Below are 230,686 nucleotides of genomic sequence, written 5' to 3' on the forward strand. Positions count from 1 at the left end.
GCTCGCGCTGCGCACTTCCGAGCTGCGTCGCAACCGCTACAAACATCACGATCGGAAAGAGTAAAACCGTACCGCCAACTGCAATAAGCGCTAATCCTACCGCGCCAAACCCCGCTCTCATACCGCTCGTGTCAAATTTATACATGTCAACAAACATGCTCTGTCCATAATCATCTTTTGCGGCTGCTTCATCGGCATTCGCCCCGCGAATGACAGACAACGAGTCGGGCGACGATTCAAGCGATGCCGGAATCGTTCCCAAATACTTTGTACCATAGCGTTCACCGATACGATCCTCCGGACGCTCTTTGGCGATTTTTGCCAACGCTTCCGACAAATAATACTCGCCCGGCGCCGGCGTCTTTATTCCGCCTGGCAACTTCAGCGCATGATCTCCTGCCGCATAGACCGACATTACATCAAACTCTTTGTCGTGCCATTTGTTGAGATTACCAGGCATATACAACGACGCCTTTAACGGCGACACACCAGGAATTGGTTTTTGATTATTCTGCTTAGCATTAAATACCGCAAAACGCCAGTCGACATGCTGCGCACGACCCATCAAGCCGTTCGTACCTGCCGTCAGCGCCAATAGAACAAAAAGACCAAGCGCGACTGCCGCCGCCGTCAGGCTGAGACGCCCAATTGATTGGCGGCCAGATTTTTTGAACAACAGCCAACTGATACTCATTTTCGCCCTCCAGCAATTTGCCCGTCGCGAACAATAATCTCGCGATCGGCATAGGCGGCAATCGTCGGCTCATGCGTCACCATAATGACCGTCGTGCCATTATCTTTCGCGGTTTTGATAAACAACTCCATCACCTTCTCGGAATTGAGCGAATCAAGCGAACCAGTTGGCTCATCAGCAAACAATACTTTCGGCTCAATCACCATCGCCCGCGCAATCGCCGCCCGTTGCGCTTGCCCGCCCGACAATTCGCCCGGCAAACTCTCCTCTTTACCATTCAATCCAACCTTATCAATCCACGTATTAGCACGCCGATACGCCTCTTTACGGTCAACGCCGTTCAGCAACAGCGGCAACGCCACGTTATCATGAACTGTCAGTTCCGGCACAAGCTGTCCGAACTGAAATACAAACCCAAAGCACGTACGGCGCAATTTAGAGCGCTTATCGTCACTTAGTTTATCAATGCGTTTTCTATCAAGCATAATTTCACCGCTATCCACACTGATGATTGCCGCCAAGCTATGAAGTAACGTCGACTTACCAGAGCCGCTCGGACCCATAATTGCCAGTACTTCACCTGGAAGCACGTCAAGCGATACGCCGCGCAATGCGTGGGTTTGCCCATACGACTTTTTGATGTGTTTAGCGCTAATTATTGGTTGATTCATGTAATATTTCCTCCTTTAATTTCATTAAGCGCGAAATCGTCAATTCAATCCAGCGCAGATCTGCTTCTAGATGATACAGCGCGTAATCAATCAACAGCATGTCTGATAAATCACTGTTGCGGCGTCGGTTCGTCAACTCCCGCATTCGCTGGACATGAGCTTTGCGCTGGTTGTCAAGGTATGGAGCAGCATCGCCGTCTTTCAGGATCGCTAACACTGTTTTGACGTACATTGTCGCCTGCAGCTGCGGCGACGGTGCTTCAGGTGATTCTAGCCAGGATTGCAAATCATTTTTACCTTGTTCGGTGATAGCGTAGCGAACCCTGTCCGGACCGCCCGATTCGCTCGTGTCTGCAATTTCTTCTACCTTATTATCGCGCTTCAGCCGCGCGAGTGTCGAATAAACTTGACCTGCCAGAATTGGCTTGTCCTTGCCAAAATACCCATCGTATCTCTTCTTTAACTCATACCCGTAATTTGACCCTTCTGTCAAAAATCCGAGCAATACATATTGTGCATTCATAATTTAACTATACACCCAGTTATTAGTTTATGCAAGCTATTTTATACAAAAAATATACACCGAGTGTATAAATATAGAATATATGCTTTCATCAATGAAATATACGAAAATAAAAAACTACTGTCACGAAACAGTAGCGAACTATGTTTTTCACTTAGATTACAGCTATTATCAATGGTCTGGTGCGGGTAGAGGGAATCGAACCCTCGTCTCATGCTTGGGAAGCATACATAATAGCCGTTATACGATACCCGCAAATACCTTTCATTATTATACTACATAGCGCAGAGGTATTGAAATCAATCGGCAAGTTCGCTATAATGATATGTAGAAATCCTATGCGGGTTTAGCTCAGTTGTTAGAGCGCTTCCTTGCCATGGAAGAGGCCAGGAGTTAGAGTCTCCTAACCCGCACCACAAACGAAATCATTTGATTCAATGAACCCTTTCCAGGGTTCATTTAGCTTATAAGATACTTTTGACCCCTTAAAAGTATCTTTTTTAATGGGTTCAATTATAAAGTTAGAGAAGAATATTTTTAAAAGCTGGTCCAGCTCACTCATGTCATCAAGTTTTTCAAAAATAACAGGGAAAAACTCAAAAAGTTTGAGATATTCATCAAATGTAATTAAGGAGTCCTTTAATAAGCGTCTTTGACTGACTATTAGCTCATAACGCTGTTCTAATTCCTTTTGCTCATCAAGAAGCTTGCCAAGATTGTAATAGTCTTTTAGCTCGGGGCTCTCTAATATGAGCGCTTTTGTTTGCTCATACTGTTGTTTTTTAAGCGCTAGCCTCCGTTTTAGGCTAGATACCTCACTAGTGAGCCTAGTGCTTTCATGCTTCATGGACCTTTCGGCACTTGATTTAATAACCAAATAATTACTCTTTTTAATGAATAAATATTCTTTAAAGAATACCTCCGCTGTATCAATAATAGTTTTTGCACGAATTGACTTTCCATTTAAATTGCAATATCTGTTTTCACATTTATAGTAGTATCTGTAGTCATATTTTTCACCCGTTGTCTTATTTCGCTTATTCGTAACCATTGAGGTCATAGACTCGTTACAAGCCCCACAAATGACTCTACCTCTAAATAAATTAGCAAATATCTCACCACCTTTTGGCTTATTGATAGCATAAACTTTAGAGGAATCCAAACTATCAATTTTATTTATTTTTAAATATTCATCGACAGTAATTACGCTCTGAAAATCATACTCTTCTAATAAATTTTTGTAGTGTTTACCCCACTTTAAAACACCAGCATAAAATGGGTCTTTAAGGGTCTTTGAGACATCGTCCTTGGACCATTTATGACTTTGGTAAGGACCTCCTGCACGCTTCTGAACAGTATAGGTTTGCTCATTAATCCACTCTCTAATATCTTTTTGAGACTTGCCGTTTAAAGCTAGTTCAAACATGTGCTTAACCTTTGTAAAGTTTTTTGGGTCAGGTTGGAAAAAGCGATTTGAATCTAGTATATAGCCGTGCTTAAATTTACCGATAAATTCAGCATCCTCTATAGCCCTTTTATTACCACGGTCTACTGATTCGGAGAGATGCTCAGAGTATTGTTTAGCCATTACAAACGTGATGCCAAGCAGCATCTTGCCCGCTGGATTATTTTCAAATGTAAATGTCGCAAACCTTAAGTCCTTAATTAAACCTCTGTCTACTAGGTCGATAATAACACCCGCCTCTTTCATATTTCGTGATAGACGGTCAGGATGCCAAGCTATCAAGCCATCTATCCTTCCATTTTCAATATCATCTATAAGTTTATTAAATTCATCGCGTGTATCTGCAATTTTAGCAGAAAAGCTTTCCTTGTATATCTTTTTGATACTTAAGCCATTTGGTGTAATAACTTTATCTACACACTCCTTTATTTGGTCTTCTATTGATGAAGCTTGCCTGTCTTCACTTGTAGTAGATTTACGAGCGTATAATCCATACTGTACGGGCTTAAGTGAACTCTCATTATTTTCAGGACCGCTACCTGTAAGTTTATTTAGTAATAGCTTTACACTTGTAGAGTTGTTACTATTCTGCATAATCCCTATTATAAGCCCTTATCTATTGTTAGAGCTAATTTAGGCTATAGGAAATTATAAAAGAATCTTTATTCCTCTACTGACTACATAGCGCTGTTTATTTGATGTGGTATTTATTTTTTCATTTTGCTTATTAATATACCTGAATAATATATTAAGCAATTTTAATATGTTTTCATCGGCGAAAGCTTTTCGGTTAGACAAAGAGGACATCCGAGACTCCTTGAAGTAGCTACTTCAGTTAGTCCGCTAAAAGCCCCTTTTTTACCGAGTTGTTCTCGTATGCTTATTTTTATGTGTAAATCATGCTACCCGTTTTTTGCGCGGTACGTCTCCGCTATGTAGCCACATAAAATGCGGTAGTTTATTAATTACATCGTCTATTATATCAAAATTCAAATCTTACATCAAAATGATATAATGGATAATGTCTAGATTCACAACAGGGCTCATTTTATCCCGAAAATGGGCAGCCATTTGCTAAAAGCAATAGGGATAAAACCCTCGTTGTGGGTCTAGACAGCCAGCAGTGGCTGTCCTTTTTTAATAACTAAACGGGGGTATTATGAACAATACACAGCAATCATCAAATTCTAAAAAACAAAAGAACTACGTGCATACACGAGAGCAAAAGGGACATAGTATCATAAAACACATCTTATTATGTCTGGTCGGCGTCGGCTTCTTCACAATCCCATACTACACAATTAGCCCTAATCACTACTGGCACACTTAAAAAGTATTGGTAATTCTGCACCCAGAAATCTACCATTTATACAGCGGAATGGTGCTCTATCATACAGGGGGGGGTGATTCCCCCCCTGTAAAATTGTCTTGATATTAGTAATAGCCTTTGGCGGTTAGTTATATGGGTGTATACTTACCTAATAAATGATTGATAGTGATTGCTTATACTGCGCCGTACGTCTTTTTATTACTGGAGCTGGACCGGGGTAGTCCATAATGTATTCAAAAAGTTTAAGTAGATTCTGTAATTCTGCACCACGATCACTTCGGCGCTTAAGCGCCTTTTTGTTTACAAACGTCATGCCAACGACAACAATATTTAGCTAGGAGTAGCAGCGCCTACTTCTTTCCGCCGCGCAGCGCATCAATCAATTCAACCGGAAACAGCATCATTGTTTTTTGCGACGGCTCTGTTGAGATGCGTTCCAAGGTATTCAATGTGCGTAAGTTAATTGCACCCGGCGTTGTTGCTAAAATTTCAGCCGCCTCCGCCAAAGTCTTAGCGGCTTGTTTTTCACCGTCGGCATTGATAATATTGCTGCGACGTTCGCGCTCAGCTTCTGCCTGCTTCGCCATCGCCCGTTTCATGTCGCCCGGTAATTCAATGTTTTGAATTTTTACATTTTCGACATCAATACCCCATTTGTCTGTCTCGGCGTCGACAATCTCTTTGATTTGTTGCGAAATCTCTTCGCGCTTAGCGAGCAGATCGTCCATGTCGACATTACCGGTCACATCGCGCAAAGCAGCCTGCGCAAACTGGCTAGTAGCATAGATATAATTCGTCGTTTCAAGTACAGCTTTCGGCGCATTAACGACGCGAAAATAAACAACCGCATCAACGCCAACCGTTACATTGTCTCTAGTAATTACCTCTTGCTTCGGCACGTCAATCGGCGTCGAGCGTATATCAACTAGCGTCATCGTTTGAATAACCGGCAAAACGATACGAAGCCCTGGTTCGCGCACGCCAGAGAACCTACCAAGTGTCAGCACTACGCCGCGTTGGTATTGATTTACTACCCGTATACCACTCAACATCGCAATGAATACAAGTACGCATATGATGATAAGAATTTCCATACAACCCCTCCTTTTATTGCTTATAATTATCGCACGGTTCAATCAAAAGCACAAATATAGATGGTGCGGCGCTCTATTTTTACACCACGTATCGCGGTATAATACAAATATGGAGAGAATACCGCTCGCAGAACGAATGCGACCAAAGAGCTTAGACGAGGTGATTGGACAAGGGCAACTGCTCGGCGACGGCGAGTTGCTGCGCCGAATCGTGACACAGGGCGAACCGGTCAGTTTGATTTTTTGGGGTCCGCCGGGCACAGGAAAAACGACGCTAGCACGTATTATCGCGTGCGAAGTGAACGCGGAATTTATTGAACTCAGCGCCGTCACAAGCGGTAAAAAAGACGTTGAAAAAGTAATTAAGCACGCGCGGCAAAATTGGAATTTAGGTTTGCGCACGATTTTGTTTGTCGACGAAATTCACCGCTTCAACAAAGCGCAACAAGACGCGTTCTTGCCGCACGTTGAGTCAGGGCTGATTACCCTGATTGGCGCCACGACCGAGAACCCCAGCTTTGAGGTCATTCCCGCTCTATTAAGCCGTACGCGCGTGCTTGTATTGCAGCCGCTTGCAAAAGATGAAATTATTGCAATTCTGAAGCGCGCGCTAAAAACGCTTGGCAAATCAAAGCAAATCACACCGAAAGCGCTAGACTATCTCGCAGAATTATCTAGCGGCGACGCACGCGTAGCACTCGGAAATCTTGAATTAGCACTCGGTTTTGGTGAAAAAATTACACCCGATATCGTAAAAGCGGCAGCACAAAAGAAAATTCCTGGCTATGACAAAAAAGGCGACACACACTACGACGTGATTTCAGCGTTCATCAAGTCGCTGCGCGGCAGCGATGTGCAAGCGGCGCTCTATTATCTCAGCCGAATGATTGATGCCGGCGAAGATCCAAAGTTTATCGCGCGGCGCATGATAGTTTTCGCTTCTGAAGACATTGGGCTAGCGGGCAATGGCGCGCTTGCGCTCGCGGCGGCAACATTCCAAGCGGTTGAACGCGTCGGGCTGCCGGAAGCGAACTATAATTTATACCACTGCGCTGTCGCTTTGGCGCGCAGCCCGAAATCGCGCGAAATCACCGACCTAATGCATGCCGCCAAAGATCTAGCGAAACAATTTCCCGACGCGCCTGTACCGCTCCATATCCGTAACGCGCCGACGAAGTTGATGAAAGATCTCGGCTACGGCAAAGATTACAAATGGCAAGCAGGCTTTCGGCACGAGAAAGGGTTTTTACCCGATGAAATCAGGTCAAGCTGCTAATCAGTTAGTGCATATATATTCAATCATGCGGATCTTCGCTTAGTTGTCGCGCTGCAATCGGTGTTCGCTACACTCAACCAAGACGCCCTCATACGGCCGAAGCGTTACGACGCCGTTTGCACCAATTGCCGGATAGTCAACCGGATGCGTTGAGCATAAAATAAATCCAGCGTGCGGCAACGTAACACGGCGCGTCTCTTTGCTAAAATTGAGCGCCACAAACACGTGCTGCTCCTTGCCGATCCACCGGGCATACGCAAATATGTCGTCGCCCGCATCACCGATCGGCTCGTATTCGCCCATGCGCAAAATCTCATACTGACTGCGTAATTTCAGCAGCCGCTGATATAAGGCAAAAAACGAATCGGGATCATGCTGTTCAACATCAACATTCACTTTTTTACTTATAGGATCAACAGGCAACCACGGTTTTACTTGGCTAAAACCGGCATTTTTTTCACCCGTCCACTGCATAGGCGTACGTTCGGGATCGCGCCCGACTGACTCGTCGTTACCGTGACTAAATACTGACTTATCTTGAATTTCATCAAATTGGATCGGCGCGTTCGTCATACCGATTTCGTCGCCGTAGTACACCACCGGCAGGCCCGGCAGTGTCAATTGCATCAGCGCAACGAGCCGCGCCTGCTCTGTACCGCCATAACGCGTCGCGATTCGCGCTTGGTCGTGATTGCTAAAACAATACACCGGCGTATGAATATCAGGATTAATCATGCCCTGAAATTCATTTACCATCGTACTAAACGATTCCGCTGAGAACTTCGCGCCCAAGCCTTCAAAATTAAATGGCATCGACACGTCAGGGTTGACGCCGTAAAATCCGAGATACTGTTCCTGCGTGCCGTAATTTCCATCAGGATAATCTTCGAAAATCATGATTCTATCGTCATATGACGCCACAACATCCGTCAGCTCGCGCAAATATGGAAACAGGTTTTCCCAAAAACGGCTATATTTATGCTGCAAATCGTCAAACGACCGCACCGACTGCTCATCAGGGCAATGCGCCGCGAGCAGATCATCGCGCTGGTGCGGATCTTTACTAATCCACCGCACTGCGTCAGCGCGAAATCCATCAACGCCTAAATCAAGCCAAAATTTCAGAACGCGCTTCATTTCTTGGCGCACCGCCGGATTGTCCCAATTCAAATCGGGCTGCTCTTTCAAGAACGTGTGTAAATAATATTGCTGCCGCGATTCATTCCACTGCCACGCCGAGCCTCCAAAAATACTCAGCCAATTATTCGGCGGCGAACCGTCCGCGCGCGCATCGCGCCACGTATAAAAATCGCTTTTGTCATTATCGCGCGACGATTGCGATTCCAGAAACCACGGGTGCTGATCGCTTGTATGGTTCGGCACGAAATCAACCATGACTTTAATGCCGCTTGCGTGCGCTTTTTCGATCAGTTCGCGAAAATCATCAAGCGAGCCAAACATCGGATTAATATCGCAATATTCCGACACATCATAGCCCATATCAGCTTGCGGTGATGGATAGAACGGAGAAAACCAAATCGCATCGATGCCAAGCGATTTTTCACCGCTTTTTATATAGGCTAGTCTGTCAATTACACCGCGCAAATCGCCAACACCATCGTCGTTTGAGTCCATAAATGATCGCGGATAAATTTGATACAAGGCATTTACATTTGCCCAGCGTTTACGCGCCATATTCTTTCTCCTGTTCGTCTTTGAGCGCAGCATATACGCCGTTCGTCCAGCCAAAACCGTCTTGCAACTCGTACTCGCCACCGCCGCCTGGCGCCGCTGCGACGACGTCGTATTTCTCGACCATTTTCCGTTCGCTCATAAACACCGATTCATTCAGCGCAAGCCAGCGGTCGCGGATTTCTGCCGCCAATTCGTCATAGCCATATGAACCTAATCCTTTGATCGTTACCCACTGCAACGGCGCCCAGCCATTTGGCAGATCCCACTGCTGACCGTTATCGACGAGCGTCGCCGCAACGCCGCCCGCATGCAAAAAGTCCGTTCTAATCCGCTCAGCTACAGCTGCCGCTTGTTCAGGCGTCGCGATACCGGCGTACAGCGGAAACACCCCCGCGAGTGTTAAACGGTCATTCAACGTTTGCCGAACAGTATGAAAATCCTCAAAAAAATGACTTGACTCATTCCAACAGTATCGCTGAATTGCTTTGGCGCGGTGGGCAGCAGCCTGCTCAAACCGCCGCGCTAAACGCTTTTGTTTGAGAAACCTGTACGATTCGGCGATCGCACATTCCAAATCATACATCAAACAATTCAGATCAACCGGCACAATTTTCGTCGTTTCGATCGTTTTGATGTCGCGAGTATCGCGAAACCAACGGCTACTGAAATCCCAGCCGCTTTCCGCCGCTGCTCGCAAATCAATATAAACTTGCTCTTTCTGGTCGGCGACTTCAGCCGTTTCGATGTCTTCGCGCTGTGATTCCGGGCGCGGCGTCGATTGATCGTCGTAAAACCGGTTAAGAATTTCACCATGCGACATACGCACGACACGACGGTACGCAGTACAATCCGGTCTTGTCGCGAGGCGCCGCCGCCCATCCATCCAAAAACGATATTCAGCGAGCATGCTAGGCAAAAACTCAATATACGTACGCCGCGCACCGCGCTGCTGCGCCAACAACTGCACCATACGTGCGAAGAACGGCGGCTGCGACCGGCTCAAAAAATAGGTACGATTTGCGGTCGGAATCATATTAAATTTACGCAGCATATATGTATAGTTACGCATCATATCATGCACGGCGCGCCACCTGCCGTCCGCCGCAAGACCAAGCATAATAAAATAGCTATCCCAATAAAACTGCTCTTCAAATCGCCCGCCCGGCGTAATATATTTGTATGGCAACGCAATTAGTGAACCGCGATTACGCCGATTACGCCGTTCTAGCACGCGCCACAAATTCGAGACATACTGGCGCGCCGTTGTCGTTTCGTCCGGCTCGTATTGCGGCACGTTGTGTTTTACCGGCTGAAAATTATGCGAAACAAACTCTGCTAAATCAAACCCAGGCTTTTTGCGCTCTTTCATATACCGGCGTACGACCGCCGCAACTGAATCGCACGGCACCATATCGACAAATGTCTTGCCGTCGGCATACACGCGCTCTGCCTGCACGGCATCAAATAAATCACGCAGCGACTCATCTGGGCTTTTTGCGACAGGCTTCAGCAAACCGACCGTATGAACTGTTGCAGTCTTGAGCGAATCGGAACTTTTTTTGATAATCTCTTCGGATTTTTTTGTTAATAATCGTTTGCGCATAGATGGCATTATACGCCAAATCTACCTCTGTTACAACAAGAATATTAAAAAATACTATTGACTTTTTATCATGCTTATGCTAATATAAATGTAGTGGTTAATCACACAAACATCACTAAAAAATAAAAAGGAGAGTTATGAAGCGAAAGCGAATCACCGTACAGTACATCGGCTAATAGCTAAAGCCAATAATAATCCCCCGACCTACCGCGCGGGGGATTGTTATTTACGATTTATTATGGCGTTTGCGTTCGTTAGCGTCGAGATATTTTTTACGCAAACGCAAACTTTTCGGCGTCACCTCAAGCAGCTCATCGTCTTCGATAAAGTCAATTGATTGTTCTAAGCTAAGTTCTGTGTGCGGCGTCAACTGTACTGTGCCGTCGCTTGATTTTGAACGCATGTTTGTCAGGTGCTTTGCTTTGCAAACGTTAATTTCCATGTCGTCCATACGATTGTTTAGCCCGACGATCATACCAGCATACACTTCCACGCCCGGTCCGACAAATAATTCGCCGCGGCTTTCGGCGTTTTCAAGCGCATACGGCGTCGTTGTACCAGCTTCAAAAGCAATCAACACGCCATTGCGCGTTCGCGGCAACGTGCTGCTCGCCGGCTGATAACCATGCGGCAAGCTATACATAATCACCGTACCTTTCGTGTCGGTCAATAGCGTGTTGCGCAATCCAATCAACGCGCGCGTCGTGATGAGATAGGTCATGCGCGCAGCACCGCTCGCGGTTTGTTCTTGCTTAACCAATTCCGCCTTACGCTTGCCAAGCTCCTGGCTGACAACGCCGACAAACTCTGCACCAATTTCAATCAACAGTTCTTCAACCGGCTCTTTCTCGACACCGTCTTCGTTTATCGTTACAACTTTCGGACGCCCAACTTCAAACTCATAACCCTCGCGCCGCATCGCTTCAATTAGCACGCTTAAATGCAATTCGCCGCGACCCGAAATGATAAATCCAATGCCGTCCTCGCGTACACGAAGTGCCACATTCGTCTCTAGCTCGCGCTGCAACCGATCACCGATCTGCCGCGATGTCGTAAATTCGCCCTCGCGGCCTTTCATCGGGCTCGTATTCGGCCCGAGGTACATGCTAATCGTCGGCGCTTCGACATCCATCACCGGCAACGCTTCAGGATTGTCGCGGTCGGCAAGCGTCTCGCCGATATGCGCTGCAGCCGCGCCAACGACATAAACAATATCGCCCGCTACCGCTTCGTCGACTTCTTCTTTGGCGAGCCCGCGGCTAATAAATAATTTATCAATTTTAGCGTTTTGCGCCGCGCCGTCAGTTTTCATTAGCACAATCGGCATTGCGCGTTTAGCGACGCCGCGGCTAATCCGCCCAATCGCATACTTTCCCAAAAAGCTATCATACTGCAGAGCCGTTACGAGCATCTGAAACGAACCGTCTACCGACACGTTTGGCGCAGGAATTTGCTGAACAATCGCCTCGAAAATCGGCGTTAAATCGGCCGGCTCACTTGGGTCGCTCGGCATGTGCACCCACGATTTGCCATCGCGCGCCGCCGCATAATACACCGGATACTTTAGCTGCGACTCGTCGGTCGCGAGCTCCAAAAATAAATCCGCCAGTTCGTCTTCAACTTCAGCGACGCGGCGCGCCGGCTTGTCAATTTTATTGATCACTACTACCGGCTTTAAGCCCAGCTCCAGCGCTTTGCTCAAAACGAATTTCGTTTGCGGCATCGGTCCTTCCTGCGCGTCGACGATAAGCAACACGCCGTCTGCCATATTAAGCGTCCGTTCAACCTCGCCGGAAAAATCCGCATGCCCCGGCGTGTCAATAATATTGATTTTGTAATCGCCGTAGTACACCGTCGTCTGTTTGGCAGTGATAGTAATACCGCGCTCGCGCTCCTGATCGCCCGAATCCATAATCAACGCTTGCGCCATTTCCGCCTGATTGTCGCGAAACGTATTTGATTGTTTGAGCAGCCCGTCAACAAGCGTCGTTTTGCCATGGTCAACGTGCGCAATAATTGCAACATTTCGAATATAGTTTGGATCAGTCATAGTGTTCCTTAATACCGCGTAGGCTTCTGCTTATTTCATAAAAAACGGTCTGCGGCGGCACAGACCTTGCTTATAGTTATTATATCATAATGATCTGCATTAACCAAAATAACCCGCGCGAAAAACTATGCATTGCATCCATGCTACTCAGCAACGACCGCAGTATTCGTATTTCGGTTATAGCGGCGAAAAAGTCGAAGCGCACCGCGGGCAATAGGCGCTGCCGCAAATATTTGCCAGAAAAACGCAGCACAAAAATTTACCGACCACGCCAGTGCAAATTGTACCGGCATCGCAGCGAGCGGCGCACCAGACAGCGCCAGCCCGATCACACTCATCGCGAGAGACATACCCGTCACCATGCACACCGTCTGAGCGAGTGCTTTTGCCGAAGCACTGTCATTTTTTTGCACCATACCGCTCATGACTTTGCGCGCTGCTTTTGATACGACTGCATTTTCGACAATCATCACGATAGTAAAAATCACCGGCTGCAGCAACAAGGCGTGCCCGAGCGCTTCAACTGATATACCGCTGTGGCGAAACGCGTTAAATATATTCATAAATAATGACATCGTGAACGCCATAGCGACGCCAAAAACCAATCCTTCACGCTTGTTGCGAGGCATGTTTTCTCCTTTACTTACTATTTTTAGCAACAAAAAAGTTGCGCTTTTTATCGTGCAACGGTACAACTAGGGGTGTGTTTCACGCATTACATTTTCCGTTCTCAGACGCCGATAGACTCAGCTTGAGCAACAGAAAACAACGTATTGACCTAGTGTTAGTATAGCAAACGTGAGCGAAATAGTCAATGTGAAAAATAAAAAAGACAAGCAACGGTACTTGTCCGTATAATTTGGTGGAGTATAGGAGATTCGAACTCCTCACCTCTTCGCTGCCAGCGAAGCGCTCTAGCCAAATGAGCTAATACCCCGCGTAATATACTAATTCATGGTGGAATTTTACAACTCCGCTAGAACCTATTTTAGCACAAAATGTTAAAAACTGTGAGCCGCGCCGCCTAGCACAGCAAGCCGTGCTGCGCTCCAGCCCAGAAAACCCTTTGCATATTTTTTGTAATTTCCCCCGCCGTGATTTTATTAGAAAAAAGGTAAAGGGTGTTCTGGGCGGGTGCGCCTACCGCAAACGATAGAGGCGGCGCGGCTTTTGTCGGCAAAGCCGACGCGCTATGCGCACTTACTGCGATAACGATTCTTCTAAAATTGCATAATGATCAGGGAATGTAGATTGCATTAGCTCTAGGAGGTAGCCAATATTTTTCTGCGTTTCTGGCACAAGTGCAGGGTCGAATCCTGATCCAGTAATATGAGATTGATCATTCACAAATTTATATATCGCAGCTTTCTTTTGGGTGTCAAAATTCAGTCGCTCAAGCCTTTTGTATGTACTTTCACTACTTGGTATACGGAACATTAAGAAATTATCGAGAACTTTGCGTGCAATATTGGGCATTTTATATGCGTTAGCTATTGTACCATCCGACTGATAATTATAAATCATATTAAACAGATAGTGGTATTCACTCTCATATTTTTGCAGGTCCGTATCTAGTTTATCTAAAAATGCTTTCCTTGAGCCGTCAGATGTAGAATATCTGTTATTAATCATAAAGTATTGCGCTTCTCTGCCACCGTTATTGCCTTTTTGCCAATTTAAGAGTAACTTTAGAAAATCAAAGTTATGAGTAAGAACAAAAAGTTGCTTTACGCTACTTGTTGCAGTTTTCAAGAACGAAAAAGCTTGGTATTGCGAGTTTGCATCGAGGCTTGACACCGGGTCGTCGATAACAACAATACTGTTATCAACGTCAAAATTTTCATCTTTTAGCTGTACGGTAAAATATACAAAAGCAATAGCGGTTCTTTCGCCCTCGCTTAGGCTTTTCGCAACCGTATTGCCTCGCTTAAGCGTATAGCCACTGCCATCATCGTTGGTAATAAAGGTTATTTCGGCGTGCCCTAAGAAATTTTTCAAAGATTCATTTAATATGCTGCAAGCCTTATGCGAAGATGAAACCTTGGATTTATTCATATTTACCCTCTCGGTTAGTTTGCGCAACCCGGGCTTATCTGGAGCTCCTTCAACACCATCAGTCAGCTCTTTTATTTTATTGTCATGCGCCAAAATATCAGTTTTTAGCGCTTCTACATCATCATATATCGTACTTAAATAGTGCGTCTCTATTTGTTTACTGACATTTAGTTTATGCGCATCAAACTCATCAGTCTTTTTATTGTGTAAATCAATTTGCTCGTTAATTTTTGCAATACGCAATAGCAAATCGTCTAGTTTTGGTTGGTCGCCAAGGTCGAGCTGGGCAGTAGTATGAGCCTTTTTTGATTCAAGTGTTTTTGCAAAATGCTCAATTTCGGTGAGTAGCTTGTCGCGGGCGTCAGTCATAGCTATGCTGCGAGTTTCGTATTCTTCACGTAATTCTTGATAAAGGTTCATTTTATCAACTGGCTGTAACTGTTGTATTTGCGCATAGTCCGTGCGTAAATCGTTAAGTACTATGTCGATTTGCTCTTTTAGCTTCTTGTCTGCGTCGTTAAAGTGATTAGCAAGCTCTTTTATGCGCTCTTGAGATAGCTTGCTACCGCAGAATTCACACTTATCGTTTTTATGTTTTTCATGCAGAACAACACCTCGTTCGACCCACTCGGCTATGTCAGTATTCTCTACCAGTCGAGAAATCACATTGGCCTCTACGGTTTCGTTTGCTAGCTTCTGGCTCCTTTCGAAGTTTTTCGTAAGTTGGTTATTCGTGAAGGACATTTTTTGTTGTTTCTCCATTGACTCTTGTGAAATCTCTTGTACTAACAGCGTGAGCTGCTCGTCTTGCAATATATGCTTTTCACTGAGCTTCGCAAAAGCCGCCTCAGCCTCTGGTCTTCTATATGTGCGAGATATCGCTCCGCGGGTATTCTGACCAATGGTACGCGCTATATCGGTAAATAAACGATCTTTTCTCGTTGATTTTTCTTTTTTCTGACGAGTCTCTTCGTTAATCTTAGTGCGAATTATGGATATCTCTTTTTCATCACGTTCAATTTGCGCGATGGCCTCTTGATTCTCCTCACCTAATATAAGAATAGGCTTTGCTTTATTGGCTGTAAAAGACACATTGTCGTCTACATACTCTTGATTGAATACGCGTATCGGTGTAGAAAAAATTTGACCATGTGAGCATGTTGCACCAGCGTCATCTTTTATCTCATATAGTGCAGTCGAAAATTCCCCACAACCACCTGAGTTTAGGCTGGCAAACAATTTTGATAGGGTCGTTTTGCCCGACCCATTCCAGCCGTATATGATATTGTATCGTTTAAATTCTGGTAGAGCTATTGGGGCAACGAAGTCCCTAAAAACTCCGAAATCTTTGATTTTTGTAAACTTCTTAATAACCATAACGCAAGCTAAATTAACGTCAATTCTATGTCTATATATTATACAACAATCAGAGTTAGATGGCGTTATTATTTGACTTATTTACCACAGAGGATAGATGGGTAGGCTGTGAATATAAGTAATTTGTCATGCTGCGTGATATGTTATTGGCAACAACAGTACCCTGTCCACGAAAATACGGCTCAAGTATTGCCAGCGTCTCTCCAGTCGGAAACAACACAGGCAATATCTGGCTTACAATCCGTTCATCATCAAACAGCTTGCGGAATATGCGAAGCGGCAGGTCTTTTATTTCTTCGGCGGATTCTTTGGGGTTGGTGTCAAAATTTACATTTGGCAAGTCGGGTATGTCGTGCCGCCACTTTTTCAAGTTGGTCATGATATCATGCCAAATATTCGGGTAGCCGAGTTGCTCGAACATATCTTGTCCGTATGATACTGATAAGTTTACACCCCAAGAATCTTGTAATTTTTGCAGTTCCGGCTGATAAAAGTTGCGGTTTTTGACAAGGCTTGGGTCAATAAAATAGAAAAATCCCCAGGTTACCTTGTTGCCGTAAATATCGACCAGTGCCTCTAATTTTTTCTCAAAATTACTAATCTGTCCGCGCTTTTTGGTCGAATCATGGTCATCGCGCACTTTTTGCTCGATGAACAACACTTTGTTGTCTTTCATGAGTAGTTGGTCAATGTCGAGTGCATCGCCCTCTTTAGAGATTATTTTTTGTGGCAAAGGCTGCCAACCCACGCTGATAAGATACTGCTTGATTGCCACTTCAAAAGCGTCGCCAAAACGAATTTCATTTGACTGTAAAAGATTTTGCAGTAATTTAGCTTCTGGCTTGGTTGGGCGAAATAGACCAACGTACCTGTCTGGATATTCGGCAACTTTTCTTATGAGGTCGGGTTTTGATTTTGCAAAGATTTTCTCATCAAAAATTTCCTTGAATTCTTCGTAGTCAAGCATACTTTTTCTCCAGATACTTTTGTCGAATTTCGTCAATCAACACACCGTCGATATACCAAAATGTCCAGCCGTTGCATGACGGTTGGTTTTGTAAGACTGCGCCGACTTTATGAATAGAACCCTCGATATCGCCACTTTTGAGCGAACCGTTGGCGGTAACAACTGCGGAGTATTTGCCGTCTTTGCTGGTGAGTGTAATACCCGCTTTGATGAGTCCAATATCAACCAGTAGACCAAATGCAACACGCGGCGCTTTTGCTTCTAATTTGCTCGTAATGAGCGTTTCGTCGAGAGGCGTCGTGTCGGTAAGTCGCTTTTTGGCGACTTTAACGTAGGTGCTGTCGCGTTCAATAACAATGTAAGAACGCCCGAGCTCTTTTGCGGCAACTGCCGTCGTGCCGCTGCCGAGAAATGGGTCAAGCACAATGTCGCCCGGCTTTGTAGTCGCATTGATAATTCGGCGAAGCAATGCAAGCGGTTTTTGTGTCGAGTGAGCTTTTTCACCGTTAATTTTAATCCGCTCTTTACCGCTGCAAATCGGAATTAACCAATCACTGCGCATCTGCTTATCTTCGTTGTGGGCTTTCATAGTTTTATAATTAAAAGTCGGCTTTGATTTCTCAGATTTTCCAGCCCATATTAGCGTTTCGTGCGAATTGTTAAAGCGCGTGCCTTTGAAGTTTGGCATGGGGTTTGTCTTAACCCAAAGAGTGTCATTCAAAATCCAGTAATCGAGGTCTTGCAAGATTTTACCAACGCGAAAGATATTGTGATAGCTACCAATTACCCAAAGCGAGCCGTTGTCCTTGAGGACGCGGCGACACTCGGTGAGCCATTTGGTCGTAAAATCATCATAAGCAGCAAAGCTATCATATTTATCCCAGTCGTCATCAACCGCAGATACTTTTGTATTATTTGGTCGCCACAAATCGCCTTTGAGCTGCAAGTTGTACGGCGGATCGGCAAAAACAAGATCAATCGACTTGTCTGGCAGTGTTTTTAATAATTCTATGCAGTCGCCTTGTAGTACGACGTTGGTTTCTAGTAATTTTTTACTCATGGACGCCTTTGAGTTTTAAGTTGATTTATCTTGAGTAAAGTCCGCGTATAAAAAACGGACACCTACTCTAGGCGTCCAACCAACAATTGGGATTTGAACCAAAAGTTTTTCGAGCAAGTGCCCGTTTTTCTGGTTCAAATACCAAAATACTGGGAAAATCCCTAAGATGTTAATTGTTGGTTGGACTTCTTTATTATATCATTTCTTGCATGCTCATAGAATAAACACGCAAGAAATCCGCCAATGTTGCTAAAGCAACAGCGCACCCGCCCAGAACACCCTTTACCTTTTTTCTAATAAAATCACGGCGGGGGAAATTACAAAAAATATGCAAAGGGTTTTCTGGGCTGGAGCGCAGCACGGCTTGCTGTGCTAGGCGGCGCGGCTCACAGTTTTTAACATTTTGTGCTAAAATAGGTTCTAGCGGAGTTGTAAAATTCCACCAAAAAAGTATTTTTCAGAGAATTCAGGCGCGCCAGCGCCTGTTTTTCTAGTGTTTTGCGTAGCAAAACCCAAATTCCAAAGGGGGGAGAAATTTTTGGGGCAGCCGTAGGCTGCACCTTTTTGGATTTTAGCCACCACGAGCGGATTTACAAGTAGAAGTCTTGCGTGTTTGGTTTTTGCTCTGAATGCGGTAAAATAAGAGTGGACACAATCAAATAAGGAAGAGCTATATTTTGTAGGCTTATATAGCCGTTCCGTACAGTTTGGTTCTTCCAGATTGTGTCCAGCGGAGCGGCTATTTAAGTTGAGGGAACAAGTATGCAAGAGCAAAGCCAGGAAAAATATATCATCTATGTGCGCAAAAGCACCGATGTAGAGGACAAACAAGTATTGAGCGTTGAAGCGCAAATAGTCGAACTGCGTAAATACGCAGCCGACAATAATTTGCATATTGTCGATACGGTGATAGAGAGGAAATCGGCAAAAACACCAGGGCGAAACAAGTTCAATGCTATGATGTTGGACATTGAGAACGGCAAAGCCAATGGCGTGTTGTCGTGGCATCCTGACCGACTTGCTCGCAATTCGGTAGACGGTGGGCATATCATATATTTACTTGATCAAGCTTTGCTTGTCGCCCTCAAATTTCCGTCTTTCTGGTTTGAGAACACCAGCCAAGGTAAGTTTATGCTGTCTATGGCATTTAGCCAAAGTAAATATTATGTAGATAACTTGAGCGAAAACACCAAGCGCGGACTGCGCCAAAAAGTACGACGCGGCGAGTTTCCTAGTAAAGCTCCTGTTGGGTATATCAACGATGTGCGGCATAAAAGCATCGTGGTAGATAAACGGCGTGCGCCGCTTATCGTAGAGGCTTTTAATCTGTATGCTGGTGGTAATAAAACCATGCAAGATATATCAGACTTTTTATACCGCGAAGGCGGTATGACCAAGGGTAAAAAGCCCTTGAGCAAAGACCAAATCAAGAAAATACTGACAAATCCGTTTTATTATGGGCATTTTAGATATGCTGGCGAAGTCCACGAGGGCAAACACTCTGCAATCATCAGTAAGCAACTATATGATCGCGTGCAAACTGTTCTTGCTCGGCGTTGCCACCCACAAAAGAACGCAACTGCGCCGCAAGTGTTTTGTGGCTTGCTGCGCTGCGGCGCGTGTGGTATGGCGATTACGGCGGAAAAGAAAATAAAGCACCAAAAGAACGGCAACATACACGAATATGTGTATTATCGCTGCACACGCAAAAGTAAGACCATGAAATGTACCGAGCCAGCCGTAACCGAACCTGTACTGTTCTCGCAACTAGCGGAAGTGTTGCAGGGCTACGCTCTGCCGAAGTCGTGGGCTGATGAGTTGCATACGATGCTGAACGAGGACGAAAAGAAATCAGAACAAAGCTCTGGCGTGTTTATTGCTGACGCGCAAAACACAATCAGTAGCTTGCAGAGCAAGCTACAACGACTTTTGGACAGCTACCTAGACCAGGATATTGACCAAGTCACCTACAAAACCAAACAAGCCGAGCTGATGAGTGAGAAGAAGTCGCTGGAAGAACAAATCGGCAAGCTAACGCTTGCCGCCAATGCGTGGGTTGAACCTATGCGCCAATGGATAAATCAAGCGTCTGACCTCAATACAATCGCAAAAACCGCCGAGCCGAGTGCCATAAAGGAGGCGTTAATGAAAATAGAAGGATTGAACCTGTTTCTAAAATCCAAAAAGGTGCAGCCTACGGCTGCCCCAAAAATTTCTCCCCCCTTTGGAATTTGGGTTTTGCTACGCAAAACACTAGAAAAACAGGCGCTGGCGCGCCTGAATTCTCTGAAAAATACTTTTTTGGTGGGAAATACAGGGCTCGAACCTGTGACCTCAGCAATGTGAATGCTGCGCTCTAGCCAACTGAGCTAATTTCCCGCAAACTTTCCCAAATCCACCCGAATATGGTGGAGCATGCGAGAGTCAAACTCGCGACCTCAGCAATGCGAATGCTGCGCTCTATCAACTGAGCTAATGCCCCATCACTACTATCGTATCAAAAAATCGCCCCAAATTCTAGAGGCGACTTTCGTGCTGTTACGCGCCCACCCGGGGCACGGAGGTTTTGATGTTTATTTTTAATCGCAACGGGCACCCCATTGCGTACCAGCATACTTAATAGTATCGCGTATTTGCCGGTAAAATGCAAGTGCTTAATACCGCTCAAACAGTACGAGTGCACAGCAAAACAACAAAAGCACCCCGCCTGCTTATAATTATGTACGCCGGAGCTGCGATTCAAACATATGGTAATACGCACCGTGCTGGGCGACGAGCTCGGCGTGCGCGCCATGCTCGACAACTTTACCGTGCGCAAGCATAAAAATCATATCAGCTTTCTCAATTGTGCTCAGACGGTGCGATACAGTAATAATCGTCTTTTGTTTTTGCTGGAACAACCGATCGAAAATGCGCGCCTCCGCCAACGCATCAATCGCACTCGTCGGTTCGTCTAAAATAATAATCGGACTGTCACGGTAAAAGTTACGGGCAAGCGCCAATCGTTGCCATTGTCCGCCCGACAAATCCACGCCTTTCACGCCGTCATCGGATTCCATCCACTGGTTCACGTAGCTGTCGACGCCTTTCGGCAGCTTAGCAACAAATTTTGCTGCCTCGGCTTCGCGTAGCGCAGCGTTCACTCGCTCCTGACTCGGCGTTTTTGACACATCGCCGAACCACACATTCTCGGCAGCTGTCGCGAAATCATACTGCGTAAAATTTTGGCTGAGCACGCCTAGCTGCCGGTGCCACGTTTGTATATTAGCCGACGCAAGCGGCTCGCCATCAACCGCTACTTCGCCGCCAACCGGCTGGTACAATCCCGCCAATAATTTCAGCAGCGTCGTTTTACCCGCGCCGTTTTCGCCGACGAGCGCAACATGCTGGCCGCGCTTAATGGTCAAATTGATATGATCAAGCACGAGAGTATCGCTGCCCGGATAGCGAAAACTCACGTCCTTGAATCGTATATCGCGATGTAACGCCGGCACTGTTTTACCACCCTGCTTGGCGAGCGGCAGCTCCATAAATCGCTGGTAGTCAAACAAATTCGCCAAATCTTCATCCATGCTATTAACCGTCGAGACCAAGCTGCTAACGCTGCCGAGCGCGCGGCCCGCTGTTTGCTGCACAAACAAAAACTGCCCGATCGGCTGGCGGTGCGCGACGATTTCGTACACGATCCACACGAGCGCGCCGACCTCCACCACCGCCTGGAACAATTCTGCACCGAGTCTTTTCGCCAAAAATTTCCGCTCAAAATCAATACGCGTTTTTTGATCTTTTTCGAGCAGCGCCATGCGCATATCAAGCAAGTGACGAACCAATCCGTACAGCCGCAAATCAATCATCTTTTGCGGTTTGAGCATTTCCCATTCGATTCAGCTGGCGCGCCGGCGCGTTTCGACATTTTCGCGCCAATGATTTGCATTAAGCCGCGACAACCGGAACTGTACGATCATGCTCGGAACTGCAGCGAGCACGACCGCCAGCCCCAGCCACGCGTTGATCGCAATAAGCGCCCAAACTGTAAATACAAACGTAAACGTATGCGTCACGGCATCTGCCAAACGCGCAAAAATATATGGAAAAAATTGCGCAAATTCTTTGGCGCGCTCGTACATATCGATCGTGTCTTTGTCGTCGTAGCGCCAAAACTCAATCGCGCAAAAGCGCTCGTACATCACGTCGGACATAGCGGTTTTGATACGAAACCGCATAAGCTCGCTCGCATAGCGCTCAAAAATACCCCACGCCGCCATCAACACGCTCGATAGCGCCGCTGCCGCCACCAGCCACACCACGCGGCTGCCTGCTGCGCGATCGCCTGCGTACGCTTCGGCGAGCGCCGTGGTCGTGAGCGCCGCTAGATACGTTGTGGCAATCGGCAAACCGGCAGAAATCGCCGAGCCGGTAATCTGCAGTACCGACATGCCTGGCGCGATTCGCAGCGATGTTTTTGCCACGCTATAAAGCGCGCGGATCAGTTGGCGAATGGTTGGTCTGGGGCGGGACATCTGCTGCTATTATAATCACCTTTTCCAAGAAATGATACCGGTTTTTCATTGCAACAAGTATTTGCGTACTGCCGATAACACTAATGACACACCCGCCAAAAGCGGCGAACCTGTCCTTGTTCGCCGCTTTGGTTTGCGGTGTAGCGCTGTGCTGTGCTTATGCAGCTGTTCTCTGTGTTCCTTAGGCTCTTATGCTTGCCAGTCTCTACGGAGGCGGACGCCAATGATGAGGGTGAGGGCGCCTGCGATGAGGACACCGGCAGTAAAGAGCAGGATAGTGAGGTTATCGCCAGTGTTGGCGAGGGTGCCGCCTGGACGGGAGCGGCGGTAGTGCTGGCCGTTGCCGCCGTTTGCGCTACCAGCGCCGCCGCTGCCTGGCGTGGCGGGAGCTGGACCGTAGCGGAAGGCGTTTGTTTTGACGGCTTTGTAGAGCGGGTCGCCATTGCCGAGGTCTACCGTGACATCGACGAGACCGTTAGCATGGGCAGGGACTTTCACGGTGATAGTGTTGCTGTCTACGATAGTGACGTCTGTAGCGGGGACGCCGCCGATGGTGACTTTGGGGGTGGAGGGGGCGAGGGCGGAGTTGCCGGTGAGAGAGACGGCAACGGGAATGGTAGAATTTATTGCTGTGCCGTTGCCAAGCTGACCTTTACCGTTACCTCCCCAGGAGTAGATTGTGCCGTCCGAGGCGAGCGCAAGAGAATACGAAGCACCTGCGATAACCTGTATGATAGTCTTGTCGTCCAGCGGCGTGCCAGTAGTTTTTACGGCGACAGGAACGTTGGAGTTGGTGTTTGTACCGTTACCGAGCTGCCCACTGCTATTTTCTCCCCATGCATACATCGTGCCATCGTCTGCAAGGGCAAGCAAGTGAGCTAAGTTATGGACCACTTGCACGATTCTTTTGCCATCCATCGGGGTGCCGGTAGTTGGTACGGCAACAGGAGAGTTGGAGTTATTTTCTCCCCATATATACATGGTACCGTCCGAGGCGAGGGCGAAAGAGGAATACATACCACTGCTAATCTGCGTAACAGTCTTACCGGCAATTGATGGATCGCTAGCATCAACAACAACAGGGATGCTGGAGTTGGTGTTTGTACCGTTACCGAGCTGACCTTTACTGCCGTCGCCCCATGCATACATCGTGCCGTCCGAGGCGAGAGCGAGAGAATGAGTGCCGCCAGCGGCAACTTGCGTAATCGTCTTGCCATCCATCGGGGTACCAGTAGTTTTTACGGCGACAGGAACGTTGGAGTTGGTGTTTGTACCGTTGCCAAGCGGGCCATCGCCATTAGATCCCCATGCATACACGGTACCGTCCGAAGCGAGAGCGAGAGAATGAAACACACTAGAAGCCACCTGAACGATAGTTTTTCCTTCCATCGGGGTACCGGTAGTCTTCACGGCGACGGGGACGTTGGAGTGATTTGCTGTGCCGTTGCCAAGCTGACCGCCATCGTTAAAGCCCCAGCTATATACTGTGCCGTCCGAGGCGAGGGCGAAAGAAGACCATCTACCGGCGGCAATTTGTACAATCTGTTTTCCTCCATTGGCGTGCCGGTGGTCTTTACGGCTACGGGAATGTTGGAATCGGTATTCGTGCCATTGCCAAGCTGCCCATACTGATTTTCTCCCCATGCATACACGGTACCGTCCGAAGCGAGAGCGAGAGAGGTTTCCTCACTGCCTGCTACCTGCACAATCGTCTTCCCTTTCGGCAAAAACCCGCTTCCCTGTATGGCGATGGTTTGGCCTGGTGTTACATCTGCTGCCGGGTTAACGTGAGAGATAGTTGGCGCGGCGTGCGGGATAGCGAGGAGGATTGGCGCATAAGGGCTTGTGCCGGAGGCGGTTTTAGCGGCAATGCGTACTTGGTACTTGTGGTCGTTGGTGAGGCCGGAGATGGTATATGAGGTAGCGGTTGGCGCGGCATTGTTAGTTGTCCAGCTGCCAGCGCCAAGGGCGCGGTGTTCGATGATGTAGTTTGTGAGCGAGCCGCCGCCGAGGGATATTGGGCTATGCCATGAGACGGTGATGCTGGCGTTGCCGGCACTAAGCGAGACGTTGGTCGGAGATGACGGCGCGGAAGCGGCGTTTGCTTGGCGGTTGACAGCAAGATAGCTTACCGTACCGGTACAGGCAGCCATGATAAACGCAAAACAAACCGGAACGAGCCGGTTTTTACGAAAGAGATGGAGGCCGGAAGCATACCGGGCGGAAGTGTGCCGAGTATTAGCAGCCGTATGGTTACTGTGCTTACGACGGGCTAGCCGCGCGCTTTCAGTGTGTGTGTGTGGGATTATGCCTGCTAGCGGTTACTATGCGCGTACGCGTACGAGCCGTTGATGCGTGAACAGCTGAAGAGCCAGCCGTATAGTTGCGGAGACGATGCCACCCTAACATGATTGTATTTCTGTTCCTTTTCTATCTTTTGTTTTATCTAAAGATATTATTGGTATTTGATATTGTGTTTTGATTACATGACGCTATAGGTGGTGGTCTATCGCGTGGTTGGGTTTAGTTAGTTATTTATTTACTTTATTTTGTTGAATTCTCCCTTTTTTGTGTTAAAACTATTCTGAGGAGAATTGTAGCAAAGCGGTTGTGGTTTGTCAAGGATTTTTGCGGGATTTTTTTCAAAACGGCAATGCCCCCGCCTGCCAATATTTACACATTCGGTAAATATAGCGTACAAGCAACAGGTTCGTTTGGATAGAGCGGACGATATTCATTTATTGTTTGCAGTAATAGTTTGCCGGCGGCGCGCTAAAAGCGCGAAAGCGGCGGCAACGAGCGATAGAGCAAGGCATACTATAAGCGCAAGACTATCGCCGGTGCGCGCGAGGGCAGCAAAGATGTTTGATGAGTTCGGCGGGTTGTTCGGCGTATTCGGCGGGGTCGGCTGAGGCGTCGGCGATGGCGGCGGCGTAGGAGCAGGCGCTTCGGTGAATTTGAGCTTAATGGTAGTTTCAGCGCTGCCGATCGCCGGCGCGTTAGTAGCAACGAGCTTAAGGTCGTGCTCGGCATCGTCGGGTAGCGGAATCGTGAGTGTGATAGTTTGCCAGTTATTACTAAACGGAACAGCCCGCGACTGCGGCGCACTCGTATCAAACGTGTATTCAAGGTTGTTTGAGCTGCGAATCGGAACTTCTACTTTGGCGTAGCGCTGACCGCCGACCTTATAGTACGTAACTGCGACCGTGCCAATGGTCGGCGTGGGGCGATAGACGGTAACTTGAATGGTGGAGTTAGCGGTGTCGGCGTAGACAGCGGGAGCGGCGTGCAACGAACTCAGCGCGCACAAAACTACAGCAGCAACAGTAGCGCATACGAAGCGACTAGCCCAAGCGAATCTTTTTCTTTTTGGCGCGCAGCTTTTTGACAAGCGCATACGTTACCCCTCCGACAAGCGTTAATACTAGTATAATAACGACCGCGAACATCCAGGCAGGCATAAGCAATACGGTTCTCTGGATCGTTTGGGAATTGCCGAGCATATCAATGCGGAGCTCGACGTTGTACAGCCCGACGCGTGCGCCGTCCCACTCAAGCGGAATCGCACGCGTAGTACTTGGCAGAACAGCGTGTTCAGTTTCGGCGGTCTGATGAATGGTTGCGCCGCTGAAGAAATCTTTAACAATGAGCTTTGATTTGACAGTAAAATCAGTGTTACCGCTGTTTTTAGCACGCAACTTCGCTGTAAGCGGCACTTGTTGCTGCCACCATGGGGTATCAATTGAAGCAAGCTCGCCGCTTTGACGCGTGTTGCCGCCCTCGGTTTTGCCATAGACGATCATACCGACGCGTTTTTTAGTGATGACAGTGCCGCCGCGGTCTTCGTCGCCCGTGGTTTCGGCGAAAATCGCTGCATACTGCCCCGCCGCTGGAATATCGCGCGGCACATTGATAGTGTAGCGGATAGTGACGACTTGGTTTGGCTCAAGTACATATTCGTTTTGCGAAAATTTAATCCAGCGGGAAATCTGCGTTTGCGCGCCGCCGCCGGTGAATGCCGGATTGTAGTCTTCGTCGGTCACGCGGTAAGGCGCAGCGTAGACTTTGGCGGTAAATGGGCGCGAACCGCTATTGACGACTTTGAACTCACCTGTTTTAGCGGCGCCCGGACGCAGATCAACATGAACAGAAGTTGGCGAAAGCGTTAGCTGGACGTTATCACCCGACGAATTGTCGGCAGCATACGCCGGCGGGATCGGCGCCGCTAAACTGCACGCCGCCGCGAACACGCCGCATAATAACAAAACTTTCAACCAACTTCCGAAGTACTTCATGCTAGTTCGTGACCGCCGTGTAGGTTACTTCGCGCGTATATGTACCATTCGGCGTTGCAGTACTGACATTTGCTCCCCAGGTGACAGCAGTAATGTCGCCGCCCGCGATAGACGGCGTGGTCGTATTTTTGAGCGTGACGGGAGCAGTGTTGGCAGTGATGCCGGCATATTGGTTCGCTGCAAACGAGTCAATACGGTAGCCCCAGGTATCGGTAGTGAGCGCTGCTGGCGCAGCAAACGAACCGGCGGCGGCTGGAATCGTGTCGCTACCTTTCTCAAGCGTAGTTGCTGCGGTACTCGACGCAAGCTGCAACTTGTAACCGCTCGCGTTGTTCGTACCGACTGTAACATTGTGCGCCGCACTGGCAGTAGCACCGGCAGCCGTTGGTGTGACGTTAACATCAACGGTCGCCGCCGATACGCCAACCGTAATCGCCGAGTTGACATGCACGCGAATCGTTGAGTTCACCGTTTCGGTCGCCGCCGAAGCGCTCATCGCCGGCATGAGCACACATGCTAAGGCAAGTGCGCTCCCCGCGGTAATTTTTGATATTGTTTGTACTTTCATATTGTTCCTCCTTATTTTACTGATTTCATTGATCGTGGCGGCATTCTTACATCATATTGACCTCCACACCCTAATTATTGATAGCCGTATAGGTTACGGTTGCTGTGTAAATGCCGCTCTGCTGCGAACCGGTAGCACTGACGCCGTACCAAACGGTGGTCGTTTCGGCAGTTGGGTTAGCGATAGCAGTAGTGCGAATGACGTGCGGCGCGGTGTGATCTGGTACGCCCGCCCAGGTGTACGCCGAAGAAGCAACATTATTTTCGGCGGTTGTCGTGCTGCCGAAATTACCTATACCGTTTACGCGGTAGCCCCAAGCCGAACCGCTAAGCGTAGCAGGGGCAGTTTGCGTGCCTGCTGTTGGCATGATGGTTTGCGAGCCGTTGGTGAGATTGCGATTAGCGTTTTGCGTTGATAAGGAAAGCTTGTAGCCGGTAGCAGCGTTAGTCGCAACAAGAACATTTGCCGATTTACTCGACATTTTCGTACCGCCCGCTGGCGTGACAGCGATATCAACCGAAGTCGGTGCCGATAAGGTAATATAGCGAATCTGTCCAGTTGCCGTAGCTGAATATGCGCCCATACCGATAGCGTTTACTGCTGCTACGCGGAATGTGTAGGTCGTGGGTGTGAGGAATGGAATCGTGACAGTAGTGCTCGTGGATGCAATGTGGCTGTAGGTCGACCAGGTAATACCGCCATCGGCTGAATATTGAATAACGTAGTCAGTGATTGGGGTGCCGCCGTTGTTCGCCGGCGCCGTCCAGGTTAGACGAACGGCGTTGTCAAGCGGCGCGGTTGCGAGGTTTGTCGGCACATCCGGTACTGTCGCATAACGATAGCTACTCGTTTTGACAGCTTTATACAGCTCATCGCCGTCGCCGAGATCAATCGCCACATCAACCAAACCTGCCGCATGCGCCGGCGTTGTTGCAGTGATAGTTGTGCTGTTTACAATTGTGACATTCGTCGCTTCAATGCCGTCGAAAGTAACTTTCGGCGCGGAAGGAGCGAGCGCAGAGGGAGGAGTTGTACTGACGGCGAGGGGAGTTTTTGCATCTGTACCGATAGTGCCGTTGCCGAGCTGCCCATGTTGACCCCAGCCCCAGGTGTACATCGTGCCATCAGAGGCCAGTGCCAATGAATTAGCGCTACCGCCAGATGTAACCTGTGAAATCACTTTACCCACCATTGGCGTACCAGTAGTTTGAACGGCAACCGGAACGCTTGAGTTAGTTGTCGTATTATTGCCAAGTTGACCGTATTGATTCCAACCCCAATCGTAGACCGTACCATCGCTCGCCACAGCTAGTGTATGAGCGTTACTCGCCGCAACCTGTGCAATCACCTTACCCGCCATTGGCGTGCCGGTTACCTTAACTGCAACTGGAATACGTGTATCAACTGTCGTACCATTACCAAGCTGACCATACATATTCCAGCCCCAAGCGTAGATCGTACCGTCAGAAGCAAGAGCCACAGACTGAGAGTTTCCTGCTGCTAGCTGGATAATGATTTTACCTGCCATAGGCGTACCGATAGTCTGAACAGACACTGGAGCATTAGCATTAATCATTGTGTTGTTGCCCAACTGACCGTAGGTATTTTGACCCCACGCATACACCGTACCGTCAGAAGCAAGAGCTAGCGAATGATAGTATCCTGCATGAATCTGGATGATTTTCTTATTATCCATCGGCGTACCAACGGTTTTTACAGCAACGGGGACAACAGAGCTGGTGGTAGTAACACCATTACCAAACTGACCGTACGCGTTGCCGCCCCAAACATAGATTTTTCCGTCAGAAGCTAAGGCTAATGAATGAGAAGCGCCAGCTGCAATCCCTACAATCGTTTTACCCTCCATCGGCGTGCCGATGGTCTTGACGGCAACCGGAGTACTGGAATGCGTTATGGTGCCATCACCCAACTGGCCCGAACCATTAAGTCCCCATGCATATACTGTCCCATCAGAGGCGAGCGCAAGAGAGTACCAAACCTTTGTTGATACTTGGATAATCTTCTTACCTTCCATTGGTGTTCCAACGGTTTTTACAGCAACCGGAACATTGGAATCAGTTGTTGTACCATTGCCAAGCTGACCATAATTGTTTTGTCCCCATGCATATACTGTCCCATCAGAGGCGAGCGCAAGAGAGTACCCGCTGCCATTCGCTGTCTGTACAATTTTTTTACCTTTCGGCATAAAGTTAGTGCCAGTGATCGTCACATTTTGTCCGCCCGCAACCGGACCAATCGCTGGCGAGACATTGGTTATGGTCGGTTTGGCATGTGGCGTCGCGAGAACGATACTGCTAAAATCTCCTGTCCCAGTAGCAGTCTTAGCCGCCACTTGCGTTTGATATATTTGGTCGTTTGTTAGACCAGTTATCGCGTGCGACGTTACAGTTGCTGCAACATCAACAGTCGTCCAGTCTACCGCACCAATTGTTCGATACCGCAATACATAGCCCACTATACTTTTTCCACCTGTAACGACTGGCGATTGCCAAGAAATGGTAGCTTTGGCATTACCCGGCTCAACTACGACTTGTGTTGGTGTAGATGGCGTGTCCATAAGATTAAGCTGAGCGACAACCGCCGCTAAAGAGTCAGAGGTAGAGTTATTGCCCAGCTGACCATTACTGTTGCGTCCTCGTCCGTAAACGATATTATCATGAGTAAGTGCTAACGAGTGGCTGCCATCCCAACCACCAGCAGAAACTTGGATAATACTTTTGCCAGCCGGAATCTGAGACGCGACAGGAACGGAAGAATCGGTATGCGACAGGCTACCAAGCTGGCCATTTGCATTACGACCCCATCCATACACCTTACCATTAGAATCTACAGCGAGCATATACGCAGGACCACCTGATATACCAATAATCGTTTTACTAGCCATCGGTGTTCCAACGGTTTTTACGGCAACCGGAATATTGGAATCGGTTGTTGTGCCATTACCAAGTTGCCCAAACTCACCCCTACCCCATGTATAGACGGTGCCGTCAGAGGCAAGAGCGAGAGAATTGTGAACACCAGCAGCTATCTTAATAATATTTTTACCCGCCATTGGCGTGCCGGTTGCCTTAACTGCAACTGGAGTACGTGAATCAACTGTTGCGCCATTACCAAGCTGACCAGTAGGATTATATCCCCATGCGTATACCGTGCCGTCATCGGCGAGCGCAAGAGAGTGGTAACCGCCGGCTGCAATGTTCACGATACTCTTACCTGCCATAGGCGTTCCAGTTGTTTGTACGGCGACGGGACTAGATGAATTAGTCGTTACATTATTACCCAACTGGCCGTAGGTATTTTGGCCCCATGCATACACCGTCCCATCAGAAGCAAGCGCAAGAGAATGTCCTGCGCCAGCAGATATTTGCGTAATTGTCTTAGCTGCCATTGGTGTTCCAACGGTTTTTACAGCAACCGGAACATTGGAATCAGTTGTTGTACCATTGCCAAGCTGACCATAGACACCACGACCCCATGCGTAAACGGTACCATCCGACGCACGTGCTAAAGAGTGTCCGTCGTTGAAAGAACCACCGGCAGAAATCTGCGTAATATTCTTACCCGCCATAGGAGTACCGACTACCTTGACCGCAACGGGAATATGCGAATCAGCCGTTGTGCCATTACCGAGTTGGCCAGATCCATTCCATCCCCACGCATACACTGCGCCGCTAGAGGACAAAGCGAGCGAATGATAGCTACCGCCTGATACTTGTACGGCGCGGACTGCCAATGCACTGACAAGAAAGCCATCCATTAATCGCACTATGCCAAAAGCTAAAACAGTAAACATTGCCACACCAACGCCTACAGCTGGTAACCGACGTTGCCACGTTGGCTTTATATACAAACTAGTAACATCACGCCAATACAAAGCCTCCAGTATAGCATGTATTTTCCGCATATTATTTCAATCACCCTACCTTTTACTGTTTTTGAAACTGCTATTTTATTATTTTATCCAAATCGCTTACGATTTGTCAACAACTATGATTTCCTACAACCCTGCATGTCTAACATGTAGCGATTATATTTACTTGCCGCTAGATTCTAACAGATTTAACAGATTTAACTCATCAATAACTTTCGTACCATATTTCTCTGCCCGCGCCAATTTACTTGCCCCAACTTTTCCTCCTGCCACCAGATAGGTTGTGTCTTTGCCGACGCTAGTTTGGAATGTTCCGCCAAGCGCGCGGATCTTCTCAGCCGCCTGATTGCGAGACATCGACTGCAACGCACCAGTGATAACGAAGTTTTTGCCAGCTAATTCGCCCTGCCTTACCTTGTAGATTGGTGTAACGCCGAGCAGGGTAAACTTTTCAAGGAGCGCTGCATTATCCTCATCTGCAAACCACGCTACGATTGATTCCGCTACGACGGCGCCAACGCCATCAACCGATTGCAGCTCATCAAGCCCTGCCTGCGCTAGTCTGTCAAGACTCTCAAAATGATTTACCAAGTCAATCGCCGTCTGCGCGCCGACATGGCGAATCCCTAGTCCGTACACGAAGCGCTCCAGCGTCGGCTGCTTTTTAGCGGCAATTGCGTCGATTAATTTCTGCGCCGAAATATCCGCAAAACGCTCCAGCGTCAACAATTGCTCTTTTGCGAGCGTGTAAATATCCGCCAAATCTCGCACCAATTCTGCATCAACCAGAGCTTCAACATTTTTTTCGCCCAGCGTGTCAATGTCAAGCGCACCTTTCGACGCGAAATGCTTCAGTGCGCGTTTCAGAATAAGCGGACCACTCAAGCCTTTCACGCGATACACCGCTTCGCCCTCAGGACGGACAAACTTCAATTCTGGATACTGCCGCGCCAGTTCCGCCGGATAATCAATCGGCCGCGTATCTTTCGGGCGCAGCTCAACAAGCACAGCTTCAATTTGCGGAATAATGTCGCCAGCCTTAAAGACCACCACCGTATCGCCACGGCGCACGTCCAGCCGCGCGATCTCATCAGCATTGTGTAAACTCGCATGCTGCACCGTTGTACCCGCCACGACAACCGGATCAAACACCGCCACTGGTGTCGCCGCACCTGTACGCCCGATTGATATGACAATGTCGCGCACAATTGTCGTTGCCTGCTCGGCAGCATATTTATACGCCACAGCACCACGCGGATTCTTACCGACCAGCCCGAGCTCATCAAAACGCATCCGGTCATTAATTTTTATCACCAAACCGTCAGTATTAAATGGCAACTTCTGGCGTTTCTCGTCCCACTCATTCACGAAATTCATCACTCCCGCGATATCCGTGAACACGCTTGCCTGCTTATTCCGCGTAATGCCAAGCGCCGTCAGCGCCTGATAGACGAAGCTATTCGTCGGCACATCGCCCGCATTGTCGCGAATGATATCGTAGCCGCGAAAATGGAGCGGTCGCTCCGCCACAAGTCTCGGATCAAGCTGACGGATTGTGCCCGCCGCAAGGTTTCGTGGATTGGCAAACTCAGGTTTACCTGCTACACGCCGCTGTTCATTCAACACTGTAAAGTCTTTTTTGAGCATGACAATTTCACCACGAATTTCTGTGCGCCCACGCAGAAAAATTTCATAACCTTCTGCCTCATGCAAACGTAGTGGTACGTTCTTAATTGTTCGCACATTGTTCGTTACGTCTTCGCCAACAAAACTATCGCCGCGCGTTACAGCTTGTGTAAATATGCCATCAAGATAGATAAGTGCGCACGCTAGTCCGTCCATTTTTATGTCAGCAAAGAATTCATGATTCTCTGCCGGCAATAATTTATCAATCCGGTTCACCCACGCAACAACATCATCTTTGTCAAACACATCATTCAAACTAACCATGCGCCGCGGATGACGGACTTTTGCGAAGCCATCAGACAGTTTATTCCCGACACGCTGCGTCGGGCTATCAGGCGTTATCCATGCCGGATGCGCCGCTTCAATTTGTTTCAGCTCGCTCATTAAGCTGTCATATACCGCATCGCTTACTGACGGCTGATCAAGTGCGTAATACTCGTAACTGTATTTGCTCAGCAGCTTTTTGATTTCATTAAGCCGGCTTCGCGTCATCGTCAACAACCTTTCGATACAACAGGTATACATATGCGGCATACCACACGACCGACCATGCGACAACGATCACGCCAACATACGGCACAATTGGCACGTTTTTTAACCACGACCACATTGACGATAACCAGTGGTCAAGCATGACGATAGAAACCATAATCACTAGCCAGGTCAATAGAACACAAAGCGCACCCCACGCCAATCGATACATAATCCGCAAACGCCGCCCAATCACCAAATCGCCTGCCGCTTTGACTGCACGCATCGGATACATCCCCGGCAGTGTCACGACAACAAGCGCAATAACTGTGCTTGAAATCCAGTACAGCGCGAGCGCCGCAATCATTACCGCAAAAACACTAAACAGCATGCGCGCGAACCCTGTACTCAGCAAATCAGCCGATGACAACCCAGCATACAATAGCGCCGCGATGCCAACCGGCAATAATTGGACGAGCAGCACTAGCAGGACGAGTGCTGTCGACATCATCGGCGCACTCGCATTATACAATCCGTCGCGCAACCGAGGGCGGCGGTTCATCTTTATTTCGCGCAGCAGCCAAACTGTCGTCAGCCACACCATCATCAAACACAATACCATTAATAATCGCTGGTCAGCCGGCAACGACGAGTTTATTGAAAACGACGCTAGCACTGTTAGCCCCGCCTGCGCAAGCGAGTTTATGCCGCCATCAAACAAGTTATTCATTGAATCAGATATTAGTTTTCCGACTGAATTGTACACTTCCTGGCTCGTAATCGCACCAGCAAATGCCATGATCGTCGCATATATCACAATCATCGGCGCAAATATACGCCAATGCGTACGCAACATATGGTTCACCTGGCGCGTAAACGCAATATAGCCCGGCAGTTTCAAACTACGCGTATAATCGCGGCGGCGTGTACGGCGAAAACTGCGGTGCGGGCGGCGGCTCAAAAAATCATACCGCCGGATACTCCACTTATACCATATCGCAGTGAAAAAGACGCTAATCGTCTGCCACGCCACGGCGAAGCGCGCATTCACTGCACGCCATATGTGTAAAATAAATTTGCAGCTATTATTTTTCCTCAACACGATATCCCCTACTCAAGTTTGGTGCGCAGAGCGGGAATCGAACCCGCACGCCTTTTGGGCATCAGATTTTAAGTCTAACGTGTCTACCAGTTCCACCATCTGCGCTTATATTCTATTGTACCGTATTTGAAATAAAAAACGACCCCCTTTTGGAGTCATCTCGTGGAGGCACGTACGAGAGTCGAACTCGTCTAAAAGGTTTTGCAGACCTCTGCGTAACCGCTCCGCCAACGCGCCATTCGTTCTTTTTACTTTATAATCTGGTGCAGACGAGAAGACTTGAACTTCCACGAGCGCAATGCTCACTAGCCCCTCAAGCTAGCGCGTCTACCAATTCCGCCACGTCTGCATATTGCAAATTGTACCATGCGATAGCAAAATGCCTCATCATTATACTGTAGCTCACGGCGTTTTGTAAACAGTTGCCGGCGAAACCGACCACTCGCTCACACGAGCATAGCGATCTGATAGTTCAGGTAGCGACCCTTTCGGCTTAACGATGTACGCATTCGTATTGACAAGATATTCCGACGATGCTTGGTATAGCGCAATTGCCGGCACATCACTCAACCACTGCCGTACAAACTGCGCATATTTTGCCATGCGCAAATTTGACTCCAGCCGAGTTCGCGCGCTTGCAAGCGCCGCGTCGCTCAATTGATTTGAATAATTCGAAAAATTATAGCCTGTCGCCGAAGCTTGCGACGAGTGCCAGTACGCATACACGTCTGGATCGGCGCCAAGCGCAAGCTCATACAGTAGCACGTCAAAATTGCGCGGTTGCAGCACGCCTTGCACAAAATTTGAAACTGCCGAATTTGTATCGACTTGATTAACATCAACTGCCACGCCAACCGCATTCCATTGCCGCTTCACCGTATCAATGATCTTGTTATACTGGCTGCTACTCGTCGTTGTGATAGTCAACTTAAGTTCTTGGTCGCCCTTATACCGCGCGCCATTTTTTATTTTCCATCCAGCACTATCAAGCAGCTGAGCAGCTTTTTCAGCGTTTGGCTTTGACGCACGCGACACCTCACCGCTTGAGAACACTGAATGTAGAATCGGACCATCTAGCGTTTGCACGCCGCCGCCGACTGCTTGGCGAATTGCCGCCGTATCTGTCGCGAGCTGCAAAGCTTGGCGCACTGTTTTGTCCTGCAGCACCGGATTTCTTGTATTAAACAGTAAATATACACCCTTATCAAGCGGCTCCGATATGACGCGGTACTGCGACGGACGCTTACCATGCGCAAGCGCCGCCGGCGCACTTACCGCACCGGTCACTTCACTGTTCTTGATAGCTTTCGTAAACGCTGCATCATCGGTGTAGGCGCGTAATTCAAAACGCGAAACACGAGGCACAGTGTTGTAATATTCTGTATGCGGTACAAGTTGCAACACCTTTGAAGCATTCGACAACCCTGCTGTCTGCAGGCGGCGAAACTTGAACGGGCCGCTTCCAATCGGATTTTGGCTAAACGACGACTCACGGAGCACCGACGGTTCAACATTTTGCAAAAGATGCTTCGGCACAATCGGGAATGTAAGCGCATGCGTAAACGCTGCATAAACAGTCGGCAGCGTAAATTCAACAGTATGCTGATTGATTTTTTTCACAACCGCGTCCGTCCAATTAACGCGTAGCGGCGAGCGCGTTTGCGGATTTTTAATAAGCCCAATAGTATACACAACATCGTCCGCTGTAAGCGCATGTCCGTCTTGCCACATTGCGTCGCGCAGTGTGACAGTGTAGATTTTTGAATCGCGTATCGCCATAGACGACGCAACATCAGCATGAAGCGCGCCAGTTGTATCATAATGATATAAGCTTGAGAACATTAGCCGCGCCGCCGACGCCTCCGCTTCGTTTGATGCCAACAACGGGTTAAGCGTATCAAGCGAACCAACAATACCTTCAGCGTATACGCCACCCGAACGATACCCGCCCTGCATATATGCCGACACGTTACCCCATGTTTGCTGCAATCCAAGCGTTGCAACCAAAATGCCAACAACTGCCAGCCACGTAATAATTTCACCAGTCACCAACCGAACACTATTGATGCGCCGTAAAATAAAACGCCGCGCATGACGCTGCGTCACGCCGCCAGCACGCTTCAATCGACGCGTAATATCTTTACGGTTCAGTGCGGAACGCTGCGGTTTTGGTTGTAGGTCGCCCAAATCGTTCACACACCAGCCCCATTATGACAAACTTGGCAGTACGAGCGACGCAATAATTGATAATACAAATATCACTGCCAAAAAAATCGTCACTTCAAACAAACTCTTATCAAGCCCGCGCCGCGTGGTATATAACTCGCCAGAGCCGCCAAATCCAGCACCAAGGCTTGCGCCGCGTTGCTGCAGCAGAATTGCAATCACCATCAGCACGGCTGATACAATTGTTGCAATCTGTAATATCATCGTTATATTCATCGCCTAATCCTCCTCCCGCGCTTGAGTATACTCCAATTCAAGCAAACTGCTTACTATATAGTTTACCAAACTCAATACTAAGCCCGTCAATACCGAATTCCAAAATGTCATTTGCAATCCAGGTGCCAATTTCAGCGAAACCCATACCATCAGGCCATTGACAATGATAGTAAAGAATCCAAGCGTGATCAATATCGCTGGCAGCGACAAAATAATAACAATCGGCTTCAGTACAGCGTTCACGACCGAAAAAATAAGCCCAGCTATCAAAAATGCCGGCGCTCCAGCGCTAATTTGCACTTCGCTATATCCCGTCCCGAAAATACGCACAGCAACCCACAGACCAAACGAATTCAAGATCCAGCGCAATATAAACGTCAAGAACTGCCTTTTCATTTCATCTTAGTATAGCGCATTACGATATATTTCGCTAGAGTTTCGAGCCGTTGTCCATAAACGTTGCCCGAATACGCGCCGCCAACACGGGGTTCACAACCGTTCGCAGCTGCTCTTCACTTGCCGTCTGCACACCGCGCACGCTGCCAAATGCACGCACAAGTTTTTTCTGCGTCGCCGGACCAACGCCGGTAATCGTACTAAGAACACTCTTAGTTGCATTCGCCCGCTTCAGCGTCGTGTGATAGCTAACAGCAAATCGATGCGCCTCGTCGCGAATACGCTGAAATAGTTTTATCGTGTCTTCGTATGGACTAGGCGCATCACCACCGCGCAAATTCTTTGAATGTGAACCGGCATTCTGCCGCCCGACATGTAAATTCACAAAATAGTATCCGCTTGAATCAATCACCACCGCACCAGGGGTCGGCTTCGCTACCATTTTCTCAATATACGACTCGTCGATCGGCGAACGGCCTTTTGCAATCACAATTTCTTCATCGCGCTTCGCTACCCCAATCGCCGGCACATTCACGCCGAGAACTTCTAATTCACATAGTACCGCGTTCAACTGTCCTTTACCGCCATCAATGAGCAACAAATCTGGCACACCCCATGCTTTTACATTTTTTGCGCTAAAACGGCGGCGAATCGTTTCGCGCATATTTGCCGTATCGTCGTTGCGCTGCACGTGCATCTTAAATTTACGATACTGCACACGGTCGCTTGCGCCGTTCGTAAAAACCACCATGCTCGCCACTACATTCGTGCCGCTCATATGCGAAATATCATAGCCCTCAATGCGCGCTGGTGGTGATTGCAATCCGAGTAATCGAGCTAGCTGCGTCAATGCCCGGTCTTTTGATATGTCCAAAAACTCGCGGTCGCCGAACATAATCCGCTGCTGCAGTTCGTGCATATATGACAGCTTATTACGCAGCTGCGCCGCCGTTTCAAACTCTTGGCTGCGCGCCGCCCGCTTCATGTCGCGCTCAATTTCTTTGGCGATTTTCATGCGCCCGCCTTCAATATATCTAATCAATTTGCGCAGTGATTTTTTATATTCTTGACTCGTCATGTCAGCACTTGGCGCCAGTCCAATCTGCTCCTCTAGATTCATGCGTTCACGTTTCGGCGGCTTAATATAATATGGAAAAATTTTACGTAAATACCGCAGCGCTTTTTTCACCGCAAAGCCGCTATAGAACGGACCAATATACGTCGCGCCATCGTCTGCCGGATTCCGTGTAAACGTTACCGTCGGCCATTCGCTCTTCATATCAATACGGACGAAAGTTTGCGATTTATCATCGCGCAACAAAATATTATAGCGCGGCATATAACGCTTCACCATTTCGCTTTCCAAAAATAGCGCATCCATTTCGCTTTCAGTTTCGATCCAGTCGGTATCATTAATTTCCGCTACCAATGCGCGCGTTTTTACGTCCATATCAGCCTTGCTTTGAAAATATTGCCGCACGCGATTTTTCAGAATAGCCGCTTTGCCAATATAAATAATCTCATCGTCTTTAGACTTATGAAAATATACGCCTGGAGTGCGCGGAAGCGTTTTTAATTTTTCCTTAAGCGCCGCATTCATATGTTTATTATATCGCGAATAGCGTTTTGGTCCACGATAATAGCATGCTACTATGGAATAACCCTTAGATTGTCTGATTCATGCAAGTGTAAGTATTCTAACAACACTACTGCTTGATTGTGTGCTGTATCTTTTGCGCCATAGAGCAGCGTAACTCGCGTATAAGAACGCCAACGCGCAAGAGCTGCTGCCGCTTCAGGATTATTCGCCAACTCTTGTAAATATTTTACCTTAAACTCATCATACTTAGCAGGATCGTGCGCAAACCATTGCCGTAGTTCATTGCTTGGCGCAATCTCTCTGCACCATTCGTCAAGCGCCGCTTTATCTTTGCTTATGCCGCGCGGCCACAATCGATCAACTAAAACGCGGTAACCATCGTCTGGCCTCGCGTCTTCATATATTCGTTTAGTATCGTACGTCGTCATACTAGCGCCTCCTTTACTACATTTTGCAAAATCGGAATTACTTCCATCTCAAACCATGGGTTACGTTTACGCCAACCAATATTGAGCGGCGATGGATGTACGAGCGGAAAATAATTTGGCAAATACGTATCAAATTGCGCTACCGTTGCAGTTACACTCTTTTTGGCGCGTCCCGCTAAATAATATTTCTGCGCATATGCGCCAACTAAAATTATTAAACGCACATACGGCATACGCTCTAGCAACCGCGGATGCCACATTGCGGCAAAATTGTTTCGCGGCGGCAAATCGCCGTGCACGCCTTTGCCAGGATAATAAAAATCCATCGGCATGAGCGCAAACAAATCAGGATTGTAAAACTGCTCATCACTTACGCCCAGCCACTGGCGCAACAATCGCCCGCTTGCATCATTCCACGGCTTGTGTGTTTGCTGTGCGATTCGCCCTGGCGCTTGCCCAACTAGCACAATGCGCGAATAGGACGACGCAGTATATACTGGCGTCCACCCTTTGACGCGAAACGCCGCGTTCATATCATCGTCGACAATTTGCTGAAAAAGCAACGGGCTCGACATAGAATTACTCAGCCGTTCACCTACTTCTTCACGGCTTTTTCGAGCGCGTCAATCAAGACCTGCTTCGGTCTCATGCCAATCAGTTCTTGAACTTCCTTGCCGCCTGCAAAAATCTTCATGTTCGGAATACCTTGTACACGATATTCTTTTGCCAATTCGCTACTATCACCGCTCGCTTCCGTGTCAATTTTGATAACATCAAAATTAGTTTCGTCGGCAATTTGCTGTAAAATTGGCGCCATCGCACGGCACGGCGGACACCAGGTCGCCCAAAAATCCACTAATACCGGATTGGCACTCTGCAGCACTTTCTCCTCAAACTCCTGACGATTCGTTATATTGTATAATGCCATGCTCCCTCCTTGTTATTTTTTATTATACCATTTTGCCAACCGTTTACTCAGCAGAACAATTACAATTGCTAGCGCAATCTTGGCATGTGGTTTTTATACACTTGCATGCTTTATTCATCGGCATACTCCTCCTTTCTACAACAGCTACACTCTTGACACTCACCACAAACCGTCAAAGAACCGTCTAGCACGCAATTACACAATTGATCTTGCAAGATCTTGCGGCATGGCGCAGGACACGTAATGTCAATTAAACAATCGCACCGAGTGCAGCAAAAATGATCATGCGGTTTCATGTTTGCGTCGAACCGTTTATCGCCATTCTTTGTCTTTGGTGCAAGCGCTATTTCGCCGTCATCAACTAATCGCTGCGTGATTCGGTGAATTGTCGTTGCGCTCACCTGTATATAGCGATCCGTGTAGTACTGCATAATATCCGCATGGGTCGCGTGACCCAGCTGCTTTATACAATCCCGCACTAAATTAGCATATTTACTTTCGCGGCGTATGATGGTTGTCATATTCTTATTGTAAATCATTTACATTAAAAATACAAGAAGTTTACTTTTCCAGCACTATCACAACACAATGGACTGCAGAGTATAAATTTTATCAAACAAGCCCAACGATTAAATTGTTCCAACCTTACGATATACACCATCAAGCGTTTCTACATCATCGGGATTAAGAAAATATGTAATTGCATCAGTTTTAATAATGTCTAGCGAACACATCTCTTCTATATAACCATCGAATCGTCCTGTTATCATGCCAAAATAGCGCTCAATAATTTCTAGTATAATGATTTGCTCCGGTAAATCATTTACATTACTGATAATATACACGGTCTCAAAGCTCGCGATGACCATTCAAAACTCCGTTTGTATCATCTTCATTTTGACTATGGCGAGCAATAAACAGTTTCACAGTTTGACCCATACCTCTATCTTGCTATATAATCTAGCTATTATGAACTCGTAAGCGAGTTCCTCTATTTTTCTCTTCACTATTTCGCTCAACAATACGTAATAATTTAAGTTGCAAAACACTACAAAAGGAGATTTATCATGAGTAAAAGATCAAAAGACAGCCAATCTATTCTGCGCTTATTCTGGCGTACGTCGCAGTCATATAAATGGCGGCGAAATATATCAGTTATTACCACAGTAACTACGTTCGTCGTCGGCATGTTCGTTGGTCCGCTGATTATTGCGCAGCTACTCGACATGATTCAGCATGGGAGACTCAGCGACACCAGCAACTCATGGCAGCTCGTGATATTATACGGATTATCGCAACTATGGTCGGAGATTATCGGTTGGCGCTTAGTGCTTTATCTAGTGTGGACATTTGAGGTCTCCGTGATGCGCGATTTGTATGTAAAAATATTCAACAAATTAGCAAACGAAACGTTATTTTTCCACGCTAACAAGTTTGGCGGCTCGCTAGTTAGCCAAACAAATAAATTTACCGGAGCGTTTGAACGCTTCTGGGATACTATCATTTGGTCGATTCTGCCGGTCGTGATTTCCATTATTGGATCAATCGTTGTTCTCTCAACATTGTTATGGCAATACGCTATCTTCTTGGCGATTTTCGCGGTTATCTTCATTATAGTGGTCTATTTTGGTTCGCGACCAATGATGAAGCTAAACGAAAAAGAAGCGGCTGCCAACAATACTATGAGCGGCAAAATCGCTGATGCTATCTCTAATATTATGGCAGTGAAATCATCAGGCGCCGAGATGCGAGAAAGTAAAGAATTTACCAAAACAGCAAACAACTGGCGCAGCGCTTCATTTAATTTGATGTCCGGTTTTCTGAAAATGAGCGCTATTTATTCATCAATTACGACGACCATCAAAGTTGCCGCTATCGCGTTCGCCGTCTATGCTGCGCAGCATAGTACTGTATCGGTAGCAGCGATTTACCTAATTATTACCTACACCGGTACAATGACGCGCGAGCTATGGAATATGAACGGTATTATGCGCAATTATAACCGCGTGCTTGGCGACGCGCGCGACATGGCGGAAATTCTACAAACACCGACAAGCTTGATTGATAAAAGTGCGAGAAAATTACGCATTTCGCACGGCGAAATCGTCATGAATAATGTGACATTCACGCATGATGAAGGACAAGGCGACACGTTGTTTAAGAATTTCTCGCTGACCATCAAACCCGGCGAAAAAGTTGGACTAGTTGGCACATCTGGCTCAGGAAAGACGACGCTGACAAAACTACTCCTACGCTTTGCCGACATTGATAGCGGCGAGATTTTAATCGACTCGCAAAATATCGCCGACGTCACACAGGCAAGCTTACGCTCAAGTATTGCGTATGTACCACAAGAACCGCTGCTCTTTCACCGCTCAGTGCTGGACAATATCGCGTACGGACGACCTGGCGCAACAAAATCCAACGTAAAGAAAGCCGCCAAGCAAGCTGGCGCATATGATTTCATCACGAAATTACACGATGGATTTGACACGCTTGTCGGCGAGCGCGGCGTGAAATTATCGGGCGGACAACGCCAACGTATTGCTATCGCCCGCGCTATTTTGAAAGATGCACCAATTTTAGTCCTTGACGAGGCAACATCAGCGCTCGACTCGGAATCTGAGGCGCTGATTCAAGAGTCGCTTGAGACGCTGATGAAAAATCGTACATCTATCGTTATCGCTCATCGCCTGTCAACTATCGCCAAACTTGACCGCATTATTGTCATGAAACGCGGTCGCATTATTGAGGACGACACGCACAACGAGTTGCTGAAAAAGAACGGTACATACGCGCAATTATGGCAACGTCAATCCGGCGGGTTTATTGAGGAATAAAAAATCGTCCCCAATTCTGGGGGACGATTAAACATTTATATCACCTTTTATTCTGCTTCCGCGCCTGGCTTTTCGCCTTCAACTGGCACGTCCTCAGCGTCAGCCGAAGTCGATTCTCCTGCCGCCGCTTCATTTGCAGCTTCAATTGCAGCCGGCTCATACACGCTTGCAACGACTAAATCCTTCACGGTAACATTGTCGTCAGCCGCACCTTCGCGACCATCATCATTGTCGACAATCTCTACACCTGATGGCAACAGTATATCGCCGATCGTAACGCGATCGCCAGCGTCCGCGAGGTTCATAATCGACACCTCTAGAGACTCTGGCAGCTCCATCGGCAGCGCTTTGACCTCAATTTTCTCAATCGCTTGCAAAACGACCAATCCGTTACGCTCCGCCGCTGACTCACCTTCGCCAGCCAGGCGGATAGGCACTTCCGCCACCACCGGCTCATCGGCACGAACTGCATGAAACGAAATGTGACGAATAACACCATGCTTAATAGGGTGAAATTCCGCAGCTTTAATCATCGCAATACGGTGTTTCGTGCCCGACAACTGCACCGGCGTATGCTTGCCAGCTTCCGCGTACACACGCACCACCTCGCCTGCGTCAGCCTGAATTGCAATCGGCTCCATATTCGCACCATACACAACACCCGGCGTCAGCCCTCGTCTCCGCAGCTGCTTTACTTTTTTGCCGAAAATTTCTCGGCGATCTACTTTCAATGTTACCTTGTCTCCCATATTTCTCCTTTTCGGATATGTTTCCGGAGTTACATTATACTGTGTATTTATTATAGCATATGCGGAAACTATTATTCGTAACACTCTGTCTGCAAGCAAGCATAAATACTACCACCCTGCTCGCAAAAACGCAATGTATGTTTATCCAAAATCTATCGGGTTCGGCGTTTCATCAAATAGTAACCACCAACTATGCCACCGCCGAGCAGTGCGACCGCACCGAACGCATAAAACACTACATTATCTCCCGTATTTGCAAGTTGCCGACCACTCACCTTATTATTTGCATTCTGTGCCGATGAGCGGGCAGACGTACCGCCTGGCTGAGTGCTGGGAGGAGTTGGAGATGCCGACACCAAGTAAACACCCACTGGATCAACAATCTCGCCATTCGCGATACCGTCCGAATCGCCGAATCCGCCATCTGTAAGCTGATACGCCACAACCGTACGCAAACCATCTGCCGATGCCAAGAAACTCACCTTATTTGTTATGTCGCTCACCGTCCCGTTATATTCCTTTACGACTCGCAATTTTGACGTGTCTGAGTATAAGCGACTAAGCTGTAGTTGAACCTGCACCGAATAACCACTCGCCGACGCTGAATGCGCACAATCAACCGTGAATGCGACTTGCTCGCGTAAATCGCTACCCTGATGCTTCGGCGAAATTGCACCGAGTGCAATCTGAGCTATATTAGAGCACTGACTACCAGAGACGGAAACTGTCAGTACACCGCCTCCAGGCTGGGTAATCTGCCGTTTCGTCACCGGCGCCGGAGCTGGCGGCGTTACAATTGTAATCGCATTCAAACGATCCTGTAGAGCTTTCTTTTTGGCTTGATCTTGAACTTTGTCAACCAACACTTTTGCAGCGTCAACGGCAGTCTGCGTTTTGTTATGCTCCGCCGCAACAACAGCAGTCTCGGCAGCGGACTGAGCGTTTGTCTCTTTTTGCTGGGCAGCGGTGATGGCATTATTAAGAGCAACCGTAGCGTCGTTCACATCCTGCTCGCTTACACTTTGAGAATTGTTTACCTCTCGCGCTTTTGCAAGTGCCCTTGCAACTCCCTGATCGTTCTGGATGTACAACGGTTCGTTTTGTGCAGCTGTTATTGCAGCGCGAAGAGCAGTTTTATCAACCGGCGCTGGCATAACGATTGCATCAAGGCGATCTTGGAAGGACTTTTTCTTGGCTTGGTCTTGGACCTTGTCGACAAGTACTTTCGCGGCATCTATAGCGGTTTGTGTTTTGTCGTGTTCCGCTTTTGCCACAGCAGTTTCAGCAGCTGCCTGAGCGTCTGATTCTTTCTTCTTCGCCGCCGAAACAGCATTATTTAGTGTGGTCGTGGCTAAAGCTACATCTTGCTCGGTAGCGCTCTGTGAGCTATTTATTTCCTGAGCTTTCATAAGTGCTCTCGCTACAGCTTCGTCCCGCCTAATGTATAGCGGTTCATTTTGTGCAGCCGTTATAGCAGCCTGAAGAGCGGCTTTATCCGGAGCAACCGGCGTTGTACCTGTCGCGTCCATTAATGTATTAACGAGCGCCCCGCGATTCACTGCTACACCAGCTTTTACCGTCGTACCCGACGGATCAATCGCAAGCGCAACGTCGCTCGGCAACGGCTTGCCAGAGTTAATTGCAGGACTACCGGCTTTTAGCGTGTAGTTGCTCTTCTTATAGTCGGCATTATGTACCGCCTCTTTTATAAAATACGGATTATTTTCCCGCGAACCAAGCTCATCAAACGAATGCTCGCCGCGCCCCTTGATAGAACTCCGAACCCGAGTATCATTCTTGATGTCTGCTATTCGAGCGAATTGTATATCAATCGTATTTCCGCCGTCAAGATCCCAAGTAAATACTGTTGGCTCATTCGCAAGGCTGCTTCGGTAGTAAACATTATAATCAAACCCTTTGAACATTTCGTTCGTGTAGATTTTTGTCGCTGCAGCGCCATTATTCTTGTCACCGTCAGAACGCACAGGGAACGAATAGAACCGCGAACCGTCATTTGGTACATATGCACGCGACGATAGAATATTATTATACATTTCTAAACCAGTCAGATTCCAGCTTAGTCCTTGACTCTTCGACCACGACTCCCACGTCGTACAGGTTACGTTATCCGCTGCGTAAGCATTACATCCGCTCTCGCGACTGTCTTCAAACAAATCAATCGGCCGGTTCGTTCGCGAAATCGTATTGTTATAAATTTTTACATCATTGCTGCCCGAAATACGTATGCCTGTACCAGAACCTTCAATAATATTAGAGGCAATAATAGCAGGACCAGATACTTCATAAAATATTGCCGTTCCATTGTTTGTAAAGAAGTTACCGACCAGCTTTGCATCAATACAACCCTCGTCGCACCAAAAACCAATCGGACTTGCCTTTATCATATTATTAGGATCGCTTTCTTCAACGCCAGATCCCGACCGATCAATGATATTATTACGAAATGTAAAGTCTTTCGTGTGCGTCACTTTTATTTCTGATATCGTACAGAATGCACCGCATTTCTTCACTTTAAACCCGGCGGCGTTACTGCCAGAAAATGTATTACCAATATACGTTGCCTTATGCGTTCTATTGGCACCCGCACCGTTTGCGCCGTTATCTAAGAATTTCGTATTTTTTACAACTAGATTATCAGCCTCGCCGGTATGTAACCCTATCGCTGAACTTTGTGCAAAGATAGAATCTTGAATAACCGCATTTTTCGAAACCACAAATGCTTGCGACACACCAGACGTATCCGTAAAACCCCACGCTTGTACCGGCGCATACTGTGCAATGTTTATACCCTTCATATTAAATCCAGCACCAGCCGCCGTAAACGCCCGCGACCGCTGCGATATTTCCGTTACGCCTGTAGTCGGGTCAGAGCCAACATAGTACGTAATATCGTCTTCTACACCTGGATGATAGTCATATTTACCTGTATCCGAGTTGAACGTTCTTGTCGTCGGCGTTTGATCTTCGGCGTAGAATTTACCAGCCGACACTTCCGCCTTGCTTGCGACTTGTTTTAGCGGCTTATCGTCAATAAACACTTGCTCCGGAAATGCTGCTGTGCCTTCTTCTGCTGGATTACTATTTACTGTACAGACGTGGCAAAAATTGGTGTACCGTCCTTTCGTTTTCCAGAGATTTCCTTCTTTCGTCCAAACAGAGCCGCTCACGACATCACTGCCTTTGAGCCAGACTTCAGCGTGCGGTGCAGCTTGCAACGTTATGTTTGTTTTGTCGATCGAAAAATGCGGTTCACGGTAAATTCCAGATTTCGCGACTACTGTACCGCCGTTTGAAAGCTTCGACAAGGCAAACTTAAATGTCTTATATGGCGCGCTTTCCGTACCATTCCCCGATGCATCATCACCATCCGGTGATACCCATGCAACGTTGTTCGTCGGCACCACGTAGTTTGTATCGGTAAACTGATACATATTATTAATACGGACAGCATGCGCCGGTATAAAGTGCATTAGCCCCAAACCAGCAACAAACAAAACCGCCACATGTGCAACGATTATTTTATACAATTTCCTTCTATTTGAGCCTAGTTTTATCACCGCCCTATTCCGCCTTTTTTCTGTTAATGTTTTGTACCTCAGTTCCACTGTACCACAAATCGCTTACGCCTGTCAACAGAGAAGCTCTTAATCTTACCTCCTTGCAGCTAGGCCGCACCCCATCACCTTATCTGCGGCGCCTCTAATGTTTTTACCACGCTTCTGCAATAGTATTAAACTATGGTACAATTTTACTTGATATGGAAGCGCTCGTTCACGCCATCACCGGCTTTGGAATTATCGCAATCCTGCTCGTCGTCTTTGCCGAGTCGGGACTGCTCATTGGATTCATTTTTCCGGGCGATAGTTTACTATTCACCGCCGGTTACATGGTGCAGCAGCAAATTCTCGGATTCAATGGACAACCAATTGATATCCATATCTTTGCACTGCTTATTTTTGCCGCAGCTGTTGCCGGCGATAGCGTCGGATTTGAATTCGGGCATAAAGTCGGCCGTAAATTATTTCAAAAAGAAAACTCGCGATTTTTTAAGAAAAAATATCTCGACCAAACCGAAGCATTCTATGCTAAGCACGGCTCAATTACGATCGTACTCGCACGGTTTGTGCCGATTGTTCGCACGTTTGCGCCAATTGTTGCCGGCGCAAGCAATATGCATTACCGCACATTTATTACATACAACATTATCGGCGGGTTCTTGTGGTCGTCGCTGTTTGTCCATCTCGGATATTACGCCGGCGAGTTTTTGACCAAAGCGGGTATAAATATTGAGGTCGCAGCGCTTATTATGATATTCCTATCGGTTTTGCCAATGGTTATTCACGCGCTCAAACAAGAAAGTACGCGCGCTAAACTCAAACGCCAGTTCAAAGTGTTGTTTTCGAAAAAAGATAGCTAAATTACCTGTCGTTACAAATAGCCCGTAGACTATAAAAGCTTTTTCAAGTACTTGCCGGTGAATGATTCCGGCGATTTTGCAACATCTTCCGGCGTACCTGATGCAACCACCGTGCCGCCGCCTTGCCCGCCTTCCGGGCCCATATCAATAATCCAGTCGGCGCATTTTATTACCTCTAAATTATGCTCAATGATAATCATACTATTACCGCCGTCGACAAGTTTTTGTAGAATATCAAGTAGTTTTTTAACGTCTGCCGTATGCAGCCCCGTTGTCGGCTCATCTAGGATGTAGAGCGTTTTACCAGTTGAACGGCGGCTCAATTCAGTCGCAAGTTTGATTCGCTGCGCTTCGCCGCCCGAAAATGTCGTTGCCGGCTGCCCAAGTTTAACATAACCAAGCCCCACCTCGTTGATCGTTTGCAGTTTGCGCGCAATCGCCGGCACATTCGCGAAAAACTCACACGCCTGCTCAACTGTCATATTCAAAATATCGCTAATCGTTTTACCCTTATACTTAATTTCAAGCGCTTCGCGATTATACCGCTTACCATGGCATTCCGGACACTGAACGTATACATCCGGCAAAAAGTGCATTTCAATTTTTATCATGCCGTCACCCTGGCAATGCTCGCAGCGCCCGCCCTTCACATTAAAACTAAACCGTCCCGCTTTGTAACCGCGAATATTTGCTTCAGGCGTATTTGCAAACAACTCACGGATCTGTGTAAACACGCCGGTGTATGTCGCCGGGTTTGAGCGCGGCGTACGCCCAATCGCCGATTGATCAATTACAATCGCTTTGTCTAATTGATCAATACCATCAATTCGTTCGTGCGCGCCTGGTACTGCTTGCGCCCGATGCAACCGTGCTGTTAGCTCGTTTGCGACAATATCATTCACGAGCGTTGATTTGCCGCTGCCACTCACGCCTGTCACGAGTGTCATCACGCCAAGCGGAAATTCAACATCAATATGTTTCAAATTATTTTCACGCGCACCGCGCACAACGAGTTTACGGTCTTTTTGCACAGTGCGGCGTTTTTTTGGTACAGCTATTTTCTCAGTACCGCTTAAATACCGCCCTGTTATGCTTGCGGAATTTTCCGCAACCTCAGCTGGCGTACCTGCTGCTACAACTTCGCCGCCGTGCACGCCCGCACCCGGACCAATATCTACCAGATAGTCTGCTTGCGCGATCGTATCCTCATCATGCTCAACAACAAGCACCGAATTGCCTAAATCACGCAGATGTTTCAATGTCGCGATTAACCGATCGTTATCACGCTGGTGCAACCCGATCGACGGCTCATCAAGCACATAGAGGACGCCTTGCAGACCAGAACCGATCTGCGTTGCCAAACGAATCCGCTGCGCTTCGCCGCCGCTAAGCGTATTTGCCGCTCGACTCAGCTCTAAGTAGTTTAGACCGACGTTATTCATAAAACCAAGCCGCGCCGCAATCTCTTTCAGAATCAACCGCACAATATGCATTTCCGACTCGCTGAATTTTAGCTTACTAAATAAATCAAGCGCATTTGCTACATCAAGATTACACATATCCATAATCGACAGCCCGTTTACTGTCACCGCCAGCACAACCGGTTTGAGACGCGCACCTTGACATGTCGTACATTTCCGCTCGCGCATAAAGCGCTCAATATCTTTGCGCATAAAGTCGCTTTCCGTCTCGCGATGCCGACGCTCCAGATTCGGAATCACGCCTTCGTATGTCGCATCATAATAGCGCCCGCCCGCCAAGTCAATACGATATTTTTGAGAACCCGTCCCATATAAAATTTTCTGCCGAACATCATCTGGCAATTGCTTGACCGGCACCTGCAGACTAAATCCATGCGCATCGGCGACCGCTTTGATTTTGCGCATATAAAAATTATCAACATTAATACGATTATACGGGCGAATTGCACCCTCGGCGATCGTTAAATTACCGTTAAATACTAATTCTGGATCAATCTCTAGCCGCGTACCAAGCCCCGTGCACGTCGGGCACGCGCCCTGCGGTGCATTAAAACTAAACAGGCGCGGCTCAAGCTCTGGAATCTCTTCGTTCGGGTGATCAACACACGCGTAGCGCTGGCTGTACGTCAACAGCTCGCCGCTATCAGCATTCATAATCTGCACGACACCCGACGCCAAATCAAGCGACTGCTCCACCGCCTGCGACACGCGGCTAATCATATCCGGCTTCATAACGATTCGGTCAATAACAATTTCGATATCATGCTTGTAGCTTTTCTGCAGCTCTGGAAATTCATCAAGCGCATACATCACGCCGTCCACCCGTGCCCGCGCGAAACCGGAGCGCATATATTGCTCTGGCACGTGCTGAAACTCGCCTTTTTTCTGCGCGACGATCGGCGCCAGTATCATGAGCCGTTCGCCCTCTGGTAATCTCATGATTTCATCAATGATCGCCTGTGCCGTGCGCCGCTGCACCGACTTACCGCAGACCGGGCAGTGCGGCACGCCAACGCGCGCAAATAGCAATCGCAAATAATCGTAAATCTCCGTCACCGTTGCAACCGTTGAACGCGGGTTGCGCGATGTCGATTTTTGATCAATACTGATCGCTGGACTTAACCCTTCAATACTATCGACGTCCGGCTTGTCCATGATACCTAAAAACTGCCGTGCATAGCTACTCAGGCTCTCAACGTAACGGCGCTGCCCCTCGGCATAAATCGTATCAAATACCAGACTTGATTTGCCACTACCACTTAAGCCAGTCACGACGACAAATTGATCGCGCGGAATCTCGATATCAATATTTTTCAGGTTATTTTGACGCGCACCGATAATTTTTATGCTCTTTGACATGACTATATATTATAGCATTTTTGCGCACATCATACTAGCCGCGATCGGCACAGAAAAAGCGGAGCGACACGAAACATAGGTGCACATTTTTGCGCACAATATTGCAAATTTGTTGCAATACAGATATACTAAGTAACATTATGAATGACGCTCTGCAAACATTAGAATCCATCCTACGGCAGCATCAATTACATGTCACCAAGCCGCGCCGTACGGTGTTTGCTGCATTATATGACCAGCCGCTGCGCTATATCGGCGAGCTGATACGCGCGACAACGCCATCAATTGATCGCGTTAGCGTATACCGTACGGTTGAGCTATTTGAGCGCCTTGGTATCGTACGCGTCATTCCTGTCGGCTGGAAACATAAAATCGAATTATCCGACACATTTAACAAGCACCACCACCACGCCACCTGCCGGCAATGCGGACGCGTAATTGATTTGCCCGAGAATCACACGCTTGAACGCCTTATTGCATCAATTGCCGCCGAATATCATATTCATAATCCATCGCATGTCCTTGAAATTCAAGGAATTTGCACGCACTGCGCTCAAACGAAAAAATCGTAGCGACTGTTATGGCGCTTATCGTTGCATGTTTTTGACCTAATTGCTATATTATTGTTATAAATAAAAGTAATCTAGGGCGCGCCACCATGAAATGCAAGCACTTATTCCTTACCACATTCGGACTCGCGATAGCAGGAATATTTTTCGTACATAGCAGCAGCTTTTTTGACACATTGCTTGGTTTTATGCTCACTGGCATGATTCCCGGGACGACAATCAGCGTCCCCTATTGGATAATACTTGGCAGCTGTATCATTCTGATCGTCGGTATCATTGACGCGGCATGCAGCACAGCGCCGCTCAAACCGCCGACACATACTTCGGGATACTAATCTTAATCTAATCTGGCTCTGGCAAAATTGACTCTGCCCACAATTGCAGCTCTTGCACGATAAATTCTTTGCCAGGATCAAGCGCACTAGCCGCAAACCGCTGCAGCGCCGCCATATATTTTGGTAATTGCGCCTGTATGCGTGCTGCGCGCCATGTTTGCCACATTTCACGCTCATCACTGCTCAGTGTTTTCGGGAAGTTGCGCGCTTTATAATGCAACAACAGTCCCGGCAGCCGCTCGTCGGCAAAATTGGGATGAAAATCAGCCAGCTCGCGCTCGCTTGCGTTGCGCACTGCTTCGGCGCGCAACCGATCGCGGTCATTCAAAAACCCATCGTATAACTGCGCTTCCGGATCGGGCGATCGCGTAAATTCGGGTTTGTTTTCAAAAATCGTACGTAATTTCTCAGCGAATTCTGGGTGTGCCAGAAGAATTTTTTGGTGTTTCGCTATCGTCTCGGCGTCAAGCGATATTTTCGCCCACCCGCCGCCGTGCGCCAACACACCAAGCGGCGCTACTGCCGGACAGCGATTCGGCTGCAGCTCTTTTGCCGGCAACTTCACAAAATCCTCAGCCTGGCGCTCCTGCCAGCTCGCGTACACTTTATGCGCTAATTCCGACTCGCTTAAATCAATAAACGGCGTCGGATCATATCGTAAATCATACACCACAACGTTGCCATTACGTCCTGCCGCCAGCGGGAACGCGGCTGTCGTCTTAGCGAATTCCTTGTCGTAGCGCCCGCTACTATAAACAAACGGCTTTTTATCGTCGACATTTACAAGTTTTACAACCTCTTTTTTATCGCGCATTTTTAGTAAATATTCAAACAATTGCGGTTGTTTATCGCGAATCAATTTTGTCACGTCAATCAATGCATCAACATCGCTCATCGCGTCATGCGCATTCTTGTGAGCAATACCGTTTTCGCGCGTAATGAGCTCAAGCCGGTTCGTTGGCTCGCCAGCGTCATCAAGCGGCCAGCTAATACCTTCAGGCCGGAGCGCCCGCGTCATCCGCACCACGTCAAGCATATCCCAGCGCGACCGGCCATCTTTCCAGCACCATTCGTATGGATCGTAAAAATTACGCCACAGCAGATGGCGAATGAACTCGTCGTCAAACCGAATGTTATTGAACCCGACAACGATTGTGTCAGGCGTAAAAATTTCATCGTTTAGTATGCGCGCAAACTGCACCTCGCTATAGCCCTCATCGACAGTTTTTTGCGGCGTAATACCAGTGACCATTAGCGCATCAGGGTTCGGCAGCGTGTCGTCACTGAGCGCTACAAGCATATTATACGGCTCGCCGATTGGCGTAAGATCCATGCTTGTCCGCCGCCCCGCAAATTGCATAATCCGGTCTTCGCGCGCGTTTAATCCGCTGGTTTCTAAATCGTAGAAAAAGAATGTTTGCGCCATACTCTTAGTATAGCAAAAAATAGTTTTAGCGCGTTACGGACCATAATTAAAATAGCCGCAGCGCTCCCTGCACAAGTATTCTGCGCCTACTGCTCAACTAACGTCAACTCACTCTCGCCGATCCGCACGACGCTCTCGCCTGTCGCGCCCTGGCGGACCAGCTCGTGCGTAATACCTGTCCGTTTCATGATGTCGCGCAAGCGGTTTACTGCCTCAAATTGATCAAAATTCGTCCGGCGGGCAAACTTCTCGATTTTTTTACCTTGAACTATAAAAACTGCTACCGGCTCGCCGCCCTCGTTCGTCTCATCTGGCAGCCGCTCAACTGTCCACGCGTCTGTCAATTGGTCTTCATCAAGCGAAATTACCGGCAGGTCGGTCTCTGCTTCGCCCTCTTGCTGCTGCTCGCGCTGGCGGTACGCTTTGACTGCGCGCCGCAGCAACCGTAACAAATCTTTCACGCCCCGCCCCGATTGCGATGAGATAGCTACAATCTCCGCATTATTCGCCGCTTTTTGCAGTGCTGTTTTTTGCATCGCAATAATCTCCTCGTCCAATCCTTCGCATTTTGTCAGTGCAATAATCTCTGGGCGCGCTGCTAACTCCGTGCTATATTTTTCAAGCTCGCGGCGAATCGCTGTATATTTTTCCGCCGGATCATCGCTATACGCATCAATCATATGGAGCAGCACCGCCGTCCGCTCAACATGACGTAAAAATCGGTCGCCCAGACCTTTACCTTCGCTCGCACCTTCAATCAACCCTGGAATATCAGCAATAAGAATACTGCCGTCATCAATATCAGCCACTCCTAGATTTGGTGTCAAAGTGGTAAATTCATAATTCGCAATTTCCGGGCGCGCATTTGACACGACACTCAAAAAGGTTGATTTTCCCGCGTTCGGAAAGCCAACCAACCCGACATCCGCCAGCAGTTTCAATTCCAATTCAGCCTCAAACGATTCACCCGGCTCGCCAAGCTCTGCCATGCGCGGTGTCTGGCGTACGCTCGACTTAAAGTGCGCATTGCCAAACCCGCCGTCGCCGCCTTTCGCAATCACTGCTTCTTCGCCGTGGCGTGCCAAATCAACTACGATAACACTGTCGCGCTTAACGATCGTGCCAACGGGAACTTTTACAATCAAACGCTCGCCTGCGCGTCCCGCCTTTTTTCTTTTACTGCCAGCTACGCCGTTCTCTGCTTTGAGCTTTGGCTGATAACGGAATTTCAACAGCGTATTGAGCTGCTCGGTCGCAACAAAAACAACGTCGCCGCCCTTGCCGCCGTCGCCACCGTCCGGACCGCCTTTATCGACAAAAATCTCATGGCGAAAGCTCACTGCGCCGTCGCCGCCTTTACCGGCTGTTACCGTTACCTTTGCTGTATCAACAAACATACTTTCAGTATAACAAAAACGCCCCGAATTTGACAGAGGCGTTTTTACATTTCACAATGTTATTTTAATGGATATATTTATAGTAGCCGCTAGTCGCTTCGCTCCATGAGAGTGTCCCGCGACCGACGCGGTTGAAACCGCCGCCCCAGCGATACCCGTTCATTTCGCTAATCGTGACAGAAACGCCTGGATTCACCGATTCAACGATTGCTACGTGACCATAACCGCCGCCATTTGCCATAATCGCCCCAGCGCTCGGCGTACCATTTACCATTAATCCTGCAGCCCGCGCATTGTATGCCCACGTGCTAGCGTTACCCCAGTAACTACCGACCGGCAAACCGAGCTGAATACGGCGTTCATATGCGTACCATGTACAATTGCCCCAAGCATATTTATTGCCAGCAGATACCACGCCCCTGAACGATGAGGCAGCACCTGCTGCCGTACCAGCGCCCCAGTTGCTATTTGCCGGCACGCCGCGGCGCGACGAATTAGCGTTGCGCGATGATGCGGCATAGCCTGGACGTTCATTTTCCGGCAAGACGCCGCCAGGAATAATTAAGCGCGTACCGCTTGCGACATTCGCTGAAAGTTCAAGGTCGTTATACGTAACAATGTCGCTCTTCTTGCTACCATATTTTTCGGCGATCGCATCAAGCGTATCGCCGTCTTTCGTCGTGTACAAAATACCATCTGTCGGCAGAATTGTCAGCGTCACATTTGGTTCAAGCGCATCAGAGCTCAAATTATTCGCCCAAGCGATTGTTGTTTTCTTTAATCCGTATTTTTCGGCAACACCGTCAAGCGTATCACCCGCTTGCGTCACGTAGGTTGTCGTGCTGCGCGAATCAGCCGTCATATTTACGACTTGCGGCTTACTAATCGTGCTTGAATCGGTCTGCGTCATCATTGTTTCGACTGCAAGCGATTGCGATAAGTTTGCTACGTTATTGCTGACCGGCATATTTGTCGTGTCGGCAAGCGAAGATGCGATATTTGCCGCTACCACCGGATCAACCGAGCCAGCTTCACTCTGTACCTTAGCAAGCGTCGTCGTCTGCGTTGTCGGCGAGGCATTTGCAAGCGCCGACGACCGTTCTGTCGCGACCGGCTGATAGCTAACCGCGATTAACGTTGTAATTAACAAAAATACGCCGAAATACGACGCAATTGACGAAATAGAAAGCGCACCGCGGCGTGATCGTTTACTCACATGAGTACGCGCCGACGAATCAAGAGCCTTGCGTGCCATAAAATTCGAGCGAGCTTTTGCTGATGAATCGTTAGTAATGATAACCGTTCTCCCGGAACGCATTCACATGCATTCCCTATACCTATTCAAGTCTTTCTCTCTGATTCTCAGAGACGGACCGCCATCGACCATTTTAATTAACTAATAGTAACGAAAAAGATTGTTTCGGCAGTTGTACGACTTTTCAAGGTAGTCATTTCTGGGCGCTGCGCGATAAACACTCTCCGTAAAACCTCGCAAACTTACAGAAATGTACGCGTTTCATTATAGCAGATGAGCGCCTATATTGTCAATGCTTTTTACTAGATCGCTGCACAGAGTTTTTGACAATGATTTTTAATATTCGCCTCATGCTCTTCGTTCGTTTTCGCAAAGTAAATTAAACCATCGTCGCCTGCTAAAAAGAAATTGTAATCAGTTTCGGTTGGGTTCGCGACCGCCCGCAGCGATAATTCGCCGGGCGCAGCGATCGGCGTTGGCGGCAAGCCCTCGTATTTGCGCGTATTGTACGGCGAATCAATCGACACAAGCGCATTAGTGTCGTCTTTAGGGATATCAATCTTTGCCTTATCAGCGGCATAGACTGCCGTAATGTCGGATCCGAGCTTTGCACCTGCACGGAAACGCTTAATAAATACTTGCGCGATACCACGCTGGTACTGATAGCAGCGCTCTTTGCGCTCTGCCGTCGGCTTGTCTTCGCACGTTAACTCGCGCTCAACAATTGACGCAAGCGTGATTCCCTGGTATAAATTTAATCCTTGTTCTTTAAATTTCGCGACCAAATTGTTCTTTTGCACGATTTTATACATATGCGCAAATACCGTTTCGAGAACTTGCTTCGCCGTCGCGTCGTCTGCTACGTGATATGTCTCGCCAAACATATAACCTTCAAGCGGCGCATCCGCTGGTTTGTCGGCAAACAACGGACTATCGTATGCCGCGTGGAATGCCGTCGTAATGTCGTTGTCGCTAAAGCCGGCTTGCTTTAGAACGTAGCGCGCATTTGTTTTATCGGTGCCGCTTCGCGCGCGCGATGCTTTGTAGCGCGACGCTTCAAGCGTGCCGCCCGGGTAGAATGTAATCGCTTTGAAATCACGGCATCCAGCCGCTAATTTAGCCACTATTTCGGGAACGGTTTGCGACGGCGAAACGCGGCACGTACTGCCCACCATTGCCTTACCTTCTAAATACGCATAAATTCGGAATGCTAATTCATCGCGAATGACACCTATTTTTTTCAGCTTAGCAGCAATTGTCGCCGTTGAGTCGCCGTCGCTAATAACAACTGAGTGCTTCTCTGTACTGCGCGAGGCTGCTTTCAGCTGGCTAGTATACCACATGTATGCGCCGGCAGCCATAGCAATAATAACGCTGAATATAACAAAAGCGATAAGCCACTTTTTATGGCGGCGAGATTTTTTATTCGGAGAAGACGACACGCGTCCTCGTTCTGGCGTATCACGGCGGCTACGGAACGGTTCGGCAGAGTTCTGCGAATTGTTGCGCGGCACGTTCCCTACGTCTGGCAGCGTATTGTTGACGTTTGACAGGGGGCGTGGGCGCTGCAGCGGCTGGTATTGTGAACCTGGGCGAAACTGCCGCTCCGTTTGCGCTTGCGGGCGAGAGTCTGTGCGCGGCGGCTGCCCAGCAGATTGCGGACCAGATGGGCGCGGCTGAAAATGCGGCTGCGCCATAGCTTGCGGTGATCGCGGCTCTGGCGACCTGGACCGGCGAAATCCGTCCATTAGTGCGTCTCCAAATAATCTTGCAATATCAAACTTGCCGCTAGCGCGTCGACTTCGCCTTTTGCGTACGGTTGATTACGCGCGTTCAAAATTTCTTCAGCCTTAACACTCGTGAGCGATTCGTCTTGAAAAACGATTTTTGGCGCAATGTCGCGCAGCTGTTCGACAAACCGCTCGACAAATTCTGTCTGCTTCGTTGGCTCGCCTGCTTGGTTGCGCGGATACCCGACGACGAGCACATCGGCTTTTTCACGCACGATAATTTCAGCAATCGCCTGAACTTCGCCGCCATCAACATTGAGCGTATCATACGCCATCGCGATTTTTACGTCATCACGCGCTAAGGCAACGCCAATTCGCTTCTCGCCGACATCAAGCGCAACGTACGATTTACTCATCGACGACAAATTTCACCGTTATCTTTTTTGTATCGCCCGGCACAGTATGCACCCAAAACGGCGAGAAATTAACGTCGACCGACTTAACGCCATCAATCGCTTTCACATATTCTTGCACTTCGCCAATGCGCTTGCCCTTCACATATTCTTTGATTGCCGCTTCATCAATTTTCGGACCAATCTTGCCGTTTGCTGTTAATTTCGCTGTTACAGTTTCCCCGGCAATCGTAACATTCGTAAGCGACACCGACGACACGCCGTTGCTATACACTTTTTGATTATTTTTTCCATCAATTTGCTGCTTGAAATACGCATCGAGAAATGTATTGAGGTCGGCTTTTATGATCGCCTTGAGCGAATATTTGATTGCGCCGCCAATTGCCGCCTTGCCGTCTGGCGCCTCGGTGCCCGCTGCTGGGATTGATACGCCGCTTGTATTGACGACAAACGACGCGTCGATGACCGTAGCGTCTTTGCCAAATTGCGACTGGAGCGCCTTTTTTGCCGCATCTTTTTCGGCGTCGGACACTAAATTCGCTGTCGCGGAATCAATGTCGCTCTGCTGCACGACAGTAACCGTCTTATCTGTGCCGCCCGACGTTGATGCTGTGAAACTCGCCTCAAATCCTGATAAGCCTTTCGCACTGCCGGACGCGCCGTTATATTTCGAGCCATTTTCGACCGCTGTCACGCCGACCGTCACGCCGTTGCGTGTTGTGCGCAGCGTATCGTAGCTGAATGTCAGTGCGCTATCAAGCCGGTATTTTGCGCCGCTCGACGATGACACTTCCGAACCTGCTGCGACCGTTACGTCATGGTCGACGATATCGCTAATCGTTTCGCGCGTCGGCGTCACGCGGATCGTACCCGTCGCTTTTGTCCCGACATCTTTCGTGCCTGTCGCCGGAATTGTCTTCGACACCGGCGTTTCCGACGCTTTCGTTGTTGTTTTGATCGTACCCTCGCTCAGACTAGTCGCTGCAGTATCGCTGGCTTTTACTTGCGTATTCACAGCGACCTGCGACGTTTGCGCCGTAATAGCAATCGTAGCATGGGGCGCGATCACAAACGCCCAGATACCGCCGCCAATCAGTAACGCAACCCCCGCTAAAATCAGGAAAAACTTTTTGCGGAATTTATTGAAATCAGGGATTGATGGAAGTTTTTTCTTGCCGTTTTTTGCGTCTGCTGGCGATACCTTTTTATCGCTGCTTGGATTTGCGGTTGCATTCTCGCTTTCGATCGAATCAATTGATTCCGGCTTTTTCGGGTCGTCGCCTTGCGCCGAGCCGTCAATAATATCGTCGTCCTCGTCAACTTTTAGCGCCGGCACTTCCGCGATTTCCGGTCGGCTTTGGAGGTTTTTCGCTACCGGAATATGCGCCGCGCCAGCAAGCGCCGTAAGTGCTGCATTGTTTGAAATAATCACGACATGTTTACCAGCACGTTCTGCCGCTCGCTGTACTAGCTTCAAATTAACCGCGCTTTGAATTGCGCCTGTTCGTTTCGGCGGCACCAGCGCAACGATCTCATGCTCAGCAGCTTTAATTTTACCGATAATCGCGGTAATGTCGTCTTCTACATCAATATAGATAACATCTTTTTGCATATTTCTATTACACGCGCAGGATACGATTGATTCGATCTCGCATCGTTTGCGCATCGCTCGCTCCTATTATTGTATCATATCCCACGCGTAACAATCCCATCGCTGTAATATACGTGTGGTCGCTTGCTTTTTCAGTTGTATCGACGATACCGATCACATCATGCGGACTAATTCGCTGAACGCTCGGGCGTTTAGTAAACGGCAAGTCTTTGTACCAATCGTCTTTTTTGAGCGCATCAACGAGCGGTGCTAAACTTGCGCCGCCGCCGCATAGCAAAATGCGCGGCGGCAACTGGTCTACTGAATCAAATTCGCTCAGCGCCAATTCCACGCCGGATAACCAAACCTCAAGCGTGCGGTTTATTGCGGCGTCAATTTGCTCTTTTACTGACGGCTTAATTTTCTCGCCGTCCAAATTAATCTTTAGTTTTTCCGCCTGCGTGTAGCTAATCGCCAGCTCCGTTGCGATCGTTTTTGTGAAACTGCGTCCGCCGATACCAAACATTTTCGTTCCTTCGACGCCGCCGTCATTCACCACAGCAATGTCTGTCGTGCCGCCGCCAACGTCTGCCAAAATCGCCGTAAATGAACTGTTTGCATCCGTTCCGAGTACGCTGCGGCTCACGGCAAACGGCTCAGCCGCCACTGCCATCAGCGTTAAATCAAGCTCGTCTGCAACTTTTTCGAGCGCGCCAATATGCACCATTGGCGCAAAAGCGGTGTAAATCTGCACAGCAACGTCTTTTCCTTGAAACCCAATCGGGTTCGACACCTTATAACCATCAATATGGATACTGACGAGTGCTGAATTCACTAGCTTTACTTCAACGTCATCATTACCAGTTTCGAGTGCAATCTGCTTTTGCGCTTTTGTGGCGGCGCGGTCTTGGACTTTTTCGATGATAAATTCCATCTCAGTTTCGTCAAGCGGACGATCCGGCTGCGGGCGGCGGTATCGAATCGTATTTGTCACGCCTTTTACGAGCTCGCCAGCGATACCAATAACCGCACGCTTCGCCTGCAAACCAGCTTCTTCTTCGGCAGCGCCGAGTGCTTCTTCACAGTTGCGGACAACGCCCGCGATATCAGCAATCGCACCTTGGTGCATATCGCCAAGTTCTTGGTGCGCGCGTCCAACGCCAACGATCTCAATATCTTCGCCCTGAACATTAGCGATCAGTGCTTTGATATATTCAGTGCCGATATCAAGCGCGACAATATAATCATCGGCTTGCGTATCAACTTTTTTGCGTAATGCACGAATTTTATCTAAAACCATAGACAGTTTCATTATATACTATTTTGTCTGTACTCGCTATTTTTACGGTACATTTTTGGCCCATTGCCTTTTCAACAAAATATCAGCGTAGTACCGCTTTGATACGGCGAATGCCGGCGCTTGACGATTCTTCTTTGATTATCTTAAACCGTTTGCCGCCTGCTTTCAATTCGCCTGTATGACTCACATGCGGACCGCCGCAAACTTCAAAACTAACGCAATTATCGCTTTCACCAATAGAATACACTTTTACCTCTGATCCGTAACGTTCGCCGAACGCACCGATTGCACCCATTTGAAGCGCTTTTTCAGTTGGATATACGTGGTAGCTAACAGGCAAATCCGCATCAATCCAAGCATTTACTTGATCTTCAACCGCTTGCTTCTCGGCTGGCGTCAGCTTATCGTGGTTAAAATCAAACCGCAGCCGCTCGGTCGTGATATTGCTGCCATGCTGCTGTAAATCCGGCGCGTTCAGTACTTTCCGCAGCGCCGCACCGAGCAAGTGCGTCGCTGTGTGGTACTTTAGGTGGATCGACTCCGCACCTTCTAGCCCGCCGTGGAATTGACCTTTGCGCGCCGTTTGGCTGCGTTGGCGCTGCTCCTGCATCTTGGCGTCAAATTGCACTCGCCAGTCAGCGTCGAGCTTAACACCTTCACGGCGGGCAATTTCTGTACTTAGCTCAACCGGAAATCCATACGTGTCGTGCAGAGTGAACAACTCAACGCCCGTCAATCCGTCTTCGACAAATTTACGCAAGTGCCGCACGCCCTTAAAGAGTGTCCGCGTGAACGCTTTTTCTTCTTTCATGAGCGTGATAATAATTTTATCGCGATGCTCGGCAATTTCTGGAAAATCGTTTACGTACAAATCAGCAATTACCGGAATAATTTCTTCGAAAAAATCTTCTTTCACACCAAGTTCATTTGCAAACCTGATTGCCCGCCGCAATAGCCGCCGCATAACATACCCCTGCTCTTTATTGCTCGGCACACAGCCATCAACCGCCATAAACGTTGCTGCGCGCAAGTGGTCGGCGATGACGCGCATACTTTCGGTGTGCGCTGCATACGTCTTGCCGCTCAGCTGCTCAAGTTTCTTGATAATTGGCCAGAGCAAGCTCACCTTGAATACATCTGGGTCGTTATTCGCCGCTGCAGCAATCCGCTCCAAACCGGATCCATGATCAATATTCGGCTTAGCAAGCGGCTCAAATTTACCCTCGGCGACTTTTTTATAGGCCATAAACACGTTATTGCCGATCTCCATGAACCGTCCGCAATCGCAGTTTGGATGGCAGTGCTCGCCAAATGCCAAGTCGTGCGGCGTATCAAACAAATAGAACATTTCGCTATCCGGTCCGCATGGATCGCCCACCGGCGTCGTCGCTTCTGAGCCGTTGCGGCTCCACCAGTTCTTTGTTCCGTCATAAAAGAAAATCCGCTCGCCTTCACGAATACCGCGTGCATAGCCGTCTGCTTCGCCGCCGATGTCTGCTTGCCCATGCGACAAGCCTTTATCAGCAAATAACTTTGCCCATAAATCAGCCGTTTCTTGATCTTTTGAAATGCCAAATTTATCGTTGCCGCGGTAGCATGTTACATAGAGACGCGCTGGATCAAGTCCGACAACCTCTGTCAGAAATTCAAACATCCACGGAATTTGCTCTTGCTTGAAGTAATCGCCCAAACTCCAGTTGCCAAGCATCTCAAAAAACGTCGTGTGACGATTGTCGCCGATATCGTCAATATCTTGCGCGCGCAAACACGTCTGACTATCGGCAATCCGCGTGCCGCGCGGGTGCGGCTCGCCAAGCAGGAACGGAATCATTGGCTGCATACCAGAGCCGGTAAACAACGTCGTCGGGTCGTCGTGCAAGATAAGCGGTGCACGCTTCACGATCGCGTGGCCGCGCTGCTGATAAAACTCCAAATATTTTTTGCGGATTTCTTGGGCATTCATAGGGGTCATTATATCACAGAATGACATACACACTGAACGGTTGCCATTGGAGCAGCATTACCTTGCGACAATTCCGCCGCCCAAACAGACGCCGCCGGCATATATCACCGCCGACTGCCCAGGCGCAACTGCACGCTCGGGTTCAGTGAGAAATAGTTCAGTTCCGCGCAATTGGCACAATTTTAATTCGCCGCGGTGGCGCAGGCGTACACGTAGCACATCCGCTTCATTCGGCGCGCCATGTATCCAGTGTAGATTAGCAAGTGGGATTGCCGTTTGCCACATCGCGTCATCATTGATATTTCGACTCACATACACTTCGTTACGATTCATGTCTTTACCAACGACATAATAGGGCAATCCACCGCCAATCTCCAGCCCATGTCGCTGACCAAGCGTATAAAATATCGCGCCATCATGCCGGCCAAGAATTGCGCCCGTTTTACGATCAACAATATCGCCCGGTTTTGTCGTCACATACTCGCTCAAAAACTCGCGCATACCGACATTACCAACAAAGCACACTCCCATCGACTCTTTTTTACGCGCCGTCCATAGCCCGCGCGTTTTTGCCATCTCACGCACCTCAGGTTTTGTATAATTACCAAGCGGGAACAGTGTACGCCTCAACGCCGCATGCGTCACGCGGTACAAAAAATACGTTTGGTCTTTTACGCGGTCTTTTGCCATCATCAATACGCCGTGCTCGGTACGCGCATAATGCCCCGTCGCGATAAAATCTGCGCCTTTTTCAAGCGCAACATCAAGAAACAACCGAAACTTTACTTCTTGATTGCACATGATATCAGGGTTTGGCGTGCGCCCCTCTTCGTATTCATCAAGCATATAATCAACAACTTTTTGCTTATACTCACGCTGAAAATCAAACACTTCAAAATCAATCCCAAGCTGTACTGCCACGCGTTTTGCATCTGCTAAATCTTCACGCCACGGGCACTCCATACCGGGCAAATCCTGGCTCCAATTTTTCATATAGACGCCGGTCACATCATAACCCTGCTCAACCAAAAGCGCCGCCGCAACACTGCTGTCAACGCCACCGCTCATACCGACGAATACCCGCTTTGCCATACGCTAATTCCTCGTCGATACGATAATTTTACCAAGCTCTTGAATTGCAAGATTCCAACCGGTCGGAGTCAACCACCAGCCGTTGCCTTGCCACTGGCGATCTGACTCAACTGGATGACTGCGCACGAAAATTTTCGGAGCACTTTTATGAAATTCCAGCGTAGCACGGCGTTGATGATACACGCTGGTCACTAGAATCACCGACGATATGTGGTGTTGATCAAGAATTTGTACTGTATTCATAGCGTTCTCTTCTGTCGTTTCGCTCATTGTTTCGATTAGGATCGCAGTTGCCGGCACGCCGGACGCAATCGCATGGCGTTTCATAACCTGTGCATTACTCGGACCGCTTTTATCTGCCGCCGCACCCGAGAATACGATATATCTCGCCCAGCCGTTACGGTATAATTTAATTGCCTCGTCGGCGCGCGCAAGCGTATCGCCGCCGCTCACAGCAACAATAGCGTCGGCTGATCTACACGCATCGGAAGTCGTCGGTGCTTGTCCGCAACTGCGTAAATCATCAATGTACAGATATGCGCCAATACCCCAAATAATCGCGGCAATTAGCATGACAATGGCGCTCATGGCGATTACAACTTTTTTCATCGCCGCGTCCTCGCTCGCTCGGATTGGACTGCTGCGATAATTGCGACAGTACCGCGCTCGCAAATCGCCTGATTCGACAAACACCCGAGCGTAATACGCAAACTGCCGTCAGCAACATCCGGCGCTAACCTAATTGCCCGCAGCACACGCGACCGCATACCAGCATTCGCCGCACAGGCACTGCCAGTTGCAACATATATATGTTGCCGTTCAAGTATGAATATTAAGCGCTCTGCGTCGACGCCTGGAAATGATACATGCAAATGACTTGCTAGGCAGTGCTTTTGATCGCCTGATATAACCACATCGGGAATCGCCGCGACAATCTGCCGCTGCATGCCATTTCGTAACCCCTCAAGCCGCTTTGTCTCCGTTTTTCGATGCCGCTGCGCCAGTTCAAGCGCCGTAGCAAATCCAATCACGCCCGGCACATTTTCAGTACCGCTGCGAAGACCGCGCTCCTGTCCGCCGCCGTGAATAAACGGCCGTAACCGCACATTCGCTTGGCGCCACAACAGACCAACCTGCTTTGGTCCGTAAATTTTACCCGCATTCAGCGTCATCGCATCAACGCCAAGCCGCGATACATGCAGGTCAAGCTGCCCTGCGCCTTGCGACGCATCGGTATGAAGCCAAATCGGCGTTGCCTCACCCGCCTCAAACCGGCGGCGGCGCTCAGCGCGCACAACATCAGCAATATCGCGCAGCGGTTGAACCGTTCCTAATTCGTGATTTGCAAGCGCAATTGTAACCAGTTCGGTGTCCGGACGAATTGCCGCACGCACAGCATCGGCCGTAATAACACCTTTTTTTGTCGGCGCGACAAGCGTATGTTCACGCGTTTTTACCGCATTAAGTACTGCGTCATGCTCAATTGCGCTCGTTACGATGTGGCCGCGCGCGCTATGCACCATTAAATTGATTGATTCTGTCGCGCCCGCCGTCATAGCCACATCGCTCGCCTGCCCGCCGATACATACCGCTAACCGATGTTTTGCATCTTGATACGCTCTTTTCACCTCAACTGCCGCAGCATATGGCGCAGACGGATTAAAAAACTGCTCGGAAAAATACGGCTGCATTGCCGCCAGTACACGCTTATCAAGCGGCGTCGCTGCCGCATGGTCAAAATAGATCATACCCAAATTCACTATTATATTATACCAATTTTTGGTGCGTCGCGGGATCGCGGCGGTATAATTGCCGAGCAATTTGCTCATAGTACATGCGCACAGCGACGCCGAAATTGCGCAGCTCGTCGCCTTCTAGATAATCGTAATGCGGACCAGCCTGCACTTTTAGAATACCTTTGTCTGTGATCTCGTACCTAATTGTATCGGCTTGCAATTTACGCTTCGCGTCAAGCCACTCTTCATGCCAAATCCAAGTTTTGTCATCTAGGCAGAAGAATTCGCGGCGATGCCCCTCGGGAATCGGACCGAATAATTGCGCGCCGATTTCGCTCTCAAGCGTCAACAGCTCGCGCTCGCTCAACGGCTGCAACGGTCGTTTGCGCTTTGGCAGCTTTAGCCACTCGGATGGCATATCATCGCCGACGAGTAATTTCAGTGCTTTTTTCAGTACGGAAGCCATTTATGCCGCCTGTTCGAAATCAGATTGATACAACTCACGGAGATACGGCACAAGGCTGGAATAGTGAGCAATCTCCTCGTGCAGCGTTAGCGGTCGCTCTCGTGTTTGCTGCTGCCACATTGCACCGTGCGCGACTTCGCCGACGCGCACAAGCGTTTCTTCATTTGGCACAGAAGCCTCAACTGACCGCGCTCGCTCAATTGCCTCATACGTCAGATCTTCAGTTGTATTCGCAAAAACTTCAGGATTTTCTGAAGCTTGAAATTCGGTGGTGGCTCGTCGTTCCTCTCGCATAATGTACTCCAAAAAGTGTTCGCGTATTCGCGGTTGTTATCCGCGCAATATCATCAAGCGAGATACCTCGCACTCTCGCCTGAAACTCCGCAACTTTGCCCACGTAAGCTGGTACATTCACTTTACCACGAAATGGTATAGGAGTCAAGTATGGCGCATCTGTTTCGAGTAAAACGCGCTCAAGCGGCGCATAGCGGTACATTGTTTGCTGCGCCGCGTCTTTCGTAAACGTGCTAATACCGTTAATTCCCATATACAAACCGCGCGCAAATCCTGCGTCTAAATTTACCTGCGTATCGGTGAAACTGTGCAGAACGCCGCGAATACCGGAAAACTCGTCAAATACCGGCCAAAAATCATCAAACGCATCGCGCACGTGAAAGCTCACCGGCAAATCAAACGCCACCGCCAGCTGCAACTGCTCGCGCAGCCGCTGCAGCTGCACCTCTCGCGGGCTGTGATCGTAGTGATAGTCTAGCCCGATTTCGCCAATACCAACGACTTTATCGGATTTTTGCGACAGCAGCTTGCGGATATCGTCCGCCTGATTGGTCGCCGCCTCGTGCGGATGAATTCCAACGACTGCCCATACATTATGGTGCAATTCCGCAAAGGCAACCGCTTCATACGAGCTGCGCGTATCCGTACCAACGCAAATCATCGCAACACCGGCGTGAATCGCTTCCCGGTACACACGCTCGCGCGTTTCATCATCGTAGAACTCCGAATCGTGCAAATGGCAGTGCGAATCAATAAGCTTCATGATGCTTGTTTGGCGCCGCGCGGATCGGGTGTATGAATATAGATGCGTGGAAATAGCGGCGCAAGTTCCTGCGGCACAACGCCGCTTGCAAACAACCCGCGAATATTGTCGGCAGTTTGTGGTAAGAACGGCGTTAACATATCCGCCACCTGCAGCAATGTGCCGCATGCATACGCCAAAATCTCCGATAAGTGCACCTCTGCTTCCGGGTCTTTATCGCGTTTTTTTGCAACCTGCCAGGGCTGTACGCGCTCAATATACTGATTCAATGAACGAATCGTTTGCCAAACTTCGGCAAGCGCCCGATCAAAATTAAATGACTCCATAGCCGCACGGTACGGACCCATATCATGTTCTGCTTGAGGCGCGTCACCGATTACTCCCGCCTGATAGCTCAACACCATTTTTGCCACGCGTTGTACTAAGTTACCAAGATCATTACCAAGTTCGCCATTATACGCCGCTTCAAACTTCTCCCATGTGAAATCGCCGTCTTCTTGCGTTGGCACGTGACGCAGAAAATAATAACGAAACGCATCAACGCCGTAATGCGGTACGATATCGCTCGGTCCAACGCCGTTGCCTAAACTTTTCGACATTTTTGCGCCATTGACGTTAATAAATCCGTGAACCAATAATACTTTCGGCAACGGCAAATCAAGCGCCATTAACATTGCCGGCCAAATTCCAGCATGAAACCGCAAAATATCTTTCCCGACGACCTGCACATCTGCCGGCCAAAAGCTTTGCCATTCTTCTGTACGATCCGGATATCCAATTACGGTAATGTAATTGCTGAGCGCATCCAGCCACACGTACATCACTTGGCTGTCGTCGTCGGGAACGGCGACACCCCAGCTCAGATTTTTGCGCGGGCGCGATACCGACACATCTTGCAAACCATTGCCTATTAATGCTAAAAACTCTTTTTTACGAAACTCTGGTACAATCTTCATTCTGCCTGATTCAATCGCCTCGCGAATTTTATCGGAGAATGCGCTCGTCTTAAAATAATAATTTTCTTCGCTCAAACGCTGGTATGGTGTTTTATGATCGGGGCACACGCCGTTATTCTCAGCAGCTTCCGTATCTGTTACAAATGCTTCGCAACCCTGGCAGTACCAACCCTCGTAACTGCCTTTATAGATATAGCCGCCTGCCGCTAATTGCCGCCAAATGTACTGCACCGCCTCGCAGTGATGCGCGTCGGTCGTACGAATAAAATCAGTCGACGAAATATTCAACTCAGCGATCATCTTTTTAAAGTTTTCGTACAGCTGATCGACATATGCTTGCGGCGTCAAATTATTCTCTGCTGCTTTTGCTGCAATTTTATTGCCGTGTTCATCTACACCTGTCTGAAATCGAACCTCGCGGTCGTTTTGCCGCGCATACCGCGCCCAAACATCCGCCAACATGTAGTCCATCGCATGACCAATATGCGGCAGGCCATTGACATACGGAATAGCGGTAGTGATGTAAGCGTGTTGTTTTGTCATAGCACTTATTATAACAGACTACGGCGTACGTTTTGCATACACCATTAATCGATGGTCCATCGTACTGCTGCTATTAATCCATTTTCCAGCGCATGTCATCAAATTCAATCCTTCATCTACGCCATTGGCGGGACGCATAAATTTATTCATATCAACATTCTCCAGTTTCACTGTCTCGGACGCAACAACTTGGTAATTGAATAATTTTCCCGCACCATTTTCTATCGTTATTGAATCGCCATTTTTCAACTGACTAAGTTTCTCAAAAATACCGTGCCTCGTCGGGCCAGACACGTGCCCCACAATGATGCTCGCGCCTTTTTGCCCGGGACGAACGCTTCCCGTGTACCACCCCGTGTCAAAAACATTGATCGGCGCTTGCATAGAACCGTCAGCATTGACACCCATCTGCAAGACACGCGCTTTTACGCCAATTGCGTTGATATGAATAATTCGCGGCAATTCAGGCGCAACTTTATAACGAGCGATTACGTCATCGCTAATATCTTTCTCGTCTTTGCCTTCAGCCGCCTGGCGTTTGTTAGAATCATCACTTTGAGCGGCTGCTACCGTATCGCTTCTTTCTTTTTTAACCTTTTGATTCAAGATAAGCGTATCTGCTACTGTATACAGCGCAAGCACCGTTAGCGCAATCGCTATTGACCGCGAAACGAACTGCCAAGTAATGATCTTTTTCTTTACTTTGCGCAACACCCCGCCTGGTTGTTCGTCTCGCTTGGGATGCGCCACTTCTATATTCTCCAGCATATAGAGAATTTTTGCTGAGCGCATAAGGCGTTGAGCTATCACGCTATTTCTACGTTGATTACAAGATGCTTGGCGCCGCACGTGCGGACCATTCAAACGGCAACCCATTCGACGACCATTAAAATCATACTGCACCCTCTTGCCCATAATCATTTTGTATTATAAAAAATACTGTACCTCTGGTCAAACTATTAGAGCGTAGTGTTAATGAATGTATTACTCTGTTAACCACTACTGATTCGCGTCATTACAATAATGGTAAAAATCTATATACATCATTAGCTGAATGGACATAGTATATTATACGTCTAATTATTGCTATATGATCCGTTGATATGACAGTATACGCAACGTCGCCTCGAAACACAAAACACACGGAGCGACGAACGACATGACTGACGCATACGTAGAGATGCCGTAATTAAGCATTAGCATTATGTCGTCGCACTTTACGACCGCATAGGGAGAAACCGCATTGACACTGATCGACAGCGATCACGTCTTACTTCACTCGCTCTTTTTGGCGTATAATCGCGCCAAGTCCAGCCACTGTACAATCGACAGCTCTTCTGCGCGAGCATCAGGCGAAATGTGTGCACGAGACAAAAGCTGTTCAACATAACTCTTATCTAGCTGCAGCCCGCCCGCCAACGAACTGCGCAGCTTCTTGCGCTTTGCCGAGAAACCGGCCTTCACCAAGCAAAAAAATATTGGCTGCCAGTCGTGCGGCACAACAGGCTCGTCATAGCGCCTTAATATCACTACCTGCGAATCAACTTTTGGCGGCGGCGTAAATAGTGCCGCCGGCACAACTACACCAGTATCCACTTGATGAAATACTTGTGCGGCGATTGCTAAAACACTGCATTTGCCTGGGCTCGCCGCAAGCCGTTCGGCAACTTCTTTCTGCACAAGCAACACCATCATACTCGGCGGATTGTTGCATTCGGAAAATGTTTGAATAATCTTGCTCGTGATATAATACGGCACGTTCGCGACGATTTTATAGCCGCGCGGCAGTCTGGACGGATCAAACCGCAGAATATCTTGATTAACAACCTCAAGATTCTTACCCGGAAATTGCCCAGGTAATTTACGTGCCAAATCTACATCAAACTCCACCGCCACCACACGACCAGCGCGCGCAAGCAGACGGCTCGTTAGCGTACCGAGCCCCGGACCAATCTCAAGCATCGTATCGTTTGGTGTTAATTGCGCCGCATCGGCGATATACGCGAGTATGTCTGGATCGTGCAGCCAATGCTGACCGAGGGATTTTTTTGGAATAGCCACTACAGCACGCCTTGAGCTTGCATTTTTCGCGCACACCCAGGGAACTGTGTATAGATACTTGAGCGCGACAATAAATTCTGGACGGCTTGCTTCTGCGCTTCAAGCGGCGCCTGATGCGGCAACACACCCTTATATTCTGCCGGCGCATTACTTCGCCATGTGCCTGGCATAAATTGAAATGCACCGTAAAAACCGTTTCCTGAATTACGCGTCGCCGTCATGCCGGTTTCACAAACGCCAAGCGCGGTAATTTGCGCTTCGTTCAACGGACCACCGGTATAATTAAATTTCGCGCCAACCACCTCCACTTGTTTCACCGGTTGCTCCGTAACATTACTATTCACCTCTTTGCGCGACACTTCAACGCCATTCTCAATTTTAATTTCGTATGTTACCGTGCGCTTGCCTTTTTTACCAGCTGTCTTTACTTCTTTATAGTTCGCCGGTTGATTTGCATCCTTAATTTTTTCAGTTTCAAACGGCACTTCCTCTTCTTGCGTTATCGTCTGCGTGCCTTCGCGATATAAACGCACATGCAAGCCGGCGGCGAGCGGCGTATCGACGCCTGGTACAACAACATCATTCTGCGCCAATGTTATATGCTTTCGATTAAGCATATCGCCAACGGTTTTGCCGAGGCTATACGACATCGACGTTTTACCATAAAAGTCGAAGGTAAACGGCGTGGCGCGCGTTACCGTCATGATTTCAGAGGCGCCGTCGCCGAGCGGGTTAGTAGACTGCGACAATTCTGCCTTGTCCTCGTCATGAAGCGCTAAACCTGCGTGCTTTGCGATCTGCGCACCTGTGCGGTACGATGTAATAACTTTTGTTGCTGCCAGCCCGTCTTTTATCACAACCGGACGGGCGCGGTAAACATTCACTTGATATGAATTAGCAACGAGCTTCGTGTCAAGCGCCGGCTCAGTACGATCGTTCGCGTCAATAGCAATATTCGCGTCGGCGAGTGCTTCTTTGAGTGTTGCTTTCTTCGTTATAAATCCTTTTACTGCGCCGTCGTCATGCAGCGCGATAATATGCTCGCCTGCTGCCACTGACGTATCGTCAGCGCGAACGGGCGGCGTCGCCGCCACATACAGCGCAACGCCAAACAGCGCGATAAACACCGCGCCAATAATATGAGTGTAGAAAGGTGATTTTGTAATCAATCGCTTCATACGGGCGCGCCCTTTCAAGCGCGCCCGCTCATTATAGCAGATTCTCGTCGTTTATGCTAGTTTCTCAAGCCGCGCGTACTCAACATTAAGCTTTTTCGTCACACCGTTTTCAAACGTTACGCTTACCGCTAAGCCGTCGATATCAACAATTTCGCCCGCACCAAATTGCGGCGAACGAACTTGGTCGCCGATATCGTAGTTCATCACAAATTCGTTATATTGCGGCTGCGGCGGACGTGCTGGCTGCGGCGCAAACAGCTCCGCGCCCATATCTTCTAGAAAACGCGACGGCATATTGTACGAGCGCTGCCCAAATTGCTGGCGGCTCTGCGCGTACGTCAAATACAACTCCTGGCGCGCCCGCGTCATGCCGACGTAGCAAAGGCGGCGCTCTTCTTCGAGGTTGCGTGGACCTTCTTCGAGCGCGCGCTCGCTCGGAAACAAGCCGTCTTCCATGCCAGCCATAAATACCACCGGAAACTCCAAACCTTTGGCGGCGTGAAGCGTCATCAGCGTTACTTTTGCGGCGTCATTTGCCTGATCGGCTGTACTCATCAAAGCAACTTCTTCCAAAAAATCCGGCAGCGTTGCAAATGCCTGCGCATCCGCCGCGAGTACGCCAAGATTTGCTTCGCGCTCTTCAGCTTGCGGCGTACCATCAAGCACGTAGTCGCGATAGCCGGTTTTTTCAATTAGCTGCTCAATAATTTCGCTCGGATTCGTGCTAGACATCACGCGCGCTTGCAATGCGCCCAGCGTATCGCCAAGCTGCATAAACGCGTTTTTAGCGCGCGGCGTCAACATACTCGTTTGGTCGGCGTTTGCCAGCGCCGCAACGATGTCCATATCTGTTTCCGCCTGCCACAGTAAAAATTTTTCAACACTCGTCGCACCAAGCCCGCGCGCCGGTACGTTCACAATCCGGCTAAAGCTCATACGATCGTTCGGCTGATACAACAATCGTAAATACGCTACGATATCTTTAATTTCTTTACGATCATAAAACCGCACGCCGCCGACCAACTGGTACGGAATTCGCTGCTGCATAAATGCGCGTTCAAAGGCAAAACTCTGCGCATTCGTGCGATAGAGTACAGCAAAATCGCCGAAATCGCGCGCACCGATCGACGTCTGCGCTGTAATCCGGCTCGCTACGACATACGCTTCTTCTGACTCGTCCATTACCGCCTGAACCTGTACGGGCGTACCGTGCCCTTCGCTCGTCCAAAGCGTTTTATTGGTGCGCTCTAGGTTTTTGCTGATGACCTGTTGCGCCGCATCAAGAATTGCACCGGTTGAACGATAATTTTGCTCTAATTTCACAACGGTTGCGCCTGGAAAATCGCGCTCGAAATTCAAAATATTTTTGAAATCCGCCCCGCGCCACGAATAAATCGACTGCCAATCGTCGCCGACGACGCAAATATTACGCGCATCGTTCACCAGAAATTTCACAATCGCATACTGCGCCGCATTCGTGTCCTGATATTCATCAATTAAAATATGTTTGAACCGCCGGCGATACTTACTGCGCACATCCGGTACATCGCGCAGCAAACGCACTGTTTCGATCAGCAAATCATCGAAATCAAGCGCGCCCGCCTCGCTGCGCAGCCGTTCGTACGTATCGTAAATTTTCGCCACTGACTGCTGAAACGGATAATTGGCATTTGCCGCATATTCGTCAGGGGTCAGCAAATCGTTTTTTGCATTTGAAATTGCACTGCTGACAGCGCGCGGCTTGACTTTATCGGTACCGATCGACAGCTGCTTCATCGCCTGTTTGATCAGCCCCTGCCGGTCGTCTTCATCGTAAATAATGAAGTTCTGCGGCACACCAATGTGCGCGCCGTCCATGCGCAAAATCCTCACGCAAATGCCGTGAAATGTTCCCATCCACGGCATGAAACGGCGTGAATTTTCCTGCCTCGTCAGATGTGCTAACCGTTCGCGCATCTCGCGCGCGGCCTTATTTGTAAACGTTACGGCTAGAATCTCATTCGGCCAAACTCTCTCGTGTGTCAACAGGTACGCAATACGATGTGTCAGCGTCTTCGTTTTGCCGCTGCCAGCGCCCGCCAAAACGAGCAACGGACCGGCTGTCGTCTCAACCGCTTGTTTTTGCGCGTCATTCAGCCCCTCTAGAACATCCATGAGCTTTATTATACGATACTAGCGGTTCATCAAGAAATAATAGCCAGCCGCACCGGCAAGCGAACCAAATAGTAATAGTACAATCAGCCACACGACGCGCACCGCCGGATTCTTTTTTGCTTTCGACGCCGGTGCTTGTTTTATCGCCGGCGCATCGTCATCAACATCAATATGATACTGCTCAGTGTCATAAATCGCCGCGTTCGGCTCCGGTACGACATCGCGTTCAACATATTGCTGCGGAATTGACGTCGTGCTATTTACTGCTTTTTGCTCGCTTTCAAGAGCTGCTACCTCTTCAATCGTCGCAGACATATCAAGCGTTGGCTCGGGATCAGCTTTCACTGCTTCAATATGCGGCGTATCATGCTCAAGCAGTTCTGATACGGGCATGGGCGTCCGGCTGTTCTCGGCAGCAGTGTTTTCAGGCTTCGTGGGATCAAAAAAGTTTGTTGTTTCCGGCTCGGCAATTGCGGAAGTATTGCGCTCAACAGGCGCTGGCGTTTCGCGATCAAGCGCTGATAAGCGATCGACATCAGACAAACGGCGGCTGGCGGGCGCGGACGTTGGGGCGCTTGTTTTCGGCTCTGTATTTGCCACCGGCTCGGCGCCTAACATCCCATCTTCATCATCTGCTGGTATATTATCGCGCGATGCCGCGGGAATAGCATTCGCTGTGAGCGTCTCGCCCGGCTGCGATACTTCCAAATCCGCCTGGAGCGCTGCCGACAAATCATTCATTTGCTGCATTGACGGCTCTTGCTCATGCTGCCACGCGTCAAGCGGACGTTTCGCTGGTTTAGCATTCGGTAAGAATGGCGATGCTTGGGTCTCCGGCTCCGTGTACGCCGGCTCGTGCAATTCGCTCGCCGCTGACGCTTGACGATTATCGTGCACGGCAGTATCCGCCATGTCGGCAAGCGGCGCGTCAACAGAACTCGCCGGCGGGAGCGGCGAATCGTTTACCGTCTGGCTATTTATGTTAGAGCGAAAATCACGCTCGGCGATATCACTGTTTTTTGGCTCAACGAGCGAAGTATCATTCGCCGCGCCTGTCGATTCTTTGTCAAATTGAAATGCGTCGACCGCCGGCTGCTCGGCGCTATGAGTTTCCACTCTAGAATCATTCGTTTCTGTATTAGCATTCAACGATAGAGGCGATTCTTGCGTTGCATCGCGCTCGCTGGGCGGCGTAATTGGTTGCACGGTGTGCGGCTTTCGCGACACAATCTGCGAGCGGCGCGCTGTCATATTCGACGACGGATGCACCATATCCATAAACTGACCGCGGCGGTGCGAACCAACAATCGGCTTTACCGTCGACTCACTCGCGCCCGCTGGGCGACTTATTTCTGGCGCGCTGCGGCGTTCAGGTGTCATTGACCGGCTAACGCCCGGCGCCGACTGACCCGCTGAGTCGTTCGCTTTTTTCGCGTTGTTTTTTGCCATTGCCGCACTAATTGAACGGTCAAGCTCGTCAAAATCAAATTCCGTCACGCCGCTTTCCTCGCTACCGCCTTATCAATTACATCGGCTTTTTTAATAATCTCCGCAAATGCGCGTACATCCAAACTCGTATCGCCGATTAGCAAACCGTCGACACCGTCGATCTGCAAATACGCGCTTGCATTATCAACATTCACGCTACCGCCGTACAGCACGCGCACATGTTTTGCTGCCAACGCGCCAAACAGCTGCTTGATTTGTTTGCGAATCAATTTCACCGCTCGCGACACGTCACGCGGGGCGGCAAATTTGCCCGTACCGATCGCCCAGACCGGCTCGTACGCAACGACAATATGTTCAACTTCAACACTCGTAATGTTTGCAAGTCCGCCAATCAACTGGTCATGGATGGCATCGGCCGTTTCGCCGTCAGCGCGCTCACTCGCCGTTTCGCCGATACACAACACGGGCGTGATACCGTTGCGCACCGCCGCTTGAACTTTGCTGCGAATATCTTTTGAGCGCTCGCCGAACACGTGGCGGCGCTCGCTATGACCGACCAAACCGTACTGCACTAATCCCCGCAATTGCGACGCCGATACCTCGCCTGTGTATGCACCATGGTCGCGCCAATAAAAATTCTGTGCCGCGAGATTAAAGTGATGGTGCTGCACCTGCAAATGGAGCGGCTGGACTGCTAACATCGTCGGCGCAAGCACAATCTCGACGCCGCGGCGTTTGCCAACCAGATCGTCCAATCGGTGCACAAACAAGCTCGCCTCGTTCACCGTGAGGTTCATTTTCCAGTTCGCAATGATAAGTTTCTTGCCCACGTTTCGAAAATACTTATGATTAATCTTGTTACCAGTGTACTACACTCGCCGGCGCGCGTCTAGCACTCCGAAGCATCATTTTTTATAAAAAATACACCTCAGACTAAAGAACACCGAGGTGTATTTTATTGCGCTACCCAAACCCGCTACTCAATAACTCGCACGCGCAGCGTATCGGTACCGCCCGTCGCGCCAGGCTGGCGACCGCTCACGACCACAACAACAAGGCGGCCGTTACTGCTGTATTTGCCCGTTGTCAGCAACTCCTTCGCGACATTGACGCCAGCATGCTCTTCATCATCGCGAACATAACTGCGCGTCGCATACGACAATGCTAATTGCTGTGCTACGCGCGGCGACGGCGTCACGGCGATAATCGGCAGCTCGGGGCGAAGCGCCGCAATCCGTGCCGCTGTTGCGCCCGACTTCGTCTCAGCAATAATAAGGTCTGCATCAACACGCTCTGCCACCTCAACCGCCGCACGCGCAATAGCATTACGGCGGCGGTTTACTTCGCCTTCTTCAATCGGCATGTCGTTCATCGGCCAGCGTGACTGTGTGTAGCGCACCGTGTTTGCCATCATTTTCACCGTCTCGACCGGGTAATTTCCGTTCGCCGTTTCATCGCTGAGCATCACGACATCCGTACCAAGAATTGCTGCCGTCGCAACATCGCTTACTTCGGCGCGCGTCGGCTCAGGACTGTCAACCATGCTCGCCATCATCTGCGTTGCCACGATAGACAATTTACCGTATTTGCGACACAAGCGAATAATTTCACGCTCAACAATCGGCACGATTTCTGCGCTCGTCTCAACCGCCATATCGCCGCGCGCCGCCATCACGCCATCGGCAGCTTTCACAATTTCCTTCAGCGTCTCCGGCTCAATCGCCGCCTTCGTTTCAATCTTTGCGATAATCTGCGCTGTTGAGCCTTGGCTCACTAAGATTTGCCGCAAGTTATTAACATCATCTGCGCTCTGAATGAAACTCAACGCTACAAAATCAATATCTTTATCAGCACCAAACTCAACGTCTGCCATATCTTTCGGCGTAATAATATCGCCGCCAAAGTCAGTGTCTGGCAGGTTCAAGCCTTTGCGGCTCATCAAAAAGCCGTCGTTGTCGATTCGTACTTTAATTGCCGTATCGCTTACGCGCTCAACCATGTGCCCGCGGATTTTACCGTCGAACAAGTAGACCGGCTCGCCAACTTTTACTTTATCCGCCAAGTTGTATTGAATCGGCAGATTCGCGCTGCCATCGTGCTCTTGAATCGCATGGTCAAGAACGATCTCGCTGCCCGCTTTTACGTCAAAATGATTACCTTTCAGCGCACCTAAGCGGATTTTCGGCCCTTGCAAATCCTGCAAAATCGCCACCGGACGGCCAATTTGCCGGCTCGCATCGCGAATCCATTTGATTTGGTCGAGACGTTCTTCATAACTGCCGTGGCTGAAGTTCAGGCGAAAGCCATTTGCGCCCGCCTCAATCAATGCTTTAATTTTCTCCGGTGAATTTGTCGCTGGCCCCAGAGTCGCCAGAATCTTCGTTCGTTTAATTATATCTTTCATTACCTATATATTTTAGCACAATAACGATATGTTGTACGAGGCGAAAAAGCATTCTATTCATCACTCATCGCGTATATCGCGAATAGGATTACGCATCGTATTGCGCACAAGCGGCTGCATGCTCGCGACCAGACTAATAGCTACGATCGCTGCGACCACAACAAGCAATAACGACGAATCAACATTAAATAAACGAACGGCTGGTGCGCGATCAATAATACCAAATGCCGTCGCCGCTGTATCGGTCAGCGTTCTACCATACGAGTAATCGACCGCTAAGGCTATTACGATTCCGACTATCGCAGAAACAAGCACGACACGCAAAGCAATGAGCATAATATACACAACATAAATATGAGCAATGTCGCGACGCTTCGCGCCCATTGCGCGGTACACAGCAGTTTCTTTGCGGTTCTCTGCCATGATACGCGAAACTGTAAACCAAATGATAACCGCGGCAAGCCCGAGCGCTACCGGAAACGCAATTGCGGCAATTCTAGTGAATAGCTTGCCGATTTCATCAATGATGAGGTAATTTGAACCATATGGCGCAGCGAGAAATTTTTTGCCGCACTGCGTGCTCGACGACGGACAGGTCTCGTTGTCAAGAAACGCCCGAGCCTTTTCGGAGCTGGCAAATTCAAGGACGCGCGCCGCGAAATCTTCATTCGCGTCCATAGATCGCGATGGTCGCACACTATGCTCGCGGCGAATGTCTTGAGCTTTCAAATGTTCCGGCAGCGTATTGTACATTTGGAGCGGTATATCAAGCGTCATTGATGTATTCTGAGCAGTTAGCAAACTCTTTACATACTCATCTAGTCCCTTGGTGTAATCAATATACGGTTGGGCATACTTAATACCAACAATTTGAAATGTAACAAGCTGATGTCTTGGCGCAACATACGTGCCAAGCTTTTTCTGCACGTCGTCAGCGTTCATATCCGCCTGTTTTTCGGCGGCGGTGCGCGAATCTTCCTTTACGATAATATCGCCGCACGGTTCCGTCGGATAATCGTAGAGTAAGTGCGGCTTTTCATATCCTGTCGTGCGCTCATTATGTTTCATTTCAGTATAATCACGCTGGATTTTCTCTAATATCGTTTGTTCGGCAGTGTTGCGGTAGCATGCCTGGTAGGTTTGTCCTTTCAACTTTTCTTGTACCGACTTGAGCCAAACTCGCTTTTCGCGCGCCGAGACCGGCTCTTTCCCGATACCTACATTTTCGCCAAACAAATGACATATTCTCAATCTTAGAGTTAATGTCGGTTAGCAACTTAAGAAGACTCTGTTCGCTTAATTCACCTTGAGCATTGACTGTATATGTATTGTTAGCTCTCCATTGTAATACGAAATCAGTTATACTCTGCGTTGTTTCCATATATCATCCTTATTGCTAAATTCCATTTTAGATCCTTCAAACATATACTTTGTACCTCTGGCTATATCTCCTGGGGGCAGGTTTGAGTTATGGTAGGTTAGTAGCGCATCTTCAATTAGTCTCATCGCCTCATCTTCGTACGGCTCCATTGTCCTTGGTGCAAGGATCCAGGTCGTTATCACAAATATTTTCGTATGGTTATCGGTAAAATTTTTGTAGTAGTCAATCCTTATGGCAGTATCTTTCCATATAAGGACACCGATCCCGTCAAAACCATCAAAATTGCGATAGCCCTCAACAGCCGCTCCGAAGTTTGCTCTTATAATAGCAAATAATGCATCGGCATCGGCGTTATATACCGAGGCTGACGCCATATTTGCTACAGCAGTTTCATCCCTTCCGGGCCACGGGCTGGATATTTTATACTTTTTCATGAGACTTTGCGCCTCATCTTTGCTTATTTGTTTGCTTACAAAACCCATACCCCTCCTTGTGACACCATTTTATAGTGAATATTATTTAGTATGATTATACTAGAGGAATTACAAAAAACATAGCTTATTAGCAGGCAACGTGGTACTTTCTTTGGGTCACGTCAGTAGCCATCAGAGAACTGTCGGCTATCATTAATTTCACGCTGACATTACACCGCCCAACAACGTTCATACTTACCCCGCTCACTCGACATGCGCCTCGCTGGCGCAGTCAAGATGAGTGGATGCAAGAATGAACGATCTCAGGCCGAAAATTAGCAGAATCATCTGATTAATCATTATCTTATTTCACAAAAAGACAAGCCAGCTAGCGCGTACTGCGCTGGCGCACAAAACGCGCCGCCTGTCTGTCATTTGCGAAATAAGTCTAGCCCTAGAAGCTACGCGGCGGCTTTCGTGCGACCACTGCAAGCTCGCCCGAGGGCGCCGCCTTGCAATCATCGCACGGCCGATTGACGCACATGCAGCCTCAAATTCATTTACAACTCATCTAAGGAAAGAAGCTCACCAGGCTCATCAATATTCGACCAAATCGCAGAATCTTCACCCAGCAGACCTTCAGTCGTCGCCGTATATATCTCGATTTCATCATCTAGGTTAAACCGACTCCGCACGGCATGGGCAGCGCGCCGCAAGCGGTTTTCTGCAGCTGGATTTTCCAGCAAAAACAGGAGCTTAGGCAAATCACTGCCAGTCTCATCCCAGCCACCCTCATCGAAAAATTCCATATAATTTACCAGACGGCGATTGATGGCACTAGGTGGCGCGTCTTTGGATACAACATCAAAGAAAAATCGCTGCAACCCACCGTTCGTTTTGAGCGACAAAAAGACATCGGGTGGATTAGCCGGAAAGTAGCTATAAAGCGCCATTTCACGTCGCAAAAATACTTTTAACGGTGGATATTGGTGCTGTAGCTTATTGGTGCACGAATACACATCAACTACATGATTAACGAATGATTGGCTGACGACTTTGTCGCGGTAGCTCGCTTTGATAATGGCGTCGGTAACGCGTTCACTGCCATGAATCAATTGCAGCTGCCTAAGTCCTTTTGGCGTTAAATAATACGCCGCTGGCACGCCCCGCAATTTGTAGCTTTTGTCATATAGTCTAGCCACAAAACCGTGCTTCATCAACACGTTCAACTTTTCAAACAAATTTGAACCCGACTTAATGCCCAAACTATCCGCCAACAGTTGACGACTACCAAACCGATATTTGTACAACGTTTCCAGTATGTCTATCTGCCCCTGCTTGAGAGCTGAACGTTTGTCCATTTTCATTACCAGCCTTTCGCGATTTCTTTCTAATATATTTATATAGAAAGAAGAAAAAAATAGCAATAGATAACAGTAGTTTTATAGATGAATTATAATGTATATCGATATTCGGTATATTTTACATCATAAAATAGCGAAAAACTATTGAATATTTGTAGTACAAGTAGTATAATTTAAGTAGAGGTTTAATCGTAAAACTGGCTCGTTAATAACACGAAAAACTAGACTTCAAACAGTAGCGCTTTTTGGTTGTCATCCCGTGTAGTATACTAGGATTAATGAGCCAATCAAGAATTCAGCTACAAATCGACACATCAAAAGAAGTGCGCAACCGAGCCAAAGCCGTTGCTTATAGTCAAGGCATGAGCCTGACGGAATTGGTGCTTAAGGCGCTGGCGATGGTTGGCGATAGAGAGCTGAAGCAGCTGATTGAAAAGGATTTGCAGGAGCGTTCTGGGCGCGGGCGTCCGCAGCAACCCAAGTCTAGTTGATGTTATGACGAGTCGTGACAGGAGGGATTATGGCGCGACCAAAAGGAAGTAAAAATAAACCAAAAGCCCCGCTGGTGGAGCAATTTTCGTTCACGACCGAGCAGCGGATTAGGCTGGTGGCAAATTTAATCGTCGAGAAGATTATCGAAGACGGCGCGTTTGCCAAAAAGCTAATCACGATATTGGAGGATGATAAAAATGCCTCCAAATAACCAACCCCGAATCGGCTTGCTGGCGATACGGGTTTCTTCTGACAAGCAGGGTCTTGACGGCGACTCGCCCGAAGCGCAGCGCGAGCAAGGCGAAGCTTACGCCAAGGCGCACAATATTATAATCACCGAGACGATTATTTTGCTTGAATCGGCGTCGCACGAAACGCAGCCGATGCAAAAAGTAATCGACGTTTGCAAGGACAAAAGCAAAGGCTTTCAAGTCGTGCTGATTAAATCAATCGACCGCTTTACGCGCGGTGGCGGCGATTATTATTCGCCCTTGAAGCGGCAGTTGACGCGGTTAGGCATTGCCCTTGAGGACATGTACGGCGTGATTGGCAAGCAGCAAATTAACACGCTGGAGCACACTGGTTTTAAGTATTATTGGAGCAAGTTTAATCCGACGCAAAAGTCGGAATATTTGGAAGCAGAGCGCGCCAAAGACGAAATGCGCGACATCATGAGTCGGATGATTGGCGCGGAAATTCGCTATACTCAGCTCGGTTATTGGATGCGCCGTCCGCACTATGGTTTTCGCAGCGTCAAGGTGGATACGAAAAATGGTCGGCGCACGATTTTGAAGCCTGATGAGAACGAGGCGAAATTTATCATAAAACTTTTTGAAATGCGCGCCGCTCACATTTATACCAATCAGCAAATCGCCGACGAGTTAAATTCGATGGGCTTTCGCTCGCGTGTTACGATTGTGCGCGACAAATATGACCGAACCAAAATTAAGCGACAAATTGGCAGCAAGCAAATGACCGCCAAAATGATTGATCAGTACGCTAGCAAACTGGTTTATTGCGGTATCATCAAAGAAAAGTGGACGCACGACCAGCCGGTCAAAGCGCAGTTTGATGGATTGGTTAGCATCGAGCTTTTTAATGAAGCGAATCGCGGGCGAATTTTTGTGGAAATTGACAGCCGCGATATGATAACCATCAAGCGTAGAGCCGTGCCGGAGCACCTGAAAAATAAACAAATCTACAACCCAGAATATCCGTATAAACAAGTCGTTGCTTGCCCGAAGTGTGGCAAAACCCTTTCTGGCAGCGCTTCGCGTGGCAAGATGGGCGTGTATTATCCGGCATATCATTGTAGTCGCAATGGGCATTATTTTCGCGTGCCCAAGCCCGAGTTCGACAAGACGATTGAGGATTTTGTACGGACTATTACCGTAAAGTCAGAGTACGTTGATGACATTATCGCTGCTATTGCCGAGCTGCGGCGCGAACGCCAAGCAAAGCAACTAGAAGCCAACCAACAGCGCCTAGAGCATCGCCAGAGCCTGCAAAACCAGATTAGGGCGACCGTGGACAAAATGCGTGTCGTCACAAGCGAAACAGCACTTACGTACTTGGAAGAGGATATCGTTAACGCCGAAAACGAACTAGCAAGCCTAGACAAAGAAATCGCCAATCAGCCTAATTTGCAAGCCGAATTCGACCAAGTCTTGCAATACGCTAAATATATTTTGGAACACCTCTCCGAACTACTGCTTGACCTCTGTAATCCTCTGCGAAAAGCTGCCTTTTTCGCCGCTATCTTTAACAAAATCCCAACCTACGACGAAATAAAGTTTGGAACTCACAAAAACAGCTCGCTACCAGAGGTAAACGAGCTGTTTCGTATCCGAATGGATGATAAATCCTTTGATGGTGACCTTACCGGGAATCGAACCCGGATTGCCAGGATGAAAACCTGGTGTCCTAACCGTTAGACGATAAGGCCGCAGAGGTAGGCATACGCCCTACGCAATTACTAAAACGCGTTGCTCTATTTTACCAGATGGCACTTTATAGCGCAAGCGTTCTGCCGCTAAGCAAAACGTTACGGAACGGTCTTTTTCGGCGGCTTTTCCAGCCGGCGAATCGGCAGTCGAAATCCAAAAGTACTACCTTTTCCCAGCTCCGACTCAAAAATAAGCGAGCCGCCGTGCCCGTGTATCACTTTTTTTGCAAGATACAGACCGATACCCGTACCGTCTGGGCGCTGGCGGCGGGCATTTTCAGCGCGGAAAAATTTCGTGAAAAGCCGCTTTTGCGCGTCTTTTGGCACGCCCATACCATGGTCAACAACTCGCAGTACTACATCGCCATCCTCAATCGACAAACGCACGCGTACTGTATCAGCGTTCGGCGAATAATAAATCGCGTTATCAATCAAATTCATAATCACCTGGCGCAATTTATTCTCATCTAAATACAATAGCGGAAAGCGCGCAGGCTTACGGAACCTCACATTCACCTTGTGCGCCGACGCTACCTGGCTGACATTCGCAACCTCTTCAGCGACCAGAGATACTAGGTCTGTCTGTACTCGATCGATAACAAACTTGCCCGTTTGTAGCCGGCTCACGTTCAGAAAATCGCTGATCAAATGCACCATGCGCTCGCTGCTCGTAAAGGCTTCTTGCAATAGCTGCCGCTGCGAGGCACTGATTTCGCCCGCGTCACCGTCGAGCACCATGCTTAAATAACCTTTAACGCTTGTGAGCGGCGTGCGCAGCTGGTGGCTCGCCATGCTCACAAATTCATCTTTTACCGTATCAAGAAACCGCAGCTGCTCGTTTGACCGGCGCAATTGTGCCGTCGCATCATTGACTTCATGCTCCAGAGTGCCAGCGAAGCGGCGAATTTCTTCCAAGCGAAAAATATTTAAGAGCGCTATTGATAATTGATCTGCCAGCACGCCAAACAAGGCTATATCCCGTTTACGATATTCGCGTTCATCTTTTCCTTCGCCAACTACTAAATAGCCGATCTCCTGTGTAGAGACGCAAAGCGGCAGGAGAACCGCGATACCGTGCATGCTAATTGTGCCATTCTGTTTGAGTTGCGTGATCGCATCGTACGCCATATGCGCCGTTAGTCGTTTACCGACGGCGTATGGTTTATGCTGCGCATCTTTGAAAACAACGGCGACATAGCGCGGACGGAACATGTCAGAGAACGCCCGCAGATACGAATGAAGCAGCGTATCAAGGTCGGTCGACCGTACAGTTAGCCGCGTCAGAACGTTGACTACATGCTCTGCGCTATACTTGCGATGATAAAAAATGCGCTCCGCGTACCGATCAAACATTCGGCGAAGCGGCTGGAATGCAAACGCCGCCGCCAGCACGAGAATCGTATTGAGAATAAACATGCCCGACGATGGTTTTGCCATTTGCGGCAAAAATACTTGCGACAATCCAAAAAACGCCACACCATAGCATGCTGCAAGCGTCACAATTAAACTCGCGTACGTCACCGCCTGCACCAAAAATGATTTTACATGCAGCATGCGGAAGCGCGCCATGCTGTACAGCGTCGTACCCAGAAATATTACCGACGCAAGCGGGCCAATCCAAATCCACCGATATTCGCCATAAAACGGCAGCACCAAATCAAACACAAACCCTGGAATACTCGTCGCAGCAATACCGCTCATATAATACAATCGGTGCACCCACATGCCCGATGAATAGTGCAGCCTCCGCCACAAATCTACACACATTGCAGCGAAAAAGTATGCGACAAACGGTACCGCAAACACGATATAGCCAATGCGGTTTACTTCTATCGTCCAACCGTTTGAGCCCAGCGTTATCGTAGTGATGATAAAATTCGGATACAACGCAAGCAATACAGCAATGATCGTCGTTGTCACGATCGGCACAATCGCCGCGTAACGCGCAATCTTTCGCACGCGCGGATAGCATACGATGAAAAAAAGCAAAAGCGGCGCAAAACATGTCGCAGCAAAGTAAAATAACTTCGCGCCGAGTCTCATCATTGAAATATTCGACCCGTCCATAAATAGCGCCATACCAAACGACCATACTGCAAAACAAACGGCAATCAGACTAAACAGTACGTTCGCTGTTCGGCGCGTATTGCCATAGAGTGACAATCCTGCCAAAATCAGGTAGCAGATCGTCAATCCCACAAGCATTAGCACTATCACGATACTTTTATAGTACACGGTTTGAAAGAGCAGCGCTAGAGTTTGCGCGTGAAATATCCCGTGTAGACGCCGCTTGCAGTCACGCGTGCTTCGGTACGGTCAAGCGGGATTTTGCTTGCGTCAAGCATATCAGCCATGTCTGACAGGCTGCGGCGTCGGACTCTCGCCGGCCAGCCCATCGCATCCGCTAAAAAGTTTTTATGCGGACGATTTTCGTTTGTACTGCAATTCGCGAGCAAGCCGCCCGCGCCAAGCGCACCATATGCCTCGCGCAGCAACCGTCGATACGGTATATCCGGCACATATTCGCCTAAACCGGAGTTTTCAATCACAGCCGGAACCCGTCCGCTCAAAATCTCTTTCAGGTCGAGCGGTTTTCCGATTTTATTGAATAACTTCCTGCAGTGCAACTCAATTGAGCCGCTCAATCCGCGCTGCTCCGCCATCTGCTGTGCGGCAGCGAGCGCGATTGGGTCTTGATCAATCAAAACGACCCGCGGCGTCTTGCCGTGCTCGTGCAATTGCTTTATCAATTCCAGCATTGGCAGCGCCGTGCCGCACCCCAAACTGACGATAATCGGCGAATGTCCGACTTCTTCGTCCGCAGCAAATTCCGTGATCACATCATTCACAAGCTTCATACGCTCGCGAATACCGATACCATCTGCACAATAGCGAATCACGTCCAAGAATTCTGCCGAATTTGAGGCGTGCACAAAGTCGTCTAGACGCTGCATCTTTTCGTCGGCACGCTTAACGCATTCCGCGGTACTCAGCGGCGGCAACCCGCGTACCACACCGAAATTTTGCGCCGTCGCCGCAACCGCCGAATGGAGTGACAGTCCTGACAACTCTGGCACGTCATCACCAAAATGATGGTTCAATATCCGCTCGTCGATCGGACCGCTCATAGTTGGATAACCGCGGTGCTCAGGATTGTCGCGCGCCGCCAAATCAAACGCATTGACAATCGTCACAAGCGCCATCGCGCTGCCGCCTTGCCGCCACCATGCTTCCGCGTCAACCTGATCCGACCCGTATAAATATTGGCGGCGCGCATATTCGACTGGACTGCTTGCATTGACATGACCATCCCACGATCGGCGCAAAACCTCACCCGACGCCAGGTAGCTCAAACGATATGCAATGCCGCCCAGCTCGCCCATGCGTGCAAGTTGCACTTTACTGTCGGCGACACTTAAATAATCAAGCACTTCTTTGATTTTTTCTGGGTTTTCATACGCTGGATCGGTGCGCTCAGCGATGCTCACCGGCAAGCGCTCGCTTCCTGCTTCAACTTCTCCGTAAAGAGCTACAATCTCCGGGTTTAATTCCAACAACCTGCCGCCCATCGGCAATATTTCCGGTCGCTTCAGTCGATCCTGCATATTTTTACTCCCCAGTCTTAGCTGTTTATGCTATTATATTAATAATATGACAAAGATTGCGATAATTGAAGACGACCAAGTGATCAACCAAATGTACCGCATGAAGTTTGAGGCGGCGGGGTTTGATGTCGCGACGGCGAGCGACGGCGAAGCGGGTGTTGCAATCGTAAAAAAGTTCCATCCGGATTTGATTTTACTCGACTTGCAAATGCCAAACATGAACGGCGTTGAAGCGCTTTCGCTAATCCGAACATTGCCAAGCCACAAGCAGACGCCCGTCATCGTACTAACAAATCTCGGCGAAGAAGAAGCGCCGGATGGACTACGCAAGCTCGGCGTGCATAGCTACATTGTGAAAGCCGATTTCACACCGCGCCAAGTTGTTGAGCGCGTGAAACATGCGCTTAATATTCGCTAGTTACAGCTTATCTGCTCGCTTGAGACAGATCTCAATCAAATGATCAAATAGTACCGTATATGTGAGCGGACCGACGCCGCCTTTTTTTGGCGTCATCGTTACATGCGGCATGGCACGCACGCTATCGTCAACATCACCAATAAGTTTGCCGTGCTCACTTGCCGTACCGGCGTCTACCACCACCGCGCCAGATTTTACCATATCTGATGTAATTAACCGCGGCACACCCGTTGCTGTTACAATCACATCAAACCGCTGCATATCGCAAAGCGGCGTTTGATCATCAAATACAGTAATATTCAAGCCGCGCTCGCCCCACAATTTCGCAAGCGGCGCACCAACTAGTTTGCCCCGCCCCACAATCGCAATTACCTTGCTCGCCAAATCGACACCATAGCCCGCCAAAAGCCAATCAATCGCCTGTGCTGTTGCGCTCGGAAATATAGCGTGCTCGCCCAGCCCATCAACGTCTTTTTCCGGTGCAATCGCATTGCAAATCTCGCTCGTACCCACCGGATCATCAAGCGGCAACTGCACGATAATACCCTGAATTGACGCGTCATCGTTTGCCTGCTGCACTATGCTAATCATATCGCTCTGCTCTACCGCCGCAATCTCAACGTCAATCAATATATCGCGCGCATACCGCTGCTTCATGCGCACATACGCCGCGATAACGTCGCTCGCTGTTTTGCTCATCACGATCAACAATTTTGGAGCAATACCGTGCTCTTGCCGCAAATTCCGCACTTGCCGCAACTGGCGTACTTTGATAAATTGCTGCAGTTCGCGCCCATTTAACTCCCGCGTCATGTAATACGATCCTTCCTATCGTCAATAAATGCCGACCATTGCCGCACGAGGCGCAAAATCGTTTTGAACGGCAGCTCAATCAACATATCTAAAATAATTGACACAATGTTAACTTGCGCATATTTATCGCTCATCCAGCGCCCTGCTACGACAAACGGCAAATAAATCGTATCGCGCACAAACGTCAGCCCGTTACTCGCGCTGCGCACAATCTCCAGATCGCGAATCATGCGGCTCAAGCGAAAGCCCAAGAAGCTCGCCGCTGAGAAGAAAAAGAAGAATATCGCAATATGCACAAGCGAGAAATTAAGCAGCAGTAATATCCATATCGTTGCCGCAAATACTACCAAGCTAGACGCACCGTATAATGCCGAAAAGACTACGCTATATTTCCTACCACCTAATTGCCGGCGCACAAGCGTCGTGCTGTCGCTATACAACATCGTATCGACACGATTCACTAATGCCGACGTATTCGCATAGCCCGGCGTATTAAGCGTGAACCGCAGCAACACCATATAAACCGGCGGAAAGAACAGGTTAATAATCAACGGCTGCCACAAAATCGCGCCGTGTGCCCACATATCGTAAGGCACTTCAATCGCGATGCCAATTAAGAATTTCGTAATGATCAAAAACATTACGCTACGCATAATCGCACGATTGATTCGCCCCATGATATTCGTGTACTCTTTGGCAACTTGCTGCTCAAACGCCTCCAAAAAAACTTCGCGCTTCAATAATAACTCCGGTACGTCTTCGCGGGTCTCTATCATGCGGCGTACAATTCGCAGGGGCGCGCCCTGGCGGTCGACAATCCGATACAGTTCATCGTCCACCGAACCTTGCAGCAGCGCATCAATCTTTTGATTGTATGCCACAAACTGATCTAAGTGCTCCACTGATACACCGTAGCGCAATAGCAACCCGGCACGCGCCGTCGCTGCATCGGATTTCATCAGTGCACGGTGAATGGCAACATAAAGCGCTGCGCCATACTCATCGCGCGTCGTTTTTGATACAGCATCGCGCGGGATCGCCTGCTCGAAATACTCGTACGCGAAATCCATAAACGCCACGTCGCGTTCTTTTGGTGCGATGAGCTGCGCTACTCGCACCGACAGCGTTTCAAGCACCCAGCTCGTCGACCGGTCGGCGTTAATACTGCGGCGTTTCTGCAGCTTTTCAAATGCCACATAGTGCTGGCACGCCAACTCCGTTATTGCTTCGATTTGCTCTGGAGCGACGTTATCATTTGGAATGTAACCTGCAAACGTCAGTTCAATTACCAACTCAGTGCCGCTCTGGCGCACAAGCGTTTCGTCGCGTACGATAAATAATTGTTTGAAAAACCGGCGAATCGCATTTTGCAGCAACAAATGCTCGTCGGTATTTTCAGCAGCATTACGTAGTTGCTCATATGCTGCAGTAAACGCACCGCCCGCCCCGACAACATTGTACTTCTCTGCCTGCGCTAACGCCTGCCGGCGCGCATCGCTCCGTTTTTGAGCGTTCAAAATGCCCGCGCGCACATGTTTACCGATTATATTGAGCTGCGACATACTGCTATATTATCGCGCATTTTTGCCGATATGGCAATCATAAGCACCGTGCTGAGTATTTACTAATCCGCCAAAACGTGCTACAGTGAAAAGATACAGGTTTAGTTTGCTAAGAGAATCACTAGTCGGACAACTAAAGTCCCTATAGCAAACAAGCGCGTATAGTTTAAACAATAATGGGTCAGTAGCTCAGTTGGTTAGAGCACCTGCCTCTTAAGCAGGGTGTCGAGGGTTCGAACCCCTCCTGACCCTCCACGAAAAAACCATCCTTCGTCCGGGTGGTTTTTTCGTGAGAGAAGAATAACTAAGGTGTTTATCTCTTTTAATTTTCTACAAATGAAACTACATGTACAGCGACTCAAACACTGGTACCCCGGGTAGGAATCGAACCTACGGCCAAAAGCTTAGAAGTCTCTTGCTCTATCCACTGAGCTACCGGGGCGCTACATCTATTATAACAAATACCGTGCCACGCGGACGACCAAATCTCAGAAAATTCCATTTTGGTGCGGGTGCGGAGAATCGAACTCCGATCTCAAGTTTGGAAAACTTACATACTAACCGCTGTACTACACCCGCGAATGGTTATATTGTAGCATTTTTGCGGCATGTAATAAATAGGGCGCCGTCTCGTCCGCACCCCATGTACCCCGTGACAATCGGTACAGTATCTGATATACTGAGACGGCGATCGTGGCGGAAGTAGCTCAGTTGGTTAGAGCGCTGGATTGTGGCTCCGGAGGCCGTGGGTTCGAATCCCATCTTTCGCCCCAAGCAAAGCACCGAGGTTTTCCTCGGTTTTTTGCTTATTTTAGAAGCGCTATATCCTATCGCGCTACGGAATAAAACAGCAAGTGCCACATTATTCCCATACCGTCTCAATCTGCGCACCGAGCGAATTGAGCCGCTTAGCAATTGCTTCGTAGCCGCGGTTAATGCTATACACATCGCGCAGCAGCGACACGCCGGGCGCCGCCATCATAGCGAGCAAAATCACCACGCTCGGGCGCAATGCTGCCGGCGCAATAATATCTGCCGGTTTCCAGCGCGTCGGACCGGTAATATACACACGATGCGGATCAACCATTTCAACACGCCCGCCTAGTTTGCTAAGCTCCGTGAAATAAATCGCGCGGTTTTCATAGCTCCAGTCGTGAATCAGCGTGCGGCCATCAGCAACTGTCGCGCATAGCCCCAAAAACGGCAGATTATCCATATTGATTCCAGGAAACGGCAACGCGTGAATTTTATCTTTCGGCGCATGCAATTTGGATTTTTTCAGCGTAATATCCACCAGCCGCGTCCGCCCGTTGCGCGCAGTATACTCCGGCGTCATGTTATACTGCAGCCCCATGCCAGCGAGCGTCGCCAGCTCTAACTCCATAAATTCAATCGGGACGCGCGCCACGGTAATTTCCGACCCTGTCACGATACCCGCCGCTACGAAACTCATCGCTTCAATTGGATCTTCGCTTGGATAATATTCCACTATTTTGTTGATTGATTTCACGCCGCGGATCGTCAGCGTTGTCGTGCCGATACCATCAATATCCACGCCAAGCGCCTGCAAGAAGAAGCAAACATCCTGCACCATGTAGTTCGGGCTGGCGTTGCGAATAATCGTCACACCGTCGTAAAGTGCTGCCGCCATAATGACGTTTTCAGTCACAGTATCGCCACGTTCGGTCAAAACAATAGCGCGGTCAATTGCCTGCGGCTTGTTCGTCGCAACATAGCGATCGCTTGTTGCTTGCACCGACAACCCAAACGGTGCAAGCCCGGTCATGTGCGGCTCAACTGTGCGCGTACCAAGATTGCAACCACCGCTAAATGGCAATTCAAACGTACTATATTGGTGCAGCAATGGTCCAAGGAACATAATAATGCTGCGCGTGCGTTTAGCAGCGTCGACATCCATATTTGCTAAATCCAGCCGCTTTGGCGGATTGATTTCAAGGTCATTATGTTCCAGCCAGCGACATTTCACGCCAATACTTTCAAGTACTTCAATGATGCGGTTAACTTCTTCAATTCGTGCAACACGCCGCAGCGTCGTCTTACCTTTGTTTAGCAGGCTAGCACAAAGCAATGCAACCGCCGCATTTTTGCTAGTTTTTACTTCTATACTGCCATGCAATTCACGCCCGCCCGTCACGCGGAAATTAGTTTTGCCATAATTATTAATACGGACAATCTCGCACGATAGCACATCGCCGATGCGTGCAATCATCTCAAGACTGATATTTTGTCCGCCTTTCTCAATACGGTTGATTGCCGACTGGCTCGTACCAAGCGCTTCGGCAAGCTCACTCTGTGTCATACCACGCGATTGGCGGTTTTCTTGAATTAATGTTCCAATATTTTTAAGATATTCCGACGTCTTCATATCATGAATAATATACCTAATGTGATATATTGTCAAGTATTCCAAAACACGCTATACTAAACACATGATCTAGCAACGATTTCACTGCTTTTGACAAATAAACCTAATGGAGGTACAGATTATGAATGATGATATTGTTGCGACACTTATCGACGGCGAAGCAAAACGCCAACGAGAAGGATTAGAGCTAATCCCTAGCGAAAACTACGTCAGCCACTCGGTGCGGCAAGCACTCGGCAGCGTGTTTACAAACAAATATAGCGAAGGTTACCCCGGACACCGTTACTACGGCGGACAGGAGTTTACCGACAAGGTTGAACAGCTTGCCATTGACCGCGCCAAGCGATTATTCCACGCCGACCACGCCAACGTACAGCCGCATAGTGGCGCACCAGCAAACGAGGCGGTGTATAGCGCATGGTGCCGCCCGGGCGATACAATTTTAGCAATGGATTTGAGCCACGGCGGGCATCTCACGCACGGCTCACCCGTCACACGTAGTGCACAGTTGTATAATTTTGTACCATACAAGATGAAAGATCCTGCGACGGGCGAAATTGATTACGACGAAATTCGCCGCCTAGCGCAGCAGCACCAGCCAAAGATTATTTTGGCGGGCTTTAGCGCTTATCCGCGCGAATTGGATTGGGCGAAGTTCGCCGAAATCGGGCGCCAAATTCCGGACTGCTTACTGATGGCAGATGTAGCGCATATCGCCGGGCTAATCGCTGGCGGCGCGGCGGAGAACCCGCTGAAACACGGTTTCCACGTCATGACTACGACCACGCACAAAACGTTACGCGGACCGCGCGGCGGACTGATTTTAAGTATGGGCACGGTAAGCAGCCCGCTCAAAAAACCCGCCAAAACGCTAGCAAACATTCCTACGCTGATTGACCGAGCGGTTTTCCCTGGCATGCAGGGCGGACCGCACATGAACACCATCGCCGCCAAAGCGGTGGCGTTTGGCGAGGCGCTGCAGCCGGAGTTTCGGGAATACGCGCGGAATATAGTAGCGAACGCCGCCCGGCTGGCAGACGAACTGCGCCAGCGCGGCTTCGTGCTGGTGACAGGCGGCACGAGCAATCACTTGATTTTGGCGGACGTGCACAAAAGTTTCGGTATAGACGGCAAGGCGGCGGAGCAGGCGATAGACAAAATCGGGCTGACACTAAACGCCAACGCTGTGCCAGACGACCCGCTGCCGATGTTTCGCCCCAGCGGCATCCGCCTCGGTACGCCAGCCCTAACTACGCGCGGCTGCACGCCGAGCGACATGCCGCAAATCGCCGAATGGATGAAGCAAGCGATAGACGCGCGCGACGACGATACAGCGCTCGCGAAACTGCGGAGCGAGGTGCGGGAGTTTTGCTTAAACTTGAAAAATATGAGTTAACAGACTGTAAACTAGGTTAGAAATTAGGACAAACGACAGGACCTTAATAGTGTATTATATACCCTTTACCAAACGAAACTGCAAGTGATAACCCATTACCACACACGATGCGCCAAAACGGCTACAGTAAAGTGTAAGTCCGACAACATAATAAAATACCCCATTTTATGGGGTATTTTATTTATATCATTGTCGCCAGCTAACAAACCCCAACGACACGCGTCTTTACATTGCTACCAGCTGCTGCCGTATAGTCCCAATAATGTATTTTAGCACCCTTATTGTCTGGGCAAGCTTCATATTTAATCGTGTTGGCACTTTCCGGGGCAGAAGTCAAAGTTGTACTAGCGCCATCTCCTGACCCAGCAGCTAATACATCCGCTGCAATATGAAACGTTTCGCTACGAGCTACAGTAGATCCATTCATCTTTTCTAATTTGTCTGGATATGAACCTTTATCTGCATTATAGAGCTCAGCTTTTTTGCCAACGGTCTCCGCGGCCGATTCAGCCGCAGTTGTCTTAGCCTTGTTCTGCAGTCCGTTGTAAGCGACAAGCGATACAACGGTGAGAATAGCGATAATCACAATCACGATGAGAAGCTCAACGAGTGTGAAACCGCGATTTTTGATTTGTGTAGTAGTCACGATTAAGTGCCCCCTATTTATTACGTTTAATTTATATATTGATGATACTACAGTTATAAAGTAAGCGCAAGCATTTTTGCTGCACGGCTCACTCAATATATATAGCGGTTCTTTGCAGGACGAAGGAAAAGAGACTCAACGGGGGTGTAGCGGTCTATCTTCGTGTTGTCGCCAATCTGTCCACCATCATTTTGCCCCCAGCAGAATGTGCGCCCATCAGAAAGGGTAGCGCACCCGCGGTTCGCACCCGCACCGATCGCTTCGACAGTCCGGTCAGCTGGCAATCCGTTTGCACCAACAGTAACAGGTGTCGGCACGAGAATATCAGGCGTACCCCAACCGCCCGTACCGTTACCAATTTGTCCGCGGCTGTTTATACCCCAGCAATAAACTTTTTTACCGCTCGTTAATAAGCAAGTATGGAATACGCCTGCCGCAATACTTTTGATAGTATCGCCTGCTGGTATTTTCGCTCTAGAGATTTCGCGCGGCACAAACGAAAATGCAGGGGATTTAGAGTTTATGCCAAGCTGACCGTGACCATTTGAACCCCAGCAGTAGACTTTACCGGCACTTGTCAATGCACATGCGTGAACATGCTGCGCCGTATCAGCTACAACATCTGGATAGCCATCTTGCGTGACAGAAACGACCGTACCAGGTATGCCGTGCACAAGAATCGGAACTGTGACAGATTTAATTTTTTGTGTCGGGTCGCCAAGCTGTCCTGTTTTCCCCTGACCCCAGCAGTAGGCGGCACCGTTTGCGATCGCACACATAGTATACGAACGGCTTCCGCTTGAAGAAAGAGCAGTCGCAATGTAATTCGTAGGTAAACTGTATCCACCTCTGTTGAATCCAAGTTCTGTTGGTACTGTGTAACGATCTGGTGTAGTTGGTCCAACGCCAAGACCGCCCTTAAAATTAGCACCCCATCCATAGATCTTGCCGCCAGCAATAGCAAACGACATATCACCTGTACCACCGATCGCAGTAACAGTTTTTCCAGCGAGTATACCCTTAACTTCCACTGGCACATTTGAGTGCTCAAGAGGCCCGGAGCGCCCGTTGCCAAGCTGTCCACGATGATTGTAACCCCAGCAATACACTTTACCCTCTGCGAGCGCGCAGCTATGATACTGAGCAGTAAATATATCTTTCACTTGTTTTCCAGCAAGCACGCCAACGTCTTTACGGACTTTTACCGGTATGTCGGAATCAAAGCCTTCTGATGCAGACTCAAACTTCCCATTCTTATCCAGCTTCCCTTCCGATCTGCCATTACCCAGTTGTCCGAATCGATTGCGACCCCAGCACCATACATCGCCCGTGATGATAGCACAGGTACGGAATGTACCACTTGTTGACTTCTCACCCTGGTAATCAAGCACCCAGCTGATATATTTTTTGACAGTTGTATTATACGTTTTGAGAACGGCTCCTCCTGAATTTACAACATACGTCGTACCAACGGCTGAAATCTGCGCTACACCCTCACGCCTATAGTCTAGGTTACCGACACTAAACGTTGTGCGCAAGTTCCCATCTCGCAATACGAACTTGTTTGCCGGGTGTACGTTTGCCGTACCTTTGCAATCGCTACTTGGCACGAGCGGACCGACGCCACCACTTGCTGATGACCAAGTCTGCATACGATTGTTAACGTCAAGACAAGCGTTTGCATATGCTGTTCCCGCCTCACCTGCTTCTTCGGCAAGTTTCAGGTAGTAACTTTCCTGCGCATTAATATATAGCGCAGTGATGACGCGGTACACGCCAAACAACACTCCCAGTATAACAACCGATAGAAGCATCGTGAGAGCGAGTGAAAATCCTGGTGTTTGCTTTGTGGTGCTATTATTCATAACTAATTGATCCTCGTGATTGAAAGTGTTGTAGACTGCGTCTCACTACTCGGGGGTGCGGCAATTGTAAGTGTCACCTTGACACGACTCGCTTCGACAAGATAACTTTCGCCGCCGGTCGTATACTGCCGCGTAACTGGCGTATCGTCGTCTTTGAGGTACTGAACAGCAAATGTGCGGACATTTTTCGCAATTGCTTCGTCACGCGCTTGACAGACAGCTGGCTTACTGGCGGTAAAGGCACTCGCAGGGCATGATTGTTTCTGCGCAAGTTTTTGCCCTGGACACCGCGGCGAAGCCGTATCAATAAGGATGCGCCGATATAGCACACCATGATTCACAAAATATACAGTACGATATTGAAGCTTCGGTAAATATTCTGGCTGTAAACTACAATTATAGAACGTGTTCGGCTTGTTGATATATATAGGACGGCGAATTGACGATGCCTCGCGCTGATTACTTGCATAGTTCGCTAGAATAAGCACGCGGGACTTCGCATTGTATCCATTATAATTCCATGCAAAATTTGCCCCCGGAGTATTACGACGTCCAAAGCTATCATTATACGGCGCTTTGGTTACACCGATGAACTCAATGCTATAGCGCACATCTTTCTCAACGATATCCATAGCAGTTTGCAGCGCTGTTGTCGTTTGCGAACGGGCTCTACTAGCAAAAGCTTCGTGGTACGCAGTCGTGAGTGCAACACCGAAAACGATCACAATGATACTAAAAACTGTAATAGAGACGACAAGCTCAACAAGTGTATATCCCCGGCTAGAATGCTGCGTACGAAACATGCACTACCTTTCTGTGATTTGATCCGTATGTTACCACCGATTCAATTCTAATTGGCATACCGACGCCACCCGTGCCACCGCCACACAGATACGGCGCAGTAGCAACAACTTTCTGCGAAACGGGCGATGGCAGTCCCCGTACTGTAATATTTCCGTTAATAAGTACATTTGGTTTCGCGACACCGCCAGCAACCTCGCAACGAAACCATGTTGGCTGGTTGTCGTTAGCATACTTTCGCAAATTATTGTATGCTAAATCACTTGCGATACGCCGCTGAACTTGCTGGATAGACAATTGGCTTACACTCGCTTGCAGACGTACGATACCGATAATAAATATCGCAGAAATGACAAGCGTTACCGCCACTTCAACGATCGTAAATCCAGCCGCTTTCCTATTTCTTCTATTCATTTTCATTGCTGATGTATACTATCTATCCGATAAATATTATTTTTGAACTCAGTACGATAATACAGCGCAAAACGAACACATGGCACAGCTGTGCATATTTTATCATTAGCGTCGAAAGGCTGGTAAACATATTGTGTCGGCTTCATCGTTATAGGCGTACCTGTTGTCGTAGCAACGATCAAGCTATTCCCCGTACTCCCCGGCGCTATTAAGATAGCACTGTCGCCTATCATTGACTGTGCAGCAACTTCAATACCATGTTTTGTGGGATACGTACGACCAGTGGAGTACGCGTTTAGTTTATAAAACGTCTCCAGCCGCTCAGCAATAGCGTTAGCGTTGAGCAAGCGTTGATTGTCACGCGATGCCGCCGCCATACCAGACGCTCCAACGATAACAACCGTCGCCAGAATACCAATAATTGTCACAATCGTCACCACTTCTATCAAACTGAATCCCCGCGATTGCCCGTGCATAGTTCCATTATATAGTGCTTATGGCAAAATCAAAATAGCTTTTTAGTATAAATTTCAAGCGGCTCTTGCTGAATGGTAATGCCGAATTTCGTTTGTACCGTGTTGATGATATGCTGCCGTGCCGCCGCGAGATCGTCGTAGCTTTTCGCCGATTCGTTAACAAGCACAAGCGCGTTCTTATCGTAGACGCGCATACCGCGGTACAGCGCACCCTTCAGCCCCGACTGTTCAATCAGCCAACCGGTTGGAATCTTCACATTGCCGTCTGGTAGATCGTAATGCGGTACATTAGGATAATCGGCAACGATGCGCTCGTAAATCTCGCGCGAAACGATAGCATTTTTAAAGAACGACCCTGTATTCGGCGTAGCGCGCGGGTCGGGTAATTTATTCGCGCGAATCGCGATAACAGCGTCACGGAGCTGTCGTACGGACGGATTAGCAATACTATGCTCGCGCAGATACGTTTCAATCGCCTTATAGAATGGCGGTTGCGGCAATACAGCACGAAGCCGCATAGTTACTGCCGTGATAATGTAGCGTCCTTGTTCGCGCCCGCGAAAAATACTATGGCGGTATGAAAATTCGCACTCCGCGTTTTGCAGCCGCACAAACGTATCGTTTTTTGTATCATACGCGTCAACGTAAGCAATAGCTGAGGCAACTTCTTGCCCGTATGCGCCAATATTTTGCACCGGCGCGGCACCAACTGTACCTGGAATTGCCGACAGACACTCTATACCAGATAAATTCCTATCGACCGTTTGCGCAACAAACGCATCCCATAGCTCACCCGCCCCCACCGTAAACGTCGTATACTGCTTCGTTTGATCAATAACGTTAATACCGGGAATTTTGTTTAATATAACGAGCCCGTCAAATCCGTCATCACGCGCAAGCGTATTGCTGCCACCGCCGAGCACATACCACGGTAGCTTGTGTTGGCGCGCGTAAGCAACCGCCTGACGTACGTCGTCTGGCGAGTACACTTCAACGAGTTGTGCCGCATCACCGCCGAGACCCATCGTCGTTAGTGCGCTAAGAGATGTCTTATGCTGAATGTTCATGATTTATATTATAGCGCGTTTTATGCTATACTACAGCTATATGCGCCCGTAGCTCAGTGGATTAGAGTATTTGGCTTCGAACCAAAGGGTCGCAGGTTCGAGTCCTGCCGGGCGTACCATCAAGTGCTATTAGCTTGACGTGCCCCGTTAGCTCAACTGGATAGAGCGTTGGTTTCCGGTACCAAAGGCTGCAGGTTCGACTCCTGTGCGGGGTACCAATTGCGTTTTACGAATTTTACGTTGTGAAAGTTACATCGTTTAGATTCTTTTAGGTTGCTACTGACTTTTTCGCCCATCACCAACCAAAAAACTCCCCCAAATTTACCGAAGGAGGAGTTTTTTTGAATTCTAAACCCGGGTTAATTTAATTGTTTTCTTCTTTTTTCAATCTTGAGCTTCTTTTTGCGGGCGCGTTTGATGTCGGCGCCGTGCCATGAACGATGTTTTGCCATAATTCTCCTTTGCTTTTAGTTTATTATATCATATTGCACTCTTTCGCCAATATTGCTACACTATGGTTATGGTTACAAAAGCGAAGAAATCTACTAAAAAGTCAACCAAAAAACGCACTTACACCAAGCACATCACCAAAACCGACACGCATTTCATGGTACGGCGCAGTTTGCCGGTGTATGCCGTGCTGGTTTTTTTGATTTTCGCGCTTTTGAGCATGAGTATTTATTTGGTCGACCGCATGGCTGTCCAGCGCGACCATTCGATTCGCCATGGCAAAATCACCAAAATTTACACCGACCTCAACCTCGGCGAAACTTATCGAATCGCCAGCTCTAACGTTTTCGGCGACAAGCGCGTCCACAAAGGTGACTCCAAAAAATCGCATGCTTCGCGCGTCGAATACGGACACAACGCCACCGTCGCAGAAACGCGCGCCGAAATAGCCGAAAAAGCCAAAAAAGCCGGCTTTTCACACGTCGAAACTATCGCTAGTGGCAATTTTTACCAAACCGAAGTTTTCAAAAACAGCCAAAACAGCTACTTGCGTGTGAGCGTCCTTTCTCGCACCATGCATAACGATTTGGTCTACGGCACATCCGAAGTACCAAAACCGCTCAACGACCCGCAAACCATCGAAAAAATGAACAACGAAGCCCCGAGCTACGTAGTGATAGCAGTCAACCTCGATGATAATAACGAATAATTTTTAAATCTCTTATTTTACGCTTCTAGTTTGCAAATTTCTCCGGAGCGTACTACAATCATTAGTATGAGAGGTTTTTCGAAAAAAGAGTGCAGCTACGACAGCTACGCGAGTGAAGCAATCCAGGCAATTCGAAGCGATGATGGTGTGCGGGCTCAAGAATTGGCCGCAAAAGCATATGATTTAGCACCAAACCCATCGGAAAGAGCGCGGATGGCGCGCGATATAGGAAACGCCTGTCGCCACCAGGGGGATTACGACGAGGCTAAAAAATGGGCAGCTGAAGCGGTCGAGCAACATCAACAGCTAGTCGAAGAAACCCCAAACCGCAGCACTCTACGCGAACTTGGTGCTAGTACGGCGATGCTGGCAACTATTGAATTTTCACAGCTACTACGCATTAAAGAGTCCGACGTTACACCGAGCGAAGATGATAAAATGTCTGCTATAGCGCAGAATTACCGCACCGCGCTCGACGCAATAATAGAATCGCGTCAACACGCCGAAGGATTAAATCGTAGAGTAGACCAGTACGAAATAAATTTCACGGCGCGCGCTAGTTTCGCCGAAACATTAACTGGAAATCGTCGGCGTGGACTGACACTTGGCGCAAGAGCCGCATACCTAGCTGGCATGTCGGAATCGCCGCGACTCGACACAACCGATGAAACTATCGACAAGAAAGAGCGCTACAAGATGAAAACACTAGCACTAGTGCGCGGATTAGGCGCTTTGGCAGCCGGGGTTATTGAGCCAATCAATCGAAACGCCGCTAAAAAAATTGCACGTAAACTAATTTAGCGGCAGCGTGTTATTTGGCGGTATCTGATCGCTATTATCCACAAGCCCCAAACTTTCATCGCGGATAGGCTCGGAATATATAAGACCAGGCGCGGTCGACACGCCAGGCGCGTTTGGCGCACTGGAAGCGACCGGTGTGGTATCAGGCGCGGGGATACTATCTGACGAGCCTAGCGCCAGCTCGACTTGTTGGCGCGAGACTTGGACTGTGCCGCCTGGCATAATTTCGCCGCTCAGCACCTGCTTGGCGACAGTGTTTTCGACGGCTTTTTGCACGACTCGGCGCATCGGACGAGCACCCAGGCGCGGGTCGTAACCTCTTTGGACGAGCAATTGCTTGGCGTCGTCATCGACCGCAACAGAAACTTTTTGCGCAGCCAACGTTTTGTTGACGCCAGCCAAAATCAGTTCGAGCACTTTTAGCAGTTCAGCCTGCGTGAATGGTCGGAACAGCACGATTTCGTCGAAACGATTCAGGAACTCCGGACGGAATTGATTAGAACTAATCAGCTCGTTAACGAACTGCTGCTCAAATTGCTCCAGTTGGTAGCCGCGCTCGATATATTCGCGGATTCGGTCGGCGCCAGCGTTGCTCGTCGCGATAACGATAGCGTCGCGAAAACTAATTTCGCGGTTTTTGGCGTCACGCAAAATACCTTCATCTAATAGCTGAAGCAGCGTCGTCAAAACTTCTGGCGCAGCTTTTTCGATTTCATCAAGCAGCACCACGCTAAACGGCTGCTTCATGACCTGCGCAGTCAGACTCATCGGGTCGTCCGCACCGTCAGCAATCAGGCGCGCGACATCGTCTGGGCGTACAAATTCGTTCAAATCCAAGCGAATCAACTTGCCCTCGCCGCCGAAATAAACATCAGCCAAGGCTTTGGACAATTCCGTTTTACCCACGCCGGTCGGACCGAGGAATAAAAACGTGCCAATTGGGCGATTTTCGTTACGCACGCCTGCCCGCGCCCGGCGCAAAGCATCGCTTACGACATTGACGGCGCGCACTTGATTAACCATACGCTCATGGATTAGATCCTCCATATTAAGCAGACGCTCGCGATCTGCTGCATCGCTCGCAACGCTAACCTTAACGTCAAGCGTCTTTTCGATCGCGCGCTGCACCGAGTTCATCGTTACCAATCCCGACTCGCTAAAACCAGCCGACGATTCAAGCAGCTTGAAAGCGCGCCCCGGCATCGCCAAATCGTGCACGTAGCGCAGCGCCAACCGGTATGCTTCTTTCACCGCTTGGTACATAAACGTAACGTGGCGGCTCGCTTCAGTGTAGATTAGCTGCTCCTGCAAAATTTGCAATGTCTCATCTTCATTCGTTTCGGCAATGTTGATGCGGTTGAGCGCGTTAACGAGCGCCGGATTGCGTTGCCCGATTTCCAAAAAGCGCTGCTCATCCATTGATAAAATGATGCGCAATTTGCCGGCATCCAAAATCGGCTGCAATACATTTGATAAATCAACCGCACCCGTACCTTCTTCGAAAAATAGCTGCGCGTCTTCCAGGCAGATGATGATATTTTTTGCGTCGTACGCTTCGCTAAGCACTTGCATGACAAGGTTTTCCAGCTCGCCGCGCCCGGGCGCTGCCGCAATCAACGTCGCCGAGTCAAGAATGAACACCTGGCGAAACCGCAAATTCTCAGGCACGTGCGCTTCGGCATCAAGCAAGCGCTCGGCAAATGCGCGAATCACCGTTGTTTTGCCGGAACCGGATTGTCCCACGAGTACTGCATTTTGCCGCCCGCCGTTACCAAATGTGTCAACTAGCTGATCAATTGCCTCGGTGTGCGACGGCACATCAACTACCGAAACCGTGCCGTGCGCGCCGATTTGTTCGCTAATATTTTGTCCGAACCGGTCAAGCAGCGGAATCCAGCCGAATGACCAGTCGCGCGCGATACCGCCCGTGCGCCGGCGGTGCCCATGCCGATCAATCAGCGCCCACAAACGCTGCTGCCATTGAATACCGCAGTCAAGATCATCGGTGTCAAGATGAATTTGCGCGATAACTGACTCGAAATTCGGAAAATTCCGTACGATCGCTACCGCCAGCACGCTCGCCGTAATATGCGCCATGCCATTCGCTTGGCGTACATCGTCGGCAGTTTGCCATAAGTCGCGGATCATGTTCGGATCGTCGTTCGCCATTGAGTTTAGCAGCGACGGCGTCAATCCTAACCGCGCACCCATAAATTGCCCGCTCGGCACCTCGCCGACTGCTTTTGCAACGTCTGCCGGCGTCGGGCGCGCCGGCAACCGCCCAAGAACATCGCCTGCCAAAAGCGCTGTCATATCGCCGCCCTTACCGACCGGTAAATTCTTCACGTGCCACTCGTAAAACACTATTATCATTGCAGCTATGCAGCCAAGCGCGCACGCCAGCCACCCAACCGACAGCCGCTCAACGATCAGCAAGACGATGCCAAGCAGCCATAGCAAGCCTGACAGCCATGGTAGCAATCTCGCAACAACACCAGAAAGTATACGCCCAAATCGCGCTTGCTGCGCCCTGAGCGCATGGTAGTTAAAGTCTACAGATGCCACGGAATCCACCCCGCCACCGCGCAAAAAACCGCTGCCACTGGAAAAATCGGCACAAGCGGCCACACGAGAATCTTTACTAAACCAATTACCGCTGCCGCGCTCACGACGATTGATCCGATGATCAACACGAACGTCCGTATAAATCCGCCAATAATCCGCGAGACAAGCCGATCAAAAAATGCCCGTAGCTGTACGCTTAGCGGACCGCGTACGCGCCCCGCCGAGATCTGCCGCCACGGCGCAAACAACGTTTTTAAGAGTAACCCAAGCGAAAAGTAATCATACACATCCAGCAGCGACTCGCGTACGCGCACTACCATCATTTTCCAGCCCGTACTATACCACCAAGAACAAATGCCCACGACAAACATACCTTCATTGTACGATATTTTGCAAATATACGCTACAATAAAGATATGAATAAACGCCACACACTTACGACCGTTCTTGGCAAAACGGTTCGGCAGGTTGCGCGTCTGCGCGGCGGCGGATCGGCGCTGCCTGGGCTGTTCGTCGAGAAAATTGATCCTGATTTCGTAGCGCGCACCCTCAAACATTTACCGCGGGGTATCGCGATTATCAGCGGCACAAACGGCAAGACGACGACGACGAAGATGGTTGTCGAGCTCCTTAGAGGACAAGGGCTAAACATATTCACCAACCGAACCGGCAGCAACTTTACCCGCGGCGTAGCAGCAGCATTGCTAAGCGAAGTCGATATATACGGCAATTTGGATGCTGATATCGCCGTATTGGAACTTGACGAAGCTTACGCCGTGCATTTCGTGCATGCAATCAGCCCGAATTATTGCCTGCTGCTTAATGTCATGCGCGACCAGCTGGACCGCTTCGGTGAAATCGACGCAACCGCTAAATTGCTCCATACCGTTGCAGCGCACGCTACCAACGGCGTCGTTGTTAATCGCGACGACCCGCGCCTAGGCAGCCGCGCATTCGCAATTGATGTTACTGCGCCAATTCGAAGTTATGGCGTACATCCCGATCTACAGTCATTGTTTCCGTCTGACGATAATCTGCGCGGCGCAGGCGCACATAACAAGCACGCCGCAAATCGCGCCGACGATGACACGACGCTTGAATCGGTCGACGGGCAACGCGCGACGATTTCATTTAGCGGCAATGCCCACACTATAACATTATCGCTGCGCGGCATTTACAACGTATTGAATGCAACAGGCGCAATTGCCCTGACGCGCATGATTATGGGCGACGAGCTAGACACTCAGCAGATGCTTGACTCGCTCAGCCGCATCACGCCGGCATTTGGACGCGGCGAGCAGATCATGGTTAGCGGACAACCCTGCGAACTCGTTTTAGTCAAAAATCCAGCAGGGTTCCGTCTAAGCCTCGCGTCATTCAGTCCAGATGGCTACGCTACGATGATCGCTGTCAACGATAATTACGCCGACGGGCGCGACATGAGCTGGCTGTGGGATGTCGATTTTGATAGCTTGCGCGCGCAGGGTGTTGCCGAACTATCTGGCGTACGCGCATACGACATGGCACTGCGGTTACAATACGAGCTCGTTGAGGTCTCTCATATCGAGCCCGACCTTGCTGCCGCGCTGAAGCACTTCATCAGCACAAACCCCAGCAAGCCGAAACGCATTTATTGCACCTACACTGCTATGCTCCGCCTGCGGCGCGAACTAGCAAAATACACAACCGTTGAGGAGATCGCATGAAATCAATCAATCTGCTGCAACTATACCCCAAAGACATGAATATTTACGGCGACTGGGGCAATACGCTTGTACTGAAACGCCGGCTGGAATGGCACGGCTACGGCGTTCAACTGCTAGGATATAACCCTGGCGATGAATTTCCGCAAGGCATCGACTTAATCGTCGGCGGCGGCGGACAAGACTCTGGCCAGCTAAAAATCCGCGACGATTTGCAAAAAATCGGACCGGCCTTGCGCGCACTCGCCAACGACGGCGTACCGATGCTCGTAATCTGCGGTATGTATCAGCTATTTGGCAACTTTTTCAAAACCAAAGATGGAGAAATGATTTCTGGCATTAAGCTGCTTGATATCGAAACTGTCGGCGGCGCCGAACGCCTCATCGGCAATATCGTCACGTCAAGCGAGCAATTTGGACTGATCGTCGGTTACGAAAACCACTCAGGACTCACAACGCTAGGGGCAAACGTTCGCCCGCTTGGCCAAGTAATTCGCGGCGCCGGCAACAATAATCGGGACGAGACCGAAGGCGCGCGCTACCGCAATGTTATCGGCACATATTTACATGGCTCGCTGCTGCCAAAAAATCCGGCAATCGCCGATTGGTTGATCGAACAAGCTGTTACACGCAGATTCGGCGACTTTACGCCAACAGTCATTGAAGACCGTTTTGCTATGCTAGCCCGCGATATCGCCCAGCGCCGCCCGCGCTAAATTTTCACTAAATTTTCAGCACATTTTCAAGAATTAGAAAGAGTATAATGGATAACTATGGCGCGTCCCGCACCGCAATCAATTGAAGAACCACACATTGAGCGCATTCGCGCATTCGATCTAATGCGCGGTTTCTTTTTGATCGTCATCTTGCTTGACCATTTGGCATATTATCCGAGCGGTCTTGATATTTTCACGGGGCGCGGGCTACTATATATTTCTACCGCTGAAGGATTTTTTGCAATTTCAGGACTTGTGCTCGGTATCGTGCGCGGACGGAAATTGCTGAACAAACCATTACGTACTGCCGCGAAATTATTGCTTAAACGGAGCGTGCAATTATACATTGAATCAATTATTCTCACACTTTTATTTACAATTGCCGCTTGGCTATTCTACCACAACCCAGAAATTAAATACGGCGCCGCTACGCCCGGCACGCCGTTTTGGCAGGTCGTATGGCAAACAATCACACTGCAATATACCTACGGCTGGGCGGATTTTTTGCGCTATTACGCGCTATTTCTAGCGGGCGCACCATTTGCACTATGGCTCCTTCGCCGCGGCAAATGGTATATCGTTACGATCATAAACATCGCGCTGTGGTGGTATTACACGCAAACGCCTGGCGGCGAAACATGGCTGCCTTTTTCGTGGCAGCTAGTATTTTACTCTGGGTTTATTGTCGGATTTTATTGGCCGGCGCTCACGCGCTGGTGGCGGCGCACACTTCATGCATGGCAGCGGCGAGCAATTGCGCGCACGATTACCGCGCTGTTTTTGCTCGGGTTTACTGTCAACTTTTTACTCATGCTCAACGCGAATTATTGGCACGTTGAGCCGTTCGCCGCCTGGCACAATCAGTACAATATGGAATATTTTGACAAAGACCGCCTGCCGATTCCACGCCTCGTATTCGGCGTGATTTGTTTCTGGGGATTATTTGCACTCGTGCGCTGCTATGAGAAAATTATCGCGAAATACCTAGATTGGCTACTCATGCCGCTTGGCACGAACTCGTTGTACGTCTATACGATAGAAGCATTTATCGTATACTTTGCCCATTTATTCATACTGCCGCCGCAGCCGTTTACCGCTGCCGCGCCATGGTTCATCAATCTTGCCCTTTCTGTTGCCGCGATTATGCTTGTATGGACGGCGGTGCACCGTAAATTTCTATTTTCAGTTATTCCGCGCTAGTATCGTACAATCCGGCGCGATACTCGACGCTGCGGTTAATCGAGTCATATGCGTCAACCTTTTTCACGAGCTTCCACGACGCAACGGGCGGCTCAATTTCATTTTCGGTTACGTTGACATACCAGACGTAACGGTGCTGCTTAGCAAATGCTGCTAAATCGGCAATTTTTCCTGTATCGTCCTCTTTAAGCATAGCGAGCGACCCATAATCTTCATTGATTGTTGACGCTGGATAATAAACTGGGTGCGTATTGCTACTGTAAAAACTTGCCTCGTAATACACCCATGGCGACGCGGCAACAACAGGTTGCCCCGCCTTGCCCGACTTGGCAATATTCGCCATAAGTTCCGATGCGCGAATCGATTTATTGGTATTTTTATTGTAATTACCGTAATAATACACGTTGCCGATACCAGCGAGCGCAACAATAACAAGGATAATCGTACAGTGCCGCATGAGTACCGGATGCGTTTTCGCCGCTGCAAGCAAACACCCTGAAATAATTACCGCGAGTGCAATTTGCGCATACAACACGTAGCGGTCAATGAACGACGAGCTTAGCGGCGGCATCGACAAAAGTATCAGCAAAATTGGCGGTACGATAGCGAGCGATACAAATAGCGCCACGCCGCCTCTTCGCGATTGCCGAATAAATTGCCGCAACCCAAAATATAGCACCGCGCCAACGACCGCAAACGCAATAAACGCCGCAATCGCCCACCAGCCATCCATTTGCGCGACTTCGCGGTAGAACAGCATGTCTGTCAAATAATTAATCGGCGTCTGCGGTGTAATCGGCGGAATCCAAAACCCAACTTGTATCGTCGCAAATTGCCGTACCGCCGTTGGCAGCCACACTGCGAACAAGCCGACTGCCAGCACATGGCACCATACCCATTCGCGCGCGAAAAACTTCTTCACGCGACCAGCGCATACTTCGCGGTACCGCCATGCCCAATGCGCGAGCCACGCCAACGCTACGAAATAATGCGTAAACATACCCGCCGCCAACAGTACACCGTACAAAACCCACAGCCAACGGCGATTTGTTTTCATTGCACGCAGCAATACATATGTCGCCCACATCACGATCGCAAACACTAGCGTGTACATGCGCGCCTCGTGCGAAAATCGCACAAAAACCGGCGTCAGCGCTGTCGCTGTTACTGCAGCCAGACTATACGACGATCGCTTCGTAATGTGGCGCACCACAACATACAGCCCGACCAATCCGACAAGCGCAAACGCCAAGCTTAGCGAACGAACCGCGAGCGCGCTATGTCCAAAAATAACTGTCCAGCCTTTCAACAACCAATAGTACAGCGGCGGGTGGACATCAAGCGAAGTAAAATGCACAATCTCCGCGATATTAAACCGTGCCAAATACACACTAAACGCCTCGTCGAACCAAACCGACCACCGCGTCATATTCCCGAGCACTACCCCCGAGAATACCGTTAATATCATACCTAGCGCCCACCATTCGTGAGTCGCCGCCCACTGCCCAAGTTTTCGTTTCATATCATTATCATAGCACGGGGAGGACGAAAGTAAATAAGCCCTTAGGCGCCACCTACTCTGAAGCTCTAATTACTATTCTGAGCAATTATTTATACTTCAACATACAAATCACTATTATTTTCTAAAAGCGTTCTTTGAAATTCCTCATAGCTGCGTTTGCCGCCAGACAATTCCGCGACCTTATCAAAAGCTACCCACATAACCTTTTCTATCTCTGCATTCGGAACAACTATGTTTCCACTCGCATACTTTAGCTGCGTCGCAAATCCAACATTAAACCTATCACGGTCGCCATCTTTCCCAGTCGTATAAATAATCGCGAGAGGCTTGACGTGCTCATCCGGAACAATAAGACCAGTTTCTTCAAGAGTTTCGCGTATTGCTGCTAATTTCGGAGATTCTCCCTTTTCAACGATACCACTCGGAAATGTCCAGTGGTCTTTATAGCCAGCTTTTACCATCAGGACTTCGTTGTTTTCATTTATAATCGCAAGACATGCGCTGCACATTTTACCAGGCAGCGTTTTCGACCACGCTTGATTTTCTGCTTTTGTAAATACTCGCGCCATAATTAACGATAAAAATAACTGGTCGGGGTGACTGGACTCAAACCAGCGACCTCACGGTCCCAAACCGCGCGCGCTATCAACTGCGCCACACCCCGTTATACTGCCAATTCATCTCGGCATCCTCGGTTATTATAGCGTAAACTGCGTGACATTTCCAGGCGCAACCGCTACAATATAAGCATGACTCGTTCAAAACGCACATCGCGCGCACTTGCTGTTGCCAACACGTTCGGTACGCTCGGGTATCTCTCGCTCGTTATCCAATGGGCATGGACGGGATTAATCCTCGCGTACCCGATCATCATGAAAGCAAATCACGGCGATTTGTGGTGGCTTTCGCCTAATTGCCGAACGCATGAATCAACACCTGCCCAACCGATCGATTTCGGATTTGCAACGCCGGCAGTCAGCTTCCTAGCAATCGTCATTGCGATAGTTATCGTTGTAGTGTCGGTCGTCGCTGTTATCCGCCTGCCGAAGAATGTCGGAAAAACGGGCGCAAAGCTCACGCAGACCGCCGCCGACGCGATCATTCCCGTCGTTGCACACGCTAAAGACGTGCCAAAAGCTAAACGCAAACGTTTATCATTTAAGATTATTGTTGCACTCAAATGTACGTGTACTGTACTGGCGCTCGCGCTATTGTTGTTTGCACGCCCGATCGGGCAAGTTACGTTCCCTGTTATCTGGGCAGCTGGCATGTTTTGCTTTGTCTGCACGATGGTATATTGGTTGATTCAATACATCGTGGCGCAGGTCGGACGCGTGCCGCAGCATAAACTATGGTAATTGATTTAGCTACGCTTTCGGCGGCGTGATATCAATTTGGCGAACCGTCTTCTCAACCGGTAAATCGTGTTTGTCATCAAACCGATACACAAGCAGCGCGCCAAACGGCATTTCTACCGTACCGATATCAGCGTCTGAGATTTGGTCGAGATATTTCATCAGTGCGCGAATCGTGTTGCCGTGCGATACCAACAAAATATTTTCGCCGCGTTGTAATCGCGGAATGATCTCGGTTTGCAAATACGGAACTGCGCGGTCATACACATCTTTTAGCGTTTCGCCGCCCGGCACAGGATAGTCCCAGCCGCGCCGAATGCCATTAAACGCTTCTTCGCCGATTTCATTTTTAACTTCCCACTTATTTTTACCTGTTAAGTCGCCGTAGTCGCGTTCGTTCAGCTCTTTTGCGGTAATACGCGGCAAATCAATCTGATCGCCTTTGCCTTCCAGAATACCGTCGCACGTCTGACGCGTGCGTTTCAGCTCGCTCGTATATGCTTCGTTGAACGTGATATCGCGCAGTTGCTCGCCCAGCATAACCGCCTCATGGTAGCCCTTCTCGGTAAGGTTGACATCCGTCCAGCCCGTCCATTTACCAAGCAAATTCCACTCGCTTTCAGCGTGGCGGCTAATAACTAATATTCCCGATTTTTGCGTTGTCATCATACTATTATTTTAGCATAATTCCTTAGTTTCATTGCCCTACCCCGGACTATTTACCTCCATTAGCGTAAGCGGTTTTCGTGGTATAATTAGCGTATGCAAGACTTTTCTATCTCATCTATCACAGCACGACAAATTTTAGATTCGCGCGGCAATCCGACCGTTGAAGCCGACGTCATTTTGCGCGATGGCACGCTGGGGCGCGCTGCCGTACCAAGCGGTGCAAGCACCGGCGCGGGCGAGGCGCTTGAACTACGCGACGGCGGCAGCGGCTGGGGCGGCAAATCCGTCTATCAAGCGGTTCATAATGTTAACGAGATTATCGCGCCTGCTCTCGCCGGCAAAGACGCAAGCGATCAAACAGCACTCGACAATGTTATGCTTGCACTCGACGGCACCGACAACAAATCCAAGCTCGGCGCAAATGCAATCCTTAGCGTCAGCCTCGCCGCTGCTAAAGCTGCCGCAACCGCAAAAAAGCAGCCACTCTGGCGCTACATCGCTAACATGACCGGCAAATCACCAAGTTTGCCGCTTCCAATGATGAACGTTATGAACGGTGGCGCACATGCCGCTTTTGCGACTGATATTCAAGAATTTATGATCATCTGCAAGGGTGCAAAAACATTTGAAGAAACGCTAAAAATGGGGACAGAGATTTTCCACGCGCTTGCAAAAATCTTAAAAAACCACGACTACCCGACAACTGTCGGTGATGAGGGCGGCTATGCGCCGCGTGTACGCAGCGGCAACCGCGAACCGCTCACGCTACTAAGCGAGGCAATAACGAGCGCTGGCTATACGCTCGGCAGCGACGTTGTATTCGCAATGGATGCTGCATCAAGCGAGTTTTATCAAGATGGTCGCTACGAATTGAAATGCGAGGGCAAATCATTGTCAAGCGAAGAGATGATTGACTGGCTTGAAGCACTTGTAAACGAATTTCCGATCGTTAGTATTGAGGACGGCTTAGCCGAGAATGACTGGTCTGGCTGGCAGCAATTGCGCGCGCGGATTGGCGACCGCATACAGCTCGTTGGCGATGATCTACTCGTCACGAACACTAGCTTGGTGCAAAAAGCGATCGACGAGCATGCCGCCAACGCCCTGCTCGTTAAGCCAAATCAAATCGGCTCGCTCACCGAAACGATCCAGGCGGTCAGCATGGCGCAAGACGCCGGCTGGAACACTGTTATGAGCCATCGCTCTGGCGAAACTGAAGACACAACAATTAGCCACTTAGCAGTGGGCTTAGGCTGCGGGCAAATTAAAACCGGCTCGCTGTCGCGCACCGACCGAATCGCAAAATATAATGAACTATTGCGCATCGCCGAAAGCGACACCAGCCTGCAGCTCGCGCGTCCGTTCGACATTTAGCATTCGCGCCCGCAATACCGTTTATGGTATACTCGTAAACGAAAGGACATTTCGAGTTGTTAACGATTAAACAAAAAACAAACCGGAAGCGGCCGTCGATTTTCATATGCTTGGCGGGCAGCATGTTTGCCGCGGGAGTTTATCTGCTCGCGCTTGTCGCTGCGCCAAGCGTTGCGCCGTTTATCGCAATGAAACCGATTGAGGTTGCCGCCTTGCCGAAGCCGCGCACCACCGACAACCGAATCATCATACCAAAAATCGGCGTCAATATTCCTTACGGATCGGGCGCGGCAGCATTAGACCGCGGCGCCGAATGGCGGTATCCAAATAATGGCAACCCCGCCTCGGGCGGCAACTTCGTTATTGCGGCACACCGGTTCAGTATTCAGCCAACGCCACAAAGTACAATCGAAAAATCACCATTTTACCATATAGATAGACTCTCAGTTGGCGATAAAATCATCGTTGATTACAACGGCGAGCGCTATGGCTACGAGATTAACAATATATTCGACGTGCAAGCAACACAAACCGAGATTGAAGCGCCGTCAACCAAAGCAAAACTAACGCTCTACAGCTGCGAACTTGGCGGCGCAGATACAGGGCGCATAGTCGTGGCGGCAAAACTGCTTGGCAAGGTAAAAATTGATCGGTAGAAAGCTATTTCGCAAACTCAATCGCACGCGTTTCGCGGATTACGTTTACTTTGATCGTGCCCGGATACTGCATTGTCGATTCGATTTTCGTTGCGATATCACGCGCTAGCTTGATCGCGCTCAGGTCGTCAACTTTCTCCGGCGTAACAATCACGCGGACTTCGCGCCCGGCACTAATTGCATACGCCTTGCCGACGCCTGAAAAGCTCGTTGCAACGTTTTCCAAATCGCGCATGCGCTCGGCAAAGTTTTCCGCTGAAATGTTACGCGCGCCCGGACGCGCCGCACTAATTGCATCGCAGATCCGCACGACAATCGCTTCAACCGTCGTCGCTTCAATGTCGTCATGGTGCGCTTCAATTGCATGGCAAATCGCCTCGCTCAAGCCTGCCTTGCGCGCTAAATCCGCACCGATATGATGATGCTTCCCCTCGACTTTATGCGTCACTGCCTTACCGACATCATGCAACAGCGTCGCGATCTTCGCCGTACGCACATCCGCACCGATCTCATCCGCGATCATACCCGCCATCTGCGCCATCTCGGTACTATGCTTCAGCACATTTTGCCCATAACTTGTACGGAATTTTAGCTCGCCAAGCAGTTTCAGCAAATCGCGCGGAATGCCAGTCACGCCAGCCTCGCGCGCCGCATCTTCGCCGGCGCGCATTGTTTCTTTGTCAATCTGCTTTTCAGCCTTAGCAAATACTTCTTCAATCCGACCAGGATGAATGCGCCCGTCTTTCATGAGCATTTCAAGCCCGAGCCGCGCCACCTGACGGCGAATCGGATCAAAACTCGACAATACCACCATACCCGGCGTGTCGTCGACCAAGAAGTCTACGCCTGTCGCACGCTGCATTGCTTGAATGTTGCGCCCCTCTTTGCCAATAATGCGACCTTTCATGTCATCATCTGGCAGCTTAACTGCTGTCACGGTGCGTTCTGCTGTCACTTCGCTCGCCATACGTTCCATAGTCTCAACGAGGATTGTTTGCGCGCGCTCTTCGGCATCGTCCGTCGCTTCTTGCTGTAGTTTCGCTACTAGATTTATCAAATCATGCTTAACGTCGCGCTCTGTCATTTTCATAAGTTTTTCGGCGGCATCTTTCTTTTTCAGTCCAGCGATTTTTTCAAGTTTTTCCTGCTGGCGCGTGCGAATGCCGCGAATTTCACTTTTCAGCTCTTCGACTTCATCTTCTTGCTTACGCAGCCTTTCGCTCCGTTTATCAAGCTCGTCTAATTTGCGGTCAAGCGAATTTTCACGCTCAACCAGCCGATTCTCGGTCTTTTTCAGCTCGCGGCGGCGCTCCTGCTCAATCTTGAGCGCTTCATCTTTTGCTTTCAATACGATGTCGCTTGCTTTGCGCTCGGCGCGCGCGACAAGTTTTTCGACGGTCTCTTTACCTTTAGTTTGTACTTTCTTATCGTACGCAACTTTACCGCCCACGCCAATAGCAGCACCAACGATTGCGGCAATAATTCCCTCTATCATAGCGTTCCTTTCTCTTACAATCGCTCTTTGTGCGACGCAGGAATGTAGTCGGCAAGAAAGTCACATTGTAAGAATCATTCAAAAAATTAACTAGTCAGTGTCAGGTAATAAACTAGACTCTTCTATTGTAGCATGTTTTTGGCAGGCGCAGCAGACTATTTGCGCGGCTTGGTGATGCGCGCCGCACGACCGTATTCCGGCAAGACAATCTCGTCGGTTTCACCGCAGGCAAGTCGCGCGAGACAATCGCTCGCCCACGCTTCACTCACCGCACCTACAATTGGCACTCCGCGATCGCTCGCAAGTGTATTCAGCACCGTCATACCGATACGCAGACCAGTAAAGCTGCCCGGACCGCGAAACACGCCAATCCCAGATACGCTGTTAAACGACGCACCCTGCTCATTCAGGCGATCACGCAAATACGCCAGCATATCACGCGCGAGGTTCCGCTCTGCCGCCCACGTGTAGTCATGGCGTTCACCCGTCTGTTCGTCTACCAAGCTCAGCTCAACCGTCATGCCAGCGCTATTCCATAATATGATCATTTCATTAGCTCCTGCACGATATGCTTACTGCATTTACCGCCCGCCTCAAGTTCCAGCCGGCGCGTGTCGTCGGCCTGCACACGGATAGCGATTCGCAGGGTGTCGTCCGGCAATACATCGCCGACCACTGCCGCCCACTCAATCACTGTCACCGTCTGTGCGTCCTGCACCGCCTCGGCAAGTTCCGCCTGCATAATTCCCGCGTTGTTCAAACGATAAAAATCATAGTGCGCCAGCCGACGCCCGTTCGGCGCATCGTATACGCGGCTCAGTGTAAATGTCGGACTCTGCACCTCTTCGGCTATTTCCATGCCGCGCGCCAACCCCTTTGTCAGCGTTGTTTTGCCCGCGCCAATATCACCGACCAATTCAATCGTCTCGCCGCCGCGCAATAATGAGCCTAATGTTACACCAAGTTCAATCAGCTCTTCTGCCGTCTGTACAATTATCTCGCTGGTCATATTTGGTATTATACCATTTTGATTAGCGGGATATACCTGCACGCAGATCACCTGGACGAGTAACCGGATATGACATAGCAGCACCTTGCGCCCGGTTAACAATCCCGCTGCTGCTCCACCGCTCATTCGTTTGCTGATTCATATTCCTCCTTATCTTGCCAGCCGAATGTGCGGTTTTCGTATGTAAATCATCCATTTTTTGCGTGTATTATCCGTTTTGATCAAATGCATGTGATGATGTATGGCTGATTTTGTCACATTACCAGGCGAACGCGCATACAATGAGTAGCCGTCCGCCTCGTATTTTGCCGCTAATGTTATATAATCAAGTTTCTCGTCCGACGTCAATTCATCAAGCGAAGCGACGTGTCTTTTCGGGATAATCATCATGTGCTCCGTCACACCGCAGCCATCCCATATATCGTAGCCAAATACGTTTGTGATGATGGGGCAGTGCTCGCTTTCGCCTACATATTGCGGACCGCCATTCATAGCAATATCGCAAAAACTACACACTGCGTTTTTCGTCTTACTCTTCTGCCTGTGCGAGCGATACCGCTGCTCGGCACGCGGATGGCGCGTCATCACGAATTCCGTAAGCCAGACGGCTATTTCGCAAGGAGAATATACGGTTTTTCTACACTAAACTGAACTTTCTTCGTCTTACCGTAATTTTTAATTAAATGTGTGTGCTGATGCGCAACCGATTTTTGTGTACTTTTCGGCGGGCGGGCATAAAACGAGTAGCCGCGCGCTTCGTACGCTGCGATAATATCAATAAATTCCTGGCGCTCTGCCACCGTAAATACATGGACGCCCTCAACGTGGCGCTTTGGCACGATCATTACGTGATCGGCGACATCGCAGCCATCCCACACGCTGTAGGGGAAGTTATTCCGGGCAACCCAAAAATGCGAAAACTCCTCTTTGACTTGCGGATGCGTCGAGGTAAACTCGCAAAAATCACAGCGAATCCCCGCCGCTTTTGCCTGCTTGCGCTGCAGTGCGTAGCGTTTTTCAGTTTTACGTGTCCGATACATTTATTGCTCCTGCCGGTATGCGTACTTGCCCATCTATAATATCTGCACTACTATAACACTATTCTGTTATATAAACCACCACCTCTCGTATGTTCTTCTCTACTAACGCGCAAAGGTGTATAGTTGAAGGGCTTTTTGACTATAAACTAATTTCTCTCGGCTCGTTCAACATAAACCCGATGTATGTTCCATTCTCTTTGTATGCTTTCTCCCCGATGAACGACGGCGTGTAGTGCAAATCTTTTCGGTAGACAAAGTTATCTTTACTGCTCAATATACCCTTATCGTCAGTTGCTATCTTGCCTTGCATTTGATAGACAATTTTATTATTACTCGCCACTTCACTGCGAACGAAACGCATTATGTCATCACAAATTGTGTCCAGTAGTGCTGTATTGATGTTTGCATTTGGAATTTCGTAGGCGACAAAGTGTAGTGCAACTTCTGTAACATCGTGCAGTGGATGTACGACGATGACATTATTTATATGGCTCGCTTTCATATACCGCCGTACTTCACTATCGTTGATCGTTGAGACTATCAAACAATTTGGCTGCATGGCAGTTGTCGTATGAAAATCAATTACTAAATCAGGTTTATTCACCGCGATATAATTCTTTATATAATCCGCCCGCCGAGATTCATACGTATCAAGTACTGTGTTATAACTTCGATTTATATCCGATTCAATATACCGTTTACGTGCTGCAAATGCCCGCGGATTACCGATGAGCATATCAACATACTCTAGCACTTCTTTCCTGTGCTGCAATAAGTAACTAAATAACTTCGGACCAAGCAATTCGTTGCCGTGGCTTGCGCCAATGAGCAGTATATTTGGGAATGTTTTTACCATACCCCTATCATAGCAAAGAATCCTTACTCTAACGAGTAAGGATTCTTTCGTGTGCTAACAACGGTTCAATAGTCTTATCGTAGAAAATTACTTTTTCTCGTCAACCACCTCACCCTCAACCGGTTCGTCCTTATCGGATTTTTTATCGTCCGATTTTGACTCGTCAGCTTTTTTGTCGTTAGCAGCTTGCTGATACATCTTTGCGCCGATCGGCATAATAGCATCATTCAGCGCTTTCAAAGCTGCCTCCAGCTCGTCTTTATCTTCCGATTCCTTATATTTTTCGGCTTCTTTTACGGCGTCTTCGATTGCTTTTTTGTCGTCGTCAGAGATTTTGTCTTTATACTCGTCCGGCATTTTTTTCGCCTGATAAATCGCGTTCTCAAGCTGATTCTTCGCGTCAATCGCTTCGCGCTTTTTCTTATCCTCGTCAGCGTGCAACTCGGCTTCTTTTTGCGCTTTTTCAATATCCTCCTTACTCATGTTGCCAGAGTTCTGAATAGTAATAGACTGCTCTTTGCCTGTACCTTTATCTTTCGCTGTTACATTCAAAATACCGTTCGCATCAATATTAAACGTTACCTCAATCTGTGGTACGCCGCGTGGCGCCGGTGCGATACCATCTAGAATAAAGCGCCCTAAGCTTTTATTATCGTTTGCAAATTCGCGTTCGCCCTGCAGAACATGGATTTCCACTTGCGGCTGGTTATCGCTTGCCGTCGAGAATACTTCCGACTTACTCGTTGGCACGGTGGTGTTGCGCTCAATCAGCTTCGTTGACACACCGCCCATCGTTTCGATACCAAGACTTAGCGGCGTCACGTCAAGCAACAGCACATCTTTCACGTCGCCCGCTAGCACTCCGCCTTGAATCGCTGCTCCAACCGCCACAACCTCGTCCGGATTAACACCTTGCATCGGGTCTTTACTAAATAGTTTTTTCACTCGCTCAACAACTGCTGGCATGCGCGTCATGCCACCAACCATCACGATATTATTAATGTCTGATTTTGATAGCTTCGCATCTTTGAGCGCTTTTTCAACCGGACCATCCAAGCGGTCAAGCAGATCTTTCACTAAATCTTCCAACTTCGCCCGCGTCAAACTAAGTTCAAAGTGCTTTGGGCCGTCGGCGTCGGCGGTAATAAACGGAATGTTGACTTCATACTCCGTAGTCGACGACAACTCTTTCTTAGCTTTTTCTGCCTCATCCTTCAGGCGTTGCATCGCTGCGTTATCTTTACGTAGATCAATTCCCTCTTTGGATTTGAAATCGTCAAGGAAATAATTCACAATCGCGTTATCAAAGTCTTCGCCGCCGAGGTGCGTGTCGCCATTTGTGCTTTTTACTTCAAATACGCCGTCGCCCAGTTCTAGGACACTAACGTCAAACGTGCCGCCACCAAGGTCAAACACAACGATCGTTTCATCATTCTTACCTTTTTCCAAACCGTATGCCAAAGCCGCAGCTGTCGGCTCGTTGATAATACGCTTGACTTCCAAGCCGGCAATCTTGCCGGCGTCCTTCGTCGCCTGGCGCTGCGAATCATCAAAGTACGCTGGCACAGTGATAACCGCTTCGGTCACCTTTTCGCCAAGGAATGCCTCGGCGTCAGCTTTAATCTTGCTCAAGATCATCGCCGAAACTTCTTCTGGCGTGTATTCCTTGCCGCCCATCTCGACCGCTACGCCGCTGCCTTTTTTGACAATCTTGTACGGCATGATATCTAGGTCTTTTTGGACTTCTTTGTCGCTAAATTTACGACCAATCAGGCGCTTCACACCATAAATCGTGTTTTTTGCGTTCGTCACGCGCTGGCGCTGCGCTACCTGTCCAACAAGGCGCTCGCCTTTTTTATTAATAGCTACGACCGACGGTGTCGTTCGATTACCTTCTGCATTTGTGATAACCTCTGGTTTACCCGCCACTAAATACGCAAACGCGCTGTTGGTCGTGCCAAGGTCAATGCCGATAATTTTACCCATTTTATTCCCCTTTCGTTAAATTATTAGTAGGTCAAATTGTCTTACTGCTATTTTAGCACTCTTTGCTAGTGAGTGCCAACATATTTAGTATAGAAAATTAGCACTCTCATGTCAAGAGTGCTAATTCATGTCTTTGGATACTTCATCATTTCCGTACGACACACACCATCGCATGGCGGATTGGTACACCATTTAACGTGTAGCCAGCTTGCATTTCCTCAGCGATAACTTCGCTGTCACCTTCAGATTCTTCGTCAAATTGCACTGCCTGGTGCAATTCCGGATTAAACACCGTACCTGGCGCAGCGGCAATTTTTTTCACACCGAGCGCCTCCAGTTGTTTCGCGAGCTGCTTATCAATGCCCGCGATACCTTTTGCCCACGGATTATTTGCTAAGTCCGCCGGTACATTCGCCACTGCCCGCTCAATTGTATCTATTACTGCGAGAAGCTTCAAAATCGCCTTCGTCTCACCCGCCTGGCGCGCCGCTTGTTTTTCGCTCTCCATGCGTTTGCGGTAATTTTCAAAATCCGCCCGTGTACGCTGCAAATCCTGCGTCAGTTCACCGATTAATTGCTCATACTCTTCTGCTTTTTTTTGCTTCGTCATTTATAAAACCTCCTCTAACATCGTTCCGGCGCGCCGGACCAATTCCATCGTACGGCGATAGTGCTGGCGCGTCGGACCAATAATACCAATATAGCTACGATCGCTGAATGGCGAGCGGAATCGGCTAATAATAAGCGTTGCACCGCTTGATTTGCCGATCGGATTTTCGCTGCCAATAAAGACATTGAGAGGCTCGTTTGGCTGCGCTTCACTCAACCATGGCTCAATATTATCAATCAATGTCGCAACGGCGCGCACATGGTCGCCTTCGCGAAACTCCGGGTGGCTAAACAAATTTGCGATACCGTTCATATATAGCTCACTGCCAATCGTCGCAAATCCAAAATTTCCCGTCAAGTCCACCAGGCTATCAACCGCTGAACGAATTGCTCGATCGGCCTTGTTGATATGCGAACTGACATGAGCCTCAATCGCTCGCGCACTGCGGTCAATGCCGCTCGGCAACTCCGTCATCGTTGCTTCGGTGATACCATTTACATAAAACCGATAGCCCTTGTCGGTCGGAATACGCCCCGCGCTCGTATGTGGCGCTTCAATAAATCCCATATCTTCAAGTTTCGCCATTTCGCTGCGAATCGTCGCACTGCTCACGCCAAAAAGCTTCGCTAGCGTAACGCTGCCTACGGGCGCCGCAATCTCGGCGTATTGTTCAATAATCGCTGCTAAAATCGCTTGTTGGCGGTCGGTCATGGCTATATTGTAACGCATATTTAGCACTCATGCAAGGCGAGTGCTAAATCGTCGGCACTACACAACCATCACAACAAGCCCTATCCGCGGCGCGGCTGCGCCAACCCTTGCAATTCCTCAAGCAGATCCCGCGCCACTAGCCGCGCTTCATCGTCTTTGCGATTATATGCATCCGGTTTTCGCGCGATATCACCTGCGATACGCACCGTTTCGTCCAAATTGTCGTTAATAATAAAGTGATAGTACGGCACTTCCAAAGCATGCGTTAGCTCTTTGATGGCGCTTGCAAAACGTTTCGGCCATTCGGCTTCAAATTCCTCAACGCTCGCATAACGCGTCTGCAATCGGCGGCGCCACTCGTCGTAGTTCGGCGGCAATAAAAAAATCGCAACAACTGTCTGCGACAGGTTCTTATACTCGTCCACACCCTGCACATCGATGTCGGTCACGGTGATTTTGCCCGCCTCGGCGATCGCTTGAATTTCCTTCGCGCCGGTGCCATAAACCGTGCCGTGCACAAATTTCGCCTCGATAAATTCGTGGTTTTCTAGCATCTTCACCGCCATCGCCTCATCAATAAAATGATAATCAACGCCCGGCGTTTCCATCACGCCAGCGTTTTGCCGCGGCTGCCGCGTAGTATAGGACACGATGTCAGCAAACTCCGCATCCTCGAGCAAACGGCGCTTAAGCGTGTCCTTACCGGCACCAGAAATACCGACCAGCAGCACGATTTTGGTACGCCTGACAACATCAATCGCCGCTTGGTTCGGTTGGTAATTTTTGATCAGATTTTTTAGGTTATTTTCAAGCATACTTAATTATAACACCCGGCAGACGCGATGAAAAATTTCGCCCTACATTAACCCCGCAGCCGCAACATCCTCGCGCGCCCGAGCTCACTCAATACCCATCAAAAAACTAAAAATCACGCTAATATACAACTCATACGCCAGCGACTGGTTGCCGCCATCAATTTTCGAAAAATTATGATTTGCGCCGGGGACTATCTTTTTGACAGCAAGCCTCGCCGAGCTGTACGCCGCCAGCAATTCGTCCTGCGACGCAAGCGGCACGACCGCGTCCTTTTCGCCCTGAAGCAGCAGCACATCGCCCGTAAAAGTCGCCGCCGCGCTGGTGACGTAACACTTGGATGGATAGGTCGAAAGAATCGGTTTCGTCGCCGAACTAGAGCCGGTGCCCGAACCGCACAAGACAATTTTCTCGACGTGTGAGAAAACCTCGCGCAGCGTGCTCGCCATAGTGCCGCCCATAGAATTCGCCACGATTTGATAACGCTTTTGCCGCGCGCCAAAAACTTCCGGCGCGCGCTCATTTAAAACGCGAAACATATCCAAAATATCGCGGCGCTCCTCGTCGAAAGTTTTCTCGCAAAAAGCCTTCTTTTCATCGCCCGATTTATAAATTTTCCAATCCCGCGACGAATTAAGATAAGCCACATTCGCTACGCCCAAACGGCGAATTTTCTCGCCCAAAATGTACGACTTCGAGCCCCTATCGCCCGCCGTGCCGTAAAGACCGTGAATGAACACGACCGTCAAATCCGTCTCAATTACACTCTTCGCAAACTTAATGATGCTGTGATTTTTACGATAATTTCCTGGGGTGTGAAGTTTAGTCATTTCTCCGTAATTCCTAAACAGTGACGGACTTATGTTTCATAAAAGCCTATCCAACACAGCCTCCCAATCAGGAAAATCCTGGCTGCCGAACAATATATGCTCGCCCTCGAAATCGCCCGCGCCGTTTGCTGTGCGGTCGTCAATCAGAATGTCGCCGCGGCTCAAGTGCTTAGCTGACGAAAAGATGACTTTTTTATAAAACAAGCTGTCTTTTTCGCCGCCAAAATACTTTTTCACCCACGCCAACTTATCACCCAGCGCCGTCGGATTTTCCCACGGCGACGACGATAAAATGTAAAGGTCGTATTTTTGCCGCAGTCTCTCAATAGCCTCAATCGCGCCCGGCATCGGATCCATCAGCGCGAAAATCCCGGGGATATCATCCGGTCGCCCGTCGTATTCGCGCAAAATTTCCAGCTCAACCCTATCAAACGCCGACACAAAATCCACCAGCGTCCCGTCCATGTCGATGTAGAGAATCGGCTTCTTTTCGTTATTTTTCAACATACCGCCACTAATTATAACAGACCTCCAAACAGCACATAAGCAGGTCGCCCGAAAGCACTAAAACTACAAACTCTCGTAATACTCTCTCAGCATTTGCGCCATCAAACGCTGCCGCTGCCGCAGAAAATCAGCATAATCATCTGCGTCTGCCTCGATCAACATTTGCGGAATTGCGTTATCGTTAAAGTTATCTACGAGCTCCTTTTCGCTCGCAATATCGCTGTGATGATTATTGTCTCCGCTCAAAATATTACTCAAATATTTATTCGGAGCAGCGTCGCTAACCGAAACATTGATGTCATTTTTCAAATGGACAAAGTTGGCGATTCGGTTATATTTTGTCTTGTCATAGCCGTTTTTCACCAAATAATTTTTCGGGAAAATATGATGAATTTCGCCTGTCGCTAAATCGCGCGCTAGGTTGCTTTTTGACAAAAAGCTTTGTTTGAGCAACTTATTCTGTGCCGCCACGAACATATGCCAAAACGGATTATTGACCGTTGGCTTATCAAATTCATCAACCAAAGTTGAATTCCAAAAAGCATCCGAAAGTTCCTGCTCTTCGAGCGTGGCGATAAATTTCGTAATATCGCCCGGCTGATTGATGCGCTTAATATCTTGCTCGAACCGCGTCTCAAAGCTGCCAGAATGGCGACCGGTCATCAACGAAATCGCCAGCAAACGCCGCACCGACGAATTAACCATAGCATGATTTTCGCCAACATCCAGCAGCCGCAAATACATTGCGTACGCATAATTTACAGCGTTACGCGCGATCAACATGCCAGGCTCATCATAGCCACTCCCCCGCAAAACATTTTGCACAAAATGCTTGAACTTATTTTCGTTCGTAAATTGGTACAGTCCTTTTTCTAATTTTTTGAACGATTCATCGGCAATCTCTTTTTCGTTTTGGCGGGTTTCAAAATTACGCCCAGAAAGCAGCGCTACGATATCGCCCAATTTACCGCGCGCAAATTGCGTCAAGCCGATGACGCGGATGATGTCGTTGTAAGTCGGATCATACAAATCGTCCGTCTCGTTCTTGAGCCACGAGATTTTCGCAAAATAATCCGTCGCGGCAAAATGCGTATCGTTCTCTGCAATAGTTTCAAACTGCTCCGGCGCGGCCGATAAGTGCGCAAAGTAATCGATGAATTTACGCAGCTTCATACCCATTTCATCGCCCGGCTCTTTTTCGTAAACAGCAATTCTACTCATCGCAAAATCCGCGTTGCTCAAATTTACGCCGCTAGCATTGATGCGTACAAAAATTTCATTAACGATATTGATGTCAAGCGCCGGACTTAATTGAATTTCGCCAATTTGTTTATTTTTAATTTGAATAAGGCGATTCAAGCGCGAGTTAATTTCCTGGCGCGTCGTGTTTGGATTTTTGGCAACATATTCATCGACAAACGTTAGCGTATCATAGCCATTCACCATAACTTCGGCGATATCGCCAATCCATTCTTTGCCGCGCTCCGTCGAACTTGTGCGCGTACGAAATTCCTCTGTAATCGGATTGAACGAAATAGCGATGCGGCGTTTTTTATAATTTTTATCAATCACATTCAAGCCGCTTATCGCCGCTCGCAACGCAGTGATTCGCTGCTGCCCATCGATCAAAATCCGCTTACCCTGCGAAGTAGAACCATCCTTCAGCCTCACATCTGGATTCTGCCAGGTTATTATATAGCCAACCGGATAGCCTTGGTAAAGCGAATCCATCAAATCGCGCACTTGGCTGCTAGTCCAAACAAACGGGCGCTGAATTTCCGGGATAGCAATCGCCCCGCTCTCCACCCAAGCCAAAATCGTGCTAATCGGTGTTTGATTTAGAGAAAATTTCGTTTCTTCCATGGGGTTTATTATACTACGCGCGGTAGTTTATGTCTCAGAAATTAAGATGTGTTTGATTTTTATGGTGTACATTTGGTGCGGCTTTAATCCCGCTTCAACATCACCGTAAACGCTTCACTCGGAATGTCAACCTTACCGAAGCGTTTCATGCGTTTTTTACCACGAGCTTGCTTGGCAAGGAGTTTCTTTTTACGGCTGACGTCGCCGCCGTAGAGGTAGCCGGTGACATCTTTGCGGTAAGCGCCGATGTTTTCGCGGGCGATAAACTTGCCGCCGATTGCTGCCTGCAATGCCACTTCAAAACTCTGGCGCGGCACCACGTCTTTGAGTTTCTTGACAATTTCCCGACCCAAGCCTGGCGCTTCTGAGCGGTGACACATCACACTTAGCGCATCAATCATCTCGCCTGCCACATAAAAATCCACGCGCACCAAATCTTCTGGCTGATAGCCCGCCAGCTCATAGTTAAACGAACCATACCCGCTGGTCACTGACTTCAATTGGTCATAAAAATCCGTCAGCAGATTTGCCAGCGGCGCCGTAAAGGAAATCAGCGCCCGCTCGTCGATGTAGCTGAGGTTTTTCTGCCGGCCGCGCTTGGCGACAATCAGCTGAATCACCGCACCGATGTAGTCTTGCGGCACCACGATTTCACCATCGATCCACGGCTCGCGCACTTCGCTAATTTTTGCCACGTCCGGTAGCTCGGATGCACTCTTAATATCGATTTCTTCGCCATTGGTCAAGGTTACCTGATAGTCAGTAGATGGATTAGTAACGACTAGATCGAGATCATACTCTCGCTCCAACCGCTCACGAACAATATCCATATGGAGTAGCCCAAGAAAACCGATCCGCACACCATAGCCCAGCACTGGCGAATTTTCTGGTTCAAACTGCAACGCTGAATCGCTGAGACTCAGCTTTTCAATAGCCTCTTTCAGATCATTATAATCCTCATTGCTCACCGGAAAAAAGCCCGCATAGACGAAGGGCTTGACTTCTTTGTAGCCGGGGAGGGGCTGGACTATTATTTGCGACATATTAGTAAAGTGTATTATAACATTTTTGTCCGAAGACTTCACAAAAACCACGCTAATTGACGTACCGCTCAATACGCTCAGCTCGCAGAGTTAGCACCTCAGTCAAGCCTTGCAAATATGCCGTATACTGCTCAACAGTCTGAGGCAACGGTGACGATTGGAAATCATCAAAATCTGTTAGTATGTTAACTTGGTATTTATCGTCAACAAAATCTTGCAACAAGAAAAAATCGACATAACCCTGAAAATCACCAAACCACTCAAAAAAGTCACCATAACGATCAAAAACATCAGCCAGCGGACTGTCTTCACCCCGATACCAACGGACAATACATTCTAACGTCAGGTCAAACCGATCGCCAATTTTACGGTGCCAACCTCTCGCACGATTGATGGTTTGTGTGCCACCGCGTAGCTCACTGGGAAAAATAATTTCTGAACCGATGCGCCAATCAACATTGTCTATTGCCGTCAAAACATCTTGTAATGTCTGCTCAACAATCAACTTATTACGCTTCCAAGCTTCAAAGGTAGCTACTATATTATCACTTGAAACAGGAATCTGGCGCCGACCATCACTAGCTATCAAATACGATCCCTGGTCTAGCATAGTCAGTTGACGACCATCAGGCAGTGGTTTAGTCCACAACTCAGCGTGATAGCGTTTTAATGTCGGACTGTGCTGATCTGGATCTTTATTGTTAGCGTCTTGACGACAATCAAACCAAACATCAATCATCGCTAGCCTATGTACTTCTTCAGTGTCACCGTATCACCCACCCGCGCTTCACGCGTAGTCTTCAGGTTGGTAACGATGTAGCCAATTTCACCGGTACCGAGCGACGGGTCGGGGATCATACCGGGGCTGAGATGACCAACTTCCAGCGCCAAGCCATTCGCGCCAGTTGCCATCATATGAATCGCTTCGCTTTTTTTGATCTGCCCGTCAACCACTCGGACATACAAAATCACCCCGCGGTAATCATCATAATAACTATCGAAAATCAACGCGCGCGTCTTATCATGCATGTTGCCTGTCGGCGCTGGAACCCGTTTAACGATCGCCGCAAGAACCTGGTCAACGTTATTTCCCGTCTTCGCCGAAATCTGAATTATCTCATCTTCGCGGCAGCCGAGCAGATTGATCACTTGCCGAGATACGCGCGGCACGTCGGCAGCCGGTAAATCAACTTTATTGAGCACGGGAATAATCGCCAAATCCTGTTCCATCGCCAAATATACATTTGCAAGCGTTTGCGCTTGAATCCCCTGGCTAGCGTCAACCACTAGTACCGCACCTTCGCATGCCTGCAAACTACGCGACACCTCATAGCTAAAATCAACGTGACCCGGGGTATCAATAAGATTAAGATCATACATACCGCCCATACAATCTAAATTTGTTTGAGCGGTCCTGTTCCGCTCCGAGCTGTGTGAAATATCAGATTGCTCCAGCTGATACTCATATTTCATCCGCACCGGCGCCAGCTTTATGGTAATCCCTTTCTCGCGCTCTAGTTCCATGCTATCCAGCAGTTGCGATTTCATCTCGCGCTTCGCTACCGTCCCCGTCATCTCCATCATGCGGTCGGCGAGCGTCGATTTGCCATGGTCAATGTGCGCAATAATACAAAAATTACGAATGCGGTCTAACTTCACCGGCGCAATCTCCCAAAGAAGAGTTTATATAGCCGCCCAAGCACCGGATCGGCTTCGCGCAGTTTAAGTAGCACACTCAACTCAACATACACGCAAAAACTCACAAGCACGATCATCGAAAACTTCGGGAAGGTCGACATAAAGCTCATGTCGCTGCTCTGCAGCTGCAGCAGTTGCGTCGTCGCATACGTAATCGCGCCCATGCCAGCGCTTGCCAAAACCATCTTTACCGCTGCCTGTATAAAATCACGCGTAAAAATTCCCGGCATACGACGGCACAAAATTACAAATAAAACGATCACCTCGACGACTGCGACAATTGATTGCGCCCATGCCAGCCCGAACACGCCCCAACCAAACGCAAACGTAAAGATTACTGCGAGAATAATATTCAATGTAATCGTCCCGACTGAAATATACAGCGGCGTTTTCGTATCCTGCTGCGCGTAGAACGAGCGCGCCATGATATGGTAAATCGTACGAAACAAAATAGAAATAACAAGCGCGCCTAGAATATTCGCGATCAATAAGTCGCCGCCGTTCTTCACAAACGCCACGACATAACCGCGCGCAAAATACGTAATCACCGCAATCGGCAGCGCCAGCCACAGAATCCAGCGCATCACTGAACGTAGTTCCTTTTTGAACAAGTCCGGGCGCCCCTCTGCTAGCCGCTCGGTCATGCGCGGAAATGCCGCATTGCTAATCGCCACGCCGACCAGATTCACCGGCATCAAGCTCAAACTTGACGCCTGCTGGTATGCGCGCGTCACCCCTTGCGCCATGCGCGATGCTAAGTTTATCTCAACGATACTATTAAAATAATCAATCCCCTGGTCAAGCGAACGCGGCGGCAGCAGCCGCAATACGCGCCGGAATCCCTTATTTTTCCACGATATTTTCCAGCGATAGTCAAAGTCTGTACCGATCAATCCAAGCGAGCTCACAACAAGCTGTAAAATTGCGCCAAGCACCACGCCAAGCGCCACACCCATGATGCCGCCCTCAAACACCTGCCAGCCAAAAATATTGATACCGCCCGTGAACCAGCGCGCGCCGACCACAATACCAATATTGTATATCGTCGGCGCAAGCGCCAAAAAGGTAAACCGCCCAATTGCCTGCTGCATGCTTGACAGCACTGTCGCAACTGCAAACAAAAACGGATTCACTGCAATCACGCGCATCATGCTTACCGCCAAGCTGCGCCCTTGTTCGTCAAATCCCGGACCAACAACGTAGCGCACGAGCGGATCGGCGAATATAATAATCAGCACGCTTGTCACAAGCGTAATGAGCGCCAAAAAATTCACTAAGCTTGAACTCAATTCCCATGCCGACTTTTTATTGCCAGTTGCTAAACGCTGATTAAACACCGGAATAAACGACACGCTGAGCGCACCCGACACTAAAATGAAAAACATGAAATCGGGAATCGTAAACGCCGCTACATACGCATCGGCGCCTACTTTATAAGTGTCGTAATACATGCCGTTGATCAAGCGCTCGCGATATATGCCGAGCAAGCTTGAAAGCAGCGTTGAGCCAGACAACAGTGCGGCCGCCCACTGTACCGACAATTTGCTGTTGGCGCGCGCGACGACCGACCTGACTCGACCTTTCCCCCTCATGGCCGCTACTTGTGAAGCGCCGCCTCCTTCGGCAGCACTGCTTTCGCCATATATTTCGACGCTGCGTCCTCTTCAAGCGTTTCGTGCTCAAGCAGCGCGTCCTTCAGCTTTTCAAGAACCGGTATATTATGCGAGATCACCAGCTCGGCACGCCGCGCCGCCTCGGTGATAAGCGCCTCGACCTCCTTATCAATTTCGGTCGCCGTCGCGTCGCTGTACGGACGTTCGCGCGTCATCTTATCAAACATCAGCCCGCCGTTATCCTCATGGAAAACTTGATTACGGAGCTTGCTGCCCATACCTTGCTCAATGATCATATCGCGCGCAATCTGTGTCGCACTGCGCAGGTCGCTGCCCGCACCCGTTGTCACGCCATCGTCGCCATATTTCAGCTTCTCGGCGATACGTCCGCCCATAGCACGAGCTAGAATGTCTTTGTATTCATACACACTTGTATAGCTTTTGTCTTCCGGCGGCAAAAACCACGTCACGCCGCCTGTACCGCCGCGCGGAATAATTGTAATTTTGTGCACCGGATCGCTATCCGGCAGCACGTGGCCGACGATTGCATGCCCCGCTTCGTGATATGCCGTTAACTCCTTTTCATGATCGTTCATTACCTTAGCTTTACGCTCCGGACCGATTGCAACCTTCTCAAACGCCTCAGTTAAGTCATCATTCGTAATCACTTTCGAATCGCGCCGCGCTGCAATGATTGCCGCTTCGTTTGCCATATTTGCTAAATCTGCACCGCTTGAACCAGCAGTTTTTGCCGCTAATTTATCCAAATCAACCGAATCGTCCGTCGGCTTATTTTTGAAATGAACTTTCAAAATCGCTTCGCGGTCTTTGCGCTCCGGCAAGCTAATCGTCACGTGGCGGTCGAAACGCCCGGGGCGGAGCAAGGCGGGATCAAGCACGTCAGCGCGGTTTGTCGCTGCGATAATAATCACATTTGTATCCGAATCAAACCCATCCATCTCGACGAGAATCTGATTCAACGTCTGCTCGCGCTCATCATGACCGCCGCCCATGCCACTACCGCGTTTACGCCCTACCGCATCAATTTCGTCTATAAAAATAATCGCCGGCGAATTCTTTTTCGCTTTTTGAAATAGATCGCGTACACGACTCGCGCCGACGCCCACAAACATCTCGACAAATTCTGACCCGGAAATACTGAAAAACGGTACGTTCGCTTCGCCCGCCACCGCGCGCGCCAGCATTGTCTTACCTGTGCCCGGACTACCGACCAGCAGCACGCCTTTCGGGATTTTTGCACCCAATCCTTGGTATTTTTTCGGATGCTTCAAAAAGTCAACCACCTCTTCTAGATCTTGCTTAGCATTATCATTACCAGCAATGTCTTCAAATTTGATCCGCTCTTTGTCAAGCCCGTACAATTTCGCTTTACTCTTGCCGAAACTCATCGCTTGACTGTTTTGCCCCTGCGCCTGGCGCATCATAAACATAAACAGTATCCCGATCAGTACCACTGGTATCACAAACGTCAAGATATTCCACATTATAGTGTTGTCGCTCGGCGCGCTATCAGAAATTACCGCCCTACCTTTGTTGTTCAGCGTACCTTCGCGCAACAGCGTTCCGACGCCGCCGTTAATATACGATGCTTGCGTCGGCTTATCTTGATCTTTAACAGTAATTTTCAGATCATTGCCGCGGCCTTCAATCTTTGCTAATTTACCCTCGTTCGCATCTTTAATCACCTGCGATATCGGTACGTCTTTCAGCGGCTGGTGCGGCGAAAAGAACGCCCACATTGCCAGCGCCGCCAGAATAACGATCGCCCAAAACAAACTGAGCCTAATAGTATTTGAAACGCTTGTCGTACGCTTCGGTTTTTTCGTCGGCATAAAACCCTCATCCTTTCGGTTAACAATCAGAAAAACTCTTTTCACTATATCATTTTTGATAGGCTTTTACTATGCTCGGACGGCAAATGCCTATCATCACGTATAGCTATAAACGAACGGGCGCGTTACGCTTGCCGCCCAATCGTGAACCCTTTTTTCGTCATCGTTAGATATACGCCATCCGCCACCTGGTGGACTGCGCCAATACGCAGCGTCTGAATCGCTGCAAGCGCCCGCGCAGCATGCGGGCGCGCCACCAGTACGCCCGTTTCCCGCTCAATGACGATCCGTACCATCTCTTCGGCGATAGCGCGCGGAATTTGCGTCAAAAAATAACGCGCCTGCCGCGTATTCGGCAATAGGGAAGCCGTTTCGGCAATCATTTTATGCTTTATGGCAATCTGTTTGTTGCGCAGCTGTACGATACGCGCCTGGTCGTCATTTGATAACAATTTTGATATTTTGCGACGTAAGCGATTCCGCAAATAACTATCTTCTTGATTACTCTCATCTTCAACCCATTCCAAGCGATACCGGCATGCGTACGCGTAAATTTCCCGCTTCGTCATAGATAGCAGCGGGCGATACAGCCCCGGACGATCCATCACCGCCAGCCCGCGCCAGCCCGTACCGCGCGTCAGATTCACTGCCACCGACTCCACCACGTCTTCTTGATGGTGCGCAAGCCAAATATCAGCCTGGAAATCCCGCGCCGCAGCGTACAAAAAATCATATCGCGCCCGCCGCGCCGCGTCCTCGCCCGCACGCGCGCCCAGCTCCGCCCGCTGCGCCCGAAATACGCAGCCGTATTGTGTCGCCAGCGCTGCCGCAAACCGCGCATCCGCTGCCGATTCCGGACGGATACCGTGGTCGAAATGCGCCACAATCAGCCGCGCTGCACCGTAGCGGCGGCGCGCCATATCAAGCATCACCACCGAATCAACGCCGCCGCTCACCGCTAAGATATGGTTACCGCTGCTTCTTGCTTTCACGTATCCAGTATAGCGCATAACAGCATCGCATTATTACTCGGCGTATGATAGCTGCCGCCGCAGTGTATTGCATTTTTATTAAAATATGGTATAATTTTATGCATGTCAGCACCAGAAAATCTCGCCTACCTCCCATGTTTATCCTGGCAATTACTTGACAAGGTTGATCTAGAAGAGAACGCTCGCAACTATGAAGCGCTCCAACAGTCAACAACCAGAAAAGAAGAGCGTGCCATCGGTAAAATTGAAGAGATGCTGCTAGACGGGCTTCCGCTCACACACTCGACAGAGCCCGAGAACCTAAATACTATTCAAAACAGCGCCATCAAGCCGGCAAAAGTCCTGCCGGAAGGGAAGGCAAACTCACTCACACGCTGCCTCTTGATGAGTCGCTAGGCTTAGATGAATATGCGTTCGCAAGCTGGGGCGATACGCACAGGCATTCTATATACGGGTCTTCTACGCTATTATTATGTACGGAAAAAATATTATTGTCAGACGAAACAATTGCCAGTCCATACGATATTACGCTTCACATTGGCGCGGGAACCAATTTTCCGTACACTGAATTAAATAAAACGGATACCGAACATTTAGAGGCATACTTGCAAACACTGGTTACGGGAGAGCGCTGGCTTGAGATAACGGCTCGAAAGGCGTTAGAAATCGCTCTGAAGGGAACCGTACCGGTCATATCTCATACAAAACTCAATACTGGAGAGATTAAACACAAGGGAGCAATTGATTCAGCTCATATACAGGGAGTGCTTTTGACCAAAGACGACTACCATGACGCTCAAAACGAAATGCTTCGCAACGGATTTATAGCAGGTCCTCTAAATTCTCTCACGAAACTATATGGATATATACCGGCGGAGTACGAAGCGAATTTGAAGAGGGCTAAAAAGATATGGCGCAAGGTCGTCGATCTAGCAGGACACTAGCAAAGTCATATTCGGATTGGTCGACTACACCCAGCGTCAAAGCTGCTAGAAATTCACGCGCACGTCTGGTATAATTATAGCGCTATGGCACTGTAGCTCAGTTGGTTAGAGCGTAGGACTCATAAGCCTAAGGTCACTGGTTCGATCCCAGTCAGTGCTACCAAGCTAATTTTTCGGCGGATTTTCCGCCAATTTTTTATTTATCTAAATAATCAACGATTTGTTGTATCGCCTGCTCATGACCGAGAACGTAGCCCTTTCGTTTTTCGGCAGAAAGCTCTCTAACTTCATGAAACATCAGGTTTAATTCCGGTACGAAAAATAACGCTCGAAATGGCAGCCCTGGTAGCAGCGAACTGCACCGCGGGCGTTCAAGAATAACGCCGCGATTCTCGCCGCTTATTATTGCTATATCATCATCAGGAGTCGAAACTGCAAAATACGTAACATACTTTGCCGAGCGATTATTCGCTCCACGCATCTTGTCAAGGCAATAAGCGATAATGGCTTCGTCGGTCATCTCGCTCCCGTTCCAACGGCGCGTGTAGACGCCCGGCTCTCCATTTAGGCATGATATCCGCATACCAGAATCATCGCCGACGACAATTAAATTTTTATCAGCTCCCCGCAGATGCCGCCGCGCGTTACGAACTTTCAAGCGCGCATTCTCTTCAAACGTCGCACCCGTTTCGTCGCAGTCGGGAATGTCGTAAGCAAGATCGCGAAATGATATTATCTCGTAACCAGTGCTGAACTTATTGAAAGTTTCTTCGAACTCAGCTAATTTTCCGAGATTTTTTGTGGCAAATAATATGCTGCGTTTTTCGCGTGCCATACAATCATTTTACATAAAATGCGTTAACGCTTACAGCTCAAAATCTTCAACCTCAAGCGCTTCATCGTGCGCCGCAACGAATGCGCGCAGCTCGGCAAGCGAACGCGAACGATTCCAGGTAGCGTCATTATTGGTAAAATTGTTAGCTAATTTGCCGGCGATGATTTTCATATTGCTGTTGCTTCTTTCTTTTTGTATTAGTATCAATATTTTTATAATATCATAAACTTACCATAAATGCAATAGTTTTACGAAAAAATCTTTACATATTTACACCGCTTACGCTATAATATTATGAGAGGATTTACGAAGACAAACATGGATACCCTAACCGCCCTCAGTGTCGTCGCGCTCGCTGCGCTTATTCACGCCAGTTTTCAGCTGGGCGTCAGTATTATTACGGCGCTTTCAAGCTATGCACGCGGACGAAAAGCGCCGAACAAAATGCTGCAGCGTCTAACCGGCGGGTTTTTAGGCGGTGTCATGACGATGACATTGCTAACTGTATCGCTCGCCGGCTGTATCGCAAGCGGCTTTTACCGCAGCATATCAACGCCGCAAGCATGGACGATTATTGCCATTCTGCTCGCAAGTATCGGCGTGTTTGTGTGGTTACTATACTACCGCCGCGGCGACGGCACGAGCTTATGGATCCCGCGCGGTTTTTCGCGGTTTTTACAGCAGCGCATAGCTCAAGCCTCACTGGCTACCGAAGCGTATAGCCTTGGGCTGGCAAGCGTCGCATCCGAGCTATTATTTATCGCAGCACCCGCCGCCGCGGCGGCAATCTCGCTTGCCGCATTACCACTCCAATGGCAGATCGCTGGCATTGCATTATATACAATCGTCGCGTCGCTCGGCACATTGCTCGTTGCTATTCTCATCGGCAGCGGACACTCGCTGAGTGGCATCCAGCGTTGGCGCGAACGCAATAAACGCTTTCTGCAGTTCGCCGCCGGCACGGGGCTCATCGTACTCGGATTCTACCTATACGCAAATCAAGTCGCTGACGTCACCGTAAAGGCGGCGGGTCTATGAACAGCCTCGCCGTTGACGTCGTCAAACGCCAGGGCAAGCGGCCGAACGAACCGTTTGATCCCGGCAAATTATATGCCAGCATTTACGCCGTTTGTATTAGTACCGGCAGTCCGGACGGACTCGCCCACGACGCCGCAACTACCATCTGCAGCACTGTCGCCGCCTGGTGTACGAATAAACCCGAAATTACCACCACCGACATACGCATACAGGCAGCGCTAGCGCTCAAGCCGCTCCACCCCGACGCAGCATATTTATACAAACACCACAAAACAATCATGTAGGAGGCTTTATGGCTAAAAAAAATCATTTCGATTATGACCTTATCGTTATCGGCAGCGGCGCGGGCGGATCAGCAGCGGCTACCATCGCAGCGCGCGCCAATAAGCGCGTTGCTATCATTGAAGAAGATACTTTCGGCGGCGACTCGCCAAACTGGAGCGACATACCGACAAAAGCCTTGCTGCACGCAGCGTATTTATACGACGAAGCGCGGCACGGCACAAAATTCGGGTTACGCTCCGGTACGCTGAGCTATAATTATCCGAGCTTGCGCGCTTGGAAAGATTTAGCGGTCAAGCGCACTGGCGCCGCTGGCAATCGTAAATTCTACGAGTCACATAATATCGATACGTACGCCGGGCACGCGCAATTTTTGTCGCCAAACGAAATCTCCATCAATCGCAAGCATATCAGCGCCGGACATTTTTTGATCGCGACCGGCTCGCGCTGGATCGCGCCGGACATTCCAGGGCTAACCGACATCTCGTATCTGACGCCGCGCACAATGCTTGAATCAATCCGCCCGCCGAAAAGTTTATACATTATCGGCGCAGATTCTATTGGCGTAGAGATCGCGCAGCTGATGGCGATTTTCGGTACGAAAGTGTACTTGGCAGAGATCGCGGCACGCATCTTGCCGAAAGAGGAAGAGGAGGTCGGCAGGCTGCTTGAACACTATCTGAAAGACCATAAGGGCGTCACCGCGCTCACGCAAACCCGCACCGTCGCCATCGTGAAAGACGGGCTTGGGTACCGCGTTAGCTTTTTGCGCGGCGGCGTCGAAAAAACGATTCGCGTTGAAGAAATTTTAGTAGCAGCAGGACGCGTGCCAAATGTTGACTTAGGTCTCGAAAACGCACACGTTGAGTATGACCCGACCGGCATAAAAACAAATGAATATTTACAAACGAGCGCTCGGCATATTTACGCTGCGGGCGATGTCGTCGGGCACGCCGAACACACGCACACTGCCCTGCTGGAGTCGCAAATCGCAGCGCATAATATGTTTAGCAAAAGCCAGCTCGCGCCAGACTATACCGCTACGCCGCGCGTCACATTCACGATGCCGAGCGTCGCATCGGTCGGGCTGACCGAGGACGACTGCATCAAGCGCGACCTGAAAGTCAATAAAGCTTTGGCGCCGCTCACCATCGTCGCGCGCGCTAATACCAGCGATTTCCGTGATGGATTCGCTAAAATTATTACCGATAAGAAAGGTGCTATCTTAGGCGCCACCGTCGTCGCGCCTGATGCGGGCGAAATCATCCACGAACTCGCTCTTGCTGTTCGACTCGGACTATCCGCGCGCGATATTGCCGACACGCAGCACGCATTTCTTAGCTGGAGCGAAGTCGTACGTGTCGCCGCGAGTAAATTAGTGCACTAGTTAGTTGGTCGCGGCATGCTCAAATTACGTACGATGAGTCGTGCGCGTTTTGCGTGCTGTGCAGCAAAAGCTCTAAACAAAAAAGGCCTTCCAAAACATGAAACGCCTTTTTTGGTAGCGGGGGCTGGATTTGAACCAGCGACCTGTTGGTTATGAGCCAACCGAGCTGACCAGGCTGCTCCACCCCGCGATACAGCCATCATTATACACGCCGACAGCTACTTTTGCAACCGCGAGGCGCTTTTGCCCGACAAAAAATTGATCCACTGCTGAAAATTAGACCCGGACGCGGGTTTTTCCGCCGGTGCCGCTGTTTTGAGTTTTTGATCTTGCTCGTCTTGCTGGTGGACGTGCTCACTGTTGGGCGGCAAAATTAATACTTTTTCGCCAGGACTTGCCAAACCTAATTTTGAACGTGCTTCTAAATCTTTGAATTCATCGCTGCGATAATAATTCTGTCGGTAGCGCAATGTTGCTACCTCAAGCTCTAACACGTCGCGCTCGCGCTGCCGCTCCTCGACGACTTTTTGCGCTTCAAAATTCGCCTGAATCGTCGACGCCGCGCCCCAAGCCCAGCTCAATACCACAAACACCGCTACGATCGTGACGCCCGTATTAAACGTCGCGTAACGATGCCATATATAACGCATGAATTGTTTCGAACGCATAAGCGATATCATGATTTTATTATAGCCGAACGGGGCAAAATCAGCTATAATAGCCTCAGGCGGGGGCGTAGCTCAGTGGTCAGAGCAGCGGGCTCATAACCTGTTGGTCGCTGGTTCAAGTCCAGCCGCCCCCACCACGGAATTATTTATTTTGCATAAGCATTCATCAATCACGTTCAAGATATGCGCCGCTAGCGCGCTCAGCGTGGTCAAAGCTTTCCCAGCGGCGTAAATTAGTAGTATCTGCAACTATGCATCGCCCTAGCCTACTCGCAGACTTTTGTTGTCGCACGGACACACTTTCACGTCGTACCTGCAGCGTTGTTATTTTTTGCGTTTCTTGTTCGCGGCGGGTGGTATCATCGTACAGTTTACGCCGCGCCGCAAGTACCGTAACATAACCGTCCGCTTCTGTGTGATACACGATCTTGCCTGTTCTCAAGTTCTTCGAAACGATTGATTCAGGGTTAATGCCCGCGCGCGCTGCGAGTGCTCGGTAGAGCACGTAGTTGCATTCACGCCACTGCGCAATAAGCGCACGTTTTCCTGCGCTATCGCGGCGTTTTGCATCAATTTTCGCTTTCAGAGTTTTTTCTTCAATCGCCATAGCGAGTAAATCCTCCCGTTCTCGCTGACGCTCGTGCGAGTTCGTTGAATCGACATTACCACCGCTCTGGCACGCCTCCAGCATGTCATCTATCCCCGGCAGAGGCTGGTCAAGCGATATTGACGGCATAAAATTCCCAGAAGATCTATAGTTGCCCATACGCCGTATTATAACATAATTACTACATTTTTACAATTATTTTGCGGGGTCTGAGACTGGCATAAAAGGCACCGCGCACTACCAAACAAAAAGCCCTTCGTCGGGGAACGAAGGGCAAGTTTGGCACCTGTTTGTTTCTATATGTAGCATATCGTGTTTCGAAAAAAAGCGCAAGCGCTTATTATTGTAATATTTGCGCCTCAAGATACGCGAGATTTTCCTCTAGATATTCCGTCTCCACCTTTGGGCGCTTCATGTCGATCGCAGTTTGTGCGCGATAGTTTGCAATGTCCACCATCACGCCATCGCCGCACGTATATTTCTCAATAGTTCTATCCCGATACAAGTTATTTAGCACCACGATCATATCGGCGGCATAGTGCAGCCACTCCTGAGAATTATCGCCGCGCGCCATTACATCGCGCCTAAGTTGACACGCTTCAAGTAAACTAACACTTATATCTTCACGAAAAGAATGTACGCACTCGCCATAGCGTTCAGTTAGCGCCGAAAATTCCAAAATTAATTCGTGAACTGCTTCAATCTCATCATACCGCGATACCCGATACAGTACATCAAGCAGCTTATAACCCCAAGAGATTATATAATCTTCAAGTACAGCGCTGCGAGCAGTGAACTTAATAATGTCAATGATATTATCGCTATACCGTGTCGCCATGCATTCTTCTCCTCTAGCTATGCCGCTCGGACTTATCTAATAAAATAGCCCCGCCCTTATCCCTAAAGCGAGGCTACTCTAAAACTATTCCTCTTATTCCGCTTTATTGGAATCGTCGTCTTTCTTCTTCGAGACAGTCAAAAAGCCGTTGCGCGGATTTTCTTTAACAAAACGGTCTTCTGGCAAGTCGCACGGCGTGCCTTTTTTATTCTTCGCTACCTTGGCAAAAAAGTAGATAATTTGGTGCTTGCCGCCGCGCAGAACGGATTCAGTCTTGTGCAAGTAATATGTAACGCCTTTCGAGTTCGTGTGCTGATACGCCATAAGTGATACCTCCTATTTAAGTGTCTGGTTACACCTGTTAGCTTAGCGTATACCGTATAGCCGTGTCAACACCTGCTACCTCTATAGCGCAAAATAAATTGAGCGATGTTAGAACGTGCTATAATCATAGAATATGAACACGATATGGCGGCGGATATTTTACCACACGACACAACGGGCAATAATGATGTGAAGTTGCGAGCAAAACTTGATGATACTGTAGCATTTTTTTACTGGCTCCAAGTGGTAGCACAGTGGGATAGATCATATGCACACAATGAGAAATTACTTGACTATTATCAACAGATGATAACGGCAGAAAATGAGCCGGTCTTAAATGCTATACGAGCAATTTTACACCAGCAAGCTAGTCCATACGGATTATTAGCGCAATTATATAGCGGAAATGCTCAAAGCCATGACGCACAAAAGATCATAAAGATTAGTGAACCACTACGCTCGCAGTTCGAATTTTTATGGAACGAGAATCAGGCGTTATTAGCGCAGTGGCAACATTACATAAACCAGTTTTCATGCCATAATGTTGAATACACGCTCAGAAGATTAGCAATATTTCTAGGGCTATCTGAGAATAATGTGCGTGATGTAAAAATATTTTTATTACCACCAAGTCTACGGCCGCTTGGTGCGGCTGGCCATGCTATTAGAAGTACTGATTTTATTTTACTGCGCCCGCCACGCAACTTAAGTAGAGCTACAAAACAAGGCACTATGGTGACAATTTTTCATGAGTACACGCACTTATTGGCGCACGCTTCGCAGTCGTTTGCAGATTCCGCCAAAGCATCGTACCAGACAAACATAGCACCTCGTAAAATAAGGCTGCCCGCAGGATACAATTGGCGTGCGGTATATAATGAATTATTTGCTTATGCAGTTGCGAGTCGTACTATCGGCGGTCTCTTGGGTCTAGAGTTACTTGGTGATGCGCACCCATCCTTTAATGAACTAGAAGTGTCTTTTAATAAATTACGCGCTAAAGGTCGCCCATCGCCTAATCAATATATTAATTGGGCAAGCTTACACATGGTACCGATATTACGACAGTATCTACAAGACAAAAGATTAATAGATAGAGAATTATTTGATGCAGTGATTGGGTTGACCGTCGATGAGGGTTGGAGCGGGCAAGTTCAGAATCAAATCAAGCGGTAATGGCGGCGAAGCAAAATTCGTAAAATGCCCATGCTAATCAACCGCACGATGATGATAAAAACCAAAAAACCGACCAGCAGCAAACTAAACCCAGCAAAATCGGGCGACCACAATGGCGATACGAATTCGTAGCGGTATAATTCGGTATTGGGCAGCTTCGGTTCGGCAAGCTTGTCTGACGTCGGATATTTTGCAAGCTCCGCCAAAACACACTGCATATATGCCGTCGACCAGCCAGAGTACTGCGGATGGCAAACGGCTTCGGCGCGCGCATTGGCGGTAGCGCCTTCCGATGAAGTATTTGACACCGCCTTAATCGCCGCTTGCGCGTCGCGATCATATTGATGCTGCAAATAAATTACACTGCTGCTTGCGTTCATGTGCGCAGTAGTGTATCGCTGTAATTCCGCCAGCCGCTCGGTGATTTGCTGCGTATCGCCTACTTTATCGGCGGCAGCGACAGCATTACGGCGCTGTACCATGCCCGTATTATTGAGACGCAGGAATGTTGCTGATAGAAACCCTGCCAGAATCAATAAAATCAATAGCTGCCACGTTTTGACGCGCTGCAATTTTTTGATGTCGCGCCGAATTGAGCGCTTGTCTGCCACTATCGCCCCACCTTCATACTCTATTAGTATACCATACCATAAGCGCCGAGCATGCTATACTAAAGATATGAATATCTACTTTTCGGGTATCGGTGGCGTCGGGCTGGGGCCGCTTGCAGAAATCGCACGTGACGCCGGTCATATTGTGCACGGAAGCGATGCGCAGGAAAGCCTCACGACGCGCGAATTGCAAGAGCGCGGTATTCCCGTGAGCACCGATCAAACGGGCGATTACTTAATGTACTGCCACCGGCAGCAATCAATCGACTGGTTTGTATACACCGCCGGCTTGCCGAACGACCATCCGGAGTTGCTCAAAGCACGCGAATTAGGATTGCACCTAGCGAAACGCGACGAGTTGATTAATTACATCATCGGCGAAAAAAGACTCAACCTCATTGCCATCGCCGGCACGCACGGCAAAACTACCACCACGGCGATGATGGTGTGGGTATTTCGCCAGCTGGATATACCGGTAAGCTTTTCGATCGGGGCGACGACATCATTTGCTCCTGCCGGACATTTTGATCCGAACTCACGCTACTTTGTGTATGAATGCGATGAGTTTGATTATAATTTTTTGCATTTCGAGCCTGACATTTCGATCATAACGTCGCTTGACTATGACCACCCGGACACCTACCCGACCGAAGGTGATTACCGCGCTGCGTTTGAGCGCTTTTTAACGCAGTCAAAGCAAACTGTCATGTGGCTGCGCGACACATTTTCCGGTTTGCAAACGCCGAAAAACACGTGGCTGCTCAAAGATAGCGAGGTTATGCCGCTTCGGCTAGCGGGCGCACACAACCGCGCCAACGCAACGCTCATTGCGAAAGCCTGCGAATATTTGAAACTCGGGCAGCAGCACGCCGTGCTGGCAGCGCTGTCAAGCTTCCCCGGCACCTCGCGCCGCTTTGAAAAGTTAGCAGATAATTTATACAGCGATTACGGACATCATCCGGTTGAGATTGCCGCCACGCTGCAGATGGCACGCGAGCTATCAGACCGTGTCGTGCTCGTTTATCAGCCGCATCAAAACGTCCGCCAACACGAAATCCGCGACCAATACGACGGCTGTATGGAGCTTGCCGAAGAGATCTACTGGCTGCCGACGTACCTAACGCGCGAAGATCCAAGGCTGCCAATATTAACGCCACAAGAATTAGCGAGCAATCTAACGAATCGTAATGCCGTCCATTATGCCGAACTTAACGACGAGTTGTGGCAGCATATTGAAGCAGCGCGGCGCGATGGCAAACTGGTACTGTGTATGGGCGCAGGTACGATTGATGGTTGGCTGCGAGAGCAGCTAGCAAAAGCGAATACGACGGAAAAATTTGATAACGCTAACGACGCGCCCACCGCATAAAGACGCTTATTTCAGCATAAAGTCAGCGGTTATCACCGCTACCCTGCAGTTGGTCGCGGCGCTGGCGGCTAGCGAGCTTTTCGTTATTGAGACGCGCGACCTCCTCAAGGTCTGAGCCAACGAGATGAGCGATAGCATTAACATACCAAAGAACGTCGCCAAGCTCTTTAACAATCGCCGTGCGATCACTATCAGAAATCCTACCCTGCTTGTCGCGCAAGATTTTCTTGAATTTTTCGAGTACTTCGCCCGATTCACCGCCCAAGCCCAACACTTGCGCCATCAATTTAGCGTCAACCTCGCCGTAAGCATGCTCGCCGAGCAATGTGCGAAGAGCTTGTCGCGAATAATCATCAATTGTCATAGCTCCTCCTTGCTAGTAAATTTCGCGGTGGTATCTGTTGTGTCGTAGCTCGTCGCCGGCACAGTCTCCCAAACGTCGCTTGGCAACAATTTTTCAAACACATAGGCGCAAAAATCTTGAATATTCGGATATGTTTGCGTCTCGTCGAGTGCTGCAACATCTGCTGCACTCATCCAACGAAAGTCGGTTGATTCACCCTCAGCAGGCGGCGCGCTCGGCTTTGATCGCGCGATAAAGAGGTAATCTAAATCAGTATGAAAATGCTCCGGCGTCACCGCATGCGTATTGCTCGCGAATGGCTGCGGATGAACCGTAATGTCACGTGCTGATTTCATACGCAATTTCGGCTGCATGATATCTAATTCAGTCAACCGATAACCCGTCTCCTCTTGAAGTTCGTGGCTAACCGCCGCCCACGGCGTTTCATCAAGCTCAACATGCCCGCCCGGCGGCATCAACTTACCAAGTTTGCGGTGCATATGCATCAACAACTGTGGCTGATTACCGTCCATACATATGATAAACATTGTCACGCTAGCATCGTGCTGATTTGGCTGCGTGTGAATATGTGGCATGATTTTTTTCTCCAGTTCATCTTTCAACTATCTTGCAGGCGCCTTCGCGCAGACAAAATTCGTTTTTCGCCCTTCGTCCAGCCAACGCTGCTCGTAGGTAGTTTTAATTTTATACTCATCATACAAATTTGATTCGTGCAGGTCAAACGACAGCTCCTGAATAAGCCACTGCGCCGCGACAAGTTGCTCTAGGCTCCAGCAGAAAAAGTCAAAGTTATCATGTTTAAGCAACAATTTACCATCAGAACATAACAGCTCGGCATATATACGCAGAAAATGCGGGTGCGTGAGCCGGCGTCCCGCCGAACGCTGGCGCGGAAACGGATCGGGGAACGTGAGCCAGATTGCGCGGAGCGATCGCGCAGCAACGAGTTCTACTAATTGATCTGCCCGCGCCCGCACGAAAAACACATTACTAAGCCCGCGCACCTCCGCCTGGCGCGCGCCTTTTTGCAGCCGATCGCCCTTAACATCAAGCGCAACAAATGTCTGCTCGGGATGGCGCGCTGCCAACTCCACGCTAAATAACCCCGTTCCCGCGCCGATTTCCAACACATCAACAGCACGCGGCGCCCACTCGCTGAACTCAAAGCAGAGCGGCGAGTTTGCGAATAGGGCGAAGCGGTATTTTTTACGCTTGCGAGTAATGATAAAGTCGTTCGGGTCAAGCAATTGGCTCATTGTGCAGGCGGGCTTTCTGGCGCGCTTGAGCTGGGATTAGCCGCGTTATTCGCACTTGTGTTAGCAAAAATTTGCAGCGAATCATCAGACAGCGCTTCTTCGCCGAAACTCGGCGCGTCGACAGTACGTTTGGCGTGGCGGTCGTACATCGCGTTAAATTGCGAGTATGCTTTGGTGTCGAGATTGCCTGTCGCCGAGAACTGCTCGTCCGACGTGTTGGCGGTAGCTTCTTTGCGCACCGACTGGTAGCCCGGACGACTCAAATCAACCTGCACTGCTCCGCTCGCGTTGTAAATGTGCAGCGAAATTCCCGTGAGCGTGCACGCCACCGCAATCACGCAGACGATCATGCTCGCGAAGCGGAATTTCCGGCGGCGGCTCTCGGCGACTTGGTTAAGATTAAGATGCGGCGCGACAGCTTCCTCCATCATTTTGCTCCCGCTTGTTTTTTGCCGTTTGCTTGGTAAATCGTATCAATTTGCGCGCGGTATTTTTTGATCAACTCGCTCATTTTCATCACGGTTTGACGGACTTCAGCACGGTACATACGCGCATACTCAATCATCTGGTAAAAGTCAACGGGGCGCTCCTGGCAGTCAATATCAATCGTTTTCGTAACACTCTCCTCGTAGCGCTGGTAGCTTGAGCGGAATGTCGCAAGCTCGCGACTAAACTCAACCGTCGTTTTCGCAGCCGCAACACCGTCAAGTTTATTAAGCGCGATACGGCTGTTCATCGGCGCCATCAGCTTATCTGAAATCGTCTCATACTCGCGCGCCAGGTTCACCCGTGTAAGCGTATCGTTTACATGCAGCCGCTGCAACGACGAACGAACCGACACGCAGTTCGCGCGGATCAGTGCAAGCTGCGTGCTGCTAAACACAATCGGTTGTGGGCCTTCGGCGTGCACAAGCGGACTCACCACCAGAGCAGCCGCCAACACTAACAGAACATATGCTCGCTTCATGTGCTTTTAATTATCGCGCACTTTAGTAAAATGGTCAAATTGCCGCAAGGCCAAAAGCTGCTTCATTATTCGCTTATCAATCCGTCGTTTTGGATGCTGCGCAGCGCCGCCGCAAAGCGCGGGTCGCCGCTTAGCTCGTGCGCCATCTGCGCGACCGATTGCCCATGCGTGTAGCGGCGAATGATCTCGCCGCGCATTTGACGGATACTGCCGCTAAGCGGCGGCTGCTTGACATAATGCCTGCTTTGGCTTAGCCTCCCATAACCTTGGCGCTTAAGTTCCGCGCCGTAGTCCATCAGCGCCCAAAACCATTCACGCGGCCGGGCGGTGTCTATTGTTTCGGTGACTTTTACGAGAACGTCGCGATCACTCACGCGCGTTTCATTAGCGAAAAAATGATGAAAATATACCGTACGAATATTCGTCTCGACGAACGACGTCGGGATTTCATAGACATAATTCAGGATAGCTGCAGCCGTATTCGCACCGACACCTGGTAGTTTCATAAGCTCAGCTTGCGTATGTGACGCGCCATTCGCAGCCACCGCTTGTGCTACTTGGTGCAAATACTTTGCCCTGCGATTGTAGCCCAGCCCCTGCCACGCCGCCAGCACGCGCGGCAAGTCTGTCGCCGCAAGCGAATCAATGGTCGGAAATGTTCGCGTAAACTCAGTAAATTTCGCAAGCACGCGCCCCACCTGGGTTTGTTGCAGCATAATCTCGCTGACAAGCACGTAGTAGAATGTCGGTCGCTCACGCCAAGGCATGGGACGGTAGAGTTGTTTCCCTTTTTGCCAGATCAATTGCTGAAATTGGGTCACATTCATTTTCCTAGTATAACGCATGAAACTGTATGACGTGACGGCTGATTGACGCCACTGGTCAAGATTCGCTATGATAGCCCTATACCACTGCCTCATTGAATGACTACCTCCTATCCACATGAGTTCGCCAATGAGAAAATGCATCGTAGATAGCATGCATTCCTTCAGCGCTGCATAAATGTGCTATAGTTTACTATATATGGAGGTAAAATCAAGAGAAGTGAAGGGCGTCGTCTTAGGAGGAGGACGAGGCACTCGACTAGCACCATTAACAGAGAGAACAAGTAAGCAACTTTTGCCTATTGGCGACAAGCCAATGGTAAGTAGAGTAATTGGTCAATTATCTCGTGCTGGCATCCGGGATATTCTTTTACTTATTGATCAGCGTCATGCATCACAATACCTAGATACCTTACGAGACGGCTCAGATTTGGGCGTTCAAAGCCTTAGTTATGTTTGGCAAAATCCTGACGGTAAGGGATTACCCACGGCTATAAACCAAGTCCGCAATCATGTCGGCGACAGCAAAATCGTCGTTGCATGCGGTGACGTACTATTTGATGATAGTTTAGAGAAACCAGTTGAGTATTTCTTGAACAAACAGCTTGGTGCACACGCTATCGGCGCCTTTATGCGTGATAGCGCCGGCTATAGTCCGCTAGTAACGCATGGTAATCACATCACAGAAATTCTTGATAAGGATAAGAACCGCCATACTCCCGCCATTGTCGATATCGGCACTTATATGTACCCGCCAGACGTCTTTAATAAGATAGATCAGCTAAAACCTTCCGAGCGTGGCGAAACGGAAATATGGGAGCTAAACAAAAAGTATGCTGCAAAAGGAACATACACCTACTCGCAAATTAATGGCTGGTGGATTGATGCTGGGAGTAGCCTGAGCTTATACGAGGAGGCAAATGACCACTATTCATAGACGAGTTCCTCTTCTAATTCTAGGCGCAGGAATGGCCGGGCTGGGTGCTGGAGTGCAAGCTCAGCGCTTAGGCATAGAAAGTCTCCTGTTGGAGGCAGAACCAGAAATTGGTGGCTTATGCCGTAGTTTGACCTCTATAACTGGTTGCTGTTTCGATTTTGGTCCAAAAATTTTAATTCTTGACGATTCTGACAATTCAAAGGATATCTTACGTTTTTTTGAATGGAAATTACAACAAATACCCCCTCCAAGAGAGTGTCTACCTGAAGGAGTTCGGGCTCGTCGGATTCCCTATTCAGCGCAATCTCATTGATTTACCAAAAGAAACTACCAAGCAAGTCCTTAGCCAAATCGAACTTAGCATGAAGCACAACGTGACTCCTGCAACCTACAAAGAATGGCTATTGGCACACTATGGTGAGTATCTCACAAATAACGTCCTCCTGCCCTACGAAGAGAAAAAATGGCAAATCAGTCTCGACAGGCTTGACTATACGTGGGCATTATCTCAACCTGCCAGTGTACCTATCACAGAGATAAAGCGTGGTGCAATACAAAAATTACCTCCGAAAAAGCATTACTACTACCCTCAACGTGGAGCCATAACAACCCTCACGAAAACTATTTCTCAGCAAGCTGGGAAGATACTCTTAAACCACAAGGTCGAATCAGTAAACGTTTCTCGAAAAACTGTTACGGCGAATGGTAAAATATTTCAATACGACACGCCTGTTTCTACTTTGCCCCTATACTATATGCTCGACATCACGCAAGGTGATGATAAAAAGCCAGAAGGCTATTGTTCTACACTAAAACAGCTTGACATACGGGTGTTTCATCTTGTTTTTGGCGGTAATCACAAGCTAGATGGTACAGCGATCTACTTTCCAGAAGATAGTTTCATATTCCGCAGAGTTTCAGTCTTGCAAAATTTATGTCCGGCACTAGCTCGTGACGGTTATACTCCTATTTCTGTCGAGGTATCACTTGGTGATAAAACTAAGGCTATGACACGATACAAAATGCAGCAACTAGTCGTCAATCAATTACGCCACATCGAACAATTCAAATCTCTCGGAGATCCTGTAGACATTACGATCCAAGACATCCAAAACGCTTATCCCTTGCCCCTCATCGGCCTCAACGAGACGGTCGACAAAGTTCACGAATTTTACCTCACAAAACGGATATATCCCTGCGGTCGCGGCGGCAACTATGATTATTGCAATAGCGACACAGCATACCGACAAGGCAAAGAAGCAGTTTTGTTAGCGTTTAATAATCAGCAAAGGAGTACCCTATGACCCAAGCCACTAACCCTCAATCGCCCCTCAAGCTATATAAATTTTGTCCGAAATGTGGCGGTGATTTCACGCACCGCGGTGGCAATCATTTGCAGTGCGAGGCGTGCGAATACAGCTATTTCGTCAATCAAGCGCCGACGGCTGGGCTAGTTATTTTTGATGAGGCGAGGCGGGTGATGCTCGCAAAGCGAAAATTCGCCCCATACAAAGGCACTTGGCAGTCGGTCGGCGGTTTCGTCGGCTTGGATGAGTCGCTGGAGGCGACGGCGATGCGCGAGGCCAAGGAGGAATTGGGCGTGACGGTGCGCATCGAAAATTTCCTCGGCAGCTTCCCCGAAGTTTACGAATTTGGCGGTGTGGCAGTACCGTTTTTGGCGATTTATTTTGCAGCAAGGATCGTTGATGGCACGCCACGACCAAGCGATGACGTAGCAGCGATTGGCTATTTTACGCGAGAAGAATTGACAGAGTTGGACATACCGTATCCAGGTTTACGCAAGATTTTGATGGATTATATGAAGCATCCGCAATAGTCAAGTTGTGAACTTATTACGTGAGACTGGCGATTATCATACATCTCCCGAAAACAGCTCGGCTGCATATCCTAGCTGACTAGCTGACGCCGTCTTGGTCTACAGCCCTAATTCCTTGAACTGCTCTGGCTCGATGCTGCTTGGCGAGTCCATCATGGCATCAATACCGTTGCCGTTTTTCGGAAAGGCCAGAACTTCGCGCACGTTCTGCTCCCCGAGTAGTTCCATCAATATCCGATCGACGCCGAAGGCACAACCCGCATGCGGCGGCGCACCGTACTTGAAAGCGTTGATCATAGCACCGAATTTCGCATCAACGTACATACGATCATAACCGAGCGCCGCAAAGGCTTTGTAGAGCACTGCCGGATTGTGATTGCGCACGCCGCCCGAGCAAATCTCATAGCCGTTCATCACCATGTCGAACTGGTCGGCAACTATTTCCAAGCGCTGCTGATCAGTTCTCGCCGCGTCTAATGCCGATCCGCCGCCGCGCGGCATGCTGAACGGATTGTGCCCAAAATCAAGCTTCTTGCGAGCGTCATCCCACTCGTAAAATGGAAAATCAACGATCCAGGCGAGCGCAACGACATTCGGATCTTTCAAACTAAAGTGCGCGGCAAATTCATTGCGCAACCGTCCAAGGACAGCGTTAACAGTGGTGCGGGTGTCAGCACCGAAGAAGATAGCATCGCCCGACTGTGCGCCAATCGCTTCAAGTATACTCATGATCTCCTCAGACGACAAAAACTTGAGGATCGGCGACTTCAGCCCGCTCATAATACTCACCGAATCAATAGATTTGAGGCTTGCGCTATCCGGCAGCTGCTCAACAGTAATATACGCCAGACCGCCCGCACCTTCGCTCTTCGCGATCGCAGTAAACGCATCAATCTGCTTGCGGCTCAAGTTCGCGCCGCCCGGCACGCAAATCGCTTTTATACACTCAGCATTCTTAAACACGCCAAATTCAGTCTTGCTGAACACGCCCGTCAGCTCAACCAACTCCATGCCGAAACGCAAATCCGGCTTGTCAGAACCGTAGCACTCCATCGCCTCCGTATACGGAATGCGCGGAATATCCTGGCTCAGCAGTTTTTTGCCGGCAAAATCGGTCGCCAGCTGCTTGATGAGCGGCTCGACTTCACGCCGAACTTCTTCGCCATCCTCGACAAAACTCATTTCGCAGTCCAGTTGATAAAATTCGCCGTACAAGCGGTCGGCTCGCGGATCTTCATCGCGAAAACAGGCCGCTAATTGATAATAGCGCGGCACGCCGCCGACCATTAGTAATTGTTTAAATTGCTGCGGCGCTTGCGGCAAAGCGTAAAACTTGCCTTCATGCAGGCGCGATGGAATCAAAAAATCGCGCGCGCCTTCAGGGCTAGAATTTGCCAAAATCGGCGTTTGTACTTCCAGAAATTCGCGTTCGTCCATGTACTGGTGAATGAGCCTGTACATCTCAGCTCGTTTTTTTAGCATCGTCTGAACTTTGCCGCGGCGCAAATCAAGAAAACGGTACTTCAAGCGCAGCTCTTCGCCGGCTTGGTTGCCATCAGCAAACGGTTGAATCGGTAATGTCTCCGCGCGATTCAAAATTCTCAGTTCGTCGACGACCAATTCGACGCCTCCTGTCGGAATTTTATCATTGCGCAATTGTTCGTCGCGTTCGCACACCATACCACTCGCAGAAATCACAAATTCATCGCGCAGCTCTTCCGCCAACGCAAATGCCTGCGGCTGGTCGGGATTAAACACTAATTGCAGCAACCCCGTATGATCACGCAAGTCAATAAAAATTAGCCCGCCATGGTCGCGCCGCGAATGCACCCAGCCGGCAACCGTCGCGCGTTCACCGATTGCTTGGGTAGAATTAAGAGTAAGCGTTCGTTTCATATCTCTGTTATTGTACGCGAAACGGGCATAAATTTCCAGCTGCCGCTATGTTCGTGGCATTTGCGCGCCAAGTACTGTACAATAAGCGTAAGAGATATGAGAATTTTGAATCACACCGTCGTGAAAATTTTGAAGCGCTACCGCATCGCGACCGACGAACAGCTGCAGCCATTGCTCGACGAAGCGGAGCGTTCGGGGCGCTCGCTGCAAGACGTCGTGCTTGACGCGAAATTAGTGTCCGAAACCGAACTCACTAAACTATTCGCCGATTACGCTGATATTCCGTACGTCGAAATCGACCCGCGCGACATTCCGAGCGAAGTGCTCAACCGGATTCCTGAGCGAATCGCGCGGCAATACAACGCCGTTATTTTCCAAGTTGATGAAGACGGTTTGGTGCATTTGGCGATGGACGACCCTGACGACGTGCAGGCGACCAATTTCATCGAAAAGCAAGTCGGCGGCAATATTCGCATTTATATCGCATCGCATGATAATATTCTGCAGTGTTTAGAAAATTACCGCGGCGACGTCAATCAAGAACTCAACGAAGTAATCGACGTCCAGCGTGAAGACGACGGCTCGGATCAGCAAGTATCCGAAGCTGATGTCGCCGAAGACTCGCCGATCGCTCAGACCGTTAATCTGCTGCTTGAATATGCTATTCGTTCGCAGGCATCAGACATTCACATCGAGCCGCGCGAAAATTTCGTGCAGGTACGCTATCGTATCGATGGCGTGTTAAAAGAAGTCAACCAACTGCCGCGCAACGTACTCGGCGCACTTGTTAGCCGCATAAAAATATTGTCTAACCTCAAAATTGATGAACGCCGCGTACCGCAGGATGGACGCTTTAAGATCAAAGTTGCCGGCAAACAGTACGCGCTGCGCGTCAGCACCCTGCCGATTGCCGACGGCGAAAAAGTCGTCATGCGCGTATTAGACGAATCAAACCAAGCAATTAGCCTAGAACAGCTCGGCTATTGGGGGCGCTCGCTCGCGATTATCAACAGCGCTATCGCCGAGCCAAACGGCATGATTCTCGTAACCGGTCCGACTGGCAGCGGCAAATCAACCAGCTTGTTCAGCGTACTAAATATGCTCAATACGCCTGATGTAAATATCTCAACGATAGAAGATCCGGTCGAGTACAAAATTCCCGGCGTCAACCAAACACAGACCAACGCTAAAGCGGGCATGACGTTCGCAAGCGGACTGCGCGCCCTGCTCCGCCAAGACCCTAACATCATCATGGTCGGCGAGATTCGCGACGGCGAAACAGCAAACCTCGGCGTACAAGCAGCACTTACCGGACACTTAGTATTTTCGACGCTTCACACCAACAACGCCGCAACCTGTCTGCCGCGCTTACTTGACATGGGAATTGAGCCGTTTTTAATCGCAAGCACCGTCAAAGCAGTTGTTGGGCAGCGGCTAGTACGGCGATTATGCATGAACTGCCGACAAGCATATGCGCCCGAGCAAAACGAGATTAACGAAATCGTGAAATTATTTAACCTCAAACCAGGACAAACGTTCGCCTACATTCACGAACTTGAGCTGCAAGCTATCCAGCAAAAAGTCGGCGGCGACACGCCGCTCGGCACAAGCGAACAAACCATCATGCAGCTGTGGCGCGCTAATCCTGAGGGCTGCGACGAGTGCGGACACACCGGATTCAAAGGGCGCGTCGGCATTTACGAAGTGCTTGATATGAGCCGCGAAATCCAAACGATGATTACAAAAAACGCGACAAGCGACGAGATTCAAGATCAAGCAATTAGCGAAGGTATGATTACAATGCAGGCAGACGGTTTAGTAAAAACATTGCGCGGCAATACAACGCTCGACGAAGTGCTGCGCGTCACGAGGGAGTCGTAAATGGCAAAATTTACGTATGTCGCCACCAACGCGCGAAATGCAAGCGTGCGCGGTTCAGTCGAAGCAACCGACCGCGCCGCAGCGATTGAGATATTGACGAAACAAGGCTTGTCGCCGCTTGATATTAGCCAGCAAAAAGAGGGCGCGGCGCGCGGATTTAGCGCATTCGGCGGCAAAAAAGTCAAAAATGACGACATTGTCATGTTCACGCGGCAGCTAAGCGCGATGATTTCCGCCGGCGTTCCATTGCTACGCGGCTTATCGTCGCAATATAAGCATACCGACAGCGAAGCGCTCAAAACGGTACTCGGCGGCGTTATCAAAGACGTCGAAAGCGGCGCGCCGCTCGCCGATGCGCTCGCGAAATACCCAGCAGTCTTTAACGACGTTTACGTCAACATGGTGCGCGCCGGCGAGGCGGGCGGTATTCTCGACGACATTTTGAAACGCCTTGCCTTGCAGCAAGAAAAAAATGCTAGCATGCGCAAGAAAATCAAAAGCGCTATGACATATCCGATTGTTCTGCTCGTCATTGCAATTACCGCGTTCCTGGGCATGATGATTTTCGTCATTCCGCAAATCGGTAAAATGATGCAGGATCTAGGCGGCCCCGACCAGCAGCTGCCAGCGATTACGCAAGTAATGCTTGCTATTAGCGACGTCATGGTGAAATACGGGCTGTTTATTCTGCCGGTTGTTGTTGCCGGGGTTGTGTTTTTACTGCGCTGGCTCAAAACACCGAAAGGCCGCCATATTTTTCATCGCGTCGTGCTAAAAATTCCTGCCGTCGGCGGCATCGTGAAAAAGGTCGCCGTCGCGCGGTTTGCGCGCACATTTTCAGCACTCATGGGGTCGGGTGCGGCCGTACTGGAAGCGCTTGAAGTCACGGCGCGCGCTGTCGGCAACGTCGTATACGAGGACATGCTGCGCGATGCCGCTAAACAAGTCGAGAACGGCAAACAATTATCAACCGTCATTGAAAAAAGCGACTTGTTCCCGCCGATTGTCGCACAAATGCTCTCCGTCGGCGAAGAAACCGGCCAGACCGACGTCGTACTCGTCAAAGTCGCTGATTTTTACGAAGAAGAAGTCGACGTCGCGATTGACGGCATCAGTTCAATCATTGAGCCGGTCATGATCGTTATTATGGGCGGCGTAATCGGACTTGTCGCCGTCAGCGTCATGGCGCCGATCGCCGGACTGGCATCAAGCGTAAAAAGTTAAAAAATCATACCGCTTATGTTATACTAATTCAAAAGAGCAGATAACCGAATATGCCACATTTATTTTATAAAAATAAACCGCTGATCGGTCTGGATGTGAGCCAGACTGGTATTAAAGTAATGTCGATCAACCAAAAACGGTCGCTTATTCAAGGCTACGGCTCGCTTGATCTTGATCCCGCCAAAACGCAAACGTCGCTAGACGACGAGAATGATAATTACCTGCTTGACAGCCTGCGTTCGCTGCTTGAGCAAAATATTGTCGGCACTGTATCGTCAGATCATGTCGTTGTCGGCATTCCAACGAGCCGTACGTTTTCGCGCGCTTTCAGCGTGCCGGCAAACGACGAATCGCATATCAAAGGCGCGGTGCAAGTCGAAGTTGAACGCTATATTCCGATGCCCGCCGATTCGCTTTACATTGATTACCAAATCGTCAAAAAAACCAAAGAGAAAATTATCGTCGTGCTCGCTGCCGCGCAGAAATCAGTCGTTGATAGCGTGCTAAAAACCGTACGCGACGCCGGGCTATTGCCGGTCGCAATTGAACCAAGCATCAACGCAACCGCACGCGTTCTCACTTCGACCGAAGAAGGACACTTGGCAACGCTCATCGTTGATATCGGCACGACCAGCACCGACATCGCCGTGCTTGACGAAGGCGCGATTCGTATCACCGGATCGGCAAGCGTTGGCGGCAACTCGTTCACGCTTGATATCTCGTCGAAGCTTGGCATTTCGCTCGAAAAAGCTCATCAGTACAAAGTCTTGAACGGTTTATCGTCCGGTCCGCAGCGCGAGAAAATCGAAACCGCGCTGACGCCCAGCCTCAAGAAAATCGCCAATGAAATGCGCAAGGTGATCCGCTACTATAGCGAGCGCCTCGTCGACGAGCGCACGATTGAGCAAATCGTCATCGTCGGCGGCGGCGCAAACGTACCTGGTATCGGCGATTTCTTCACAAACGAACTTGTCATGCCGGCGCGCGTCGCTAGCCCGTGGCAGAACTTCGATTTCGGTAATTTGCAAAAGCCGAACCGCCAGTTCCGCCCGCGCTACATCGCGGTCGCCGGACTTGCCAGCGTATCGCCCGCGGAGGTGTGGGGATGATCAATTTACTGCCGCCTAACGATCGCCGCCAGCTCGCAGCGGCGCGCACGAATACGCTGCTTGTGCGCTATGTTGTCGTTTTACCGATTTTAATCATCGCAATGATCGCCGAGATGGGCGCCGTGTACTTTTTCATGAACTCTATACAAACGAACAACCGCCGCGTCATCGCCGAGAACGAAACGCAAGCAGCACGCTACGCCGATGTCAAGAAGAAAGGCAGCGAGTACAAAAAGAACCTGCTCGTCGCAAAATCAATCCTTGATACGCAGTTTCCATACACCGCAGTCCTGACCGCTATCGCGCAGGCGCTGCCCGAAGGCGCGTCGATCGAGCAAATTGCTATTGATGCGCAAAAGCTCAACACGCCAAGCGAAATCAAAATGCGCGTACAATCGTATCAGCAGGCCGTCGACGTCAAAAATATTCTGCAAAAAATCAAAGTTAATTCAAAATTACTCTTTTCCGACGCGAAAATCCAAATTACAAACTACGGCGATTACTATGAAGCAACGTACAACGTCACGTTTTCAAAGGAGATTTTACCGTGAAATCGAAACAGCGTACTCTGACGCCGTCAATCGCGAGAGCTATTTTAGCGGGCGCATTGCTGCTAATGGCTGCCGCCGGAATCGGCATATTTATATTTGGCCAGCAACAATTGAGCGCCGTTGCCGAAGAAACGCGCAAGTCGACGGCCGACGCCGAATCGTCGTCAAACGAATTACAAGCCTTGACGACGCTCAAGAGCCGGCTCAAAGAACAGAATAAAGACGTTGAGCGCGCCGCAAAAATCGTTTCTATCACTAAAAATTATAGCTACCAGGATCAAGTCGTGCAGGATTTTGTCAACTATGCGAACGCGTCCGGCGTCGTTATCAAATCAATTGACTTTTCGGCGAACAATGCCAGTACGAGCGGTACGGCAAGCAGTTCAAGCAGCTCGACTAGCGCGGCAACAGCAGCCAAGGCACCGAACGGCACGAAATCAATCTCTGCAACAATCACGCTGAATACGCCTGTTGCATACGACAACCTGCGTGACTTCATCTATCGTATCGAAAAAAATTTGTTCCAGATGCAAATCAGCAATTTGACGCTATCGTCCAACAAAGGCACGGGCGGTGTCGTCGTCGACGCATTAACTGTAACCGCTTACGTGAGGTAATTGTATGGAAGTTTCTGTCGCATTCGCACTCGCCGCCAAAAAAATCGGGCAATTTATACACCGCTACCACGTGTTGTTGTTTGCTGTGCTCGCTATCGGCGGATTATCGTTTGCAACCTTTTCGCTTTATCAACTCATCTCTCAGCCCGCCGAAGAAGCTACACAGAGCACATCTGCCAGCTTCGACACGAAAACAGCTGCGCGCCTGCGCAAACTTCACTCGTCCGACCAGCCTGCCGCGCCAAACCTACCGCCAGGACGGACTAATCCGTTTTAGCCTTATGATTATCCTCGGATCAAACCTCAACCACGCACCCGTCGTCAGCATTCAGACGAGCGGCGAAGTTGCCCGCACGGAGCGCGCAATTATTGATCCGGCCGATCTGCGCGTACTTGCCTACTCTGTGACGGGCGCATTGCTACCGAAGACACCGCAGCTGATGCGTATTGCCGACGTGCGCGAGCTGAGCAGCATGGGATTTATTGTTGATTCAATTGATGAATTTATTGCGCCAGACGACGTCGTAAGTCTACAGAAGATTTACGATTTGCAATTTGACTTGCTCGGTATGCGCGTGATTGATCAACGACGGCATAAGCTCGGCAAAATCATCGACTTCACTATCGACACGAATACGTTTTTAGTGCAGCAGCTTACCGTCAAGCGGCCGCTGTTTCGCAGCCTAAACGACACGGAATTACTCGTGCACCGCTCGCAAATTATTGAGATCAACAACGACGAAATCGTCGTGCATAGCGAGACCAAAGTGCCCGAGCCCGAGCTGCACGAAGTGGTCGGCAGCTACGTTAATCCGTTCCGCAAGGCGCATCCCGCCAAACAGCCGATCAATGAGAAAGAATAAAAATTGTCAGGCTAAGAAGCTAAACGTCATTATTCTGCAGCGCTTGCTTGATGTCGTCGTAGCTGAAACCTTGCCGCGCCAAATACGCGATAAATTTTTGCTCGTCTGGGTAACGGCGGCGTTTTTTGGCGATAATTTTAGTGAGCTCCTGCAAATCACTGCGATCCGATTCGGCAAGGACGCGATCAATAAGTATGCGATCAACGCCTTTAGCAGCAAGCTCGCTTGATAACTTTCGCTTCGACGTACCTTTTATGATATTACGATTTTCAACCCACCAGCGCGCAAATTCTTCATCGTCGACATAACCTTTTTCGCGTAGCCGCACCAAAACGCGGTCAGCTACAGATCGATCGACGCCAGAGTGCTCTTTTATTTGCCCGGTACGCCGTGATTTGTAGCGCCGCGCCAGCGTTTTTCGCTGTAGATAATCACGCACTTCGTGCACCGAATGCGGTCTGGCGAGGCAATACTCAAGCGTGCGCGCATACAATTTACCGAACTGGCTTTCGGCTTCTAACTCCGTCAATTCCGCCGCCGTGACGCACTGTCCGACTTTCACGCCTAGATCTGCTACCTGCGAAATATCCAGGCTAAATCGGTATTTCCCGTCGACCGAGACATTCACGCGGTCAGGATTGCGAATTTGAGCGGATAGTGCGGTGAGTTTATGCGTTTTTGGCGGGTCATGCTCCATAGTGTTTATTGTAGCATTTCGCTAAAGCGCGTTCGGCGCACGTTACGTTCTTAATATCAATGAAAGGAGATCGTCGATCGCAGATAGACAGGCTAATTGAGCTAGTTTATACTAAATATGATATATTGTCTATTATTAGGCAGCACAGGGGGAAATTCATGTCAAGCTGGACTAACAAAGATTTTGAAACATACACGCAATCCGATTGGGAACTTATTAAATCAGTGAAGAATCTTGCCGATAATAATCTTGACAATTCTGCCGTCTTGGAATCTGCAAATGAAATAGCGCTAGCGATTTTCGGCATGCTGTGCGTGCGGCGGCACAAAAAGGGCAGCGAGGGCGCAGACGGACTTGGAATGGCGCTTCAAGAATATACTGGCACTGTCTTAGGGTACAGCAAGGGCAGCAAGAACGACGGCTGGGCGGACGAATACGCAAAATCGATTGACCAATTTATACGTTTCGGCAAAAAGAAATTTAACCAAAGATCGTAAAAATAACAAGAATACACCGATGACCTTGGTGTATTCTTTGCCTTGTACCACGAAAATATACAGCTAAACACAACTAGTCAGACGTTCTCCTCTGCTTCCTTCACTTTTTTCCGTACTTTATTATCTATCTCTGCCAGCACATCCGGATGCTCTTTTAGATACTTTTTGGCCTGTTCGCGCCCCTGCCCAATTTTTACGTCATTGTAATCAAACCACGCGCCAGCTTTGCCAACTACGCCGTATTGTACCGCCAGATCAAGTACGTCGCCAGTTTTTGAAATGCCCTCATTGTACATGATATCAAATTCTGCCACGCGGAACGGCGGTGCAATTTTATTCTTCACGATCTTCACGCGCGTACGGTTGCCGATGACGTTATCGCCCTCTTTGATTTGTCCGATCCGGCGAATATCTGCGCGCACCGACGCGTAAAATTTCAGTGCGTTACCGCCAGTCGTCGTCTCAGGATTGCCGAACATCACGCCAATTTTCATACGGATCTGGTTGATGAAGATTACCGTCGCTTTCGACTTGTTGATAATACCGGTCAGTTTGCGCAACGCTTGGCTCATCAGCCGCGCCTGTAATCCCATATGCGAATCGCCCATATCGCCATCAATTTCCGCCTGCGGCACAAGCGCCGCCACCGAATCCACAACAATAAGATCAACTGCGTTAGAGCGCACTAACGTTTCGCAGATTTCTAGCGCCTGCTCGCCATTGTCTGGCTGCGACACGAGCAAGTTGTCGGTATCGACGCCTAATTTTTTGGCATACGCCGGGTCGAGCGCGTGCTCCGCGTCAATAAACGCTGCTGTACCGCCCTGTTTTTGCATCTCGGCAATAGCATGAAGCGTCAGCGTAGTTTTACCGCTTGATTCCGGACCATAAATCTCAATAATCCGCCCCTTCGGGTAGCCGCCGCCGAGCGCAATATCTAAACTTAAACTGCCGCTCGGTAACAACTCGACATCAACTTTTTTCGCCTCGCCCAGCCGCATGATTGAGCCGTCGCCGAACTGCTTGGTAATCTGATCCATCGCAAGCCCCAGTGCTTTTAGCTTGCCCTCGTCTGCCGTTGGTTTCTGTGTCGGTGTCTTTGCGTCGGTTTTCTTCGCCATGCTTCCCCCTCTCGTAGCCTCATTATACCCTAGACGCATATTTTTTGGTATAATACCAGATATGAAACGAAACGGGTTCACTGTTATTGAGCTGCTCGTCGTCATCGCTGTGCTTGGCGTTGGCTGCTGGCTTTTTTTTAGCGAAAAAATGAAACTAGATGCCGTCCAGCGCGACAATCAACGCAAGGTCGCTATCAACGCTATGTACTACAGCCTTGAAGAGTACTACTACGCTAAATTCGGCTATTACCCGCAAACGATTGACAGCAAAACGCTGCGCACCGTTGATCCGGAATTATTTACCGACCCGACTGGTATTAAGTTCGGCAAAAGCGGCGCGGACTACAGTTACAATTCAACCGGCTGCTCCACCGACGGAAAGTGCACCGGCTACACGCTGCTCAGTACGATGGAGCGCGAAGGCGACTACCGCAAACAAAACCGCGAGCACAAAAGCTAATCGTCGCCTTCGCCGACTGGACGGCCATTCTTAAACGCCTCAACAGCGTTATTCAAAATCGCGATTTCGTGCTTCGGGTTCGCGACATAGTGAAAACGATACGTTGTTTCATCGCCCTCAGTGCTCAGCCGAATCGAGCCGTAATTAAATATCGTCTGCAGCGGCCCTTGCTGCGAATAGCTCGCATCCTCAATGTTTGCCAGACTTACCGTCTGCTCGCGCTTTGAGAAAAGGCTCATTTGGATTTCTTGAATCACGCTCTCATTCGTCAAAAAGAAACGGTTTTGCGTATACACCCACACCGCGATATAGCCGCCGATTGCAAATAATGTCATTACCATCGTAGCGATAACAATCACTTGATTGTATGCCGCAAGCGGCAGCCCGATACGCTTCGCCATGTCGGGGTAACAAAACATACATACCGCCGTCAGCGTGATGCCGGTAAGCGACAGTATTATCGGCGTCCACAATCCAATACTATGGCGCGTCACAGCGCTGATAACATATTCGTGCTGGCTTAAGTTTAGCCAGGGAAAGCGCTCAACAGACTCTTGGTGTTTGCGGCGCGTTTCTTCGGATATATGCACGGGGATCGGCTCGGTTGAACGCGCAACGTGCACGACTTGCTTGCCAGAATCGGTAACCTGCGTATGTGCCGGCTCAACAGGCGCAGCGTACAGTGGTCGCCCTTCGGCGTCATATGCTACTGGTTGCTGTCCGTTCGCTGCGTTGTCATCGCTCATCGCTCACCTCCTCGCCGTTAGTACTACCCATAGTATACTACAAATTCAAATGCTTGCGCGCCCGCGGCGTTACGCGCCGACCGCGCGGTGTGCGTTCAATGAAGCCGATTTGCAGTAAATACGGCTCGTAGAAGTCCTCAATCGTACTCGCTTCGTCGCCGGTCAGCGCTGCGATAGTAGTCAAGCCCACTGGATTATCGCCATAATTTTTAAGCATTGCGCTCAGCAATTGCCGATCGGCGGGATCAAGTCCCAAATCATCCACTTCTAGCAGCTGCAACGCTTGCTGGGCTGTCGGCATATCAATGATACCGTCGCCGTTCACATCAGCGTAATCACGCACCCGCCTAAGCAGCCGGTTAGCGATTCGTGGTGTCAAGCGCGCCCGAGTACTCAGCAGCTCCGCGGCTTTTTTGTCAATCGCCGTCGCTAAAATAGCAGCACTGCGGCGCACGATCTGTGCAATATCTGCCGGCGTATAAAACTCCAACCGGTAAATATGCCCAAACCGATCGCGCAAGGGAGCTGCCAGGCTACCCGTCCGCGTCGTTGCGCCAATGACAGTAAAATGCGGCAAGTCCAGCCGCACGCTTCGTGCCGCCGGCCCTTTGCCGATGACGATATCCAATTTGTAATCTTCCATCGCACTATACAATACTTCCTCTACTGCCCGGCCCAACCGGTGAATTTCATCGATAAACAATATATCGCCGTCTGCTAAGTTCGTCAAAATAGACGCCAAGTCGCCCGCTTTCTCAATCGCCGGACCGCTTGTCACGCGCAACCCGGCACCCATTTCGTGCGCGATAACGCCTGCCATCGTTGTCTTGCCAAGACCAGGCGGCCCGTACAGCAGCACATGGTCAATCGGCTCGCCGCGCTTCTTCGCCGCTTCAATCGCCAAACGCAAGTTGCGCTTCAACCGCTCCTGACCGACATACTCATCAAACGTCTGCGGACGCAAAGTTACTTCAATCTGCTGCTCCGCGCCATCGTCATCATGCGCGCTAGTATCAACGATTCGTTCAATTGCCATAGATACAGTATAGCATTATAGCGGCGGGGTATTGACTTTGATCGGCAAGTATGATATATATATATTAGCTTTTCGCAATCCTGCGAGAGGTGGAACATTACAAGAAGGAAGGAGGGCACTATGCGCCCCACCATCAAGACCACCGAGAGTGCCGTTACCGATGCCGCCATCAAGGCGGCGTGGAACGATCCGAGCACCTCTCCTGAGGTGTCTTTCGAGGTACTCCTTGGAGAGTCACCGACGGTGCAGTGCCACGTCATTGACGGTCCCGATTGGGGGCTGTTGAATGAGGAGGCTAAGTCTGACGAGACCTATGTCGGGCTTGCCCGATTCAAGCTCATTTGGTCCGTTCAGGGACGCTTTGAGCCTGTTAAGATCGACGAGGTTTGGATTTCGGTCACGGATGTCGTGCGCGAGAGCGAGGACGCGCTTTGCGTGTCCGGCTCTGGCTGGGTGCTCACTTATTACCCAGAGTACTGCGGTATTCCGAGAAGTTTCCCCACCAAGTGTGTCCCGGATGAGTTCCGGGAGTGGCTGCCCAAGAAGCGCAGCGGGCTCGTTCTTCGCGACGAGAACGACGACTGACGCTTGCCCTCGGCGCGGCGCTCATGCCTCCTCGGCTGAGCGCCGCGCCGCCTTGACGACTAGCCACGCTTCTATGTCAGATTTCAATCTGAAGCAGAAGAGCACGGACACCGCGCTTCGATTCCGCTTGAGAGCTTTCGCTCCCGAACGTCGAGTCGGCTCGGTCTCCGAGCGAACTCCGGTTCGTACCTCCTTTCTTTCCGCCGCCGCTTGAGCTGCCCTTTCCGGGCCTCGCGGTCGCCATCAGAGCCGTTCACGACTCTCCCGCCCGGGTTCACGCCCGGGCTTTTTCCTGCTCCGCCGCCAATCCCCTATCCAAATATCGTACAACATGCGGCGCGATACAGAGTTAAGGAAGCGCATTGATACACTTGAGAAGAGATAATCTATCTAGGGCGCTTGGGGTCCAGGTGTAGAAACTTATAACACTATCGCTAAAGGTTATCCCCGCAACGCCCGCGTCACGCGCTCGGCTGTCGGTAGCGCCGGGTCGACTCCTTCAAGCGCGCGCGCGGCGTCTGCTAGTGTGTAGCCGAGCGCCACGAGGGCTTCAAGGGCTTCGTCGGCGGTGTTAGATGAAGTTTGCGGCAATAAATCGGCGCGGTCGTATGCGGCCGGCACGCCAACCTTATCGCTCAGATCAACCACCACACGCTCGGCGGTTTTTTTACCAACGCCGGCAGCTTTTTGGATGAAAGCGTGGTCGGCGTTAGCAATAGCGTTGCGAACAATTTCTGCCTCGCCCAAGCTCAAGATTGCGAGCGCCGCTTTCGGCCCGACGCCCTGTACGGTGATGAGCAGTTGAAATAGCTTTTTTGCCGCCAGCGATGAAAATCCAAACAGCTCTTCGGCTTGTTCGCGCACATGGTGATACGTGTAGATTTTTGCCTCGCTGCCCACGCTAAAACGTTCGAAATCGCTCGCCGCCACGTATATTTCGTAGCCGACGCCGCCAGTATCGACGACAATGCTGTCATTAAATTTCTCTGCGACCGTCCCAAACACATGCGCTATCATTATCAACCGTCCTACGGATTAGTTGGCGTCGTATTGCCGCCCGGATTACTCGGAGTTGTACTGCCGCCATTATTGTTTGTTCCGCCGCCGGTATTGTCGTTGTCCGAATCATCATCTTTCGCGACGCAGTTTGCAGTGTCGCGTGAATAGCGCGAAGCAGTTGCCTGCGACTTTGGTATCGCGACAATTTTGCCTGTTTGCGTATCGCAGACGGTGACGCGCTGGCTACTAGCGCAGTTTGCAGTGTCGCGCGAGTACTTTGTGCTATTGTATTCATTTGCGTCAATTGATACGACTTTGCCGGTTGAGAGATCGCAAACTTGCTCGACCGCTGCCTTACAGTTTGCTGTGTCTTTTGAATATTTCGACTCGCTAAATTCGTCTTCTTTGATCGACTCGACTTTGCCCGTCGCGAGGTTGCAGACACTGATGGTCGTCGGCTCGGCGTTACAGCTTTCGGTTGGCAACGCGCCGCTCATGAAATATTCGTTGTAAGTGTTGCCGCCCGCTTTTGCCGCTAAACCGCCGTTCTCGCGGCAAACAGCACGCTGCACGATACCACCCGGCACATTAAACTTCACATCAGCCTTGCCTTTCAATAGCGCCGACATCGTGCCTTTGAAGATCGGACCCGCCATGTCGCTGCCGCCGCTGCGCATCACCGTGTTGTCGTTATTGCCGACCCACACACCGACGACGTATTGCGGATTATAGCCGATTGCCCAGGCGTCGCGGTTATCGTTTGTCGTGCCTGTCTTGACCGCTACCGTACGATTGCCCGGCACTGTAATTGACGAGCCGAAGATCCGGGCGCGCGTCGCAGCATCGCTCAGTACATTTGAAATCAAATATGCGCCCTGCTGGCTAATCGCCTGCCGTCCCTTATGCTCACGTGCAAAGATTTGCTTGCCGAATTTATTGTTAATTTCCGACACCATTGTCACATCGTACTGTTGCCCGTTGTTTGCAAACGCTGCGTACGCATTCGCCATTTCGACCAGCGGAATTTCCGCCGAACCAAGCGCCAACGACAAACCATAGCCGCTCGTGTTGTCGCTCAGCGTGGTGATGCCAAGTTTTTTAGCAGCGCTAATCGACTTCGAGATACCATACTTTTGCATCACCTCCACGCTCGGAATATTGAGCGACCAGTTGAGTGCCTGGCGCACCGACGCTTTGCCGCGGCTCGTTTCGCGGCGGTCGGCATCGCGCGGGACGTACCCGCCGCCGAAATCCTTCACTTTGTCGTCGAATACGGTTGCGGGCGTTATCGTGCCGTCAGCAAGGGCATTTGCGTAATAAATCGGCTTGAAGCTTGACCCTGTCTGGCGCGCCGTCGTCACCATATTGACCTTTCCCCACTTTTCATTATTGTAGTCGGCACTGCCAGCCAGAGCGCGGACTTCGCCGTTCGTCGGGTCGACGATAATGCCGCTCGCATTGCTGCCGCCCATACGGTTAATGTACTTCATCTGCGTGGCGATATTACCCGTTAACGTTTGCTGCGCCGATGCGTCGAGCGTCGTCTTCACCTGATAGCCCGAGCGCATGACTTTTTCATAACCGTACTTTTTACTCAGTTGGCTAATTACCATTTCCGCAAAATGCGGCGCAATCGACGCTTCGTTTTTCTTCGCGCCTGCGCCATACGCAAGCTCTTGCGTAGCGGCGGCATTTTTCTGATCCTCGGTGATAAAGCCGTTTTTCACCATGCGCGACAGCACGGTATTTTGACGCTCTTTCGCGTAATTTTTATTGCCGCTAATCGGCGAATACGCGGTCGGTGCCGGCAGCAGCCCGACGAGCATCGCGCTCTGCGCTACATCAAGCTTATCCGGCGTCGTATTAAAATACGCTTTCGCAGCCTCTTCGACACCGAACGCATTCTCGCCGAAATACACCGAATTCAAATACATCGCCAAAATCTGATCCTTCGAGTAATTTTGCTCTACGGCAATTGCCATAAAGAGCTCTTGGTATTTACGGAAATAACTATGCTCGTCGCTCAGCAGAGTATTTTTCACCAGCTGCTGCGTCAGCGTCGAGCCGCCGCCCGTCCGCGTCACCAGCGCGCGCAAAATACTCAGCGGATTAAAGCCACCGTGCTTATAAAAATCCTTATCCTCGCTGGCAATCAGCGCTTTTTTCATACTGTCAGAAATATTCGCGAGCGCCACATCGCTGCGGTGTTCCGCCCGTCCTACGCTATAAAACGCTTTACCGTTCGTATCTTGCAGCACAATTCCGGTGTTGTTGCGGTTCATTAGCCGCTCTGGGTCTTTTATGTCGTTCGCAAGCATAATGTAGGTGACAACCGGCACGATAATCAAAAATGCAAGAATCGGCAGTACGATAAACAACGCTTTTTTCTTCGCCGGCAGCCCGCGCCACCACGTTACAAACTCGCCAAGTTTGCCTGGCGGCGTCCACTTTGGACGGCGGTGCGGCGACTTTTGCCGCCCTAAATTCGCATAGCGCCCCATGCGCGCCGGTTTCATTTTTGACTGCTTCTTTTTCAATAATAAACTATCCACTGTTTCATTATACCGCGTGTCCGCGCTGCATAAAAGCGTGCGTCAGCGCCGCAGCCAGCGCATCGGCGCAATCGTCTGGCTTCGGCACTTCTGTTAGTCCTAATTGCAATCGCACCATTTCCTGCACTTGCGGTTTTTTTGCCGCGCCATAGCCCGCGATCGATTTTTTGATTTCATTCGGCGTGTATTCATAAATCTTAAGATTCGCCTGCTGTCCTGTGAGCGTCGCTACGCCGCGCGCCTCCGCTACGCTAATTGCTGTCGTAATATTTTTTGTAAAAAACAGCTTTTCGATCGCCATATGCTGCGGCTTCGTCTCGGCGATGATTTCCGTTAAACTACGGTAAATCTCCTCAAGCCGCTCCGGCAGCGGCGTATGCGCCGGCGTCGTCACCACGCCCGCCGTCACCAGCTTCACGCGTCCGCGCACGGCGTCGATCACGCCAAATCCGAGAATGCCCGTACCGGGATCAATACCAATAATACGCATGGTTGTTATTTTTGCCACGGCAAGCGTATGCGCCGGAATAATCGTGTAATTTCGCGCCGCCACTCCCAGCCGGCATAGCCCGAGCCTGCCGCCGTGATGCCGCCGACCGCCCACCACATCGCATAACTTGACGCAGCTGCCGTGTCTGACTCAACAGGGTACGATGTTAACTTTACGCTTTCTGATTTCTTCTTGCGGCAGCGGTTTGTCTCAGGATTGCGCTCCCAGCCGTCTTTGCACGGTTTCGGCGTTTTATCGGCGCTCGCGATTTTTTTGCAACGCCCAGTTTTCGGGTCGCGGAACTGATCGTCGCGGCATGGCTTAAGTACTTTTGCCGCTGCTGCCGCGATTGAACGGCAACGACCCGTTTCTTCGCTGCGGTATTGCCCGTCTTTACACGGCTTTACCGTTGCAACTTTTGCGTAATTTTTACAATGACCAGTTTCAGGATTGCGGTATTGCCACGGTTGGCAAGGCTGCAGCTCGCGCTCAACTGGCGTTTGTTTTTCTTTAACGCATTTTCCCGTCAGCTCGTTGCGAATTTTTCCGACAGGACACGGTAGCCACAACTCCGCGACATTGCCGCGCCCGGGCGTGAATGCGTACGTCGCCGTCCAATCATCATCAACCAAACTCCACGACGTATTTTTTGGTAATTTTTCGTAGTGGATTTCGTCGACCGTTTCGCCGCTGCTATTCAGTATTCGCACTGTACCGGTCGTTTTGCCAAGTTTTAAGCCGGCTTCTTTTACGTTTACTGTCAAAAAATCATGCGCCGCAAGCTCGCTGTCGCCAAATCCATATTGCTTTTTGTTGCTGCTTGTCGTTAGCTTGCAGCCGTTTAGATTAGCTACTGTATCGCCCGCGTTATAGATTTCAATAAATTGATCGTCGAGATTAGCGCCGATTTCGGTTAGTTTTATGTTAGCGCAAGCGTTAGGCGGCACTGCCGGCTCATGCGGATTATCAGGCGGCGATGGATCGCTAGACTGGCTCGGCTGCGGCGGGTTAGGTGGCTCCGGCGCTGCGCAGTTGATAAATTGTCCAAGCGAAAATTCATTTCCGGCAGTGAAATCATCCGCGTTATTATCACTATCGCGCACGACATTAGCGCCTATGCAGCGCTGCAAAACATTTTGCTTTTTTGAATCAATCTTTGCAGCAAACTTTTCAAACGCTGCCGCTTTATTCCATCCGATCAAGTCCGCCGCTTCGCCCGCCGCCGTCACGAGCCGCACCGAACCATTTGCAGCAAGCGAACCGCTTTTATAACTGTCGTCAAATACTTCGCGAATTTCAGAGAGTGCTTCATTTTTACTGTGTCGCACCGCATAAAATTCTCCAGGCTTCAGTGCTGCATCGTCAAAATCTTTCAAAATCCGCGTCTGTTCGCGCGCGCCGCCCGTAAAACCTTCTTTCAGGAATTGCAGCCGCCAACCTTTCAGATTTACCGCCTCGTTGCCCGCATTATACAATTCAACAAACTCTTCCGCGCTAGGACCAATTTTTACTTTCGAGACGAGAACCTTTGGCGGCGAGATTGTAGATGAATCAGCGGCAGCAGCTTGAGCCGATGGCGGCGTCAACGCATCTGCATCTGCTTGCGGTGCGGCAGTTTGCGCTGCGGACGTAGGAGAAGTTTCCGGCGCAGACGGCGCAACTAGCGGCGTTGCCGGCGGTTCAGATTCAGCTGCCGCAACAGGTTGAGTTTGCGCCGTAGAAGTTGTATCAGGCTTCACAACCGCAGATTTGGCGGCTATTTCCGGCTGCGCCGCTGCGTGTTCGGCTGCCGAACTTTCCGTATTGTCAGGCGGCGCGTTAACCGCCAGTGCTGCTGGCGCAGGAAACACCAGTCCAGCAATCAGTATCATAAGTAGTCCGCGTCGCATTACATTCATGCTTATCTCCTTACTTACGCTTAATACGTAAAGTATACCAAAGCGTATTACGGCGCGCAAACTACTCGTCAATGTCAACGGTAATGTCGGCGTTTGTATGGACGTTCGTGACGTCGTCCAGCTCTTCGACTGCGTCTAGCACCTTCATCAGTTTGCGCGCAGTCTCAATATCACCAACCGGCACGTCGTTATTAGCAACATATTGCAATTCAGCATCTTCAACGTTCAGCCCGGCCTGTACGAGCGCTGCGCGGACTTTTGCTAGATCTTTCATGTCGGTGTAAACAGTCAGCCCGCCGCTTTCTTCAACCGCATCTTCCGCGCCGGCATCAAGCACTTGCAATAGCGCGTCCTCACCGGTGGCCGCCACGCGAATCACGCCTTTGCGCGTAAACTGGAACATCACGCTGCCTGCGTCTGCCATTGTGCCGCCGTTTTTGGTCAATGCGGTACGGATTTCCGGATACGTGCGGTTTTTATTATCGGTCGCCGCCTCAACAATAATGCCGACGCCGCCTGGACCGTACGCCTCATACGTCACTTCTTCAAGCGCTGCCGCATTTTTATCGTTCACGCGGTCAATCGCACGCTGGATGTTGGCATTTGGCATATTAGCAGCTTTTGCTTTTTCGATCGCCATTGCTAGCGCTGAGTTCGTCGCCGGATCGGTACCGCCGCGCGCCGCAATCGCGATCTGGTTACCGATTTTCGTGAAAATAGCGCCGCGCTTAGCATCAACAATCGCTTTCTGGCGATGCGTCGTCGCCCATTTGCTGTGTCCTGACATACCGACTCCTTTGTTTTAATTACATCACAATTTATTACGATTATAACAGATAGCAGCGCGCTATTCTACTACCGACGCGTCGCGCAATCTGTAGCCGCTCGCGCGTTTCATATACCCCACTGCCGCGAGCAACACCGCATACCACGCCGCAGCACCGACCCAGCCAACCTGCTGCGTGATTTGTGCCCACGGCTGTTCGGCGCACCAGTAGGTTGCCGCTATCATACACGACAGTACGAATTGCGCCGGATACCCCAATACTGCCGCCAAGCCGGGTGCGGCCATCGCGCCAACGCCCGCGCCCGCCGCCAGCACCATTGTGAATGGGATAAACGGCACGATGAGTAAATTTGCAAGAAGCGAAATCACGCTAATTTGCCCGAATGCCACCAGCAAAACAGGCGCGGTTACTAATTGCGCCGCCAACGTTTCCAGTAAAATTTGCCCGATCGCCGGCGCAGTCTGCCGACCGAAAAAGTACGCCGTCATAATCGGCGCAACGATGATAACGCCCGCAAACGCCGCAAAACTCAATTGCCAGCCGACATCTCCCCACGCGTAGCTCGGATTCCATAGCGTTGTTATTGCGAGCGCCATGCCAAGCAGTACGACCGGATGAAATTTACGGCCGTAATACCACGCCCATAGACTTAACCCCGTCACGAGGCCGGCGCGCGTCATGCTCGGGCTGAGACCGGTCACCGCCATAAATCCGCCAATCAACCCCGCGCTTGCAAACATTGCCAAAAACTTCGATACTTTCTCAAACAAACGCCGCGCTAAGCGCACTAAAATCGTTAAATTATAGCCGCTCGCCACGATGATATGCGTCAGTCCGGCGATTTTCAGCGCTTCTAACAACTGTGGCGGCAGTTCACTCTTTTTGCCCAGCAAAAAGCCGATACCGAGGCTCGCTTCCGGCTCGCGAATTGCCCGCCGCACCTGCGCCGCAAAACCATCGCGCAATTCTAGCGCCGGATCGCCGCCCGGCACGCGCTTAATTTTGAGCACTGACGCCCGCGCCAGCGACGCTGCATAGTTACCGAACCCAGCGCGCAGCGTACCGCTAAGCCTCAGCCGATCGCCGCGCTTGATATTGCCCGGCTTCGCGATTGTCACCCAAATCTGCCCGGGCAGCGACCGCTCACCCAACGCTACATCAATAATTTGCAAGCGCAAACCGCCGCCTGCCGCTACGTCGGCGTCGTCTTTCACTATGCCAGACAACACTACTTGGCGACCAATCAGCGGCTCGTATACCGCGAGCCATGCTTGATCGCCCGACCCGCGCACCAGTCCTACGCACGCGCCTGCCGCTACCGCCAGCACAATCATATACCGCTGCGGCGTTTTGATAATAACTGCGAAAATGGCGAGCGCCGCCAGCCCAGCGATCCACCCGGGAATATCTGCCCGAATCCACTGCGCCGCCGCGACGCCAATAACCGCACCGTAGCACAGCGCCGCGACATGCCACATCAAATGAATCCGCTCGCGCAGCCAATTCATACCCCGATAGTACCACAGCTTGACTCACCCGCCGACAAGCGGTATAATACGAATCGTTCGGGTCCATAGCTCAGCTGGTTAGAGCACCTGCCTTTTAAGCAGGGTGTCGTGAGTTCAAGCCTCACTGGACCCTCCATACTTTTTGAAACCTATCCACTCCGTAGGAGTGGGTTTTTATTATCACGCAATAAAAATCTGCGAAATCGCAGCGTCTACGTTCGTTGCTTCGCTCTATTTCTTCTTTTTATCCGCCGCACTCGCATGCGGTTGGCGCCGAAAACTAATTTCCATGACCGCACAAACAATGCACACTGTGATAATCGTATGGCGATACTGCATAATATACGCTGCGTACTGCCGGCTTGCATCGTCCATCTCGACCGCAGCGCGAAATGCGCCGTACGTCAGCATAACCGCAAAAACTGCAAATACAAGCGCTCCCGTAACGCTACGCCACCGAGACGACGCGCGCCCCGCCCGCACCATCACGATGAGCGCCGGCAACAGCGTCAACACCGCCGCCACCACGCTTGTCAGCGGCGGTTTCGTCAAAACGAGCCCCGCTTGCGCCACGACCGGCGCCAAACTGCTCGCCCACGCATCCGCAAGCAACGCGCCTGCCGCGAGCGCTAATGTCGGCACACCTAAATTTCGCCGACTCAACCATGCCACCGCAAATAAAATCGCGAGGTAGATTCCAAGAATGATGAGATAGGTCATGTTGCTATTTTAGCATGGGCAATGCCATGCTTCAGGCAAATCAATCATCACAAGACCAAGTTGGTGTATTGGCATTAAAAGATTGCTGCGTCGTTTCATAAATTCCCGTCCATTCTTTTCCGCAGCATGCGCAACGCTCCTCGCCTGTATGTTCAAAGCTATCAGAGAATTTATCCGGTTCGTAGCGTTTTTCTTCGTCGTTCCAAATAAATTCATCATCAATAACTGTCTCGACAAGTTTTTTCATTGAACCGCAAAACTGACAAGCATATTTTGGGTAAGTAATTATATCACTCATACCTTGATCATTGATCATTTTGCCGCATAAATCAAGTGGTACGTTTCGTGGCTCGTAATAGAACATCAACCGCTTGCTTCATGCATTGTGCCAGCCGTTACGCTCCGACCTTGTCTTTCCTCGGCCGCCGCTTGGCGTTACGCTCAATGTATTCAATGATCGGTGTCGCCACGTCGCGCCCTGTATTTTTTTCAATGCCGAAGCCTGGGCTAGCATTTACCTCCAGCACCAGCGGTCCGCGCGCCGAACGCATGAAATCAACGCCGGCAACAGTCAGGTTCATCGCCCGCGCCGCTTTCACGCACATTTTACGCTCTTCATCGGTTAATTTAATTGCTGTACCGGCGCCGCCCTTGTGCAAGTTGCTGCGGAAATCGTCATCCAAACTCTGGCGCCGCATACTTGCCACGACGCGGCTGCCGACAACAAACGCGCGGATATCCGTTCCCGCCGATTCCTTCACGAACTCTTGCAGCAATACGTTTGTGCCGTCTTCATTCGTAAGATAAAACGCCTGCAGCACCGATTTCGCCGCCTTCTTACTCTCCGCAAGCACGACGCCGTTGCCATGCGTGCCGCGCGCTAATTTGATAATCACCGGCGTACCGCCAAGCTTCTCAAGCAAATCGTCAATATCGGTTGAGTTGCGGCTAAACACCGTTTTCGGGATTCCTACACCTGCTCGAGCAAGCAACTGCGTTGAACGTAGTTTGTCGCGGCTACGCGTAATAGCGATAGAGCTGGAAATCGTCCATACGCCTTGCATTTCCATCTGGCGAACAATCGCTGTGCCGTAACGCGTCATATAGCTGGCGATGCGCGGAACCATTGCGTCGTAGCTGCTTAAGTCTTCGCCGCGGTAACTCACGACTGGATTATTTTGTTCAATTGAAGCGTAGCATTCTTTGTACTTTATGATACGCACCGTATGTCCGCGCGCCTTCGCAACTTCTCTGAGCCGTTTCGTCGAATAGTTTCCGGGACCATTAGATAGGATAGCGATTTTCATCAGATAATATCTCCTCTCGGATTATTATGATAATATTTTTCAAAAAAGGCTTTCGGATCGCGTTTCAATTCTTGAGTGAGGTCGTCTGATCTATTTTCCCGAATGAACCCCTTTGACACATCTACCAGAAATTTCTTATTCAAGATCTTACAGCCAATCAGCGCCGGATATCTATTCTTCGACCGGTCAGCAAGCGTAAACGTGCCGCGGATTTTCTTACCGCCTAAAATTATCGTCAGATGCGTAAGAAATCTTACTTGCAAGTCGCCATACGCGCTGCGCACCCTGCTCGCCTCAAAGTTTTTCGTCCGGTACACCGTACCGCTATAAAATTTTGATTCCGGCGCAAAAAGCGTAAATGAAAGCTCGCCGTCGTCGCTCATGGCAATATTTGACGCCCAAATTGACGACCGGTCCGCACCCGTATCAATTTTCACGCGGATACTGCGCGCACTTTCGCTCGGAATTACAATATGCGCTGTCCGCCCGATGATGACTTTTCCGCCATTCATAGTGCTACTTTATAATTCTATTCGTTTTGTGTCAATTCATTTACCGCGCCGTTTCGTCTATATGCGTTTTTTATGATTCGCACGCACGATCGCAAAAATCACAGCCGCTAGCACGAGCAGCCCGATCGTGATATTTAAGAGCGCCTGAAACTCGCGCAGCATATAGAGAATCGCCACTGTTACGCCGACCGCGCCCCAGATCGACGTAAGCTTGCGCGCAGTCGCTACGCCCATAATAACGACCGCCGCGTGTTCAACGAGAAATAGTAATTGATACCAGCCGCCATCAATAAACGCGGCAGCCAATCCTGGAATCGTCACGAGACATAATAGCGTTACGAGATGGCACATGCTCTCTATTGGACGTTTGCACACATAATATGCAGCATACAATGCCGCCGCAACAAGCGCCCAAAGATGCGTATACACGAGCGCGTGCGTATCGGGAAGCGCTACGTATAGCAAACGCTGCGCACCAAGCATCGCGATAACAACGCCGCATTCCGCAAATCCCAGCTGCTTCATCTCATAGCTTTGTATGCCAAACACGACTCCGGAGCCAACCAAAATCGCTGCCGCACCCGCTACGATAGTTATGTCCGACGATAACAACGCCAATAGCCCAGCCGAACCAGCCGCCGTCAAGCTTGACACGAGCATTGCATTCCACACTCGCCCGGTACCGCGCCACAAACGGTACAACCACCCTGCGCCGTAGAATCCAATCAATCCAAACGCCGCAATAGCTACAAGCGTCCCGTTAAACGATACGCCGCACCATGCGCACAACAATGCCGCCAACACAACGCTCATCATATTGCCGGCATACAATAACGCGGCGCGGCGCGCAACATACACGAGCACATACATCGCTGCTACCGCCGCCAACCATCCCGCCGAGCGCATCGGATAATTCTGATCCGACAAAAGCGCAAGACTGCCAAATGTTAATGCGCAGGCCGCGCCAGACCACCACCAGGTTTTTGTCTTGGCGGTAGCCCGATTTACTGCGCGCACCAGCACGCTTACCGCTCCAAACCCTACAAACGGCAGCCATGCCGCTAGCGCGAAAATCTCTACATACGATAAATTGCACGCGATACCGGCAAGCAGGATTTGCACAACAAGCACGGTATGAAGTGCATACATCATCACGATTGCCTTTTGGCGGTATGCCGCATGCGCGCCTATCGCTACGATCGGCAGCCACGCTAGCAGGCGCCATTCATTCGCCATACTCATCGCGAGCACCGCGAGACCGATAACTGCGCCATATCCAATCGCGGCGCATCGATACATCGCCGCGGTGCGCGAAACATGGTTGCGCCAGCGGAAATACTCCGCTAACGCAATCGCCGTAGCGCTATGTCCGCCGCCAAGCGTTACGACAGTTTGCGCAGCGCTAAAGCCGCACTTAGCGCAAAGCAACCACCCCGCCGCCAACGCCGCGCCATGCGCACACAATACCATCCAGCGCAGTTTTTCAACCGCGGCAACATAATAAAACGCCGCCGCAAGGAGCACCCACCAGCCGACATACCACCATGAGACATCATGCCCCAGTGCGAGCTCATACATAGCTATGTAGAATACCGCAAACAGCAACCATACGCTCATCGACACGTAGACAAGCGCACCAGCGCTTGGCGTAAGCCGTTTCATTAATAAGCGCAGCGCGAGTACCGCTATAACACACGCCATGTAGATCGTGATGTATACATCGTACGATATATGTACGATATTATTCACAACAATCAATAGCGGCACCGTAATAATATATACCGCCGGCCACAACAGTCCGTAGCGGCGTAACCGCGCCGCCGCGAACAAAGACAACACCATAGCAAGCACTAATTCCGCTAGCTGCAGTATCGCTTCTGGGTGCGCCAGTGCGGCGTCGCTCCTCGATAAAGATGGAGCCGATGCAAGCAACGGCGCGACGAACGCCGCCGTGAAAAATCCAATCCATAGCATTACCTCGTGAATTGACGCTCGTACGCTGCCGACAGGCAAGTAGCGGAGCGACACAATCACATTAAGCAGCGGCGCAAGCGCCACCGACAAGCTGATCGCGATATACGATGTGCCGCTCGCCCACGCCGCAGCAGTACCCGCCGCCACCAGCGTAAGTAATCGCGCTGAAAATTCCGCATAATTGCGTACCGATTTATCCGACGCTGCTAGTGCTTGTGCAATATAGTAGAGCAACCCGGCAACGAGCACCACCGTATATTCCGAAACGCTTAGCACTGCCGCTGAAACGGTCGCCGCGAAAAGCGCTAACGGCACCGCCACCAAGCTTGACGTATAGATTGGCTGCACGAACAATTTCGGCACGCCTGGAATCTTTGCGTAACTCAAGAGCGTCATCGCGCCACCAAATGCAATCATCACGACGTAATACCACGCCAATTGCGCATCAACCAGCGCCGGCAGCGACATTGATACTGTAAAGAGCGACAAGATAGAAATATATGACAAGAATTGATTTTTGAACGTAATGGCAGCGAACATATACATTACCACGCCAATAAGCGATGTAATAAACCAGCACAGGGCGGCATCATGCAGCACGAGCGCGTACATTGTAATACCCGCCACTGGAATACTTGCAAGCGCCGTACCGACAAGTGCCAGCGCCGCTGGGCGAATCATCGGAATATGCTTTTGTAACACAAAACCCGCTGCGTACGATGCAATGATCAGCAGCCACACAAGCACCATACGCAGCCACGGTGCAAGTGCAAATGTCTGCGCCAACAAAATAATACCAGACACAAGCAGCAAGACGGCAACATACAGCGCAATATTAATCGTTACGTGCGATGACGGTTGCGGCGGCGGAGCGCTACCATACGGCGGCGGGGCAACAGAGCCTACTGAAGGCGGCGGCTGCACCGGCGCGGGTACAGCATACTCTTTCGCTTGAGCAGGCTTGTTTCGGAATGGAGCAGCTGAATCCAATTCGTCCACGGGCGTGCTATTACCACTCTCATCTGCCGCCGCAAATGTTCCGGCTGGTTCGGGCGTAACGGGCAGTACGGCAATATTAGCCGTTTCGGGCGAATGCGCCGCACCTTGCTCTGCCGCGCGCACGCCGTCCCAATAGCCCTGGCGATACGACGCGCTCATCGGATCAACCGTACGCTTCGCCTGGCTGCTCTTTTGCGACAACAAAATAGCGAGAACAACTGTTGCGACAAAAAATATAAATCCCATGCTGCTTCCTCTTTGCGGTTATTCTTAGTATAGCAAAACTGAGAGAAATACTAGTTAGATACTCTTATTTCGGCGGCTTGTAATTTATTGCGATCCGTGCAACCCTACGAAAATATCCCGCGCCGCTTTGCGGCATCGAATTCTTCAAGCAGCTCGCGTTGTTTTTTCGTCAATTTTGTCGGCGTGTCAACGATAACGCTAACGATGTGCGGTCCGCGGCGATCGCTCCGCAAATGCGGCACGCCGTGACCAGACAGTTTGAAATCCGTACCCGACTGCGTACCAGCTGGCACCTTCATCGTGATAATACCGTCGACAGTCTCAACGTCGATCTCTGTTCCGAGCGCAGCATCAACCATCGAAATATGCTCTTCGCTTAAAATCAGATCGCCTTCGCGCGTGAATTTTTTATGCGCCCGCACGCGTACGTGCACATACAAATCGCCGCGCACGCCGCCGGCAACAGCCTCGCCATGCTCGCGCAAACGAATCGTCGCGCCGTCGTCAATCCCAGCCGGAATCTTCACCGTAATGTCTTGCTCGCGCCGTTCAACACCCGTGCCGCGGCAGCGCGTACACTCTTTTTCCGGGACCTTGCCGCGCCCATGGCAGGTTTCGCAGGTCACTGCTTGCTGGATCGGGCCAAACATCGTGTTCATCACGCGGACTTGCTGCCCCGCACCCTTGCACGTCGGACATTCTTTTAGCTCAAAACCAGGCTCAACCGTCGTGCCGTGGCAGTGGCTGCATACATCATTAAGTGTTAGCGATAGCGTTACGTCTTTACCGAAAATTGCCTCTTCAAAGCTCAATGTCACGCGTGTTTCGACATCGCGCCCGCGCGCCTCGCCTGCTGTCCGGCTACCGCCTGCGCCGCCAAAGAACTGGCTAAAAATATCGCCGAATGCACCGCCGCCGCCAAAGTCAAAATGAATATCTTGCCCGTTGAAATTAAAGCCTTCAAATGGATTGCCGCCCGCGCTACCGCCAGCAGCACCGCCAACGCCCGCATGTCCAAATTGATCGTAGCGCTGGCGTTTTTGCTTATCCTTCAGCACTTCATAAGCTTCATTGATTTCTTTGAATTTCGCTTCATCGCCGCCCGCTTTGTCTGGATGATACTTAACCGCCAGCTTACGGAAAGCCTTTTTAATTTCATCTTCGCTCGCGCCTTTACTAACGCCAAGCACTTCATAATAATCTCGTTTTGCCATAGCCTTCCGTTATTATAGCGCACTACTAGCACTCATACAAGTAGAGTGCTAATTCCTGTGTAAATCGCGGTCAATTTCATCGGCAATCTCGTGTCCAATCGTCTCTTCAAGCAGATCTTCCACTGTCACGATACCAATAATTCGGTCATTCTGCTCAACCGGCACCAAATGCGACCCGACACGCCGGAATTTATGAAACATTGTATCAAGTGCTGTCCGCGCCCCGACCAGACGCGTCTTATGGAGCGGAAAGCACCAAAGCGGCACCGGATTATCATCAAAGTCAATATTAATCATGTCTTTTGCGAGCAGCACGCCGTGGCACATTGTCAGCTTATCGTCGAATACCGGAATGCGGCTATAGCCGCGCGCGATGATTTCGTTCACCATGCGCTCGTCGAGAATCGTATCAAGCGTTAGCCACTGCACCGCCTTGATCGGCGTCATAATCTCTTTCACGGTTTTTTCGCTTAATTGCAGCGTGCTTTGGATGATTTCGACTTCGCCGCCATCAAGTTCGCTTTTGCTGCCGATTTTATGCTCGCTGATCAGCAGACCAAGCTCAGCGCGCGTCAGTAATCGCCGGTGTTCGACGCCAACCAGATGGTCAAGCAGCAGCGCCAGCGGTTTCACCACCGGATAAACGACGATAATCATCACGCGGATCAGCGGCGCAAAGAATGCGCAGGTTTTCAGTGCAGATTTGATAAAAATCGCTTGCGGAAGCACTTCGCCAAACACCACCATGAGCAACGTTGTCGCAATGCCGGCAATCCAGCCGTTAAAATGATGTTCCAACAATAGCGAGCTACCTGACACCACTGCCATATTTGAAAACAAGATTGCCGCAAGCGACAAATGAGCATCGCGCCGCAGAGGCAACACTTTTTGCGCCGCACGGTTACCAAGCTTCGCCTTGCGCCGCAGATCACCGAGCGGCAACGACATCAGGCTGATATTCAGCCCAGAGCAAATCGCCGCCAACATCACGAGTACTGCAACTTGAATAAAAACAGAAACATACTGCATGTATTACACCTTTAGTATACCATCAAACGTCGGTCGCTGCCGAACTTTTATTGTTGTGGCGCGGATTTTTTGCTGCAAAGGCGCGCAAATCGACAACGACATCATCTTCATCGACAATTTTACGCCCGAGCAGAGCTTCAATGACATCTTCAATCGTAACGACACCTGCCGTTTCACGGTAATCATTCACGACAATGAACAAATGATGGCGCGTCTTGATAAACGCCGACAGAGCTTTTTCAAGTTTTTGATTTTGATTGATACAATAAACTTTTCGCTCCATTGCCGTCTCTGCGCGGTGCGAGCGCTTGTCTGTAAGCGTCAGTAAATCGCGGATATAGAGCACGCCGACGATATGATCAATATCGCCATCCATAACCGGAAAGCGGCTGTGCCCGGTCTTGTGCAGTTCGTCAAGCAAAAGCGGTCCAATTAGCTGGTCCTTTTTCACTGCGTCAATCACGCCGCGCGGCGTCATGACTTCTTCAACTGTTTTATCGTCGAAATGGAGCGTGCTTTTGATAAGGCGTTTTTCGTCGGCGGTCAAAATCGCGCCCGATTCTTTTACTAAATGCTCTAATTCTTGGCGCGAACTGAGCAGGCTTGCTTCGGGCGGCGCCGCGACGCTCCGCAATAGTTTACCGATGCTCGGATAACGTTCGACAAACTGCAATAACTTCGGCTCAAGCATCATATAATACCGGTCGGCGACGGCCGCTAGCATACCGTTATGCGCAATACGGCCGTATCCGAGCGCTACGAATACCGCAATCAGCACGCCCGCCAGCCAGCCGAATGCCATAATTGCACACGGCACCGCGCAAACCAGCAGCAGTGCTTCAACCGCTTTCTGCAGCGATAGTATGTCATTGATAAGCAAGCTGCGGCGCAGCTCTTCTGCCGCCGACACATCGCCCGCGGCGCGCCGGCGCTGCAATTCATACGACGATAATACAGTACGCCGCGGCGCTATACTTGCTACCGCAACGAGCGCGAGAAATAGTGCGGCGAAAGTCAAAACCCAAAGCGTCTGCATGCTTTCATTGTACCGCAGTATCGCTTGCTTGGCGAGGCTCGGCGCGCTATACTTTACAAAGAGAAACGAAGGAGGATTATGACAAAGCGAGCCTGGATTATTTTTGCCGCAATCTGCGTGGCGATTATCGGCGGATTGATTTATTTGTCGCGCAACAACAAAGTAGACGTGGCAAATGTCGACCCTACCGCTATACAAACCGCTGCTGCCGATAATGGTAATATTGCCGACCACACCTACGGCAATATGAAAAGCAAAGTGATTTTATTTGAGTACGCCGATTTCCAATGTCCGGGCTGTAATTCAGCGCATCCGATCATCAAAAAAGTCGTCGAAAAATATAAAGGGCAAATCGGCTATGTCTTCCGTAATTATCCGCTGACGAATGCGCATCCGAATGCACTTGCTGCTGCCGCTGCCGCCGAATCAGCCGGCGTAGAAGGCAAATATTGGGAAATGCACGATAAATTATTTGAGCAGCGCAGCAACTGGGTCGAATTAACGGGCGCAGCGCGCACGAACTATTTTGTGTCGCTCGCAGCGGAGCTTGGGATTAACAAAGATAAATTTTCTGAGCATCTTGATAGCGCTTCAATCCGCAAAAAAATCGACTACGACCTCGCTGTCGGCGCGAAAGCCGGCGTCGGCGGAACACCGGCGCTCTTTATCGGCAAAAAAGACGTCGGCAATCAAAAAGTTTCAAACGGTAAAATCATCTCGACAAGCAAGACCGACTCAAACGCAACGTACGTCTGGGCGAACGCCGACGACTTCGAAAAATACGTCATCGTTCCTGCGCTCAAAGAGCACGGCATTGCACTACCACGCGAAAACTAGCCGCCGAAGAATCATGCATACGAAAACACCCTGCAACCAGGGTGTTTTTTCATGCCGCTGCCGCAATCAGTATACAATATACCGCTGCCACACCGCGGGCAATATATCCACCGCAATTCGCCTGCTGCGGCTAGGCGCAAACGATACAGTTATTGACATATTCTCTCCTATTAGTGCGTGCGTTTGCACGATTCGGCTCGCCATGATTTTGCGCGCTCGACCTTTTGGCTATCATTATATATCGCGCGCGGCTCGCGAACCTGAGCCATCATAACGCATCGCCTGCCAGCATGCAAGCATGAACGGATTACGAGACGCTAGCGTTTTTTCAAGAAATAATACCCCGTCGCAATCGCCGTGATGATGCTCGCAGCGACAATAATCCAGAATGCCATCACGCCGTGCGTATCAAATGGGAAGTCGACATTCATGCCAAATAGCCCGGCAAGCATCGTCGGAATCGTTAGCGCGAGCGTCGCGACCGTCAAAATCCGCATCGTTTCGTTTAGGCGCGTATCCATAACGGCGCGGAAGCTGTCGCGCACATTTTGGATCGTGCGCAAGAGCGACTTGCACCGCGCGATTAACTGTTCAATATCAACCGACAAATCTTCGACGATCCCCTGGTCCTCTTCGCCGAGTTTAATGAGTTTATAGCGCGTATTCAGCGTGCGCTCCAACGCAACATTCGTCGGAATCAACGCGTCTAAATAGTCGTTCAACTTACGCTCAAACTCTACCAACGTCGCGATATCGCGCGAACGCAAAGTCGTCACATCGCCCGTAACAGCGCGCGTCTGGCGGTTGATCAGTGCTACGCGCGACTGGTACGACCGCAGCATCGCTTCAACCATCACCAAGAACAATTGCGTTTGCGATGGCGCTTGAATCCGCGTACGGTCAACAAATGGCTGCCACACGCGCCCCATACGTTCACGGCTAAGCGTCACGACATGCTCACCAAGCGCAAACATTATCGGCGTCGTAAAATCATTGAAATTATCATCAACGCCTGGCAACCGCGTGATGAAATATACCCAGCCGTCGCCCTGCTCAATCCGCGGTATCTCATGCGGGTCAAGCGCGTCGTTTACTAAATCATCATCCAGCCCAAGCTGATGCAAATGAAACAAATCGTCCGCCGACGGATTTTCGCACCGCGTCCAAGCGGCATGTTTAACATCGTCGCAGCGCTCTAAGGCGCCGTCCGCAAACTGGTAGTAGGTAAGCATACGTTTATTGTACCGCGTTTACGGACGATAACGCGAAAATTATGTATTTGACGTGCTGTTCGCCGGTTGTTGAGGATTCGTTTTTGGCGCCGTCTGGTTTGCGCCTTGATTTTGAGCCGGCGTGTTGCTTGTCGGCTGACTTGTCTGATTTGGTGGTTGTTGCGCTGACGAACCAGTCTGCGGTGGCGCCGAGCCAGAGCCTCCTGGCGCACCGCCTTGCTGCGACGATCCGCCGGGCGCTACACCTTGCGAACCCGCTAGAGAACGGCTGCCACTTGACTGCATACCAAGCATATACCCAATCACGCCAGTCAGAAGCGCCATTGATACCGCTGCAACTACCAGCCCCGTATTCACCGCTGATTGCCGTGCTGCAGCCGGCGCTTTCGGCGAAGCGTTAAATCCATCTTCTATCTTCATTTATCCTCCTTCTCTTAGTTAGTAATGAAGGAAACTATAACGGCGGCGCGTTAAATCCAGCTTAAAAAACCTACGGCTTTGCGGCAAGCGGCAGGGAAATCGTAAACGTCGTTCCCTTACCCTTAGCGCTTCGTACGGAAATCTTACCGCCGTGCGCTTGCACAATCCGCTGCGCAATCGGCAAACCCAGTCCGTACCCGCTAGTTGTGCGCGATTCCTCAGCGCGATAAAACCGCGTAAAAATCTGCTCAACCGTTTTACTGTCCATACCAATTCCCTCATCGCGCACCGCGATCACTGCCTGGCGACCTTTGCGCGTGCTTGATATATGAACCGTCGTGTCGTTGCCGCTGTATTTGATCGCGTTATCAAGCAAAATCGTCACGAGCTGTTCTAGTTTCTGGCGGTCGCCGAGTAGCATCAGCTCTATCGCCTCGTCCTCGACGGCGATGTTTTTTTCGACCGCTTGCGCTACCACCAAATTCATCGCTCGGTTCACGACTGCCTGTAGCGACACCGGTTCTTTCGTCATAGTCATGTCGTCGTCCTTCAGTAACCCGAGCATGGAGTTTGCTAATGTTTGCAAACGCGTCACATCGCTAACATTATCAGCAATGACTCGTTTCGCCTGTGCGAGCGTGAGTTTTGTGTTGCGTGCCGCCACCTCATTTGCTGCCAACAATGCTGTTAGTGGCGTGCGCAATTCATGACTAGCATCACTCACAAAGCGCGACTGCGCTGCCATATTTTCCTCAATCGGCTGCAGAGTATGCTGCGCCAACAAATAGCTCAATAGCGACGCCACAACAAACATTACTAGGTTAACTATCACCAAATTGATCCGTAGCGATGCCATCGCGAAATCTTCGCGCTTCGACAAGTAGTCGCTCACGCTCAGCGACTCATCGTCGATTACAATTGGCGAGAATTTTGAGTCAGCACGCCGCCGCTCTGGACGGCGGTGAAATTCCTGCGCCGAAAAATTATACAGCACAAAACTAAACACGATGCTCATCACCATAATAATAGCGAGATATGTACCCGCTAGACGCAGCACATCGCGGCGGCGCACATGCTTCATCTCATGCGCCGTCCTTGATCACATAGCCGAAACCGCGCACTGTTTGAATGAGCGGCTCGGATTGTTTGAATGGTTTATCTATTTTACCGCGTAAATAATTGATAAACACCTCAACGTTATTCGGCAAGATATCAGCGTCGAAATCCCACACGTGCGTCATAATATTTCGCTTGCTCATGATTTGGTTTTTATTGCGCATTAAATATTCCAAAATCGCAAATTCCTTGCTTGATAATTTCACCAGCTTGCCAGCACGCGTTACCGTCCGATTCACCGTATCAAGCTTGACATCCTTGGCGGCTAGTACATTATCAAGTACCTCCTGCGGGCGGCGCAGCAGTGCGCGGATACGTGCTCCCAGCACATCAAAGCTAAATGGCTTTGCGAGATAGTCGTCGGCGCCGCTATCAAGCCCTTGCACAATGTCGCGATTTTGATCTTTCGCAGTAAGCAAAATAATCGGCGTTGTGTCGCCGGCAGCACGCAGCTTTTTCGCCACTTCATAGCCATTCATTACCGGCATCATCACATCAAGCACGATCACATCGTATTCATCGGCACGCGCCGCATTGTAACCATCCTCGCCGTCGTGCTCAACGTCAACCGCATAGCCGTCAAGCTCAAGCCCCTGTTTGATCGCCTCGGCGATTCGTATCTCGTCATCTACGACTAAAATCTTCATGTATCTTACAGTATACCTTCCTCGGTAAAAATTTAGTAGGCTGGCGCCATCTCCGGCCACATATACCGAACGAGTTGGCGGCCGCGTTTGCTGGCCCGCACCCACAAATCACCGCAGGTTGGCTTGATCGTTACGAGTTTTTTCGCACGCAGCCGCTCCAGCTGCTGCGCCACGCGCGAACGGCTCATACGCAGCCCGTGCGACAAGCCGATCACGTCGTCTTCGCCGTTTTCAGTTATTTGCTGCAGTACAAGCGCCTCGTCGTTCGTTAGGGCAATTGGTTGGATTTGTTTCATATGCGTCTCCTTTCGTTATGGGTAACAGTATGGCGAAGGTTACTTGGATAAAGCTTAAACAATGCTGCGCTAATCTACCTCTGTTGTATTTGGCTTACGCGATATTTTTATGCAATAGAAGCATCGTGTTTTATTTTTTAAGCAGGCTCATCTTGCTATAACGCCGCGTTTTTTAGATCATATACTGCGTACTGTGTGCCGCCATACTCAATTTTTACACCCAACGATGCCGCCCACTGCGCAATGTCAGAATTTCCGCCTGGTCCGCCGCCGCGGCTCCTGCTATCCACAACGTAGTAGCGCACTTTACCGGTAGCGACGAGCTGTTTGAACGACTGAAGCGTGAGTGCCGAATCGCTGCCGTTAAATCCGCCAATCGCCATAACTGGCTGTTTGGTTGACAACTGAATCGGCGCCGACGTATTTGCACTATCAACTGCCGCAATCCACATTGCACCCTGCTGATTCGCGAGCAGAAACTTCACAAGCGCCGCCTCGGCGGAAGCAGCTTCGTTGTTTGTATTATTCATCGCGCTTGCGTTTGGTTCAGCCGTCGGAATACTGCCGCTATGCGCCGCCATAACCGTCGAAATGCTATACGCAATTGGCGCAGCGCCCGCCGAAATTACCGCGCAGGCAAGCATCATTCGCCGCAGCCGCATTGAAATGCGCGGAGGTAGTATGACCGCTATACCCGTAGCAGCAACTCCTGCTACGCCGACAATCCACATAAGTATTGTCCAATCATTGCGATAGCCAAGCATAATGACGCTCGTGATTGTTGTTGTCGCGATTGTTAGCGGCACGATCCACCAAACATGCGTACGGCGCGTATAGGCTTTCCAGATATACAGCACGCCAATTCCAACGAGTGCCGCTACCGCCGGCGCCATCGCTACGACATAGTACGGGTGAATTGTGCCGCTTGTCATGCTAAACACTACAATGTGAATAAACAGCCACCCCAGCCACAAGAGCACGCCGGCACGCTCTTTATTATCGCGCGGTGCATGGCGTAATAACCAGATAACCAATCCGCCGCCAATCAACGCCGTTGGAACCAGCCACGCAATATTCGGACCAAAACTTTCATTGAAGATGCGCAGCACGCCCGTCTCGCCGCCAAAACCAACACCGCCTGGTCCGCCGCCTACACCGCCAGGCACGCCTCCGCGTCCGCCGAACAAACGCCCAAAGCCGTTGTAACCAAATATCAAACTCCAGATGTCATTGTTATTTGTACTGCCCACCCATGGACGGTATGCTGCCGGCGTCAACCATACGAGCACGCTCCACCAAAATGTTGACGCCACCGTCGCGATACCAGCAACACCCAAATGCCACGCGCGCGTCATAACCGCCGGCTTCGCGCACGCTATGTACAACACCGCCATGACAGGCAAGACCAGCAAGTCCTGAAGCATTTTCGTGTTAAAAGCAAACCCCGCGAGCAGCCCGGCTGCGCTCAGCCACAGCACCGGCTTTTTACTGTCAAATGCACGCAAAAATGCATATGCGCTCGCCGTCAGAAACAACGTCAAGAAACTATCGGGATTGTTAAATCGGAATATCAGCACAGCCACTGGCGTAAGTGCCATCACTGCACCAGCAATCAACGCCGATTTCACGCCATACCAGCGCCGCACCGCCATATACACCAACACCACCGTTGCTACACCTGCCAACGCATGCGGCAACAGCATACTCCACGACGAAAAACCAAACACGCGGTCGAACAATCCCATAATCATCGTGCTGACGGGCGGCTTGTCAACGCTCATGAAATTTGCTGCGTCCAAACTCCCGAACAACCACGCTGTCCAATTCACACTCGCTGCTTGTGCAGCAGCGGCATAATAACTATTTGCCATGCCGTTGATCGTTATATTCCATAGGTACAGCGCTGCCGTTATAAGCAATAAACCGCCAAAGCCCGCCGCCTCAAACAGTGCCACACGACCATACTCGCCGCGCACGCGCGACAAATCTTTGATATCTTCAACTGCCGTTTTCACAATATGAACGCGCGAATCAGTATCCTCAATCCATTCCACCGGTTCTTCATGAATCATGTAACCTTCATATTCTGCCTTTATAAGCAACTCAGTGTCAAAAAACCACGCTGTATCTTTTACGTGCGGCAGTAACTGCTGCGCGACATCACGGCGGATTGCTTTGAACCCACACTGCGCGTCGACAAACTTTGTATGCATCGTCCAACGAATCAGCCGATTGTAGCAACGCGAAATAATGTCGCGTTTTAGACCGCGCGTTGTTTGCGACTCTTTCATTAGCCGGCTTCCTACTGCAATCGCTGCATCGCCAGTCACGAGCGGCGTAATCATTGGTACGAATGCACCTAAATTCGTTGACAAATCGATGTCCATATAGCTGACAATGTCAGCGCGGCTTTGCAGCCACACTTGCTTGAGCGCCCGCCCGCGGCCTTTCTCTGGCAAGCAGACGGCGCGGACAGCAGGGAAGTGCTCGGCGAGCATCGCCGCCACCCGGCGCGTACCGTCCGTACTGCCATTATCGGCGATAATAATTTGATAATGATACGGCAAATTATCTTCCATATACATACATAGCGTACGCACCGATTCTTCCAGAATATACGCCTCGTTAAGTACGGGCAGGACAATATCAACCGTTAGCGTACGCGGGTTAAGCGCGCGAAGCGGCGTTGTGCTATATTTTGATTGCGCCGCAAGCGCGACCGTGTGATTGATAGCGGTAGCTTTCATGCACGTTACTATACGAGCGCATCATGAAAGGAACCTTAAAAAAATACTGCAACACGTAAAGGCAGCAGACAAAAGATACTCTGTCTGCTGCTATTACGTAAATACGCTATGCTATTAAACGTAATTTCGTGTTGCGCGTACCTTTTTCGGCACAGGTTTGGTTTCTTTCGCTCCGCCCGCCGGCACCGTTGAATGCTGAATGCGACCGTCTTTGATGCTAATCTGATAATCGCATTTGTTCGCCAAATCATTATCATGCGTAACAATCACAAGCGTAACGCCTTTCGTTTTATTGTAGCCAAATAGCAACTTCTCAACACGCGCGCCGGTTTCGCTGTCCAGATTTCCCGTCGGCTCGTCGGCAAAAATAATCTGCGGCTCATTCACAATCGCACGCGCAATCGCCAATCGCTGCTTTTGCCCGCCCGACAAATCACGGGCGCGGCTCTTTCGTTTTTCATACAAATCAACCGCCCGCAGCGCCGCATCAATTTTACCCGCCCGTTCGCCATACGGCACGTGCGCGATTTCGAGCGGTAGGCTCACGTTATCAAATACACTCTCATTACCCTCTACAAAGAAGCTCTGAAAGATGAAACCGATTTCGTTTGCACGGAATTGATCAACCTGCCGTGGTTTTAGCTTCAAAATATTACGCCCACCGACAAACACGCGACCTTTTTGCGGACGATCAAGCCCGCTCATGGCGTGCATCAGCGTCGACTTGCCGCTGCCGGATTTACCGAGAATCGCTACACTCGCGCCATCAGGAATCGCTAGCGTAATATTATGCAGCGCCGTGAATACATTGTGCTTTTTGCCGTATGTTTTCGTAACCTGTTGTAATTCAATCATCGCTTTCCTCCTACTCTGTCCTCAGTGCTTCTATCGGGTCAAGTTTCGCTGCTTTGCGGCTCGGGAAAAATCCAGCAAGCATCGCCACCACAACCAATAATACTAACACGATGATGCCGGCGCTCGGCGTGAAAATAAGCAGGTGATTTTTGCCAAGACCAATAGCATTACTGATAGCCGGATTAAGCGCCGCGCCCGTTATCCACGCGAGTAAAATACCGACTGCGCCGCCGAAGAAGCCGATCCACGCCGATTCGTAACGGAACAATTTGCCGATATCGCGGCGGCTCGCGCCGAGCGCTTTCATCAGCCCGATTTGCTGCGTGCGTTCCAGTACCGAAATATACTGCGTATTCACAATTCCAAACACGCTTACAATCAGAGCAAGCACGCCGAAGCTTAAAACAATTGTCTGAAGAATGTTCACAAACCGGAACAGCATCTGCTGCGCATCTCTCGCCGTCATTGCATGAAAACCAGATTTTTCAAGCGACTCTTTGGCGGTATCTGGCGATATACCATCAGCTGTTGTCGCAGTAACCGTCAAATATTTCTGATATGCATCAGTGCCGACCGTACTAAATTCGCTAATTTCTTTTGCCGAGCTTGGAGCAATAGAAATACTTGATTGATTCGCCATCTGATCCGGCGACTTCTTTGTCACCGCTACAATCGTAAATTCCTTGCGCAACTCTTTTGGCTCAACGAGCGTCCTAACCGCCGCTTCGCCGCCTTCGGCGTACGCCTTGGCTATCACTTGATTGTCGACTTTTTGCGGCGTCTGCGCTACTACAACAGTTAATTTTTTCCCAATGATATCGTGCGGGCGTCTCACGCCAAGCGTCTCCAGATACGATTCCGGAAGTACCGCTTCGCCAGCTTTAAGCTCAACGCCCGCGTCAAGCGATTTACCGGCGGAAGTCTCAGTGCGGATTGAATTATCGCGCATCATCACGTTAGCGATATATTTTTTGTCTTTCACGTTGCTAAAGCTGACATATTTTGGCTGCAATTGATACAATGGCTCAACATCCTTAATCTGTTTATTTTGGCGCAATTTATCAATATCCGCCTGCGTCACCGACTCGTAGTCTTGTCCGTAATACGAGGTTGCATTTGGGTTATACTCGCGCAAATCCGACGCCGCACCTGTTGTCACTCCTCCTGCGACAAGTTTTTTATCTTTAGTAATAATTAGCCCCTTAGGATTGATATTATTCGCGATAATACGGTCAATATATTGCCGCGCACCTTCGCCGGCCATCAAGCTCACCGTAATTGCAAAACCGCCGACACTGATCGCGAGAACAGTGAGGATGGTACGCATACGTGCATGCCGCAGATTTCGACCGGCACGCTTGATGATGTCAATTCGTCTCATGAAATACCTTTCATTTACTACTATTACTATAAGTAATAGTTTATACAAGGTACTATAACTAGTCAAGCAGTAACGTCACGACGCCTGCGTTGCCTCATGCCTAAAATGCTTCATGCCGTGACAACGTAAGAATACAACTAGTAATATATTCGCTGCCACTAAAAATATTGTTAGTATCGATATACTTCGCCAAAACATGTCCTGCCCTAAGCCGCCAGATATTGCTTCGCGAAAAGCGCGGATTGAATACGTCATCGGCACAAACGGATTAATTGCTTGGAACAGAGCAGGCGATAGACTGATCGGAAAAACACCTTCAGCAGAGCCAAGCTGTAATACAAGTAGTAACATCGCCAAGAAACGCCCAACGTTATCAAGCGCAATCGCGAGTAGCGCCACGATTGACATAAAGGTTAGCGATGTTACAATTGACAATCCGACAAATTGTGCCGGGTGTGCTACATGAAGTCCCAACCCAAATACCATCACCGCGTCAAGCACCAATGCTTGCGCCACGCTCTCAAGTGCCAACACCGATATTTTTGCCAACCACCACGAACGTGCATTTTTCGGCGTACTATAAAATCCGCGAATCGGATAAATTACGCAAAATGCCAACGCACCGACAAATAGCCCAAGTGATAGTACGTACGGTGACAGCGCGTTACCATAGTTTGGCACGTCACCCTGCACGTGATGATTGGCGGCAACGGGTGATACGATTTGCCGCACCGTCTGATCGCCTATTGGTTGCAATGCAAGCTGATTTGCTGCTTTGGCCAATTTACCGGACAATTCGCTTGTAGCAGATGCGAGCTGCGCTGAACCATCCGTAAGAGCACCAGAGTTTGCTGTTAGCTGTTTTACACCAGATGATAGCCGGCTACTACCAGATCGCGCATCGGCCAGTCCCTGCATCAGCACTGCTGCGCCATTTGATAGCTGCACTGAACCGCGGGACAATGTCGTGTAGCCATTGAGTGCCGACACTAGATTAGGTGAAAGGGTATTAACACCGGTATTTAGCGTGCTAACGCCAGCACGTAAGGCTTGTTGCTGCTTGGTGATAGTAAACTGTAAGTTCTCTAAATGAGTTTTTAGTCTTGCGCCGGATTCTGCAGCACTTTTTACCAACTCCCCTTGACGCGACTGCAGTGCTACAACATCAGCTGCCACACTGTCAACCTCAGCAGCCGCACCCACGCCTACTGCCGCCACGCGCTGCTTTAACGCTGCTAGTTTACATTCAACTTTTGAAAACGACGCCGCAGAGTTAGTGATATAAACCGGACACTGCGCTGGATCCAGCGGTGCAAGCGTAACGCTGAGCTGCGTCAGGTTACTTGTAAGCATCTGAGATTCTTTCGTAATTTCTGCTGCTAGCTTTACTGCTTCCGGATTATTCGCGCTAACCTGCACCGCTAGCGTATTCATACCATTTTGCACCTGCTTCGTACCAGCGATCAGCTGATCGACTTGGTTCTTTGCCGGCAAACGTTTTTGTAGTTGCAATAGTCCATCTGTAAGTGCTACTGAACCAGTATGTAACTGCGACAAACCGTTCTGGAGTGAATCCGCTCCCGCTGACAGTTGCCCGACGCCGCGCGTATACACCGCCAATCCACCCGCCAGCCGATCGCTACCGCCATGTAGTGCAGCTGCACCTGCCGACGCTTGCGATAACCCCGTACCAAGTTCGCCAACCTGCGCCATCACTGCGCTCACATATGCGGTGCTAACTTTAGCAGAGACAGATCGCACAACCTGCTGTGCCGCTTGATTGCTAATCACCGAGCCTACAAAATTACGCGACGGGGTTGTCGTGTACTCAACAACGCTCTGTTGCGGCGACGATGTTGTAACTGTCGCTGCTTTTGCCGAAAAATCGCGCGGAATCGTAATACGCATATAATAAGCACCGTCGTTCAAGCCTTTCGTTGCTTCGTCTGCCGATACAAACTCCCACTTCATGCTATGATTATGCTTTAGATTATCAACCGTTTGCTGCCCGATTTGTACAAAGTTGCCGTTTAGCACCGCGCCTTGATCTTCATTCACGACGGCGACCGGCAAATGCTCAGTGCTGCCATACGGATCCCACACGCTACCAAGAAAAAATCCGCCATACAAAATCGGAATAATTGACAATGCGATGCACGAAATTAACAGCATACGGTTATGCCGCAAATTCGCCCATTCGGCACGGACCGCATCGCGCCGGTCGCGCAATTTTGCTTTTATTTTTTCAGTCATCATACTTCTCCTTTGAGCGCGTCGTCGATAATTTCTTGCATCGTCACGTTAGACAAGCTGCGCCGCCACGCCAATTCCGCTTCGTGCATTTTTTCCTGCACCACAGACATGCCTTTTTCAACAGCGCGGCGACGGTTCTTAAACACGCGTTCAACAACGCCCGCTGGCTGGAAAAACGGTTCATTGCCCTCAATCGCCTCAACGACCATCAACAGCGTAATTAGCCGCATCGGCCGCGCCAATACAAATCCGCCTTTTGCACCAGGCTCGGACAAAATTAGCTCCGCAACGACCAACCGACGCGTAATTTTTGCCAAATACGACGGCGATACCGCCATGCGCTCGCTCAATTCGGCGTTAGTAATAGGGGATAGGTTGCGCGACGCAATAAGCGCCAAAATACAACACGCTTGTTCAGTCGCTGTCGACAGTTTCACGGGGACGATACTCCAATCATCGATAAGTTATATCCATAATCCATGATACGCAATTTACTAAAAAAGTCAACCGCCTATTTATCATTTCGCGCCCGTAGATAAATTCATGCGCCATAAAGAAAGCCCCCTGCTTCACTAGGGGACTTTCTTACTATTTTTGAGCTAGTAGCTTTTTCCGCGCCCAGAGGAGCGTTCTACATGTATCCGCCCATACCGCCCATGTCCGGCGTACTTGGAGCTTCTTTTTCCGGCACATCAACCACTAATGCGCCCATTGTCATTGCCGTACCGGCGATTGAGGCGGCATTCTGCAATGCCTCTTTCGTGACGCGCACCGGATCAACGACACCGCTCTTCTTTAGGTCAATTAGCTCGGTCGGGTGATTCACGTCAATACCCTGCCCTGCCTTAGCCTTACGCACTTGTGGCAACCACTCGTCAGCGTTCAAACCGGAGTTTGCAAGCAGAATACGGAACGGCTGCTCCAACGCATTTACAAGCAACTTCTCGCCTGCCGCGACCGACGCGTCTTTACTGCCTGCATATTTGTAGTTGCCAGCCAAATCAACCAGCGTCACGCCGCCGCCCGGCACGATTCCCTCGGCAAGCGCTGCCTTAACTGCTGCGACCGCGTCGTCGACGCGATATTTCTTCTCTTCAATTTCCGTCTCAGTCGCACCACCAACCTTAATCACTGCAACTTCGCCCGTCAACGCTGCCTGGCGCTTTAGCAGGTTATTGCGCGTGTAGTCGCTTGACGTCTCTTCAACTTGTACGTCAATTTGGTCGACGCGCGCCTGCACTTCACTCTTGCTGCCTGCGCCTTCAACGATCGTCGTCACGTCTTTTGTAGCGATAACTTTACGCGCTGAACCGATCACGTCGCTGCCAACGTTGTCAAACGCCATGCCTGTGTCGTCAGTAATAACTTTTGCACCAACCAATGCCGCGATGTCATACAGTACATCTTTGTCGCTCGGCGCTTTGATCGCGAGCGTGTTGAACGAACCTTTCAAACGGTTCAGCACCAGCAAGCTAAGTGCTTCGCCATCTACATCATCAGCAATCAGCACCAAATCCTTCTTACCGCTTTGCGCAATCATCTCAAGCAACGGCACAAATTCTTGCGCTGACGAAACTTTCTTGTCAGTCACCACAACCGCCGGCTTGTCATACACTGCTTCCATGCGCTTTGGATCAGTCACCATGTATGGACTGATGAACCCGCGCTGCACTGTAAAGCCTTCAACGACTTCGCTTTCCAATTCCAGACCGCGCCCTTCTTCAACTGTCACGATACCATTTGGGCCGATCTTGTCCATCACATCGGCGATCAGCGCGCCAATCGCTTCGTCGCCCGCCGAAATCGTCGCAACTTCCGCTACGCGCTTTTTATCGCCTTTAATGTCTTCCGATAATTTAGTCAATTCTTTAGTAATTTCAACCGCAGCGCGCTCCAATCCTTTGCGCAGCAGCATCGGATTGTGTCCGGCGGCAATCAATTTGTTCGCTTCGTGCAGAATATGATAGGTCAATACTGTCACCGTTGTCGTACCGTCGCCCGCGACGTCATTCATCTTGTTGGCGGCTTGTTTAATCAGCTCAGCACCGACCTTAAAACCAAGCGTTTCATCATCGACATCAGCGATGTCAATACTCTTCGCCACCGTTACACCGTCGTGCGTCACACTTGGACCACCATAACTTTTCCCGACTACAACGTTACGCCCTTTCGGACCCATCGTAGTCTTGACTGCGTTATATAGTACTGCCGCTCCGCCTAACACGCGGCGACGTGCATCTTCATCGTAAAAAACTTTTTTCGCCATATATTTACTCCTCTACTGTTGCGAGGATATCCTCGTCTTTGATAATCAAATATTCTTCCTTGTCAAGCTTGATCGTTGTTGCCGCGTAATTTTTATACACAACCTTTTGATCATTCTTCACGTCTTTAACGTCCGACCCGACAGCGATAACCTTCGCCGCCTCTGACTTTTCTTGAGCCGATTCAGGGAGCAGAATCCCACTCGCAGTTTTACTCGGTTTCTTCTCCTTGACGGCGACAACGAAGTGCGCCATCGGCTTGATCGGTGAACTCATTAATTACCCCTTTCGTGTTAACTGGCACTCTCTATGTACGAGTGCTATTTCTAGCACTCAGTATATACGAGTGCTAGAAAATGTGCAAGAGGTTTTACAAAAATAATTTCGAGTTCCTAATGTATACTATAAGTATGAGCACGGTAGCTACCCTGAAACGATTAGCGCATATCATATATCGTGCTATGATAGTCGCCGCGATTGCGGCGATGGCGTGGCACATCCACTGGCTGCACAAAGACCAAGAATTTAAGCAGCTGCAAATTGACTTAACGACAGCACGCTTAAACAATCTGAAAGAGTGCCACCTGCACGATGACGCCGAATGCCCCGAGGGTAAATATAGCAATTCTGCAGAAATCATTGAGAAGATGAAAGCAAACGCAGGCAGCTGGTTTTAATTACATTACGCCGTTTTGTCTAAATTTCATCTTTCACACGTCACATCTAGCATGCCCAGGATCTAACAATCAACCAAAATAGCGGCTAACTCGGCCGCTATTTTAGAAACTTTCGATTTTGCTTCGCCTAGCTTTCGATAATTGTACCGACTTGCCCGTCAAGCGCGTCGCTTGCATGCTCAAGGCTCGCAATAATAGCGCGGCGGCCTGGTTTTTGCGCGAATTTCATTGCTGCTTGCACTTTCGGCAACATACTGCCCGGCGCAAACTGGCCAGCGTCCACGTACCTTTGCATTTCCTGCACTGTTGTGCGCCCGATCGCACGCGCCGTCGGTTTGCCGTAATCAACCATCGCGTTATCGACTGCCGTCAAAATCACTAGCGCTTCCGCATCAACCGCATCGGCAACAACTGCCGCGGTGAAGTCTTTATCGACAACTGCCTCAACACCCTCAAGTCCTTCATCTGTAGTTTCAACAACCGGCACGCCACCACCGCCGCCCGTAATAACTGTCACGCCAGCGTCAAGCATCGCCTTCACCGTATATTCTTCAACAATCCGCAGCGGCTTCGGCGACGGTACAACGCGGCGCCACCCGCGCCCAGCGTCTTCCTTGAATACGAAGCCCCTGCCGTTTGCCGCAGCGCTAGCGTCGTCTTTCGTTTTGTAGAATACGCCGATCGGTTTCGTCGGGTCTTTAAATGCTGGATCATCTTTGTCGACAACAACCTGCGTCACAACTGTCGACGCAACACTATGCATATGGCGGCGGCTAAACTCATCAATCAGCGCCTGCTGCAGCCAAAATCCGATCGCGCCCTGGCTCATCGCAACGCACGTATCAAGCGGAAACGTCGGCACTTCCGCCGTGTTAATTGATTCCTCGTGCAGAACAATATTGCCGACTTGCGGACCATTACCGTGCACGATTACCAATCGATACCCGTTCAAAATCAACGGCACCAGATGGCGCGCCGTCGCATCGGCAACACGCTGCTGCGCGTGCGCCGACGCTTCGCCTTGTTTTTGCAGGGCATTGCCGCCCAGTGCAACGACAACTGTTTTCCGGTTCATCAATGAATCATCCCGAACAACGCGATCACAACGAGGCTAATCGCGGCAAAGATTATCATAATCGGCAGCGTGCGCTTCAACCAGGTGCGGTACGATACGCCAGCGAGTGCTAGCCCGCCCATCAGCGACGCGATCGTTGGCGCCATCATATTAAGTACGCCAGACGCTGTCGCGAAAGCCGCCACAACAACTTCTTTACCGACGCCAACCAGCTCGGCCACTGGTGCAATAACCGGCATCGTTGCTGCCGCCAAACCAGATGATGACGGGATGATAAATGACATTGGCAGGAAGAAGATGTACGCCAACACGCCAACGAATCCTTGCCCGACATGTTTCAGCGAATTTTCACCCCAGCTGATAATTGTGTCTTGAATACCGCCGCTCTGCATAACAACGCCGACGCCCGCTGCTACCGCGATAATAAGGGCGACGCTTAGCAGGTCAGCCGAACCTTTCAGGAACGCATCAACGACAAACACTTCCTCTTTTTTGAATTGACGGTAGTAAATCGTTGCAATCACGATTGTTGAAATCAAGAATAGCGCCGAAATTTCATTGAAATACCAGTCGCCAAACGGAAGCGAATGTCCGATACCGAACAATGCGCCAACTACCGGCACGTCGCTTGCCGCAGTATACAAGTCTTTGAAGAGCGTCACGCCCCACTTCTCCCACGGCATAAGCGAAATTGTCATGCAGACAAATGTCAGCGCGAATACAATCATCACCGCAATACGCGAACGCGTAAACTTCGGCACGTTTGTCATATCAAGCGCCGTCGTCGCCGGCTTATAGCGCACGTCATCTTTGTAGTTGCCTTTTTTCACTTTCGCGGCGTAGCGCATCGTAAACACAATCGCCGCAACCAAACACAACAGCCAAATAATCGCCTGAACGCCAAGCACTTTGTCCAGCTCAACGCCGGCAGATTTCGCTGCAATACCTGTCGAAAATGGATTTAACGTCGAGCCAAGCACACCCGAGCCAGCGCCAAGCACAATCACCATTACCGCGGTCATCGCATTGTAGCCGGCTGCCATCATGATCGGCACGACAAGCGCATAAAACGCCACCGTTTCTTCTTGCATACCGTACGTTGTACCGCCGATCGAGAAGAATACCATCAAGATCGGAATAAGCCACTTCTCTTTGCCCTTCATCTTGCGGAGCAGCGCGCCAAGCGTCGCATCAAGCGCGCCGGTTTTCATCGTTACGCCCAAGAAGCCGCCGAGAATGAGAACGAACACGATAACATCAAGCTTCTCAGACATACCTTTGATCGGCGCGATAAAGGCATCCCACAGCCCTTGGCGACCATCATGCGTGACAGTGTTGCCGTCATCGTCTTTTTTCGGCTCGCCGCTATCGTCGAGATCGACGATTTTCTGTTTATCGACTTTCGAATACGTGCCTGATTCGCGATTGCCGTCTTTATCAAGTTTATATTGACCAGACGGGATAACCCACGTCAGCGTTGCCATTAGCGCAATCACGACGAACAATACGGTAAACGCCGATGGCGATCGCAGCTTCTTCTTAACTTTTTTAATTTTTTCTACCATGTTGGAGCCTCCTTCACTCCGTTATTTTACAGCGTCAACGCCATGACGGCCTTGATGGTATGCATGCGATTTTCAGCTTCGTCGAATACGACGCTATGTTTACTGCGGAAGACCTCGTCAGTCACTTCCATGCAATCCAGACCGTATTGATCGTGGATCTGCTGGCCGATCGTCGTATTCGTGTCGTGGAAGGACGGCAAGCAGTGCAAGAACTTCACGTTTAGATTGCGCGTCTGTTCAAGCATTGCGCGGTTGACTTGGTACGGCTTAAGGAGAGCGATGCGCTCAGCGAATTGATCTTCTTCGCCCATCGACGCCCACACATCGGTGTAAATTGCGTCTGCGCCCGCAAGCGCCTCGCCGTGATTATCAGTAACCATAATCTTCGCGCCGGTTTCTGCAGCGATCGCGCGCGCCGTTTCGAGGATTTCGCCGACCGGGTGCAATTCGCGCGGCGCCAGGATTCGGAAATCAACGCCCATTTTCGCCGAACCAATCAACAAGCTGTTCGCCATATTATTGCGCCCGTCACCGACAAACACCAGCTTCGCGCCTTTCAGCTTGCCGACATGTTCTTCAATCGTCATGAAGTCCGCCAAAATCTGCGTCGGGTGGAATGTGTCGGTCAAACCGTTCCACACCGGCACATTTGCAAATTCTGCCAAGCCTTCAACCGTCGAGTGCTTGAAGCCGCGGAATTCAATACCATCAAACATGCGGCCAAGTACCTTTGCCGTATCTTCAACCGATTCTTTCTTGCCGAGCTGAATATCATCTTTACCCAAGAACTCCGGCGCAACACCGAGGTCGTTTGCGGCAACCGTGAATGCGCAGCGCGTCCGCGTTGAGGTCTTTTCAAACAGTAGCGCGACCTGCTTACCTTCGTGCAAACGGTGCGCTTGACCATTTTTCTTTTGACGCTTTAATTCGTGCGCCGTATCAAGCATCAAGCGGATTTCGCTCGGCGTGAAATCTTTCAGCGTTAGAAATGACCGCCCGCGCAACTCGCGCGAGAGCGCCCACTTGCCGGATGGCACGGTATTTGGCTCTGTTTTTTCAATAAATCGCGGCGCAACCGCGCTTGGCATGTTTGCGACCGGAACGCTAACTCCGCGATTATCATTTACTTCAATGCGGTGCTTCAACTCTTCGCGCACCAGCGGCATACTCATACAGCGCGGACCGCCGCGACCGCGGCCAAGCTCCGAGCCAGAAATTTCAATCACTTCAACGCCAGCATCGCGCAGTTTTTGGTTCGTCACATAATTACGATCATATGTCACCACCACGCCTGGCGCGATCGCAAGCGTGTTGCTTCCGTCGTTCCATTGCTCGCGGGCTGCCGCGATTTCGTCGCCGCCGCCGCACTCAATCAGTGTAATTTTCGGAAGGCTAAGCGCTACGCGCAACGCATGCTCTAAGTCATTTTCGCGCGTAATCTTCGGGTATTTTTGTCCTTCGACTTTTTCCAGAATAAACAGATTCAAGTGTCCTTCAGCGTCGCGGATTTCCGGATGAATTGTGAACTTGTCATAGTCAATCATCGTGAACACCGTATCAAGGTGCATGAATGCATGGCTCTTTGGAATTTGCAGGGCAATAATTTTCTTAAATTCCGAGCCGGCAAACAAATTTGCCGCCATCGTTTCGATCGCTTCCGGTGTCGTACGCTCGCTAATACCGATTGCCATTGTTGTGCGATTCAAGATAAGCTCATCGCCGCCCTCCATTGAAAACTTCTCGTCGCGGTTATACCACACCGGAATATTTTTGCCGGCAAACCGCGGATGATGATCAATGATGTAACGCATAAATAGCGATTCGCGGCGCCGCGCCGGCCAGTGCATACGGTTAATCGTCAGCCCGCGCCCAATTGCCGCCGCTGGATCGCGCGTAAAGTACAAATTCGGCATCGGATCAAGATAGAATGGATAATGATCCTGCTCAACCATGTCATGCAGTTGCTCGCTATGCTCGGCTGGTAAGTTGATTTCGTCTTTACGTACGCCCGCCATGAGCTTGCGTACCATTTGGCGCGGCTCCATACCGAGCAAGTATTCTGCCAATGCCCTCGTAACGCGACGTTCGCCCTGTTTGCTCGCCGCAAGCATTTCATCGACAAACCGCCGCCGCACCGCGTCGTCCGCCAATGATTCTGCTGCCAGCTCGTCGAGATACAGCACCTCAATGCCGCGCTCACGCAACACGTTCGCGAACCGGTCGTGCTCTTCCTGTGCCACTTTCAGGTGCGGAATATCGTCGAATAACAAATCATGCAATGTTTCCGGCGTCAGATTTTCTAATTCTTCGCCCGGGCGATGCAGCAGCACCGTGCGAAGCCGTCCAATTTCCGATGTAATATAAATAGGTTCGTCCACCCTAACCCCCTGCGGTTGTGTATGTTAACTTGTTAATGCTTATATTGTAGCAGATTATACCACAGGCGCAAGCAATTAATTTTTATCACCAAAACTTGATTCACTCAACGAATCCAGAAAGAAGAATTAACTTAAATCAACAAAAAGAGCAACCCGCTAAGCTAGAATAAGTAGTGAAAATAAGCTTAATTTAGGAAGGAGCTGCCCCGAATGATTTAGCAGATATTCACTTTCCTAGGAGGCCACATATATGAAACATGATTTATTAACGCTCACCGATTCTCTTATCCTGCAAAAAGACGTTGACGACTTAGTTCGTTTACGTCATATTATCCTGGAGCTATACTCGTCTGAGTTTGAAGTTGAAAAACTAAGTCTGATTGAACTAAATGAATACATTGACGAAGCATGCGCCGCTTTGGAAGAAAATAAAGATCCCAAAGAAATCGTCAATCTAAAGATACGACAACTACAGAATTCATAGAATGTATTGCGTGCTAGTGCAATTGACGTACTCACCCCAGATAAACTCAAACACGCCGCTTGCCGGCTCTAGATTTTTCTTGTAAAAAGCCGTATGATAGCTCGTATGAAAAAATTACTGCACGCTCATCATCCATTTCGTATTTTCCTCGTCTCCGCCCTATTGACAATTGGGCTGGGCGCGTGGACGGTGTACAATAAAGGACTTGAAGCCCTCTGGCTGTTTGTCGTGCTCGTTCTCCTTGAGGTGACCTTCAGTTTTGACAATGCCGTTATTAATAGCCGCATCCTAGCGCGCATGTCAAAGTTCTGGCAAACGATGTTTTTAACAGTTGGGATTATCACTGCGGTGTTTGTAGTGCGATTCATTTTACCGATCGTCATCGTTATGTTATCAAGCCAACATGATTTTATAAATGTGCTTCATATGGCGCTTCATCAACCAGCAGCCTATAGTGCCACATTGCATAGCGCCGCGCCAATTATTAATGCATTCGGCGGTACGTTTCTTTTGATGATTGGCATTAGCTATTTCATGGATCGTAATAAAGATCTCTACTGGCTTGAGCGAATCGAAAAGATGATGTCGCGGTTCGGGCGCTACGAAGTGTTTAAGGTGTTCGTAATGTTGCTCGTCGCAATGGGGCTGTACGCCACTGCCGACCCAGCGCATCGTGAAGCAATTTTGGCGGCATCAGTGCTCGGCACGCTTGTACATTTAGCGCTTGAGTTGTTTGGCGATTACTTCTCAGCGCGGCAATCGCACGCTAGAGTATTAACCGGCATGGCGGCATTTGCTTCGTTCGTTTATCTCGACATTCTCGACGCTTCATTTTCGCTTGACGGTGTAATCGGCGCCTTTGCGATTACCAACGACGTGATTTTAATCATCGCAGGACTAGGCGCCGGCGCATTATGGGTGCGGTCGCTAACGGTGTACTTGACGCGAACAAACAAGCTTGCCAAGTATCGCTATCTAGAACACGGCGCACACTGGGCGATTTTAGCACTCGGCGTTGTTATGCTCGTAAAACTTTACCATGTCGATCCGCCGGAGTGGTTCGTCGGTTCAATCGGACTTATCTTTATTGCCACTGCAATTGGTTCAAGTGTACTCGAAAAGACTTATGCCGACCACCGTAAAAAACGCTCAATCGCTCAAAAAATCAAAACGCGCTTGATTGGAAGATAACACGAACTGTCATTACGCAGCGGATAAATTTTGATACTATCGGCTCCGGGGCTATCGCTAAGTTATTCCCAGCGAAACACGCGCGTCGAAATGAAATACACGACGACCGTCACGCTGAATACCACCAACACTTGCCCGCTCACCGCAAATAAACTAGCATTCTCTGCCATAATCAACCGGAAACCGTCAACTACCGATGCCATCGGAATGAACTGCGAAATCCCCCGCAGCCACTCTGGAAACAGATAGCTCGGGAAGAACGCGCCAGATAAAAACATCATTGGGGACGATACGATATTCGTGAGCGCTGACGATTGATTTTCATTCTTCGCCCACGAACCCATGAGCAGCCCCAGGCTTACCATCATCGCCGCCGCCAGCATGAGAAACAAACTAAACGTTAACCAATCGCCGCGCATTTGAAAGCGGAACATCAAGTGCCCAACCAGCAACATCGATGCTGCGCTCAGTAAGGAAATCATTGTATAGACGATCATCGTCGCCAAGATTAACTGTCCTGACGTAAACGGCGCCGCCCGCAGCCGCCGATATGCGCCCTTTTGCTTCTCTGTCGGCATTTGATTCGCCAATCCAAAGATACCCATGCTCATCAAACTGAATGCTAGTAGTCCGGTAAACGTATAATCAAATGTTTTCAATGCTTTATCGCCCACCGCCTGCGACGCTACCTTTAGCGGCGCTTCCGGCTGCCCCATACCTTTGTTGATGCCGTCTGCTACCTGCGTCATCACAGCGCTCAGCGTGCTACCAGCTTGATCCGAACCTTTTGCATAGAGTACATTAATCGTACCGCTCGGACGATGGTCGGCGCCGGGCTTGCCAAAATCCACCGGCAGCTCAATAATACCGTCCAGCTGCGAGCGCTTCATTTTTTCCTTTGCTTCATCCATGCCGCTGACATCCTGGATTTTCAGCACCGAAACATCGCCCTTCTTGGCGTTCTCGACAAATTGTTTGGCGAACCGGCTATCAGAATGATTGATAATCGCAACTTTTAGCGACGCTGATTGGTTATTGAAAATCGTGCCGAACACCAGCAAAAAAATCAGCGGAAACAAAAAGGTAAAAAACAGCGCTATTTTATCGCGCATAATGCGCTTCGCTATCGCCACTACTTGACCAAATACGCCCGTCCAGTATGCTTTCATCAGTCTCGAATCGCCTTTCCTGTTAAATCAATGAATACGTCTTCTAAATTCGCCTGCTCGACGACCTGTTTTTTCTTGAAACCGCGCGCGAGGAGCGCCTCAATCAAATTATGCGGCGTATCAGTCGTCAAAATCTTGCCGTTGTCCATGATCGCCAGCCGGTCGCACAAAACTTCCGCTTCGTCCATATAATGCGTCGTCAATATGATTGTCATACCTTCACTGCGGATCTGTTTGATCAAGTCCCACATGTTGCGGCGCGCCTGCGGGTCAAGTCCGGTCGTCGGCTCATCGAGAAACAATACTTTTGGCGTATTCACTAGTGTTGAGGCAATAGCAAACCGCTGCTTTTGCCCGCCGGAAAGCTGCTCAACATAGCTTTTCGCTTTGTCGATCAGTTGAACTTTTTCAAGCAATTTATCGGCGTTCACCCGCGTACCATATAGGCTTGCGAACATTTTCAGTTGTTCGCGCAAATTCAGCTTGTCGTAAAAGCTGGTCGCCTGCAGCTGGATGCCGATGATATGTTTAATTTTCTTTGGTTGTTTGGCAACATCAATGCCGTCAATAGTCGCCTGTCCGCCATCAATCGGTCGAAGCGCCTCAAGCATCTCAAGCGTCGTCGTTTTGCCGGCGCCATTCGGCCCGAGAATACCGAAAATCTCGCCCTCACCCACGCTAAACGACACGCCGTCTACCACGTTTGTGCCGCCATACGTTTTCACTAGCTCGTTTGCCTCGACAATTTGTTTCGTCTGCGTCATGGTCTTCCTATAGCTCTGCCTCTATTCACTTTAGTATATTACTCCTTTCTCGAAAGCATAGCAAGCAGTTACTTCAATATCGGTTTATACCTACGGTTTCGCAGTTGTCTTAATGTCAGCATGCTGCTGTCGATACTCGTCGATAAGAGCGATGTCGCGCACGTCCTTTTCTCTCGCGTGATCACACTTCCATTCGTGCATTGACTCAAGGCTCCAATAAGGTATTTCGTCGATATACACCGCGCTTTCGCGCATCGTTTCTAAATCATTACCAAACCAGTCCACCATAATTTCAAAGCGACCGATAGATATATAATCAGAACCGTCTTCGTGCTGTTGTATCTTATAATTCTGGTGCTTAAGATTGTTAAAAACATCGTGCGATACAAGCAGGTCGATATCACCCGCCGCGCGTATACCAAGCGTATCAAGCAGTCCGCTGCCGACTACCATGAAACTGCCGTCTGGGAGTGATAATTGTGATATAGCCTTTTTAATATCCATAGGAAACCGTTTCGACATATTTAGATAACGTATTATAGCGGTTTTCAAATAATATATGTTATACCACTACCACCATAGAGTAATTCATATCCACCGAAAGTGCAAAACATCACGAAATATGCCATACTTATAATTATGCAGCAATTACAGCACGCAGCGGCGAACAAGCAACGAATGACGAAGCGTATCGCTATATACGCGTGTTTCATAGTATTCCTAGTTATTGGCGTGATTGTTTATCTATGGACGCCGGCGCGGCAGCGCGTACAATCAATTATGACTGTGGCGACACTTGATCGTTCGCCTGGGCAAATGCAGTTTCCCAACATTAATACGAGCGAACTTAGTCCGGCACGGCAGCGGATAATCCAGATTGCCCGTAGTGAATTTACCGCGCAAGCCGACGGCACAAAATACAGCCAAGGTAGCCATGAGCCGTGGTGCGCCGATTTTGTCAGTTGGGTTATGAATCAAGCAGGTGTACCGCTGAAAAATCCGCATACGGGTAGCTGGCGTATTCCTGGCACATTCACGCTGCGCGAATATTATCAGGCGGCAGGACGATTCAAGCCAGCGGACTCCGGCTATGTACCGCAGGCGGGTGACGTAGCGATCTACCGCAATTCACCTGTATTTGGCGACCACACGCATATCGTGCTTGATTATAATAAAGGCGCGCTCGTCACCGTTGGCGGCAACGAAGCAAACCGCGTGCGCGTCATGACGAACACCGGTAAGCGCTATGAAGGATTACTTGGTTATGGTGTGCCAGAGTAGCAGGCAAAGTTACCGTAAAATTACTTCTTCTACAACAACGCTATTACCCGCCGATACACCGCAAGCGCCGTTTTAGCCTTTTCGAGCGATACCGATTCATCGGTTGTGTGCGCTCGCGCAAAATCGCCCGGACCATACACGACCGTTTGCACACCGATGTCCTGAAAGAATGCTTGGTCAGTTGCGCCTAGACTTACAGAAACCTTGCCCTCTGGCAAACATGTTTGCACCGCGCGCAAAATCGGTGCATCGTCCGCACAGAGCGCTGAGTTCACCGGCTCTGCTGCGTAGCGCCACGAGAAGTCGTACTCCTCTGCAAATACATTCATTTGCCGCTCAAAAGCTTCGTCAAGCCCTGGCGTTGTACGAATATCAAGCGCCACATACGTTTTATCGGCGGTTTTATTTGCCGAAAACGATTGGCTCGGCGATACGCGCGTCGGCGTAAATGACGGCTCGCCAAGCATATTGTGGCGGTACGTTTGGTGTAATGTTTTGCGAATATCTGGCAATCCCATCAAAAAATGCGCCATTTTCGGCAGCGCGCTCGCCTGGTAATTCTCTTCCTGCGACGCATGCCCCGCCGTACCACTAAACTCTAACTCAACGAACCGGTTGCCGCGGTGCCCAACTTCGATCCGATCGCCATCTGTCGGTTCGGCGATTAAGCAACTCGCTTCCGCATAGTTTGCCCGCTGCGCAAAAAATTTCGTAAATGCCGCCGAACCCGCACCATCAACTTCTTCGTTTGCCACCGCCACGCACCACACATCAAAATCATCACGGCGTGCATTAATATATTCTTTTGCAATGATCATTTGCAAAGCCACACCCATTTTCATATCGCCCGAACCTAATCCATAGAGCCGTTTGTCCCGCACGTACGCCTGCCACGGGCTGCGCGACCACGCCGATTCATCGCCCGGCGCCACCGTGTCGACATGCCCGCACAAAATAAGTGCCCGGGACGCTGCGCTGTTTGCTGCAAGTACCACGCCAGCTGTAAACATGTCGTCAGTAAATACGTCATCAAATTCCGCACCACGGAACCAGTCAGCACAGAATTTCAAAATCTCCGCCTCGCCGCCTGATACCGACGGAATAGCAATAAGTTCTTTAGCAAGTTTTGTAACTTCTTCCATGGCGCGAACCTTTCACGATGTCATCAATGTTTGTTAAAATTGTATCACAACATCGTGCCGGGTTCGCCGGTTCTTCATCTTTATTCTTTAAGTCGTTAAGCGGACAATAGTTATTACATTCTTTGCATAGCTCCGCCATATCTGCCGTCACCTCAAATAACTGCGCATCGCGCATGCCCAAGCTTCGTGCAATAGGTTCGCTCTTGCCGTTAGCGAACACCACCGACGCAACACCTTCGTTCGCCAGCTCGTTCACGAGTGCCGCCATAGCAGCCCGTGCCAGTCCGCGCCCACGATACGCTTCTTTTGTGATAACCGAACCGATTTCCGACATTGGTACGCTATCTATACACCGCGGGCGGGGCGCTGTTGCGCTTGCGTAACTGACTAGTTCGCCATCAATAAACGTCGCTAAGCCTTTCGAAGAATCATTCACGCCGCGCTCAGCGATTTCTTCCGGCGTCACAGCAATCATTGTTTCGCCGCCTTCAATTGTTTGCATAATCATTGCCGCGACCGCCGATCCAACCTCAGCGCGCACATCAGGCGATAATTCGTGCATAAGAGCGTGCGACACCTCTGTCGTCTTGCCTGTTCTATTTTTTACTAACTCCTTGCGCATTCTTTTATTATAACATAAAACGTAAGTATTTACAATAACTTGACGATCTACCTGCTGATTCGTACTATATGCAGTATGAATATTTCGAGTCCTGACTTCGCTGACGGCGCTAAAATCCCAAAAGCTTGCGCACGGCTTGGCGGTAATCAACGCCCGCCGCTCGAAATCAGCGACGTGCCGGCAGAGGCCAAAAGCCTAGTGATCATTTGCCACGACCCCGATGCGCCCGGGCGTGATGGATTTTACCATTGGACGGTTTGGAATTTACCGGGCAAAACCGCTAAAATTTCTGGCGAATCACTGCCCGCGGGCGCGGTCGAAGGTGTTACGAGTTGGGGTCAGCCTGGCTGGGGCGGACCGCAACCGCCATTTGGCACACACCGCTATCAATTTTATGTGTACGCGCTGGACACGACACTGGATTTACCAAGCGACACCAAGCCCAAAGAACTCATCGCCGCCCTCACACCGCACATTATCGATCAGTCCATGTTGACTGGAAAGTTTGGTGTGTTTGATATTTTGCGGCGAGAATAAACACTACTTATTTATACGAACAACCCATCCGGTACCACCTGTATCACTTTAACCTAACTTCAACCGAAACATCCTTGACGATTAGCACAGAAAACAACAAAAATTTGCCCAGTAAATAGCTAACTCGAAAACTTAATCACACCTGGCTTAGAATATCAAGCCAACTTCATATGGGAAAAGTATAGATAAATTCTTAGGCTCATTACTAAAAATAATCCTTTTTGAATATGCTATCATAAAACCGAGTTCAAACATCGTACCTTTCCCTATTGCTCCTCCAGGATTGCATATTATGATTGCGTCTGCTTTTTTAAACTTATTCATGTGATCGTATTTATGTCTCCAGGCATCTCTCTTATTATACAATTCTTGCCCCTCTAACAAGATAAAATCTGTGCCCAGAGTTTCAGGAACTACTTTGTCTGTCCAAGGACTTAATACTTGAATATTACGCGTAGTCAAAACCTTAATAACTCCACTAATCTCAGCTAAATGCTCCTGAAAGCTACCGCAAACAACTACTTTTCTAAACTCTTGCAAAGCTAGCCCTTGGATAATATTCTCCGTTTTATTATATAAATAACTTTTTTTAAGGTAAAACTCTTCCAGCTTAGGCTCAATGATGTTAAACACTAGACCAAACTTTACAAATACATAGATAGCCAACTGCTGCTGTTCTTCCTTTGAGAACTCTTGAAATATTCCCGTCGCATACAGCCTAACACTCTTGTTATCCAAATTTCCAGCTTCCGCCAGCATATCTACAACCATATCTAGCTTCCGCAACAACTCTCCTGTTACTAAAGTTTCGTTAAAAAATATCTGCTTTTTCTTTAAAAGCTTCAATCTACCTGTTTGTAGCCTAAAAATATTTACCTCGTTAGTATCAAGATGTACCAAAATAATTTTATCCTTCGACATGATTACTCCTTTACTTTATAGTGACTTAAAGCATTCACATATTTTTGCATAAACTCTTCTTTGCGATCCGCATTATACTGCATAATAAACCGCAGATGCTCCAACGGCACGATAGTATCAAAGAAATGATACTTATTATTTATATTGGTCAAAAACTTAAAATTCTCACCGCTGCCGATGCAAAAGCAAACGGTTGTATCAATATTAAAATCGATCTGGCACCTCAGCGAATCTACGATAAAAGGATGTAAACATTTTTTAGAGCTGCATTTTCATAGTAGTTACAATTTACCCAATTACCTTTCAAATTTATCTTTTCAATACCTAGCGGACACACAAAATTCATGTAAAATTGTTTATAAAATTTCTGGCGTCCGCCGTATTTTTCCATCACCTCATACAAGAAGCTTGACGAGCGTTTATTCGCTCCAAAAGCATTTATGAAAATCCCTGTATCCTCTTGTAAATGATTGACATCTTCAAACGGTACGCCAGTAAGCGCTGTTCCGCGTTGCGCTGGCGAGCTGCCCAAAATCATAAACCGCCGCTTATTGTCGTGATAGTACCGTTGATAAAACCGATGTGTTATTTGCGCTATTTGCCGCTGATTAGCGCCAGTAAGCGGATTGATTAGACGATATTTTTTCCGGCAAATTTATGCCAGCACTTTTCAGACTATCATAAAATTCTAGTATTTTTTGAACAGCAGTTTTAGATTTCATGCGGATTCTTATTGTAAATGATGTACATTAGTAAAGCGTATAAAAATTGCTTATTTCACTGTAAAATTTAGCGGGCTTCCGACAGTCCAGTAATAGCAACGATAATGGTGCTAACAGCAAGGCTTCCGACCAAAAATTCAAGTGGGACGTCGGGTTTCAGGTAAGCAAAAAACGCCGTGCCAATCCACATCACGGCGATGATTCCCGCGGCATACGGATAGCGAACTTGCATCACCCATTGTTGTAATTGTTTCATGATAATTCTCCTTTTTGTAACAACATGGCGTAGGCGGCTCTGTCACGCTCCGCAACCTTGCTCATCCAGTCCATCACTATTTCTTGCGCCAGCTCAATACTCATCGGCGACGAACGCACCGCCTCGCTGATTCCATAGATATTAGCGTGAACCTCGGCCAATTCCAGGGCGTCATGGACAATCCGCCAATAATGTGTCCTTCGATATTCATCGCCGCACGCCAACCTAGCTGCTGCTAAATAATGGTACAAACCGCGCTGCAACATGATATCAACGCTGTCTAACCTGACAGCAAAACGATTACCAGCGTTAATTTCATTAAGGAATAACTGGGTTATTTGCCGATTGGCAGCAAACGTGCTGGTTGTCGATTGAAGCAGCGTGTTCGCATATTCATAAATAGTGCGCGTCAAGCTGCGATCTTTGGCGATCACATCCAGTGCTTGATACAGCGTATGGTCATAAAACGCCAACATTGCTAGTGCCAATAAACCCATGTCAGCTCGATCTTCATACAACGCGCGATACTGCACGATCATGTGGTAAAATGAGGCGCGATGCCGCGGTGCTGCCACCGCCAAACCAAAGTCGATCAACGCAACTTTGTTGTCTCTCAGCAAATAAATATTGCCTGGATGCGGATCGGCCATAATGATATCTGCTTGTAAAATTGCGATTAAAAACTCGCTGCCGACCGTCACTAATTGCTGCTGCATATCAGAGCCAAGTTGGTCTTTGACAAATTGGTAGGTGTCGTTTCCCGCTTGTGCCTGTTCCACCACCTCGGTTAGCGGCAATCCTTCTATATAGTCCTGAACCAATATCAGCCGCGTTGAGTAATCAGCCAGCGTCTCTGGCACGACAACGTTGTCGGTACGCTTGGCAAAATATTCACGAATCGCCTGGGCTGTAATTAGCTCGCGCTGATAATCAGTTTCGCGCTTGGTGGTTTTGATAAACTCATCAGCAATTTCAACCAACGGAAAAATATCGTTCTTTAGCATAAACTGCCCCGCCCAACAGCAAAAACGCAGCGCCACAAAATCAAAATTCAGATAGCGCACCACGCTAGGGCGAAGAATCTTGATAATATACCGGCTACCTGGACGGTCAGCTACGCGACAGTGATAAACCTGAGCGAATGAACCCGTAGCGAACGGCTGATCTTCCTCGACAACTATTTGGCTAGCCTTGACCCCCAATTCTTGCCGCAAAACCTCGGCAACGTCAATTGGCTCAACTGCCACATCATCAAAAGCATCCAGCCGATATCCAGACGCAGCATACACCTGAGCCATCAGTTCAGTCGACGCCAAATGCTGTAAAAACTTGACATACACGCCACCTAAATTTTGACACTCGTCTGATAAAACTTTGAGCCATACTTGATCGCTGCGCCAAGCTCGCCACACCCGAAACAATGCCCGAACCACAAATAATAAGCGCACTTACCTAACCCTCCGGAACCCAATGAAGTACAACACCAGCGTCAAAACTAACACGCAAATATACAAAAATAATGGATCAATGCTCGTATTTACCAACAGCAGCATAGCCAGCCAAATCGCCACTATACTCACGAAAACAAAAGCATATCTCACATGTTTATTTTAGCATATAGACCAGTGGCTCTCCAGGGATTACTTGTTAAAGGCTCGTCAAATACCGCAATAAAAATAACAGTTCCCGCAGTTTAAAATAAGTAGTGAAAATAAATTTAATCTAGAGGAGAGACTGTTACGATAGAGGGTTTAGTGAACGCCCCTGCTAAGATGTATACATAGATATCTGTCACTTAACTTAAAAGGCTTAGAATCAACCCTTAGAGAGTTCGAAAACCACTACAATAATCCAGGTTTATTTTACAAGGTAGGTAGCTACTTAAAAACTAGGGAGTTTTCGGATTTGGTTAGTGAACGCTCAGGCGTTTTTACGAAAAATGTTATAATTATTACCAATATGAGTGACAAAGAGTATCAAGAAATATCGATATACCTAGATGATTCTGGTGTTTTCTCTCTTAATTCTGGGCATGATTATTTCATATACGCTGGATATCTGTTCTTGGATAACCATGAGCGTATCGCAGCAAGAGAGCGGTTCAAGACGATATCTAGAGAGATAAAATCTAGTCTCGGTATATCGATGGGGTCGGAGTTAAAAGCAGCCGGCTTAGGAATTAAATACAAGAGGAGTCTGTATAATTGTGTCAAGTCATTCAATAGCCTTAGTGCTACGGTGAGGCTGCCTGACGTCAATGAATCTATTATGGCAAATAAACTATCGATTCATCGCTACAAAGACTATGCCCTAAAGAGAATGATAAAGTCTAAGCTAGAGAAGCTAATTGCGTCTGGCAAAATTGACGCAGACAAGCCGGTTTCTCTGCGAGTCTACATTGACCAGCAACACACATCAACCAACGGATACTATAAACTCTCAGATAGCATTCGAGAGGAGCTAATACATGGAATTCGTAATTTTGATTACGGCATGTTTTACCCTCCGATACTCTTTGCCGACTTCAAAATTAGCATAAAGTTTTGCGATTCATCCCTAGATTATCTGGTTCAGGCAAGCGATATTCTAGCTAATCGCTTATGGTATGGCAGGAATTTCAATCATCCTAAGCTCTATACTAATATCCCATATCACAATGATATTTTATTGCCATAATGCTTGCGCCATTGTGATTAGTATAGTAGTATAGTTTTACAGACGTAAGTACTGTTGCACAGCCATAAGCGATCAAATTGATTAAGCGTATTGTAAATACGTCGCCTGGTTGGGATAACCCTTCTGATTCAGAAGGGTTATTTTTGTCGCCAACTTATTTTATATAAGAAGCTGTTCTTTTATAGTTGTATCTATAATCTGTAGAAAAACTAATCTACTACAGCGAGTTGCTGTGTTCTACGGTTCCATATTTCACCGCGTCTCACACCTGACGACACTGGCATGGTAAAATTAAATTATGAAGATATCTAGTCCTGCGTTCGCCGAAAACGCTAAAATCCCAAAAGCTTGCGCACGGCTTGGCGGTAATCGACGCCCAACACTGCGCATTGCCAGCGTGCCAGCAAATGCAAAAGTCTCGCCATTATTTGCCATGATCCTGATGCGCCCGGGCGCGATGGATTTTATCATTGGACTGTCTGGAATTTGCCGCCCGAGACAACCGAAATCGCTGCCGACACCCTGCCAAATGGCGCGGTTGAAGGCATAACCAGTTGGGGTCGTTCCGGCTACGGCGGTCCTCAACCGCCGTTCGGCACACATCGATACCAGTTCTTTGTTTACGCACTCAACACTGTACTTGGCATTCCAGCTACTACAAAGCCGCAAGCGTTGTCTGCTGCTATGCAGCTGCATATCGTCGACCAGGCGGTATTGACGGGAATGTTCAGCGCGTTGGATATTTTTCGAAAGTAGATTTAGACTAAACTATCTTGTACATGTCTTGATATACGCGTCCAATGTAGTTAACAATCTTTACATCAATCACCTTCCCCTCGTCAATATACTGCGCCACCATATCCGTAATGCATAAGCCCGCCCATGCAATTACATCGTTTGTCGTGGCGGCACCTTTCGCTCGCAATCTGTGAAATCCGCGTTGAAACTCTTCAATCCTTGGTAACAGCTTACCAGACACAACCGTTCGAGCATATCCGCCGGTTATATTGTTCGCGAAACAATATACCAATGCTTCAATGTACATACTTTTCCAAGTGAATCCATGCGGCGGACGGATATGGTTCGCAGCAATACATGTCTCGTACGACTGCTTCATCAATGCGCGGCTATGCGTCGAGCATGATTCTATTGCGTGAATATACTCGTGCAGCACAACGGTAACAACATTTGCTATAGCGCTTCGGCGGTACTCAATATACGGGCGCAGCAAGATAAAGTTGGTACCGCTAATCCGATGCCCAATCACGCCCGCACCGGGGATATTCGGCAATATATAAACTGTAAGCGTGGTATGCAAATCAAATGTCGAAGCGAGAAAGGTCTTAATATTCATAAGCAATTCATTAGTACGCGCAAAATCATACGCCTGGAGTAGATCGCGCCACCTCAGCACAGTTTTTTGCGCATCGCGCCAAACGAACGCCTCAAACAGCGGCATGCACGACAGCGTCCGCTCTGCAATTATCTGCGCATCATGCGAGCGAATATTACCAGCGTATAATTCTGCCAACAGCTGCCGCGGGTTGGCATTGTGCTGCAAAATACATTTTACATCGTGCAGTGCTTTTCGTTGTTCTTGCGACAACATGGAGTGAATTTGCCCTGTATAATACGCTAACGACTTTGCGTCGACCGCCGACGAATCGTCCCACCCAGCAACAATCTGCAGCCAATAATAAAAAGCTGCCTGCTTATCAACTGAGAAAACAACATCCATTCTTTTAGTATACGCTAATCTGCGAACTGGCTATTATATAGCTCGGCATAGAAGCCATGCTGATTGAGTAACGCTTGGTGTGTGCCCTGCTCAATGATATTGCCGTTTTTCACGACTAAAATCAGATCGGCGTCGCGAATCGTACTGAGCCGATGGGCGATAACGAAGCTGGTTTTACCCTTCATCAGCCGATCCATCGCTTGCTGAATCAACACTTCGGTGCGCGTATCAACTGAGCTAGTAGCTTCGTCTAAAATCAGCATCGGCGTTTTAGCAAGCATCGCCCGCGCAATAGTCAGCAATTGTTTTTCACCCTGCGAAATGTTCGTCGCTTCTTCGTCGAGCACCATATAGTAACCGCCTGGCAGCGAACGAACGAAATGGTCGACATGAGCTTCTTTGGCGGTAGCAATCAACTCGTCGTCAGTGGCATCTGGACGGCCGTAACGTAAATTATCGCGAATCGTACCGCTGAATAGCCATGTATCCTGCAGCACCATGCCAAACATCTGCCGTACGTCGCTGCGCTTCATCTGGCGAATGTCGACGCCGTCAATTTTAATCGCGCCGCTGTCAATCTCATAAAATCGCATCAGCAAATTTACCAGCGTCGTCTTGCCGGCGCCAGTCGGACCAACAATCGCCACGCGCTGCCCCGGCTTGACGCGCGCCGACAGGCCCTTGATAACCGGCTCGTCTGGATTATAACCGAAAGTGACGTTATCAAATTCCACGCCGCCCTTCACTTTTTCTAGCTTTACCAAATCCCTACCCTCGCGCGTCTCTTCTTGCTCGTCGATAAACTCAAATACCCGCTCCGCTGCCGCAGCCGTTGACTGCAAGACGTTAGCGATATTCGCCGTCTGTTCAATCGGCTGATTAAACTGTCGCATATATTGAATAAACGCCTGAATATCGCCGACTTGCAAGCGACCATTGATCGCCAGCCAACCGCCCAGCACTGCCACGCCGACGTAACCCAAATTTCCAACAAAATTCATAATCGGCCACATCAGTCCCGACAGAAACTGCGATTTCCAGGCGCTTACGTGCAGTTGATTATTAATTGTCGTAAATTTTGCGAGCGAACGCGCTTGCCCGTTAAACACACGCATGACTTGATGCCCGGCATACATTTCCTCAATATGCCCGTTCAGTTCGCCGAGCTCAGTTTGCTGACGAGTAAATTGTACCTGCGATTTTTTCGCAATTAGCAGTACAAAACCCATGCTCACTGGCAATACTAGAAGTGCTACTACTGTCATCTGCCAACTAATTGATAGCATCATTGCCACGATACCAGCAATCATTACTACTGCCGACACGATTTGCGACAAACTTTGATTTAGCGTCTGGCTGATTGTATCAACATCGTTCGTGACGCGACTGAGCACCTCACCGTAAGTTTGCTTATCAAAGTAGCTGAGCGGCAAACGGTTAATTTTCAACGAAATATCACGCCGCATCTGAAATGTGACTTTTTGCGTTACGTTTGTCATGATCCAGCTTTCAAGATAGCGGAGCGTTGCACTCAACAGATATAGCCCAACAAGCCATAGGACGATTTGGCCAATTGCGTCAAAGTGGAATGCAGGCTTTTTCGTCATATCAAGCGCGCGGATCGTGTCAAGCTGACCGGCTGGGATTTTGCCTTCAACCTCCGACCTGTTTGGCAACTTGTTTAATATATCGCCGCCTGTTGTGCCGCTTGGCAGCTTTGTATCCGCCGGCAGTTTTTTCGTGATCGTGTCGTATGCTTTGATGCTAACGTAATCTTTCACAATTTGGTTAGTTGCCTCGCCGAGGATTTTCGGGCTGACAATCGCAAAAATCGTACTGCCAACCGCAAGCACCGCGACCGCCAGCAACTGCCAACGAAACGCCGCCAAATAACATACTAATTTTTTCATCGTATCGCGAAAGTTTTTAGCTTTTTCGCCCGCACCCATGCCGCCCATCGGTCCGCCTTGGCGCACGCGTGGTCGTTTTTTAAAATCTTGCCTATTACTCATCGCGCTACTCCTTTCTGCCGCCGAGTGGATCGCGCAGTCAATTTTTTCGACGCTGATGACATAGTCGTATTAGCCGCTAGCTGCGTAAGCTCCTCATCAGACAACTGCGACGCGGCAATCTCTTGATATACACAGCACGACTGCATCAATTCAGCATGCGTGCCCTGCCCAACGATTTTGCCCTCGTCAAGTACGATGATTTTATCAGCATTCATAATCGTGTTGATACGCTGCGCCACAATCAGCATAGTTTTATGTTTCATCTCCTTAGCAAGCGCGCGCCGCAACCTCGCGTCAGTCTTAAAGTCCAGCGCCGAAAACGAATCGTCGAAAATATAAATTTGCGCCCGCGTCGCCAGCGCCCGCGCAATCGACAACCGCTGGCGCTGCCCGCCCGACACATTACTGCCGCCCTGCGCGATGCTACTGTCGTACGCATCATCAAGCTCATCAATAAATTCCGCCGCCTGGGCAACCTGCGCCGCTTTTTCGAGTTCCTTGCGCGATGCTTTCTGATTGCCGTAGGCGATATTGCTCGCGACCGTACCGCTGAACAGTACGCCTTTTTGCGGTACGTAGCCGATGCGAGAGGTCAGTTCACTGAGCGTGACATTACGAATATCAACGCCATCAAGCAGAATCTGCCCAGCACTCACGTCATAGAACCGCGGGATTAAATTAATAAGGGTTGATTTACCGCTGCCCGTACTACCGATAAACGCCGTTGTTTGCCCCGGCTCAGCAGTAAAGTTAATGCCCGACAGTACTGGTAAATCCGCGCCCGGGTAACTAAACGTTACATCACGAAATTCAATTTTTCCCACGCCATCCGCCGGAAGATGATTCGGCTGTTTCGGATCAGTAATTGACGGCTGCGTATCCAAAATCTCGCTAACGCGCCGCACCGACACCGCCGCACGCGGCACCATAATGAATACCATCGAAATCATCAAGAATGAAATAATCACCTGCATCGCGTACTGCAAAAATGCCATCATATTGCCAATTTCTAGCGTACCAGCGTCTACCAGCCACGCGCCAAACCAAACAATCGCAATACTTGTAAGGTTCATGACTAGCATCATCACCGGATCAAGCACCATCATTAAACGATTCACGAACAAGTTTAGTCCGTTCAACTCGCTATTTACGCGTTGAAATTTCGCTTGCTCGATTTTCTCATTGTGGAACGCCCGCACAACCCGCAGACCCGTTAAGTTTTCGCGCGTTACTAAATTCAGTTTATCAACCAGTTGCTGTAATTTCTTGAATCGCGGAACCGCCACAGCGAAAAGCATAACAATTATAATCAATAGCCCCGCCACTGCCGATGCGATGATCCACGTCAAATTTGGCGCATTTTCTAACGCTTTTTGGATACCGCCAACTGCCATCAGCGGTGCCATCAGCGCAAAACGCAGTAACATCATCAATGTCATCTGAATTTGCTGAATATCGTTCGTTGAGCGCGTGATAAGCGACGCGGTAGAGAACTGATTAAAATCCGCAATCGCGAAACTCTCAATCTGCGCGAATACCCGCCGGCGCACATCTCGCGCTAACCCTGTGGCGATCCGCGCCGCGAAAAATACGCTCGCAATCGTGCAAATACCGCCGATTAGCGCAACGACGATCATCATGCGGCCGTCCGCCCAAATTGAATCAAGGTTTTGCAAAATAATTCCTTTGTTGACGATACTCGCTGAATAGTCCGGCAGACGCAGCGACATCATCACTGCGACATACGTGAATACCACCAGCGCAACAAATGCCGCAACGTACGGTTTACATAATTTCAAAATCGGTTTCATAGATGTTCTTCCCGTTAATCCAGTTACTATTTTACACTATTTTTGTGAGATCAAGATTTACATGAACCTCAACCAATAGACATTTCTAGCCTTCTGCGCGCTATCGCGGTATAATTTAGCTATGAAAGGCTTTGATTGGCGGCGGGGATTGTTATCGCTTACCGGACTAAAACGTCTTATCCGGCAACCGCAGTACGTCGTGCTCAGTATTGTTGTTGCGTTTCTATTTTCAATCGTCATTTACGGGCTGATTCATATTAATTTCTACGGTTCGCTTCTTCTGTCTTCATTGCCAATTGTTGATAAGCTTGCACTTATCGGCCAGCTTATTGCCGCATTAGCCCGCGACGCATTTACGACAAGCGCTGGTTTTCTCATTATTCTTATTTCGCTTTTGCAGGGTGTCGCCATTGCCGCCATCGTGTTCGACGCCAAGCACAACCGCGCAAACGACAAACAGCTTGCGTCGCGCCAAACTGCAACGAGCGGTATTACTGCCGTGGCCGCTGCACTTGGACTCGGCTGCGTCCCCTGCGGTACGTCGCTTATTTTACCGATCGTGACCTTATTCTTTTCTGGCGCCGCCGCCACAACTGCCGCGCACATTGCCAACAGCCTCGTACTGATCGTTGCGCTTTGTTTGAGCATATGGTCGCTTGCAAGGTCGGGTTATATCGTTTATATTCATACGGAATTAACACAGCAAAAGGAGTCTCATGCGTAACAATCGTGGTATTGCACCAATTAACATCGTTCTTGGCATTGTCGCCGCTGGTATTGTCGCGTTGTTTGTATATAATATTGCGAACCGGCCGCCTAACCAGCATATCGGCGACAGCAAGCCATGGGTGCAGTATATGTCGCGCGGCAATGCGGACACGAAAAACGTTTTTATTGACTATACCGATTATTTTTGCTCGTACTGCGCCCAGGTCGAAGCGGCAACATCGCAGCACGAATTTAACGATACGTACATCAAACCTGGCAAGCTGCGCTACGAACACCGCGTCATCACCGTACTCAAAAACATGGTACCCAACAGCGAGCAAGGCGCTGAGGCCGCTTACTGCGCCGCCGACCAAAATAAGTATTGGGAATATACGCACGACATCGTACCGCGCATCAAATCCGACTACTTTGACAAAGGCATCGGCGTAAAAAATGTCGCTGTGCCGAAAGAAATTCCGAAGTTGCCGCTCAGCTACTTCGCTGAATCGGCAAAATCAGCTAAGTTGGATGTTGCCGCATTTAGCGATTGTATGACGCACGAAAAGCATAAGTCCGAAATTGAGGCTAACACCAAACGCGCGCTGGCGCTCGGCGTGTCGGGTCTGCCATACATAGTAGTCAACAACTACACGACGAGCGGTTTCGCCGGCGGATATAACGGGCTGCAAACGATTCTAAAAGCAGGCGGCGTCAATCCATAGTAGACTGCGGATATATCACCGCAAGCGATTGCTCGACGCGTAAACGCGCCGGGTGAGTCCGCAGCCATTCGTCAACCGCCCGCGCAGCACCTGGCAGCGCTTCGTTTGTGTAATCGTCAACGACAATCACCGCGCCGTCCGCCAGCTTGTCCTCAACAAGCCGCAGCGGCGTGAGAATCGACTCATAATAATCACCATCCAAAAACACAAAACTGATTAATGCTGGTACATCACTTGAATGTAAATCACGGAACCACCCCTTATGAATGTGCGGCAATGGTACGCCAGCTTTTTTGAAATTCGTCATAAATTGCTTTTTCGTCGCCAGCAACTCACCCGGGCGAAATTGCTCACCGACAGGACTAATATCAAGCGTCGTCTTCTCTGGCAAACCAGCAAATGAATCGTAAACATGAAATTGTTTGCCGCCCAGCCACCGCGCGATATGGATGCTCGTCGTACCTGCATAGCAGCCAAATTCAACTACCGCACCCGGCACAACCTGGACGCGCGCCAACTCTCGCAGAATAATCGCTAGTTCACGAAGCGTAATTTGTTCGGACAGCAATGTAGCAGTAGCAAGGTACCTCTCTAAACTCATGCTTTTATTATACTCGACGGTCGGGTATACTAAAGAAGACGTCGGGGTGTGGCGCAGCTTGGTAGCGCGCACCGTTCGGGACGGTGAGGTCGCTGGTTCAAATCCAGTCACCCCGACCAAGTGTAATTCAAACATAAAAAACGTTAGGCTTCTTATTGCCTAGCGTTTTTAAAATTAACAAACAATTAAAATTAAAACTGCTCAATAATGTGCTTAGATGCCGGCAAGTTTGTTTTATTATCAATCGTCTCAACTTGCTTTTTTCCGCCTGCGGTCGGGTAAGACAACCCCTCCATTGTAGCTTTTGTATGAAAATAACAAGCTAGCATTGAAACTATTTCCTCTCCTTCTTCAACCAACAACCGTGTTGACGCCTGTTCGCGGCACCGTCCAGATTTAACCTTAGCCTCGCACTGATTATCAGGGTGAACTGGTAGATTATAGCTTTTTTCCATATCTCGTAAACTCCTTCTTTATTTACACTTTTTCTTAGTCATCGGCTGTATATTGTATCATACATCGTAATTTGTAGCAATACCCTATTCAATGTTATTGACTAATAAGCATTATTATGTTATATTATTAAACTGTGAAAAAGAATTTTGAAGAATCTATACTAAGCTGTGCGGAAAATACAGAAGATACGATGCTAGATGACCAAGCGCTTAGTCAAGTGCTTGAGGAAATCGATAATGTCGAAGAAAACGGCAATGCACACACCGGCGAACGCCCGCTGTGTCCGATTCTTAAATTTCTATCATTAGAAGACGCGACCAAGATAGGATGCTATTCATGCGAATTTGGTCCGCAACCAGTTGAGAGAGAATCCTCAGAGCTTTCTGTTCCTGTCTTCAACGACATACTAACCGCATATCAAAAACGAGTATACAAAGCGCTGAATCCTCATGCATCGCGCAAAGACATTGAGTCCATCGACCGCCCAGATCGCCACATACTTTTTGAAGAACAGCAACTGTCACCCGACAGGCGTTCATCAATTGCTCAATCTGTTGCGTATTCGTTTTTCGGCAAGGATATCAGTCGCCTTAAAAAATCGATAAAAAGCGGTTCTAACGGCGGCAACATAGAAAAAGCTACTATCCACCCAGATTCAAAAGCAGAACTTGAGAAAATAGAAGCCGAAAGAAATTTGGCAGTTGCGATTCTTGAGGCAATCCCCGCTGCATGGCGCAACAATAACCGAGACCGCGTAAATAGGCAAATAGATCTAGGTTTGGAAGATTCAAGCAAGACAGAGAAAAAAGAAGCAGCAGAGATGGCTCGTCTCATGCATGACATGACGAATTTTGTGTTGACTAGAGATACGCAGATGTCTGCTTCAGACGTCAAAGATTTTATGGAGGGTACGTTTTACTCTCTGCTTCCTCGTGAATATAGCAAACGTGAAATACCTGGATGCGTCCGCGGCATAGCTGGCGAGGTCGCAATTGCAAAAGCATTCAAATCAGCAGGTGATATCTACATTCATGGATCAGCGGAGGAAGATGCCAAAGGGATTGACTTTAAGCTTAATCCAGAATGCGATAGACGAAAGAATCAACCGCAGCATTTTGACCTAAAATGTTACGCAAGTGTACAAGAGGTATCTTTTGTTAGATACGGATCTCGCCCAGACTCCTATACGCGGTTAATTATTCCTGCGTCTATGATAAACCTGGAAACCTTGGAATTATACCCAGCAGCTGAAAAAGATGCTTTCAAATTTCTAAAAATCCGCACTCAAAAGTAGTTGGCTCTAGTTATTAATCACTGATCTCAAATACTTTCCGCCGCGCCGTCCGTCCGCGCAGTAATACTACGCGCGTTTTTGCGACCCCCATATGCGCAGCGGCGAGTCGAATTGCCGCCGCATTTGCCCGCCCGTCAACCGCCGGCTCTTTCGTGAAAATCGTTAGGCTGCCGTCAGCGTTTTCAACTACCATATCACCGCGTCTGCTGCCGGGTTTTAGGTAAACGGTAATTCTCATATATTTTCATTATAGCCTGAGAAAACCGTATCAAAAATAAGCATCCTACACTGTGCTATCATACATATATATGCGTCATTTTCTTCAACCGTTTTCGGAGTCTTTTGCATTGAGCCTGGTGTATTGGCCATTTATGTGCATTTTGCTGACAATCCCGTTCATCATTGCGCGGCTGATAGCACGGCGGCGGGCAACATGGGGATATGTTATTTTTTCGTATACATTTGTACTGTATTTGCTTGGGCTTGGATTATTCACTCTCTATCCGATGCCCGACAACCCAGCGTCGTTTTGCGCGAAACAGTCTTTATCGCCGCAGCTTATCCCGCTTCATTGGATTGTTGATGTTGCGCAACCTAGCAAGCACATAACCGCTGCACTGCAAATTATCGCTAACATCTGCTTCTTTATGCCGCTCGGCGCATTTGTTGCGTTGTATTTTAGAAAACATGTTCGATTTGCTATTGTAGCAGGTTTAGGTTTGTCATTCTTGATTGAGATTGCACAGCTGACCGGATTGTTCCATATCTACCCATGCAGTTATCGTCTGTTTGACGTCGACGATCTAGCAATGAATACGCTCGGCGCGGCACTCGGCTACGCCATGACGTTCCGCCTCAAGGAATATCTAAAAAGCCAGCCGCTCGATGCTAAACCTGTGAAAAATAATCTCGCCAACCACTTCCTTGCCGGGTGTATTGACGCGGTAGCGATTATATTCATGGCGTCGGTGAGTGCCATGATACTGCGCGTCCACGCTCCGGCGATTTACCAAACCAGTCCGCAAGCTATTGTGATACTTTGGTGGATAATGTGGGAGTGGATTGTGCCGAAAATTTGCCGCGGCTGGACGTTTGGACGGTATTTAGTTGGTGTAGAAAAGCGAAAAAAACGCCGGCAACGTAGCGAATAAACAACTTTAGCGCTATCAATACCACGTTACAATCTCGTCCATTTCACGGCGGCTGCGTGGATGTGTTGATCCGTCGGCACGGTAACCAAGCGCTAGCATTACTACCGGTAAATCATTGTCACGGTTGATCAATTTGAAACTTTCTAGTACGGCAACTACTTTGTCGATCGAAAAACCTTCTATTGCACACGAATCAATTCCTCGCTCTGCTGCTGCAAGCATGACAAACCCGAGCGCGATATACGCTTGTCGTGCCGCCCACTGGTGCAGTCCATCCGGCGTATCGTATACCTTAAAATCAGTTTTCGCCCAATGTTTCCAGCCCGCCTTCATCGCTGCCGCCGTTACCACATTCGCGCCTTTTACGTCGCGCAGCATGTGTGTCATATGTTTATCAAACCCGCTCGCAGTTTTCGCAGTGAAAACCAATATATGGCTCGCATCAAAGCGCGAACCATTCACAATACTGCTCGCTTTTTTCAGTTGAGCGCGCAGCTTGGCATCCTGCGCCAAGATGATATTCCATTGCTCCATGCCGTATGAACTCGGCGCTAAGCGCGCTGCTTGCAAAAGCAATTCCAGGTCGTACTCTTGGCGTTTGTTTTCTTGATAACCGCGCGGTTTGATACCGATTTTTGCTAATATTTCCAGTGTTGTTTCCATATCAGACACTTCAACTTCCCACTCATGAGTACCATCAATGGTGTCGGCAGTTATTTCTTTGACGGTCAAAGTCGCCTGTTTCCCATCAGAGCGCAACCGCACCCAGCGATCTGGCTTAGCTGGAATCGTATCAAACACGTAACGGCGAAAATTATAGCTACCGACTTCTTTGGCATCGAGCTTCGCCAACTTTCCTGCGATATCGGCTGGATCGACATCATATATTTTTGCTTCGTATTCTATGTTTGACACGAAAATCCTTTCACGTTATCACGGAATCAGCCGGCCACCATTTCAGCACAAAATCCCGGTAGCCTGGCGCAATTTTGTCAGTAGCTTCGACTTCTGTTCGCGTCAGCCAAACTATACGTTCCTCGCCGCCATCACACGCCCGGTCTGGCAGTTCAACGTTACTGTCAACCGTAGCCGTATAGCCAAGAATAATTTTATGATCTTTGACGGCACTACCTCGCGGATAGCGCACATAGAAATCAGCTGGCGTCGCATCAATTGTGATACCCAACTCCTCGCGCAGCTCCCGCTCTAATGCCACGTCAGGCGTTTCGCCGGCATCAATATGCCCGCCCGGCAAGCCAAAGCCATCATCGTGCGGATAATACATCAGCAGTACACGCTTGCCGTCGCTGCTATACAGCGCTACTTTTACGCTAACTTCGTGTCGATCATACATTGCGCTCATAACCCCAATTCCTTTAGCTGCGCTGGATCAACCGTTGATGGCGAATCCATCATCACGTCAACGCCCGAACCTTTCTTTGGCAATTATTGCTTGCTGCTCCGGCGTAAACCGGCGCGATTCTTTCATTTTTTGCAGCGCTTTCTTTTTGATCCATACGTCAATTCGTGTGTTGCGCAGTTCGTTCATTGCCTGGTCGAAACTAGCCAACGCCGCTTCAGCATACAGCCATGCTATCGCCATTTTGACATAATAACCGTCATGCGTGATAGTTCGCAACTCAGTAAACACGCGGCTCATACTGTCCAGCGTCAAAAAATTACTCATCAGCATAATCACGCCATAACGGACGAAAAACTCGCCGTCCTGATGAAGATTCTCGCATGCAAAATTCCACCAAGCATCTGCCCGAAACCGCGCGCGGCGCTCAACAAAAGTATCAATTTCTGCCCAACTATCAACCAGCGGCAAATAGCAGCGTATCAAATCAATCATCGTTTCGTCATTCATTTTCGTATAATTGATAAGTAAACCGCCGAGCAGCACCTGCTCGTAAACCGTCTGGTCAAGCTCGCGTAAAAATATTCGTATATCAGCAGCGCTCAGCGGCGGCGTTTCATTATTGCCATCACCTCCAGCCGCACCGATCCCATAGCGTACCAGCTGCTTTGCTAGATGCCGGAGCGCCGGTGTGCGCACGCCGTACACGCGCTTATTTGTATTAACGATTCGTCGCTGAAACGCCGCATATTTTTCGTCGCCGACCGCTAACTGGCGCAAAGTTTGGTCAACTGCAGCGATGTCCATATGATTATTGTAACAGAATGGATAAATACCTCCTCACAATAACCGCCGTGAAAAACACCTATTATTTTAATATAAATCGTAAGATACTATTATTTACAAGCAAGCTGTAAAAACTGCTTATTTATGCCTTTGCACAACAACTTGTTTCTTGAACGCCGCATGCCAATACCTAACAATCCGCCGCTCTACCTCGTGTTTTGACCGTTCGAAATAATTAAGCGGTAGCCATGCAATTTCGTCGCCATCAATGCCTGGTGCATAGTGCCCGCCGGATTGCGACACAGCAAAAACCAATCGTACTTGCCAAAAATTATGTTCCGCCAGATATGCTGGCTGATCAATATCAATAATTTGGTACGAGAATTTGCCGCTTAGACTTACCTCTTCTGCTAATTCTCGCGCCAGCGCTTGGCGGAAATCCTCGCCATGATCCATACCGCCACCTGGTAAATCATAGTGGTGGCGCCCCGTCTCCTTCACGACCAAAATATCACCATTAGTATTCGTAATCAGCGCCTTAAGCGACAACCGATACAGATAGTCTATCGGGCGATTCGTTTGATGCGTAATGATTCCGTGTACAGCACTCATGTCACTACATATTACAGCTTTTTAAGCTTTCGCACAAACACGCAAAATTATTTACGATAACGCTGCTATCGCTTGTTTCAACTTTTGAATGAAAGCTCTGTCAAACGCACGCTTTTCATCGTCGCTCATCTCATCCCATGTCTTTTTTCGATCGCGCGACTCAAACGCCGCCGCGAGCGGATAATTCGTTCCATTATATGGCTGTTGTAATTTTACCCGATTCAGCACGCCATTATTCACATTATGCACTACCCTGATCTCGCCGCTCGGCGATGCAATCGCGATGCACTGCTTGAAATAACAATCAAGATTTTTCAGCCCCCTCGTTTTCTGCTGCAAATAATCCCAGAATTCCTCGCCAGTCGTTTCTTCCGGCAGTTCTCCGCCCCAACGGCGCAGCGCCACACCCGGCTCGCCATTCAGTTCTTCGATAAAAAATCCTGTATCATCGCCTAAGCACATCAATCCGGTCTTTACCGCATATGCCCGCGCTTTAGCGATCGCATTATCTTCAATTGAGTCAATTCCTTCAGGAATTTCCAGTTTTATACCAATATCATCAATACCAAGCACAGTATAATCATCGCTCAAATACAGCTTAAAATCAGCCAATTTTGCACGGTTACTCGTCGCGATGAGCAGTTTTGTTTTGCTAGCACCGTCAATATTTTCAGTTTTCATGCGCAATACCCACTTTTTCCTTAATTACACAATACCGTCTTCCAAAATCATCCGTGTCATCGGTAATAATTCCAGTTCAAGCGCTTCGTCGCGGCTAAACAATGCAAGATCGCGCACAAACACCTCGTCACTATCCGAAAACTTATCAAGCCCTGGCAATTGCGCAGTAAAACAATAAACAGTCGCTTGCACGTCACCGTATGTGATACGTAGCTCATCGACAAACTGTAGGTCATCATCTGTAGACAACGCATAATTTACCTCTTCCACAATTTCACGCCGAATCGCTTCGTGCGGCGTCTCGCCCGCCTCAATGCCGCCACCAATAAACTCCCACATTGTACCGTTCGTATCGGCGCGGCGATTCAGCAAAATTTTATCGCCATCACGAAATGCGATAAGCGCCACGCGAACATTATTTTTCACACCAACCATAGTTTTTATTTATATCATTAAAAGTTATATTGGTACAATCACTCACTGCTCTGGTAGACTCGCCCAATCGTTGACTGCTGCGAAATAAGTCTCTTTTACCGCTGTTAGTTAGTCCGCCGTTACAGCATCAACCAAATAACACCCTTTAAGAGCCCCACGCAGCCGACTCCTACCAAAATCAGGGCGATAGTTTTCTGCCTTTTTGATCCGTTTTTCTTGCTAAACACGAGGACAACGAGTCCAGCCACTAACAGTACAATGCTTGCAATGATATTGATCTGTAAACCGATATTACCAAATAATTTTTCTAACAAATTATCGACAAGTTTTTCCATATTATTCAACCTCCATAGTATTTACTGTTTTCATAAGTATCGCCGATACAATCACTCCTGCGAGCGTCGTGACCAGCATAAAGATGATAGCAGCCACATCGCTTTTATTTGCGTCACTCGTCATATTAAACATAATGTTACAGAAAAACGAAGATAACGCGACGGCAGACAAAATCGTCGTTGGAACAGATTTTTTAATAAATCCAATTCCCACCGCCATAATTCCAATCTCGGCAGCAATGATCGCCATAATTATAGCCACTTTGAGTGCTCGTGAAAGCGTGTGTAGTGACAATGGTTCATCTACCAGTGGTGCGATTGTCTCCGACACGCCGAATACTCCAAACGCCAGCAAACTGCTTAGCATCATAGCAATAACGACGAACAGAAAGACAGCAACTAGCTTCGCGAGCATAATCCTATCTCGTTTGACGGGATACGAGAACAATAGAACCGCACGTTTTTCCTTATACTCTTCAATGATAAACCGCGCGTACATCGTACCGGAAAGCGTCGCAAACACAGCCATATTTACCATAAAGAATAATGAAATTAGGTTATTGTATCCCGCAAACATTTGCAGATCAGCATCATGGTCGATCCGCGGCGCATAAGCAATCAGAAACAAAAATCCCGTCATCATTACGCCAGCAACAGCACTCGCGATTATATATGTTTTTATTTTGTTGCGCCTAAATTCTAGCTTCATCAATCTAAGCATCTTGCTTTCCTCCTGCCATAATGTTGAAAAAGTAATCTTCCAGACCATTAGGATATTGTTTCTTGACGACAGACGGCGCAACTTCCTGAGCGATCACTCCATTTACCAAAACACCAACAGTGTCTGCGGTCAGTTCAATCTCTCCAAGGATGTGGCTCGACACGAGTATCGTCATATGATGCTCTGTTTTGAGCGTCAAAAACAGCTCTCGCATCTCGCGAATACCCATTGGGTCAAGACCGTTGATCGGTTCGTCGAGAATAAGCAGCTTGGGTTTATGGATTAACGCCCGTGCGATGCCAAGTCTTTGGCGCATACCCAACGAGAACTTCGATACGGGCTGATTATTAGCCAATTCAAGACCAACCATTGCCAAGGTCGCAGGAACATCTCCGCTAGTTCCCATATATTCCAAATGGATCTCTAAGTTTTCGCGCGCCGACAAGTGATCGTAGAAAGCCGGCGCCTCTATAATGCTACCGATGCACTTTATTATCTCATCTCTACGCTCACCAACGTCCATGCCGAAAATCTGCACCGTTCCAGCAGTAGGCGTTAACAGCCCCATGAGTAATTTAAACAGCGTCGTTTTTCCCGCGCCGTTCGCTCCGATTAGTCCATAGATACAACCTGCCGGAACAGACAAATTACACCCTTTAATGACTTCGTTGCCCGAAAATGTCTTGATGAGACGCTCGGCGTTTACCGCCAATTTGCCACTCATTATTCACCCCCTTTTGTTATATAACTTATGCACTAGCTCGATGCACTCCGACAAGAGCTCATCGCTAATCACGTCCACGCCCATATTCGCCATTAGCCGCTGCAAACATCTAAAGCGCATTGTAAGCCGTGAAATATCGCAGGTAAATACCGCTGGATCGCACCACATGTTGATCAGAAGCAGGAGCAGCTCAGCGCATTCATCGGGGAAATCTGTCGTAATCGTCCCGTCTGCTTGTCCCTCCCGCATAATATCCGCGATTACGGGAGCGGCTTTGTTCATGCTCTCTTGTATGCTCGACAGCACAAATTGCGAACTTTGCGCCTGCGCCGTAAGAACACTGTCTAAGGCATGTGCCTGAAAATCATGCAGGTTTCGATTCAAAATACCGATCAGCTTTTCCCGGGCCGTAAAACCTTCCATCTCTTCAATCCATATTTGCAACTGTCGTTTAATATACTCAGACTGCTTGTCTATAACAGCACGGAAAATTTCTTCCTTGGACTTGAAGTGATGAAAAATAGCCCCCTTTGACATCCCCAGAGCATCAACAATATCCTGCATGCTGGTTTTTTCATAGCCCTTCTGAGCAAACAATTCCGAAGAAACAGCAACAATTTTTTCGACCGTTCCTTTCGGATCATTTTTCCGCGGCATAATGCTCTCCTATTAATAAAAAACCGACCATAGGTATGTTTATTGTAATCCTGCCGACTTCGTATGTCAACAGAAGCTTTTTATTCTATTTACAGGTGCTAGTGCGCAATATATGAAGCCATTAAAAATGGTAAAATGGTTCAGTGACTCAATCAAAAAATATTACCGTAGCAATTCAAGGACAAGCCGGCTCATTTCACGAGCAAGCGGCACGCCAATGGTACGGCGCACGAGCAACAATTGTGCCGTGCGTAACATTTCGCGACGCATTTGACGCCTACGCTAATGGCGCAGCTGATGCAATTGTAACGGCGGTAGAAAACACGATTTTTGGCAGTATCAACGAAGTGTACCAGCTGATAGAATCATGCGGCGCACCGATTGTCGGCGAAATGAAGCTGGCAATTGACCAAATGCTGATAACACGCCCAGGCGCGAAGCTTACCGGCATCACCGAAGTATACTCGCATCCTGTAGCGCTCGCACAATGTCAATCGTTTTTAAAACAGCACATGCCTCACGCGACCTTGATTGAGTTTTTCGATACCGCTGGTGCAGTTGAATTTATTGCGAGCGGACATGCACTACACCGAGCGGCTATCGCAGGGCGGGCAGCAGCCGAACTATACGGCCTGCCAATTGCCGCAGAATCAATCCAAGACGACAAAGACAACATTACGCGCTTTTTAGTGTTAGAATCAACAGATCCGCCCGTTGATGCAGCACGCGCATCGCTCGTTGTTACGACAAGTCATCAGCCAGGCGCGCTCGTCGAGGTACTGCAGATTTTTGCTCGCGCCGGCGTCAATCTAACCAAACTCCAATCTCAGCCGATCATGGGTCAGCCGTGGCAATACAAATTTTTCATCATCGTTGACTGCGCCGGTGCAAAACTCCGCCAGCTTATTAACGAAATTAAACAAAGCAACCACACAGTGACAGTTCTAGGCGAATACCGAGCGGCGTAATTTACATGCCAGGACTACCGAGTCGCCTGGTGACTCATATCTAGCAAATTAACGATTTCCTCATCCGCTACCAAACCGTCCAGTACGATACTCACCCAATGCATTTTGTTCATATGATAACCCGGTGCAAAACCTGGCCGCGTTCGCAAATCATCAATCAAGTTCGGGTCAAGCTTTAGATTTAATACATCAACCATACCCTCACCCGTTAATCCAACTGTACCGCGCGGCACATTCATCACGATTGCATACCACTTATGATTGTCATCATGTCGAAACACTGCGTAGTTTGGGTATTTCTGCCATAAAAACTCTGGGTCAGTACCATAGGTTTGTTTAATGTGAATGTATAATTGCGAACGGTTCATCTATTTCTCTAACCACTAGGATAATTTACAAATATACCACGACTAGATGACTAGCTATCGTGTCTTTGCAATAATCTCACGTAATTGTTTGATCGCATCCGCACGGCGCTCGGTCGTCCAGTATTCACCGGGCGTCAGGCCTTTATCATCAATGGACGTTTCCGGTAAAAACCGTCCAACAATTTTGCCGTCATGCAATGCCGTGACGTCTGGCACGAAGATACGCGGATTACCATCGCCATCTTTCGCTAAATAATCTTTTAGTTTTTTGACCAGCATTTGGTATGTTACGTCATTATTTGCACGCGCCTGGCGTATGTCCATATAATAAACTTTTGTCAGCCCTTCAGCTTTTGCTGCCTCGTCAATCGTTGGCGCTAGTTTTTGGCACCACGGGCATTCTTTGAAGCCTAAAAAGACGAGACCGCTGCCATGTTCGAAAATTTGCTTAATCTCACTAGGCGACACATACACAAAACGGTTATCGTCCGCCACCTGCGAATAGTGCTGCTTAAATTTCGCTGCGTCAGATAGAGCAACCGTTGACTGTTCATACTCTTTCGATGATTGACTTACTTTAAGTATGCACCACCACGCGGCAAGCAGAGCAACCGCTGCCACAATAGCCGCGACAATTATCCATTGTTTTCGTTCTCGTGCTTTCGATTTTTTTGCGCTCATAGTCCACCTCCATTTCACCTTTTTATTGTATCACGCCGCTACACGTACACTACTTAATTCCGTTGTGTATCTAATGCTATGGCTCGGTCACTAGTTAGACTCTAACTATAGTAGTCGATTATCTTAATTTTTTATCTTTGTTCTATGCTTATTCTTAACTTCTACTCCTACCTTTACTTTCACTCGCTAGGCTCTTGTTCTTATGTCTCTACCGTCTATTCATAGTTATTATTCTTTCTTATATATTTATATATAAGAAGGAGAGAGAAAAGAATGATGAATAATAGGGGTAGAATAGGTAAAGAATACCGGATATTGATATCCGGTATTCTTTTATAGTGAGAGGGGTAAAAAAGAGAGTGAAAACTATACTAGAAACGTTAAGTTAGCGCTATGCTCAGCAGTACTGTGTAGGTTTTAACCTTCGTACAACTCCCATGAAAAACCTGCTTGACCGAAATGACCGTAGCGGACAGTCTGTTCGTATATTGGACGACGCAAATCAAGCGCTTCAATAATGCCGTTCGGCGTCAAATCATATCCAGTGATCTTGCGCAGCACACCGTCAACGATTGCTGTAGTCTCAATCGGTTGATCGTAACCAATCGCATATGCTAATCGTACAAGTACTTCGCCTGCATGGAATCGATGCAAATAGTCAATGGCGATTTTGCGCGCCATATACGCAGCACTGCGATCCACCTTGCTTGGGTCTTTACCGCTAAATGCCCCGCCGCCAAGCGGTATACGCGGACCATAATTATCTACTGCCAGTTTGCGACCCGTTAGACCTGCATCAGCGTCAAACCCACCAATTTTCCAATCGCCTGCTGGATTGATATGCAATATTGGATCGATATTTTGAGTCACTGAATTATTCATCTGGTGTTCCGTTTGAGTTTCTGCAAAGTACTTTACCCCCACATATCGTACCGCTTCGTTTCTCACCCAATCTTTCACCGCCTGCTCCAACTCATCGTATGGCGCATGCTGAAAACTCGCTACAACCGCGACGATCTCGCGACCACGCACCGATACTTGCGTCTTGCCGTCATATGGCCAACGCTGATATAGACTCTGATTTAGGCGCCGCGCCAACACCACTTCTAGCGGCAACAGCTCCGGTGTCTCATTGCAAGCATAGCCTATCATAATCCCCTGGTCACCCGCACCGCCTGCGTTGACACCACGCGCAATTTCTGGACTCTGTTCAGCAACCCGCTCAATAACTTCACTATTTTTGCCGGCAATTCGGCGAACAATTTTTGCAATATTTACTTCTACCCGACTTGATACCTCGCCCGTAACAAATACTGCACCGTGCCCGCCCGCTACATCAATCGCTACACGCGCCTGCGGATCTTTTGCCAGATATGCATCTACAATTGCATCTGAAATCTGGTCGCATAATTTATCCGGATGCCCTGGTGACACACTCTCAGCTGTGCGTATACTATTTTGATTTTTACTCATAGGTTACTCCTTCCGCACATCTTGCCATGCACCGAGCAGAAAGGAGTTTCGCAACAATATCTTCCCATTCGGGCTAGACGGAGCACCTTACCGCAGCATGGAATTGTCCCATGCTAAAGCAGGTTGCTGGCGGCTCAACGAGCTAGTTCTCTCGCCGCACTCTTGATATGCTAGTTGTTAATTGCGAGACTATTGTAGCATAAGATACCACATCTTCACAATAATCTATCGACACGATGGGTGCAATACATA

General features: G+C 49.3%; 221 protein-coding genes, 21 tRNA genes and 5 pseudogenes (2 of these 247 only partly in view). 62 read left to right on the forward strand and 185 right to left on the reverse strand.

What is annotated here, in order from left to right; translation table 11 throughout:
• The 4 genes from SEML1_RS02975 to SEML1_RS02990 all read right to left on the reverse strand — a co-directional run.
• Window positions 1–694 carry the 5' end (the start) of an FtsX-like permease family protein gene (locus SEML1_RS02975; protein WP_376753757.1) on the reverse strand. 1,496 nt of this gene lie to the left of the window's left edge, so 694 of the gene's 2,190 nt are visible here — the first part of the coding sequence; its start codon is at window positions 692–694; its stop codon lies beyond the left edge, outside the window.
• Window positions 691–1,365 (reverse strand): ABC transporter ATP-binding protein, encoded by a 675-nt coding sequence (locus SEML1_RS02980; RefSeq protein ID WP_376753758.1) that lies wholly within the window; start codon window positions 1,363–1,365, stop codon window positions 691–693. The genes SEML1_RS02975 and SEML1_RS02980 overlap by 4 nt, the downstream gene beginning before the upstream one ends.
• Window positions 1,346–1,888: a PadR family transcriptional regulator gene (locus SEML1_RS02985; RefSeq protein WP_376753759.1), complete on the reverse strand. Its 543-nt coding sequence runs from the start codon at window positions 1,886–1,888 to the stop codon at window positions 1,346–1,348. Before SEML1_RS02985 ends, SEML1_RS02980 begins: the two co-directional genes overlap by 20 nt.
• 180 nt (window positions 1,889–2,068) lie before the next feature.
• Window positions 2,069–2,143: transfer RNA gene (locus SEML1_RS02990), tRNA-Gly, on the reverse strand.
• An 85-nt stretch (window positions 2,144–2,228) separates the two neighbouring features.
• Here SEML1_RS02990 and SEML1_RS02995 point away from each other — a divergent pair.
• Window positions 2,229–2,304: transfer RNA gene (locus SEML1_RS02995), tRNA-Gly, on the forward strand.
• Here SEML1_RS02995 and SEML1_RS03000 read toward each other — a convergent pair.
• Window positions 2,292–3,947 (reverse strand): recombinase family protein, encoded by a 1,656-nt coding sequence (locus tag SEML1_RS03000; RefSeq protein ID WP_376753760.1) that lies wholly within the window; start codon window positions 3,945–3,947, stop codon window positions 2,292–2,294. The two genes, SEML1_RS02995 and SEML1_RS03000, sit on opposite strands and share 13 nt — an antisense overlap.
• Before the next feature lie 1,086 nt (window positions 3,948–5,033).
• The gene (locus SEML1_RS03005; protein WP_376753761.1) at window positions 5,034–5,777 is read right to left on the reverse strand and encodes a slipin family protein; all 744 of its coding nucleotides are present in this window, start codon (window positions 5,775–5,777) and stop codon (window positions 5,034–5,036) included.
• A gap of 109 nt (window positions 5,778–5,886) precedes the next feature.
• On the opposite strand from SEML1_RS03005, the gene SEML1_RS03010 reads away from it, so the two are divergent.
• The gene (locus SEML1_RS03010; RefSeq protein WP_376753762.1) at window positions 5,887–7,053 is read left to right on the forward strand and encodes a replication-associated recombination protein A; all 1,167 of its coding nucleotides are present in this window, start codon (window positions 5,887–5,889) and stop codon (window positions 7,051–7,053) included.
• Between the two features lie 39 nt (window positions 7,054–7,092).
• On the opposite strand, the gene SEML1_RS03015 is transcribed toward SEML1_RS03010, so the two are convergent.
• The 8 genes from SEML1_RS03015 to SEML1_RS03050 all read right to left on the reverse strand — a co-directional run bounded on the left by SEML1_RS03015 (window position 7,093) and on the right by SEML1_RS03050 (window position 17,860).
• A complete protein-coding gene (locus tag SEML1_RS03015) occupies window positions 7,093–8,748 on the reverse strand; it encodes an alpha-amylase family glycosyl hydrolase (RefSeq protein WP_376753763.1) in 1,656 nt (551 codons plus the stop codon).
• Window positions 8,738–10,351, reverse strand: a complete 1,614-nt coding sequence (gene treF / locus SEML1_RS03020; RefSeq protein ID WP_376753764.1) for an alpha,alpha-trehalase TreF — start codon at window positions 10,349–10,351, stop codon at window positions 8,738–8,740. Before treF ends, SEML1_RS03015 begins: the two co-directional genes overlap by 11 nt.
• A 226-nt stretch (window positions 10,352–10,577) precedes the next feature.
• A complete protein-coding gene (gene typA, locus SEML1_RS03025; RefSeq protein WP_376753765.1) occupies window positions 10,578–12,401 on the reverse strand; it encodes a translational GTPase TypA in 1,824 nt (607 codons plus the stop codon).
• 143 nt (window positions 12,402–12,544) lie between these two features.
• Window positions 12,545–13,030: a hypothetical protein gene (locus tag SEML1_RS03030; protein WP_376753766.1), complete on the reverse strand. Its 486-nt coding sequence runs from the start codon at window positions 13,028–13,030 to the stop codon at window positions 12,545–12,547.
• Window positions 13,031–13,261: 231 nt separating this feature from the next.
• Window positions 13,262–13,338, reverse strand: a tRNA-Ala gene (locus tag SEML1_RS03035).
• Between the two features lie 263 nt (window positions 13,339–13,601).
• A complete protein-coding gene (locus SEML1_RS03040; protein ID WP_376753767.1) occupies window positions 13,602–15,833 on the reverse strand; it encodes an AAA family ATPase in 2,232 nt (743 codons plus the stop codon).
• A 55-nt stretch (window positions 15,834–15,888) separates the two neighbouring features.
• Window positions 15,889–16,800, reverse strand: a complete 912-nt coding sequence (locus SEML1_RS03045) for an HpyAIV family type II restriction enzyme (protein WP_376753768.1) — start codon at window positions 16,798–16,800, stop codon at window positions 15,889–15,891.
• Window positions 16,793–17,860 carry a site-specific DNA-methyltransferase gene (locus tag SEML1_RS03050; RefSeq protein ID WP_376753769.1) on the reverse strand — a complete coding sequence of 356 codons (1,068 nt, stop codon included), beginning with the start codon at window positions 17,858–17,860 and terminating at the stop codon, window positions 16,793–16,795. Before SEML1_RS03050 ends, SEML1_RS03045 begins: the two co-directional genes overlap by 8 nt.
• A gap of 762 nt (window positions 17,861–18,622) precedes the next feature.
• Between SEML1_RS03050 and SEML1_RS03055 the strand changes: the two genes are divergently transcribed.
• Entirely contained in the window at window positions 18,623–20,206 is a 1,584-nt protein-coding gene (locus tag SEML1_RS03055) for a recombinase family protein (protein ID WP_376754431.1), read from the forward strand.
• Here SEML1_RS03055 and SEML1_RS03060 read toward each other — a convergent pair.
• The 25 genes and pseudogenes from SEML1_RS03060 to SEML1_RS03180 all read right to left on the reverse strand — a co-directional run bounded on the left by SEML1_RS03060 (window position 20,163) and on the right by SEML1_RS03180 (window position 41,057).
• Window positions 20,163–20,239: transfer RNA gene (locus tag SEML1_RS03060), tRNA-Val, on the reverse strand. The genes SEML1_RS03055 and SEML1_RS03060 overlap by 44 nt on opposite strands.
• A gap of 27 nt (window positions 20,240–20,266) precedes the next feature.
• A tRNA-Ala gene (locus SEML1_RS03065) sits at window positions 20,267–20,342 on the reverse strand.
• 235 nt (window positions 20,343–20,577) lie between these two features.
• Complete coding sequence (locus SEML1_RS03070) at window positions 20,578–21,732, reverse strand: ATP-binding cassette domain-containing protein (RefSeq protein WP_376753770.1); 1,155 nt, start codon at window positions 21,730–21,732, stop codon at window positions 20,578–20,580.
• 12 nt (window positions 21,733–21,744) lie between these two features.
• A complete protein-coding gene (locus tag SEML1_RS03075; protein ID WP_376753771.1) occupies window positions 21,745–22,380 on the reverse strand; it encodes an ABC transporter ATP-binding protein in 636 nt (211 codons plus the stop codon).
• A 189-nt stretch (window positions 22,381–22,569) separates the two neighbouring features.
• Window positions 22,570–23,007 (reverse strand): IPT/TIG domain-containing protein, encoded by a 438-nt coding sequence (locus tag SEML1_RS04515; protein WP_449727704.1) that lies wholly within the window; start codon window positions 23,005–23,007, stop codon window positions 22,570–22,572.
• Window positions 22,984–23,883: pseudogene (locus tag SEML1_RS04520) on the reverse strand (RCC1 domain-containing protein); the annotation flags it as partial. The pseudogene SEML1_RS04520 and the gene SEML1_RS04515, both read right to left, overlap by 24 nt.
• A complete protein-coding gene (locus tag SEML1_RS03090; protein ID WP_376753772.1) occupies window positions 23,787–24,533 on the reverse strand; it encodes a fibronectin type III domain-containing protein in 747 nt (248 codons plus the stop codon). The pseudogene SEML1_RS04520 and the gene SEML1_RS03090, both read right to left, overlap by 97 nt.
• A gap of 581 nt (window positions 24,534–25,114) precedes the next feature.
• Complete coding sequence (locus tag SEML1_RS03095) at window positions 25,115–25,777, reverse strand: hypothetical protein (protein WP_376753773.1); 663 nt, start codon at window positions 25,775–25,777, stop codon at window positions 25,115–25,117.
• Entirely contained in the window at window positions 25,725–26,675 is a 951-nt protein-coding gene (locus SEML1_RS03100) for a hypothetical protein (protein ID WP_376753774.1), read from the reverse strand. Before SEML1_RS03100 ends, SEML1_RS03095 begins: the two co-directional genes overlap by 53 nt.
• A 1-nt stretch (window position 26,676) precedes the next feature.
• Window positions 26,677–27,243: a hypothetical protein gene (locus SEML1_RS03105; RefSeq protein ID WP_376753775.1), complete on the reverse strand. Its 567-nt coding sequence runs from the start codon at window positions 27,241–27,243 to the stop codon at window positions 26,677–26,679.
• Between the two features lie 70 nt (window positions 27,244–27,313).
• Window positions 27,314–31,021, reverse strand: a complete 3,708-nt coding sequence (locus SEML1_RS03110) for an RCC1 domain-containing protein (protein ID WP_376753776.1) — start codon at window positions 31,019–31,021, stop codon at window positions 27,314–27,316.
• 276 nt (window positions 31,022–31,297) lie between these two features.
• Window positions 31,298–33,313 carry an NAD-dependent DNA ligase LigA gene (gene ligA / locus SEML1_RS03115; protein WP_376753777.1) on the reverse strand — a complete coding sequence of 672 codons (2,016 nt, stop codon included), beginning with the start codon at window positions 33,311–33,313 and terminating at the stop codon, window positions 31,298–31,300.
• Window positions 33,294–34,394, reverse strand: a complete 1,101-nt coding sequence (locus tag SEML1_RS03120) for a hypothetical protein (RefSeq protein ID WP_376753778.1) — start codon at window positions 34,392–34,394, stop codon at window positions 33,294–33,296. The genes ligA and SEML1_RS03120 overlap by 20 nt, the downstream gene beginning before the upstream one ends.
• 19 nt (window positions 34,395–34,413) lie before the next feature.
• Window positions 34,414–34,499, reverse strand: a tRNA-Leu gene (locus SEML1_RS03125).
• Window positions 34,500–34,557: 58 nt separating this feature from the next.
• A tRNA-Cys gene (locus tag SEML1_RS03130) sits at window positions 34,558–34,631 on the reverse strand.
• Window positions 34,632–34,655: 24 nt separating this feature from the next.
• Window positions 34,656–34,743, reverse strand: a tRNA-Leu gene (locus tag SEML1_RS03135).
• Between the two features lie 53 nt (window positions 34,744–34,796).
• The gene (locus SEML1_RS03140) at window positions 34,797–36,590 is read right to left on the reverse strand and encodes a peptide ABC transporter substrate-binding protein (protein ID WP_376753779.1); all 1,794 of its coding nucleotides are present in this window, start codon (window positions 36,588–36,590) and stop codon (window positions 34,797–34,799) included.
• 12 nt (window positions 36,591–36,602) lie between these two features.
• Window positions 36,603–36,836, reverse strand: a complete 234-nt coding sequence (gene secG / locus SEML1_RS03145) for a preprotein translocase subunit SecG (protein ID WP_146425213.1) — start codon at window positions 36,834–36,836, stop codon at window positions 36,603–36,605.
• A 3-nt stretch (window positions 36,837–36,839) separates the two neighbouring features.
• Complete coding sequence (locus SEML1_RS03150; protein WP_146425215.1) at window positions 36,840–37,232, reverse strand: phage holin family protein; 393 nt, start codon at window positions 37,230–37,232, stop codon at window positions 36,840–36,842.
• Between the two features lie 34 nt (window positions 37,233–37,266).
• On the reverse strand, window positions 37,267–38,832 hold the full coding sequence (locus tag SEML1_RS03155; protein ID WP_376753780.1) for a UvrB/UvrC motif-containing protein: 1,566 nt from the start codon (window positions 38,830–38,832) through the stop codon (window positions 37,267–37,269).
• Window positions 38,833–38,882: 50 nt separating this feature from the next.
• Window positions 38,883–39,260 carry a DUF488 domain-containing protein gene (locus SEML1_RS03160; RefSeq protein WP_376753781.1) on the reverse strand — a complete coding sequence of 126 codons (378 nt, stop codon included), beginning with the start codon at window positions 39,258–39,260 and terminating at the stop codon, window positions 38,883–38,885.
• Window positions 39,257–39,835 carry a uracil-DNA glycosylase family protein gene (locus SEML1_RS03165; RefSeq protein WP_376753782.1) on the reverse strand — a complete coding sequence of 193 codons (579 nt, stop codon included), beginning with the start codon at window positions 39,833–39,835 and terminating at the stop codon, window positions 39,257–39,259. The genes SEML1_RS03160 and SEML1_RS03165 overlap by 4 nt, the downstream gene beginning before the upstream one ends.
• 20 nt (window positions 39,836–39,855) lie before the next feature.
• The gene (locus tag SEML1_RS03170) at window positions 39,856–40,188 is read right to left on the reverse strand and encodes a thioredoxin family protein (protein WP_376753783.1); all 333 of its coding nucleotides are present in this window, start codon (window positions 40,186–40,188) and stop codon (window positions 39,856–39,858) included.
• 110 nt (window positions 40,189–40,298) lie between these two features.
• Window positions 40,299–40,709: a transcriptional repressor gene (locus SEML1_RS03175; RefSeq protein WP_376753784.1), complete on the reverse strand. Its 411-nt coding sequence runs from the start codon at window positions 40,707–40,709 to the stop codon at window positions 40,299–40,301.
• A gap of 108 nt (window positions 40,710–40,817) precedes the next feature.
• Window positions 40,818–41,057 (reverse strand): hypothetical protein, encoded by a 240-nt coding sequence (locus SEML1_RS03180; RefSeq protein ID WP_376753785.1) that lies wholly within the window; start codon window positions 41,055–41,057, stop codon window positions 40,818–40,820.
• Window positions 41,058–41,255: 198 nt separating this feature from the next.
• Between SEML1_RS03180 and SEML1_RS03185 the strand changes: the two genes are divergently transcribed.
• Window positions 41,256–43,028, forward strand: coding sequence for an ABC transporter ATP-binding protein (locus tag SEML1_RS03185; protein WP_376753786.1), 1,773 nt, complete (start codon window positions 41,256–41,258; stop codon window positions 43,026–43,028).
• 47 nt (window positions 43,029–43,075) lie between these two features.
• Here SEML1_RS03185 and SEML1_RS03190 read toward each other — a convergent pair whose 3' ends face one another.
• Both SEML1_RS03190 and SEML1_RS03195 read right to left on the reverse strand, forming a co-directional pair.
• Window positions 43,076–43,777: a 50S ribosomal protein L25 gene (locus SEML1_RS03190; protein WP_376753787.1), complete on the reverse strand. Its 702-nt coding sequence runs from the start codon at window positions 43,775–43,777 to the stop codon at window positions 43,076–43,078.
• Between the two features lie 152 nt (window positions 43,778–43,929).
• Window positions 43,930–47,355: a right-handed parallel beta-helix repeat-containing protein gene (locus SEML1_RS03195; protein WP_376753788.1), complete on the reverse strand. Its 3,426-nt coding sequence runs from the start codon at window positions 47,353–47,355 to the stop codon at window positions 43,930–43,932.
• 200 nt (window positions 47,356–47,555) lie between these two features.
• On the opposite strand from SEML1_RS03195, the gene SEML1_RS03200 reads away from it, so the two are divergent.
• The gene (locus SEML1_RS03200) at window positions 47,556–48,215 is read left to right on the forward strand and encodes a DedA family protein (RefSeq protein ID WP_376753789.1); all 660 of its coding nucleotides are present in this window, start codon (window positions 47,556–47,558) and stop codon (window positions 48,213–48,215) included.
• Between the two features lie 29 nt (window positions 48,216–48,244).
• Here the strand turns inward: SEML1_RS03200 and uvrA are convergent, their stop codons facing one another.
• Window positions 48,245–51,055 (reverse strand): excinuclease ABC subunit UvrA, encoded by a 2,811-nt coding sequence (uvrA, locus tag SEML1_RS03205; RefSeq protein ID WP_376753790.1) that lies wholly within the window; start codon window positions 51,053–51,055, stop codon window positions 48,245–48,247.
• Window positions 51,056–51,195: 140 nt separating this feature from the next.
• Between uvrA and SEML1_RS03210 the strand changes: the two genes are divergently transcribed.
• The gene (locus SEML1_RS03210; RefSeq protein ID WP_376753791.1) at window positions 51,196–51,627 is read left to right on the forward strand and encodes a Fur family transcriptional regulator; all 432 of its coding nucleotides are present in this window, start codon (window positions 51,196–51,198) and stop codon (window positions 51,625–51,627) included.
• Window positions 51,628–51,713: 86 nt separating this feature from the next.
• Window positions 51,714–51,959, forward strand: coding sequence for a hypothetical protein (locus SEML1_RS03215; RefSeq protein WP_376753792.1), 246 nt, complete (start codon window positions 51,714–51,716; stop codon window positions 51,957–51,959).
• A 7-nt stretch (window positions 51,960–51,966) separates the two neighbouring features.
• Here the strand turns inward: SEML1_RS03215 and sbcB are convergent, their stop codons facing one another.
• The 25 genes from sbcB to SEML1_RS03340 form a co-directional block, all read right to left on the reverse strand.
• Window positions 51,967–53,385 carry an exodeoxyribonuclease I gene (gene sbcB, locus SEML1_RS03220; RefSeq protein ID WP_376753793.1) on the reverse strand — a complete coding sequence of 473 codons (1,419 nt, stop codon included), beginning with the start codon at window positions 53,383–53,385 and terminating at the stop codon, window positions 51,967–51,969.
• 86 nt (window positions 53,386–53,471) lie between these two features.
• Window positions 53,472–54,782, reverse strand: a complete 1,311-nt coding sequence (gene obgE, locus SEML1_RS03225) for a GTPase ObgE (RefSeq protein ID WP_376753794.1) — start codon at window positions 54,780–54,782, stop codon at window positions 53,472–53,474.
• 64 nt (window positions 54,783–54,846) lie between these two features.
• A complete protein-coding gene (locus tag SEML1_RS03230) occupies window positions 54,847–56,100 on the reverse strand; it encodes a CHAP domain-containing protein (protein ID WP_376753795.1) in 1,254 nt (417 codons plus the stop codon).
• Window positions 56,101–56,339: 239 nt separating this feature from the next.
• Entirely contained in the window at window positions 56,340–57,785 is a 1,446-nt protein-coding gene (mltG, locus tag SEML1_RS03235; RefSeq protein WP_376753796.1) for an endolytic transglycosylase MltG, read from the reverse strand.
• Entirely contained in the window at window positions 57,785–58,183 is a 399-nt protein-coding gene (gene ruvX, locus SEML1_RS03240; protein WP_376753797.1) for a Holliday junction resolvase RuvX, read from the reverse strand. The genes mltG and ruvX overlap by 1 nt, the downstream gene beginning before the upstream one ends.
• Complete coding sequence (locus tag SEML1_RS03245; RefSeq protein ID WP_376753798.1) at window positions 58,176–59,792, reverse strand: hypothetical protein; 1,617 nt, start codon at window positions 59,790–59,792, stop codon at window positions 58,176–58,178. The genes ruvX and SEML1_RS03245 overlap by 8 nt, the downstream gene beginning before the upstream one ends.
• 7 nt (window positions 59,793–59,799) lie before the next feature.
• Entirely contained in the window at window positions 59,800–61,071 is a 1,272-nt protein-coding gene (locus tag SEML1_RS03250) for a cell division FtsA domain-containing protein (protein ID WP_376753799.1), read from the reverse strand.
• An 82-nt stretch (window positions 61,072–61,153) separates the two neighbouring features.
• Window positions 61,154–63,034, reverse strand: coding sequence for an alanine--tRNA ligase-related protein (locus SEML1_RS03255; RefSeq protein WP_376753800.1), 1,881 nt, complete (start codon window positions 63,032–63,034; stop codon window positions 61,154–61,156).
• A 57-nt stretch (window positions 63,035–63,091) separates the two neighbouring features.
• A complete protein-coding gene (gene mnmA, locus SEML1_RS03260; protein ID WP_376753801.1) occupies window positions 63,092–64,126 on the reverse strand; it encodes a tRNA 2-thiouridine(34) synthase MnmA in 1,035 nt (344 codons plus the stop codon).
• Between the two features lie 3 nt (window positions 64,127–64,129).
• Window positions 64,130–64,735 (reverse strand): YdcF family protein, encoded by a 606-nt coding sequence (locus tag SEML1_RS03265; protein ID WP_376753802.1) that lies wholly within the window; start codon window positions 64,733–64,735, stop codon window positions 64,130–64,132.
• Window positions 64,732–65,874: a cysteine desulfurase family protein gene (locus tag SEML1_RS03270; protein WP_376753803.1), complete on the reverse strand. Its 1,143-nt coding sequence runs from the start codon at window positions 65,872–65,874 to the stop codon at window positions 64,732–64,734. Before SEML1_RS03270 ends, SEML1_RS03265 begins: the two co-directional genes overlap by 4 nt.
• Before the next feature lie 19 nt (window positions 65,875–65,893).
• Complete coding sequence (locus SEML1_RS03275) at window positions 65,894–66,328, reverse strand: hypothetical protein (RefSeq protein WP_376753804.1); 435 nt, start codon at window positions 66,326–66,328, stop codon at window positions 65,894–65,896.
• Window positions 66,329–66,622 (reverse strand): hypothetical protein, encoded by a 294-nt coding sequence (locus SEML1_RS03280; RefSeq protein ID WP_376753805.1) that lies wholly within the window; start codon window positions 66,620–66,622, stop codon window positions 66,329–66,331.
• The gene (locus SEML1_RS03285; protein WP_376753806.1) at window positions 66,570–67,385 is read right to left on the reverse strand and encodes a TatD family hydrolase; all 816 of its coding nucleotides are present in this window, start codon (window positions 67,383–67,385) and stop codon (window positions 66,570–66,572) included. The genes SEML1_RS03280 and SEML1_RS03285 overlap by 53 nt, the downstream gene beginning before the upstream one ends.
• Window positions 67,382–68,884: a methionine--tRNA ligase gene (metG, locus tag SEML1_RS03290; RefSeq protein ID WP_376753807.1), complete on the reverse strand. Its 1,503-nt coding sequence runs from the start codon at window positions 68,882–68,884 to the stop codon at window positions 67,382–67,384. Before metG ends, SEML1_RS03285 begins: the two co-directional genes overlap by 4 nt.
• Before the next feature lie 18 nt (window positions 68,885–68,902).
• Window positions 68,903–69,652, reverse strand: coding sequence for a class F sortase (locus SEML1_RS03295; RefSeq protein ID WP_376753808.1), 750 nt, complete (start codon window positions 69,650–69,652; stop codon window positions 68,903–68,905).
• A gap of 507 nt (window positions 69,653–70,159) precedes the next feature.
• Entirely contained in the window at window positions 70,160–70,945 is a 786-nt protein-coding gene (rsmA, locus tag SEML1_RS03300) for a 16S rRNA (adenine(1518)-N(6)/adenine(1519)-N(6))-dimethyltransferase RsmA (protein ID WP_376753809.1), read from the reverse strand.
• Window positions 70,945–72,123, reverse strand: a complete 1,179-nt coding sequence (locus tag SEML1_RS03305) for a resuscitation-promoting factor (RefSeq protein WP_376753810.1) — start codon at window positions 72,121–72,123, stop codon at window positions 70,945–70,947. Before SEML1_RS03305 ends, rsmA begins: the two co-directional genes overlap by 1 nt.
• Before the next feature lie 51 nt (window positions 72,124–72,174).
• Window positions 72,175–74,277, reverse strand: coding sequence for an ATP-dependent helicase (locus SEML1_RS03310; protein ID WP_376753811.1), 2,103 nt, complete (start codon window positions 74,275–74,277; stop codon window positions 72,175–72,177).
• 18 nt (window positions 74,278–74,295) lie between these two features.
• On the reverse strand, window positions 74,296–75,774 hold the full coding sequence (locus SEML1_RS03315; protein ID WP_376753812.1) for a hypothetical protein: 1,479 nt from the start codon (window positions 75,772–75,774) through the stop codon (window positions 74,296–74,298).
• The gene (gene tpiA, locus SEML1_RS03320) at window positions 75,771–76,556 is read right to left on the reverse strand and encodes a triose-phosphate isomerase (protein ID WP_376753813.1); all 786 of its coding nucleotides are present in this window, start codon (window positions 76,554–76,556) and stop codon (window positions 75,771–75,773) included. The genes SEML1_RS03315 and tpiA overlap by 4 nt, the downstream gene beginning before the upstream one ends.
• Before the next feature lie 146 nt (window positions 76,557–76,702).
• On the reverse strand, window positions 76,703–78,130 hold the full coding sequence (gene pyk / locus SEML1_RS03325; protein WP_376753814.1) for a pyruvate kinase: 1,428 nt from the start codon (window positions 78,128–78,130) through the stop codon (window positions 76,703–76,705).
• A 60-nt stretch (window positions 78,131–78,190) separates the two neighbouring features.
• Window positions 78,191–79,366 (reverse strand): ABC transporter permease, encoded by a 1,176-nt coding sequence (locus SEML1_RS03330; protein ID WP_376753815.1) that lies wholly within the window; start codon window positions 79,364–79,366, stop codon window positions 78,191–78,193.
• Window positions 79,367–79,489: 123 nt separating this feature from the next.
• Complete coding sequence (locus SEML1_RS03335) at window positions 79,490–79,993, reverse strand: hypothetical protein (RefSeq protein WP_376753816.1); 504 nt, start codon at window positions 79,991–79,993, stop codon at window positions 79,490–79,492.
• Between the two features lie 491 nt (window positions 79,994–80,484).
• On the reverse strand, window positions 80,485–81,291 hold the full coding sequence (locus tag SEML1_RS03340; RefSeq protein WP_376753817.1) for a replication-relaxation family protein: 807 nt from the start codon (window positions 81,289–81,291) through the stop codon (window positions 80,485–80,487).
• 275 nt (window positions 81,292–81,566) lie between these two features.
• On the opposite strand from SEML1_RS03340, the gene SEML1_RS03345 reads away from it, so the two are divergent.
• The 3 genes and pseudogenes from SEML1_RS03345 to SEML1_RS03355 all read left to right on the forward strand — a co-directional run.
• Window positions 81,567–81,779: a hypothetical protein gene (locus SEML1_RS03345; protein WP_376753818.1), complete on the forward strand. Its 213-nt coding sequence runs from the start codon at window positions 81,567–81,569 to the stop codon at window positions 81,777–81,779.
• 29 nt (window positions 81,780–81,808) lie between these two features.
• Window positions 81,809–81,991, forward strand: coding sequence for a hypothetical protein (locus tag SEML1_RS03350; RefSeq protein ID WP_376753819.1), 183 nt, complete (start codon window positions 81,809–81,811; stop codon window positions 81,989–81,991).
• A pseudogene (locus SEML1_RS03355) lies at window positions 81,978–82,295 on the forward strand (recombinase family protein); the annotation flags it as partial. The gene SEML1_RS03350 and the pseudogene SEML1_RS03355, both read left to right, overlap by 14 nt.
• Before the next feature lie 366 nt (window positions 82,296–82,661).
• Here SEML1_RS03355 and SEML1_RS03360 read toward each other — a convergent pair.
• The 4 genes from SEML1_RS03360 to SEML1_RS03375 form a co-directional block, all read right to left on the reverse strand.
• Window positions 82,662–82,976 carry a hypothetical protein gene (locus SEML1_RS03360; RefSeq protein ID WP_376753820.1) on the reverse strand — a complete coding sequence of 105 codons (315 nt, stop codon included), beginning with the start codon at window positions 82,974–82,976 and terminating at the stop codon, window positions 82,662–82,664.
• Window positions 82,977–83,650: 674 nt separating this feature from the next.
• Window positions 83,651–83,725: transfer RNA gene (locus SEML1_RS03365), tRNA-Glu, on the reverse strand.
• A 99-nt stretch (window positions 83,726–83,824) separates the two neighbouring features.
• Window positions 83,825–85,930 carry an ATP-binding protein gene (locus tag SEML1_RS03370; protein WP_376753821.1) on the reverse strand — a complete coding sequence of 702 codons (2,106 nt, stop codon included), beginning with the start codon at window positions 85,928–85,930 and terminating at the stop codon, window positions 83,825–83,827.
• A gap of 47 nt (window positions 85,931–85,977) precedes the next feature.
• Window positions 85,978–87,330 carry a class I SAM-dependent methyltransferase gene (locus tag SEML1_RS03375; RefSeq protein ID WP_376753822.1) on the reverse strand — a complete coding sequence of 451 codons (1,353 nt, stop codon included), beginning with the start codon at window positions 87,328–87,330 and terminating at the stop codon, window positions 85,978–85,980.
• A 46-nt stretch (window positions 87,331–87,376) separates the two neighbouring features.
• Between SEML1_RS03375 and SEML1_RS03380 the strand changes: the two genes are divergently transcribed.
• Window positions 87,377–87,748, forward strand: coding sequence for a response regulator transcription factor (locus tag SEML1_RS03380; RefSeq protein WP_376753823.1), 372 nt, complete (start codon window positions 87,377–87,379; stop codon window positions 87,746–87,748).
• Here the strand turns inward: SEML1_RS03380 and SEML1_RS03385 are convergent, their stop codons facing one another.
• Window positions 87,749–88,561, reverse strand: coding sequence for a bifunctional 5,10-methylenetetrahydrofolate dehydrogenase/5,10-methenyltetrahydrofolate cyclohydrolase (locus tag SEML1_RS03385; RefSeq protein ID WP_376753824.1), 813 nt, complete (start codon window positions 88,559–88,561; stop codon window positions 87,749–87,751).
• Window positions 88,558–90,123 carry a hypothetical protein gene (locus tag SEML1_RS03390; RefSeq protein ID WP_376753825.1) on the reverse strand — a complete coding sequence of 522 codons (1,566 nt, stop codon included), beginning with the start codon at window positions 90,121–90,123 and terminating at the stop codon, window positions 88,558–88,560. The genes SEML1_RS03385 and SEML1_RS03390 overlap by 4 nt, the downstream gene beginning before the upstream one ends.
• 178 nt (window positions 90,124–90,301) lie before the next feature.
• On the opposite strand from SEML1_RS03390, the gene SEML1_RS03395 reads away from it, so the two are divergent.
• A tRNA-Lys gene (locus SEML1_RS03395) sits at window positions 90,302–90,378 on the forward strand.
• Between the two features lie 111 nt (window positions 90,379–90,489).
• On the opposite strand, the gene SEML1_RS03400 is transcribed toward SEML1_RS03395, so the two are convergent.
• Both SEML1_RS03400 and SEML1_RS03405 read right to left on the reverse strand, forming a co-directional pair.
• Window positions 90,490–90,565, reverse strand: a tRNA-Arg gene (locus SEML1_RS03400).
• 62 nt (window positions 90,566–90,627) lie between these two features.
• Window positions 90,628–90,702, reverse strand: a tRNA-Gly gene (locus tag SEML1_RS03405).
• Window positions 90,703–90,819: 117 nt separating this feature from the next.
• On the opposite strand from SEML1_RS03405, the gene SEML1_RS03410 reads away from it, so the two are divergent.
• Window positions 90,820–90,896 (forward strand) — tRNA-His (locus SEML1_RS03410).
• An 89-nt stretch (window positions 90,897–90,985) separates the two neighbouring features.
• Here SEML1_RS03410 and SEML1_RS03415 read toward each other — a convergent pair.
• Window positions 90,986–92,509, reverse strand: a complete 1,524-nt coding sequence (locus tag SEML1_RS03415; protein ID WP_376753826.1) for a helix-turn-helix domain-containing protein — start codon at window positions 92,507–92,509, stop codon at window positions 90,986–90,988.
• Between the two features lie 121 nt (window positions 92,510–92,630).
• Between SEML1_RS03415 and SEML1_RS03420 the strand changes: the two genes are divergently transcribed.
• On the forward strand, window positions 92,631–93,905 hold the full coding sequence (locus SEML1_RS03420) for a serine hydroxymethyltransferase (RefSeq protein ID WP_376753827.1): 1,275 nt from the start codon (window positions 92,631–92,633) through the stop codon (window positions 93,903–93,905).
• A gap of 199 nt (window positions 93,906–94,104) precedes the next feature.
• Here the strand turns inward: SEML1_RS03420 and SEML1_RS03425 are convergent, their stop codons facing one another.
• The 6 genes from SEML1_RS03425 to murB form a co-directional block, all read right to left on the reverse strand.
• Window positions 94,105–94,551, reverse strand: a complete 447-nt coding sequence (locus SEML1_RS03425; protein ID WP_376753828.1) for a type II secretion system protein — start codon at window positions 94,549–94,551, stop codon at window positions 94,105–94,107.
• Between the two features lie 92 nt (window positions 94,552–94,643).
• Complete coding sequence (locus SEML1_RS03430) at window positions 94,644–96,416, reverse strand: RCC1 domain-containing protein (protein ID WP_376753829.1); 1,773 nt, start codon at window positions 96,414–96,416, stop codon at window positions 94,644–94,646.
• 2 nt (window positions 96,417–96,418) lie between these two features.
• A complete protein-coding gene (locus tag SEML1_RS03435) occupies window positions 96,419–97,219 on the reverse strand; it encodes a type II secretion system protein J (protein WP_376753830.1) in 801 nt (266 codons plus the stop codon).
• Window positions 97,197–97,631, reverse strand: a complete 435-nt coding sequence (locus SEML1_RS03440) for a prepilin-type N-terminal cleavage/methylation domain-containing protein (protein ID WP_376753831.1) — start codon at window positions 97,629–97,631, stop codon at window positions 97,197–97,199. The genes SEML1_RS03435 and SEML1_RS03440 overlap by 23 nt, the downstream gene beginning before the upstream one ends.
• Before the next feature lie 2 nt (window positions 97,632–97,633).
• On the reverse strand, window positions 97,634–98,107 hold the full coding sequence (locus tag SEML1_RS03445; RefSeq protein WP_376753832.1) for a type II secretion system protein: 474 nt from the start codon (window positions 98,105–98,107) through the stop codon (window positions 97,634–97,636).
• A gap of 29 nt (window positions 98,108–98,136) precedes the next feature.
• Complete coding sequence (gene murB / locus SEML1_RS03450; RefSeq protein ID WP_376753833.1) at window positions 98,137–99,174, reverse strand: UDP-N-acetylmuramate dehydrogenase; 1,038 nt, start codon at window positions 99,172–99,174, stop codon at window positions 98,137–98,139.
• A gap of 42 nt (window positions 99,175–99,216) precedes the next feature.
• Between murB and SEML1_RS03455 the strand changes: the two genes are divergently transcribed.
• From SEML1_RS03455 to SEML1_RS03470, 4 genes are all read left to right on the forward strand, one after another.
• Window positions 99,217–99,293 (forward strand) — tRNA-Arg (locus SEML1_RS03455).
• A gap of 22 nt (window positions 99,294–99,315) precedes the next feature.
• Window positions 99,316–99,392, forward strand: a tRNA-Arg gene (locus SEML1_RS03460).
• Window positions 99,393–99,694: 302 nt separating this feature from the next.
• Window positions 99,695–100,333 (forward strand): hypothetical protein, encoded by a 639-nt coding sequence (locus SEML1_RS03465; RefSeq protein WP_376753834.1) that lies wholly within the window; start codon window positions 99,695–99,697, stop codon window positions 100,331–100,333.
• 66 nt (window positions 100,334–100,399) lie between these two features.
• The gene (locus tag SEML1_RS03470; protein ID WP_376753835.1) at window positions 100,400–101,134 is read left to right on the forward strand and encodes a hypothetical protein; all 735 of its coding nucleotides are present in this window, start codon (window positions 100,400–100,402) and stop codon (window positions 101,132–101,134) included.
• On the opposite strand, the gene SEML1_RS03475 is transcribed toward SEML1_RS03470, so the two are convergent.
• Both SEML1_RS03475 and SEML1_RS03480 read right to left on the reverse strand, forming a co-directional pair.
• Window positions 101,126–103,699, reverse strand: coding sequence for an AAA family ATPase (locus SEML1_RS03475; protein WP_376753836.1), 2,574 nt, complete (start codon window positions 103,697–103,699; stop codon window positions 101,126–101,128). The genes SEML1_RS03470 and SEML1_RS03475 overlap by 9 nt on opposite strands.
• Window positions 103,687–104,070, reverse strand: a complete 384-nt coding sequence (locus SEML1_RS03480) for a hypothetical protein (protein ID WP_376753837.1) — start codon at window positions 104,068–104,070, stop codon at window positions 103,687–103,689. Before SEML1_RS03480 ends, SEML1_RS03475 begins: the two co-directional genes overlap by 13 nt.
• 45 nt (window positions 104,071–104,115) lie before the next feature.
• Between SEML1_RS03480 and SEML1_RS03485 the strand changes: the two genes are divergently transcribed.
• The 3 genes from SEML1_RS03485 to opgC are packed head-to-tail and all read left to right on the forward strand — an operon-like array spanning window position 104,116 to window position 107,318.
• Window positions 104,116–105,405 (forward strand): Mur ligase family protein, encoded by a 1,290-nt coding sequence (locus SEML1_RS03485; RefSeq protein ID WP_376753838.1) that lies wholly within the window; start codon window positions 104,116–104,118, stop codon window positions 105,403–105,405.
• Window positions 105,402–106,118, forward strand: a complete 717-nt coding sequence (locus tag SEML1_RS03490) for a type 1 glutamine amidotransferase (RefSeq protein ID WP_376753839.1) — start codon at window positions 105,402–105,404, stop codon at window positions 106,116–106,118. Before SEML1_RS03485 ends, SEML1_RS03490 begins: the two co-directional genes overlap by 4 nt.
• 57 nt (window positions 106,119–106,175) lie before the next feature.
• Window positions 106,176–107,318, forward strand: a complete 1,143-nt coding sequence (gene opgC / locus SEML1_RS03495; RefSeq protein WP_376753840.1) for an OpgC domain-containing protein — start codon at window positions 106,176–106,178, stop codon at window positions 107,316–107,318.
• Here the strand turns inward: opgC and SEML1_RS03500 are convergent.
• The 3 genes from SEML1_RS03500 to SEML1_RS03510 all read right to left on the reverse strand — a co-directional run bounded on the left by SEML1_RS03500 (window position 107,305) and on the right by SEML1_RS03510 (window position 109,504).
• Entirely contained in the window at window positions 107,305–108,840 is a 1,536-nt protein-coding gene (locus SEML1_RS03500; RefSeq protein ID WP_376753841.1) for a glycosyltransferase family 39 protein, read from the reverse strand. The genes opgC and SEML1_RS03500 overlap by 14 nt on opposite strands.
• 89 nt (window positions 108,841–108,929) lie before the next feature.
• Window positions 108,930–109,409 (reverse strand): NUDIX hydrolase, encoded by a 480-nt coding sequence (locus SEML1_RS03505; RefSeq protein WP_376753842.1) that lies wholly within the window; start codon window positions 109,407–109,409, stop codon window positions 108,930–108,932.
• Window positions 109,410–109,428: 19 nt separating this feature from the next.
• Window positions 109,429–109,504: transfer RNA gene (locus SEML1_RS03510), tRNA-Pro, on the reverse strand.
• An 85-nt stretch (window positions 109,505–109,589) separates the two neighbouring features.
• On the opposite strand from SEML1_RS03510, the gene SEML1_RS03515 reads away from it, so the two are divergent.
• Window positions 109,590–110,198, forward strand: coding sequence for a hypothetical protein (locus SEML1_RS03515; RefSeq protein WP_376753843.1), 609 nt, complete (start codon window positions 109,590–109,592; stop codon window positions 110,196–110,198).
• Window positions 110,199–110,207: 9 nt separating this feature from the next.
• Here SEML1_RS03515 and SEML1_RS03520 read toward each other — a convergent pair whose 3' ends face one another.
• Window positions 110,208–110,864, reverse strand: coding sequence for a 2,3-bisphosphoglycerate-dependent phosphoglycerate mutase (locus SEML1_RS03520; RefSeq protein ID WP_376753844.1), 657 nt, complete (start codon window positions 110,862–110,864; stop codon window positions 110,208–110,210).
• Between the two features lie 93 nt (window positions 110,865–110,957).
• Here SEML1_RS03520 and eno point away from each other — a divergent pair, with 93 nt between their 5' ends.
• Both eno and SEML1_RS03530 read left to right on the forward strand, forming a co-directional pair.
• Window positions 110,958–112,238 (forward strand): phosphopyruvate hydratase, encoded by a 1,281-nt coding sequence (eno, locus tag SEML1_RS03525; protein ID WP_376753845.1) that lies wholly within the window; start codon window positions 110,958–110,960, stop codon window positions 112,236–112,238.
• A gap of 122 nt (window positions 112,239–112,360) precedes the next feature.
• Window positions 112,361–112,894: a sortase gene (locus SEML1_RS03530; protein WP_376753846.1), complete on the forward strand. Its 534-nt coding sequence runs from the start codon at window positions 112,361–112,363 to the stop codon at window positions 112,892–112,894.
• Between the two features lie 4 nt (window positions 112,895–112,898).
• On the opposite strand, the gene rny is transcribed toward SEML1_RS03530, so the two are convergent.
• The 19 genes and pseudogenes from rny to tilS form a co-directional block, all read right to left on the reverse strand.
• The gene (gene rny / locus SEML1_RS03535; protein ID WP_376753847.1) at window positions 112,899–114,389 is read right to left on the reverse strand and encodes a ribonuclease Y; all 1,491 of its coding nucleotides are present in this window, start codon (window positions 114,387–114,389) and stop codon (window positions 112,899–112,901) included.
• Window positions 114,390–114,646: 257 nt separating this feature from the next.
• Window positions 114,647–114,937: pseudogene (locus SEML1_RS03540) on the reverse strand (hypothetical protein); the annotation flags it as partial.
• Window positions 114,934–115,398 carry a tRNA (adenosine(37)-N6)-threonylcarbamoyltransferase complex ATPase subunit type 1 TsaE gene (gene tsaE / locus SEML1_RS03545; RefSeq protein ID WP_376753848.1) on the reverse strand — a complete coding sequence of 155 codons (465 nt, stop codon included), beginning with the start codon at window positions 115,396–115,398 and terminating at the stop codon, window positions 114,934–114,936. The gene tsaE and the pseudogene SEML1_RS03540, both read right to left, overlap by 4 nt.
• A 150-nt stretch (window positions 115,399–115,548) precedes the next feature.
• Entirely contained in the window at window positions 115,549–115,983 is a 435-nt protein-coding gene (locus SEML1_RS03550; RefSeq protein WP_376753849.1) for an HIT family protein, read from the reverse strand.
• A 23-nt stretch (window positions 115,984–116,006) separates the two neighbouring features.
• Window positions 116,007–116,438: an HIT family protein gene (locus tag SEML1_RS03555; RefSeq protein WP_376753850.1), complete on the reverse strand. Its 432-nt coding sequence runs from the start codon at window positions 116,436–116,438 to the stop codon at window positions 116,007–116,009.
• 139 nt (window positions 116,439–116,577) lie between these two features.
• Window positions 116,578–117,294 (reverse strand): M14 family metallopeptidase, encoded by a 717-nt coding sequence (locus tag SEML1_RS03560; protein WP_376753851.1) that lies wholly within the window; start codon window positions 117,292–117,294, stop codon window positions 116,578–116,580.
• 87 nt (window positions 117,295–117,381) lie between these two features.
• Window positions 117,382–119,280, reverse strand: a complete 1,899-nt coding sequence (gene dnaK / locus SEML1_RS03565; protein WP_376753852.1) for a molecular chaperone DnaK — start codon at window positions 119,278–119,280, stop codon at window positions 117,382–117,384.
• A gap of 145 nt (window positions 119,281–119,425) precedes the next feature.
• The gene (locus SEML1_RS03570; protein ID WP_376753853.1) at window positions 119,426–119,890 is read right to left on the reverse strand and encodes a nucleotide exchange factor GrpE; all 465 of its coding nucleotides are present in this window, start codon (window positions 119,888–119,890) and stop codon (window positions 119,426–119,428) included.
• Window positions 119,891–120,601, reverse strand: coding sequence for a transcriptional regulator (locus tag SEML1_RS03575; protein ID WP_146424403.1), 711 nt, complete (start codon window positions 120,599–120,601; stop codon window positions 119,891–119,893).
• Between the two features lie 80 nt (window positions 120,602–120,681).
• A complete protein-coding gene (locus SEML1_RS03580; RefSeq protein WP_376753854.1) occupies window positions 120,682–121,416 on the reverse strand; it encodes a guanylate kinase in 735 nt (244 codons plus the stop codon).
• Window positions 121,417–121,500: 84 nt separating this feature from the next.
• Window positions 121,501–122,244, reverse strand: a complete 744-nt coding sequence (locus SEML1_RS03585; RefSeq protein WP_376753855.1) for an alpha/beta hydrolase — start codon at window positions 122,242–122,244, stop codon at window positions 121,501–121,503.
• Between the two features lie 36 nt (window positions 122,245–122,280).
• The gene (locus tag SEML1_RS03590) at window positions 122,281–122,751 is read right to left on the reverse strand and encodes a 5' nucleotidase, NT5C type (RefSeq protein ID WP_146424408.1); all 471 of its coding nucleotides are present in this window, start codon (window positions 122,749–122,751) and stop codon (window positions 122,281–122,283) included.
• A 63-nt stretch (window positions 122,752–122,814) separates the two neighbouring features.
• Window positions 122,815–124,614: a GmrSD restriction endonuclease domain-containing protein gene (locus SEML1_RS03595; RefSeq protein ID WP_146424409.1), complete on the reverse strand. Its 1,800-nt coding sequence runs from the start codon at window positions 124,612–124,614 to the stop codon at window positions 122,815–122,817.
• Between the two features lie 83 nt (window positions 124,615–124,697).
• Window positions 124,698–125,657 (reverse strand): elongation factor 4 family protein, encoded by a 960-nt coding sequence (locus tag SEML1_RS03600; RefSeq protein ID WP_376753856.1) that lies wholly within the window; start codon window positions 125,655–125,657, stop codon window positions 124,698–124,700.
• A 52-nt stretch (window positions 125,658–125,709) separates the two neighbouring features.
• The gene (locus SEML1_RS03605) at window positions 125,710–126,396 is read right to left on the reverse strand and encodes a DUF6994 family protein (RefSeq protein WP_376753857.1); all 687 of its coding nucleotides are present in this window, start codon (window positions 126,394–126,396) and stop codon (window positions 125,710–125,712) included.
• A 2-nt stretch (window positions 126,397–126,398) separates the two neighbouring features.
• Entirely contained in the window at window positions 126,399–127,316 is a 918-nt protein-coding gene (locus SEML1_RS03610) for a GTP-binding protein (protein ID WP_376753858.1), read from the reverse strand.
• Window positions 127,313–128,947, reverse strand: coding sequence for a murein biosynthesis integral membrane protein MurJ (murJ, locus tag SEML1_RS03615; RefSeq protein WP_376753859.1), 1,635 nt, complete (start codon window positions 128,945–128,947; stop codon window positions 127,313–127,315). Before murJ ends, SEML1_RS03610 begins: the two co-directional genes overlap by 4 nt.
• Before the next feature lie 5 nt (window positions 128,948–128,952).
• Window positions 128,953–130,821: an ATP-dependent zinc metalloprotease FtsH gene (gene ftsH, locus SEML1_RS03620; RefSeq protein WP_376753860.1), complete on the reverse strand. Its 1,869-nt coding sequence runs from the start codon at window positions 130,819–130,821 to the stop codon at window positions 128,953–128,955.
• Window positions 130,822–130,946: 125 nt separating this feature from the next.
• Window positions 130,947–131,813 carry a tRNA lysidine(34) synthetase TilS gene (tilS, locus tag SEML1_RS03625; RefSeq protein WP_376753861.1) on the reverse strand — a complete coding sequence of 289 codons (867 nt, stop codon included), beginning with the start codon at window positions 131,811–131,813 and terminating at the stop codon, window positions 130,947–130,949.
• Window positions 131,814–131,915: 102 nt separating this feature from the next.
• Between tilS and SEML1_RS03630 the strand changes: the two genes are divergently transcribed.
• From SEML1_RS03630 to SEML1_RS03640, 3 genes are all read left to right on the forward strand, one after another.
• Window positions 131,916–132,209, forward strand: a complete 294-nt coding sequence (locus SEML1_RS03630; RefSeq protein WP_376753862.1) for a hypothetical protein — start codon at window positions 131,916–131,918, stop codon at window positions 132,207–132,209.
• Between the two features lie 95 nt (window positions 132,210–132,304).
• On the forward strand, window positions 132,305–132,757 hold the full coding sequence (locus SEML1_RS03635) for a hypothetical protein (RefSeq protein ID WP_376753863.1): 453 nt from the start codon (window positions 132,305–132,307) through the stop codon (window positions 132,755–132,757).
• A gap of 86 nt (window positions 132,758–132,843) precedes the next feature.
• A tRNA-Met gene (locus SEML1_RS03640) sits at window positions 132,844–132,920 on the forward strand.
• A 33-nt stretch (window positions 132,921–132,953) separates the two neighbouring features.
• Here the strand turns inward: SEML1_RS03640 and SEML1_RS03645 are convergent.
• Together SEML1_RS03645 and SEML1_RS03650 are read right to left on the reverse strand one after the other, a co-directional pair.
• Window positions 132,954–133,592 carry a non-canonical purine NTP pyrophosphatase gene (locus tag SEML1_RS03645; protein ID WP_376753864.1) on the reverse strand — a complete coding sequence of 213 codons (639 nt, stop codon included), beginning with the start codon at window positions 133,590–133,592 and terminating at the stop codon, window positions 132,954–132,956.
• Window positions 133,593–133,622: 30 nt separating this feature from the next.
• A complete protein-coding gene (locus tag SEML1_RS03650) occupies window positions 133,623–133,763 on the reverse strand; it encodes a hypothetical protein (RefSeq protein WP_376753865.1) in 141 nt (46 codons plus the stop codon).
• 123 nt (window positions 133,764–133,886) lie between these two features.
• Here SEML1_RS03650 and SEML1_RS03655 point away from each other — a divergent pair, with 123 nt between their 5' ends.
• Genes SEML1_RS03655 through SEML1_RS03665 form a run of 3 tightly spaced genes read left to right on the forward strand, consistent with a single transcriptional unit; the run spans window position 133,887 to window position 136,299 of the window.
• Window positions 133,887–134,630, forward strand: a complete 744-nt coding sequence (locus SEML1_RS03655; protein ID WP_376753866.1) for a hypothetical protein — start codon at window positions 133,887–133,889, stop codon at window positions 134,628–134,630.
• On the forward strand, window positions 134,627–134,914 hold the full coding sequence (locus SEML1_RS03660; RefSeq protein ID WP_376753867.1) for a hypothetical protein: 288 nt from the start codon (window positions 134,627–134,629) through the stop codon (window positions 134,912–134,914). The genes SEML1_RS03655 and SEML1_RS03660 overlap by 4 nt, the downstream gene beginning before the upstream one ends.
• Window positions 134,915–134,922: 8 nt before the next feature.
• Window positions 134,923–136,299, forward strand: a complete 1,377-nt coding sequence (locus tag SEML1_RS03665; RefSeq protein WP_376753868.1) for a dihydrolipoyl dehydrogenase family protein — start codon at window positions 134,923–134,925, stop codon at window positions 136,297–136,299.
• A gap of 112 nt (window positions 136,300–136,411) precedes the next feature.
• On the opposite strand, the gene SEML1_RS03670 is transcribed toward SEML1_RS03665, so the two are convergent.
• A tRNA-Met gene (locus tag SEML1_RS03670) sits at window positions 136,412–136,489 on the reverse strand.
• A gap of 28 nt (window positions 136,490–136,517) precedes the next feature.
• Entirely contained in the window at window positions 136,518–136,979 is a 462-nt protein-coding gene (locus SEML1_RS03675; RefSeq protein ID WP_376753869.1) for an FtsB family cell division protein, read from the reverse strand.
• A 49-nt stretch (window positions 136,980–137,028) separates the two neighbouring features.
• Here SEML1_RS03675 and SEML1_RS03680 point away from each other — a divergent pair.
• Window positions 137,029–137,104 (forward strand) — tRNA-Ile (locus tag SEML1_RS03680).
• Between the two features lie 29 nt (window positions 137,105–137,133).
• Here the strand turns inward: SEML1_RS03680 and SEML1_RS03685 are convergent.
• The 3 genes from SEML1_RS03685 to SEML1_RS03695 all read right to left on the reverse strand — a co-directional run bounded on the left by SEML1_RS03685 (window position 137,134) and on the right by SEML1_RS03695 (window position 138,736).
• The gene (locus SEML1_RS03685; protein ID WP_376753870.1) at window positions 137,134–137,733 is read right to left on the reverse strand and encodes a hypothetical protein; all 600 of its coding nucleotides are present in this window, start codon (window positions 137,731–137,733) and stop codon (window positions 137,134–137,136) included.
• A gap of 181 nt (window positions 137,734–137,914) precedes the next feature.
• Entirely contained in the window at window positions 137,915–138,412 is a 498-nt protein-coding gene (locus SEML1_RS03690) for a hypothetical protein (RefSeq protein ID WP_376753871.1), read from the reverse strand.
• Between the two features lie 93 nt (window positions 138,413–138,505).
• Window positions 138,506–138,736, reverse strand: a complete 231-nt coding sequence (locus tag SEML1_RS03695) for a hypothetical protein (protein ID WP_376753872.1) — start codon at window positions 138,734–138,736, stop codon at window positions 138,506–138,508.
• A gap of 144 nt (window positions 138,737–138,880) precedes the next feature.
• Here SEML1_RS03695 and SEML1_RS03700 point away from each other — a divergent pair, with 144 nt between their 5' ends.
• On the forward strand, window positions 138,881–139,912 hold the full coding sequence (locus tag SEML1_RS03700) for a hypothetical protein (protein WP_376753873.1): 1,032 nt from the start codon (window positions 138,881–138,883) through the stop codon (window positions 139,910–139,912).
• On the opposite strand, the gene SEML1_RS03705 is transcribed toward SEML1_RS03700, so the two are convergent.
• On the reverse strand, window positions 139,897–140,523 hold the full coding sequence (locus SEML1_RS03705) for a hypothetical protein (RefSeq protein ID WP_376753874.1): 627 nt from the start codon (window positions 140,521–140,523) through the stop codon (window positions 139,897–139,899). The two genes, SEML1_RS03700 and SEML1_RS03705, sit on opposite strands and share 16 nt — an antisense overlap.
• A 67-nt stretch (window positions 140,524–140,590) precedes the next feature.
• Here SEML1_RS03705 and SEML1_RS03710 point away from each other — a divergent pair, with 67 nt between their 5' ends.
• A complete protein-coding gene (locus SEML1_RS03710; RefSeq protein ID WP_376753875.1) occupies window positions 140,591–141,892 on the forward strand; it encodes a UDP-N-acetylmuramate--L-alanine ligase in 1,302 nt (433 codons plus the stop codon).
• Between the two features lie 22 nt (window positions 141,893–141,914).
• Here the strand turns inward: SEML1_RS03710 and SEML1_RS03715 are convergent, their stop codons facing one another.
• The 6 genes from SEML1_RS03715 to SEML1_RS03740 form a co-directional block, all read right to left on the reverse strand.
• Window positions 141,915–142,256: a nucleoside triphosphate pyrophosphohydrolase family protein gene (locus SEML1_RS03715; RefSeq protein WP_376753876.1), complete on the reverse strand. Its 342-nt coding sequence runs from the start codon at window positions 142,254–142,256 to the stop codon at window positions 141,915–141,917.
• A complete protein-coding gene (locus SEML1_RS03720; protein ID WP_376753877.1) occupies window positions 142,253–142,858 on the reverse strand; it encodes an NUDIX hydrolase in 606 nt (201 codons plus the stop codon). Before SEML1_RS03720 ends, SEML1_RS03715 begins: the two co-directional genes overlap by 4 nt.
• Window positions 142,859–143,512 (reverse strand): tRNA (guanosine(46)-N7)-methyltransferase TrmB, encoded by a 654-nt coding sequence (trmB, locus tag SEML1_RS03725; RefSeq protein WP_376753878.1) that lies wholly within the window; start codon window positions 143,510–143,512, stop codon window positions 142,859–142,861.
• The gene (locus SEML1_RS03730) at window positions 143,509–143,943 is read right to left on the reverse strand and encodes a hypothetical protein (RefSeq protein WP_376753879.1); all 435 of its coding nucleotides are present in this window, start codon (window positions 143,941–143,943) and stop codon (window positions 143,509–143,511) included. The genes trmB and SEML1_RS03730 overlap by 4 nt, the downstream gene beginning before the upstream one ends.
• Window positions 143,940–144,479: a hypothetical protein gene (locus SEML1_RS03735; protein WP_376753880.1), complete on the reverse strand. Its 540-nt coding sequence runs from the start codon at window positions 144,477–144,479 to the stop codon at window positions 143,940–143,942. The genes SEML1_RS03730 and SEML1_RS03735 overlap by 4 nt, the downstream gene beginning before the upstream one ends.
• A gap of 65 nt (window positions 144,480–144,544) precedes the next feature.
• On the reverse strand, window positions 144,545–145,306 hold the full coding sequence (locus SEML1_RS03740; protein ID WP_376753881.1) for an HhH-GPD family protein: 762 nt from the start codon (window positions 145,304–145,306) through the stop codon (window positions 144,545–144,547).
• A gap of 196 nt (window positions 145,307–145,502) precedes the next feature.
• Between SEML1_RS03740 and SEML1_RS03745 the strand changes: the two genes are divergently transcribed.
• From SEML1_RS03745 to SEML1_RS03760, 4 genes are read left to right on the forward strand one after another with little or no spacing between them, the layout of a single operon-like run.
• A complete protein-coding gene (locus SEML1_RS03745; protein ID WP_376753882.1) occupies window positions 145,503–146,240 on the forward strand; it encodes a sugar phosphate nucleotidyltransferase in 738 nt (245 codons plus the stop codon).
• Window positions 146,224–146,553: an NAD(P)-binding protein gene (locus SEML1_RS03750; RefSeq protein ID WP_376753883.1), complete on the forward strand. Its 330-nt coding sequence runs from the start codon at window positions 146,224–146,226 to the stop codon at window positions 146,551–146,553. The genes SEML1_RS03745 and SEML1_RS03750 overlap by 17 nt, the downstream gene beginning before the upstream one ends.
• Window positions 146,459–147,544 (forward strand): FAD-dependent oxidoreductase, encoded by a 1,086-nt coding sequence (locus SEML1_RS03755; RefSeq protein ID WP_376754437.1) that lies wholly within the window; start codon window positions 146,459–146,461, stop codon window positions 147,542–147,544. Before SEML1_RS03750 ends, SEML1_RS03755 begins: the two co-directional genes overlap by 95 nt.
• Window positions 147,541–148,077 (forward strand): NUDIX hydrolase, encoded by a 537-nt coding sequence (locus SEML1_RS03760; protein WP_376753884.1) that lies wholly within the window; start codon window positions 147,541–147,543, stop codon window positions 148,075–148,077. The genes SEML1_RS03755 and SEML1_RS03760 overlap by 4 nt, the downstream gene beginning before the upstream one ends.
• Window positions 148,078–148,176: 99 nt before the next feature.
• Here SEML1_RS03760 and aspS read toward each other — a convergent pair whose 3' ends face one another.
• Entirely contained in the window at window positions 148,177–149,973 is a 1,797-nt protein-coding gene (gene aspS, locus SEML1_RS03765) for an aspartate--tRNA ligase (RefSeq protein ID WP_376753885.1), read from the reverse strand.
• A gap of 96 nt (window positions 149,974–150,069) precedes the next feature.
• Between aspS and SEML1_RS03770 the strand changes: the two genes are divergently transcribed.
• From SEML1_RS03770 to SEML1_RS03800, 7 genes are read left to right on the forward strand one after another with little or no spacing between them, the layout of a single operon-like run.
• On the forward strand, window positions 150,070–151,854 hold the full coding sequence (locus SEML1_RS03770; RefSeq protein WP_376753886.1) for a GspE/PulE family protein: 1,785 nt from the start codon (window positions 150,070–150,072) through the stop codon (window positions 151,852–151,854).
• On the forward strand, window positions 151,855–153,078 hold the full coding sequence (locus SEML1_RS03775; protein WP_376753887.1) for a type II secretion system F family protein: 1,224 nt from the start codon (window positions 151,855–151,857) through the stop codon (window positions 153,076–153,078).
• Between the two features lie 50 nt (window positions 153,079–153,128).
• Complete coding sequence (gene pilM, locus SEML1_RS03780; protein WP_376753888.1) at window positions 153,129–154,187, forward strand: type IV pilus assembly protein PilM; 1,059 nt, start codon at window positions 153,129–153,131, stop codon at window positions 154,185–154,187.
• Complete coding sequence (locus SEML1_RS03785; protein WP_376753889.1) at window positions 154,184–154,738, forward strand: PilN domain-containing protein; 555 nt, start codon at window positions 154,184–154,186, stop codon at window positions 154,736–154,738. Before pilM ends, SEML1_RS03785 begins: the two co-directional genes overlap by 4 nt.
• The gene (locus tag SEML1_RS03790; protein WP_376753890.1) at window positions 154,735–155,355 is read left to right on the forward strand and encodes a hypothetical protein; all 621 of its coding nucleotides are present in this window, start codon (window positions 154,735–154,737) and stop codon (window positions 155,353–155,355) included. Before SEML1_RS03785 ends, SEML1_RS03790 begins: the two co-directional genes overlap by 4 nt.
• Window positions 155,356–155,359: 4 nt before the next feature.
• Window positions 155,360–155,632 (forward strand): hypothetical protein, encoded by a 273-nt coding sequence (locus SEML1_RS03795; protein ID WP_376753891.1) that lies wholly within the window; start codon window positions 155,360–155,362, stop codon window positions 155,630–155,632.
• 4 nt (window positions 155,633–155,636) lie between these two features.
• Window positions 155,637–156,218 carry a PRC-barrel domain-containing protein gene (locus SEML1_RS03800; RefSeq protein WP_376753892.1) on the forward strand — a complete coding sequence of 194 codons (582 nt, stop codon included), beginning with the start codon at window positions 155,637–155,639 and terminating at the stop codon, window positions 156,216–156,218.
• A gap of 19 nt (window positions 156,219–156,237) precedes the next feature.
• Here SEML1_RS03800 and SEML1_RS03805 read toward each other — a convergent pair whose 3' ends face one another.
• Entirely contained in the window at window positions 156,238–156,915 is a 678-nt protein-coding gene (locus SEML1_RS03805) for a regulatory protein RecX (RefSeq protein ID WP_376753893.1), read from the reverse strand.
• Window positions 156,916–157,073: 158 nt separating this feature from the next.
• On the opposite strand from SEML1_RS03805, the gene SEML1_RS03810 reads away from it, so the two are divergent.
• Window positions 157,074–157,412: a hypothetical protein gene (locus SEML1_RS03810; RefSeq protein ID WP_376753894.1), complete on the forward strand. Its 339-nt coding sequence runs from the start codon at window positions 157,074–157,076 to the stop codon at window positions 157,410–157,412.
• 77 nt (window positions 157,413–157,489) lie between these two features.
• On the opposite strand, the gene recA is transcribed toward SEML1_RS03810, so the two are convergent.
• Window positions 157,490–158,533 (reverse strand): recombinase RecA, encoded by a 1,044-nt coding sequence (recA, locus tag SEML1_RS03815; protein ID WP_376753895.1) that lies wholly within the window; start codon window positions 158,531–158,533, stop codon window positions 157,490–157,492.
• Window positions 158,534–158,594: 61 nt separating this feature from the next.
• Here recA and SEML1_RS03820 point away from each other — a divergent pair, with 61 nt between their 5' ends.
• The gene (locus SEML1_RS03820; protein ID WP_376753896.1) at window positions 158,595–158,993 is read left to right on the forward strand and encodes a type II secretion system protein; all 399 of its coding nucleotides are present in this window, start codon (window positions 158,595–158,597) and stop codon (window positions 158,991–158,993) included.
• Here SEML1_RS03820 and SEML1_RS03825 read toward each other — a convergent pair.
• Together SEML1_RS03825 and ruvB are read right to left on the reverse strand one after the other, a co-directional pair.
• The gene (locus SEML1_RS03825; RefSeq protein WP_376753897.1) at window positions 158,990–159,739 is read right to left on the reverse strand and encodes a PH domain-containing protein; all 750 of its coding nucleotides are present in this window, start codon (window positions 159,737–159,739) and stop codon (window positions 158,990–158,992) included. The two genes, SEML1_RS03820 and SEML1_RS03825, sit on opposite strands and share 4 nt — an antisense overlap.
• A 37-nt stretch (window positions 159,740–159,776) precedes the next feature.
• Window positions 159,777–160,775: a Holliday junction branch migration DNA helicase RuvB gene (gene ruvB, locus SEML1_RS03830; protein ID WP_376753898.1), complete on the reverse strand. Its 999-nt coding sequence runs from the start codon at window positions 160,773–160,775 to the stop codon at window positions 159,777–159,779.
• Window positions 160,776–160,895: 120 nt separating this feature from the next.
• Between ruvB and SEML1_RS03835 the strand changes: the two genes are divergently transcribed.
• Window positions 160,896–161,360 carry a hypothetical protein gene (locus SEML1_RS03835; RefSeq protein WP_376753899.1) on the forward strand — a complete coding sequence of 155 codons (465 nt, stop codon included), beginning with the start codon at window positions 160,896–160,898 and terminating at the stop codon, window positions 161,358–161,360.
• A 441-nt stretch (window positions 161,361–161,801) separates the two neighbouring features.
• Here SEML1_RS03835 and ruvA read toward each other — a convergent pair whose 3' ends face one another.
• The 6 genes from ruvA to SEML1_RS03865 form a co-directional block, all read right to left on the reverse strand.
• Window positions 161,802–162,365 carry a Holliday junction branch migration protein RuvA gene (gene ruvA / locus SEML1_RS03840; protein ID WP_376753900.1) on the reverse strand — a complete coding sequence of 188 codons (564 nt, stop codon included), beginning with the start codon at window positions 162,363–162,365 and terminating at the stop codon, window positions 161,802–161,804.
• 23 nt (window positions 162,366–162,388) lie between these two features.
• Window positions 162,389–164,911, reverse strand: coding sequence for a transglycosylase domain-containing protein (locus tag SEML1_RS03845; protein ID WP_376753901.1), 2,523 nt, complete (start codon window positions 164,909–164,911; stop codon window positions 162,389–162,391).
• A gap of 7 nt (window positions 164,912–164,918) precedes the next feature.
• Window positions 164,919–165,401, reverse strand: coding sequence for a crossover junction endodeoxyribonuclease RuvC (gene ruvC, locus SEML1_RS03850; protein WP_146424991.1), 483 nt, complete (start codon window positions 165,399–165,401; stop codon window positions 164,919–164,921).
• A gap of 5 nt (window positions 165,402–165,406) precedes the next feature.
• Window positions 165,407–167,299, reverse strand: coding sequence for a lamin tail domain-containing protein (locus SEML1_RS03855; protein ID WP_376753902.1), 1,893 nt, complete (start codon window positions 167,297–167,299; stop codon window positions 165,407–165,409).
• Window positions 167,300–167,360: 61 nt separating this feature from the next.
• Window positions 167,361–168,086, reverse strand: coding sequence for a YebC/PmpR family DNA-binding transcriptional regulator (locus SEML1_RS03860; protein WP_376753903.1), 726 nt, complete (start codon window positions 168,084–168,086; stop codon window positions 167,361–167,363).
• A 60-nt stretch (window positions 168,087–168,146) separates the two neighbouring features.
• Window positions 168,147–169,595: a ComEC/Rec2 family competence protein gene (locus tag SEML1_RS03865; RefSeq protein WP_376753904.1), complete on the reverse strand. Its 1,449-nt coding sequence runs from the start codon at window positions 169,593–169,595 to the stop codon at window positions 168,147–168,149.
• 59 nt (window positions 169,596–169,654) lie between these two features.
• Between SEML1_RS03865 and SEML1_RS03870 the strand changes: the two genes are divergently transcribed.
• Window positions 169,655–169,731 (forward strand) — tRNA-Lys (locus SEML1_RS03870).
• A 95-nt stretch (window positions 169,732–169,826) separates the two neighbouring features.
• On the opposite strand, the gene SEML1_RS03875 is transcribed toward SEML1_RS03870, so the two are convergent.
• The 8 genes from SEML1_RS03875 to SEML1_RS03910 form a co-directional block, all read right to left on the reverse strand.
• Window positions 169,827–170,315 carry a hypothetical protein gene (locus SEML1_RS03875; RefSeq protein WP_376753905.1) on the reverse strand — a complete coding sequence of 163 codons (489 nt, stop codon included), beginning with the start codon at window positions 170,313–170,315 and terminating at the stop codon, window positions 169,827–169,829.
• Window positions 170,316–170,355: 40 nt separating this feature from the next.
• Complete coding sequence (locus tag SEML1_RS03880; protein ID WP_376753906.1) at window positions 170,356–170,679, reverse strand: hypothetical protein; 324 nt, start codon at window positions 170,677–170,679, stop codon at window positions 170,356–170,358.
• Between the two features lie 31 nt (window positions 170,680–170,710).
• Window positions 170,711–171,622 (reverse strand): 30S ribosomal protein S6--L-glutamate ligase, encoded by a 912-nt coding sequence (rimK, locus tag SEML1_RS03885; RefSeq protein WP_376753907.1) that lies wholly within the window; start codon window positions 171,620–171,622, stop codon window positions 170,711–170,713.
• Window positions 171,622–172,134: a putative ATP-dependent zinc protease gene (locus tag SEML1_RS03890; RefSeq protein ID WP_376753908.1), complete on the reverse strand. Its 513-nt coding sequence runs from the start codon at window positions 172,132–172,134 to the stop codon at window positions 171,622–171,624. The genes rimK and SEML1_RS03890 overlap by 1 nt, the downstream gene beginning before the upstream one ends.
• A 57-nt stretch (window positions 172,135–172,191) precedes the next feature.
• Window positions 172,192–175,353 carry a hypothetical protein gene (locus tag SEML1_RS03895; RefSeq protein WP_376753909.1) on the reverse strand — a complete coding sequence of 1,054 codons (3,162 nt, stop codon included), beginning with the start codon at window positions 175,351–175,353 and terminating at the stop codon, window positions 172,192–172,194.
• A gap of 104 nt (window positions 175,354–175,457) precedes the next feature.
• A complete protein-coding gene (dnaJ, locus tag SEML1_RS03900; RefSeq protein ID WP_376753910.1) occupies window positions 175,458–176,567 on the reverse strand; it encodes a molecular chaperone DnaJ in 1,110 nt (369 codons plus the stop codon).
• Window positions 176,568–176,615: 48 nt separating this feature from the next.
• Window positions 176,616–177,596 carry a CNNM domain-containing protein gene (locus SEML1_RS03905; protein ID WP_376753911.1) on the reverse strand — a complete coding sequence of 327 codons (981 nt, stop codon included), beginning with the start codon at window positions 177,594–177,596 and terminating at the stop codon, window positions 176,616–176,618.
• Window positions 177,597–177,618: 22 nt separating this feature from the next.
• Complete coding sequence (locus SEML1_RS03910) at window positions 177,619–178,632, reverse strand: CBS domain-containing protein (protein WP_376753912.1); 1,014 nt, start codon at window positions 178,630–178,632, stop codon at window positions 177,619–177,621.
• A gap of 78 nt (window positions 178,633–178,710) precedes the next feature.
• Here SEML1_RS03910 and SEML1_RS03915 point away from each other — a divergent pair, with 78 nt between their 5' ends.
• On the forward strand, window positions 178,711–179,469 hold the full coding sequence (locus SEML1_RS03915) for a DsbA family protein (RefSeq protein WP_376753913.1): 759 nt from the start codon (window positions 178,711–178,713) through the stop codon (window positions 179,467–179,469).
• Between the two features lie 317 nt (window positions 179,470–179,786).
• On the opposite strand, the gene SEML1_RS03920 is transcribed toward SEML1_RS03915, so the two are convergent.
• The 12 genes from SEML1_RS03920 to SEML1_RS03975 all read right to left on the reverse strand — a co-directional run bounded on the left by SEML1_RS03920 (window position 179,787) and on the right by SEML1_RS03975 (window position 192,956).
• Window positions 179,787–180,701, reverse strand: a complete 915-nt coding sequence (locus tag SEML1_RS03920) for a magnesium transporter CorA family protein (protein ID WP_376753914.1) — start codon at window positions 180,699–180,701, stop codon at window positions 179,787–179,789.
• Window positions 180,702–180,740: 39 nt separating this feature from the next.
• A complete protein-coding gene (locus SEML1_RS03925) occupies window positions 180,741–181,121 on the reverse strand; it encodes a hypothetical protein (protein ID WP_376753915.1) in 381 nt (126 codons plus the stop codon).
• A 70-nt stretch (window positions 181,122–181,191) separates the two neighbouring features.
• Window positions 181,192–182,202, reverse strand: coding sequence for a sensor histidine kinase (locus tag SEML1_RS03930; RefSeq protein WP_376753916.1), 1,011 nt, complete (start codon window positions 182,200–182,202; stop codon window positions 181,192–181,194).
• Between the two features lies 1 nt (window position 182,203).
• On the reverse strand, window positions 182,204–182,884 hold the full coding sequence (locus tag SEML1_RS03935) for a response regulator transcription factor (protein ID WP_376753917.1): 681 nt from the start codon (window positions 182,882–182,884) through the stop codon (window positions 182,204–182,206).
• Between the two features lie 32 nt (window positions 182,885–182,916).
• Window positions 182,917–183,180, reverse strand: a complete 264-nt coding sequence (locus tag SEML1_RS03940; RefSeq protein WP_376753918.1) for a MarR family transcriptional regulator — start codon at window positions 183,178–183,180, stop codon at window positions 182,917–182,919.
• A gap of 155 nt (window positions 183,181–183,335) precedes the next feature.
• Window positions 183,336–185,927, reverse strand: a complete 2,592-nt coding sequence (locus SEML1_RS03945; protein WP_376753919.1) for a mannosyltransferase YkcB-related protein — start codon at window positions 185,925–185,927, stop codon at window positions 183,336–183,338.
• A gap of 114 nt (window positions 185,928–186,041) precedes the next feature.
• The gene (locus SEML1_RS03950) at window positions 186,042–186,782 is read right to left on the reverse strand and encodes an ABC transporter ATP-binding protein (RefSeq protein ID WP_376753920.1); all 741 of its coding nucleotides are present in this window, start codon (window positions 186,780–186,782) and stop codon (window positions 186,042–186,044) included.
• Between the two features lie 10 nt (window positions 186,783–186,792).
• On the reverse strand, window positions 186,793–188,163 hold the full coding sequence (locus tag SEML1_RS03955; protein WP_376753921.1) for an ABC transporter permease: 1,371 nt from the start codon (window positions 188,161–188,163) through the stop codon (window positions 186,793–186,795).
• Between the two features lie 75 nt (window positions 188,164–188,238).
• Complete coding sequence (locus tag SEML1_RS03960; protein ID WP_376753922.1) at window positions 188,239–190,419, reverse strand: YhgE/Pip family protein; 2,181 nt, start codon at window positions 190,417–190,419, stop codon at window positions 188,239–188,241.
• A complete protein-coding gene (locus SEML1_RS03965; RefSeq protein ID WP_376753923.1) occupies window positions 190,416–190,853 on the reverse strand; it encodes an RrF2 family transcriptional regulator in 438 nt (145 codons plus the stop codon). The genes SEML1_RS03960 and SEML1_RS03965 overlap by 4 nt, the downstream gene beginning before the upstream one ends.
• 194 nt (window positions 190,854–191,047) lie before the next feature.
• Window positions 191,048–192,682 (reverse strand): chaperonin GroEL, encoded by a 1,635-nt coding sequence (groEL, locus tag SEML1_RS03970; protein WP_376753924.1) that lies wholly within the window; start codon window positions 192,680–192,682, stop codon window positions 191,048–191,050.
• A 4-nt stretch (window positions 192,683–192,686) separates the two neighbouring features.
• Window positions 192,687–192,956 (reverse strand): co-chaperone GroES, encoded by a 270-nt coding sequence (locus SEML1_RS03975; RefSeq protein WP_376753925.1) that lies wholly within the window; start codon window positions 192,954–192,956, stop codon window positions 192,687–192,689.
• 134 nt (window positions 192,957–193,090) lie between these two features.
• On the opposite strand from SEML1_RS03975, the gene SEML1_RS03980 reads away from it, so the two are divergent.
• A complete protein-coding gene (locus SEML1_RS03980) occupies window positions 193,091–193,357 on the forward strand; it encodes a hypothetical protein (protein WP_376753926.1) in 267 nt (88 codons plus the stop codon).
• A gap of 127 nt (window positions 193,358–193,484) precedes the next feature.
• Here the strand turns inward: SEML1_RS03980 and arcC are convergent, their stop codons facing one another.
• From arcC to arcA, 4 genes and pseudogenes are all read right to left on the reverse strand, one after another.
• A complete protein-coding gene (gene arcC / locus SEML1_RS03985; protein WP_376753927.1) occupies window positions 193,485–194,432 on the reverse strand; it encodes a carbamate kinase in 948 nt (315 codons plus the stop codon).
• Window positions 194,432–195,997, reverse strand: a complete 1,566-nt coding sequence (locus SEML1_RS03990; RefSeq protein WP_376753928.1) for a YfcC family protein — start codon at window positions 195,995–195,997, stop codon at window positions 194,432–194,434. The genes arcC and SEML1_RS03990 overlap by 1 nt, the downstream gene beginning before the upstream one ends.
• Window positions 195,998–196,023: 26 nt before the next feature.
• Window positions 196,024–197,001, reverse strand: a complete 978-nt coding sequence (argF, locus tag SEML1_RS03995) for an ornithine carbamoyltransferase (RefSeq protein ID WP_376754433.1) — start codon at window positions 196,999–197,001, stop codon at window positions 196,024–196,026.
• 138 nt (window positions 197,002–197,139) lie between these two features.
• A pseudogene (arcA, locus tag SEML1_RS04000) lies at window positions 197,140–198,375 on the reverse strand (arginine deiminase); the annotation flags it as partial.
• Window positions 198,376–198,625: 250 nt separating this feature from the next.
• Here arcA and SEML1_RS04005 point away from each other — a divergent pair.
• Both SEML1_RS04005 and SEML1_RS04010 read left to right on the forward strand, forming a co-directional pair.
• Window positions 198,626–198,859 carry a hypothetical protein gene (locus tag SEML1_RS04005; RefSeq protein WP_376753929.1) on the forward strand — a complete coding sequence of 78 codons (234 nt, stop codon included), beginning with the start codon at window positions 198,626–198,628 and terminating at the stop codon, window positions 198,857–198,859.
• A gap of 105 nt (window positions 198,860–198,964) precedes the next feature.
• Window positions 198,965–200,050, forward strand: coding sequence for a DUF475 domain-containing protein (locus SEML1_RS04010; RefSeq protein WP_376753930.1), 1,086 nt, complete (start codon window positions 198,965–198,967; stop codon window positions 200,048–200,050).
• A 62-nt stretch (window positions 200,051–200,112) separates the two neighbouring features.
• Here SEML1_RS04010 and SEML1_RS04015 read toward each other — a convergent pair whose 3' ends face one another.
• The 3 genes from SEML1_RS04015 to SEML1_RS04025 form a co-directional block, all read right to left on the reverse strand.
• Complete coding sequence (locus SEML1_RS04015) at window positions 200,113–201,219, reverse strand: ABC transporter permease (protein WP_376753931.1); 1,107 nt, start codon at window positions 201,217–201,219, stop codon at window positions 200,113–200,115.
• Window positions 201,219–201,983 (reverse strand): ABC transporter ATP-binding protein, encoded by a 765-nt coding sequence (locus SEML1_RS04020; protein ID WP_376753932.1) that lies wholly within the window; start codon window positions 201,981–201,983, stop codon window positions 201,219–201,221. The genes SEML1_RS04015 and SEML1_RS04020 overlap by 1 nt, the downstream gene beginning before the upstream one ends.
• Before the next feature lie 90 nt (window positions 201,984–202,073).
• Window positions 202,074–202,505 carry a hypothetical protein gene (locus SEML1_RS04025; RefSeq protein ID WP_376753933.1) on the reverse strand — a complete coding sequence of 144 codons (432 nt, stop codon included), beginning with the start codon at window positions 202,503–202,505 and terminating at the stop codon, window positions 202,074–202,076.
• Window positions 202,506–202,622: 117 nt separating this feature from the next.
• On the opposite strand from SEML1_RS04025, the gene SEML1_RS04030 reads away from it, so the two are divergent.
• Entirely contained in the window at window positions 202,623–203,264 is a 642-nt protein-coding gene (locus SEML1_RS04030; RefSeq protein WP_376753934.1) for a CHAP domain-containing protein, read from the forward strand.
• A gap of 29 nt (window positions 203,265–203,293) precedes the next feature.
• Here SEML1_RS04030 and SEML1_RS04035 read toward each other — a convergent pair whose 3' ends face one another.
• Both SEML1_RS04035 and SEML1_RS04040 read right to left on the reverse strand, forming a co-directional pair.
• Window positions 203,294–204,406, reverse strand: a complete 1,113-nt coding sequence (locus tag SEML1_RS04035) for a M20 family metallopeptidase (RefSeq protein WP_376753935.1) — start codon at window positions 204,404–204,406, stop codon at window positions 203,294–203,296.
• On the reverse strand, window positions 204,381–205,028 hold the full coding sequence (locus SEML1_RS04040) for a GNAT family N-acetyltransferase (RefSeq protein ID WP_376753936.1): 648 nt from the start codon (window positions 205,026–205,028) through the stop codon (window positions 204,381–204,383). Before SEML1_RS04040 ends, SEML1_RS04035 begins: the two co-directional genes overlap by 26 nt.
• Before the next feature lie 75 nt (window positions 205,029–205,103).
• Here SEML1_RS04040 and SEML1_RS04045 point away from each other — a divergent pair, with 75 nt between their 5' ends.
• The gene (locus SEML1_RS04045; protein ID WP_376753937.1) at window positions 205,104–205,565 is read left to right on the forward strand and encodes a YbhB/YbcL family Raf kinase inhibitor-like protein; all 462 of its coding nucleotides are present in this window, start codon (window positions 205,104–205,106) and stop codon (window positions 205,563–205,565) included.
• A 147-nt stretch (window positions 205,566–205,712) separates the two neighbouring features.
• Here SEML1_RS04045 and SEML1_RS04050 read toward each other — a convergent pair whose 3' ends face one another.
• The 4 genes and pseudogenes from SEML1_RS04050 to SEML1_RS04065 form a co-directional block, all read right to left on the reverse strand.
• On the reverse strand, window positions 205,713–206,486 hold the full coding sequence (locus tag SEML1_RS04050) for a hypothetical protein (RefSeq protein WP_376753938.1): 774 nt from the start codon (window positions 206,484–206,486) through the stop codon (window positions 205,713–205,715).
• Between the two features lie 2 nt (window positions 206,487–206,488).
• Window positions 206,489–207,208 (reverse strand): annotated as a pseudogene (locus SEML1_RS04055) (uracil-DNA glycosylase family protein).
• 67 nt (window positions 207,209–207,275) lie between these two features.
• Window positions 207,276–207,464, reverse strand: coding sequence for a hypothetical protein (locus SEML1_RS04060; RefSeq protein WP_376753939.1), 189 nt, complete (start codon window positions 207,462–207,464; stop codon window positions 207,276–207,278).
• Window positions 207,461–208,912, reverse strand: coding sequence for an AarF/ABC1/UbiB kinase family protein (locus SEML1_RS04065; RefSeq protein WP_376753940.1), 1,452 nt, complete (start codon window positions 208,910–208,912; stop codon window positions 207,461–207,463). The genes SEML1_RS04060 and SEML1_RS04065 overlap by 4 nt, the downstream gene beginning before the upstream one ends.
• Before the next feature lie 511 nt (window positions 208,913–209,423).
• On the opposite strand from SEML1_RS04065, the gene SEML1_RS04070 reads away from it, so the two are divergent.
• Window positions 209,424–210,140: a DUF3800 domain-containing protein gene (locus SEML1_RS04070; protein ID WP_376753941.1), complete on the forward strand. Its 717-nt coding sequence runs from the start codon at window positions 209,424–209,426 to the stop codon at window positions 210,138–210,140.
• Between the two features lie 426 nt (window positions 210,141–210,566).
• Window positions 210,567–210,896, forward strand: coding sequence for a YbhB/YbcL family Raf kinase inhibitor-like protein (locus SEML1_RS04075; RefSeq protein ID WP_376754434.1), 330 nt, complete (start codon window positions 210,567–210,569; stop codon window positions 210,894–210,896).
• Between the two features lie 7 nt (window positions 210,897–210,903).
• Here SEML1_RS04075 and SEML1_RS04080 read toward each other — a convergent pair whose 3' ends face one another.
• Genes SEML1_RS04080 through SEML1_RS04090 form a run of 3 tightly spaced genes read right to left on the reverse strand, consistent with a single transcriptional unit; the run spans window position 210,904 to window position 215,701 of the window.
• The gene (locus SEML1_RS04080; RefSeq protein ID WP_376753942.1) at window positions 210,904–211,878 is read right to left on the reverse strand and encodes a hypothetical protein; all 975 of its coding nucleotides are present in this window, start codon (window positions 211,876–211,878) and stop codon (window positions 210,904–210,906) included.
• 14 nt (window positions 211,879–211,892) lie between these two features.
• Window positions 211,893–213,890, reverse strand: a complete 1,998-nt coding sequence (locus SEML1_RS04085; protein WP_376753943.1) for an ABC transporter ATP-binding protein — start codon at window positions 213,888–213,890, stop codon at window positions 211,893–211,895.
• Window positions 213,887–215,701 (reverse strand): ABC transporter ATP-binding protein, encoded by a 1,815-nt coding sequence (locus SEML1_RS04090; protein ID WP_376753944.1) that lies wholly within the window; start codon window positions 215,699–215,701, stop codon window positions 213,887–213,889. The genes SEML1_RS04085 and SEML1_RS04090 overlap by 4 nt, the downstream gene beginning before the upstream one ends.
• Window positions 215,702–215,822: 121 nt before the next feature.
• Between SEML1_RS04090 and SEML1_RS04095 the strand changes: the two genes are divergently transcribed.
• Together SEML1_RS04095 and SEML1_RS04100 are read left to right on the forward strand one after the other, a co-directional pair.
• Window positions 215,823–216,425 (forward strand): hypothetical protein, encoded by a 603-nt coding sequence (locus SEML1_RS04095; protein WP_376753945.1) that lies wholly within the window; start codon window positions 215,823–215,825, stop codon window positions 216,423–216,425.
• Window positions 216,418–217,131, forward strand: coding sequence for a DsbA family protein (locus SEML1_RS04100; protein WP_376753946.1), 714 nt, complete (start codon window positions 216,418–216,420; stop codon window positions 217,129–217,131). The genes SEML1_RS04095 and SEML1_RS04100 overlap by 8 nt, the downstream gene beginning before the upstream one ends.
• On the opposite strand, the gene SEML1_RS04105 is transcribed toward SEML1_RS04100, so the two are convergent.
• Complete coding sequence (locus SEML1_RS04105; RefSeq protein WP_376753947.1) at window positions 217,121–217,732, reverse strand: TylF/MycF/NovP-related O-methyltransferase; 612 nt, start codon at window positions 217,730–217,732, stop codon at window positions 217,121–217,123. The two genes, SEML1_RS04100 and SEML1_RS04105, sit on opposite strands and share 11 nt — an antisense overlap.
• Before the next feature lie 42 nt (window positions 217,733–217,774).
• On the opposite strand from SEML1_RS04105, the gene SEML1_RS04110 reads away from it, so the two are divergent.
• Window positions 217,775–217,851: transfer RNA gene (locus tag SEML1_RS04110), tRNA-Pro, on the forward strand.
• A 72-nt stretch (window positions 217,852–217,923) separates the two neighbouring features.
• On the opposite strand, the gene SEML1_RS04115 is transcribed toward SEML1_RS04110, so the two are convergent.
• Window positions 217,924–218,187, reverse strand: coding sequence for a hypothetical protein (locus SEML1_RS04115; protein WP_376753948.1), 264 nt, complete (start codon window positions 218,185–218,187; stop codon window positions 217,924–217,926).
• A gap of 134 nt (window positions 218,188–218,321) precedes the next feature.
• Here SEML1_RS04115 and SEML1_RS04120 point away from each other — a divergent pair, with 134 nt between their 5' ends.
• Entirely contained in the window at window positions 218,322–219,482 is a 1,161-nt protein-coding gene (locus SEML1_RS04120) for a hypothetical protein (protein ID WP_376753949.1), read from the forward strand.
• A 13-nt stretch (window positions 219,483–219,495) separates the two neighbouring features.
• Here the strand turns inward: SEML1_RS04120 and SEML1_RS04125 are convergent, their stop codons facing one another.
• Window positions 219,496–219,720, reverse strand: coding sequence for a DUF167 domain-containing protein (locus SEML1_RS04125; RefSeq protein WP_376753950.1), 225 nt, complete (start codon window positions 219,718–219,720; stop codon window positions 219,496–219,498).
• Between the two features lie 70 nt (window positions 219,721–219,790).
• Here SEML1_RS04125 and SEML1_RS04130 point away from each other — a divergent pair, with 70 nt between their 5' ends.
• Window positions 219,791–220,633 carry a VanZ family protein gene (locus SEML1_RS04130; protein ID WP_376753951.1) on the forward strand — a complete coding sequence of 281 codons (843 nt, stop codon included), beginning with the start codon at window positions 219,791–219,793 and terminating at the stop codon, window positions 220,631–220,633.
• A gap of 15 nt (window positions 220,634–220,648) precedes the next feature.
• Here SEML1_RS04130 and SEML1_RS04135 read toward each other — a convergent pair whose 3' ends face one another.
• From SEML1_RS04135 to SEML1_RS04180, 10 genes are all read right to left on the reverse strand, one after another.
• Window positions 220,649–221,548 carry a nitroreductase family protein gene (locus SEML1_RS04135; protein ID WP_376753952.1) on the reverse strand — a complete coding sequence of 300 codons (900 nt, stop codon included), beginning with the start codon at window positions 221,546–221,548 and terminating at the stop codon, window positions 220,649–220,651.
• A 10-nt stretch (window positions 221,549–221,558) separates the two neighbouring features.
• Entirely contained in the window at window positions 221,559–221,996 is a 438-nt protein-coding gene (locus tag SEML1_RS04140) for an NUDIX hydrolase (RefSeq protein ID WP_376753953.1), read from the reverse strand.
• A 57-nt stretch (window positions 221,997–222,053) separates the two neighbouring features.
• On the reverse strand, window positions 222,054–222,800 hold the full coding sequence (locus SEML1_RS04145; protein WP_376753954.1) for a DNA alkylation repair protein: 747 nt from the start codon (window positions 222,798–222,800) through the stop codon (window positions 222,054–222,056).
• Window positions 222,801–222,917: 117 nt separating this feature from the next.
• On the reverse strand, window positions 222,918–223,391 hold the full coding sequence (locus SEML1_RS04150) for an NUDIX hydrolase (protein ID WP_376753955.1): 474 nt from the start codon (window positions 223,389–223,391) through the stop codon (window positions 222,918–222,920).
• 51 nt (window positions 223,392–223,442) lie between these two features.
• Entirely contained in the window at window positions 223,443–224,072 is a 630-nt protein-coding gene (locus SEML1_RS04155) for a non-canonical purine NTP pyrophosphatase (protein ID WP_376753956.1), read from the reverse strand.
• Between the two features lie 24 nt (window positions 224,073–224,096).
• The gene (locus SEML1_RS04160; RefSeq protein WP_376753957.1) at window positions 224,097–224,507 is read right to left on the reverse strand and encodes an NUDIX hydrolase; all 411 of its coding nucleotides are present in this window, start codon (window positions 224,505–224,507) and stop codon (window positions 224,097–224,099) included.
• A 119-nt stretch (window positions 224,508–224,626) separates the two neighbouring features.
• Window positions 224,627–224,842 (reverse strand): hypothetical protein, encoded by a 216-nt coding sequence (locus tag SEML1_RS04165; protein WP_376753958.1) that lies wholly within the window; start codon window positions 224,840–224,842, stop codon window positions 224,627–224,629.
• Between the two features lies 1 nt (window position 224,843).
• On the reverse strand, window positions 224,844–225,551 hold the full coding sequence (locus tag SEML1_RS04170; RefSeq protein WP_376753959.1) for an ABC transporter permease: 708 nt from the start codon (window positions 225,549–225,551) through the stop codon (window positions 224,844–224,846).
• A 4-nt stretch (window positions 225,552–225,555) separates the two neighbouring features.
• Complete coding sequence (locus SEML1_RS04175) at window positions 225,556–226,287, reverse strand: ABC transporter ATP-binding protein (RefSeq protein WP_376753960.1); 732 nt, start codon at window positions 226,285–226,287, stop codon at window positions 225,556–225,558.
• A gap of 3 nt (window positions 226,288–226,290) precedes the next feature.
• A complete protein-coding gene (locus SEML1_RS04180) occupies window positions 226,291–226,944 on the reverse strand; it encodes a TetR/AcrR family transcriptional regulator (RefSeq protein WP_376753961.1) in 654 nt (217 codons plus the stop codon).
• A 143-nt stretch (window positions 226,945–227,087) separates the two neighbouring features.
• On the opposite strand from SEML1_RS04180, the gene SEML1_RS04185 reads away from it, so the two are divergent.
• Window positions 227,088–227,912: a prephenate dehydratase gene (locus SEML1_RS04185; protein ID WP_376753962.1), complete on the forward strand. Its 825-nt coding sequence runs from the start codon at window positions 227,088–227,090 to the stop codon at window positions 227,910–227,912.
• A gap of 14 nt (window positions 227,913–227,926) precedes the next feature.
• Here SEML1_RS04185 and SEML1_RS04190 read toward each other — a convergent pair whose 3' ends face one another.
• From SEML1_RS04190 to SEML1_RS04205, 4 genes are all read right to left on the reverse strand, one after another.
• Window positions 227,927–228,280 carry an MmcQ/YjbR family DNA-binding protein gene (locus SEML1_RS04190; protein ID WP_376753963.1) on the reverse strand — a complete coding sequence of 118 codons (354 nt, stop codon included), beginning with the start codon at window positions 228,278–228,280 and terminating at the stop codon, window positions 227,927–227,929.
• 54 nt (window positions 228,281–228,334) lie between these two features.
• A complete protein-coding gene (locus tag SEML1_RS04195) occupies window positions 228,335–228,961 on the reverse strand; it encodes a thioredoxin domain-containing protein (protein ID WP_376753964.1) in 627 nt (208 codons plus the stop codon).
• Window positions 228,962–229,378: 417 nt separating this feature from the next.
• Window positions 229,379–230,434: a methionine adenosyltransferase domain-containing protein gene (locus tag SEML1_RS04200; RefSeq protein ID WP_376753965.1), complete on the reverse strand. Its 1,056-nt coding sequence runs from the start codon at window positions 230,432–230,434 to the stop codon at window positions 229,379–229,381.
• A gap of 225 nt (window positions 230,435–230,659) precedes the next feature.
• A protein-coding gene (locus SEML1_RS04205) for a GIY-YIG nuclease family protein (RefSeq protein ID WP_376753966.1) crosses the window boundary here: on the reverse strand, window positions 230,660–230,686 show its final stretch. It continues 396 nt past the right edge of the window; 27 of the gene's 423 nt are visible here — the last part of the coding sequence; its start codon lies off the right edge, out of view; its stop codon occupies window positions 230,660–230,662.

It is taken from the genome of Candidatus Saccharimonadaceae bacterium ML1 (assembly GCA_030253535.1).
Lineage (GTDB): Bacteria > Patescibacteriota > Saccharimonadia > Saccharimonadales > Saccharimonadaceae > Saccharimonas > Saccharimonas epibionticum.

Excerpts from the sequence above, each read along its gene's own strand:
- SEML1_RS03785 (WP_376753889.1), top strand. The coding sequence starts at position 154,184 with ATGATCAATTTACTGCCGCCTAACGATCGCCGCCAGCTCGCAGCGGCG.
- ruvB (WP_376753898.1), bottom strand. The coding sequence starts at position 160,775 with ATGGCAATTGAACGAATCGTTGATACTAGCGCGCATGATGACGATGGC.
- SEML1_RS03930 (WP_376753916.1), bottom strand. The coding sequence starts at position 182,202 with ATGAAGCATGTGCGCCGCCGCGATGTGCTGCGTCTAGCGGGTACATAT.
- SEML1_RS04140 (WP_376753953.1), bottom strand. The coding sequence starts at position 221,996 with ATGAGCGCAATGTATGATCGACACGAAGTTAGCGTAAAAGTAGCGCTG.
- SEML1_RS03580 (WP_376753854.1), bottom strand. The coding sequence starts at position 121,416 with ATGCTTGAAAATAACCTAAAAAATCTGATCAAAAATTACCAACCGAAC.
- SEML1_RS03855 (WP_376753902.1), bottom strand. The coding sequence starts at position 167,299 with ATGAATGTAATGCGACGCGGACTACTTATGATACTGATTGCTGGACTG.
- SEML1_RS04195 (WP_376753964.1), bottom strand. The coding sequence starts at position 228,961 with ATGAGCGCAAAAAAATCGAAAGCACGAGAACGAAAACAATGGATAATT.
- SEML1_RS03005 (WP_376753761.1), bottom strand. The coding sequence starts at position 5,777 with ATGGAAATTCTTATCATCATATGCGTACTTGTATTCATTGCGATGTTG.
- trmB (WP_376753878.1), bottom strand. The coding sequence starts at position 143,512 with ATGAGCCAATTGCTTGACCCGAACGACTTTATCATTACTCGCAAGCGT.
- SEML1_RS03505 (WP_376753842.1), bottom strand. The coding sequence starts at position 109,409 with ATGGCGCGAGTATTTACAAAAGCAGAAAATCAAGCGTGGTCGAAAACG.
- SEML1_RS03770 (WP_376753886.1), top strand. The coding sequence starts at position 150,070 with ATGAGAATTTTGAATCACACCGTCGTGAAAATTTTGAAGCGCTACCGC.
- SEML1_RS03745 (WP_376753882.1), top strand. The coding sequence starts at position 145,503 with ATGGAGGTAAAATCAAGAGAAGTGAAGGGCGTCGTCTTAGGAGGAGGA.
- aspS (WP_376753885.1), bottom strand. The coding sequence starts at position 149,973 with ATGAAACGAACGCTTACTCTTAATTCTACCCAAGCAATCGGTGAACGC.
- typA (WP_376753765.1), bottom strand. The coding sequence starts at position 12,401 with ATGACTGATCCAAACTATATTCGAAATGTTGCAATTATTGCGCACGTT.
- SEML1_RS03915 (WP_376753913.1), top strand. The coding sequence starts at position 178,711 with ATGACAAAGCGAGCCTGGATTATTTTTGCCGCAATCTGCGTGGCGATT.
- SEML1_RS04190 (WP_376753963.1), bottom strand. The coding sequence starts at position 228,280 with ATGAACCGTTCGCAATTATACATTCACATTAAACAAACCTATGGTACT.
- SEML1_RS03000 (WP_376753760.1), bottom strand. The coding sequence starts at position 3,947 with ATGCAGAATAGTAACAACTCTACAAGTGTAAAGCTATTACTAAATAAA.
- SEML1_RS03925 (WP_376753915.1), bottom strand. The coding sequence starts at position 181,121 with ATGAAGATAGAAGATGGATTTAACGCTTCGCCGAAAGCGCCGGCTGCA.
- SEML1_RS03465 (WP_376753834.1), top strand. The coding sequence starts at position 99,695 with ATGGTTACAAAAGCGAAGAAATCTACTAAAAAGTCAACCAAAAAACGC.
- SEML1_RS03800 (WP_376753892.1), top strand. The coding sequence starts at position 155,637 with ATGATTATCCTCGGATCAAACCTCAACCACGCACCCGTCGTCAGCATT.
- SEML1_RS03230 (WP_376753795.1), bottom strand. The coding sequence starts at position 56,100 with ATGCGTTCCGGGAGAACGGTTATCATTACTAACGATTCATCAGCAAAA.
- SEML1_RS03295 (WP_376753808.1), bottom strand. The coding sequence starts at position 69,652 with ATGCTGGAGAATATAGAAGTGGCGCATCCCAAGCGAGACGAACAACCA.
- SEML1_RS03655 (WP_376753866.1), top strand. The coding sequence starts at position 133,887 with ATGAGAGGATTTACGAAGACAAACATGGATACCCTAACCGCCCTCAGT.
- SEML1_RS03685 (WP_376753870.1), bottom strand. The coding sequence starts at position 137,733 with ATGGGCAACTATAGATCTTCTGGGAATTTTATGCCGTCAATATCGCTT.
- SEML1_RS04090 (WP_376753944.1), bottom strand. The coding sequence starts at position 215,701 with ATGAAACCGATTTTGAAATTATGTAAACCGTACGTTGCGGCATTTGTT.
- SEML1_RS03150 (WP_146425215.1), bottom strand. The coding sequence starts at position 37,232 with ATGAAAAGGCAGTTCTTGACGTTTATATTGCGCTGGATCTTGAATTCG.
- SEML1_RS03805 (WP_376753893.1), bottom strand. The coding sequence starts at position 156,915 with ATGGAGCATGACCCGCCAAAAACGCATAAACTCACCGCACTATCCGCT.
- SEML1_RS03370 (WP_376753821.1), bottom strand. The coding sequence starts at position 85,930 with ATGCTTGTGGGATTGACGATCTGCTACCTGATTTTGGCAGGATTGTCA.
- SEML1_RS04155 (WP_376753956.1), bottom strand. The coding sequence starts at position 224,072 with ATGAAAACTGAAAATATTGACGGTGCTAGCAAAACAAAACTGCTCATC.
- SEML1_RS03265 (WP_376753802.1), bottom strand. The coding sequence starts at position 64,735 with ATGAAAAAAGTTGTAATCGCCATGAGCGCCATTGTCATGCTAATTGCC.
- SEML1_RS04095 (WP_376753945.1), top strand. The coding sequence starts at position 215,823 with ATGAAAGGCTTTGATTGGCGGCGGGGATTGTTATCGCTTACCGGACTA.
- mnmA (WP_376753801.1), bottom strand. The coding sequence starts at position 64,126 with ATGGCAAAGCGGGTATTCGTCGGTATGAGCGGTGGCGTTGACAGCAGT.
- SEML1_RS03015 (WP_376753763.1), bottom strand. The coding sequence starts at position 8,748 with ATGGCGCGTAAACGCTGGGCAAATGTAAATGCCTTGTATCAAATTTAT.
- SEML1_RS03335 (WP_376753816.1), bottom strand. The coding sequence starts at position 79,993 with ATGGGTTTTGTAAGCAAACAAATAAGCAAAGATGAGGCGCAAAGTCTC.
- secG (WP_146425213.1), bottom strand. The coding sequence starts at position 36,836 with ATGAATATAACGATGATATTACAGATTGCAACAATTGTATCAGCCGTG.
- SEML1_RS03520 (WP_376753844.1), bottom strand. The coding sequence starts at position 110,864 with ATGATGACAACGCAAAAATCGGGAATATTAGTTATTAGCCGCCACGCT.
- SEML1_RS03170 (WP_376753783.1), bottom strand. The coding sequence starts at position 40,188 with ATGGCATTATACAATATAACGAATCGTCAGGAGTTTGAGGAGAAAGTG.
- SEML1_RS03310 (WP_376753811.1), bottom strand. The coding sequence starts at position 74,277 with ATGGATGTTCTAGAGGGGCTGAATGACGCGCAAAAACAAGCGGTTGAG.
- SEML1_RS03190 (WP_376753787.1), bottom strand. The coding sequence starts at position 43,777 with ATGGGAGACAAGGTAACATTGAAAGTAGATCGCCGAGAAATTTTCGGC.
- SEML1_RS03650 (WP_376753865.1), bottom strand. The coding sequence starts at position 133,763 with ATGAAAATCATCGCCGGCAAATTAGCTAACAATTTTACCAATAATGAC.
- SEML1_RS03920 (WP_376753914.1), bottom strand. The coding sequence starts at position 180,701 with ATGCTTACCTACTACCAGTTTGCGGACGGCGCCTTAGAGCGCTGCGAC.
- SEML1_RS03605 (WP_376753857.1), bottom strand. The coding sequence starts at position 126,396 with ATGATTGATGTTTGGTTTGATTGTCGTCAAGACGCTAACAATAAAGAT.
- SEML1_RS03675 (WP_376753869.1), bottom strand. The coding sequence starts at position 136,979 with ATGATATCGCTTATGCGTTCGAAACAATTCATGCGTTATATATGGCAT.
- pyk (WP_376753814.1), bottom strand. The coding sequence starts at position 78,130 with ATGAAAGATATAATTAAACGAACGAAGATTCTGGCGACTCTGGGGCCA.
- SEML1_RS02980 (WP_376753758.1), bottom strand. The coding sequence starts at position 1,365 with ATGAATCAACCAATAATTAGCGCTAAACACATCAAAAAGTCGTATGGG.
- SEML1_RS03180 (WP_376753785.1), bottom strand. The coding sequence starts at position 41,057 with ATGGTCATCGCGAGCTTTGAGACCGTGTATATTATCAGTAATGTAAAT.
- SEML1_RS03245 (WP_376753798.1), bottom strand. The coding sequence starts at position 59,792 with ATGCAAAAAGATGTTATCTATATTGATGTAGAAGACGACATTACCGCG.
- SEML1_RS03175 (WP_376753784.1), bottom strand. The coding sequence starts at position 40,709 with ATGACAACCATCATACGCCGCGAAAGTAAATATGCTAATTTAGTGCGG.
- treF (WP_376753764.1), bottom strand. The coding sequence starts at position 10,351 with ATGCGCAAACGATTATTAACAAAAAAATCCGAAGAGATTATCAAAAAA.
- SEML1_RS03990 (WP_376753928.1), bottom strand. The coding sequence starts at position 195,997 with ATGGTAGAAAAAATTAAAAAAGTTAAGAAGAAGCTGCGATCGCCATCG.
- SEML1_RS04200 (WP_376753965.1), bottom strand. The coding sequence starts at position 230,434 with ATGAGTAAAAATCAAAATAGTATACGCACAGCTGAGAGTGTGTCACCA.
- SEML1_RS03775 (WP_376753887.1), top strand. The coding sequence starts at position 151,855 with ATGGCAAAATTTACGTATGTCGCCACCAACGCGCGAAATGCAAGCGTG.
- SEML1_RS04005 (WP_376753929.1), top strand. The coding sequence starts at position 198,626 with ATGAAACATGATTTATTAACGCTCACCGATTCTCTTATCCTGCAAAAA.
- SEML1_RS03910 (WP_376753912.1), bottom strand. The coding sequence starts at position 178,632 with ATGCAGACGCTTTGGGTTTTGACTTTCGCCGCACTATTTCTCGCGCTC.
- SEML1_RS04020 (WP_376753932.1), bottom strand. The coding sequence starts at position 201,983 with ATGACGCAGACGAAACAAATTGTCGAGGCAAACGAGCTAGTGAAAACG.
- SEML1_RS03185 (WP_376753786.1), top strand. The coding sequence starts at position 41,256 with ATGAGTAAAAGATCAAAAGACAGCCAATCTATTCTGCGCTTATTCTGG.
- SEML1_RS03210 (WP_376753791.1), top strand. The coding sequence starts at position 51,196 with ATGAATGACGCTCTGCAAACATTAGAATCCATCCTACGGCAGCATCAA.
- SEML1_RS04040 (WP_376753936.1), bottom strand. The coding sequence starts at position 205,028 with ATGCGCAAGGAGTTAGTAAAAAATAGAACAGGCAAGACGACAGAGGTG.
- SEML1_RS03735 (WP_376753880.1), bottom strand. The coding sequence starts at position 144,479 with ATGAAGCGAGCATATGTTCTGTTAGTGTTGGCGGCTGCTCTGGTGGTG.
- SEML1_RS03835 (WP_376753899.1), top strand. The coding sequence starts at position 160,896 with ATGCGCCCCACCATCAAGACCACCGAGAGTGCCGTTACCGATGCCGCC.
- recA (WP_376753895.1), bottom strand. The coding sequence starts at position 158,533 with ATGGCGAAGAAAACCGACGCAAAGACACCGACACAGAAACCAACGGCA.
- SEML1_RS02985 (WP_376753759.1), bottom strand. The coding sequence starts at position 1,888 with ATGAATGCACAATATGTATTGCTCGGATTTTTGACAGAAGGGTCAAAT.
- SEML1_RS03070 (WP_376753770.1), bottom strand. The coding sequence starts at position 21,732 with ATGCTCAAACCGCAAAAGATGATTGATTTGCGGCTGTACGGATTGGTT.
- SEML1_RS03660 (WP_376753867.1), top strand. The coding sequence starts at position 134,627 with ATGAACAGCCTCGCCGTTGACGTCGTCAAACGCCAGGGCAAGCGGCCG.
- SEML1_RS03340 (WP_376753817.1), bottom strand. The coding sequence starts at position 81,291 with ATGAAAATGGACAAACGTTCAGCTCTCAAGCAGGGGCAGATAGACATA.
- SEML1_RS04180 (WP_376753961.1), bottom strand. The coding sequence starts at position 226,944 with ATGCCGCGGAAAAATGATCCGAAAGGAACGGTCGAAAAAATTGTTGCT.
- SEML1_RS03555 (WP_376753850.1), bottom strand. The coding sequence starts at position 116,438 with ATGTATCGGACACGTAAAACTGAAAAACGCTACGCACTGCAGCGCAAG.
- SEML1_RS03375 (WP_376753822.1), bottom strand. The coding sequence starts at position 87,330 with ATGCAGGATCGACTGAAGCGACCGGAAATATTGCCGATGGGCGGCAGG.
- SEML1_RS03935 (WP_376753917.1), bottom strand. The coding sequence starts at position 182,884 with ATGAAGATTTTAGTCGTAGATGACGAGATACGAATCGCCGAGGCGATC.
- SEML1_RS04160 (WP_376753957.1), bottom strand. The coding sequence starts at position 224,507 with ATGGTTGGTGTGAAAAATAATGTTCGCGTGGCGCTTATCGCATTTCGT.
- SEML1_RS03585 (WP_376753855.1), bottom strand. The coding sequence starts at position 122,244 with ATGACTAAACTTCACACCCCAGGAAATTATCGTAAAAATCACAGCATC.
- SEML1_RS03105 (WP_376753775.1), bottom strand. The coding sequence starts at position 27,243 with ATGAAAGTACAAACAATATCAAAAATTACCGCGGGGAGCGCACTTGCC.
- SEML1_RS03590 (WP_146424408.1), bottom strand. The coding sequence starts at position 122,751 with ATGTTGAAAAATAACGAAAAGAAGCCGATTCTCTACATCGACATGGAC.
- SEML1_RS03490 (WP_376753839.1), top strand. The coding sequence starts at position 105,402 with ATGAAATCAATCAATCTGCTGCAACTATACCCCAAAGACATGAATATT.
- SEML1_RS03905 (WP_376753911.1), bottom strand. The coding sequence starts at position 177,596 with ATGCAGTATGTTTCTGTTTTTATTCAAGTTGCAGTACTCGTGATGTTG.
- SEML1_RS03435 (WP_376753830.1), bottom strand. The coding sequence starts at position 97,219 with ATGTTTCGTACGCAGCATTCTAGCCGGGGATATACACTTGTTGAGCTT.
- murJ (WP_376753859.1), bottom strand. The coding sequence starts at position 128,947 with ATGAGGGGGAAAGGTCGAGTCAGGTCGGTCGTCGCGCGCGCCAACAGC.
- SEML1_RS03390 (WP_376753825.1), bottom strand. The coding sequence starts at position 90,123 with ATGTCGCAGCTCAATATAATCGGTAAACATGTGCGCGCGGGCATTTTG.
- SEML1_RS03530 (WP_376753846.1), top strand. The coding sequence starts at position 112,361 with ATGTTTGCCGCGGGAGTTTATCTGCTCGCGCTTGTCGCTGCGCCAAGC.
- SEML1_RS03940 (WP_376753918.1), bottom strand. The coding sequence starts at position 183,180 with ATGAAACAAATCCAACCAATTGCCCTAACGAACGACGAGGCGCTTGTA.
- uvrA (WP_376753790.1), bottom strand. The coding sequence starts at position 51,055 with ATGTCAAAGAGCATAAAAATTATCGGTGCGCGTCAAAATAACCTGAAA.
- SEML1_RS03550 (WP_376753849.1), bottom strand. The coding sequence starts at position 115,983 with ATGACGCGCCATCCGCGTGCCGAGCAGCGGTATCGCTCGCACAGGCAG.
- SEML1_RS04060 (WP_376753939.1), bottom strand. The coding sequence starts at position 207,464 with ATGAAACAATTACAACAATGGGTGATGCAAGTTCGCTATCCGTATGCC.
- SEML1_RS03430 (WP_376753829.1), bottom strand. The coding sequence starts at position 96,416 with ATGAATAATAGCACCACAAAGCAAACACCAGGATTTTCACTCGCTCTC.
- SEML1_RS03890 (WP_376753908.1), bottom strand. The coding sequence starts at position 172,134 with ATGAATGGCGGAAAAGTCATCATCGGGCGGACAGCGCATATTGTAATT.
- SEML1_RS04175 (WP_376753960.1), bottom strand. The coding sequence starts at position 226,287 with ATGAGTGGCAAATTGGCGGTAAACGCCGAGCGTCTCATCAAGACATTT.
- SEML1_RS03710 (WP_376753875.1), top strand. The coding sequence starts at position 140,591 with ATGAATATCTACTTTTCGGGTATCGGTGGCGTCGGGCTGGGGCCGCTT.
- SEML1_RS03975 (WP_376753925.1), bottom strand. The coding sequence starts at position 192,956 with ATGAGTTCACCGATCAAGCCGATGGCGCACTTCGTTGTCGCCGTCAAG.
- SEML1_RS03480 (WP_376753837.1), bottom strand. The coding sequence starts at position 104,070 with ATGTTTGTCGTGGGCATTTGTTCTTGGTGGTATAGTACGGGCTGGAAA.
- ruvC (WP_146424991.1), bottom strand. The coding sequence starts at position 165,401 with ATGCGTATTATTGGTATTGATCCCGGTACGGGCATTCTCGGATTTGGC.
- SEML1_RS03380 (WP_376753823.1), top strand. The coding sequence starts at position 87,377 with ATGACAAAGATTGCGATAATTGAAGACGACCAAGTGATCAACCAAATG.
- SEML1_RS03350 (WP_376753819.1), top strand. The coding sequence starts at position 81,809 with ATGGCGCGACCAAAAGGAAGTAAAAATAAACCAAAAGCCCCGCTGGTG.
- SEML1_RS03730 (WP_376753879.1), bottom strand. The coding sequence starts at position 143,943 with ATGATGGAGGAAGCTGTCGCGCCGCATCTTAATCTTAACCAAGTCGCC.
- SEML1_RS03950 (WP_376753920.1), bottom strand. The coding sequence starts at position 186,782 with ATGATTGAATTACAACAGGTTACGAAAACATACGGCAAAAAGCACAAT.
- SEML1_RS03100 (WP_376753774.1), bottom strand. The coding sequence starts at position 26,675 with ATGAAGTACTTCGGAAGTTGGTTGAAAGTTTTGTTATTATGCGGCGTG.
- SEML1_RS03420 (WP_376753827.1), top strand. The coding sequence starts at position 92,631 with ATGAATGATGATATTGTTGCGACACTTATCGACGGCGAAGCAAAACGC.
- SEML1_RS04035 (WP_376753935.1), bottom strand. The coding sequence starts at position 204,406 with ATGGAAGAAGTTACAAAACTTGCTAAAGAACTTATTGCTATTCCGTCG.
- SEML1_RS04050 (WP_376753938.1), bottom strand. The coding sequence starts at position 206,486 with ATGTCGAAGGATAAAATTATTTTGGTACATCTTGATACTAACGAGGTA.
- SEML1_RS03415 (WP_376753826.1), bottom strand. The coding sequence starts at position 92,509 with ATGAAGACGTCGGAATATCTTAAAAATATTGGAACATTAATTCAAGAA.
- SEML1_RS03200 (WP_376753789.1), top strand. The coding sequence starts at position 47,556 with ATGGAAGCGCTCGTTCACGCCATCACCGGCTTTGGAATTATCGCAATC.
- SEML1_RS03860 (WP_376753903.1), bottom strand. The coding sequence starts at position 168,086 with ATGTCAGGACACAGCAAATGGGCGACGACGCATCGCCAGAAAGCGATT.
- SEML1_RS04150 (WP_376753955.1), bottom strand. The coding sequence starts at position 223,391 with ATGAGTGCTGTACACGGAATCATTACGCATCAAACGAATCGCCCGATA.
- SEML1_RS03050 (WP_376753769.1), bottom strand. The coding sequence starts at position 17,860 with ATGAGTAAAAAATTACTAGAAACCAACGTCGTACTACAAGGCGACTGC.
- SEML1_RS03270 (WP_376753803.1), bottom strand. The coding sequence starts at position 65,874 with ATGATCTATTTTGACCATGCGGCAGCGACGCCGCTTGATAAGCGTGTA.
- SEML1_RS03010 (WP_376753762.1), top strand. The coding sequence starts at position 5,887 with ATGGAGAGAATACCGCTCGCAGAACGAATGCGACCAAAGAGCTTAGAC.
- SEML1_RS03160 (WP_376753781.1), bottom strand. The coding sequence starts at position 39,260 with ATGACGACGTACGATACTAAACGAATATATGAAGACGCGAGGCCAGAC.
- SEML1_RS03055 (WP_376754431.1), top strand. The coding sequence starts at position 18,623 with ATGCAAGAGCAAAGCCAGGAAAAATATATCATCTATGTGCGCAAAAGC.
- SEML1_RS03445 (WP_376753832.1), bottom strand. The coding sequence starts at position 98,107 with ATGCACGGGCAATCGCGGGGATTCAGTTTGATAGAAGTGGTGACGATT.
- SEML1_RS03095 (WP_376753773.1), bottom strand. The coding sequence starts at position 25,777 with ATGCGCTTGTCAAAAAGCTGCGCGCCAAAAAGAAAAAGATTCGCTTGG.
- arcC (WP_376753927.1), bottom strand. The coding sequence starts at position 194,432 with ATGAACCGGAAAACAGTTGTCGTTGCACTGGGCGGCAATGCCCTGCAA.
- SEML1_RS04130 (WP_376753951.1), top strand. The coding sequence starts at position 219,791 with ATGCGTCATTTTCTTCAACCGTTTTCGGAGTCTTTTGCATTGAGCCTG.
- SEML1_RS03750 (WP_376753883.1), top strand. The coding sequence starts at position 146,224 with ATGACCACTATTCATAGACGAGTTCCTCTTCTAATTCTAGGCGCAGGA.
- SEML1_RS03810 (WP_376753894.1), top strand. The coding sequence starts at position 157,074 with ATGTCAAGCTGGACTAACAAAGATTTTGAAACATACACGCAATCCGAT.
- rny (WP_376753847.1), bottom strand. The coding sequence starts at position 114,389 with ATGATAGAGGGAATTATTGCCGCAATCGTTGGTGCTGCTATTGGCGTG.
- SEML1_RS03895 (WP_376753909.1), bottom strand. The coding sequence starts at position 175,353 with ATGGGATTTATATTTTTTGTCGCAACAGTTGTTCTCGCTATTTTGTTG.
- SEML1_RS03960 (WP_376753922.1), bottom strand. The coding sequence starts at position 190,419 with ATGATGACTGAAAAAATAAAAGCAAAATTGCGCGACCGGCGCGATGCG.
- murB (WP_376753833.1), bottom strand. The coding sequence starts at position 99,174 with ATGAACATTCAGCATAAGACATCTCTTAGCGCACTAACGACGATGGGT.
- SEML1_RS03075 (WP_376753771.1), bottom strand. The coding sequence starts at position 22,380 with ATGTCCCGCCCCAGACCAACCATTCGCCAACTGATCCGCGCGCTTTAT.
- SEML1_RS03760 (WP_376753884.1), top strand. The coding sequence starts at position 147,541 with ATGACCCAAGCCACTAACCCTCAATCGCCCCTCAAGCTATATAAATTT.
- SEML1_RS04030 (WP_376753934.1), top strand. The coding sequence starts at position 202,623 with ATGCAGCAATTACAGCACGCAGCGGCGAACAAGCAACGAATGACGAAG.
- SEML1_RS04165 (WP_376753958.1), bottom strand. The coding sequence starts at position 224,842 with ATGGAAAAACTTGTCGATAATTTGTTAGAAAAATTATTTGGTAATATC.
- SEML1_RS03110 (WP_376753776.1), bottom strand. The coding sequence starts at position 31,021 with ATGGATGGCTTTCTTGTCAGTGCATTGGCAGTCCGCGCCGTACAAGTA.
- SEML1_RS03820 (WP_376753896.1), top strand. The coding sequence starts at position 158,595 with ATGAAACGAAACGGGTTCACTGTTATTGAGCTGCTCGTCGTCATCGCT.
- SEML1_RS03250 (WP_376753799.1), bottom strand. The coding sequence starts at position 61,071 with ATGGTTTTAGATAAAATTCGTGCATTACGCAAAAAAGTTGATACGCAA.
- ruvX (WP_376753797.1), bottom strand. The coding sequence starts at position 58,183 with ATGAGTAAATCGTACGTTGCGCTTGATGTCGGCGAGAAGCGAATTGGC.
- SEML1_RS03645 (WP_376753864.1), bottom strand. The coding sequence starts at position 133,592 with ATGGCACGCGAAAAACGCAGCATATTATTTGCCACAAAAAATCTCGGA.
- SEML1_RS03865 (WP_376753904.1), bottom strand. The coding sequence starts at position 169,595 with ATGAATTGGCTGCGCGAGCGGATTCATTTGATGTGGCATGTCGCGGCG.
- SEML1_RS04025 (WP_376753933.1), bottom strand. The coding sequence starts at position 202,505 with ATGTCGAAACGGTTTCCTATGGATATTAAAAAGGCTATATCACAATTA.
- ligA (WP_376753777.1), bottom strand. The coding sequence starts at position 33,313 with ATGACGCGAAGCCGGCTTAATGAAATCAAAAAGCTGCTGAGCAAATAC.
- SEML1_RS04145 (WP_376753954.1), bottom strand. The coding sequence starts at position 222,800 with ATGGACATCGCTGCAGTTGACCAAACTTTGCGCCAGTTAGCGGTCGGC.
- SEML1_RS03470 (WP_376753835.1), top strand. The coding sequence starts at position 100,400 with ATGAGAGGTTTTTCGAAAAAAGAGTGCAGCTACGACAGCTACGCGAGT.
- SEML1_RS04080 (WP_376753942.1), bottom strand. The coding sequence starts at position 211,878 with ATGGATGTTGTTTTCTCAGTTGATAAGCAGGCAGCTTTTTATTATTGG.
- eno (WP_376753845.1), top strand. The coding sequence starts at position 110,958 with ATGCAAGACTTTTCTATCTCATCTATCACAGCACGACAAATTTTAGAT.
- SEML1_RS03040 (WP_376753767.1), bottom strand. The coding sequence starts at position 15,833 with ATGGTTATTAAGAAGTTTACAAAAATCAAAGATTTCGGAGTTTTTAGG.
- SEML1_RS04125 (WP_376753950.1), bottom strand. The coding sequence starts at position 219,720 with ATGAGAATTACCGTTTACCTAAAACCCGGCAGCAGACGCGGTGATATG.
- SEML1_RS03155 (WP_376753780.1), bottom strand. The coding sequence starts at position 38,832 with ATGAATGCGGCGCTTAAGGAAAAATTAAAAACGCTTCCGCGCACTCCA.
- opgC (WP_376753840.1), top strand. The coding sequence starts at position 106,176 with ATGGCGCGTCCCGCACCGCAATCAATTGAAGAACCACACATTGAGCGC.
- SEML1_RS03090 (WP_376753772.1), bottom strand. The coding sequence starts at position 24,533 with ATGGCTGCCTGTACCGGTACGGTAAGCTATCTTGCTGTCAACCGCCAA.
- SEML1_RS03045 (WP_376753768.1), bottom strand. The coding sequence starts at position 16,800 with ATGCTTGACTACGAAGAATTCAAGGAAATTTTTGATGAGAAAATCTTT.
- dnaJ (WP_376753910.1), bottom strand. The coding sequence starts at position 176,567 with ATGGCAAAACGAGATTATTATGAAGTGCTTGGCGTTAGTAAAGGCGCG.
- SEML1_RS03825 (WP_376753897.1), bottom strand. The coding sequence starts at position 159,739 with ATGAGCGATGACAACGCAGCGAACGGACAGCAACCAGTAGCATATGAC.
- SEML1_RS03305 (WP_376753810.1), bottom strand. The coding sequence starts at position 72,123 with ATGAAGCGATTGATTACAAAATCACCTTTCTACACTCATATTATTGGC.
- ftsH (WP_376753860.1), bottom strand. The coding sequence starts at position 130,821 with ATGCCGACGAAAAAACCGAAGCGTACGACAAGCGTTTCAAATACTATT.
- SEML1_RS04170 (WP_376753959.1), bottom strand. The coding sequence starts at position 225,551 with ATGAAGCTAGAATTTAGGCGCAACAAAATAAAAACATATATAATCGCG.
- SEML1_RS04115 (WP_376753948.1), bottom strand. The coding sequence starts at position 218,187 with ATGGAAAAAAGCTATAATCTACCAGTTCACCCTGATAATCAGTGCGAG.
- SEML1_RS03630 (WP_376753862.1), top strand. The coding sequence starts at position 131,916 with ATGTCAGCACCAGAAAATCTCGCCTACCTCCCATGTTTATCCTGGCAA.
- SEML1_RS03440 (WP_376753831.1), bottom strand. The coding sequence starts at position 97,631 with ATGAATAGAAGAAATAGGAAAGCGGCTGGATTTACGATCGTTGAAGTG.
- SEML1_RS03215 (WP_376753792.1), top strand. The coding sequence starts at position 51,714 with ATGAAATGCAAGCACTTATTCCTTACCACATTCGGACTCGCGATAGCA.
- SEML1_RS03980 (WP_376753926.1), top strand. The coding sequence starts at position 193,091 with ATGAGCACGGTAGCTACCCTGAAACGATTAGCGCATATCATATATCGT.
- SEML1_RS04070 (WP_376753941.1), top strand. The coding sequence starts at position 209,424 with ATGAGTGACAAAGAGTATCAAGAAATATCGATATACCTAGATGATTCT.
- SEML1_RS03560 (WP_376753851.1), bottom strand. The coding sequence starts at position 117,294 with ATGGTAAAAACATTCCCAAATATACTGCTCATTGGCGCAAGCCACGGC.
- pilM (WP_376753888.1), top strand. The coding sequence starts at position 153,129 with ATGCCACATTTATTTTATAAAAATAAACCGCTGATCGGTCTGGATGTG.
- SEML1_RS03345 (WP_376753818.1), top strand. The coding sequence starts at position 81,567 with ATGAGCCAATCAAGAATTCAGCTACAAATCGACACATCAAAAGAAGTG.
- SEML1_RS03880 (WP_376753906.1), bottom strand. The coding sequence starts at position 170,679 with ATGTTCTATTACGAGCCACGAAACGTACCACTTGATTTATGCGGCAAA.
- SEML1_RS03570 (WP_376753853.1), bottom strand. The coding sequence starts at position 119,890 with ATGACGAAGCAAAAAAAAGCAGAAGAGTATGAGCAATTAATCGGTGAA.
- SEML1_RS04010 (WP_376753930.1), top strand. The coding sequence starts at position 198,965 with ATGAAAAAATTACTGCACGCTCATCATCCATTTCGTATTTTCCTCGTC.
- SEML1_RS03600 (WP_376753856.1), bottom strand. The coding sequence starts at position 125,657 with ATGTCGCAAATAATAGTCCAGCCCCTCCCCGGCTACAAAGAAGTCAAG.
- SEML1_RS03740 (WP_376753881.1), bottom strand. The coding sequence starts at position 145,306 with ATGAATGTGACCCAATTTCAGCAATTGATCTGGCAAAAAGGGAAACAA.
- SEML1_RS03485 (WP_376753838.1), top strand. The coding sequence starts at position 104,116 with ATGAATAAACGCCACACACTTACGACCGTTCTTGGCAAAACGGTTCGG.
- SEML1_RS03385 (WP_376753824.1), bottom strand. The coding sequence starts at position 88,561 with ATGACGCGGGAGTTAAATGGGCGCGAACTGCAGCAATTTATCAAAGTA.
- SEML1_RS03500 (WP_376753841.1), bottom strand. The coding sequence starts at position 108,840 with ATGAAACGAAAACTTGGGCAGTGGGCGGCGACTCACGAATGGTGGGCG.
- SEML1_RS03695 (WP_376753872.1), bottom strand. The coding sequence starts at position 138,736 with ATGGCGTATCAGCACACGAACTCGAAAGGCGTTACATATTACTTGCAC.
- tsaE (WP_376753848.1), bottom strand. The coding sequence starts at position 115,398 with ATGACCAGCGAGATAATTGTACAGACGGCAGAAGAGCTGATTGAACTT.
- SEML1_RS03715 (WP_376753876.1), bottom strand. The coding sequence starts at position 142,256 with ATGACAATTGATGATTATTCGCGACAAGCTCTTCGCACATTGCTCGGC.
- SEML1_RS03955 (WP_376753921.1), bottom strand. The coding sequence starts at position 188,163 with ATGAGACGAATTGACATCATCAAGCGTGCCGGTCGAAATCTGCGGCAT.
- SEML1_RS03690 (WP_376753871.1), bottom strand. The coding sequence starts at position 138,412 with ATGGCGACACGGTATAGCGATAATATCATTGACATTATTAAGTTCACT.
- SEML1_RS04105 (WP_376753947.1), bottom strand. The coding sequence starts at position 217,732 with ATGAGTTTAGAGAGGTACCTTGCTACTGCTACATTGCTGTCCGAACAA.
- SEML1_RS03700 (WP_376753873.1), top strand. The coding sequence starts at position 138,881 with ATGGCGGCGGATATTTTACCACACGACACAACGGGCAATAATGATGTG.
- SEML1_RS03875 (WP_376753905.1), bottom strand. The coding sequence starts at position 170,315 with ATGACCTATCTCATCATTCTTGGAATCTACCTCGCGATTTTATTTGCG.
- SEML1_RS03280 (WP_376753805.1), bottom strand. The coding sequence starts at position 66,622 with ATGCGAGAGGAACGACGAGCCACCACCGAATTTCAAGCTTCAGAAAAT.
- SEML1_RS03275 (WP_376753804.1), bottom strand. The coding sequence starts at position 66,328 with ATGGCTTCCGTACTGAAAAAAGCACTGAAATTACTCGTCGGCGATGAT.
- dnaK (WP_376753852.1), bottom strand. The coding sequence starts at position 119,280 with ATGGGTAAAATTATCGGCATTGACCTTGGCACGACCAACAGCGCGTTT.
- metG (WP_376753807.1), bottom strand. The coding sequence starts at position 68,884 with ATGACAAAACAACACGCTTACATCACTACCGCTATTCCGTATGTCAAT.
- SEML1_RS04045 (WP_376753937.1), top strand. The coding sequence starts at position 205,104 with ATGAATATTTCGAGTCCTGACTTCGCTGACGGCGCTAAAATCCCAAAA.
- SEML1_RS04015 (WP_376753931.1), bottom strand. The coding sequence starts at position 201,219 with ATGAAAGCATACTGGACGGGCGTATTTGGTCAAGTAGTGGCGATAGCG.
- SEML1_RS03030 (WP_376753766.1), bottom strand. The coding sequence starts at position 13,030 with ATGCCTCGCAACAAGCGTGAAGGATTGGTTTTTGGCGTCGCTATGGCG.
- SEML1_RS03575 (WP_146424403.1), bottom strand. The coding sequence starts at position 120,601 with ATGACCGACCGCCAACAAGCGATTTTAGCAGCGATTATTGAACAATAC.
- SEML1_RS03665 (WP_376753868.1), top strand. The coding sequence starts at position 134,923 with ATGGCTAAAAAAAATCATTTCGATTATGACCTTATCGTTATCGGCAGC.
- mltG (WP_376753796.1), bottom strand. The coding sequence starts at position 57,785 with ATGGACGGATTTCGCCGGTCCAGGTCGCCAGAGCCGCGATCACCGCAA.
- groEL (WP_376753924.1), bottom strand. The coding sequence starts at position 192,682 with ATGGCGAAAAAAGTTTTTTACGATGAAGATGCACGTCGCCGCGTGTTA.
- SEML1_RS03165 (WP_376753782.1), bottom strand. The coding sequence starts at position 39,835 with ATGTCGAGCCCGTTGCTTTTTCAGCAAATTGTCGACGATGATATGAAC.
- SEML1_RS04100 (WP_376753946.1), top strand. The coding sequence starts at position 216,418 with ATGCGTAACAATCGTGGTATTGCACCAATTAACATCGTTCTTGGCATT.
- SEML1_RS03795 (WP_376753891.1), top strand. The coding sequence starts at position 155,360 with ATGGAAGTTTCTGTCGCATTCGCACTCGCCGCCAAAAAAATCGGGCAA.
- SEML1_RS03255 (WP_376753800.1), bottom strand. The coding sequence starts at position 63,034 with ATGAATGCCCAAGAAATCCGCAAAAAATATTTGGAGTTTTATCAGCAG.
- SEML1_RS03285 (WP_376753806.1), bottom strand. The coding sequence starts at position 67,385 with ATGAAGCTTATTGATTCGCACTGCCATTTGCACGATTCGGAGTTCTAC.
- SEML1_RS04085 (WP_376753943.1), bottom strand. The coding sequence starts at position 213,890 with ATGAGTAATAGGCAAGATTTTAAAAAACGACCACGCGTGCGCCAAGGC.
- obgE (WP_376753794.1), bottom strand. The coding sequence starts at position 54,782 with ATGTTTGTTGATACAGCAAAGGTAACGGTAACAGCCGGTAAAGGCGGC.
- SEML1_RS03595 (WP_146424409.1), bottom strand. The coding sequence starts at position 124,614 with ATGGAAGAAACGAAATTTTCTCTAAATCAAACACCGATTAGCACGATT.
- rimK (WP_376753907.1), bottom strand. The coding sequence starts at position 171,622 with ATGAAAATCGCTATCCTATCTAATGGTCCCGGAAACTATTCGACGAAA.
- SEML1_RS03515 (WP_376753843.1), top strand. The coding sequence starts at position 109,590 with ATGACTCGTTCAAAACGCACATCGCGCGCACTTGCTGTTGCCAACACG.
- SEML1_RS03945 (WP_376753919.1), bottom strand. The coding sequence starts at position 185,927 with ATGAAAGCTACCGCTATCAATCACACGGTCGCGCTTGCGGCGCAATCA.
- sbcB (WP_376753793.1), bottom strand. The coding sequence starts at position 53,385 with ATGGCGCAAACATTCTTTTTCTACGATTTAGAAACCAGCGGATTAAAC.